This window comes from Pseudomonas sp. N2-3-1-14 (assembly GCF_041228395.1).
In the GTDB taxonomy this organism is placed as follows: Bacteria; Pseudomonadota; Gammaproteobacteria; order Pseudomonadales; family Pseudomonadaceae; genus Aquipseudomonas.
Map to the genome: position 1 here is coordinate 5,850,019 of NZ_CP166199.1, position 226,049 is coordinate 6,076,067.

The following is a 226,049-nucleotide window of genomic DNA, read 5'->3' on the forward strand; positions in this document are numbered from 1 at the left end:
GCTGCGCTGGCGGTGCACCGGGCGCTGCTGGATTTCCTCGTCGGAGCGCACGCGACATTGTCAGATTTAGACGAACCGCCAGTGGGAAAAGGAGCGACGGATGGCGCATAATCGCCGACACATAGCCTGCTAACAAAAAGGTAGCTCATGCCCAATCGCGCCCCTCTCGACGCCAAGACCGCCCGCTGGCTCCCCTGGGTGGTGGCGATTGCCTTCTTCATGCAGTCGCTGGATGGGACGATTCTCAACACAGCACTGCCGGCCATGGCCCGGGACCTCGCGGAAAACCCGCTGCGCATGCAAGGCGTGGTGATTGCTTACATGCTCACCGTCGCCTTGCTGATTCCGGCCTCGGGTTGGGTGGCCGACCGCTTCGGCACCAAGAAAATCTTCTTTGGCGCGATCATGCTGTTTAGCATTGGCTCGCTGCTGTGCGCCCTGTCCAGCAGCTTGACCATGCTGGTAGGCGCGCGGGTCATCCAGGGCTTGGGCGGCGCGCTGATGCTGCCGGTGGGGCGGTTGGTGGTCTTACGCGCTTATCCGCGCTCCGAACTGGTGCGGATCATGGGCTTCATTACCATTCCCGGCCTGCTCGGCCCGTTGCTCGGCCCGACCATGGGCGGCTGGATGGTGCAATACCTGACCTGGCACTGGATCTTCCTGATCAACCTGCCGGTGGGCATGATCGGTTGCTACGCCGTGTGGAAACTGATCCCCGACCTGCGCGGCAGCGAGCGCACGCGTTTCGACAGCGTGGGGTTCGTGCTGTTTGGCGCGGCGATGGTGCTGATCACCATCGCCATGGAAGGCCTGGGCGAATTGCACTTGCCGCATTTGCGCGTGATGTTGCTGCTGTTTGGCGGGCTGGCATGCCTGGCAGCGTACTGGCTGCGCGCCGGGCATATCGACAACCCGCTGTTCTCGCCGGTGCTGTTCAAGACGCGCACCTTTGCCGTGGGCATTCTCGGCAACCTGTTTGCGCGGCTCGGCAGCGGCGCGCTGCCGTTCCTGGTACCGCTGCTGTTGCAGGTGGCGCTGGGTTATTCGCCCTCGGAAGCCGGGATGAGCATGTTGCCGCTGGCGGCGGCGGCGATGTTTGCCAAGTCCATCGCCCGACCGTTGATCGAGCGCCTGGGGTACCGCATTGTGCTGACCGGCAACACCCTGGCGCTGGGCATCATGCTGGCGAGCATGGGCCTGGTCAGCGAGCAGACGCCCTATCCGCTTCTACTGGGAATGCTGGCGGTGCTGGGTGCGATCAACTCCTTGCAGTTCACCGCGATGAACACCGTCACCCTGATCGACCTCGATGACGCCCAGGCCAGCAGCGGCAACAGTTTGCTCTCGGTGGTGGCGCAACTGTCCCTGAGCCTTGGGGTAGCGTGCGCCGGTGCGCTGCTCGGCGGTTTTACTGCCGAAGCGGGCAACGACGGGGTGGAAAGCGTGCTCGGCGCGTTCCAGCTGACCTTTCTCACCGTGGGCATCATGGCGATGCTGGCGGCGGCGATCTTCCTGCAACTGTCGCCAAAAGACGGCAAACGCGTGGTCAGCCCCGAGCACGACATTGAGCATTAGCAGCAGCGGCACGCTTCAAGCTGGAAGCCTCAAGCCTGCGGCTTGTAGCGCGTAACTTGCCGCTGCCCGCCTCCCCTCGTCTAGAACTTGCGAAGAAATCCGTAGCGGGCTGTTACACTGCGCGACATTTTGTTTTGCAGAGCCAGTCCCGTGACTACCATCGCCACCGCTTTTAATACTTTGCCGCTCTCCGCCGCCATGCTGGCTAACCTCGACTCGCTGGGTTATGTCGAGATGACGCAGATCCAGGCGCAAAGCTTGCCGGTGATCCTCAAGGGGCTGGACCTGATTGCCCAGGCCAAGACCGGCAGCGGCAAAACTGCCGCCTTCGGCATTGGCCTGTTGAACCCGATCAACCCGCGCTACTTCGGCTGCCAGGCGCTGGTGATGTGCCCGACGCGTGAGCTGGCCGACCAGGTCGCCAAGGAAATCCGTCGCCTGGCGCGTGCCGAAGACAACATCAAGGTGCTGACCCTGTGCGGCGGCGTGTCCCTCGGCCCGCAGATTGCCTCGCTGGAACACGGCGCCCACGTCATCGTCGGCACCCCGGGCCGTATCCAGCAGCACCTGCGCAAGGGTTCGCTGGTGCTGGACGGTTTGAACACGCTGATCCTCGACGAAGCTGACCGCATGCTCGACATGGGCTTCTACGACGCCATCGAAGACATCATCAGCAAGACCCCGCCACGCCGCCAGACCCTGCTGTTCTCGGCCACCTACCCGGTGAGCATCAAGCAACTGGCCTCCAAGTTCATGCGTGCGCCGCAGCAAGTGAAGGCTGAAGCGTTCCACTCCGACGACCAGATCGAGCAGCGTTTCTACGAGATCTCGCCGGAAGAGCGCATGGACGCCGTGACCAAGGTGCTCGCGCATTTCCGCCCGGCCTCGTGCGTGGCGTTCTGCTTTACCAAGCAGCAAGTGCAGGAAACCGTGGATCACCTGACGGCCAAGGGCATCTCCGCCGTCGGCCTGCATGGCGACCTGGAACAGCGCGACCGTGACCAGGTACTGGCGATGTTCGCCAACCGCAGCACCTCGGTGCTGGTCGCCACCGACGTGGCCGCGCGTGGCCTGGACATTGACTCGCTGGACATGGTGATCAACGTCGAACTGGCCCGCGACTCGGAAATCCACATTCACCGTGTAGGCCGTACCGGCCGCGCTGGCGAAACCGGCATCGCCATCAGCCTGGTGGCGCCGTCCGAAGCGCACCGCGCCCAGGCCATCGAGCAACTGCAGAAGTCGCCGCTGAACTGGGACCAGCTGGACAACCTCAAGCCACAAAGCGGCGGCCCGTTGCTGCCGCAGATGAGCACCCTGTGCATCGCCGCCGGCCGTAAAGACAAGGTTCGCCCGGGCGACATCCTCGGTGCATTGACCGGTGACGCCGGCATCCCCGGTGCCCAGGTCGGCAAGATCGCGATCTTCGACTTCCAGGCCTTTGTGGCCGTGGAACGCGGGATCGCCAAGCAGGCGCTGCAGCGTTTGAATGACGGCAAGATCAAAGGCCGTTCGTTGCGCGTGCGCATCCTGTAACAGCACCGCGTAGCCACTGTGGGAACCGAATCAATGTGGGAGCTGGCTTGCCTGCGATAGCATCACTTCGGTGTAACTGATATACCGAGGTGCCTGCATCGCGGGCAAGCCCGGCTCCCACAGAAGCCAGCTCCCACATTTGATTGCATTTCAGATCAATTTTTTTGTGAGGACATTGCTGTGCGCTCGACCGAAGTTGTGATCATTGGCGCCGGCGCCGCAGGCTTGATGTGCGCGCTGACGGCCGCCGGGCGTGGGCGCAAGGTGATGTTGATCGACCACGCGAACAAGGCCGGCAAAAAGATCCTGATGTCCGGCGGTGGCCGCTGCAATTTCACCAACATGTACACCGAGCCGGCCAACTTCCTCTCGCACAACGCGCACTTCTGCAAGTCTGCGCTGGCCCGCTACACCCAGTGGGACTTCATCGGTCTGGTGGCCAAGCATGGCGTGCCGTACCACGAGAAAAAGCTCGGCCAGTTGTTCTGCGATAACAAGTCCAGCGACATCCTCGGCATGCTGCTCGATGAATGCATTCAAGCCGGCGTGAGCATGCACCTGGACACGTCGGTTCAGGAGATTGCCAAGCTTGAAGCCGGTTATCAGTTGCAAACCACTCTGGGTGAGCTGCGCTGCGAATCCCTGGTGATCGCCACGGGCGGCCTGTCGATTCCGACCCTGGGCGCTACCGGGTTCGGATATCAGGTAGCCAAACAGTTCGGCCACGAACTGCTGCCGACCCGCGCAGGGTTGGTGCCGTTTACCATTACCGACCAGCTCAAGAACTTGTGCGGCGAGCTATCCGGCACCTCGGTGGACTGCCTGGTCAGCTGCAACGACCAGAGTTTTCGCGAGAACATTCTGTTTACTCACCGCGGCCTGAGCGGGCCGGCGATCCTGCAGATTTCCTCGTACTGGGAAACCGGCGACACGGTGCAAATCAACCTGCTGCCCGACCACGACGCCCACGCCTGGCTGCAACAGCAACAGGTCGAGCGCCCCAACAGCGAGTTGAAAACCCTGCTGGGTGAGATCTTCACCAAGAAGATGGCCAACCTGTTGGCCGACACCTGGTTTGCATCCAAACCGATGAAGCAGTACACCCACGCCGAAATCGCCGACATCGCGCAAAAGCTGTCGAGCTGGCAACTGGTGCCGGCGGGCACTGAAGGCTATCGCACGGCCGAGGTAACGCTGGGTGGCGTTGACACGCGGGAAGTGTCGTCCAAGACCATGGAATCGCTGAAAAGCCCGGGGCTGTACTTCATCGGCGAGGTGCTGGATGTGACCGGTCACCTGGGCGGGTTCAACTTCCAGTGGGCCTGGGCGTCGGGTTATGCCGCTGCGCAATATGCCTGACGCCGCTTAAACCTTGAAATGCAAAAACCTGTGGGAGCTGGCTTGCCTGCGATAGCGGTGGTGAATCCAACATCGCTATCGCAGGCAAGCCAGCTCCCACATGTGTCTTGTGGTGTGCCTGGAAGTTATTTTGCGCATCGATGTGATCGCTACGCTTGCCGTGGCGTCCTTGATAGCTCAATTTAGCGGCATCGTCCCGGAAGACTCCAGACTTCATGTCATCGACCTCGTTCAAGCAGTCCATGCGGCGCCTGTGGGCGCTGGATAAATTCAGCTACAGCGTACGGGTGTTCATCGCCCTCACCGGCAGCATGGCGCTGTGCTGGTATCAGGACGAAATGACGCTGCTGATCCCGCTGTTCCTGGGGATTATCGCCAGCGCCCTGGCCGAGACCGATGACAGTTGGCAAGGCCGCCTCAACGCTCTGGCGGTGACGCTGGTGTGCTTCAGCATCGCCGCGCTGTCGGTGGAACTGCTGTTCCCTTACCCGTGGATGTTCGCGATCGCCCTGGCCCTGGCCAGTTTCTGCCTGACCATGCTGGGTGCGCTGGGCGAACGCTATGGCGCGATTGCTTCGGCGACGCTGATTCTGTCGGTGTACACCATGATTGGTGTGGACCAGCGCGGTGGCGCCGTCTCTGATTTCTGGCATGAACCGCTGCTGCTGGTGGCCGGTGCAGCCTGGTATGGCGTGCTCTCGGTGCTGTGGCAGGTGCTGTTTTCCAACCAGCCGGTGCAGCAAAGCCTGGCGCGGCTGTTTCGCGAGTTGGGGCGTTATCTCAAGCTCAAATCGTCGCTGTTCGAACCGATCCGCCAGTTGGACGTGGAAGCGCGCCGCCTGGAACTCGCCCAGCAAAACGGGCGCGTTGTGGCAGCGCTGAATGCGGCGAAGGAAATCATCCTGCACCGCGTGGGCAATGGTCGGCCCGGCTCGAAGGTCAGCCGCTACTTGAAGCTGTACTTCCTCGCCCAGGACATCCACGAACGCGCCAGCTCCTCGCATTACCCGTACAACGCCCTGGCTGACGCCTTTTTCCACAGCGACGTGCTGTTCCGCTGTCAGCGCCTGCTGCGCCAGCAAGGCAAGGCCTGCCAGACCCTGGGCGAGTCGATCCAGCTGCGCCAGCCGTTCATTTATGACGACAGCTTCGCCGAAGCGCTGGGCGACCTGAATGCCTCGCTGGAACACCTGCGCATCCAGAGCAACCCGGCCTGGCGCGGCCTGCTGCGCTCGTTGCGCGCCCTGGCGGCCAACCTGTCGACCCTCGACCGCCTGCTCGGCGACGCCAGCAACCCCGACGCCCTCGCGGACGCCACCGACAGCAACCTGCTGGACCGCGCGCCACGCAACCTCAAGGAAATGTGGACGCGCCTGCGCACGCAACTGACGCCGACCTCGCTGCTGTTCCGCCATGCCTTGCGCCTGGCCCTGGCGCTGACCATTGGCTACGGCACCCTGCATGCGATTCACGCCTCCCAGGGTTATTGGATCATCCTCACCACCCTGTTCGTGTGCCAGCCCAACTACGGCGCCACCCGGCGCAAACTCGGCCAACGGATCATCGGCACGGCCATCGGCCTGACCGTGGCCTGGGCACTGTTCGATCTGTTCCCAAGCCCGCTGGTGCAATCGCTGTTCGCCATCGCCGCCGGCCTGGTGTTCTTTATCAACCGAACCACCCGCTACACCCTGGCCACGGCGGCAATCACCTTGATGGTGTTGTTCTGCTTCAACCAAGTGGGTGATGGCTACGGGCTGTTCCTGCCACGGCTGTTCGATACGCTGATTGGCAGCCTGATCGCGGGCCTGGCGGTATTCCTGTTCCTGCCGGACTGGCAGGGCCGGCGCCTGAACAAGGTGCTGGCCAACACCCTGACCTGCAACAGCATCTACCTGCGCCAGATCATGCAGCAATACGCCGCCGGCAAGAGCGACGACCTGGCCTACCGCCTGGCCCGGCGCAACGCGCACAACGCCGATGCGGCGCTGTCCACCACGCTGGCGAACATGCTGATGGAGCCTGGGCACTTTCGCAAAGAAGCTGACGTAGGCTTCCGCTTTTTGGTGCTGTCGCACACCCTGCTCAGCTACCTGTCGGGGCTGGGCGCACACCGCGAAACCCAACTGCCGGCCGAAGTGCGTGAGCACTTGATCGACGGCGCCGGCAACAGCCTGGCAGCGAGCATCGACGAGATCGCCACGGGGCTGGCCAACAAGCAGCCGATCGCAATTCAAAGCGACGCCGAAGAAGCCCTGGCAGCGGACCTGGAGCAGATGCCGGATGAAATCGATGAGGGGCAGCGGTTGGTGCAGACGCAGTTGGCGTTGATCTGCCGGCAGCTGGGGCCGCTGCGCACGCTGGCGGCGCACCTGATCAAGGACACCCGCGCGGCTTAATGGCAGCGGTGCTTCCTGTGGCGGGTGGGCTTCCTGTGGCGAGCGGGCTTGCCCCGCGTTGGGGCGCGAAGCGGCCCCAGAAAAGACCGCCACGGTGCATCAGGTAAATCAAGGTGTCAGGTATTGGGGCTGCTACGCAGCCCAACGCGGGGCAAGCCCGCTCGCCACAGGAAGCCGCCTTACCACAGGCAGACCGCTTGCCACGAGAAGCCTGCTTGGCACAATAAAGCATTCACCCCGTTCACATCCCATGCGCCTTCATCAGCCGTGCATAACTGCCATCAACCTTCATCTTGGCAATCTCCCGGTCGAAACCGGCAACAATCTGTGCATGCTCGGGGTTCTTCAGGCTGACCAGAATATGCAGGCTGTTTTCGCTCAACGCCTGGGGTAAAAACTCCACCGCATTGCGCACCCGTGGCGACTCGCGCGCCAGGTAATAGCGGGCGACATATTCGTCTTCCAGCGTCAGCCTCACGCGTTGCGCCGCGAGCATGCGCACGGCCATGGCGAAGTTATGCACCGGCACTTTCTGCAACTGCGCATCCTGGTCGAACGCCCCCGAATAGGCATACCCGCGCACCACGGCGATGGGCTCACCGTGCAGCTGTTCAAGGTTCTGATACTCAATGGGGTCGTCCCGGCGCTTGATAAACCGCACGCGGTTGAGCAGGTACTCAGCGGAAAACTGCCCCAGTTGCGTGCGCGCCTCGTCGTACCAGGCATTGATCAACACGTCATAGCGGCCATCACCCACGCCCATCAACGCACGCGCCCAAGGTACCTGCTCAAAGTCACTGGCGTAGCCGGCGCGCGCCAGGGCCGTGCTGACAATGTCGGTGGCCAACCCACCGTTGATCAATGTCGAATCAGTAAACGGTGGCCAGGCATCCGCCACCAAACGCAGACGTTGTGCGACCGCTGGCGTGGTCAGCAACAACACTCCTATCAAAGCAACGGCACGAGAAAATCGCGGCATGCTTAAAGTCCTTGGCGGGCAGGCAGTGGCTTGATAACAGTAGCTCATCAATGAGGCTGCATTGCAGATTACACAAAGAACCGGGCCGCGCGCGCACGGAATGATGGCAAATTGACGCCATTCACAAAAATGCTGAATTTAGACAGTTCTGACCGTCACGCTTACTATCGGCTCCAGCCATTAACAAGAGAACACACCATGACGGTTAGTTGGGTCTGCAAACACCAGGAAGACTTGGGCAAGGACCAGCTCTACGCCCTTTTGCGCCTGCGCAGCGAGGTCTTTGTCGTTGAACAGCAGTGCGTGTATCCGGACCTCGACGGGCAGGACCTTTCGGGTGATACCCACCACCTGATGGCCTGGAAAGATGATGAGCTGGTGGCCTACCTGCGGCTGCTGGACCCGGAAACCCAGGGCGGTGATGTGGTGATTGGCCGAGTGATCGTCGCGCCAGTGGCACGCGGCACCGGGCTGGGCCATCAAATGATGGAAGAAGCCCTCAAGCGCATTGACGACATCTGGCCTGAAACGCCGATCTTTCTGTCAGCCCAGGCGCATTTGCAGGGGTATTACGGGCGGTACGGGTTTGTGGCTGAGGGTGAGGAATACCTGGAGGACGATATTCCGCACATTGGTATGCGGCGTCAGTGAGGGCGCCATCGCAGACAAGCCAGCTCCCACCTTTGGCAGCGTTCACAACTCAACAGGTGGGAGCTGGCTTGCCTGCGATGAGGCCAGACCAACCACCAGCCGGTGTCAGGGATAACCCAACACCTGCTTGATCGCCCCCAGATTCGCCTCGATCCACTTGCGGTCAATCGCCCCCCAGCTACGAATCCGATAGCGCCCGGCATGATTGCGCGCGCCGTCTTCCTGCTCGAACTCGCACAGGATATCCAGGTCGGCCAATGCCGCAATCGTGTCCTGCGCCGTGCGCCGCGGCATGCCGGTGGCGTCGGTCAACGCCGGGACGCTGCTGGCCAGCCCGCTGTCGATCAGGTACGCCACGTACAGGCGGCGATAGAAACTGCTTTTGGTCTTGCCCACGTCCATGCTTGGTCGCCTGGTGAGGTTAGGGCTTGCCCTGCAAGTCGCGATACGTGAGGTACACCCGCAGGTCGAATTCCACCTGATGGTAGCCGGGCATCATGTATTCGCAGAGTTTGTAGAACGCCTTGTTGTGGTCCGATTCCTTGAAGTGCGCCAGCTCGTGCACCACGATCATGCGCAGAAATTCCGGCGCCGCCTCTTTGAACAACGCCGCGATGCGAATCTCTTTCTTGGATTTGAGATTGCCGCCCTGCACCCGTGAAATCGTGGTGTGCAGGCCCAAGGCGCGGTGGGTCAGGTCCAGGCGGTTGTCGAACAGCACTTTGTCGATGGCCGGCGCGTTACGCAGGTGTTCCTGCTTCAAGGCCAGGGCATAGCTGTACAACGCCTTGTCACTTTGCACCGCATGGCGCTCGGGGTAGCGTTGCTCCAGGTAGGCGCCCAACTGATCCTTGGCGATCATCTGGCGCACTTGCTCCTGGAGCGCTGCGGGGTAAGCCTGGAGGTATTTCAGCGCGGTCATGGGGTCTGCAACAGGGTTCGAATGGGCGCCAGTGTAGCGAATTCAAAGCAGACGGGGGTGAGACCAATCGGCCACTTCGTCAGCAATCAGGGGCTGAGCCGCCCATGCTCCTTGGACGAACGAGCAACCATTGGCCTTCAGCCATTGCGCCTGCTCGAGTGTTTCCACGCCTTCGGCGATCACCAACACATCAAAATGCCCGCACAACTGGATGATGCTGCGGGCCATCGCGGCGTCCCGCACCGAACCCGGCAGACGCGCCACCAATTGCGGGTCAAGCTTCAACGTGTCGAACTCCAGGTCACGCAGATGGGCCAGGGAACACTGGCCCAAACCAAAGTCATCCAGGGCGATACGCACGCCGATCCGCCGCAGCAACCTGAGCTGCTTGTTGGTTTCATCAAGGTTGCTCATCAGGCTGTCTTCATTGATTTCCACCTCCAGCTGCCGCGCCTGCAACCCATGTCGCTCGAGTACCTGCTGCAGCTGGCCGGCCAGGTTGGGCATGTTGAACTGACTGCTGCTCAGGCTCACGCTCAGCACCAGTTCTTCATCGAAGCTGGTTTGCCAGGCCTGACGTTGGGCGGCGACCTGCTGGTAGATCCAGGCGCTCAACTGGCTGATCAGCCGCGCCTCTTCGAGCAACGGCAAAAACAAGCCCGGCGGCACATCGCCGACGCTCGGGTGCTGCCAGCGCAACAGCGCTTCGACGCCACGCAATCGCCCGTCTTCCAGCGAGACCTGGGGCTGGTACACCAAGGTGAAATCCTTGTTTTGAATCGCGGTACGCACGCTGTCTTCAAGCATCAGACGCGAGCGGGCGCGGCCGTTCATTTCCTGATCGTAATAGCGATATTGCTGACGCCCCGCACGCTTGGCTTCGTACATGGCGATGTCGGCCGCGCGCAGCAGGCCATTGAGGTCAGAGCCGCAGTCCGGGAAAGTCGCAATGCCAATGCTGACGCCGAGCATCACATCCAAACCGTCGACCTGCTGACACACCGACACGCGTTCGATCAGTTTTTCCGAAATCTTCGCCGCCTGTTCCGGGAATTCCAGCTCCACCAATGCGGTGAACTCATCCCCGCCCATGCGCCCAAGAATGTCGTAGGAACGCAGACACGCCTGCATTTGCTCGGAAACCCAGCGCAGCACCCGGTCTCCCGCGTCGTGGCCCAACGAATCGTTGACCCGCTTGAAGCCGTCGAGGTCCAGGTAGAGCAGCACCAGCGACTGCTCGTTTCGCTCACTGCGCAGCAACGTGTTTTCCACTGCCTGGTGAAAGCCGCGTCGGTTCAGCAGGCCGGTCAACGGGTCGGTCACTGCCTGGAACTCCAGTTGCTGGTGCAGATGGCGCACCTCGGACATGTCCAGCACCGTCACGACCATAGCCTTCTGCTCGGCGGGTAACGGCGCGCAGGACAATGCCACCGGCACCTGCTGGCCGCGACTGGTGCGTAAAATGGCGTCGTGCTGGCGCCATGTCTCACCTTTGCGATACGCCTCGTACATAGGGAACCCCAGCCAGGCCGGTACATGGGGCTTTTGCAGGAAGCTCAAAAAGCTTTCGCCCTGCAACTCGGCCATCGTCGCATTCAGCAGCCGCGAAATGGCCGGGTTGGCGTACTCGATCACACTGCCCTCGCCCACCACCAGGATGCCCTCGGCGGCGTTGTCGAGCACCGAGGCGTTAAAGGCGCGCGCGGATTCCAGGTCATGGCTCAGGCGCTGCAAGGCACGGCGGTTGCGCTGGTGTTCCAGCAACGCCTGCACCTTGGGCTTGAGAATGTGTGGGTCGAAAGGTTTGAACAGGTAATCAATGGCGCCGCTGGCATAGCCTTCCAATACGGAGGCAGGCGACTGGGCATGGGCGGTCAGGAAGATAATCGGCGTCATGCGTGTGCGTTGGCTGCCACGCATCAGGCGCGCAACCTCAAAGCCGTCCATGCCGGGCATGCGCACATCCAGCAAGACCAGGTCGACTTCGTGTGCGAGCAGTAACTCCAACGCTTCCAGCCCGGAAGCGGCGGTCATCACGTGCCAATCTTCACGCTGCAAAAGCGCACGCATGCTGATGAGGTTTTCCGGGTAGTCATCAACCACCAGAAGAACCGAACTGCCGTCGCCGGGGTGTGGAGCGCAATCCATGCTACGTCTCTTCCTTGAAGGGCTGTACCGGTCACTTCTGATATAAAAACCGGACAAACACTGAGGCCTCACTCTAGCCCCGGTTCTAAAAAAGCAGAAGTGACCCGGGTGCCATCATTGCGCCAAAGCTCAGGAAGCCGACTAACGGTCAAGCGCTACAGCCCGCGCCCCATGGGAAACATGGCTTTTTGGCATTCCTCTGACGCCAATAAATTGCCAGCAATTGTTTAACAACCGGACGATCACCGCCTATAAAGAACCTGAATGGCCCCCGGGCCAAAGCCTCACCTCTGTAAAAAGGCCAACACCATGATCGACCTTTCCACCTGGAACCTGAGCATTCCGGTCGGCTCGCCGCCCACGACCATCGACACCCCGAAACTGCTTAGCGGCTTCAAGGACCAATATTTCCAGGCCGAAGGCAGCGACGTGCAATTCTGGACACCCGTGACCGGCACGCGCACAGAAAACGCCGTCTACCCGCGCAGCGAATTGCGCGAAACTTACGCCGACGGGCGTCTGCGCAACTGGACGTATACCGACGCCGACAACTTTCTGCGTGCCACGCTGGCCGTCAACCAGGTGCCCTCCAGCGGCAAGGTGGTCATCGGTCAGATCCACGCCTATGACAGCCAGAAACCCCTGATCAAGCTCGAATATCAATTCAAGGAAAAGACCCAGACCGGCAACATTGTCGCCAAAGTGCGCATGCGCCCGGACGAGGATGACGGCCGCGTGATTATCGTGGCCTCCAATGTGCCGCTGGAGAAGAGTTTCACCTACGTGATCAACCTCAATAAAGCCGGGCTGTTGACCGTCGAGGCCGCTGACGGCCAGTGGAATGAGCGCATTGGTGCCGCGTGGGGCGCCAAACCGCTGTATTTCAAGGCCGGCGCGTATGTGCAGGACAACAGTGGCAACAGCAAGGAAGGCGCACGGGTGACGTTTGCAAAGCTGGATATTGATCACGAATGAGCGCCGCCTGATTTCAAGCAGGCCGGCACTACGACTCCACGGATAATTCGCGCTTGAACCCGCCGCTGATCCCCGTGGGAGCCGGGCTTGCCCGCGATGGCGGACTGTCAGCCAACCCATTCGGCCACTGACACGCCCCATCGCGAGCAAGCAGCTCTGGCGGCGAATCAGCTCGGCGCAACGCACAAGGGTCAAATCCCGGCCACAAAAAAGCCCGCATCGCTGCGGGCTTTTGTTTAAACGCGTGGGGCTCAGTTCACCTTGGCGTTCAACTCACCTTTCAGGTAACGCTGGTACATCGCTTCCAGAGAGATCGGCTTGATCTTCGAAGCATTACCGGCCGTACCGAACGCTTCGTAACGAGCGATACACACGTCACGCATCGCGGTCACGGTGGCGCCGAAGAATTTACGTGGGTCAAATTCGCTCGGGTTGGTGGCCATCAGGCGACGCATTGCGCCGGTGGACGCCAGGCGCAGGTCGGTGTCGATGTTGACCTTGCGCACGCCGTACTTGATGCCTTCGACGATTTCTTCAACCGGCACGCCGTAGGTTTCTTTGATGTCGCCACCGTACTGGTTGATGATCGCCAGCCACTCTTGCGGCACCGAGGAAGAACCGTGCATCACCAGGTGGGTGTTCGGGATGCGTTTGTGGATTTCCTTGATGCGGTCGATGGCCAGCACGTCGCCGGTAGGTGGCTTGGTGAACTTGTAAGCGCCGTGGCTGGTGCCGATGGCGATGGCCAGGGCGTCAACTTGGGTCTTTTTCACGAAGTCAGCGGCTTCTTCCGGATCGGTCAGCATCTGGCTGTGATCCAGCACGCCTTCGGCGCCGATGCCGTCTTCTTCGCCGGCCATGCCGGTTTCCAACGAACCCAGGCAGCCCAACTCGCCTTCAACCGAAACGCCGCAGGCGTGAGCCATGGCCACGGTTTGTTGGGTCACGCGTACGTTGTACTCGTAGTCGGTTGGGGTCTTGCCATCTTCGCCGAGGGAGCCGTCCATCATCACCGAGCTGAAGCCCAGTTGGATGGAGCGCTGGCACACGTCAGGGCTGGTGCCGTGGTCCTGGTGCATGCACACCGGGATGTGCGGGAATTCTTCGATGGCGGCCAGGATCAGGTGACGCAGGAAGGGGGCACCGGCGTATTTGCGGGCACCGGCCGAAGCCTGAACGATCACTGGGGAGTCGGTCTTGTCAGCGGCTTCCATGATGGCGCGCATCTGCTCAAGGTTGTTGACGTTAAAGGCTGGGACGCCGTAGCCGAACTCGGCTGCGTGGTCCAGCATTTGACGCATGCTGATAAGTGCCATTGTGTTGTCTCTCCCGATCGTGGGTCGTTAATCGTGCAAGCCTGCCGTAGCGGCGGCTGCTATTCAAGTTATTGCAGATCAAGGGGTTAAGGCTTGGCCTGCTGAATCGTTATTGCAGTGTCCGATTCAAAATCCATGTCACTTTGGAACCGGATCTACTGTGGGAGCGGGCTTGCTCGCGAAGGCGGTGTATCAGCTACCTGATGCTTACCTGACCCACCGCTTTCGCGAGCAAGCCCGCTCCCACATTTGGATCTCATCACATGAGAGATCGCGTTCTGTGTTACTGGGCCTTGCAGCCTCGCCCAATCAAATCATCGGTGGCGACCCAGTAAATCAGGCCTTCCTCACCTTTTTGGTGAAACGCCAACTGGTCGTTGCTGTACAGCACGCCCGAGGCAGCAACGTCCTGTTTAAGACGATAAACCTGGTCCGAACCGCCGAGGCGTACATCCACCTCGGAACGCGCCTGGTTGGCAAAGCGCCAGTTGACCTCGGCCTTGCTGTCGCACGTCCAGGTGGTCCACTTGTCGGCCGGCTCTGCCTTGTTGAACATGTTCATGCTGCTGCAGCCGGCCAACAAGGCCAGGGCTGCCAGGGCGAAAACGCCTTTCATTGCCAATCCTCGAACGGCGACCCAAAAGGCCGCCAAAGCTGTCGGTTAGTTGATCAGACCCGTCAAGGGCAACCCTGTTCCTGACCGTTGGGCGCGGCGTCGTATTGCTCCAGCCGCTCGTTGCCGATGCGCTTGTTGATCACCGGCATGGTTTCGGCTTGCCAGTCAGCCTGGTAGCAGCTCTTTTTCTGCGTAGGCGCAGGCTCTGCAGACGCAGGCTTCGCGCTTGGCGTGCTGCCGCAGCCGGCCAACAGGCCCGCTGCGATCACCAGTGCCAACGACTTGATCATGGGAATACTCCTTTTCCGGATCACGAGCCTTAGCCTTTGGCTCGGGTTTCCAGCACTTCAACGGCCGGCAGCACTTTGCCTTCGACGAATTCGAGGAACGCGCCGCCACCGGTAGAAATGTAGGAGATCTGGTCAGCAACGCCATATTTATCGATGGCCGCCAAGGTGTCGCCACCCCCGGCAATGGAGAAAGCCGAGCTTTCAGCAATGGCGTGGGCCAGTACTTTGGTGCCGTTGCCGAACTGGTCGAACTCGAACACACCAACCGGACCGTTCCACAAAATGGTTTTGGACGACTTCAGCAGTTCAGCGAAGTTGGCTGCGGTTTGCGGGCCGATGTCCAGGATCATGTCGTCGGCCGCCACGTCGGCGATGAGCTTGACGGTGGCTTCGGCGCTCTCAGCGAATTCCTTGGCAACCACCACGTCCACCGGCAGCGGCACGCTGACTTTGGCCGCGATGGCGCGCGCGGTGTCGAGCAGGTCCGGCTCGTACAGGGACTTGCCCACCGGGTGGCCGGCTGCGGCCAGGAAGGTGTTGGCAATGCCGCCGCCGACGATCAATTGGTTGCAGATCTGGCTCAGGCTGTTGAGCACGTCGAGCTTGGTGGACACTTTGGAACCGGCCACGATGGCCGCCATTGGCTGCGCCGGAGCGCCCAGGGCCTTGCCCAGTGCATCCAGTTCTGCGGCCAGCAGCGGGCCGGCGGCGGCGACTTTGGCGAACTTGGCCACGCCGTGGGTCGAACCTTCGGCGCGGTGCGCGGTGCCGAAGGCGTCCATCACGAACACGTCGCACAGGGCCGCGTATTGCTGGGCCAGTTCGTCGCTGTTCTTTTTCTCGCCTTTGTTGAAGCGCACGTTTTCGAACAGCACGATGTCGCCTGGCTTGACGTCAACGCCGCCCAGGTAGTCAGCCACCAGCGGCACGTCGCGGCCCAGGGTCTTGCTCAGGTAGTCGGCTACCGGCTTGAGGCTGTTTTCGGCGGAGAACTCACCTTCGGTCGGACGACCCAGGTGGGAGCAGACCATCACGGCCGCGCCTTTTTCCAGGGCCAGCTTGATGGTCGGCAGCGAGGCCAGGATTCGCGCATCGCTGGTGACAACACCGTCCTTGACTGGGACGTTGAGGTCTTCGCGAATCAGTACGCGCTTACCTTGCAGATCGAGGTCGGTCATCTTCAACACGGTCATGGGTCGCAGTTCCTGAATTACTGTTGAGGTTGTGTGGAGGCGATGTGCAGATAATGTTCGGCAACATCCAGCATTCGGTTGGCAAACCCCCATTCGTTGTCGAACCAGGCCAGGATGTTCACCAGCCTGGGGCCGGAAACGCGGGTCTGGCTGGCATCGACAATCGCCGAATGCGGGTCATGGTTGAAATCGCAACTGGCATGCGGCAACTCGGTGTAGGCCAGCAAACCCTTGAGCGGGCCGCTGGTGGCGGCGTCGCGCAGAATCCGGTTGACCTCCGTCGCGTCAGTGTCGCTGACAGTCTGCATGGTGATGTCCAGGCAAGACACGTTCACCGTCGGCACCCGTACGGCTTTGGCTTGAATTCGCCCGGCAAGTTCCGGTAACAATCTTTCGATACCTCGCGCCAGGCCGGTAGACACCGGAATCACTGACTGGAAGGCCGAACGCGTGCGGCGCAGGTCTTCGTGGTGATAGGCGTCGATGACCGGCTGGTCGTTCATCGCCGAGTGAATCGTGGTGATCGACACGTAATCCAGGCCAATCGCCTGATCCAGCAGGCGCAACAGCGGCACGCTGCAGTTGGTGGTGCAGGAGGCGTTGGACACCAGCAGCTCGTTGCCGGTCAGGCAATCCTGGTTGATGCCATAGACGATGGTGGCGTCGACATCCGCCTCGCTGGCCATCGGCTGGGAAAACAGCACACGCGGTGCGCCGGCGTCGAGAAAGCGCTGGCCATCGGCACGGGTGTGGTAAGCGCCGGAGCATTCCAACACCAGGTCGACGCCCAGCGCCGCCCAGTCGATGCCCTCGGGAGTGGCACTGCGCAGGACTTTCACGCAGTCGCCATTGATATGCAGACAGTCGCCGTCTACGCGCACTTCGCCGGGAAACCGGCCGTGGGTGGAGTCAAAGCGTGTCAGGTATTCGATGCTGGCCATGTCGGCCAAGTCGTTGATCGCAACAATTTCAAACCCTGCCGCCGCCCCTCGCTCAAACAGAGCACGCAAGACGCAACGACCAATGCGGCCGTAGCCGTTGAGTGCAACTTTGTAGGGACGCGGTTGGGGCATGGGGTTCTCGATCAATGTTAGTTCGGTGTTGAATGTTCTGACGCTATCGCGGGCAAGCCCGCTCCCACCTTAGACCGAGATCGAATGTGGGAGCGGGCTTGCCCGCGATAGCGCCAGTACAGACAACGCAGACTGACTTAGTCTTCCAGCAGTTCTTCAGCCTGACCCAGGATGTTTTCCAGGGTGAAACCGAACTCTTCGAACAACGCTGGCGCCGGCGCCGACTCACCGTAGGTGGTCATACCGATCACGCGGCCTTCCAGGCCCACGTACTTGTACCAGTAGTCGGCGTGAGCCGCTTCGATGGCGATACGCGCGCTGACCTGCAACGGCAGAACCGATTGCTTGTAGTCGGCGTCCTGGGCTTCGAACAGGCTGGTGCACGGCATGGACACAACGCGCACGTTGCGGCCCTGGGCAGTCAGCTTGTCGTAGGCCTGAACGGTCAGGCCGACTTCGGAACCGGTGGAGATCAGGATCAGTTCCGGCTCGCCAACGCAGTCCTTGAGCACGTAGCCACCACGGCTGATCGCAGCGATCTGCGCGTCGGTACGCACTTGGTGCTGCAGGTTCTGACGCGAGAAGATCAGCGCCGAAGGGCCGTCCTTACGCTCGATGGCGTGCTTCCAGGCCACGGCGGATTCGACCGCGTCGGCTGGGCGCCAGCAATCCAGGTTCGGCGTGGTACGCAGGCTGGTCAGTTGCTCGACCGGCTGGTGCGTCGGGCCGTCTTCGCCCAGGCCGATGGAGTCGTGGGTGTACACATGGATCACGCGCTTCTTCATCAGCGCGGCCATACGTACGGCGTTGCGCGCGTATTCCATGAACATCAGGAAGGTTGCGCCGTAAGGCACCAGGCCGCCGTGCAGGGACACGCCGTTCATGATGGCGCTCATGCCGAACTCGCGCACGCCGTAGTACATGTAGTTGCCGCTGGCGTCTTCGGCCGAGACACCTTTGCAACCTTTCCACAGGGTCAGGTTGGAACCGGCCAGGTCAGCCGAACCGCCGAGAATCTCCGGCAGCAACGGGCCAAAGGCGTTCAGGGTGTTCTGGCTGGCTTTACGGCTGGCGATGGTCTCGCCCTTGGCCGCCACTTCGGCGATGTAGGCCGAGGCTTTTTCCGAGAAGTCGGCAGGCAGGTCACCGGCCAGGCGACGCACCAGTTCGTTGGCCAACTCTGGGAATTCGGCGGAGTAGGCCGCAAAACGCTGGTCCCACTCGGCTTCGGTCGCCAGGCCTTTTTCCTTGGCGTTCCACTCGGCATAGATGTCAGCCGGGATTTCGAACGGGCCGTGGTTCCACTTCAGCGCTTCACGGGTCAGGGCGATTTCCGCGTCACCCAGTGGGGCGCCGTGGCAGTCTTCTTTACCTTGCTTGTTCGGCGAGCCGAAACCGATGGTGGTCTTGCAGCAGATCAGGGTCGGCTGCTCGCTCTTGCACGCGGTGTCGATGGCGGTCTTGATCTCTTCCGGATCGTGGCCGTCGACGTTGCGGATCACTTGCCAGTTGTAGGCTTCGAAACGCTTCGGGGTGTCATCGGTGAACCAGCCTTCGACTTCGCCGTCGATGGAGATGCCGTTGTCATCGTAGAAGGCAATCAGCTTGCCCAGGCCCAGGGTACCGGCCAGGGACGCCACTTCATGGGAAATGCCTTCCATCATGCAGCCATCACCCAGGAACACATAGGTGTGGTGGTCGACGATGTTGTGACCAGGGCGGTTGAACTGCGCGCCCAGGACTTTTTCAGCCAGTGCGAAGCCAACAGCATTGGCCAGGCCTTGGCCCAGGGGACCGGTGGTGGTCTCGACGCCTGGGGTGTAGCCGAATTCCGGGTGACCCGGGGTGCGGCTGTGCAGCTGGCGGAAGCTCTTGAGGTCATCGATGGTGACGTCGTAGCCGGTCAGGTGCAGCAGCGAATAGATCAGCATCGAGCCGTGGCCGTTGGACAGCACGAAGCGGTCACGGTCGGCGAACGACGGGTTGCTCGGATTGTGTTTCAGGTAGTCACGCCAAAGTACCTCGGCGATATCCGCCATGCCCATCGGGGCACCGGGATGGCCGCTGTTGGCTTTTTGCACGGCATCCATGCTGAGGGCACGAATGGCGTTGGCACGCTCACGACGGCTGGGCATCGCTGATCTCCTGGGGTTGCTTAAAAGAAACGGAAAAAAGGATCGGCATTTTCCCTCAGCCACCGCCTGCGGGCAATCACAGATAGTCACTTGAGGTGTTTTTCCTGCGCTTTGCCCTCCAATCGCTTGCAGAAAAGCCTGACTGCTTCGTCTAAAGGTTATACCGGGTGCTTATAACTACCGATTATCGACCAATATCAAAACTTTTTGATATTGACCTTGCGGGGATATCCACCCGTCACTAGACTGCTGGCCTTATGAACCTACCCGTGCCCTCCCTGCGTCCTGACGACGGCGACGACCTGGCAGCCTTATGCAAGGCCGCTGGTGATCCGTTACGTCTGAACGTATTGCGCGCGCTGGCCAACGATTCTTTCGGCGTACTGGAACTGGCGCAGATCTTCGCCATTGGCCAGTCCGGCATGAGCCACCATCTGAAGGTCCTGGCCCAGGCTGACCTAGTGGCCACCCGCCGCGAAGGCAATGCGATTTTTTACCGTCGCGCCCTGCCCCACACCGATCTGCTCGGCGGCAAACTGCACGCCGCGTTGCTGGAAGAGGTGGACAGCTTGGGCTTGCCCGGCGACGTGCAGTCACGCATCAGCCAAGTTCATGGGCAACGCGCTGCTGCCAGCCAGGATTTTTTCTCACGGGTCGCCGAGAAGTTTCGCGCCCAACAGGACTTGATCGCCGGCTTGCCGCAATACCGCGAAAGCGTACTGGCGCTGTTGGACAAACTGGGCTTCAGTCATTCGGCCACGGCGCTGGAAGTGGGCCCTGGCGATGGCGGTTTCCTGCCGGAGCTGGCGCGCCGCTTTAAGCAGGTGACGGCGCTGGACAACAGCCCGGCGATGCTCGAACTGGCGCGCCAGTTGTGCGAGCGCGAGGCGCTGGGCAATGTCAGCCTGCAGCTGGCGGACGCGTTGAATGACACAACCCTGCGGGCCGATTGCGTGGTGTTGAACATGGTCTTGCACCATTTCGCCGCCCCCGCCGACGCCCTCAAGCAGATGGCAAACTTGCTGCAACCCGGCGGTAGCCTGCTGGTCACAGATTTATGCAGCCACAACCAGAATTGGGCCAGGGAGGCCTGCGGTGATCTCTGGTTGGGTTTTGAACAGGACGATCTGGCCCGTTGGGCCACCGCTGCGGGACTCGTTCCCGGGGAAAGCCTCTATGTAGGTTTACGTAATGGTTTCCAGATTCAGGTCCGCCATTTTCAGCGGCCGGCTGGCGACACTCACCATCGGTAAATATCAGGAAAACATCGAGATGAGCGAATACTCCCTTTTCACCTCCGAGTCCGTGTCTGAAGGGCATCCGGACAAAATCGCCGACCAGATTTCTGATGCGGTGCTGGACGCCATCATTGCTGAAGACAAGTTCGCCCGTGTGGCGTGCGAGACTCTGGTGAAAACGGGCGTGGCGATCATCGCCGGTGAAGTCACCACCACCGCGTGGGTCGATCTGGAACAGATCGTCCGTGACGTCATCACCAAGATTGGCTACAACAGTTCCGACGTCGGCTTCGACGGCGCGACCTGCGGCGTGATGAACATCATCGGCAAGCAGTCGCCCGACATCAACCAGGGCGTGGACCGCGCCAAGCCTGAAGATCAGGGCGCTGGCGACCAGGGCCTGATGTTCGGCTACGCCAGCAACGAAACCGAGGTGCTGATGCCGGCGCCGATCACCTTCTCGCACCAGCTTGTGCAACGTCAGGCCGAGGCTCGCAAAAACGGCCTGCTGCCGTGGCTGCGCCCGGATGCCAAATCCCAGGTGACCTGCCGTTACGAAGGCGGCAAGGTGGTGGGTATCGACGCCGTTGTACTGTCGACCCAGCACAACCCGGACGTGTCCTACGCCGACCTGCGCGAAGGCGTGATGGAGCTGATCGTCAAGCACGTGCTGCCGGCCGAATTGCTGACCAAGGACACCCAGTTCCACATCAACCCGACTGGCCAGTTCATCATCGGTGGCCCGGTGGGCGACTGCGGCCTGACCGGCCGCAAGATCATCGTCGACAGCTACGGCGGCATGGCCCGTCATGGCGGTGGCGCGTTCTCGGGCAAAGACCCGTCCAAGGTTGACCGTTCGGCGGCCTACGCCGGTCGTTATGTGGCCAAAAACATCGTCGCGGCTGGCTTGGCCGAGCGTTGCGAGATTCAGGTTTCCTACGCTATCGGTGTGGCCCAGCCTACGTCGATCTCGCTGAACACCTTTGGTACCGGCAAGATCAGCGACGACAAAATCGTCAAGCTGGTGCGCGAGATCTTCGACCTGCGCCCTTACGCGATCACCACCATGCTTGACCTGCTGCACCCGATGTACCAGGAAACCGCAGCCTACGGCCACTTCGGCCGTACCCCTGCGCAGAAGACTGTCGGCGACGACACCTTCACCACGTTCACCTGGGAAAAAACCGACCGCGCCAACGACCTGCGCACTGCCGCCGGCCTGTAAGCACGCGCTCCCCCAAAAGCCCCGCCGGGTTCGCCCGGCGGGGCTTTTTATTGCCTGCGCGACAGGCATCACACGTTTGGCGCCCTGAGCACTCAACCCGGCGGCAAATCCGGGGATTGCCAGCCGCAAGCCAACAACGACTTACTGAGCGTGCAGGCTTTTAACGCCGCACAAGAGCAGGTCAAAAGTTGTAACAAACTGGCCGACGCCCAAGTCAAAGTCGACGCCAGGCAGCAAACACAGGAAGCCAGGATGGATAAAAACGACGCAGTGAAAGCGTTGGGCGGCCTGTTCAAGCAATTCGAAACACCCGGTAAAAAGCCCCGCACTGTCGGGGCTTTTTTGTGGCCGCCTGGATCACTTAGGCTGGGCGCCCCTTCCGAGCAAGGATGCTCATGATGCGTTTATTGATTGCTCTGTTACTCAGTGCCTTGCCCTTTCTGGTGTGGGCGGAAGACTGCCCCGAGGACGCCCGGTCACAGGTCGGCGCGCTGGCCAGGCAGATCACGCTGTGGGATGACAGCTACCACCGGCTCGGCCAATCCCCGGTCAGCGATGAACTCTACGATCAGGCGCGCCACCGCCTGGACCACTGGCGAACGTGTTTCCCCAACAACAGCCTGACGGCTGACAAGCCACTCGCCGCCTCGCGGGGCACACGGCCTCACCCGGTCGCGCATACCGGCCTTGAAAAGTTGCTGGATGAGCGGGCGGTCGATGACTGGCTCAGGACCCGGCAAGACGTATGGATTCAACCCAAGGTCGATGGTGTTGCGGTGACGCTGGTCTATCGTCAGGGCCGGTTGAGCCGGCTCATCAGCCGGGGTGACGGACGCCTCGGCCAGGATTGGTCGACTGCCGCACGCCGGATCCCCGGCATTGTCCAGCAACTGCCGGAGCCCATCGACATGGTGCTGCAAGGCGAACTCTATTGGCGCCTCGACGCTCATGTGCAGGCGACACAGGGCGGGCTGAATGCTCGCAGCAAGATAGCCGGGCTGATGAACCGCCTTCAGTTGAGCGACACCGATGCCGCGGGGATCGGGCTTTTTGTCTGGGCCTGGCCCGACGGCCCGACCGACTTCAACGAGCGCCTGAACACCCTGGCACGCTGGGGCTTCACCGATAGCCATCGCTACAGCCAGCGCATTCAAAACATCGCTGAAGCCTCACACTGGCGCAGTCACTGGTACAACCACCCGCTGCCTTTTGCCAGCGATGGCGTGGTATTGCACCAGGCTGTGCATGCGCCCGCCAAACGCTGGCAAGCCAGTGCTCCCTACTGGGCGGTCGCCTGGAAATACCCGGCCGCCAAGGCGCTCGCGCTGGTGCGTAATGTGCGGTTCAACATCGGCCGCACCGGGCGCATTACGCCCATTCTTGAGCTGGAACCGGTGCGACTGGATGACCGGCACATTCACCGCGTGAGCGTCGGCTCCCTGAAACGCTGGCAAGTGCTGGATATCCGCCCCGGCGATCAGGTGTCCATCAGCCTTGCCGGCCATGTGATCCCCCGGTTGGAGCACGTGATCCTGCGCAACGAAAACAGAGTGGAAGTACGAGCGCCCGATGCCAGAGACTTTCACGCCTTGAGCTGCTGGCAACTGGACCCCGGTTGCGAGGAGCAATTGCTGGCCCGCCTGACCTGGCTGAGCGGCAATCAAGGCCTGGCCATGCCGCATATTGGCCGCGAAACCTGGAACATATTGATCCAGGCCGGTCTAATCGCCGGCATTCTCGATTGGTTGACCCTGGATGCGGCAGAGCTTGCTAACATTGACGGCTTAGGCGAACGCAGCCGCGCGCGGGTGCTCGAAAGCATTCAAAACGCTCGGCAACGTCCCTTTGCACAATGGCTCAAAGCCTTGGGTGTACCGCCCTCGGCACGTAACGACCTGGACGGCGGCTGGCAGACCCTGGCCGCCAGAGACACCCAGGCCTGGCTGGCCACCGATGGCATCGGCCCGGGCCGCGCAGCGCAATTGAGCGCCTTTTTTCGCGACCCGCAGGTACAGGCGTTGGCTCAGACACTCCGCGAGGCGGGGATAGACGGGTTTTAACCTGGCCCGACCACTTTTTAACCAACGGCAGAATTCATCCTGCCATTTGATTGCACCCTGGAGCCTTTATGAAATTTCTTGCCCCTTTTGCCTTGTTAACGGCTGCAAGCTTCATGGCGACACCTTTGCTGGCCGCCGAAGAGGTGCCGGAACTCACCGGCTGCGCCGCCAAGCGCCAAGCCATCAGCACTCAGATCGAGCAAGCCAAGGCACACGGCAACAGCGAACAACAGGCTGGCCTGGAAAAAGCCCTGAGCGAAGTCACCGCCAACTGCACCGATGCATCCCTGAGGAAAGAACGCGAAAACAAGGTGCTCGACGCCAAGCACGAAGTCAGCCGCCGTCAGGCCGACCTCGACAAGGCGATGAAAAAGGGTGACGCGGACAAGATCAACAAGCGTAAAGACAAGTTGGCGCAGTCACGCAAAGAGCTGCAGGACGCTGTTGAAGAACTCGACCGGTAAACCCGGTCAGTGATCCCGAAACTGCTTATGGCAAGCCGTGCAAGCATCTTCGACTTTCTGCACCGCAGGCCCCAGGTTGCTGGCTTTGTAAGGCTGCACCTGGCTGGCGATCACCAGCTCACCGGTGGCCGTTTCAAGGTTTCGGGCCAACGCCTGGAACCGTGCCTGTTGTTGCCACACGCTGTCCTTGGCGCTGGTGTGATCTTCTTCGCGCACGCTCGGGAAATGCTTCCACGGCTCGTGAGACAACGCATCAAGCTTGACCGCGCCTTCGGCGAACTTCGCGCCATCAAAAGGGATGCGCCCACGCAACATGCCGCCCAGGTCTTCACCGGTCTTGAGCATTTGCTTGAAGATTGCCTTGCGCTGACCCAGAGGTGAATTCGGATCAACACCGCCACAGGCGGATAACGTCAGGCAGGCCAGCAATACAACGGTCAGTGTTTTAAAAGTCATGATGGCTTCAGGTCACGGGAACGGCGGCCAGTATCCTCGCCCCGCCCGTAAAGACCAATAGCCCTATTAATAATAAGGGTTGCCCAAACGTGCTGCGGCGCGGGCAATCGCTTCAGGAAGTATTTGTATGAATGTCACCTTGAAACCCTGGAGCCGCCGCCTGGCGTGGGCTCTGCCGATCATTGCACTGCTGGCCGGCTGCGATGGCAACAAAGACGCCGGCAAAGATGAAACCGTTAAACCCCATGCTGTCGCCACGTATGTAAGTGCACCGTGGGAAGCGCTGCCGGCTGTTTCCGACAGCGACCTGCTCGCCGGGTTTGAATCCTGGCGCAGCGCCTGCCAACGCCTGAAGGCCGACCCGATCTGGGGCGCGACCTGCGCAGCAGCGACCAGCGTGCCGGGCAACGCCCCGGCAGTGCGCAGCTTTCTCAAGGAGCGCCTGGATGTGTTCGGCCTGCGCTCGGCCGACAACACGCCGAACGGCCTGATCACCGGCTACTACGAACCGGTCTACCCCGGCAGCCTGACCGAAACCGCCACCGCCCATGTGCCGGTGTACGGCGTGCCGGATGACCTGATCATCGTCAACCTGGAAAGCATCTACCCGGAACTCAAGGGCAAGCGCCTGCGCGGCCGCCTCGAGGGGCGCGTGCTCAAGCCTTATGACGACGCCAGCACCATCAATGGCCAAGGCTCCACCGCCAAACCGATTGCCTGGCTGACCAACCCGATGGACCTGCAGTTCTTGCAGATCCAGGGCTCGGGCCGCATTCAACTCGCCGGCGGTCGCCAACTGCGTGTGGGGTATGGCGACCAGAACGGCTACCCGTACCGCCCGATCGGGCGTTGGCTGGTAGAGCAAGGTGAGTTGAAAAAAGAAGACGTGACCATGGGCGCCATCAGCGCCTGGGCCAAGGCTAACCCGCAACGCATTCCACAACTGCTGGCGAGCAACCCCAGCTACGTGTTTTTCAGCGCTCGCCCGGACAGCAATGAAGGCCCGCGCGGCTCACTGAATGTGCCGCTGACGGCTGGCTACAGCGTGGCGGTGGATCGCAAGGTGATTCCGCTGGGTAGCCTGTTATGGCTGTCGACCACCCAACCTGACGGCTCGCCCATTGCCCGGCCCGTGGCCGCACAGGACACCGGCGGTGCAATCACCGGCGAAGTGCGCGCAGACCTGTTCTGGGGCACCGGTGATGCAGCGGGCGAGTTGGCGGGGAATATGAAGCAGCAGGGCCAGATCTGGATGCTGTGGCCTAAAGGCGCAGCGTTGCCACAAGTGCCGGATGCGCCTGCCGGTACCTAAGTGCTTCCGGTAGCGCGATTCATGGTGCTGAGCACGCGTGTGTGGCGAGCGGGATTGATGTGGCGAGCGGGCTTGCCCCGCGTTGGGCTGCGAAGCAGCCCCAATAGAGGCGCCGAGCTCTTTCAGGAGGAACTGGGTGTCCGATTTTAGGGGCGCTTCGCGCCCCAACGCGGGGCAAGCCCGCTCGCCACACCAAGCCCGCTCGCCACAACAAACTGGATCGGCACAACAAACTGGCTCGGCACAACAAGCCAGCTCACACGATGAAATCGCATCAGGCCTTAGATCGAGACAAAAAAGAAACTCGCGATCAATGCCATGCCCAATGCCCAGACCAGCGAACGCAGCATCGCCCAGTCTGCCAGGTAGCAAATGATGTACAGCAGCCGACTGGTGATAAACAGCACCGCCAGCACATTGATGGTCACCAGTGATGCCGTGCCGGCCAAGTGCGCAATGATCACTGCCGCCGCAAATGCCGGCGTCACTTCAAAGCTGTTGAGTTGCGCACTGTGAGCGCGTTTGGCGAACCCATCGAGGGTGTCCAAGAAAGCCCGAGGGTCATGGTTCTGCCGAGGCCCGAACTTGCCGCCGCTGAACTTGGCCACACCCGTGCACAGATAAGGCAGGAAAATTGCGATCAACACACACCAGAAAGCCACCGTCATCACCGATTCCTTTTGTAGTTTTAGCCAGCGGTTAGAGTTTTAGCACTAAAAATGCCACACCGCACTTAACCGCTATGAACCGCGCCACCGCCAAAGGTTCTACCGGCCTTTTGCCCTATGGCCTGCAACATCCCGCCGCTGCTGCGGTCCATCCACCCATTAACCAACGCTCACTTCACCTTCCAAGGACCCCGGATGCTTGAACTTGTCGCCGCCTTCATTTGCCTCACTACCCTGCTCACGTATGTGAACTTCCGTTTTATCGGCCTGCCGCCCACCATCGGCGTGATGGTCACTGCCCTGCTGTTCTCACTGATCCTGCAAGGCCTGAGCTTCATCGGCTACCCAGGCCTGGAGGAGCGTATTCAGCAATTGATCGGCCAGATCGACTTTGGCGATCTGTTGATGAACTGGATGCTTTCGTTCCTGCTGTTCGCCGGCGCCTTGCACGTCAACCTGAATGACTTGCGCAGTTATCGCTGGCCCATCGGTCTGTTGGCAACCTTCGGCGTGTTGATTGCCACCGTGGTCATCGGCAGCCTGGCGTTCTACATCTTTGCCCTGTTCGGCTGGCACGTGAGCTTCCTCTACTGCCTGCTGTTCGGCGCGCTGATCTCGCCTACCGACCCGATTGCGGTGTTGGGCGTGCTGCGAACGGCCAACGCATCGAAACCGCTGAAAACCACCATTGTCGGCGAGTCGCTGTTCAATGACGGCACGGCGGTCGTGGTGTTTACCGTGCTGCTGGGCATCGCGCAGTTGGGTGAAACGCCAACCGTCGGCGCCACGGCCATGCTGTTCGCTCATGAAGCGATTGGCGGGGTGGTGTTCGGCGGGCTGATCGGCTACCTGGTGTACTTGATGATCAAAAGCATCGAGCAGCACCAGATTGAAGTGATGCTGACCTTGGCGCTGGTGATCGGCGGCTCGGCGTTGGCCACCGAACTGCACGTCTCGGCACCGATTGCGATGGTGGTTGCCGGCCTGATCATCGGCAACCTGGGCCGCAAGCTGGCGATGAACGACATGACTCGACGCTACCTGGACGGTTTCTGGGAATTGCTCGATGACATGCTCAACGCGCTCCTGTTCGCGTTGATCGGCATGGAGCTGTTGCTGTTGCCGTTCAACTGGCTGCATGTATTGGCGGCCAGTTTGCTGGCGGTGGCGATCCTGCTTTCACGCCTGCTGACCGTGGCCCCGGCGATCCTGTTGCTGCGCCGCTGGCGCACGGTACCGCGCGGCACTATCCGCATCCTTACCTGGGGCGGCTTGCGTGGCGGGGTGTCGGTGGCACTGGCATTGGCCTTGCCGTTGGGGCCGGAGCGTGACTTGTTGCTGAGCATCACCTACATCGTGGTGCTGTCGTCGATCCTGCTGCAGGGTTTGAGTATCGGCAAGCTGGTCAAACACGTGACCAAAGATGAACCGGCTCCGCAGACCGATACCCACTGATGGACGCGGGCGGCGAGCTGACTTCGCCGCCCGCATTACCGTCAGAGGGTCTGCAGAATGATCTGGCTTTTCAGGTCATTGAACATCGCCTCGATCATCGGCTGCATCGCCTTGAACTACGCAGGGCTGCACACCGCTTCGGGATGACTGAACGCCAGGGCGCGAAAAACCAGTACGGTGTTGCCGCTGCGCTCGTAACGGGCGTCGTAGGTAACATCCGCGCCCTTAAGCGAAACGGCCTCGGGCACCTTGAGTATTCTTTTCGATGGTCACCTAGCTATCCGCCTCATCGTCCTTGGCCTGCGCCATGCCGAACACGCCCAGCGCCACGATCAGCGCGCACCCATTGCGCCCCCGTAAAAAGGGGAAACCCGCATAAAGATTCCTCTTTCATGAATGGCAAAGCCGCGTAGCGACGTTGCCATTCATTTATGACGAATCGGCTTACCGCTCTTTGTTGACCTGCTGGGGGTGGCGCGGGTCTGCGGTCTCGCCCGGCAAACTGTTTTCGCTGCGAATCTGTGCGTGGCTGATCAGCGCAAAGATGAAACTGCCGCCGATGATGTTGCCCGCCAGCGTCGGCCCGGCGAACACCAGCCAAAAATCCTTCCACGGCAGTTCGCCCGCAAACACCAGGTACGAGACTTCCGCCGAACCGACGACGATATGGGTGAAGTCACCCAGCGCCATCAGGTAGGTGATCAGGATGATGATGAACATTTTCGCGCTTTCCATGGACGGGATCATCCAGACCATGGTGGCGATCATCCAGCCGGAAATAATGCCCTTGGCGAACATCTGACCGGTGTCGTTTTCCATGACTTTGCGACCGATTTCGAGGAAGGCCATGTCAGTCTTGGTATCGAAGATCGGCAAATGCAGCATCACATACGCCACCAGCAAGGTGCCGCACAGGTTGCCCACCAGCACCACTGCCCACAGGCGCAGCAATCGTGCGGCGTTGGCCAGGGTTGGCTTGCTCATCACCGGCAGCACGGCCGTCAGGGTGTTTTCGGTAAACAACTGCTGACGGGCGAGGATCACCGCCAGGAAACCTGCGCAGTACCCGAAACTGGCGATCACTTTGAACCCTTCGCCGTCCGGTAGCCGCGAATTGAGCAGGCCCATGCCCATCAACGACAGGCCCATGGTCAGGCCGGCGGCCAGCGCCGACCACCACAATGCGGCCACGGTGCGTTCCAGTTCCTGATCGCCCTGGGTGCGGATGATTTCATGCAGAACCGCCGCGCGGGGCGGCTGATTCTTGTCGACGTCGTGCTGTTCTTCCTGCGACAGGTTAGGGGTCTTGCCGTCTGCTTGCGTAGCCATGGTGATACCTGAACGGGGGGCGTTGTTCAGGTACGACCTTTGACCTATCAATAGCGTTCACTGGCCAGCGACAGGATTAGTCCTTGATGCCGTCTTCCTGGAACTGGTCCTTCACGTACTTGATCTCAGTGCGACCGTGGGGCGCCGGCAAGCCGTCTTCGCCGAGGTTGACGAAGACCATTTTTTCTACGGTCAGGATGCTTTTGCGCGTGATCTTGTTGCGCACTTCGCAGGTCAGGGTGATCGAGGTGCGGCCGAACTCGGTGGCGGTGATGCCCAGCTCGATGATGTCGCCCTGGCGCGAGGCGCTGACGAAGTTGATTTCGGAGATGTACTTGGTCACCACCCGCTGGTTGCCCAATTGCACAATCGCGTAGATGGCCGCTTCTTCGTCGATCCAGCGCAGCAGGCTGCCGCCGAACAGGGTGCCGTTGGGGTTGAGGTCTTCTGGTTTTACCCATTTGCGGGTGTGGAAGTTCATGTTCACTCCAAAGCGCGTTGCGAAATGATGGGCAACATCATGGCAGAGCCCAGGCCCAAGCTCTATGAGCCATTGCCTATCAAGCCCATGAGCGATCTTCATATGCCCGACAGAAAGGCTTGGGAAGTCTGGCGCACACAGCTATAATCGCCACCGCTTCAAAACGGTCATCTGTGATTGATACCGTTCTCCCGCCACCTGTCCGAGGGGCGCTGCAGCAGGCTCGACCTGTCAGGCTCGGATGGGGCGTTGTCAGGCCTGGTTTATCGGGTTTGATACTAAACGCACAACGGCGCCCATTCGCACACTACGAATGGAGGCTCTTCATGAGCGCTGTAATCTCGCCTGCAGGTTTTACCGACTACAAAGTCGCCGACATGTCCCTCGCTGCCTGGGGCCGTCGCGAAACCTTTATCGCCGAATCCGAAATGCCTGCCCTGATGGGTCTGCGTCGCAAATACGCCGCTGAGCAACCGCTCAAAGGCGCGAAGATTCTCGGCTGCATCCACATGACCATTCAGACTGCCGTGCTGATCGAAACCCTGGTTGCCCTGGGTGCCGAAGTGCGTTGGTCGTCCTGCAACATTTTCTCGACTCAAGACCAGGCCGCTGCTGCTATCGCTGCTGCCGGCATCGCGGTTTATGCCTGGAAAGGCGAAACCGAAGAAGAGTACGAGTGGTGCCTGGAGCAAACCATCCTCAAAGATGGCAAGCCATGGGACGCCAACATGATCCTCGACGACGGCGGCGACCTGACTGAGCTGCTGCACAAGAAATACCCGCAGATCCTCGACCGCGTCCACGGCGTGACCGAAGAAACCACCACCGGCGTGCACCGCCTGCTGGACATGCTGGCCAAGGGCGAGCTGAAAATCCCGGCCATCAACGTCAACGACTCGGTGACCAAGAGCAAGAACGACAACAAGTACGGCTGCCGTCACAGCCTGAACGATGCCATCAAGCGCGGCACCGACCACCTGCTGTCGGGCAAGCAAGCCCTGGTGATCGGCTACGGCGACGTGGGCAAGGGTTCGTCCCAGTCCCTGCGTCAGGAAGGCATGATCGTTAAAGTCTCCGAAGTTGACCCGATCTGCGCCATGCAAGCGTGCATGGACGGTTTCGAAGTGGTTTCGCCGTTCATCAACGGCCAGAACGACGGCACCGAAGCGAGCATCGATAAGGCCCTGCTGGGCAAGATCGACCTGATCGTGACCACCACCGGTAACGTGAATGTGTGCGACGCGAACATGCTCAAAGCCCTGAAAAAGCGCGCTGTGGTGTGCAACATCGGTCACTTTGACAACGAAATCGACACCGCTTTCATGCGCAAGAACTGGGCATGGGAAGAAGTGAAGCCGCAGGTACACAAGGTTCACCGTACCGGCGCCGGTGACTTCGACCCGCAGAACGACGACTACCTGATCCTGCTGGCTGAAGGCCGTCTGGTTAACCTGGGCAACGCCACTGGCCACCCAAGCCGCATCATGGACGGCTCGTTCGCCAACCAGGTTCTGGCGCAGATTTTCCTGTTCGGCCAGAAGTACGCCGACCTGTCGCCAGCCCAGAAAGCCGAGCGCCTGACCGTGGAAGTACTGCCCAAGAAACTCGACGAAGAAGTGGCCCTGGAAATGGTCCGCGGCTTCGGCGGCGTGGTGACTCAACTGACCAAGACCCAGGCCGACTACATCGGCGTGACGGTTGAAGGTCCGTTCAAGCCGCACGCTTACCGCTACTGATATGCCTGCTGCCCGCTCCCCCTGTGGAGCGGGCTTCTAATGTGGGAGGGGGCTTGCCCCCGATAGCGGAATGTCAGTTAACAACTATGTCGACTGATACATCGTCATCGGGGGCAAGCCCCCTCCCACATTGACGGCGTACATTTCCCGGTTCTATGAGTTTCCAAGGGTATTACCATGTCCCAAGACCGTCGCTACAGCTTCGAGTTCTTCCCGACCAAGACCGATGCTGGGCATGAAAAACTGATGGCGACTGCCAAGCAGTTGGCCAGCTACAACCCCGACTTCTTCTCCTGCACCTACGGCGCCGGCGGTTCGACCCGTGATCGCACGATCAACACCGTGTTGCAGCTGGAAAGCGAAGTCAAAGTTCCCGCCGCTCCGCACTTGTCGTGCGTGGGCGACAGCAAAGCCGACCTGCGCGGCCTGCTGACCCAGTACAAGCAAGCCGGCATCAAGCGCATCGTCGCCCTGCGTGGCGATTTGCCGTCCGGCATGGGCATGGCCAGCGGTGAGCTGCGCTACGCCAATGACCTGGTGAGTTTCATCCGTGAAGAAAGCGGCGATCACTTCCATATCGAAGTGGCGGCGTACCCGGAGATGCATCCCCAGGCGCGCAATTTCGAAGACGATCTGCGGAACTTCGTGCGCAAGGCCAACGCCGGCGCCGACAGCGCGATCACCCAGTACTTCTTCAACGCCGACAGCTACTTCTACTTCGTCGAGCGTGTACGGGCCATGGGTGTGAACATCCCGATCGTGCCGGGCATCATGCCGATCACCAACTACAGCAAGCTGGCGCGTTTCTCCGACGCTTGCGGCGCTGAAATTCCGCGCTGGGTGCGCAAGCAACTGGAAGCCTACGGCGACGACGTCAAAAGCATCCAGGCGTTTGGCGAGCAGGTCATCACCCAGATGTGCGAACAACTGCTGCAAGGTGGCGCGCCAGGGTTGCACTTCTACACCCTGAACCAGGCCGAACCGAGCCTGGCCATCTGGAACAACCTCAAGCTGCCACGCTGAGGCTTGCTCCGTGACTCAAAGGCCCTCGTCAATACGAGGGCCTTTTTGTTTTAAATGCGCCACATCAACGTGGCCGCGAATGCATGTGCCAGCGCTTCTCTTTAGCGCAAGAGCGTCGTAACCTCAGGGCATGCCTGTCATTCTCAAGTTGTTGACTGCTGTGTTTTTTACTTGCCTGAGCCTCACCGCTTTCGGTGAGAAACTGCGCATTGTCACCGAGCCCTGGGCCCCCTACGTCTACGACGACAAGGGCAGCATGCGCGGGCTGGATTACGAAACCACGGTGACCGTGTTCCAACGCCTGGGCGTGGACGTGCAATGGCAATTCCTGCCCTGGAAGCGCTGCCTGGCGATGCTCGACCAGGGCAATGCCGATGGCGCGCTGGACATCTTTCACAGCCATGAGCGCGACGCCTTGCTGCTTTACCCAAGCGAGCCGCTGTCGGATGTCGAGTTCGTGCTGTTCTACGCCAACGACCGCCCTTATCCGGCCGAAACCCTCGATGATTTGCGCGGGCTCACCGTCGGTACATCCCCGGGCTACCTCTACGGCGAAGATTTCAGCGAGTCGACCTTGTTCAACCGCGAGCCGGCGCCCAGCCATGAGGCCAACTTCGGCAAGCTGTCGCTGGGGCGCATCGATCTGGTCATTACGGACCGCCGAGTGGGCCAGCATGTGATCAAGGCCATGGGCCTGGAAGGCAAGGTCAGCCAGGCGCCCGTGGTGGTCAGCCGCCAGCCGCAGTTTCTCGCGGTGCGCCGTGGCGCCGGCATGGATTTGCTGGTGCAGCGCTTCGCCGCCGAGCTCAAGCGCTTCAAACAAGAGCCGGCTTACGCCGCCTTGAGCGCAAAATACGGTGGAATCCAGGCCATTACGGCCTCTGAACACACCGTTGAGCAGCAGGAAAGCAGCGCGCCGTGATTGCTCTGTTATACTCCGGCCTTTCCGCCAGGCTCACGCCCGGCCGCTGAGGTCTTGAAAAAGGCACCTAACCCAGCTACTGCGCAGCTTTCAGCCCGCGCGAGCCGGTGGAGTGCCCGCCAGACGCAGCAGGACCGGACGGGGTTGCGCTCCCCTAAGCGCCATTCACGCCCGGCAAGATTATCCCTTTGGGCCAAGCCCTAACTAAAACAGGATTACTCATGTCCTTTGCTTCCCTCGGTCTCTCCGAGGCTTTAGTCCGCGCCATCGAGGCAGCGGGCTATACCGAGCCTACTCCGGTGCAACAGCGGGCCATTCCCGCCGTGTTGCAAGGTCGCGACCTGATGGTTGCGGCTCAGACAGGTACTGGTAAAACCGGTGGTTTCGCCCTCCCGATTCTGGAGCGCTTGTTCCCCAACGGTCACCCGGACAAATCCCAGCGTCACGGCCCGCGCCAACCGCGCGTACTGGTCCTGACCCCTACCCGCGAACTCGCCGCCCAAGTGCACGACAGCTTCAAGCTGTATGCCCGCGACTTGAAGTTCGTCAGCGCCTGCATCTTCGGCGGTGTCGGCATGAACCCACAGGTTCAGGCCATGTCCCGCGGTGTTGACGTGCTGGTCGCCTGCCCGGGTCGTTTGCTCGACCTGTGCGGCCAAGGCAGCGTTGACTTGTCCCACGTGGAAATCCTCGTGCTGGACGAAGCCGACCGCATGCTCGACATGGGCTTTGTCCATGACGTGAAAAAGGTCCTCGCCCGCCTGCCGGCCAAACGTCAGAACCTGCTGTTCTCGGCAACGTTCTCCCAGGACATCACCGCCCTGGCCGGCAAGCTGCTGCACAACCCGGAACGCATCGAAGTCACGCCGCCGAACACCACGGTCGAGCGGATCGAGCAACGCGTATTCCGCCTGGCTGCCAGCCACAAGCGTGCGCTGCTGGCCCACCTGATCACCGCCGGCGCCTGGGAACAAGTGCTGGTGTTTACCCGCACCAAGCACGGCGCCAACCGCCTGGCCGAGTACCTGGACAAGCACGGCCTTACCGCCGTCGCCATCCACGGCAACAAGAGCCAGAACGCGCGCACCAAAGCCCTGGCCGATTTCAAGGCCGGTGAAGTGCGCATCCTGGTCGCCACCGACATCGCCGCGCGCGGCCTGGATATCGACCAGTTGCCGCACGTGGTCAACTTCGAGCTGCCAAACGTCGACGAAGACTATGTGCACCGTATCGGCCGTACTGGCCGTGCCGGTCGCTCGGGCGAGGCCATTTCGCTGGTCGCCCCGGACGAAGAAAAACTGCTGAAAAGCATCGAGCGCATGACCAAGCAGAAAATCGCCGACGGCGACCTGATGGGCTTCGATGCCAGCGCCGTAGAGGCTGAAAAGCCTGAAGTGCGCGAGCGTCCGGATGTGCGTAACCCACGCAACCCACGCGGTCCGAAGGGCGATGGCCCGAACGGCGGCGGTGGTGGCGGTGGCCGTCGCGACAAAGGCAAGGACAAGGGCGGCAAGGAAAAAGCGCCTACCAACGGCCGTGGCGAACGCCCAGCCCGTGAGCAAAAGCCCCGTGAAGGCACCCCGGCCCGCGAACAGCGCCAGCCAAGCCAGCCGCCACGCGCCGCCGCCGACCGCGCCCCGGACGAGTTCCTCGACGACGACGTGGATAACTTCGGTAACCGCGTTGACTACGTGCCTCAGGCCAAACCGGCCCAGGGCCGTGGCCGTCGTCCAGGTGCACCGGCACAGGGTGCAGGCGCAGGTGCTCCACGTGGCGGCCAGCCGCAGGGCGGCCGTCAGAATGGTCCGCGCAACAGCAGCGGCGGCACCACCGGCACGCCACCTGCCAAACGCAGCGGCCCGCGCAATGGCGCACCGCGTGACGGTCAAGCCCGTCGCGAAGACTCGCGCAGCAACAACCGCCGCCCGGCCCGTGACGACCAGCCACGCTCGTCCGAACCTGCCGTGCAGAACCCGCGCGGTGGCCCGGCGCCGAAAATCATCCACAAGGAGTCGAAGGCTGACCGCTTCCCGACACCCGAGCAGTTGGATCAACTGCCAGGCCGTCCTCGTGGTGAAAAACCAGCGTTGCTGACCCGCAACCGCTGATTTTCGACGCGCCATAAAAAATGCCCCGCATCCAAAGATGCGGGGCATTTTTTGTGTGCGAGGCGAAAATTACTTCGCTTTCACACCTTCAAACGTCACGTACAACTCAACCGAGTTGGACGCTGGGCCCAGGTCCATCTGCTTGCCGAAGTCCTGGCGATTGATGGTGGTGGTGCCTTCGAAACCGGCACGGTAGCCGCCCCATGGATCCTTGCCTTCACCCAGGAACGTGGCCTTGACCACTACTGGCTTGGTCACGCCCAGCAGGGTCAGGTCGCCGGCTACGTCAGCAGTGACTTTGCCATCAGCATTCTTGCCGGTTGGCGTGACCTTGGTGGACACGAACTTGGCGTCGGCAAACTTGGCAACGTCCAGGAAGTCTTTGCTGGCGATGTGCTTGTCACGTTCGGCGTGGTTGGTGAACACGCTGGCGGTGCGCACATTCACTTCGATCTTGGCGTCTTCAGGCTTGGCAGCGTCGAAGCTGAACTTGCCGTCCAGGTCCTTGAAGGTACCGGTGATGTAGCTGTAGCCCAAGTGGCTGATCTTGAAGTCGACGAAGGCGTGCTGGCCTTCTTTGTCGATCACGTAGTCAGCGGCCATCGCTGAACCGGCGGACAGCAGAGCAGAACCGATTGCCAGAGCGGCGAGTGTCTTTTTCAACATGCTTTCTATTCCTTGTGAGTCGAGGTTGAACATCAGGCTTTGCGCCCCAGCATTCGCAGCAGGGTCGCATCACGATCGATAAAGTGGTGTTTCAATGCAGCCACGCCGTGCAAACCGGCAAAGACCACCAACACCCAGGCAAGGTACAAGTGCACCACACCGGCGGTGTCTGCCTGGTCCGGTAGCCCGGAAACCACGGCAGGAATCTCAAACAGGCCAAACACCGGGATACCGACACCGTCTGCGGTGGAAATCAGGTAACCGGCAATCATCACGGCAAACAGCCCGAGATACAGGAACGCATGGCCAAACGCAGCACCCAAACGGGTCAAACGACTGTAGCTGGCCAGCGGCGGCGGTGGCGGGCTGACCAAACGCCAGACGATGCGCACGAGCATGATGGCGAACAGCGTGATGCCGATGCTCTTGTGCAGGTCGGGCGCGTCTTTGCGCCAGGCGCTGTAGTAGTCGAGACCGACCATCCACAGGCCCAGCGCGAACAAACCAAACACCACCAGGGCCACGCCCCAGTGCAAAACCATGCTGACCCAACCATAGCGGGCCGGTGAATTACGTAGCTGCATGTCCCAAATCCCGTAAGAACTGTGCCCAAGACTAGCGATTTACCTATCGAATTAAAGCGGAAAATTTCGCTTTGAAATATCGAGAAATACGATCAAGAGGTTATGCACAGTACGTTAACAATGGATTAAGGACTATTCCTGAGAAACGTGACAGACCGTCCCGCGTTTACTGCCAATTCATCCGTAATGGGTTGTGACACCGCCTGGCATTGCATAGGCTTGCGCGATTGTTACGCCTGCGCCGGCCGCAGGACCGCTTCGAGGAGATAACCGATGGGCTTGAATAACCAGTGGATGCAACGCGACCTCGCGGTGCTGTGGCATCCCTGCACCCAAATGAAAGACCACCAGCAACTGCCGCTGATCCCGATCAAGCGCGGTGAAGGCGTGTGGCTGGAAGACTTCGAAGGCAAGCGCTACCTCGATGCGGTCAGTTCCTGGTGGGTCAACGTATTCGGCCACGCCAACCCGCGCATCAACCAGCGCATCAAGGATCAGGTCGACCAACTGGAACACGTGATCCTCGCCGGTTTCAGCCACCAGCCGGTGATCGAGCTGTCCGAACGCCTGGTCAAAATGACGCCCGAAGGCCTGACCCGCTGCTTCTATGCCGATAACGGTTCGTCGTGCATCGAAGTGGCGCTGAAGATGAGCTTTCACTACTGGCTCAACCGCGGCCTGCCGAACAAAAAGCGCTTCGTGACCCTCACCAACAGCTACCACGGCGAAACCATCGCCGCGATGTCGGTGGGCGATGTGCCGTTGTTTACCGAGACCTACAAGGCCTTGCTGCTGGACACCATCAAGGTGCCGAGCCCGGACTGCTACCTGCGCCCCGAAGGCATGAGCTGGGAAGAACATTCCCGGAACATGTTCCTGGCCATGGAACAGACCCTCGCTGAAAACCACGACACCGTGGCCGCCGTGATCGTCGAACCGCTGATCCAGGGCGCCGGCGGCATGCGCATGTACCATCCGGTGTACCTCAAGCTGCTGCGCGAGGCCTGTGACCGCTACGGCGTGCACCTGATCCACGACGAAATCGCCGTGGGCTTCGGCCGTACCGGCACGATGTTCGCCTGTGAGCAGGCCGGCATCCGTCCGGACTTCCTGTGCCTGTCCAAGGCCCTCACCGGCGGCTACCTGCCGTTGGCCGCCGTGGTCACCACCGACGACATCTACGACGCCTTCTACGACGACTACCCGACCCTGCGCGCCTTCCTGCACTCCCACAGCTACACCGGCAACCCGCTGGCCTGCGCGGCGGCCCTGGCGACCCTGGATATTTTCGAAGAAGACAACGTCATCGAAAACAACAAGGCGCTGGCCCAGCGCATGGCCACCGCCACCGCGCACCTGGCGGACCACCCGCACGTGTCCGAAGTGCGCCAGACCGGCATGGTGCTGGCCATCGAGATGGTCCAGGACAAAGCCACCAAGACCGCCTACCCGTGGCAGGAACGCCGTGGCCTGAAAGTCTTCGAACATGCCCTGGAGCGCGGCGCGCTGTTGCGGCCGTTGGGCAGCGTGGTGTATTTCCTGCCGCCGTATGTGATCACACCGGAGCAGATCGACTTTTTGGCGCAAGTGGCCAGTGAAGGCATCGATATCGCCACCAACGATAAAGTCAGCGTTGCGGTGCCGAAAGACTTCCACCCAGGCTTCCGTGATCCGGGCTGATAGCACCTACTTAAATTTTCCAGAGAACAGAAATGAGACTGTCCCGCTTTTTCACCGACACCCCGCTGAGCCTCGGCGAGCACGAACTGCCCGAAGCCCAGGCCCACTACATCAGCCGTGTATTGCGCATGGGCGAAGGCGATGCCGTGCAACTGTTCGACGGCTCCGGCCAGGAGTTTTTGGGCACGTTGCTGGAGGTCGGTAAAAAACGCGTCAGCGTGCAGCTCACGCAAAGCTTCGCAGGCCAGAGCGAATCGCCGCTGCACATTCACCTCGGCCAGGGCTTGTCTCGGGGCGAGCGTATGGACTGGGCGATTCAGAAAGCCACGGAGCTGGGCGTGAATGAAATCACGCCGATTTTCAGCGACCGCTGCGAAGTGCGCCTCAAGGACGAGCGCGCCGACAAACGCCTGCTGCACTGGCGCCAGGTGGCGATCAGCGCATGCGAGCAATGCGGGCGTTCGACGGTGCCGGTGATTCATCCGCCGCTGCTGCTGGCCGACTGGTTGAAGCAGGCCGAGGCGGAGTTGAAGCTGGTGCTGCACCCGGTGGCCGCGCCGATGATCAGCCATGCCAAGCCTGCCAGCCTGGCGTTTTTGATCGGGCCTGAAGGTGGCTTGACCGATAACGAAGTCGACACCGCCCAAAGCGCCGGCTTCCAAGCCGCCCGCCTCGGCCCGCGCGTGCTGCGCACTGAGACGGCGCCAGTGGTTGCGCTGGCCGTCGCCCAGCAACTGTGGGGCGACTTCTAACCCCGCTGTGCAAACCCAAACCCAATGTGGGAGCGGGCTTGCTCGCGAAGGCAGTGTGTCAGTTGATAAATAGGCTGACTGATCCACCGCATTCGCGAGCAAGCCCGCTCCCACATTTTGGATTGGGTTGTCAGTCCACCGGGTCACTGACCGGCTTGGCAATAATCGCCTTCAACTCAGCCGTCATCGGGAACTCCAGGTTCAAGCCCTTGGGCGGGATCGGCTGTTCAAACCAGCGCTGGTAAATCCCGTTGATTTCCCCGGAGCGGTAAAGGTCAGCCAGCGTCTCGTTGACCACCGCCAGAAACTGCGGGTCGTCCTTGCGCACCATGCAGCTGTAGATCTCCCGCGACTGCTCCGTGCCCACCACCACCCAGCGGTGCGGGTCGCGGGCCTTGGCGCGCTCGCCGTAGAGCAGCGCATCGTCCATGTAAAACGCCGCCGCGCGGCCGGTCTCGAGCATCTTGAAGGCTTCGCCGTGGTCCTTGGCACTGATCACCGACAGGTTGCTTTCGTGTTCGGCGTTGTAGTGCTTGAGGTACCGCTCATTGGTGGTGCCGGCGGTGGTCACCACGTTCTTGCCCTTGAGGTCGTCAAACCCGTTGATGCCGCTGTCCTTGGCGGTCAGCAACTGGCCCTTCACGTAAATAAACCCGTACGAAAACGCCACCTGTTTCTGGCGCTCGGCGGTCACCCCGGTGGAGCCGCATTCCAGGTCCACAGTGCCGTTCTGCACCAGCGGGATGCGGGTCTGGGACGTCACCAGGGTGTACTTCACGCCAAGGTTGGCCACGCCGGTTTTCTGCTGGATGCGCTCGACGATCTTGCTCGCCAACTCCACTGAATAACCCATGGGTTGGCCGCTGTGGTCACCTACGTAGGAAAACGGCACAGACGCATCGCGGTAGCCCAGCGTGATGGACTTGGCGCTGGCGATCTTGCCCAACGTGCCGTCCAGGGGTGCTTCAGTCGCTTGAACCTGAGCGCCCAACAAAAGCCCCAGGGTGCAGCCGGTCAACAGGATTTTTTTCATTGTTATCCTCCGTTGGTGGTGTGACGAATCAAGCCGCGCGGGGCGCCAGGCCCTGCATATCAATGGAAGGCGCCTGCTGGCCGATCAGCTCGGCCAGCAGTTGGCCGCTGCCACAGGCCAAGGTAAAGCCGAGCGCACCGTGGCCCAGGTTCAGCCACAGATTGCGATAAGCACTCGCGCCAATCAGCGGCACACCGGTCGGCGTGGCCGGGCGCATACCGGCCCATTCGACGGCGTGGGCGTAATCGCCGCCATGGGGAAATGTCTCCAACGCGTGGCGTTTGATCAGCGCCAGGCGCTTGGGCTCAAGGCGGGCGTCAAAGCCGACAATGTCGACCATCGCGGCGACTCGCAGCTGCTCGCCGATCCGCGCGTAGACGATCTTGCGGTCGTAGTCAGTGATGCTCACATTCGGCGCCTGGTGCTGCGCGCCAATCGGCACGCTCAGGCTGTAGCCTTTGAGCGGATACAGCGCAAGGGCCAGGCCAGGCAACGCTAACTCGGCGCTGCGATGCCCGGCAGCGATTACAAGCTGGTCCACCGGCATCATTTCATCGCCTAGATTGATGGCCTGCACCGCACCGTCGCCGTGACGTAGCCCCGTAACCTTGCGGCCAAGCAAAAAGGAACAGCGCCCGGAGGCCTCAAGCCGCGCGGCCAGTCGTTGGCAGAAGGCATGGCAATCTGCGACCTCTTCATTTGGCGTGTAAATACCGCCGACAAAGCCATCCCCCACCAGCGCCGGCTCCAGGCGCGCGCAATCGGCGGCCGACAGCACCTGTTGTTGCAGAAAATCGGTGACCTTGCTGCGCGCAAGCTCAAAGGTGCGGGTACTGCGAAAGGTCACCAGCTTGCCGTTGCGCCGCCAGTCGAAGCCGTCCAGGCGATCATCCTCGCGCCATTGCTGCAAAGTGGCCTGGCTCAAAGACGCCAGGCGCAGCAGGTGAGCGGCGTTACGCTTGTTCACCGAACCCCGGCAGGCGCCCAGAAAGGACGCCATCCAGCGCCATTGTCGGGGATCGAGACGCGGGCGCAGTGTCAACGGCGAGTCCCCACGCAGCAGCCAGCCCAGCGCTTGCAGAGGCACGCCGGCGTCGGCCAGCGGCGCGACATAGCGGTAAGACAGTTGCCCGCCGTTGGCAAAACTGGTTTCGCTGCACAGGCTGTCGCGCGCGTCGATCACCGTGACTTCATGGCCTGCGCGCACCAGGGCGTATGCACTCGCCAGACCGATGACACCGCCGCCGATGATGCAAACCCGCTTGGCCATTCCCCTCACCCGCACTTGAGTTAACAGGCCTCAAGCCTAGGGGCAGGTGACAGGCCACCGACAATGAATAAAGATGGCTCACCTATAAACAAAGGTTATGGACGTGCCATGCGCTTGCGTCATATCGAAATCTTCCAGGCCATCCGCCAGACAGGCTCCGTCAGCGCCGCCGCGCAGTTGCTGCATGTCTCGCAACCGGCGGTGACCAAGGTGTTGCAGCATGCCGAGCTGCAACTAGGCTTCCCGCTGTTTCTGCGCGTGCGCGGCAAACTGCAGCCCACCCCGGAAGCCCTGGCGCTGGAAAGCGAAGTCGAGAAAGTCACCGAGAGCCTGCAAGGTGTGCGGCGGCTGGCCAAGAGCTTGCGCCGCGAGCCGGGCCAGAGTGTGCGCATCGGTGCGATCCCTGCCCTGGCATTGTCACTGCTACCGCCTTCGATTCTGGAGTGGAAGCGCGCCTACCCGGACATCGCTTGCGAGCTGTCCAGCGACCATAGCCGGGAGCTGGTGCAGAAGCTGTTGATGCGTGAGATCGACCTGGCGCTGACGCTTAACTTCTCCGGCCATCCGGGTTTGACCACGCAAGTGTTGGCCAATGGGGGGCTGGTGGCGTTGGCTTCCAAGGGTTACTGGCCTGAGGCCCAAATGAGTAAACCGTTGCCACTGACTGACCTGGCGGGTGCGCCGTTGATTGGCCTGTCCAGTGCCGACCCCTTGGCGGCAAAGCTCGACAGCTACCTGGAAAATGTCGACCCGCCGCCACGAGTGACCATTTCTGTCCAGACCTATTCCCTGGCCCGGGCCATGGTGGAGTCCGGCGCCGGCCTGACCGTGATCGATCCCTTCACCGCCCTCGGCGCATCGACGGCCACCACCTGCATCCGCACGCTCACCCCGCCGCTGCCGATCACCCTGTACGCGCTGACCCGCGCCGATGAACCGCCGCCGCATATGCTCGCGAACCTGCTGCAGATTTTCGGCAAGCGCGCGTGTGAACTGCTGGAACGCTTGTGATGTGGGAGCTGGCTTGCCTGCGATAGCATCGCCTCGGTCTAACTGATAGACCGAGTCGCCTGTATCGCAGGCAAGCCAGCTCCCACACAAGCCAGCTCCCACAGGTCAAAGCACGTAATGCATGATCGCCACAAAGTGCAGCAGGCTGCCGCCGATCACGAACAAGTGCCAGATCCCATGGGAGTGGCGCAGGCGATCTTCCAGGGCAAAAAAGATAATCCCGACGGTGTACAACACCCCGCCCGAGGCCAGCCATACAAACCCGGCCGTGCCCAGCGCAGCAAGCAGCGGCTTGACCGCCACCAGCACGATCCAGCCCATCACCGCGTAAATCACAATCGACAGAATGCGCGCCTCGGAGCGCGGCTTGATCTCTTGCAGGATGCCGATCACCGCCAGCCCCCACACGATTCCGAACAGCGTCCAACCCCACGGCCCGCGCAGCGTTACCAGGCAAAACGGCGTGTAGCTGCCGGCGATCAACAGGTAGATCGAAAAGTGGTCGACCTTCTGCATGATCTCTTTTCGTCGCCCGCGCACGCTGTGGTACACGGTGGACGCGCTGTACAGCACCAGCAGCGTAAAACCATAAATCGCCACGCTGACGATCTTCCAGGGGCTGCCGTCCAGGCTTGCCACCACCAACATCCACACTGCGCCAACAAAAGCTGCTACAGCCCCGACCAAATGGCTCCAGGCGTTAAATCGTTCCCCGTGATACATGTGTCACTCACCTCGAATAACCGTTACCACCTTGAGCATTCTGACGCCACCCTACCCATATCAGGTAACACCCTTTCTTCATTTGCCCAAATACACACGTCCATAGATGATTCGCTTCATCCTGTGGGAGCAGCAAGCCGGCTCCCACGTAAAAGCGTCCTATCGGTAATTGCCATGCCCGAGCTAGAACCCGCCCCGCCTCATCCCAGCCTATGGCAGCTGTTTTACAACTTTGCCATGGTCGGTCTGTTCGGCTTTGGCGGCGTGATGCCCTGGGCGCGGCAGATGATGGTCGACCGTCGCCGCTGGGTCAGTGAGCAAAGCTTCAATGAGCTGCTGACCACCGGCCAGTTCTTCCCGGGCCCCAATATCGCCAACGTCGGCATCATCTACGGCCGGCGCCTGCATGGCTTGCACGGTGCGGTTGTGACCGTGTGCGGGCTGTACCTGTTCCCCTCGTTGATCACCGTGCTCGCCGGATTTGCCTATGCCAAGTGGTGGAGCCACGACGTGGTGCAGCAGATCTTCGGCGCGGTGATGCCGATTGCCACGGGGTTGATGCTCGGCACCACGCTGCGCCTGCTCAAGGCCATGCCCCGCACGCTCGCCAACTACAGCGCCTTCGTGTTGACCTTCGTATTGATGGCCGTCTTTGTGTTGCCGCTGTGGATGGTCTTGCTGATCTGCATTCCCAGCTCCCTGGCCTTGAGCTTTATCGGTTCGAACAAGGTGGCCGGCTGATGCAAACCGTCCTGTTGCACCTGATGATCCAATGCGCGCTGTGGTCGCTGATGGCGATTGGCGGCAACACGGTGGCCATCGGCGATATCCATCGCTACACCGTGGTCGATATGCACTGGATCACTGACGCGCAATTTGTCGCCTTCTTCGCCTTGTCCCAGGCGCTGCCGGGGCCCAACGGCATGTTTCTGGTGTTTATCGGCCAGCAGGCGGCGGGCTTGCCTGGCGCGCTGGTGGCGTTGTTGGCCAAGCTGGTGCCCTGTTCGGTGCTGGCTTACCTGGGCGCCGGCTGGCTGGAGCGGCACACCCGAACGCCGTGGGTGCAACGGGTTAAACGCAGCCTGCTGCCGATCTCCATCGGCCTGATCCTCGCCTCAACCTACATCCTGATGAACAGCCTGGAAAACAACGCGACCAGCCTGGTGCTGACCCTGGCCAGCGCCGCCGTGGTGTATTACACGCGGCTCAACGCGATCTGGCTGATCATCGGCGGCGTGCTGCTGGGCCTGGGCAGTGCATGGCTGGGAGTGAACTGCTTTTAGAGGCACAATCGACCGCATTCGACTAAGAGCCACGGCCATGCTGATCGACGAAGAATTCACCCTCAAGAAGCTCGAGATCTTCCTGGCGTTCATGCGCACCGGCAACCTGGCCCGCGCCGCCGCCGAGTTGCAAACCAGCAACGTCAGCGTGCACCGCGCCATCCACTCGCTGGAAAACGCGCTGCGCTGCCCGCTGTTCAAACACGAAGGGCGCAACCTCACCCCGCTGGAAAGCGCCTACGTGCTGGAGGAGCGCGCGCAAAAGCTGGTGGCCGACGTGGTCGACAGCGTGCGCCTGACCCGCGAAGCCGCAGGTTTCTCGGCTGAGCGCTTCAAGCTCGGCTCGCTGTATTCGCTGACGGTCAAAACCGTGCCACAGCTGATCATGGGCCTGAAAATCAGGCGCAGCGAACTCAATATCGACCTGATCCTGGGCTCCAACTTCGACCTGCTCTACAAGCTCAAGAACATGGAAGTGGACGCGATCCTGATCTCCCTCGACGAACGTGCCAACGACCCGGACTGCGAACAGATCGCGCTGTTCACCGACGACATCTTCCTCGCCACCCCGGCCGACTCACCCTTGGACCGCGAGCAGGAAATCGACCTGGCCGATGTGCGCGACGCGACCTTCATCACCCTCACCCAAGGCTTCGCCACGCACCAGGACGGCAACCGGGTGTTCAACCAGGCGGGGTTTGAGCCGAAGGTGGCGATGCAGGTCAATGACATCTTCACGCTGTTGAGCATGGTCAGTTCGGGCGTGGGTTATGCCCTGCTGCCGGGGCGGATTGCGGCGGTGTATGAGAACCGCGTGAAGCTGATACCGCTGCAACCCAGGTATCGGTTGCAGCAGCACATTGGTGTGGTGTTTTTAAAGGCCAAGGAGCGCGACCCGAATTTGCTGGCGTTGCTGGCAGAGTGTCGGATGTATGCCAATCGGCAGGTGCCAACCTGACAAACCGCTTTCGCGAGCAAGCCCGCTCCCACATTTGAAATGCATTCCAACTGTGGGAGCGGGCTTGCTCGCGAAGAGGCCAGACCAATCAACTTGAATTACGGGGCTAGCCAACGATCCCGCGCACGATGAAGTACAGCAACGACGGCCCAAGCAAACACCCAAGCCCGGTATGGAAAGTGGCAGTCAGCGCGCCATACGGCACCAACCGCCGATCTGTCGCCGCCAGCCCCGCCGTCACCCCACTCACCGTGCCGGCCAGCCCACCAAATACCATCGCCGAGCGCGGGTTATCCAGGCCCATCCAGCGCGCTGCCACGGGCGTGCCGACCATCACCAGAATCGCCTTGATCAACCCTGTCGCAATCGACAGCGCCATCACATCCGAGGTCGCGCCAATCGCCGCACCGGTCACAGGGCCAACGATGTAAGTCACGGCACCCGCGCCGATGGTGGTCATGCTGATCGCATCGCGATACCCAAACGCCCAGGCCATGCTCGCGCCAACGATGAACGGCAGGATGGTGCCCAGCAGCAACGCAATCACACCGATCAGCCCGGCTTTGCGCGCCTCGGTGGCCTGCACTTCAAACGCGGTGGCAACAATGGCGAAATCGCGCAGCATCGCGCCGCCCATCAAGCCGATGCCGGAGAACAGCGCCATGTCCGCCAGGCCTTTTTGCCCGCCGGTGAGTGTGCCGCCGACCCAGGCCAACACCAGCCCGATCACGATGGCAATCGCCGAGCCATGAATGCGCCCGAACGTCAGGCGCTTGGACAGCACCACGGAAACCCACATCACCACACCGACGAAGGCAAACGCGGTGACCAGGCTGTTATTTTCCAAACCTTTTTCAATCAGAGGCCACATATCAGCGACCTCCCGCAGCAGCGATCAGCGGCTCTTCGGCGGGCAAGGGTTCACCCTTGTGCGTGCGGCTGATCAGGGCAATGGTGCAACCGCAAACCACCACCGAACCGATGGCGGCCAGCACAGCGACCGGGCCGCCGTGCAGCGCGGTCACCACGTTTTGTTGCGCGGCCATCGCCACCACCACCGGAATGTACATGGCGCCCCAAAAGCCCACGCCCATTTCGCAGTCTTTGGTCATGCCACCGTGTTTTTGCATCCACAAGCGCGCGCAGATCAACAGGATCATGGCGATCCCGACGCCGCCCACATTGGATTTGACGCCCAGCAACACACCGAGCATGTCGCCGAGGATCACTCCCGCCAACATGCAGATCGCCAGCAAGGCCACACCATAAATAATCATCGTTGTTGTCCTCAAAGTGCTTCATCGAAATTGTTGTTTTTGTGCTTCGAAAGCCTTGGGTGGAGCTTTATCGGTGGCGGCGTTCCTCCTCTTGCAGCAGGGCCTGCAGGGTGTCCAGGCGCGCGCCTTCGCAGGCGATCACCGTGCCCTGCTCAAACACGCGGCGTGACAGGCCAGTGAGCACAGCGCCCGGCGGCAGTTCGATTTGCAGGCGCACGCCACGCTCGTAGGCGCTTTGCACGGTGCCGCGCCAATCGACGATGCGGCACATGTTGAAGGCCAGGTCGTCGCGCAGTTGCTCGGGGTTGTGAATCGGCCGCGCGCGGGTGCTGCTCAGGTAGGTAATGCGCGGCGCCTTGAGCGTGACGAATGCTTGCGCCAGCGCCTGGGCAGGCGCCTCCAGCAGCGCGCAATGCGACGGCACGCTGACCGCCAGGCGCTTGGCGACGCCGTTGCCCTTGATGCGCGCTGCGACGAGCTTCATCGCCGCATCGCTGCCAGCAATCACGGTTTGGTTATCGGCGTTGATGTTGGCCAAATACACCGGCGTTTGCGGGCTATGGATGTCGCTCAGTATGTTTTCGACTGTGGATAACTCAGGGCCGATCAGCGCGGTCATCCCAAAGCCTTGTGGATAAGCGTTTTGCATCAGCTCGCCGCGCAAGCTGACCAGTTTTACCGCGTCGGCAAACGCCAGGGCGCCCGCGATAACTGCCGCCGGGTAGGCGCCGATGGACAGGCCCGCCACGTAATCCGGCGTGTGTTGCAGCTGACGGGCATGGGCCACGCCGACAATCAGCAGGCACAGTTGAACAGCGCGCGTACTCGCCAAGGCTTGCGCCGAATCGAGCAGGCGGACGTCTTCACCCAAGGCGTCACTGGCCTCATCCAGAACGTCGGCCGCCAGCGCGCGGAGCATGCCCGTACGCTGGGCGCCCTGCCCCGGAAATACCAGAAGGCTGCTCATGCCACCGCCTGCCACGGGTCAACCACCAAGTGCGCGCCGCTGACGGTTTTCAGCAGTACTCGGCGCGAGCCTCCCGCCCACTCGCGCAAGGCGACGGCGCCAAACGGGGTTTGCAGTTGCAGGTCCACGGCACACGGCGCCGTGTCCAATATCGCGAGCAGGTCCTCGGCATCACCGCGCTCCAAACGCTGGGGCGTGCGCAGGATCAAATCCAGGTCGCTCTGCGCATGCAGTGCCTCAACTCCACTGGCCAACTCAAAACCCGCGCTGCCCGTGACGCCCCACGTCTCCTGCGCTAACACTGGCCGCAGTAAATCGAGCGCGCGCAACGCCGGTAAATCCCGTGGTGAGGTCACACCACGCAGCGCCTCGGGCACTACTCGCCGTTGCACCGCCGCGATGGGCATCACGGCCGCAAACCGCTGCTCACGCAAACGCCCGCGCACGCCGACGGCCACCTGGCCCGGCTCGGCGATGGCGCGGCGCACCACCACCGGATGACCGGCGTTGATAGCCTCCAACACCCAAGCCGGCGCGTCGGCGGGCAGATGCGCCGGGGCCATGCCCCAGAGCAAATCGTGAGCGTTCACCATTGCTCCCGCAGCAGTTGGCGTACGTGGCTGGAAGCGGCACGGTTGGTGGCGCCCAGGCGTCCTTTTAAATCGGGGCCCGCGACATCATCGATGGCGTGCAGCAGGCAATCACTGACGCGCACCACATCGTCCGCCGTGGGGTATTCAATCTGGCTGACCGACAGCGTCTCCCAGAGCAAACCAAGGCTGGCATAACTGTCGATGTCGTAAGCCATCGGCGGCACGCTGGCGGCCAGGGCTTCCAGCTCTTCGACACTGCGCAGGGTCACCCGCGCCGCCGACGCCTTGCCCATCGCATGCACCATCACGCCAGGGTCGCGCAGAGCAATCAGGCGGTTGGCCTGGTAGCCGTGGGCGAGGAACGCGCCGGACATGGCCTTGCCCACCAGCAGCGCGATCACCGGGTGCCCGGCCAACCGAGCGCGGGCGTAGCTGTCGGCGGCGGCGGCCAGGGCTTGATGGATGCCCAAGGCTTCTTCGCGACGGCCATAGGCTTGGCTGGGCACATCGACGATGGCGATGATCGGGCGCTTGTCGCCACGGGCGATAGCATCGTCCACGGCTTTGGCCAGGCCCCAGCCTTCGAGCAGGCCGACTTCGCCATTGCGCGCCCGCGGGAAACGGTTGTGCGCGTCGGTGACCACGGCGATGAAGCGCACGGCTTGCTCACCCAATACGCCGTCGGCGACTTTCAGCGAGGCCGGCAAACCGTCCACAGGTGTGGCGCCGGCACTCAATGCGTTGAACCACTGCAGGCCTCTCATGAGCGATCTCCTTGGTACAGGTCGCGCACCGTCGCCGCGTCGATTTGCGGCGTGGCGTCCAGCTCGGTCAGGCGCGTCAGGTAGAAATCGACCTGACGGCTGCGCGGGTGTTCGGGCATACCTTGTTGCAACAGCGCGGTAACCGTCTGTTGGATCTGCGCCACATCGTCCGCCACGTAACGGTCAGCCAGGCCGCTGTTGAAGCGCTGTTCGCCGCCGGTGAGGCTCCAGATAAACGGGCGGTCGCGGGAGTCGTATTCTTCCAGGCCTGCCTCCTGCTCGATCACTTGCGGGCCATTCAGGCCCAGGCGTGCTTCGCGAGTGACCACAAGGTAGCTGCACAGCCCGGCGGCGATGGACATGCCGCCAAAGCAACCGACACTGCCGGCCACCACGCCGATCACCGGCTGGTACTGGCGCAGGTCGACAATCGCCGCATGGATATCGGCAATCGCCGCGAGGCCGAGGTTGGCTTCCTGCAAGCGCACGCCGCCGGTTTCCAGCAACAGCACCGCGCCGGTCGGGATGCCATTGCGGTTGTCTTCAGCCGCCAGCTCCAGGGCACCGGCAATTTTTGCACCGCCGACTTCACCGAGGCTGCCGCCCTGGAAGTTGCCTTCGATAGCGGCCACCACCACCGGCTTTCCGGCGATGCTGCCTTTGGCGATCACCACGCCGTCATCGGCCTGGGGCACCACGCCTTGGCGGCTGAGCCAGGGCGACATCACGCGTTGGAAGGGGTCGATCAGTTCGCGATACGTGCCGGCGTCGAGCAAGGCCTTGGCCCGCTGCCGTGCTCCCAATTCAACGAAGCTGTGTTTGTTGAGCAAGTCAGTCATGGCCGATCTCCTCGAAGCCTTGCTCCAGGCGCAAACGCACCACGCCGGGCGTGGCGCCGAAGTCGTGGATATCGATCTTCAACGCCGGCGGCGTGTGCTCCTGGAAGATCCGCTCGAACAGATGCTGCCAGCGCTGTTCGGCGCCATTCACCGAGGTCTGCACCTGGATGGTCAGCGTGCCGGGCGTGCCCGGTTCCAGCAGCACTTCCAGGTCGCCGGAGCCGACGCAACCCACCAGCGCACGGCCTTTGGGCGGCTGCCCGGCGGGGAATTCAAAGGATAAGGTTTCCATCAAAACGCTCCGTCGAGGCGGTCGATAAACAGGCAGGCGGCCAACAGGTCGGCGGCGCCGCCGGGGGAGGCATTCAGGGCCAGCAATTGGTCGTCCAGTTCGTGCAATTGGCGGCGACCGGCGAGGGTCGCGCTGCCGCCTGCGTCCAGCACCGCTTGGGCGCCGCGTTGCATGGCGTGCAGGCCTTCGGTGCCGGCGCGGTAGAGCACGCAGGTGTCGGCCAGGTCAGTCATGATGGCGAGCAAGGCATCCAGGCGTGCGTTCTGCTCACCCGCGTTTTGCTGGCGGCTTTTGTGCAGTTGCGGCAGGCCACGTTGCGTCACGGACGGGAAGCCCAGTTGTGCTTCTTCACGGGCGCCGCGCGCGCCGTAGCGTTGAGCAACCTGAGCGCCGTGGCTCAGCGGCTGCGGGGCGTAGCGGTCGTTGAGCAGGGCTAATTTTGCCGCCGTCAGCGTGACGCTGCGTGGCTCCAGCGCCGCAGCAGCAGTGAGCAAACCGAGCGCCCAGATCGCGCCGCGATGGGTGTTCACGCCATTGGTGGTGGTGAGCATCGCTTGCTCGCCTTCGCGGCCAATCTGCCCGAGGGCTTCGCGCAAGGGCAAACCGACTTCACCGAATTCAAGCGCGGCTTCCGCCATCTCCTTGAACATCGGCCACAGCGACAGCGCCGAAGCGTGCATCAGGCCCAGGTGCAAATCGCTATGGGCACCGTTACCGCGGCGGTCCACCAAGGCCGGTTTGGGCGACAGGTCCGCCTCATCGATCAGCGCGTCGACGGCCATGTCTGCCAGGCGATCAGCCAGGCTCAGTTCATGCAGTTTGAGCGCGCGCATTTACCAGCTCCTGAATTTGGCGGGCGGGTTGTACAAGCCACCGGACCACTCCACCAGGTCGGCCACGCTCTTGGCGGCCAACAGCTCGCGGGTGGCGTCGGTGCGGCGAATGCCGAGGTCTTCGGGCAACGCGATCAAGCCTTCGCGGCGCATGCGCGCGGTGTCTTTGGGGTTGTGGCGCAGGCCGATGGCGGTGACGCCAGCGACGGCGGCGATCATCGCCTGGCGCTCTTCCAGCGAGCGCGCCTTATACAGGTAGGCGATGCCTTCTTCGGTGAGCAGGTGGGTGACATCGTCGCCGTAGATCATGATCGGCGCCAGCGGCATGCCGCTTTTGCGCGCCACTTCGACGGCGTCGAGGGTCTCGACGAAAGTGGGTTTGCCGCCTTCCTGGAAGGTTTCGACCATTTGTACAACCAACTTTTTGCCACGCTCAAGCAAGGCTTGCGGCGCGTCGTCGTGGCGCATGTCCAGCCAGGCCGGGGTGCCATGCCGACGGCCGCGCGGGTCGTGGCCCATGTTCGGCGCGCCACCAAACCCGGCGAGGCGGCCACGGGTGACGGTGGAGGAATGCCCGTCGCCATCCACTTGCAGAGTGGCGCCGATAAACAGGTCCACGGCGTATTGGCCGGCGAGCTGGCAGAACATCCGGTTGGAGCGCATCGAGCCGTCGCGGCCGGTGAAGAACACATCAGGCCGCGCGGCGATGTAGTTTTCCATGCCCAGTTCGGTGCCAAAGCAATGCACGCTTTCCACCCAGCCGCTTTCGATGGCGGGGATCAGGGTTGGGTGCGGGTTGAGGGTCCAGTTGCGGCAGATTTTGCCTTTAAGGCCGAGGGATTCGCCGTAAGTCGGCAGGATCAACTCGATGGCGGCGGTGTTGAACCCAATGCCGTGGTTGAGCGACTGCACATTGTGTTTTTCATAGATGCCACGGATCGCCATCATCGCCATCAGCACATGCACCGGCTTGATATGGCGCGGGTCGCGGGTGAACAGCGGCTCGATGTAGAACGGCTTGTCGGCCACCACCACAAAATCCACCCAGCTTGCGGGGATGTCGACGCGGGGCAAATCGGTGACGTCATCCACCAACTGGTTGACCTGCACGATGACGATGCCATCGCTGAACGCGGCAGGCTCGATCAGCGCCGGGGTGTCTTCGGTGCTGGCGCCGGTGTAAATGTTACCGGCGCGGTCGGCCATGAAACCGGCCGAGAGCACGACGTTGGGGATCAGGTCCACCACCAGCCGCGCGTAGAGTTCGATGTAGGTGTGGATCGCGCCGATTTCCAGCAGGCCGTCTTCCAGCAGCTGGCTGATGCGCAGGGATTGGGTGCCGGCGAAAGAGAAGTCGAGCTTGCGGGCGATGCCCTTTTCAAACAGGTCCAAGTGCTCGGAACGGCCGACACTGGGCATGATCATGTGCAAATCGTGGAGCTTGGCCGGGTCGGCCTTGGCCAGGGAGCGCGAGAGGAAGTCGGCCTGCTTCTGGTTGTTGCCCTCCAGCACCACGCGGTCGCCAGGGAGAATCAGCGCTTCCAGGGCCTCGACGATTCTGTCACTGGGCAACACCGCCCCGTCTGCGTATTTTTTGACCAGCCCGAGGCGCCGCTGCTTCTCGTCGCGCCGCCGCGTCCAGCGCGAGTCGGGGGTGATGGTTGTTGTCATGGTCGCTCCACGGGGTTTGCTGTCGTGGGCTGTACCTTAGGAGTGAACGTGGGGGGTATCAATCAAGCCCAACGGCGGATCGTTACGGTTGGAGTAACAGTTTCAGAGTTTAGTTTTCGGTAGTGCCACCAGATACCACCCACCGCTAGAGTCAGTAGGCCATTCACAGCTAGGATCCAACCTCCTGCCTGAGTCCATACGCAAGCGAGCGTTTCTTCGTAAATAAGGGAAAGAGCCAATAAAAAGATAAAAAGGACCAACCCTACCCACTCTTCCAAACGTCCAAATTTGTCGCGCCGCTCAAGGACAACAACACTCAAGAAGGCTCCGCAGAAAATGACGAACATCACCTCGAGTACATAATCGGTTGCAACGAATTGGCCAGATAGTTTCGAGAGAAGGAAAAAGAACAGCATCGATAGAGAGGACAATCCCATCCATACAAAGGCGTAATCGAGAACACAGAATAGCCCGGCTTTGAACCTCAACGCTTCCGTCTCGTTCGTATCCTCCATTAACGCAACGGCAAGGAGTCCTGACCCTAACCCGCCCAAGCTCATTATTATGAAGTTGCTCAGCACCTCTTTTACGCCTACAGCCCCTCCCACCAACTCAAGACGTAACAAAATAACTACGGCTCCCAGAAGGGAAATTCCAGCTCCCCATAACGCTCCACGCCCTTTGCCCCCTACTCTGACTACTAACGCCGTTAAAACCACCGCCAAAAACCACAGAAACAGAATCCCTACAATCGCATCGTAGAGAAACGCAAAGTTACGCATAATTCCAACCCAAAGCTCCCTCACGCTGGCTTTACTCCGTCCTAAAAGTAGTTCTCGATTATCGGCCGCATAACGTGAAGCTTTACCGATACCGGTCACCATGGACGACGGTCAATAAGTCCCAGAAAGGGACCGACAGGTCCCTTTCTGGGAACGATCCAGTTTTAAGCCGCTGAAGAAGGGGAAATTTGTTCTAGGGCTCGATCCACTAATAGCTGCCCGAGCGCTGCCATTTGCTGAATGCCGAGCATGATTGCGCGCTGGGAGGTGTCCAGGTTGAAGGCCAGATTGCAGGTCATGGCGTTTAGCGAGGACAAAGTTTCGCTGGCGTTGACCAGCAGGGTTTCAGTGTTCTGATGGGGGTCTACGGTGAAAAGCTTGGAAGCAGGTGGATTAGGGGTAGGTTTGACCATGATGAAACTCCTAAACAGTTAGTAAGGAGCGCCACCGTTCGCTTGCACGCGAATGAGGGTGGCGACCGTGCGCAGGTGTGCAAGACCGGGCCTGTTTAGGACACCCAGCAGGTCCGAAGACCTCCTGCGCGCAGCCGCCATAAAGCAGCGAGCACAAAAAACGCCCGTGGTTGGCTGGGCGTTTTTACGCCTAAACAGTTTCGTCGGACTTGCACGTCCGTGTCACCGTTTTTTTCGATGACGGAGCGAAGACTAGCCTCCATGACTACCCACAACAAGTTCACGCACAGCCCGAAATCTTGCGGGAAAAATCCGAGGCCCTCCTACAAATCTCAAAGCAAAAGCGCTTCCCGTGGCGAGCGGGCTTGCCCCGCGTTGGGCTGCGAAGCGGCCCCATTAAGGTAAACGCAGTGTGTCAGGTTTATAGAGACGGCATGTTTGGGGCTGCTGCGCAGCCCAACGCGGGGCAAGCCCGCTCGCCACGAAAAATGGTGCAAGCCACAAGGGTCAGGCCAGGCCGGATTCGACCAACAAGGCTTCAAGCCCCATAAGGTCGGGCACCTTCGCCACATGTTCCCCCACTTGCACCGCTGCCAGCTCCAGCGGGCACAGCGGCACGTCCACGTAACTCAACTGGCTATCCAGCTTGTACGAACGCGGAATGCCCTGAATCACCATCGCAATAAACTTCAACGTCGGCCGCCCGCCCAGCGCGTTCAACACCACAATCCGCGAGCGCTCGCCGGTCACGCTGGCCTCGCCGCACACGGCTTCAAAGCTGATCAACGGCAACTGCCGGTCGCGCCATGTGACTTGCCGCAGGTACCACGGCGGTGCGTCGCTGGCCGGTTCGCCGCGCTGGAAGTCGATCAGTTCGGCGATGGCGACGTTGGGAAGCACCAGGTGGCGGTCGGCCAGGGGCAGCAGCAGGCCGGTGAGTTGGCTGGTGCGGTGGTCAAGCATGGGACTTGCTCCAGTAGGCGATGCTTTCCAGCAGCACCGACTCTTGGTACGGCTTGCCGAGGTAGTCGTTGACGCCGATGGCCATGGCGCGGTCGCGGTGTTTTTGGCCGGTGCGCGAGGTGATCATGATGATCGGCAGGCGCATCAAGCGTGGGTCGTTGCGCACCTGGATCGCCACTTCGAAGCCGTCCATGCGCGGCATTTCGATGTCGAGCAGCATCAGGTCCGGGGTGTGTTCTTCGAGCAGGGCGATGGCGTCGATGCCGTCTTTGGCGGTGAGCACGTTCATGCCGTTGCGCTCCAGCAGGCGGCTGGTGACTTTGCGCACGGTGACCGAGTCGTCCACCACCAGCACCAGCAGCGGGCGCTTTTTCAACGGGTCGTTGAGGATCAGCGGCGCGTCCACCGACTGAGCCGGCAACGCCGGTTGGCGGGCGCGAATGTGCGCCAGCAAGTCGATAATCAGCACCACGCGACCATCGCCCAGAATGGTCGCCCCGGACAAACCCTGCACGCCGGCAAACTGTGGCCCCAGGCCCTTGACCACGATCTCGCGCGTACCGGCCATGGCGTCCACGTGCACTGCCACGCGCCGCTCGTTGCATTGCACCAACAGCACCGGCACTGGCTGGTATTGGCCGAGCAGTCTGGGCCGGGCGACGGTGTGCAGCAGGTCGCCCAAATAGAACAATTCATAACGCTGGCCGGCGTATTCGTAACGCGGCGGATCTTGCTGATAGTGCCCGGCCAGCTCGTGGGGCAACACGCGCACCAGGCCTTCAATGGTGTTGAGCGGGATCGCATATTGGTCGTCCGCGCATTGCACCATCAGCGCGCGATTGACCGACACGGTAAACGGCAGGCGAATGCGAAAGTGCACGCCCGCGCCCGGCGTTGAGTCGATGAACATCGAGCCGCCGAGTTGGCGCACTTCTTCGTGCACCACGTCCATGCCCACGCCGCGCCCGGAAATCTGGGTGATTTTTTCGGCGGTGGAAAAGCCCGGCTGCAGGATGAACTGCAACACGTCGCGGTCGCTCATGTCTTGATCAGGCGCGAGCAGGCCGCGCTTGATCGCCTTGCGCCGCACCGCGTCCAGGGGCACACCGGCACCGTCGTCGCGCATGTCGAAGACGATGTCGCCGCCTTCGTGGGTCAGGTCCAGGCTGATACGGCCCTTCTCGGGTTTACCGGCCAACACGCGCGCCTCGCGGGACTCCAGGCCATGGTCGACGGCATTGCGCAGCATATGTTCAAGCGGCGCCACCATGCGCTCCAGCACGTTGCGGTCCATCTCGCCTTCGGCATTGCCGACCACGAATTCAACGTCCTTGCCCAACTCCTCCGCCACCTGGCGCACGATGCGTTTGAGGCGCGGCAGCATGCGTTCGAACGGCACCATGCGCGTGCGCATCAGGCCTTCTTGCAGCTCGGTGTTGATGCGTGCCTGTTGCTGCAACAGGTTGTGTGCATCCCCGTTGCGACGGTCGAGGGTTTCCTTGAGGTCCAGCAGGTCGGAGGCCGATTCGGACAGCGCGCGCGACAGCTGCTGCAGCTGCGAATGCCGGTCCATTTCCAGCGGGTCGAATTCTTCATAGCCCAGGCGCTCGGCCTCGGCCTGCTGACGACTGAGAATGCGGCCCTGGGTTTCGGTGTCGAGGCGGCGCAGTTGGTCACGCATACGCTCGATGGTGGTTTCGACTTCGTTGAGCGCGATACGCGCGTCGTTGACCTGCTGCTCGATACGGCCACGGAAGATCGAGGTTTCACCGGCCAGGTTGACCAGATCATCAAGCAAGTCGGCGGAAATTTTCACCATGTCGGCGCCGGGGTCCACCGCCGCTTCGGCCTTGCCGGCCGGCAAGGCTACGGGCGCCAGCGGCTCGTCACCGGGGTGCACCAGGCTCCTGATGCGCTTGATGAGTTTATCCACCGACCCCACCGGCAAACCGCCCGCCACCGCGTCGATCATCTGCGCCAGGCGGTCATGGCAGCCTTGCAGCAAGGCGAACAGTTCCGGCGACGGCGCAAGCAAACCGGCAGACAGGCCTTCGTAGAGAAACTCCAGCTCATGGGCCAAATCGCCAATCGGCCCGATTTCGACCATGCGCGCGCCGCCCTTGAGGGTGTGCAAGTCGCGCAGCAAGGTTTCCACCTCCTGGCGATTGCTCGGCTCGGCCTGCCAGCGCAGCAACGCGCTGCTTGAACTGTCGAGAATATCGGCGGCTTCTTCGAGGAAGATATCCAGCAACTCCGGATCAGCCGCTGCGGTTTCAGGTTCTGTGGGCGCAGTGGCGGGCGCGTTGTTCTGGCGCAACGCGCGCAACTGGGCGATCAAGTCACTGGAGTCGCTCAGAGGTTGGTGGTCTTGCAGTTGATCGAGCTGCAAGGCCAGCCGCTCATGGCTGGCCATCAATACTTGGGACAGTTCGGTCGAGTAACTGTAGCGGCGGTCCACCAGGCCTTCGTACAGGCATTCCAGCTCATGGGCGAGGTCGCCAATCGGGCCGATTTCGGCCATGCGCGCGCCGCCCTTGAGGGTGTGCAAATCCCGCTGCAATGACGACAACGGCGCCGCGCTGTCCGGCTCCAGCAGCCAGCGTTTCAGCGACTGCCCGGCGCTGTCGAGGATGTCCACTGCCTCTTCCAGGAAAATCTCGACGATCTCGTCGTCCATCGCCGTGTCCTGGCCCAACCGGGCCGTGGCGGCGCCCAGTTCGGAAATGCTAGGGGCGCGCCCGCCGTCGCTTTTGATCAGGCCGGTGGCGGACGGGTCGAGGGCTTCATCCAGCAGTTCGCGCAGGGCGTCTACCCGAGCCGGCGCCGGGCTGATTTCCTGGCCGGCCGCCAGTTGGTCGAGCATGTTGATCAGCGCTTCATGGGCCTGTTCGGCCTCATGGAAAAACCGTTCGCTGACCGCCAGGCTGCTCTCTTCCACAGCGCCATAGAGGTCGAGCAAGGCTTCGCAGAGTTCGTCGATGGCGTGCAGGTCGGCGATGTGTGCGCCCTCGCCCAGGGTGGTCAACTCGTCCAGCAGCGCGGTCAGTTCCTGGCGTTCGCCGGGGTGTTGCTGCCAGCGGCGCAGCAGGCTTTCGGCATCCAGCAGGATGTCCATGCCCTGGGCCAGGAAGTTGCTGATCAGCTGCGCGTCGCGCTTGATGCGCAGCCCGGTGTTGGGCGCGTCGAGCAAGGCTTGCAGCTGTTGGTCGAGCAGGCTTTGCGTGCGGCTGATCAACTCCGCCGCGCCCTTGATCGGCACCAGCGGATCACTGTCCAGCTGACGCAACCCGCGCTGGAACAGGGCTTCGGCTTCCAGCAACAGCTCCACTTCATCCAGGTCCAGCGGCAGGCGGTGGGCCTTGTATTCGCGGGTCAGGTGATCGAGCGGGCGCGCCAGTTCGGCCATCGGCAACACGCCGGCCATGTAGGCGCTGCCCTTGAGGGTGTGCAGGGCGCGTTGCAGTTCATCGCTGACTTGCAGCGGCATATGCTCGGCGGCCTGTTGCAGAAAGTGGTTGAGGCTCTCCAGGTGGCTCTGGGCTTCGTTGCGAAAGATCTCCAGCAACATCGGGTCATGGGGCTCTGCGGCCGGTTGAGTGCCGCTGGCCAAGGCGTGGGCACGGGCCGCCAGGGCGTCGACTTCATCGCGCTGGCGTTGGTCGTCGGCCGCAAAGTCGGCGATCAACTCCGGCAGCAGGGCCACGGCCTCATCCAGCACCTGTTGCACATCAGCGTCGAGCGCCACGCTGCGTTCGAGCACCCGGTTAAGCAGGTTTTCCACCGCCCAGGCCAGCTCGGCCAGTACCAGGGCGCGGACCATCCGGCCGCTGCCTTTGAGCGTGTGGAAGGCACGCCGCATCTCGCTTTGGGCGGTTTTGTCGGCGCTGTTGGGCAAGTAGCGGTGCAACACGTCGAGGACTTCATCGGTTTCTTCGAGGAAGACTTCACGCAGTTCATCGTCGACAGGTTCTTCGCCAACGGGCGGCGGCAAGAGGCTGCCCGGACGGTGCAGGGCAGGCGGATTCAGGCGTGACGTGGGGTTGGCCAACGCATCGAATTGGGACTGGCTCGGCGCGATCTCTGTCGACAGGGCGCCATCCGGCGCGGCCAGCGCCTGGCGCCAAGGCTTTTCGACCGGCAGATAGCCGAGTGCAGCCAGGCCTTGGGTGGCCAGCTCCAGCACGCGTTCGCCGGCGGCGTCGGGGTCCTGGAGCATGCGTTCCAGGTAGTATTCCAGGCTGCTGACCACGTCGGCGAAATGCGCCAGCTGCGCCTCGGGCGGTGGCGCAGCGCCGGTCATCAACTGTTCATCGACATAATCGGTGCAACCACGCATCAGGCTCGCCGCACGCGGCAGCGGAATCATCGCCAACGCGCCGCGCACCTGGCTGAGCAGCTCGGGCAGTGACTCCAGGCGCTGGCGGTCCCAATCGGCCTCAAGGCAATCGATCACCAGCTCTTTGGCCTGGCGCAGGCATTGGCAGGATTCGCGGATCACCAATTGATGAATCTGGGTCAGGTCGGTGGTGGGCAGGCGGCTCTCTTCGCGGCTCTCCGGCTCGACGGTGCCGGCCATGCCCGCCAGCGTGGCCTCGACGTAGAGCAAGGCGCCGGCAACATCCATCAACACCGCGTCATTGGGTTCGCGCTGGCCCTGCACCAGGCTCAGCACCACCGCCAGTTGATCGATGATGACCTTACGCGGCTGGCCAAAGCCCAGCACCGCCAAGGTGTCGGCGATCTGGCGCAGTGGCGCCAGCAGGGCATCGAGGTCGTTGGTGTGTTGGCGGTCGCTGCGCACGAACAGGTCGAGGCGCTCCTTGACCCGCACCAGTTCCTCGCACAAGGCGCCGAGCACCGAGCCCATGGCATTGCGGTCCGGTCCGGCCAAACGCGCACGCTCGGCATCGACCACGGCGCTGTCGGGCAAGGCTTCATCCAGCCCGTAGCGTTCCTTGAGGCTTTGCATGCGCGGCGTCGGCCGGGTGACCTTGGCCACGTAGAACAGCAAGCTTTTTAGCAGTTCATCCGGCGCGGGCTGGTTAATGCCGCCGATGCCCTGGACCAGCAGACGCTTGAGTTGCTTGTCGCTGGCCTTGAGCAGGCTGCGCAGCGCCGGGCTGTTGGCGATCACGCCGGTGAGCATGCCTTCGACCAGCGCCGAGGTGACTTGCCACAACGGCAGCAATGGCGCGCCCTGGCACAACGCCTCGAGGCGCGCGAACACCCGCGCCATGTCTTCCAGGTTGCTGGGGCCGTGGTCCTCACGCAGCAAACCGGCCAGGGCCTGTTGCAGCAGTTGATGCCACTGGCGCAGTTGCTCGTGAAGGTCCGGCAGTGTGCGTTGGGCCAAGGCCTCGTCGGGCAACGGCGCAATCGACAACAGCTGCGGGCTGAACAGGCTGGTCTCCGACAGCAGGCTTTCACCGCGCGCACTGCGCAGGTCGTTGAGCAGCGGCAACACCACCAGCGGCAGGTCGCGGCGGGCGCTGTGCACGCGGTCGAGGTACAGCGGCAGTTGCCCGAGGGCCTGTTGCAGCAGGCGGATGCTTTCATCGCGCTGGCTGACGCGCTCGGCTTGCAGGGCCAGGGCCAGCGCTTCGATCTCTTCGGCCAGCAGCGCTGCGCCGTAGAACTCGACCATCTGCAGCGCGCCATGCACTTGGTGGATACCGGCCAGGCACTCGGCAATGGCGTCGCTGTCGCGGGTTTCGACAAACGCGTCCAGCGCCGAACGGGCCTGTTTCAGGGTTTCGGCAATGTCGCCCTTGACCCATTCGAGGGCCACGTAGTCGTGCCGATCAACCATAACTGCTCCGCTTAGAATTCGTGAATTGCGTGTGTTGCCAAGAACAATGGAGATCCACTGTGGGAGCTGGCTTGCCTGCGATCGCGGTGGGTCAGCTGCAGATGGATCAACTGACAGTCCGCTATCGCAGGCAAGCCAGCTCCCACAGTTGGACTGGGGTGTTGTCTAGCGTGCATTTCAATCGTCTACCTGTTTAGGCGGTGGCAGGGTGAAACCCGACACCGACCGGCGCAACTGGCTGGCCATCTTCGCCAGGTTGCCGATGCTCTCCGCCGTGGCGGTCGAGCCCGATGACGTCTGCGTGGTGATCTGCTGGATCACGTTCATCGTCAGGGAAATCTGCCCCGCCGACGAGGTCTGTTGCTGCGCCGCGTTGGAAATACTCTGGATCAACGCCGCCAGGGTTTTCGACACGCCTTCGATCTCTTCCAGCGCCACCCCGGCGTCTTGCGCCAGCCGCGCGCCACGCACCACTTCGGTGGTGGTCTGTTCCATGGAAATAACCGCTTCATTGGTGTCGGTCTGGATCGCCCGCACCAGGGTTTCAATTTGGCGTGTGGCGGCGGATGAGCGCTCGGCCAACCGCTGCACTTCGTCGGCCACCACGGCAAACCCGCGCCCGGCGTCACCGGCCATGCTCGCCTGGATCGCGGCGTTGAGAGCAAGGATGTTGGTCTGGTCGGCAATGTCGTCGATCAAGCTGACGATGTCGCCAATCTCCTGGGACGATTCGCCCAGGCGTTTGATGCGCTTGGCGGTGTCCTGGATCTGCTCGCGAATGTTGTCCATGCCGTGGATGGTGTTGTGCACCACCTCATTGCCCTTGTTGGCAATTTCCACCGAGCGCTCCGCCACCGCCGAGGACTCGGCGGCGTTGGCCGACACCTGGTCGATGGATTGGGCCATCTGATTGATCGCGGTAGAGGCCTCGGCGATTTGCTGGGCCTGATGCTCCGAGGCCTGGGCCAGGTGCATGGCGGTGGCCTGAGTTTCCTGCACCGCACCGGCCACTTGCCCGGCCGTGAGGTTGATGGTCGCTACCAGATCGCGCAGCTGGTCAACCGAATAATTGATGGAGTCGGCAATGGTGCCGGTGAAGTCTTCGGTGACCGAGGCGGTCACGGTCAGGTCGCCATCGGCCAGGTCCTCGATTTCATCGAGCAGACGCATGATCGCATTCTGGTTACGCTCGTTTTTCTCGGCGGTTTCATGCAACTGGCGGTTGGTCTCGCGCACCATCACCAGGCCGATCAGGATGATCGAGGTCAGCGCCAGCAAGCCCAATACGTAGCCGCCGATGGTGTCGAAGCTGCGCCCGCTGGCGAGGTTTTCAAACCCGGTGGCCAGGTGCGAGGCTTCATCGAGCAGGGTTTGCGACAGGTTGAAAATATTGCTCGCCGAGGCGCGTACCTGGAACAACTGCGGCGAGGTTTCGAGGATTTCATCCACGGAGCCGGAGACAAACTCAAACAGCTCGGCGATTTCCGCCAACCGCGCGCGGGCGTCGTGGTCTTCAACCTGAGCAATGCGCAGGCCGGCGTTGCCCTGGAGCATGCCGTTAAGCACTTGGCCAAAACGGTTGGCGTCGCGGCCAAAGGCATCGGCGGCCTGCACCGAGGTTTCGTCGCCGGCCAGCACGGTGTTGACTGCGCCGAGGATGCGTTCGGCCAGCAATGATTGGCGCTGGGCCAACACCACCTGGCTGGCCGGGGCGCCGCGTTGCAGCAAAATGTCGACGACCTTTTCCGATTCCATCTGCAATTGCGGCACGGTTTCGGCAAGCGTCGCGGCCACTTGGTGCAACGACAACACGGTCTGTTCGCTGGCGAGAATCGCGTCGGTGTTTTTCAGCAGTGCTTCCCAGTCGGTCTGCACCGCGCGCATTTCGGCGCGCACTGCGTTGGGTGCAGCCGGCAGGCCGGTCTCGGTATCGCCTTTTTTCAGATAGCCCCAGCGCTGGGCGAAGTCGTTGCGTGCATCGCCCAGCAGCTTGAACGCGGCCGCCTTGCCGGCGGCGGCTTCCGTGGCGTTTTTGGCGATGCGCTGGGACAGCACGCGCAGCTCACCGGCGTGGCCGATGTACTGCTTGTCGTACGTGGACTGGGTATTGAGGTACGCGAAGTTGGCGAACAACAGCATGATGAACACGATCAGCGCGATAAACAGCACGATGATCTGCGAACGGCTGCGCGATGCGGCTTGCGGTTTGGGCGTGGTAGCGGTGGTCATGCGGCAACATCCATGAAGCCTGGGGCCTGGGCCAAAGCGAAGGGGCTGAAGACCTGCCACAGCTGGTCACTGTCGAACTGGCCCTGGATAAACGGCGCAGTGGGCGCGGTGCTCGCCAACAGTGCGTCTTGTGCGAAATGCTGCATGCCCACCACCTCGTCCACCAGCAGCCCGACAAACAAGTCGTTGAATTCCACCACCAGCACTCGACGTTGCTTGCGGGCCCTGGACAGCCCGAGGTCGAGGAACCCGCCCAGGTCCATCACCGGCAGCAAACGCCCACGCAGGTTGGCCACGCCTTTGACCCAGGGCTTGACCCCGGGCATCAAGGTGCAACGCGGTTCATGCAACACCTCGGCGACTTCGCCCATCGGCGCCACGTACCAGTACGGCCCCAGGCGAAAACCGATCCCGCTCCAACGTTGCAGGCGGGTTTCCTGGGACGGCAGGTCGGCGGCCAGCAGGCGGCAGCGGCGGTCGATGTCCAGCAGCAGCTCGAAGGCGGTTTGTGACTCGGTCATGATGGCGTGCCGTCAGCCGGCCAACACCTTGTTCAGGGTGGCGATCAGGGTTTCTTCGTCCACGGGTTTGGTCAGGTAATCCTTGGCGCCCTGGCGTGCGCCCCAGATTTTGTCGGTTTCCTGATCCTTGGTGGTGATGATGATGATCGGGATGCCGTTGGTTTCCGGCTCCTTGGACAGCTGGCGGGTGGCCTGGAAGCCATTGAGGCCCGGCATCACGATGTCCATCAGTACGGCGTCGGGCTTTTCCTGACGGGCCAGGGCCACGCCGTCTGCGCCGTTTTCGGCTTTGAGGACCTGGTGGCCGTGCTTTTCCAGCATGCCGGTCAGTTTGTACATTTCGGTCGGCGAATCGTCGACGATCAGAACACGTGCCATGGTTTTCCCCACTACATTGGTGGACGCCGGCCCTTGTGAGGCGGTGTCAGTGTGCTTGTTCTACTGCGGCGAAGCCGGGCACGTAGGCCTTGATCGCGCTCAGCAGTTCTTCCTTGCTGAAAGGCTTGGTCAAAAACTGATCGACACCCACGATGCGCCCCTTGGCCTTGTCGAACAGGCCGTCCTTGGAGGACAGCATGATCACCGGAATCGACTTGAACGCCGGGTTGTTCTTCACCAGCGCGCAGGTTTGATAGCCATCCAGGCGCGGCATCATGATGTCGACAAAGATAATGTGCGGGTGATGATCAACAATCCGGGCCAGTGCATCGAAACCGTCGATGGCCGTGATGACTTCGCACCCCACGTTCTTCAACAGGGTCTCGGCGGTGCGGCGGATCGTTTTCGAATCGTCGATCACCATCACTCTCAAGGCGTTGGAATGCTGTTCCATATCTGCTCTACCATCGCCACAGCGAATCGGTTTTCGGTGTGTACTGCCTGATGTTGCACAGGATGAGCGCTGCAAGCCTTGGAATTCAAGGGCTGCTGCACTGTGGGAGTCTTTTTAGCACAGTCTCCGGGCGCAATCTATCGAGCAACCGGCCAGGTGGTTTTTCCTTGACCCACAACAGCCGCAGCGCCACTCTGACGCCACTTTTATGCGCCCTAATTTGCTAGAGGAAATCCCCCATGAGCGTTCGCGTCGGCATTGTCATGGACCCTATTGCCAGCATTTCCTATAAAAAGGACAGTTCGCTGGCCATGCTCCTGGCCGCCCAGGCCCGCGGCTGGACGCTGTTCTATATGGAGCAGCGCGATCTTTACCAAGGCGACGGCGAAGCCCGCGCACGCATGCGCCCGCTGCAGGTGTTTGCCAACCCTGAAAAGTGGTTCGAGCTTGCGGATGAAATCGACAGCCCCTTGAGCGATCTGGACGTGATCCTGATGCGCAAGGACCCGCCGTTCGACATGGAATTCGTTTACTCCACTTACTTGCTGGAACAGGCCGAGCGCGCTGGCGTGCTGATCGTCAACAAGCCGCAAAGCCTGCGCGATTGCAATGAAAAGCTGTTCGCCACCCTGTTCCCACAATGCACGCCGCCTACCGTGGTCAGCCGCCGCGCCGACGTGTTGCGTGAATTCGCCGCCAAGCACGGCGACGTGATCCTCAAGCCGCTGGACGGCATGGGCGGCACCTCGATCTTCCGCCACCGCGCTGGCGACCCAAACCTGTCGGTGATCCTGGAAACCCTGACCGCGCTGGGCACCCAGCAGATCATGGGCCAGGCTTACATTCCGGCGATCAAGGACGGCGACAAACGCATCCTGATGATCGACGGTGAGCCGGTGGATTACTGCCTGGCGCGTATCCCGGCCGCAGGCGAAACCCGTGGCAACCTGGCAGCCGGCGGTCGCGGTGAAGCGCGTCCACTGTCGGACAAAGACCGTTGGATCGCTTCCCAAGTCGGCCCAACACTGCGCGAAAAAGGCCTGCTGTTCGTAGGACTGGACGTAATTGGTGAGAACCTCACCGAAATCAACGTCACCAGCCCGACCTGCATTCGCGAGATCGACAACGCATTTGGCACGAACATCGGCGAAATGCTGATGGCGGCCATCGAGCGCAAGCTGCAAGCCAAGTGACATAGAACAGCCGGACACACACCAACATTGCGTTATCATGCGGCACCTGTGAAACGCGCGATGTTGGTTTTTTTGTCATGACGCTCCCGCCCGATCTGCCTCCCGAACTCTCCCACAGCGGCGTGCGCCCGGCTGATCGGCTCGGATTTACCCTGTTTCTGGCAGCGCTGATCCACCTCGCTTTGTTACTCGGCCTGGGTTTCACCTTTGTCGAGCCCAAGCAGATCACCAAAACCCTGGAAATCACCCTCGCCACGTTCAAAAGCGAAAAAAAGCCTGAAAAGGCTGACTTTCTGGCCCAGGACAATCAGCAAGGCAGCGGCACGCTCGACAAAAAGGCCGTGCCCAAGACCACCGAAGTGGCGCCGTTCCAGGACAACAAGGTGAATAAAGTCACCCCGCCGCCGACGCCCAAGCCTGAGGTCAAGCAGGCCGCGCCCAAGGCCGCCGTGACCACTGTTGCGCCAAAACCGCAAAAAGCCCCGACCCAGCGCGAGAAAACCAAGACCGAGCCGCAGCCCGAGCCGGTCAAGCCAGCGCCGACCTTCGACAGCTCGCAGCTCTCCGACCAGATTTCCAGCCTCGAAGCCGAACTGGCCAACGAACAACAGCTGTACGCCAAGCGCCCGCGCATCTATCGCCTGAACGCTGCCTCGACCATGCGCGACAAAGGCGCCTGGTATAAGGACGAATGGCGCAAGAAGGTTGAACGCATCGGCAACCTCAACTACCCGGATGAAGCGCGGCGCCAGCAGATCTATGGCAATTTGCGCTTACTGGTGTCGATCAACCGCGACGGTTCGTTATATGAAGTGCAGGTGCTGGAGTCGTCCGGCCAACCGTTGCTGGACCAGGCGGCCCAGCGCATCGTGCGCCTGGCCGCGCCCTTCGCGCCGTTTACCGGCGACCTGAACGACATAGACCGCCTGGAAATCATCCGCACCTGGAAGTTTGCCCGGGGTGATCGGCTGTCCAGTAACTGATCGCTCCTGCACTCTGCCAACGGCAGCGGGCCCTTGTGGCGAGCGGGCTTGCCCCGCGTTGGGCTGCGAAGCGGCCCCAATAGGGCCACCGCGTTCTGCCTGAAAAACCACAGCGCCAGATTTCAGGGCCGCTTCGCGCCCCAACGCGGGGCAAGCCCGCTCGCCACGACAAGCCGGCTCGCCACGACAGCCCCGCTCGCCACAATTAGCGTCCGCCGCGGCTTGTCAGTTCGCCCCTCCGACGCCACACTAGCGGACATGAAAAATGTCAGCCCGACCTACCTCAAGCACCAATTCCTGATCGCCATGCCCCATATGGCCGACCCGAACTTTGCGCAGACCTTGACCTACATCGTCGAGCACACGGCCAATGGTGCCATGGGGTTGGTGGTGAACCGCCCGCAAGAGCTGAACCTGGCCGATATTCTTGAGCAACTGCGCCCGGAGATCGACCCGCCGGCGCGCTGCCAAAATGTACCGATCTACATCGGCGGGCCGGTGCAAACCGATCGCGGTTTTGTGCTGCACCCCACCGGGCCGAAGTTCCAGGCCACGGTCGACCTGGAAGGCGTGTCGCTGTCCACTTCCCAAGACGTGTTGTTCGCCATCGCCGACGGCGTGGGGCCTGAGCAAAGCGTGATCACCCTCGGCTACGCCGGTTGGGAAGCCGGGCAACTGGAAGCCGAACTGGCCAGCAATGCCTGGCTGACTTGCCCGTTCGACGCCGACATTCTGTTCAACACAGCCAGTGAACTGCGCCTGGAAGCGGCGGCAGCCAAGTTGCGGGTCAACCTCAACCTGCTGACCAGCCAGGCGGGGCACGCCTGATGGCCTTGCGTTTGATCCTCGGTTTTGACTACGGCACCAAACAGATCGGCGTAGCGGTCGGCCAGGTGATTACCGGCCAGGCCCGCGAGTTGTGCACCTTGAAAGCCCAGAACGGCGTGCCGGACTGGAACCAGGTCGAGGCCCTGATCAAGGAGTGGAAGCCCGACGCCGTCGTGGTCGGTCTGCCTTTGAACATGGACGGCACCCCCAGCGACATGTGCCTGCGCGCCGAAAAGTTCGCCCGCCGCCTCAATGGCCGCTACAACCTGCCCTTCTATACCCACGACGAGCGCCTGACCACCTTTGAAGCCAAGGGTGAGCGCCGTGACCGTGGCGGGCAGAAAGGTAGCTACCGCGACAACCCGGTGGACGCCATCGCGGCCGCCCTGCTGTTGCAGGGTTGGCTGGATGAAAACACCGCTTTATTTGAATCCTGACTGACGCGGCTTGCCGCGTCTTTTTACGTTTGAGCCCGGACCTTGCCTGCGCGAGGCCTTGAAGGAGCCACCATGAGCCTGCCCAATCCCGCCGACCTGATCAGCCAGATGGCGATTCGCCTCAAGGCGCACCTGCAACACCGTGCCATCAGCGAACCGCGCTTTATCGGCATTCGCACCGGTGGTGTGTGGGTGGCCCAAGCGTTGCTGGAAGAACTGGGCAGCGATTCGCCGCTGGGCACGCTGGACGTGTCTTTCTACCGCGACGACTTCAGCCAGAACGGCCTGCACCCGCAGGTGCGCCCTTCGGCCCTGCCGTTCGAGATCGAGGGCCAGCACCTGGTGCTGATCGACGACGTGCTGATGAGCGGTCGCACCATCCGCGCCGCCATGAACGAGTTGTTCGATTACGGCCGCCCGGCCAGCGTGACGCTGGTGTGCCTGCTCGACCTGGACGCTGGCGAATTGCCGATCAGCCCGGATGTGGTCGGTGCCACCCTGTCGCTGGAGGCCCACCAGCGGGTAAAATTGTCCGGTCCCACGCCGCTCGAACTCGAACTGCAAGACCTTGCCCTTTAAACCGCCTTGTACAGAGTCCCCGCGATGACGCCTCTAGATGCCAAGCGCCCGCTGCAGCTCAATGCTCAGGGCCAGTTGCAACACTTCTTGTCCCTCGACGGTTTGCCCCGCGAACTGCTGACTGAAATCCTCGACACCGCCGACTCGTTCCTCGAAGTCGGTGGCCGCGCGGTGAAGAAGGTCCCGCTGCTGCGCGGCAAGACCATCTGCAATGTGTTCTTCGAGAACTCCACCCGCACCCGCACCACCTTTGAACTGGCAGCCCAGCGGCTGTCGGCCGACGTGATCACACTGAACGTGTCGACCTCGTCGGCGAGCAAGGGCGAGACCCTGCTCGACACCCTGCGCAACCTTGAAGCCATGGCCGCCGACATGTTCGTGGTGCGCCACGGCGACTCCGGCGCCGCGCATTTCATCGCCGAGCATGTGTGCCCGAACGTGGCAATCATCAACGGCGGCGACGGCCGCCACGCGCACCCGACCCAAGGCATGCTCGACATGCTGACGATCCGTCGGCACAAGGGCGGTTTTGAAAACCTCTCGGTGGCCATCGTCGGCGACATCCTGCACTCACGGGTCGCGCGCTCGAACATGCTGGCCCTCAAAGCCCTGGGTTGCCCGGACATCCGCGTGATCGCACCGAAAACCCTGCTGCCGATCGGCATCGAGCAGTACGGCGTGAAGATCTACACCGACATGACCGAAGGCCTCAAGGACGTTGACGTGGTGATCATGCTGCGCCTGCAACGCGAGCGCATGGCCGGTGGCCTGCTGCCGAGCGAAGGTGAGTTCTACCGCCTGTTCGGCCTGACCACTGCGCGCTTGGCCGGCGCCAAGCCGGATGCCATCGTGATGCACCCAGGGCCGATCAACCGCGGGGTTGAAATTGAGTCGGCGGTGGCCGACGGCAGCCAATCGGTGATCCTCAACCAAGTGACCTACGGCATCGCCGTGCGCATGGCGGTGTTGTCCATGGCCATGAGCGGGCAAACCGCGCAACGTCAATTCGAGCAGGAGAACGCCCAGTGAAGCTCAGCATTCTCGGCGCCCGAGTCATCGATCCGGCCAGTGGCCTGGATCAAGTTACCGATCTTCACCTGGAAGCCGGCAAAATCCTCGCCATTGGCGCTGCGCCTGCGGGCTTCAGCGCCAGCGAGACGATCGACGCCAAAGGCCTGGTGGCCGCGCCTGGTTTGGTCGACCTGAACGTCGCCCTGCGCGAACCGGGTTACAGCCGCAAAGGCACCATCGCCAGCGAAACCCGCGCCGCCGCTGCCGGTGGCGTCACCAGCCTGTGCTGCCCGCCGCACACCAAGCCGGTGCTCGACACCTCGGCGGTGACCGAGCTGATCCTGGACCGCGCCCGCGAAGCCGGCAATTGCAAAGTGTTCCCCATCGGCGCGCTGAGCAAAGGCCTGGAAGGCGAACAACTCGCCGAGCTGATCGCCCTGCGCGACGCCGGTTGCGTGGCATTCGGCAACGGGCTGGACAGTTTTCGCAGCACGCGCACGCTGTGCCGCGCCCTGGAATACGCAGCCACCTTCGACCTGACGGTGATCTTCCACTCCCAGGACCGCGACCTGGCCGAAGGCGGCCTGGCCCATGAAGGCGCCGTCGCCAGTTTCCTCGGCCTGCCGGGCATTCCCGAAACCGCTGAAACCGTGGCCCTGGCCCGTGATCTGCTGCTGGTAGAGCAAAGCGGTGTGCGTGCGCACTTCAGCCAGTTGACCAGCGCGCGCGGCGTGGCCTTGATCGCCCAGGCGCAAGCGCGCGGCCTGCCGGTGACGGCGGACGTGGCGTTGTACCAGCTGATTCTGACCGATGAAGCGCTGATCGATTTCTCCAGCCTTTACCACGTGCAGCCACCGCTGCGCACGTTGGCCGACCGCGACGGTTTGCGCGCGGCCGTGAAGTCGGGTGTGGTCTCGGCAATCTCCAGCCATCACCAACCGCACGAGCGTGATGCCAAGCTGGCGCCCTTTGGCGCGACCGAGCCGGGCATCAGCAGTGTCGAACTGTTGCTGCCGCTGGCGATGACCCTGGTGCAAGACGGTCTGCTCGACCTGCCAACGCTGTTGGCGCGCCTGAGTGCCGGCCCGGCTGAGGCCTTGCGCCTGCCGGCGGGCAAAGTGGCGGTGGGTTCAGCGGCGGACCTGGTGCTGTTTGATCCGGCCAGCTCCACGGTTGCCGGGGAACACTGGCTGTCCAAGGGCGAAAACTGCCCGTTCATCGGCCATAGCCTGCCGGCGACGGTGCGGTACACCCTGGTGGATGGGCGGATCAGCTACCAGGCCTGATAAATCGCAAAACCTGGAAGTGGGCACAGTACATGTGGGAGCTGGCTTGCCTGCGCTGCAGGCACCTCGGTTGTTCAGCCAGACCGAGGTGATGCTATCGCGGGCAAGCCCGGCTCCCACATTGACCGTGCTCGCATTGAATCAATGCGCGCTCAGCGTCCGCTGTTGCGCTCGGCATTGCGGATCGAAACCTGCGTATTCAGCGTCCAGAAGTCATACAGCACGCCCACCAGGAACAAACCGCCAGTCAGCAGGTAGATCAGGCCGGTGATCCATTTGCCCTGATACATGCGGTGCAGCCCGAACACGCCCAGGAACGCCAACAGTATCCAGGCCACGTTGTATTCGATCGGCCCGGCGGTAAAACGCAGGTCTGCTTCACGGTCCATGGCAGGGATCAGGAACAGGTCGATCAGCCAGCCGATCCCGAAAAGACCAAAGGTGAAAAACCAGATCGTCCCGGTCACCGGCTTGCCGTAATAGAAGCGGTGCGCCCCGGTAAAACCGAAAATCCACAGCAGGTAACCGATCACCTTGCTGTGGGTGTCCTGCTGCATCACATCCTGTCGATAGGTGTTCATGGAGTACCTCTTTTGCCTCGATAGATAAATTTTTTCATTTTCTTTGTGACTTTTTTACGGGCGCCCGACACACGGCAAATGGTATCTTCCCTCCCGCAAAGCCTTATGCCACCTGACCTCTGCAGGACGATAGCGGCAATTCGTCGCGCTTTTCCTGAATTTGACCCCAGGGTTCAGTCGACAAACGGCCTAAGAACGACACAAAAAGCTGTTATAAAGTTGCGCGCAAACCTAAAAGAGCCACGCCTAATGCGACCATTTTTCAAGACATGGCTAACCATCTGCCTATTAATGCCACTGGCCGCCCACGCCACCAATCGTGAGCAACGTCTTCCTAACGTTAACGGTTTCACCCCTAAAGTTCACAGCACACCAGGCACCGCCAAATCGTTAAAGCTGACCGTCAACCGCCCGACTCAACTGAGCAAGGCCCACCACGGTAAAGTAACGCCCGGCCTGATGGCAGTTAACACCAAACAAAGCAGCAACGTCCTCAGCCGCGCGGTTAATGTGCTCGGTACTCCTTATCGTTGGGGCGGCAGCAGCCCAAGTAAAGGGTTCGACTGCAGTGGTTTGGTGAAATATGCGTTTAATGACGTCAAAGCGGTGGATTTGCCACGCACCTCCAACGCCATGGCCGCCGGTCACGGGCTGAAGGTTGATCGTAAAGACCTGAAACCGGGCGACCTGTTGTTCTTCAAGTTGAAGAGCCGCCAGGTCAATCACGTTGCCATCTACCTGGGCAACGACCGCTTTATCCACGCACCGCGTCGTGGCAAGTCGGTCAGCATCGACACGTTGAAAAAGCCGTTCTGGGACAAGAACTACGTGATTGCCAAACGGGTTCTGCCGAAAGAACAGAACAACAACCTGCGGGTTGTGCAGCGCTGATTTCAGTCTGATATGCGGTAACCAATGTGGAAGCGGGCTTGCTCGCGAATGCGTTAGATCAGTCAACTAAGAGGGTGACTGACACTGCGCATTCGCGAGCAAGCCCGCTCCCACATTTGATTTTCATTGCCCGCAAGACCTCAGATGTCCCCAGGCACCCTCGCCTGCCCCCGCGCATCTTCCCGGCTGATCAGCCCCTCGCTGACCAACGCCTTCAAGCTCATGTCCAACGTTTTCATCCCCAGCGCGCCACCGGTCTGGATCGCCGAGACCATCTGCGCCACTTTATCTTCACGGATCAAATTACGAATAGCCGGTGTACCCAGCATGATTTCGTGAGCCGCCACCCGCCCACCGCCGATCTTCTTGACCAGCACTTGCGACACCACCGCCTGCAACGACTCCGACAGCATCGAGCGCACCATGGGCTTTTCCGCTGCCGGGAACACGTCCACCAGCCGGTCCACGCTCTTTGCGGCCGAGGTGGTGTGCAAGGTGCCAAATACCAGGTGCCCGGTCTCAGCGGCCGTCAGCGCCAGGCGGATGGTCTCAAGGTCGCGCAACTCGCCCACCAGAATCACATCCGGGTCTTCACGCAGCGCAGAGCGCAGCGCCGCCGAAAAGCTGTGGGTATCGCGGTGCACCTGACGCTGGTTGATCAAGGCCATTTTCGGCCTGTGGATAAATTCGATGGGGTCTTCGAGGGTGAGGATGTGCTGGCGCCGATGCCCGTTGAGGTAGTCGATCATCGCCGCCAGCGTGGTGGATTTGCCCGACCCGGTCGGCCCGGTGACCAGCACCAGGCCGCGCGGCAGTTGCGCGATACGCTGGAACACCGCCCCCAGCCCGAGGCTTTCAAGGCTCTGCACCTCGGCGGGAATGGTGCGAAACACCGCCCCCATGCCGCGATCCTGTTGAAATACATTCACCCGGAACCGCGCCACGCTCGGCAGTTCGAAGGCAAAATCGGTTTCAAGAGATGTTTCGAAATCCTTTTGTTGGTAGCGGTTGAGCAAAGGGCTCAATAACTCCGCAACTTGCGGGGGCGTGAGCACCGGGCCCTCCAGCGGCCAGACCTCGCCATCGACACGCAGCATCGGTGCCAGGCCGGCCGACAAATGCAGGTCGGAGGCGCCACGGCGCACGCTGGCCGTCAGCAATTCAGTGATATCCATAGGGCTTTCCATTTCCAGTAGAATGCCGCGGACTCCATATCCACGGGTGCATCTTGAATGTCGACGATAGCAGACAACATTGGCCTGGTTAGCGAGCGGATCCGCGCCGCGGCCCACGCCGTGCAACGTGACGAAAACAGCATCCACCTGCTGGCCGTGAGCAAGACCAAACCCGCGCAAGCCGTGCGCGAAGCCTACGCCGCCGGGATGCACGATTTTGGCGAGAACTACCTGCAGGAAGCCTTGGGCAAACAGGCGCAATTAACCGACCTGCCCTTGAGTTGGCACTTCATTGGCCCCATTCAATCGAACAAGACTCGTGCGATCGCCGAGAACTTCGCTTGGGTACATTCCGTGGATCGCTTGAAAATCGCTCAACGCCTGTCCGAACAACGCCCGGCCGACCTGCCGCCGCTGAACATCTGCATTCAGGTCAACGTCAGTGGCGAAGCCAGCAAATCCGGCTGTACGCCCGCCGACTTGCCGGCCTTGGCCCATGCGATCGGCGCCTTGCCGCGCCTGAAACTGCGCGGTTTGATGGCGATTCCCGAGCCGACTGAAGATCGCGCCGCGCAAGATGCGGCATTCGCAGCGGTGAGAGACCTGCAAGCCAGCCTGAATCTGCCGCTGGACACACTTTCCATGGGCATGAGCCACGACCTCGAGTCGGCCATTGCCCAAGGTGCCACCTGGGTGCGGATCGGTACCGCCCTGTTTGGCGCCCGCGACTACGGCCAGCCGTGAAATGGCTGACTTTCCTCTGAATAAGGACCTGTCATGAGCAACACGCGTATTGCCTTTATCGGCGCCGGTAACATGGCGGCCAGCCTGATCGGCGGCCTGCGGGCCAAGGGCCTGCAAGCCCAGCAGATCCGCGCCAGCGACCCGGGCGCCGACACCCGCGCTCGCGTCAGCAGCGAGCACGGCATTGAAACCTTTGCCGATAACGCCGAGGCCATCCAGGGCGTCGACGTGATCGTGCTGGCGGTGAAACCGCAGGCCATGAAGGCCGTGTGCGAAAGCCTGCGCCCGAGCCTGCAGCCACACCAACTGGTGGTCTCCATCGCTGCCGGCATCACCTGCGCCAGCATGAACAACTGGCTCGGTGAACAGCCAATCGTGCGCTGCATGCCCAACACCCCGGCGCTGCTGCGCAAGGGCGTGAGCGGCCTGTACGCCACCGCCGAAGTGACGGCCGAGCAACGCGATCAGGCGCAAGAACTGCTGTCCGCCGTCGGCATCGCCGTGTGGCTGGAGCAAGAGCAGCAACTGGACGCGGTCACCGCCGTGTCCGGCAGCGGCCCGGCGTACTTCTTTCTGTTGATCGAAGCCATGACCGCCGCCGGCGTGAAGCTGGGCCTGCCCCACGAAGTGGCTGAGCAACTGGCTGAGCAAACCGCCCTGGGCGCCGCGAACATGGCCGTCGACAGCGACGTGGACGCCGCCGAACTGCGCCGCCGCGTAACGTCGCCGGGTGGCACCACGCAAGCGGCCATTGAATCGTTCCAGGCCGGTGGCTTTGAAGCCCTGGTGGAAAAAGCCCTGGGTGCTGCGGCACATCGTTCGGCCGAGATGGCCGAGCAACTGGGCAAATAGTCGTCCCCTGCAACTGGACCCGATAGGAAACAAACATGCTCGGAATCAATGACGCTGCCATTTTCATCATCCAGACCTTGGGCAGCCTGTACCTGCTGATCGTGCTGATGCGCTTTATCCTGCAATTGGTGCGGGCGAACTTCTACAACCCGCTCTGCCAGTTCGTGGTGAAAGCCACCCAACCGCTGCTCAAACCGCTGCGCCGCGTGATCCCAAGCCTGTTCGGCCTGGACATGTCGTCGCTGGTGCTGGCGCTGCTGCTGCAGATTTTGCTGTTTATGGTGATCCTGATGCTCAACGGCTATCAGGCCTTCACCCCGCTGCTGTTGCCATGGGGCCTGATCGGTATCTTCTCGCTGTTTTTGAAGATCATCTTCTGGTCGATGATCATCAGCGTGATCCTCTCGTGGGTCGCACCCGGCAGCCGTAGCCCTGGCGCGGAGCTGGTAGCCCAGATCACCGAGCCGGTGCTGGCGCCGTTCCGTCGGTTGATCCCGAACCTGGGCGGCCTGGATATCTCGCCGATCTTCGCGTTTATCGCGATCCAGCTGCTGCAAAGCTGGGTGATCCCGCGCCTGGCCTACTACGCGTTCATGCCCAAGGAGCTGTTCGGGCTGATTTGATTCCTGGCGGATCACTGCGCAAGCCGCTTTTGGGGAAGCTGGCTTGCCTGCGATGGCATCACTGCGGTGTGACTGAAACACCGAGGTGCCTGCATCGCAGGCAAGCCAGCTCCCACACAAGCCCCCTGCCACATTTGTATCTTTGTACCGGCGCAGGCCTTTGCTTGCCGCTGGGTGCAGCGGTCTTTAGACTTACGCCTCATTTAAACGAGAGCAGGGTCGATGCCAGCTGCCTTCCCCCCGATTCTGTTGGACTGGTCGTGCCCCAAGTGGCGCACTTCAGCGAACCGCTGGCCCTGGCCTGCGGCCGTTCGCTGCCGGCCTATGACCTGATCTACGAAACCTACGGCCAACTGAACGCCACGGCGAGCAACGCCGTGCTGATCTGCCACGCCTTGTCCGGCCATCATCACGCCGCCGGTTTCCACAGTGCCGACGAGCGCAAGCCCGGCTGGTGGGACAGCTGCATCGGCCCCGGCAAGCCCATCGACACCAACAAATTCTTTGTGGTGAGCCTGAACAACCTCGGCGGCTGCAACGGTTCCACCGGCCCGAGCAGCCTCAACCCGGAAACCGGCAAACCGTTCGGCGCGGATTTCCCGGTGCTGACCGTGGAAGACTGGGTGCACAGCCAGGCGCGTCTGGCTGACCTGCTGGGCATCAGCCAATGGGCCGCGGTGATCGGCGGCAGCCTGGGCGGCATGCAAGCGCTGCAATGGACCATCACCTACCCGGACCGCGTGCGCCATTGCCTGGCCATCGCCTCGGCGCCGAAACTGTCGGCGCAGAACATCGCCTTCAACGAAGTGGCCCGCCAGGCCATCCTCACCGACCCCGAGTTCCACGGCGGTTCGTTCCAGGAAGCGGGCGTGATCCCCAAGCGTGGCTTGATGCTGGCGCGGATGGTCGGGCACATCACTTACCTGTCCGATGACTCCATGGGCGAGAAATTCGGCCGTGGCCTCAAGAGCGAAAAGCTCAACTACGACTTCCACAGCGTCGAGTTCCAGGTCGAAAGTTACCTGCGCTATCAGGGCGAAGAGTTTTCCGGGCGTTTCGACGCCAACACTTACCTGCTGATGACCAAGGCGCTGGACTACTTCGACCCGGCCGCCAACTTCAACGACGACCTGGCGAAAACCTTTGAGGGCGCCACCGCCAAGTTCTGCGTGATGTCGTTCACCACCGACTGGCGCTTCTCGCCGGCCCGCTCCCGTGAGCTGGTGGACGCGCTGATGGCCGCCAAGAAAGATGTCTGCTACCTGGAGATCGATGCTCCGCAAGGCCATGACGCCTTCCTGATTCCGATCCCGCGCTACCTGCAGGCTTTCAGCAATTACATGAACCGCATAACTCTGTGAGAACGCCATGAGAGCCGACCTGGAAATCATCCAAGACTGGATCCCCGCCGGCAGCCGCGTGCTCGACCTCGGTTGCGGTGATGGCGAACTGCTGAGCTGGCTGCGCGACAACAAGCAAGTCACCGGCTACGGCCTGGAAAATGACCCGGACAACATTGCCCAGTGCGTGGCCAAGGGCATCAACGTGATCGAGCAGGACCTGGACAAGGGCCTGGGCAACTTTGCCAGCAACAGCTTCGACATCGTGGTGATGACCCAGGCCCTGCAAGCCGTGCACTACCCGGACCGCATTCTCGACGAAATGCTGCGTGTGGGCCGCCAGTGCATCATCACCTTTCCCAACTTCGGCCACTGGCGCTGCCGCTGGTACCTGGCCACCAAGGGCCGGATGCCGGTGTCGGACTTCCTGCCGTACACGTGGTACAACACCCCGAACATCCACTTCTGCACCTTCGAAGACTTCGAAGCCTTGTGCGGAGAGCGTGAGGCCAAAGTCATCAACCGCCTTGCCGTCGATCAACAGCATCGCCACGGCTGGGCGAGTAAGCTATGGCCCAATCTGTTGGGCGAAATCGGGATCTACCGCGTCAGCAGTCCTGGCCTCACAGACCATCAAATTGCCGTCTAACCATTTTCAAGGAGGACGAACATGAGTCGTTTGGCTGTATTTCTACTCACCGCGTGCCTGGGCGTCAGCGCCATGGCGGCGGATGCCATCGATGGTAATCGCCAGAAAGAATTCGGCGATATCACGGTGCATTACAACACCCTGACCACAAGCTTCCTGACGCCGGAAATGGCTCAGGAAGCCGGGATCGTACGCAGCAAAGAGCTGGGCATGATCAATGTGTTTGTGAACAAGGGCGTCGAACCGATCGACGCAACCGTCACCGGCACGATCAAAGACCTGGGCGGCAAGAGCGAGATGCTCACGTTCAAGAAAATCATCCAGAACGGCTCCACGCTGTACGTTGCCCAGTACGCAGTGCCACAGCAGGAAACCAAGATTTTCACCATCAATGTTGAAACCGGCGGCAAAGCCCACGGCTTCCAATTCAACCAAGAACTGTTTCCGGCCGACTGATGAACCTCACACAACTCGTACTGGCCAGCCATAACGCCGGCAAACTCAAAGAACTCCAGGCGATGCTCGGTGACTCCGTGCAACTGCGCTCGATCGGCGAGTTCAGCCAGGTCGAGCCGGAAGAAACCGGCCTGTCGTTTGTTGAAAACGCGATCCTCAAGGCCCGCAACGCCGCGCGTATCTCCGGTTTGCCGGCGTTGGCGGATGATTCGGGCCTGGCGGTGGACTTCCTGGGCGGAGCACCTGGCATTTATTCGGCGCGGTATGCCGACGGCAAGGGCGACGCGGCCAACAACGCCAAGTTGCTGGACGCCCTCAAGGACGTGCCGGACGCGATGCGCGGCGCGCAGTTCGTCTGTGTGCTGGCGCTGGTGCGGCATGCCGATGACCCGCTGCCGATCCTCTGCGAAGGCCTGTGGCACGGGCGCATCCTGCATGCGGCCAGTGGCGAGCACGGGTTTGGCTACGATCCGCTGTTCTGGGTGCCGGAGCGTAATGTTTCCAGCGCCGAACTGAGCCCGGCCGACAAGAACCAGATCAGCCACCGCGCCCGCGCAATGGATTTGCTGCGCCAACGCCTGAGCCTGAAATGACCCAGAACACCTCTGCGCAGCCGCTGATCCACGGCGGCGCGCAAACGCCTCGGGCGGCCCTGCCGCACCTGCCGCCCTTGGCGCTGTACATCCACATTCCGTGGTGTGTGCGCAAATGCCCGTACTGCGACTTCAACTCCCACACCGCCAGCAAGGTGCTGCCGGAAGACGAGTATGTAGACGCGTTGCTGGCTGACCTTGATCAAGACCTGCATGCGGTTTACGGCCGTGAACTCAGCTCGATCTTCTTCGGTGGCGGCACGCCCAGCCTGTTCAGCGCCGCTGCGCTGGGCCGTTTGCTCAAGGGCGTGGAAGCACGCATCCCGTTTGCCGGCGACATCGAAATCACCCTGGAAGCCAACCCGGGACCTTCGAGCAAGAGAAGTTCGTGGCCTACCGCGCGCTGGGCATCAATCGCCTGTCCATCGGCATCCAGAGTTTCCAGCAGGAGAAGCTCGAAGCCCTGGGCCGCATTCACAACGGTGACGAAGCCGTGCGCGCCGCCGGCATGGCGCGCCAGGCCGGGTTTGATAACTTCAACCTGGACCTGATGCATGGCTTGCCCAATCAATCCCTGGACGACGCCCTGAGCGACTTGCGCCAGGCCATCGCCCTCAAGCCGACACACGTGTCGTGGTACCAGCTGACCCTGGAACCCAACACCGTGTTCTGGAACCAGCCGCCCGTGCTGCCGGAAGACGACACGCTGTGGGACATTCAGGAGGCCGGTCAGGCGCTGCTGGCCGAATACGGTTACGCGCAATATGAAGTCTCGGCGTATGCCCAACCGGGCCGCCCGGCGCGGCACAATCTGAATTACTGGAGCTTTGGCGATTTTATCGGCATCGGCGCCGGCGCCCATGGCAAGCTCAGCCACCCGGACGGGCGCATCGTGCGCACCTGGAAGACGCGAGCACCCAAGGACTACCTCAACCCGGCCAAAAGCTTTCAGGCCGGGGCGAAAGAACTGACCCATGAAGAGCTTCCATTCGAGTTCCTCATGAACGCGTTGCGGCTCACCGAAGGCGTCGACGCCAGGCTCTACGCCGAACGCACCGGCCTTGATCTGGCGAGCCTTGACGAGGGCCGCCGTGAGGCAGAACAAAGTGGCTTAATGCAGGTCGAACCGTCACGCCTGGCGGCGACCGACCGCGGGCAACTCTTTCTCAATGACCTGTTGCAGAAGTTTTTGAGCTGACGCTCTAAGGAATTCGAATGGATTTGGTACTCGACCTGCTCGCCACCGTATCCCGCTGGAGCCGTAGCAACCTGTCGGAAATCTCTCTGGCTCTTGTCGGCTGCTTGCTGGTGTTGTTCGGCGCCGATATCAAAGGCTGGGTCGAGGCCCGCCTGGGCAGCATCGCGGGCGCATTGCGCGTTCCCTTGATGGCGCTGGTGTGCATGATCGGCAGCGGTGCGGCGTTGATCTACGCCACGCCATGGATTGTGCGGGGGTTGAGCCAGTTCAATAACTACAGCCTGGCGCCGGTGCTGGTGGTGGTGCTGGTGTTGATTGGGGTTGTGGCAGACCGTCGCTGAACCCGAAGCCAACACAAAACCAAATGTGGGAGCTGGCTTGCCTGCGATGCACACCTCGGTGTATCAGTGATACCCAGGTGATGCTATCGCAGGCAAGCCAGCTCCCACATTGGATTGCATTTCAGATGTGCAGCTAATTAAGCCAGCTTCTCGAACTTCAAATCCCAAACCCCATGCCCCAGCCGCTCGCCGCGGCGCTCGAACTTGGTGATCGGACGCTCAGCCGGGCGTGGCACGCATTTGCCGTCTTCGGCCAGGTTGCGATAGCCAGGGGCGACGTTCATCACTTCCAGCATGTACTCGGCGTACGGTTCCCAGTCGGTCGCCATGTGCAGGATGCCACCGACCTTAAGCTTGCTGCGCACCAGCTCCGCGAACGAAGCTTGCACGATGCGACGCTTGTGGTGACGGGCTTTGTGCCACGGGTCCGGGAAGAACAGCATCAGGCGATCGAGGCTGTTGTCGGCGATGCAGCGGTTGAGCACTTCAATCGCGTCGCAGTCGTAGACCCGCAGGTTAGTCAGGCCTTGGGTCAGCACGCCGTTGAGCAACGCGCCGACACCCGGACGGTGTACTTCCACACCGATGAAGTCCTGCTCCGGCGAGGCCGCGGCCATTTCCAGCAAGGAGTGACCCATGCCGAAACCGATTTCCAGGGAACGCGGGGCCGAACGGCCAAACACCTGGTCGTAGTCCACTGGCGCGTCGGCCAATGGCAAGACGAACAGCGGCGTGCCCAGCTCCAGGCCCTTTTGCTGGCCTTCGGTCATACGGCCCGCGCGCATCACAAAGCTCTTGATGCGGCGGTGCTTGGACTCGTCGCCCTCTTCCACGGTGTTCGGCGTTTCGTTTGATTCAGTCATCAATAGCTCTTACTTGATCAGACCATCCAGCGGCGAAGAGGCGCTGGCATAGAGTTTTTTCGGCATACGGCCGGCGAGGTAGGCCAGGCGGCCCGCGACGATCGCGTGGTTCATGGCTTGCGCCATCATGATCGGCTGCTGGGCATGCGCGATGGCCGAGTTCATCAGCACCGCATCGCAACCCAGCTCCATGGCAATGGTGGCATCGGAGGCCGTGCCTACGCCCGCGTCCACCAACACCGGAATCTTGGCTTCTTCGAGGATGATCTGCAGGTTGTACGGGTTGCAGATACCCAGGCCGGAACCGATCAGACCGGCCAGCGGCATCACCGCAATGCAGCCGATTTCTGCCAGCTGGCGGGCAATGATCGGGTCATCGCTGGTGTAAACCATTACGTCGAAGCCTTCCTTGACCAGCGTTTCGGCGGCTTTCAGGGTTTCGATCACGTTGGGGAACAGGGTCTTCTGGTCGGCCAGCACTTCCAGCTTCACCAGGTTGTGGCCGTCGAGCAGCTCGCGAGCCAGTCGGCACGTGCGCACCGCTTCAATCGCGTCGTAGCACCCGGCGGTGTTCGGCAAGAAGGTGTAGCGGTCCGGCGACAGCACTTCGAGCAGGTTCGGCTCGCCCTCGATCTGCCCGAGGTTGGTGCGGCGCACGGCGAAGGTAACGATCTCGGCGCCCGAGGCTTCGATGGTCAGGCGGGTTTCTTCCATGTCGCGGTACTTGCCGGTGCCGACCAGCAGACGGGACTGGTAGGTACGACCGGCCAGAACGAAGGGCTTGTCGCTACGAACGATGCTCATGGGAAATCCTCGAGGTGGGATGAGGTTCTGCAGAATGCGGGTTGGCACGCTGGCGCGCCGGGCGACTAGCCGCCGCCGATGGCATGGACCACTTCGACCTGATCACCTTCGGTGAGCGCGGTCTCGGCGTGCAGGCTACGCGGGACGATATCCAGGTTGAGCTCCACTGCGACGCGACGCCCGGTCAAGTCCAGACGGGTCAGCAGGGCCGCAACGGTTTCACCGTCGGGCAGTTCAAAGGATTCGCCATTCAACTGAATGCGCATGCCACGGGCCGCCATCGTTTTTAGGGGCCAGCATTCTAGCCCGATTGGCGTTGTCGGCCCAAGCCCCTCGGTCAGATGACCTGCAGGCGCCATGCGGTGAGGCCAAGAAAGAACCAGCCCAACAGGAATGCCAGCCCGCCAAACGGCGTAATGATGCCGAGTTTGCTGATGCCGGTCAGGGTCAACGCATACAAGCTGCCGGAAAACAGCAGGATACCGACGGTAAACGAGATGCCCGCCCAGCTGACCAGCCGGCCAGGAATGTGCGCGGCCAGCAGCGCCACGCCGAACAGCGCCAGGGCGTGCACCAGTTGGTACGTCACGCCGGTATGGAAGATCGCCAGGTACTCGGCGCTCAAGCGGTTTTTCAGGGCATGAGCCGCAAAAGCACCGAGGGCAACGCCGGTGAAGCCGAAAAAGGCAGCCAGCATCAGAAAGCTACGCAGCATGAGGAACTCCAGTCAGACTCAAAGGGCCGGGTCTGTATAATGGCCCGCTCAACGGGTTCGGCCAAGCCATCTCTATGCTGCGTCTCCTCTTCAAGCGTTTTCTCAAAGTCGTGAAATGGTTTGCCATCGGCAGTGTGCTGCTGGTGTTGCTGTTTCGCGTCGTGCCGCCACCGTTCACCGCATTGATGGTGGAGCGCAAGGTCGAATCCTGGGTCGACGGCGAGCCGATTGACCTGCAACGCACGTGGGTGGCGTGGGACGAGATCTCCGACGACCTTAAAGTGGCGGTGATGGCCGGTGAAGACCAGCGCTTCCCGCAGCATTGGGGCTTCGACTTTGACGCGATTCAAGCGGCGCTGCTGCACAACGAACGCGGCGGCTCGATTCGCGGCGCCAGCACGCTGAGCCAGCAAGTGTCGAAAAACCTGTTTCTGTGGACCGGCCGCAGCTATTTGCGCAAAGGCCTGGAGGCCTGGTTTACCGCGCTGACTGAGGTGCTGTGGCCCAAGCAGCGAATTCTTGAGGTGTACCTCAACAGCGTCGAATGGGATGAAGGTGTGTTTGGCGCCGAAGCGGCGGCCCGGCATCACTTTGGCGTGAGCGCCAAGGGGCTTTCCCGTCAGCAGGCCAGTTACTTGGCGGCGGTGTTGCCCAACCCTCGGGTGTGGAGCGCCAGTCATCCAACCGCCTATGTGGCGCGACGGGCGGCGTGGATTCGCCAGCAGATGAGCCAGTTAGGTGGCGATAGTTATCTGGTCGAACTGAACAATTCGCGCAAGGCACCTTGGGCTGACTGACACAACACAACCCCTGTGGGAGCTGGCTTGCCTGCGATAGCGATGTGTCAGCTTGCAGAGAGGCTGGCTGACAGGGCCTCATCGCAGGCAAGCCAGCTCCCACAGAGAACCGCACTGGATATCGGATTTTCGACTTCAAACAAAAATGCCCCGATCTCTCGATCGGGGCATTTTTTTGCCTTTTCGCAGCGTTTAGGCGGCGATGGACAGTTTCAGCTTGTTCATCGCGCTTTTCTCAAGCTGACGAATCCGCTCGGCCGACACGTTGTACTTCTGCGCCAAGTCGTGCAGCGTGGCTTTTTCTTCTGCCAGCCAGCGCTGGTAGAGGATGTCACGGCTACGGTCGTCCAACACTTCCAGCGCTTCGTGCAGGTTGTGGTTGGAGTTGTCGCTCCAGTCGGCATCTTCCAGTTGACGCGCCGGGTCGTACCGGTGGTCTTCCAGGTAGTTGGCCGGCGACTGGAAGGCGCTGTCGTCGTCCGCTTCGGCGGCCGGGTCGAACGCCATGTCATGGCCGGTCAGGCGGCTTTCCATCTCGCGCACTTCACGGGGCTCCACACCGAGGCTTTCGGCCACACGGTGGACTTCCTCGTTGTTCAGCCACGCCAGGCGTTTCTTCTGGCTGCGCAGGTTGAAGAACAGTTTGCGCTGGGCCTTGGTGGTCGCGACTTTCACGATGCGCCAGTTGCGCAGGATGAACTCGTGAATTTCCGCCTTGATCCAGTGCACAGCAAACGACACCAGGCGCACACCCATTTCCGGGTTGAAGCGTTTTACAGCCTTCATCAGGCCAACGTTGCCTTCCTGAATCAGGTCAGCCTGGGCCAGACCGTAGCCGCTATAGCTACGGGCGATATGTACGACAAAACGCAGGTGGGCGAGCACCATCTGCCGAGCCGCCCCCAAATCCTGCTCATAGTAGAGACTCTCGGCCAGTTCACGCTCCTGCTCGGGCGTCAGCAAAGGAATGCTGTTGACCGTGTGCACATAGGCCTCCAGGTTCGCACCCGGGACCAGAGCATAAGCAGGTTGCAAAGAAGTGGTCATACGAAAAAACCTCCGACTCACATAACTCGTGCAGTTCAGCACTGCGAAAATTGACCGGGAACCGTAGGACAAGTTCCCTAAACCACTGATACGGTCAATACAAACGAAACCACATTAATCTGACATTAACTACTTCGGCGCCAGCTCACGTAAGTGACGAGCGACCGCAATCCACGCACCGATATACCCCAACAATACCGCGCCAAGCAAGAGTGACAGGCCATCGGCGACCGGCACGCCGGCCAGGGCAAAATCGCTGCCGTACAACCCGGCAAGCCCGACTACCGCGTCGTTCAGCCAGTCAAGGCCAAAAGCCAGCACGCCCCAGGACAAAATCCCGGCACCAAAGCCATAAAGCGCGCCCATGTACAGAAAAGGACGACGCACATAGCTGTCCGTGCCGCCGACCAGTTTAATCACTTCTATCTCGGTGCGACGGTTTTCAATATGAAGACGAATGGTATTACCTATCACCAAAAGTAATGCAGACACCAACAGCACCGTCAGGCCGAACACAAAGCGGTCGCCCAGCTTGAGAATCGCGGCAAGGCGCTCTACCCAGACTAGATCAAGTTGCGCCTGTTGTACCTTCGGCATCTCTGCGAGTTTTTGTCGCAGCGCCTCTAGCGCCGGCTTGTCGACTTCATTAGGCGTCACCAGCACCACGCCCGGCAGCGGGTTTTGCGGCAACTCTTTAAGCGCCTCGCCCAGGCCGGATTGCTGCTGAAACTCCTCAAGCGCCTGGTCGCGGCTGATGTACTCGGCGTCCGCCACACCTGGCAGGTTCTTGATGTCATCGCGCAAGTTCTCGCCGTCTTTCGCGCTGGCGTCGAGGTTCAGGTACAGCGAAATCTGCGCCGCACGCTGCCAGGAACCACCCAGGCGCTCGACATTATTAAGCAGCAGCGACAAACCCATCGGCAGGCTCAGTGCCACGGCCATCACCAGGCAGGTGAAAAAGCTGCCGATGGGCTGCTTGCCCAGGCGGCGCAGGCTGTCGAGCAGGCTGGCGCGATGGCTTTCGATCCAGGCGCGCAGCAGCGTGCTGAAATCCGGGCCATCGTCTTCGTCGCGTTTTTTCTTCTGCGGCTGCGGGTCGGCGGCTTTAGGCGCCACACGCTCGGACACTTTAGGGCTGCGTGTTGCACTCATACGCCGGCCTCCCCATCGCCGATCAGGCGGCCGCGTTGCAGGGTCAGCATGCGGTGGCGCATGCGCGCGATCAGCGCCAGGTCGTGACTGGCGATCAGCACGCTGGTGCCCAGGCGATTGATGTCTTCGAATACACCCATGATCTCGGCCGCCAGGCGCGGGTCGAGGTTACCGGTAGGTTCGTCCGCCAACAGCAAGGCCGGGCGGTGAACAATGGCGCGGGCGATGCCGACGCGCTGTTGCTGGCCGGTGGACAGGTCGCCCGGATACAGGTCGGTCTTGTCCGACAGCGCCACGCGCTCAAGGGCCGAGTCCACCCGCTTGACGATTTCGGCCTTGGACAGCCCGAGAATCTGCAACGGCAGCGCAATGTTGTTGAACACGGTGCGATCAAACAGCAACTGGTGATTCTGGAACACCACGCCAATCTGACGGCGCAGGAACGGAATCTGTGCATTGCTGATGGTGGCCAGGTCCTGGCCCGCCAGCAGCAACTTGCCGGTGGTCGGGCGCTCCATGGCCAGCAGCAGTCGCAGCAGCGTACTTTTGCCCGCGCCCGAATGACCGGTTACAAACAAGAATTCGCCTCGACGCACTCGAAAGCTCAGCTCATGCAAGCCCACATGCCCGTTGGCGTAGCGTTTACCGACCTGTTCGAATCGAATCATGAACGCTCCCGCTCGGCGAAAAGTGCCTGTACAAAGGGTTCGGCTTCAAAGGTGCGCAGGTCGTCGATGCCTTCACCGACGCCGATGTAACGAATCGGCAACCCGAACTGTTTGGCCAGGGCGAAGATCACGCCGCCCTTGGCCGTCCCGTCGAGCTTAGTCAATGCCAGGCCGGTGAGTTGCACCGTCTGGTTGAACTGTTTGGCCTGGCTGATGGCGTTCTGGCCGGTGCCAGCGTCAAGCACCAGCAACACTTCGTGCGGCGCATCGGCGTCGAGCTTGCTGATGACGCGGCGGACCTTTTTCAACTCTTCCATCAAGTTGTCTTTGGTGTGCAGACGACCGGCGGTATCGGCAATCAATACGTCAATGTTACGGGCCTTGGCGGCTTGCACGGCATCGAAGATGACGGACGCGGAGTCGGCGCCGGTGTGCTGGGCGATGACCGGAATCTTGTTGCGCTCACCCCAGACCTGCAGCTGCTCCACGGCGGCGGCGCGGAAGGTGTCGCCGGCGGCGAGCATGACTTTCTTGCCTTCCGACTGCAGCTTCTTGGCCAACTTGCCGATGGTAGTGGTTTTGCCGGCGCCGTTGACACCGACCACCAGAATCACGAACGGCTTGTTCGGCGTGATCACCAGCGGCGCTTCCACGGGTTTGAGCATCGCAGCCAGTTCAGCCTGCAGCGATTTGTAGAGCGCGTCTGCGTCGGTCAGCTGTTTGCGCGCAACTTTCTGGGTCAGGCTCTGGATGATCACCGCAGTGGCTTCGACGCCCACGTCGGCGGTCAACAGGCGGGTTTCGATATCTTCCAGCAACTCGTCATCAATGACCTTCTTGCCCAGGAACAGGCTGGCCATGCCTTCGCCGATGCTGGCGCTGGTCTTGCTCAGACCCTGCTTGAGGCGGGCAAAGAAGCCGGTTTTGCTGGTTTCAGCGGCAGGGGCGACCGGCTCTGGTGCAACGGGTGGCTCGATCACGGCAGGCGCGGCAACGACGACAGGAGCTGGCGCTGGCTCAACCACTGCTGGCGCAGGCGCTTCGATGGCGGCTGGCGCCTCGACCACAACGGCCACCGGCTCGACCACGACCGGAATCGGCGGCGTCACGTGCTCAGCCTGCACATCCTCGACCAGTGCCACAGGCTCCTCGGCAACCGGCAGCTCAAGCCACGGCTTGTGTTCAGGCTCAGGTTCCGGCACCTCCTCAACCACCGGCTGCAACACCGGCTCGGCCATCGGCAACACCACCGGCGCCGGGATTTCAGCGACCGGTTCGGCGTCAACTATAGGTTCGGGAATCGGCTCAGGCTGAACCTGTGGCTGTTCGACGACGGTTTCCTGCGGCTTTTTGCGCAGCCATCCGAACAGGCCTTTTTTCTCGCCAGCCGCAGCTGGGCTCTTCTTGTCGTCGTTGGAACCAAACATGGAGGACGGCTATCTCAAAGTAGCGATGCGCCAGGGCGCCTCGGTAAATAAATTCGATGCAGAACAGACTGCTTTAACGCTCGCTTGTTCATGCGCAACATTCTGCAAGGCGTAAATAAAGGCCTCAACAAATCGTTTCAATAAAGGACTGAAGCGATAAAATCGGCGAAAAGTGGAAGATCATCGGGAAAACCACCCTCTATTCCAACATTTCTACGACTGGATCCGGGACAAGATGGCCGCCGCAGTGGCCGTCCCTAAATCGGATCAGTATCCTAGCACCTCCTCGCCCGCCGACGCTAAGACCAAGCGGGCAGCCCAACAGGTTTAAAAACGAATGAATGCTCTAGCCCGCCGCGCTGCAGGCCTGCTGCTCAGCACAGTTTGTCTGCCCCTTTCAGCCTTGGCTGCCGACCCACAACCCACCCACGAATTCACCCTGGATAACGGCCTCAAAGTGGTCGTGCGCGAAGATCATCGCGCGCCGGTGGTGGTTTCACAGGTTTGGTACAAGGTTGGTTCGAGCTATGAAACACCCGGCCAGACCGGGTTGTCCCACGCCCTGGAACACATGATGTTCAAGGGCAGTGCCAAAGTCGGCCCCGGCGAAGCCTCGCTGATCCTGCGCGATCTGGGCGCCGAAGAAAACGCCTTCACCAGCGACGACTACACCGCCTACTACCAAGTGCTGGCCCGTGATCGCCTGGGCGTCGCCTTCGAGCTGGAAGCCGACCGCATGGCCAGCCTGCGCCTGCCGGCCGACGAGTTCAGCCGCGAGATCGAGGTGATCAAGGAAGAGCGCCGCCTGCGCACCGACGATAACCCGATGTCCAAGGCCTACGAGCGCTTTAAGGCCATGGCCTACCCGGCCAGCGGCTACCACACGCCGACCATCGGCTGGATGGCGGACCTGGAACGCATGAAAGTCGAAGAGCTGCGTCACTGGTATCAATCCTGGTATGTGCCAAACAACGCCACGCTGGTGGTGGTCGGTGATGTGACCCCGGATGAGGTCAAGAACCTTGCCCAGCGTTATTTCGGCCCTATCCCCAAGCGTGACGTTCCGCCGGCCAAGATCCCGCTGGAACTCGCCGAACCCGGCGAACGCCTGCTGACGATGCACGTGCAGACCCAACTGCCGAGCGTGATCCTTGGTTTCAACGTACCGGGCCTGGCCACCGCCGAAGACAAACGCTCGGTACAAGCCCTGCGCCTGCTCTCGGCCCTGCTCGACGGCGGCTACAGCGCGCGTATCTCGGAGCAACTGGAGCGCGGTGAAGAGTTGGTGTCCGCCGCCTCGACCAGCTACGACGCCTACACCCGGGTGACAGCCTGTTCACCCTGACGGCCACGCCGAACCAGCAGAAGAAAAAGACCATTGCCCAAGCCGAAGCCGGCTTGTGGCGCCTGCTGGACGAGTTGAAAGCCAAGCCGCCGACCAGCGAAGAACTGGAGCGTATCCGCGCTCAAGTGATTGCCGGCGTGGTTTACCAGCGCGACTCCATCACCAGCCAGGCAACGGCTATCGGCTCCCTGGAAACCGTCGGCCTGTCCTGGAAACTGATGGACACCGAACTGGCCGACCTGCAAAGCGTGACGCCGGAAGATATCCAGAAAGCCGCACAGACTTATTTCACCCGCGAGCGTTTGAGCGTCGCCCATGTTTTGCCTGAGGAGACCGCTCATGAGTGATCGTAAAAGCAGCCGCCTGATTTTTCCTGGCCTGGTCGTCGTCACCCTGATCGCCGCCAGTGCCGTGTACTTCCTGCGCCCAAGCGAATCCGTCGCCAGCCAGGCCCTGGATAAAGCTGAATCGGCCAACAAACTGCAATCGCTGGCGGAACTGGATGGCAAGGCGCCGACCAACCGCAAGCTCGACGTGCAAACCTGGACCACCGCTGAAGGCGCCAAGGTGCTGTTCGTCGAAGCCCACGAATTACCGATGTTCGACATGCGCATCCTGTTCGCCGCCGGCAGCAGCCAGGACGGCGACACGCCCGGCCTGGCACTGCTGACCAATGCGATGCTCAACGAAGGTGTACCGGGCAAGGATGTCAGCCAGATCGCCAGCGGCTTTGAAGGCCTGGGCGCCGACTTCGGCAATGGTGCTTACCGCGACATGGCGCTGGTTTCGCTGCGCAGCCTGAGCGACAGCGACAAGCGCGACGCGGCCCTGGCGCTGTTCGACGATGTGATCGGCAAGCCGACCTTTCCTGCCGATTCCCTGGCGCGGATCAAAAACCAGATCCTCGCAGGCTTTGAATACCAGAAGCAGAACCCGGCCAAGCTGGCCAGCCTTGAGCTGTTCAAGCGCCTGTACGGTGACCATCCTTACGCCCACCCAAGCGAAGGCACGCCCGACAGCATTGCGAAAATTAACCTCGCGCAATTGCAGACGTTCCACGCCAAGGCGTATGCGGCGGGCAATGCGGTGATTGCAGTGGTCGGTGACCTGACGCGTGCCGAGGCCGAAGCCATGACGGCCAAGGTCTCCGCGTCGTTGCCTAAAGGCCCGGCCCTGGCGAAGATCGCCCAGCCGAGCGAACCGCAAGCCGGCCTGAGCCATATCGAATTCCCGTCCAAGCAGACCCACCTGCTGTTCGCGCAATTGGGCATCGACCGCGCCGATCCGGACTACGCGGCCTTGTCGCTGGGCAACCAGATTCTGGGCGGCGGTGGTTTCGGCACCCGCTTGATGAGCGAAGTGCGTGAAAAGCGCGGCCTGACCTACGGTGTGTACTCCGGCTTCTCGCCGATGCAGGTGCGCGGCCCATTCATGATCAACCTGCAGACCCGCGCCGAAATGAGCGGCGGCACATTGCGCCTGGTTGAAGACGTGCTGGCCGACTACCTCAAGACCGGCCCGACGCAAAAGGAACTGGACGACGCCAAGCGTGAGCTGGCCGGCAGCTTCCCGCTATCCACCGCGAGCAACGCCGATATCGTCGGACAGCTGGGCGCCATGGGTTTCTACAACCTGCCGCTGAGCTATCTTGAGGATTTCATGAAACAATCCCAGGCCCTGACCGTAGAGCAGGTCAAGGCTGCAATGAATAAACACTTGAGCGCCGACAAGATGGTCATCGTGACCGCCGGCCCGACGATTGCGCAAAAGCCACTACCGCCCCCCACTGATAAACCTGCCGAGCAGCCGCTCGGGGTTCCGGAGCACTAATGGCCAGTTCATCTCGCCCGAAAAAACCCGTCCACAACGTGCATAACGGTGTGGGCCAACTGCGCATCATTGGCGGTGAATGGGGCAGCCGCAAGCTGAGCTTCCCCGACGTCGTAGGCCTGCGCCCGACGCCGGATCGCGTGCGTGAAACCCTGTTCAACTGGCTTGCGCCGTACATCGGCGGCGCCAAGGTGCTGGACCCGTTCGCCGGCAGCGGCGCGCTGTTCCTGGAGGCGCTGTCCCGTGGCGCGGCCCAGGGCCAGGCGCTGGATGCCAGCAATGTGGCGGTGTCCAGCCTCAAGGAACACCTGGGCACCCTGCGCTGCACCACCGGCCAGGTCCAGACCGCCGACGCGCTGCGCTACCTGGAAACCCAGGCGGCAACTGAATACGACGTGGTGTTTCTCGACCCGCCGTTCAATCAGAACCTGTTGCCGACCGTGTGTGCGCTGCTGGAAGAGCGTCAGTGGCTGGCGGCGGATGCGTGGATCTACACTGAAAGTGAAACCGCGCCGTCTACCCTCGGCCTGCCGGGCGCCTGGCGCCTGCACCGCGAGCAGAAGTCCGGCCGGGTGTATTACGCGTTGTGGCACCGCCTGGTCGAAAACGCCGCCTGATGTGTGGCGAGCGGGCCTGCCCCGCGTTGGGCTGCGAAGCGGCCCCAAAACAGTCACCGCATTCACTCTGTCGGATCGCGGTGACTGAGCCGGGGCTGCTGCGCAGCCCAACGCAGGGCAAGCCTGCTCGCCACGTGAAGCCTCGCTTGCCACAACAAGCCTGCTCGCCACAGAGATGTCCATGACCCCTTCCGTCGACCTGTTCAAACCCGCTCTCGGCCTCGGCAACCCACACCTGCAAACGCTGTGGGGGCCGTTGTGGCGTCCCACCACGCATATCCAACGCCAACGCGAACGCTTGTGGCTGGACGACGGCGACTTCCTCGATCTTGACTGGCATGGCCCCCATGACGCGCAAGCGCCATTGGTGCTGGTGCTGCACGGGCTGACCGGCTCGTCCAATTCGCCCTACGTGGCCGGCTTGCAAAAAGTCCTCGCCGCCCAGGGCTGGGCAAGCGCCGCGTTGAACTGGCGCGGGTGCTCGGGTGAGCCCAACCTGCTGGCGCGCAGTTACCACTCGGGCGCCAGCGAAGACCTGGCAGCAGCGATTGCGCATCTGCGCGCCAAGCGACCGTTGGCGCCGCTGTATGCCGTGGGTTATTCGCTGGGCGGCAATGTGCTGCTCAAGCACTTGGGCGAAACCGGCGAAGCCTCGGGGCTGCATGGCGCGGCCGCGGTGTCGGTGCCGTTTCGCCTGGATCAGTGTGCGGATCGCATCGGGCTGGGGTTTTCGCGGGTGTATCAGAAGCACTTTATGCGCGAGATGCTGGCGTATATCCGCGTCAAGCAACGGCGCTTTTTACAGGATGGCCAAGCTGACGGGCTGAAAACCCTCGAGGCACTGGGCTCGCTGGAGAAGATGCGCACGTTTTGGGACTTCGACGGGCGGGTGACGGCGCCGCTGCACGGTTTCCTCAGCGCCGAGGACTATTACCGCCGCGCGTCGAGTCGCTATTACCTGGGCGATATTCGCACGCCGACGCTGATTATCCAGGCGGCCGATGACCCGTTTGTGTTCGCCCACAGCCTGCCGGAGGCCAGCGAACTGTCGGACTGCACAGAGTTTGAGCTGCTGGCCAAGGGTGGGCATGTGGGGTTTGTCGATGGTTCTCTCAGACGCCCGAGCTACTACCTCGAACGCCGAATCCCGCAATGGCTACTGACACAACGCGGTTAAAAAATGTGGGAGCGGGCTTGCTCGCGAAGGCGGTGTATCAGTCACAAATCTATCGACTGACACTCTGCATTCGCGAGCAAGCCCGCTCCCACATTTTGATTGGGTTTGCAGGGCTGGCGGCTTAGTCGCCGGTTGCGATTTGCCGCGCCGGATCGGTAATCCACTCGCTCCACGACCCCGCATACAACTTGCCCAGCGGGTAACCCGCCAGGCTCAGGGCGAACAGGTTATGGCACGCGGTCACACCCGAACCGCAATACGCCACCAGCTCATCTGGCGAACGGCCCTGCAACTGCGCGGCGAAACGCTGCTTGAGCTGCTCAGCTGGCAGGAAGCGACCGTCACTGCCCAGGTTTTCGTTGAATGCCGCACATTGCGCGCCGGGAATATGCCCGGCAATCGGGTCGATGGGCTCCACGTCACCACGGAAACGCGGCTGGGCGCGAGCGTCGATCAAGGTCATGCCCGGTTCGCCGAGGCGTTTTTGCAGGTGTTCGGCGTCCAGCACCAAGTGATTGTCCGGCGAACCGGCAAACGTCCCTGGCTCAACCACGGGCGCGTCCAGGCTCAGCGGGAAGCCGGCCGCGTGCCAGGCCTTGAGGCCTGCGTCCAGAATAAACACGCCATCGCGCTTGCCCAGCCAGGCCAGCAGCCACCACGCGCGGGCGGCATAGGCGCCGGGGCCGTCGTCATACAGCACGATGTCCGTGTCGGCATTGATGCCCCAGGCCCGCAGTTGCGCGGCCAAGGTGTCCGCCGCCGGCAACGGATGACGCCCGGTCACGCCCTTTGTCACCGCACCGCTGAGGTGGCGCTCCAGGTCGGCATATTGCGCACCTTCGATATGCCCTTCGGCGTAGCTGCAAAGCCCGTAGTCCGGGTCTTCCAGGGCAAAGCGGCAATCCAGGATCACCAGCCCGGCCGCCTTCTGGCGCTCGGCGAGTTGCTGGGGGCTGATCAGTTGGGCAAGCGGCATGACGGACTCCTGTGAACAGATTCGGGAAAGGTCCTACTTCACTTCTTCCAGTGCCTGATTCAACGGCACGTAAAACTCTTTGAACAAAGCGTCTACCGCCTCTTTGGCCTGGGGCGTGACAAACCCCGCCTCCAGCACCAGCACCTGGTACACCCCTCGCTTGATCGCCTCGGCGCTCAAGTGGGCGGAATTTTCATTGGTGGTGCACAGAAATCGCACCCACGAGGTGAGGATGATCCAGGCATTGAGGGTCAGCGCCTCGGTTTGCACCGGGTCCATATTGAGGATGCCGGCATCGACGAACCCTTGATAGATAGCGCCGCCCTGGATCAGGCAACGCTGGGAAAAGCGCCGGTAGCCGGTGGCCAGTTCCGGGTCGCTTTCCAGCAGGTGTTCCAGGTCGCGGTGCAGGAAGCGATAGCGCCACATGCCCGCCAGCACGGCCTGCAGGTAAAAACGCTTGTCTTCGACGGTGACGGCGCGGCCCTGGGGCGGGCGCAGGAAACTGTCCACGAGGGCTTCGTATTCGCGAAACAGCACGGCGATGATCGCCTGCTTGTTGGGGAAGTGGTAGTACAGGTTGCCCGGGGAAATTTCCATGTGGGCGGCAATGTGGTTGGTGCTGACACTGCGCTCGCCCTGCTGGTTAAAAAGCTCCAGGCTGGTTTGCACAATGCGCTCGCTGGTCTTTACTCGTGGTGCCATAGGGGATCAGCTTCTAAACACGTGATGGGGCATCTTACGGCCTATCCTTGTCTGGATAAATCCGCATGTTGCTGCAATGATATTTGACAATTTAGAGCAATGACTCTAAAAATCCAGGCAGACCTATAACAATCGGGAACTGCGCCATGTCTGCCAACGTTGCCTACCTGCAAGATTCCCAGGCGCTGGATCAACTCCAGGACCTTTTCGACGCCCAGCGTCGCGCCTATGCCGCCAACCCGATGCCACCGGCGGCGCAGCGCCAACAATGGCTCAAGGCATTGCGCGATGTGCTCAGCGACGAACGCCAGGCCCTGATCGACGCGATCAGCCAGGACTTCAGCCACCGCAGCGCAGACGAAACCCTGTTCGCCGAGTTGATGCCGAGCCTGCATGGCATTCACTACGCCAGCAAACACCTCAAAGGCTGGATGAAACCTTCCCGCCGCGCTGTAGGCATCGCCTTCCAACCGGCATCCGCCAAGGTCATCTATCAACCATTGGGCGTGGTCGGCGTGATCGTGCCGTGGAACTACCCACTGTATTTGGCCATCGGCCCGTTGGTCGGCGCGTTGGCGGCCGGTAACCGGGTGATGCTCAAGCTCAGCGAATCCACGCCCGCTACGGGTGAACTGCTCAAGGCGCTGCTGGCGAAAATCTTCCCCGAAGACCTGGTGTGCGTGGTGCTGGGCGAGGCCGAAGTGGGCATGGCGTTTTCCAAATTGCGCTTCGATCACCTGCTGTTCACCGGCGCCACCAGCATCGGCAAGCACGTGATGCGTGCGGCGGCTGAACACCTGACCCCGGTGACGCTGGAGCTGGGCGGCAAGTCGCCGGCAATAGTCTCCGCCGATGTGCCGCTCAAGGACGCCGCCGAGCGCATTGCCTTCGGCAAATGCCTGAATGCCGGGCAAACCTGCGTGGCGCCGGACTACGTGCTGGTGCCCGAAGATCGCATCGAGGGGTTCGTCGAGGCTTACAGCAAGGCAGTTCGCGGGTTTTACCCGACCCTGACCGACAACCCGGACTACACCGCCATCATTAATGATCGGCAACAGGCCAGGCTGAATGCCTACGTCAAAGACGCCACCGAGAAAGGCGCCACCCTGATCACCTTGTACGACCAAGGCCAGGCACGGCGCATGTCCCACAGCCTGTTGCTGAATGTCAGCGATGAAATGACTGTGATGCAGGACGAAATCTTCGGCCCGGTGCTGCCGATCGTGCCGTATCGCGGCATTGATCAGGCCTTTGCCTACGTCAACCAGCGCCCTCGTCCGCTGGCCCTGTATTACTTCGGCTACAACAAGGGCGAGCAGAACCGCGTGCTGCATGAAACCCACTCCGGCGGCGTGTGCCTGAACGACACCCTGCTGCATGTGGCTCAGGATGACATGCCCTTCGGCGGCATCGGACCTTCCGGCATGGGCCACTACCACGGCCACGAAGGGTTCCTCACATTCAGCAAGGCCAAGGGCGTGCTGGTGAAACAGCGCCTGAACGCGGCGAAATTGATCTACCCGCCCTATGGCAAGTCGATCCAGAAGTTGATTCAGAAGTTGTTTGTACGCTGATTCCGCCACTCTCGGGACAACAATAATAATGAACCCTAGCCTGACTGAAACACCTGCGCTGTCGCGGCGCGGCGTCTTGAAAATCGGCCTGTGTGCCAGCGCGTTCCTGGCCACTGCCGGGCTGGGCGCCAGCCTCAGCGGGTGCTCCAGCAGCACCCCGGCCAGCGGCTTTGCAATGCTGCGCAGCAGTGACTTGCCGTTCTTGCGCGCAGTGATCCCGGTGCTGCTCGAGGGCGTGGCCAGCGCCCAGGACGTGGTCGCCGGGATTGAAGACACCCTGAAAAAACTCGACTACAGCCTGCAGCACCTGTCGCCGGAGATGTTCAAGCTTACCCAGCAACTGTTCGACGTGCTGGGCATGGGCATCACCCGCGGCCCGCTGACGGGGATCTGGGGCAGTTGGGAAAATGCCAGCAGTGAACAGATCCGCAACTTCCTGCACCGCTGGGAAAACAGCTACCTGAACCTGCTGCGCATGGGCCAGGGTTCGTTGCTCAAGCTGGTAATCATGGCCTGGTACTTCCGCCCGCAATCCTGGGCCCATTGCGGCTACCCCGGCCCGCCGAAGATTTAGGCCTGACAACCTGATTAGAAAATGTGGGAGCTGGCTTGCCTGCGATGGCGGTGTATCAGCGATGAATTGATCGGCAGGCAAACCGCTAGCGCAGGCAAGCCAGCTCCCACACTGGTCGCAACTTCGTACAGAAAAATAAGAGTGCACACCTATGCCCGTACCCGATCTGTTCCGCGACGGCCTGGCCCGCGGCTGGAAAACCCACAATGGCGCCGCACTCGACAGCGACCTGACGCTGGAAGCCGATGTGGTGATCATCGGCAGCGGTGCCGGCGGAGGCACCACTGCCGAAATCCTCAGCGCCGCCGGCTACAAGGTGCTGCTGATCGAAGAGGGCCCGCTCAAGACCAGCAGCGACTTCAAGCTGCTCGAAGACGAGGCCTACGCCAGCCTGTACCAGGAAGGCATTGGCCGCATGAGCAAAGACGGCGCGATAACCATCCTGCAGGGCCGGGCGGTGGGCGGCACCACATTGATCAACTGGACCTCCAGCTTCCGAACGCCGGACGCCACCCTCACCCACTGGGCCAGTGAGTACGCGGTAAAAGGCCACAGCAGCGCCGAGATGGCGCCGTGGTTCGAGAAGATGGAACAGCGCCTGGGCATCGCCCCGTGGGCCATGCCACCGAATGCCAACAATGATGTGATCCGCAAAGGCTGCGAAAAGCTCGGTTACAGCTGGCACGTGATCCCACGCAACGTGCGCGGCTGTTTCAACCTGGGGTATTGCGGCATGGGTTGCCCGGTCAACGCCAAGCAGTCGATGCTGGTGACTACCATTCCGTCCACCCTGGAAAAGGGCGGCGAACTGCTGTATCTCGCCCGCGCAGAACGGCTCAAGTACAGCGGCGACACCATCAGCAGCCTGGAATGCGTGGCCATGTACGAGCGTTGCGTCGCGCCCACCGGTCGCAAGATAACCGTCAAGGCCAGGCATTACGTGCTGTCGGGCGGCGGCATCAACAGCCCGGCGCTGCTGATGCGTTCGGACGCGCCCGACCCGCATTCGCGCGTGGGCAAGCGCACGTTCCTGCATCTGGTGAATTTCTCTGCCGGGCAGTTTGACGAGGTGATCAACCCGTTCTACGGCGCGCCGCAGTCAATTTATTCCGATCACTTCCAGTGGCTGGACGGCACCACCGGCAAAATGTCCTACAAGCTGGAGGCACCGCCCTTGCACCCTGGGTTGGCCAGCACACTATTCGGCGGTTACGGCACCGGCAACGCGCTGGATATGAGCCAGTTGCCCCATACCCACGCCATGCTTGCCCTTTTACGCGATGGCTTTCATCCCGACAGCCCTGGCGGCACGGTGGAATTACGCGGTGACGGTACGCCGGTTCTCGATTACGCAGTATCGCCCTACGCCTGGGACGGCCTGCGCCGAGCCTTCCACAGCATGGCCGAGATCCAGTTCGCGGCGGGCGCCAAGTCGGTCAAGCCGTTGCATCACGACGCGCGTTACGTCAGCACCCTGGCCGAGGCACGCAGCCTGATCGACGGCCTGAGCCTGGAACTGCATCGAACCACCCTGGGCAGCGCCCACGTGATGGGCGGTTGCGCCATGGGCGAAGACCCGAAAAACGCCGTGGCTGACAGCCTCGGTCGCCATCACCAGTTGCGCAATCTGTCGATCCACGATGGCTCGTTATTCCCCACCAGCATTGGGGCCAACCCGCAATTGTCGGTGTATGGATTAACCGCGCAACTGGCGACAGCGTTGGCCGAACGTCTGAAAACAGCGTGAAAAAACAGGTTATTCGCGGTGTCTATAGTGCTTTCTTCTGCATAAGTTGACTTGGCCGACCGGGATGGCTGCGATACCATCCGGTTCCCCAACGGACTCCGCCAGGACGACGCGATGAACCGAGTGTTGTACCCAGGTACCTTCGACCCGATTACCAAAGGCCATGGCGATCTGGTCGAACGCGCCTCTCGCCTGTTCGACCATGTGATCATCGCGGTCGCTGCCAGCCCCAAGAAAAACCCGCTGTTTCCCCTGGAACAGCGCGTGGAGCTGGCGCGTGAGGTCACCAAACACCTGCCTAATGTGGAAGTGGTGGGTTTTTCAACGCTGCTGGCACACTTCGCCAAAGAGCAGAACGCCAATGTGTTCCTGCGTGGCCTGCGTGCGGTGTCGGACTTCGAATACGAATTCCAGCTGGCCAACATGAACCGCCAATTGGCGCCGGACGTGGAAAGCCTGTTCCTCACGCCGTCGGAGCGTTATTCGTTCATTTCCTCGACGTTGGTCCGTGAAATCGCCGCTTTGGGCGGAGATATCACCAAGTTCGTACACCCGGCTGTGGCGGATGCGCTGACACTGCGCTTCAAGAAATAATTTCTGAAGCGCGGGCTTGTCTGTGCAAAGCCTGGTTTGCCAATGCTGAGCCCGGTTTGTCTGTGCTGAGCCTGGCTTATCTGTGCTGAGCGGGCTTATTGTGGCGAGCGGGCTTGCCCCGCGTTGGGCTGCGAAGCAGCCCCAATAAACCCACCGCATAGTTTCAGCCAAAACACGGCGGCCTGTTTTCAGGGCCGCTTCGCAGCCCAACGCGGGGCAAGCCCGCTCGCCACAAAAGGCACGGAGCTCGCCACAACAGGCGCGCCGCTCCCCACAACAAGCCCAGCGATCGCCACAGCTCGCACTGCGGGCGCCAATGCGGCACAATTGCGCGCATTCGTTTTCAGATGCCCTGGCTGACAGCCCTGGCAGGAGTTTCCATGTCCCTGATCATCACCGACGATTGCATCAACTGCGACGTCTGCGAACCTGAGTGCCCGAACGCTGCGATTTCCCAGGGTGAAGAGATCTACGTGATCGACCCCAACCTGTGCACCCAATGTGTCGGCCACTACGACGAGCCTCAGTGCCAGCAAGTGTGCCCGGTGGATTGCATTCCGCTGGATGAAGCACACCCTGAGACTGAAGAGCAGTTGATGGAGAAGTACCGGAAGATTACCGGTAAGGCCTGAGACTCTGTGGCGCCCATCCGGACCTCATCGCAGGCAAGCCAGCTCCCACATTTAAACGTGTGAATACGGTCAAGTGTGGGAGCTGGCTTGCCTGCGATGGCGGCATCAGCCCCTCACACAACACTCAGCTCTGGCACTTAGGGCAAAACACACTCGCCCGCTGCCCCAACACCACATTGCGCAACTCGCTGCCGCAGACCTTGCACGCCTCGCCGCCCCGGCCGTAGACGAACAGTTCCTGCTGAAAATACCCCGGCTGCCCGTCACCGCCGATAAAGTCCCGCAATGTGGTGCCGCCACGCTCGATGGCGGCGGCCAGCACACGCTTGATCTCAACTGCCAGCTTCAAGTAACGCCCGCGTGAAATGCCACCGGCGGCGCGACGCGGATCAATCCCGGCGGCAAACAGCGCTTCGGTCGCATAGATATTGCCCACGCCCACCACCACCGCGTTGTCCATGATGAACGGCTTCACCGCCACGGACTTGCCGCGGGACAGCTGGAACAGCCGCTCGCCGTCAAACAGGTCAGTCAACGGCTCCGGCCCCAGGCGAATCAGCAATTCGTGGTTGTGCGGGTCCTGGCTCCAGAGCATCGCGCCGAAGCGCCGTGGGTCGGTGTAGCGCAGCGCCATTCCCGACTCCAGCTCGATGTCCACATGCTCATGCTTGAGCGCGGGCGAACCGGCTTCCACCAGCCGCAGGTTGCCCGACATGCCCAAGTGGCTGATCAAAGTGCCCACTTCGGCATTGATCAACAGGTACTTGGCCCGCCGCTCCACCAGCACGATGCGCTGCCCGGACAGGCGCACATCCAGGTCTTCCGGGATCGGCCAGCGCAGGCGCCGCTCACGCACCACCACACGGCTGACGCGCTGGCCTTCCAGGTGCGGCGCAATCCCGCGCCGGGTGGTTTCGACTTCTGGTAACTCGGGCATGTGTACCTCGTGAAAAAAGGGTCAGTGCGCGCCCAGTTCGCGGATCGACAACTTCATGCTTTCGAAGTCGTAGTCCGACAGGCCCACGTAATCCAGCACCAGATGGCCGATGGCATTCCACTCATGGTCCACGGCCTGGTTACCCAGCACGCGACAGGACGAACAGATGTGCTCAGCCATTTTCAGGATGGCCAACAGGTTTTTAAGTTGCGGCGTGCGCGACGACTCATCGCTGAAAATCGCCAACGCGTTGTGGTGGTTGGCGATCGCGTCGGTCACATGCTCCGGCAGGCGCCAGGATTTGGCGGTGTAGTAGCCGACCACGGCATGGTTGGTGTTGAACGCGTTGTTCTCGGTGTCGACCACGCGGCAATCGGGCCCGGCATTGGCGTAGGCCTGCTCCAGCACCGTCATGTAATTGGGGAACCGCTTGAGCATCAACGGCACGCCGCAATCGTGGAACAGCCCCAGGGCATAAGCCTCGTCCACCGCCTGCGAGCCGGTGCGCTTGGCCAGGGTCAGGCAGGTCATGGCCACATCCTGGGCGGTGTCCCAGAAGCGGTTGAGGGTGACAATGGTGTCGTCGCTCATCTCGCCTTTGATCGACTGTGCGTTGATCAAGTTGATGATCGAACGGCTGCCCAGCAGGTTCACCGCGCGCTGGATCGAGGCAATCTTGTTGCTCAGGCCGTAATACGGCGAGTTGACGATCTTCAGCAATGCGCCGGACAGGCCCGGGTCCTGGGAGATCAACCGCGCGATCACTTCCAGGTCCGGGTCGGGCATGTACTGCTCCATCTGCAAATCCACCATGATTTGCGGTTGAGGCGGCACGCTGATGCCTTGCAGGGCCTGTTGGATCTGTTCGGCGGAAAGCTCTTGGGACATAAGTACACACTCTGGGCTAGGCGGCGATTCTAACCCTTATGAAGACTTGACCGACACCCAAATGCCGAACTGAAACCGCTCCCACATGTCCGGCGGCGCCGCGAATTCATGCACAACACGGTATACTCCCGCTCTTTTTTCCGGAGCGACGTCATGTCCCTGCCAAGCCTGCGTCTCAAAGCCAACGCCGATCGTCGTTTGCGCAACGGCCACCTGTGGGTCTACAGCAACGAAATCGACGTGGCCGCCACCCCACTTCACGGCTTCCAGGCAGGCGACCAGGCTATCCTGGAAGCGGCCGGCGGCAAGACCCTGGGCATCGTGGCCATGAGCCCGAACAACCTGATCTGCGCACGCCTGCTGTCGCGCGACATCAAGTTGCCATTGGACAAGTCGCTGCTGGTGCACCGCATCAATGTGGCCCTGTCGCTGCGTGATCGCCTGTTCGACAAGCCGTTCTACCGTCTGGTGTACGGCGACTCCGACCTGCTGCCGGGCTTGGTAGTTGACCGTTTCGGCGACATCCTGGTCGTCCAGATCGCTTCGGCGACCATGGAAGCCCACAAAGAAGACGTGATCGCCGCCCTGACCCAAGTGCTCAAGCCAAGCGGCATCCTGTTCAAGAACGACTCCGCCGCGCGCGACGCCGAAGGCCTCAACCGCTACGTTGAAACCGTGTTCGGCCTGGTGCCGGAGTGGGTCGCGCTGGAAGAGAACGGCGTGAAATTCGAAGCCCCGGTAATCCAGGGCCAGAAGACCGGCTGGTTCTACGACCACCGCATGAACCGCGCCCGCCTGGCGCCGTATGCCAAAGGCAAACGCGTGCTGGACCTTTACAGCTACATCGGTGGCTGGGGCGTGCAGGCCGCAGCCTTCGGCGCCAGTGAAGTGTTCTGCGTCGACGCCTCCGCCTTCGCCCTCGACGGCGTGGAGCGCAACGCTGCGCTGAACGGCGTTGCCGAGAAGATGACCTGCATCGAAGGCGATGTGTTCGAAGCCCTCAAAGAGCTGAAAGCCAGCGAAGAACGCTTCGACGTGATCGTGGCCGACCCACCGGCTTTCATCAAACGCAAAAAAGACATGAAAAACGGCGAAGGCGCCTACCGCCGCCTGAACGAGCAAGCCATGCGCCTGCTCAGCAAGGACGGCATCCTGGTCAGCGCATCCTGCTCGATGCACTTGCCGGAAGACGACCTGCAAAACATCCTGCTGACCAGCGCCCGTCACCTGGACCGCAATATCCAGATGCTCGAACGCGGCGGCCAGGGCCCGGATCACCCGGTGCACCCGGCGATTGCCGAAACGCGCTACATCAAGAGCATTACGTGCCGGTTGTTGCCCAATAGCTGATTGAACGCGGGGTAAATGTGGGAGCGGGCTTGCTCGCGAAAGCGGCAAGTCAGTCGATGAATGAGTTGACTGACACTACGTATTCGCGAGCAAGCCCGCTCCCACATTTTGGTTTGTGGTGTGTCAGGGCAACTTTCCTATCACCGCAAACCACAACAATTCGGGAACCGTCCTTCAACGGTTTTGATTGAATTCCACATTTCGCAGACTAGTATCGGTTTCTGGAATTACTCCGGAAAACAAAAACAATGTCTGGGCCCTACCTCTCCCGCTTCATCCTCATCACCTGCATTTCCCTGATCAGCTTTTTCCCTATCAACATTCTGCTGCCCTCGTTTCCCGCACTGGCTGCCAGGTTCGACACACCTACCGCAGAAATCGCACTGTCGATCAGTCTGTTCACGCTGGTGTTTTCAGTGTCCCAATTGATTGCCGGCCCACTGTCGGATAAATGGGGCCGCAAGGAAGTCCTGCTCGGTTGCATCACGCTGTCGATCCTTGGTGCGATAGGTTGCGCATTATCGACGGACTACCTGAGCTTCCTGCTGTTTCGCTCGGTCCAGGCCATGGGTTGCGGCTTCTTCGTACTGGGCCACGCGTTAGTGGAAGACCTGTTCGAAGAACAGGATCGAGCCCGTGTGCGCCTCTACTACATGACCCTGAGCGGCTCGTTCGTCGCCTTGTCACCGCTGATCGGCTCCTGGTTGCAAACCACCTTCGATTGGCAGGGTAGTTTCTATGGATTCGCACTGATGGCGTTGGGGATGTTGATCCATGCGTTCTGCATACTGCCCTCCAAGTCCGCCAGCCCGCACCGCACGCCGGTTTCGATCATCGGCACGCTGAAAGATGTCGCGACCAATCGCGACTTCCTGCGTTACTGGTGGATCGCCGCGTTGGTGTTCGCCTGCTACTTCGCCTTGATCAGCGTGACACCGTTGATTTTCATGGACTCGTTGAAACTCTCCGAATACCAGTACGCACTGGTACTCATGGTGTATGGCGTGGCCTATCTGCTCGGTGGCTTGGCGGCGTCGTATCTTCAAAAACGCATCTCGCTGTCCCGGCAAATCAACATCGGCCTTGGATTGCTGCTTATCGCAGGCGTGCTTCTGATGCTGATCGTCGGTCTTGGAGCCATCACCACCATCACCCTGCTGATCCCGATGCTGATCAGCGCCCTGGCCGTAACTCTGGTTCGCCCCGCCGCGATTTCCGCCGCCATGTTGCTGTTCTCCAGCAGCGCCGGCACCGCCGCCTCGGCCGGCAACAGCATCATGTTCATCACCGCTGCCGTCAGCAGCGCCGCCCTCGCCCAAGCCGGGGCCAACCTGCTGATGACCATCGCCATCAGCTTCATCGTGCTCAGCGTTTGGGGCGTGATGACGAACGCGCGGGTCGGCCGCTGACCATGAAACTTGCACACCCACACGTCTCGTAAGCGCTATCTACACGCTGGCGGCCATTCCCTCCGGCCGCCAGCGGTGTAGAATCGACCCTATTCATCGCCAGTCATCCCCCGGCGGGTTTATGAGCTCGAGGCCCAAGCACGCGGCGATCCCGCGACGCGAGTGGCAACGTTTGGACACACGGCCATTTTCTGAGTGTTCCAGACGTCAATAGAAGCTCACTTCCCTTTAGTACTTGATTAGCCGCCCGGAGTGCTCCATGCCTGATTACCGCTCGAAAACATCCACCCACGGCCGCAACATGGCCGGCGCGCGCGCACTGTGGCGTGCCACGGGGATGAAAGATGACGACTTCAAAAAGCCGATCATCGCGATTGCCAACTCGTTCACCCAGTTCGTACCCGGCCACGTCCACCTCAAGGACCTGGGCCAACTGGTCGCCCGCGAGATCGAACGCGCCGGCGGCGTGGCCAAAGAATTCAACACCATCGCCGTGGATGACGGCATCGCCATGGGCCATGACGGCATGCTGTATTCGCTGCCGAGCCGCGAGATCATCGCCGACTCCGTGGAATACATGGTCAACGCCCACTGCGCCGACGCCATCGTGTGCATCTCCAACTGCGACAAAATCACCCCCGGCATGCTGATGGCCTCCCTGCGCCTGAACATCCCGGTGATCTTCGTCTCCGGCGGCCCAATGGAAGCCGGCAAGACCAAGCTCGCCTCCCACGGCCTCGACCTGGTGGATGCCATGGTGATCGCCGCCGATTCCAGCGCGTCTGACGAGAAAGTCGCGGAATACGAGCGCAGCGCCTGCCCGACCTGCGGCTCGTGCTCCGGCATGTTCACCGCCAACTCGATGAACTGCCTGGTCGAAGCCCTGGGCCTGGCCTTGCCGGGCAACGGTTCCACGCTGGCCACCCACAGCGACCGCGAGCAGCTGTTCCTGCAGGCTGGCCGCACCATCGTCGAGCTGTGCAAGCGTTACTACACCGACAACGATGAGTCGGTGCTGCCGCGCAACATCGCCAACTTCAAGGCGTTCGAAAACGCCATGACCCTGGACATCGCCATGGGCGGTTCCACCAACACCATCCTGCACTTGCTGGCCGCCGCCCAGGAAGCCGAGATCGATTTCGACCTGCGCGACATCGACCGTCTGTCCCGGCACGTGCCGCAACTGTGCAAAGTCGCGCCGAACATCCAGAAATACCACATGGAAGACGTGCACCGCGCCGGCGGGATCTTCTCGATCCTCGGCTCGCTGGCCCGTGGCGGCCTGCTGCACACCGACCTGCCGACCGTGCACAGCACGAGCATGGCCGAAGGCATCGCCAAGTGGGACATCACCCAGACCACCGACCAAGCCGTGCATCACTTCTTCAAGGCAGGCCCGGCCGGCATCCCGACGCAAACGGCGTTCAGCCAGTCCACCCGTTGGGACACCCTCGATGACGACCGTGAAAACGGCTGCATCCGCAGTGTCGAGCACGCCTACTCGCAAGAAGGCGGCCTGGCCGTGCTGTACGGCAACATCGCACTGGATGGCTGCGTGGTGAAAACCGCCGGTGTGGATGAATCCATCCACGTGTTCGAAGGCAACGCCAAGATCTTCGAAAGCCAGGACAGCGCCGTGCGCGGCATCCTCGCCGACGAAGTAAAGGCCGGCGACATCGTGATCATCCGCTACGAAGGCCCGAAAGGCGGCCCGGGCATGCAAGAGATGCTCTACCCGACGTCGTACCTGAAATCCAAAGGCCTGGGCAAAGCCTGCGCCCTGCTCACCGACGGCCGTTTCTCCGGCGGCACCTCGGGCCTGTCCATCGGCCACGCTTCGCCAGAAGCCGCTGCCGGCGGCGCGATTGGCCTGGTGCAGGACGGCGACAAAGTGCTGATCGACATTCCGAACCGCTCGATCAATCTGTTGATCAGCGACGAAGAACTGGCCGCCCGCCGGGTTGAGCAGGACAAGAAAGGCTGGAAACCGGTCGAGAAGCGTCCGCGCAAGGTCACCACTGCGTTGAAGGCTTACGCCTTGCTGGCCACCAGCGCCGACAAAGGCGCTGTGCGTAACAAAGCGATGCTCGACGGCCTGTAAGCCTCGCGCATAAAAATGCCCCGCCACGTGCGGGGCATTTTTTTGTCTGGATAAACCCTTCAGCAGTAAGCCGAGTTCCAACATGAGCATGCGGTCGAATGTGGGAGCTGGCTTGCCTGCGATAGCGGTGGGCCAGCCGACTCATGTACTGCCTGACACACCGCCTTCGCGGGCAAGCCCGCTCCCACAGTTGATCGGGTTCCAACATGAGCATGCGGTCAAATGTGGGAGCTGGCTTGCCTGCGATCGCGGTGGGCCAGCCGACTCATGTACTGCCTGACACACCGCCTTCGCGAGCAAGCCCGCTCCCACAGTGGATCGGGTCCCACCTTAAGAATGCGGTCGAATGTGGGAGCTGGCTTGCCTGCGATAGCGGTGGGCCAGCCGACTCTTGTACTGCCTGACACACCGCCTTCGCGGGCAAGCCCGCTCCCACAGTTGATCGGGTTCCAACTTAAGCATGCGGTCGAATGTGGGAGCTGGCTTGCCTGCGATAGCGGTGGGCCCGCCAACTCATGTACTGCCTGACGCACCGCCTTCGCGGGCAAGCCCGCTCCCACAGTTGATCGGGTTCCAACTTAAGCATGCGGTCGAATGGGGGAGCTGGCTTGCCTGCGATAGCGGCGGGCCAGCCGACTCACGCACTGCCTGACACACCGCCTTCGCGGGCAAGCCCGCTCCCACAGGTGACCGAGTTCCACCATGAGCATGCGGTCAAAATGTGGGAGCGGGCTTGCTCGCGAAAGCAGGCGACTCGGTCTTACTGAATCTCGTCCGGCTTGACGATCACCCAGTTCTTGTCCGCCGTCACCGGCAGCCCTTCCTTGGCCTGGGCCGCCGCGTGTTTGGCCATCATGCCGTTGAGTTGAGTCATGTATTTATCCTTGCGGTTGATCCACAGGTGGACGCCGCCCTTGGCCACGTCCACATCGTGGAACAGCATGTAACCGTCGCTGGTGGGGGTGTCGCCGCCCACGATCACCGGTTTTTTCCACTCATCGATGTAGGTGAGGATCGCTGCGTGCTTGCCGGCCATCCAGGTCGCCGGGGTCCACAGGTACGGGGTCAGCTCCAGGCCGAGGTTGGCCTTCTCGTCATACTTGCCGGCGGCGATCTGCTTACGCGCGGTGGTCAGCTCGCCGGTCTTGCGATCCTTGAGCAAGGTGCTCACGCCGATGACGTTCTCGGGTTTGATGTTGTAGCCGTACTTCGGATCGGCGGCGACCATGCGCACCAACTCCTCGGACGCGGCGGTCATCACATACACCTCGATGCCGTTTTCCATCAGCTTGTTGAACAGCTCAGCCTGGCCGGTGAAGACTTTCGGCGGCTGCACGTCCATGGTCTTGACCACGTCACCGTCGTAATAGGTGACCGGCACCGGCTTGCCCGACGCCATCATCTCGTCGACATAGCCCTTGAGCTCCTTGAGGGTGAAGCCGGAGAAAATCTGCGCAACCCACGGGTAGCAGACCATGTCGTCCACTTCGCAGAGTCGGTAGTAGTAGCTGAACAGGCTTTCCTTGTGGTCGGCGGTGTCTTTGAACGGAATCAGCTTGAGGGACGGGTCCATGGTGTCGCGGGTGATCAGGCCTTTGTTCTCAAGGTACGGCAGCAGGGACTCTTCGAGGTCGTAGCGGTAACTGGTGTTGTCCATGTCGAACACCGCGAAGTTACCCTTGTTGGCGTTGGCGGCGATCATCTTGTTCAGTTGCTCGGCGGCAGGCGCCGGCCAGTGCTTCAACTCGGTGGCGGCAAATGCCTGGCTGGCGAGGCCCAAGCAGAAGGCGGCGGCCAGTAGTGTTGGCGCGAACTTCATAAGCGATTTCTCCCTGAGTGAAAGACATCGACGCTAACAAATCTGTGTGACAGTTATCGCCCGAGCACGACCGCTTGCGTCGTGATTGCGCCAAGGGCGTGTGCCTGAACGTCAAAGGCTTATTCCAAAAACGACAGTCACCATTCCATATCGGTATTAAATCAATATATTTCAAGCTGTTAGGCTTTCCGGTTCGCAATCGCAGGCTCACGCGATTGGCTGCCTTCTCAACGGAGCTTCAATGAATCTGCCCCTGATTCTCAACGTACTGGTGTTCGTGGCCCTGCTTTTGGGCCTGGCACAAACCCGCCGCACACACTGGAGCCTCGCCAAGAAGGTTCTGTTCGCGCTGGTGCTCGGCGTGCTGTTCGGCGCGGCGTTGCACACGATTTATGGCGACGGCAACCCGGTGCTCAAAGCCTCGATCAGCTGGTTTGATCTGGTCGGCAATGGTTACGTGCAGTTGCTGCAAATGATCGTGATCCCGCTGGTATTCGCCTCGATCCTCAGCGCCGTGGCGCGTCTGCATAACGCCTCGTCCCTGGGCAAGATCAGCTTCCTGACCATCGGTACGCTGCTGTTCACCACGGCAATTGCGGCGCTGATCGGTATCGGCCTGACCAACCTGTTCGGCCTTACCGCAGAAGGCCTGGTGGCCGGCACCCAGGAAATGGCGCGCCTGCAAGTGATCCAGAGTGATTACGCAGGCAAGGTCGCCGACCTGAATATTCCGCAGCTGCTGCTGTCGTTCGTGCCAGCCAATCCGTTTGCCGACCTGGCCCGGGCCAAGCCGACGTCGATCATCAGCGTGGTGATTTTTGCTGCGTTTCTCGGGGTTGCCGCACTGCAACTGCTCAAGGACGACGTGGAAAAAGGCCAGAAAGTGCTCAACGCCATCGACACCCTGCAAGCCTGGGTGATGCGCCTGGTGCGCCTGGTGATGAAGCTGACGCCCTACGGCGTACTGGCGCTGATGACCAAAGTGGTCGCCGGCTCCAACCTGCAAGACATCATCAAACTCGGCAGTTTTGTGGTGGTGTCGTACCTGGCGCTGGGCCTGATGTTTGTGGTGCACGGCCTGCTGCTGTCGCTGGCCGGGGTCAACCCGCTGCGCTTCTTCCGCAAGGTGTGGCCAGTGCTGACCTTTGCCTTCACCAGCCGCTCCAGCGCAGCCGCCATCCCGCTGAGCATTGAAGCGCAGACCCGCCGCCTGGGTATCCCGCAATCGATTGCCGGTTTCGCCGCCTCGTTTGGCGCGACCATCGGCCAGAACGGTTGCGCCGGTCTCTACCCGGCCATGCTCGCGGTGATGGTTGCACCGACCGTGGGCATCAACCCGCTCGACCCGCTGTGGATCGCGACGCTGGTCGCCATCGTGACCTTGAGTTCAGCCGGTGTAGCCGGTGTTGGCGGCGGCGCGACCTTTGCCGCGCTGATCGTACTGCCGGCGATGGGCTTGCCGGTGTCACTGGTGGCGCTGCTGATTTCCGTGGAGCCGCTGATCGACATGGGCCGTACGGCGCTGAACGTGAACGGTTCGATGACGGCGGGCGCGATTACCAGCCAGATCATGGGACAGACGGATAAAGCGTTGCTCAATGCCGATGAGCATGCGGAGTTAGCGCAGGCCTGATAGACCGCTATCGGGGGCAAGCCCCCTCCCACACTTGATCGCGTTCACTCGGTCAACTGTGGGAGGGGGCTTGCCCCCGATGCTTTTAGGCTTTTTCCCAGACTTCGAAGTTGTACGCGGGCTTATCGCCCTCGGCCGGGTTCTCGACATTCGACACCAGCTTCCACTGGTTCAGATCAAACTCGGGAAACCACGCGTCCCCGTCCGGGCTCAACGCAACCCGCGTCAGATACAGGCGATCCGCCTGCTCCAACCCTTGCGCATACAACTGCGCACCGCCGATCAGCATCAGCTCATCCACGCCCTGCTCCAGCGCCCAGGCCTCGGCCCGTTCCACCGCCGCAGCCAGCGACGGAAAAACTTCCGCACCTTCAAGCGCCAGATCGGTCTGACGGCTGACCACGATATTCAAGCGCCCCGGCAGCGGTCGGCCCAGCGAATCCCAGGTCTTGCGCCCCATGATGATCGGCTTGCCGAGCGTGGTGGCCTTGAAATATTTGAAATCCCCCGGCAAATGCCAGGGCATGCTGTTGTCGACGCCGATCACGCGGTTTTCACCGAGGGCTGCGATCAGGCTTAAAGGGAGAGTTTTTTTCATGGCGACGAGAATACCAGAGCTGCGAGTCAGCGGTTATGCTCCAACCTCACTTGCTCAACAGGACGGCGCGTGACTGCTCTGACTCCCCTGCACACCCTTTGGCTGACAGAAACCGTGCGCCTGCGTGAAGAACACGCCGGCCCACTCGAAGACCTGGAAGCCAACCGCTTGGCCCGCACGGCCGGTGGCGACTTGCCGACGCGCATCCAGGCGCGCGCCCTGCACTTGGCCGAACGCGACGGATTGACCGCCGCCCTCACCCGCTGGCTGCAAGGCGCCCGTTTGGCGCTGGTGCTGTTGGCCGTGGTCGCGGTGATCAGTGGCGCCGGCCTGGCGTTTGCCGCGCTGGGTAACGGCCTGACTCCGGTGAATGTGTTCTGGGCGCTGGGCAGTCTGCTCGGCTTGAACCTGATTCTGCTGCTGAGCTGGGCCTTGGGCCTGGCGTTTGCCGGCGAGCACAGCGCCAGCCTCGGCCGCCTGTGGCTGTGGCTCAGCGAAAAATTCGCGCGTGATGCCAAGGCAGCTCAGCTGGCGCCGGCACTGCTGCTGTTGCTGCAACGCCACAAACTCAATCGCTGGGCAGTGGGTGTGCTGGTCAACAGCCTGTGGTTGCTGGCATTGCTCAGTGCCATGGTGATTTTGCTGACACTGCTGGCCACCCGGCGCTACGGTTTTGTGTGGGAAACCACCATCCTGGGCGCCGACACCTTTGTCGCCGTCACCCAAGCCTTCGGCAGCCTGCCCGCGCTGCTGGGCTTTAACGTGCCGACCGTCGACATGATCCGCGCCAGCGGCGACTCCGCCCTGAATATCGAAAGCGCACGCCAAGCCTGGGCCGCCTGGCTGGTCGGCGTGCTGCTGGTCTACGGCCTGCTGCCGCGGTTGATCCTCGCGCTGCTGTGCCTGTGGCGCTGGAAACGCGGGCGCGCCGCCTTGCGCCTGGACCTCAACCTGCCCGGCTACAGCTCATTGCGCGAACGCCTGATGCCAAGCAGCGAACGGCTCGGTGTCAACGATGCAGCGCCTGAACAGCTGCACCAGGTCAGCGGTGGCGTCAGCGAACTGCAGAGCGACGGCGCCCTGCTGGTGGCCATCGAACTCGACGATCAACACCCGTGGCCGCCCAAATTACCGGCGAGCATCAAAAACGCCGGCATTCTGGACAGCCGCGAATCGCGCAACAAACTGCTGGAACAGCTCACGCGCTTCCCACCCGCACGCCTGGCCATCGCCTGCGACCCTCGTCGCTCGCCTGACCGGGGCAGCCTGGCGCTGATCGCCGAACTGGCACGCAGCGCCACGGCCACCCGCGTGTGGCTGCTGCAGGCACCGCCCGGCCAGGCGCTGGACGCCGAGCGCCTTGGCGATTGGCACGCCGCGTTGCACCAACTCGAACTGCCCTTCGCCGACTGCGCGCCGCTCACATGGCTGGAGACCGGTCATGACTAAACCGCTGAAACTGGCCGTGGTCGGCCACACCAACGTCGGCAAGACGTCGCTTTTGCGCACGCTGACCCGTGACGTCGGCTTCGGCGAAGTCTCTCATCGCCCCAGCACCACGCGGCATGTGGAAGGCGCGCGGTTGTCGGTCGACGGCGAAGCCTTGCTGGAGCTGTACGACACGCCCGGCCTGGAAGACGCAATCGCCCTGCTCGACTACCTGGAGCGCCTGGATCGCCCCGGCGAGCGCTTGGACGGCCCGGCACGCCTGGCGCGTTTCTTGGAAGGCAGCGAGGCGCGCCAGCGTTTCGAACAGGAGGCCAAGGTTTTGCGCCAACTGCTGGCCTGCGACGCCGGCCTGTATGTGATCGACGCTCGCGAGCCGGTGCTGGCCAAGTACCGCGACGAGCTGCAAGTGCTGGCCAGTTGCGGCAAGCCGCTGCTGCCGGTGCTCAACTTCGTCAGCAGCAGCGACCACCGCGAACCCGACTGGCGCGAAGCCCTGGCCCGCCTGGGCCTGCATGCGCTGGTGCGGTTCGACAGCGTCGCGCCGCCGGAAGACGGGGAGCGCCGCCTGTATGAAAGCCTGGCCCTGCTGCTGGAGAATGCGCGGCCGCAGCTGGAACGGCTGATCCTTGATCAGCAAGCCCAGCGCCAGGCCCGCCAGCAGAGCGCCGCGCGGTTGATCGCCGAATTGTTGATCGACTGCGCCGCGTGCCGGCGCAGCGTGGTCACCGAGGATGAACAGCAAGCCATCGGCGATTTACGCAAGGCCGTGCGCCAGCGCGAACAAAAATGCGTGGAAGCCCTGCTCAAACTTTTCGGCTTTCGCCCGCAGGACGCCACCGCCAGCGACTTGCCGCTGCTCGACGGCCGTTGGGGCGATGACCTGTTCAACCCCGAAACCCTCAAACAACTTGGCGTGCGCGTCGGCGGCGGGATCGCCGCAGGCGCGGCCGCCGGGGCCGGCGTGGATTTGCTGGTTGGCGGCCTGACCCTGGGCGCCGCCGCGATTGCCGGTGCGATTGCCGGCGGTGCGCTGCAAACCGCGCGCAGCTACGGCAGCCGTCTGCTGGGCAAGATCAAGGGCCATCGTGAGCTGACCGTCGACGACAGCGTGCTGCGCCTGCTCGCCTTGCGCCAGCGCCAGTTGCTCAAGGCCCTGAACCTGCGTGGCCATGCAGCGATGCACAGCATCAAGGTCGACACGCCTCAGGACAAAACCTGGCGCGAGGGCAAGCTGCCGGACGCGCTGCATAAAGCCCGCGCGCACCCGCAATGGTCGTCCCTCAACCCTCACGCCAAACTCAGCCAGGCCGAGCGCCAGGAACAGGTCGAGGCGCTGGCCCTGCGCCTGGATGAACGCTAAGCCGCAAGCAGTTGCCGGGCCTTGGCCTTCAATATCTCAAGGTCCAGCACCGGCACATGCATGTCCTTGGCCTGCTCATCCCAGTGGCGCATGCGCAGGCTCACCGAACAAAGCGGGTCCTGCTCGAACGCCTGGGCTTCTTCGGCGCTCATCACGCCGCCCTGGTAACTCAGGGTTCGGCGGCTGGCTTCGCTCAAGCGGGCGTAATAGGCCGGCTGGCTGAAGGTCAGGTAACGCTTGGCCTGCACGTGATACTCCACCAGCCTGGCCATGCGTTCGCTGAACCCTGCGCGGCGCAAATAATCCGCGCCCAGCCGCTCGTGGCTGACCACGCCGTAACCGCCCATGTTCTCGTCGGCCTGGCCGCAGAGGTGCCCGATGTCGTGGAAAAACGCCGCCAGCACCACTTCATCGTCAAAGCCCTCAGCCATGGCCAACTGTGCGGCCTGGGACATGTGTTCGATCTGCGACACCGGCTCGCCGATGTAGTCCGCCGTGCCATGCTGCTCGTACAAGCCGAAGAGTTCGGCAATCGCCTGTTCCGGGTTCATCACGTCTCACCCCACACTGTGCTGATGTTTCGTTCGGCCATCGCCGGCCCGACGCTCATCCCCACGCCGGTGTGCATCAACGCCGCGCTCACGCCCGGTGCTACGCGCAGGAACGAAAACGGCCCCGGTCCACGCGCGCCATACACGCCCTGCCAGCGCTCCACCACCTGAGCCTTGCAACCCAGGGTCTGCTGCGCCAGTTCGATCATCCAGTCATCGACCTGCTCGGTATTGAACGGCGAGGCATCACGGCCGTAGTCGTGGGAATCACCGATGATCAGTTCGCCATAAGGCGTCGGGCTGATCAGCAAGTGAATGCCGTGTGCATGCAAATGCGGTGCATCGCGCAGGATTTGCGCCTGCACGGGCGCCGCTTCCGGCAAATCGGCGAAGGCGCCGTAATGCACACAACTGAGGCCTGTGAGCAACGCGTGTTGCAGGTTCAGGTTGACGGCTGGGCGGGCGCGCAGCATTTGCAGGCGACAGACACTCGGGTTGAGTTCGGCGATCGATTCCGCCAGCAGGGTTTGGTAGTCGTGGCCGGAGCACACGATGACCTGCTCGCCACGAAAGCTCCCCGCCGTGGTGTGCACGTGGCCGGGCTCAACGTCGCGCACCAGCGTGGAGAAATGAAACTCCACCTTCAATTCGCTGCGAAGGTAGTTGATCAGCGCCGGAATCGCTTCGCGCGAATACAACTGCTGATCGTCTTTGCCATGCAGCGCGGCGCGGTGATGGCGGAACTGGCCGCCATATAGATCCTTCATCGCCGCGCCTTGCAGCAGTTCGACGTTGTAGCCGTAAGCCTGCGCACGACCGGCGCAAAAAGCTTCCAACAGCTGTTCCTCCGCCTCTGTACGCGCAAACAGGTATGAGCCCTTGCGCTTGAGCTGCAGGCCGGCGACCTGCGCCCAATGCCCCCAGATATCACGGCTTTGCAGGGCCAGGTCGAGCATCGGCCCCGGCGGTTGGCCGGTGACCAGCGCCTGGCCAAAGTTGCGCACAGAGGCGCCGAGCGGCGTGGCGCTGCGCTCGAATACCTTGACCTTGAGGCCGCGTTTGGCGGCGGCGTAGGCGTGGGACAGGCCGAGGATGCCGGCGCCGATGATGAGCAGGTCGCTGTGTTGTGTCATGAAGAAATGTCCTGAATTCGAAGCCGTTATCGCCGGCAAGCCAGCTCCCACATTTTGATTTGTGAACACCGTCAAATGTGGGAGCTGGCTTGCCGGCGATGAGGCCATAAGCCCTAACGAAAACCTTACTGACCGGCCACCTTCTCCGACTTGCCGTCATAGCGCTTGCGCCATTCAGTCAGGATGCTGTCGCGGTTTTTCGAGGCCCAGGCAAAGTCGTTCTTGATCAGGCGCTGCTCATAATCGGCCGGCAATTCGGTCTGCGGCTTGGCGATACCGGGCTGGGCAAGTACGGCAAAGTTGTCTTTGTACAGGTCCATCGCCGCTGCACTGGCGGAGAAGTCCGCGAGCTTTTTAGCCGCATCGGCGTGGGCAGTGCCCTTGATCACGGCAGTCGCTTCAATGTCCCAGCCCAGGCCTTCTTTGGGCAGGATGATGTCCAGCGGCGCGCCCTGGCGTTTCAGTTGAACGGCGGGGTACTCGAAGGAAATACCAATCGGGAATTCACCCGAGGCCGCCAGCTTGCACGGCTTGGAACCGGAGTGAACGTACTGGCCGATGTTCTGGTGCAGGTCGTCCATGTACTGCCAGCCCTGCTTCTCGCCGAAGGTTTGCAGCCAGGCACTGACATCCAAAAAGCCGGTGCCGGAGGAGGCCGGGTTGGGCATCACGATCTTGCCCTTGTACTCAGGCTTGGTCAGGTCTTGCCAGCTCACCGGCTTGGTCAAGCCCTGCTTCTGGGCTTCGATGGTGTTAAAACAGATGGTTGCGGCCCACACGTCCATGCCGACCCACGCCGGCGGGTTGGCAGCGTCGCGGTAGTTTTTGCCGATTTTGTCCAGGCCCTTCGGCGCATAGTTATCCAGCATGCCTTGCTGATCGAGAATCGCCAGGCTAGAGGCCGCCAGGCCCCAGACCACGTCGGCTTGCGGGCGGTCTTTCTCGGCCAGAAGCTTGGCGGTGATGATGCCGGTGGAGTCGCGCACCCATTTAATCTCGACGTCGGGATTGGCCTTTTCGAAGGCCTGCTTGTAGGTCTTCAACTGCTCGGCTTCGAGAGCCGTGTACACGGTCAGCTCGGTCTTGGCGAAGGCATTCAGGCTGAATGCGGTGAGTACGGCAGCGACCAGCGCCAGGGGCTTGAACATGGAGCACCTCCTTCAAGGATGGTTATTGGCCGGGCGCGGTCTGGCGCCAGGCTTGAGAGCGACGCAGTGCGCCACGTGAGGCCCACGCCAGCAGCAGCGAGACGCCGGCCGAGGTGAACAGAATCAAGGTCGACATGGCCGCCGCACCGCCCACGTTGCCGGCGTCGTCCATGTTCAATACGGCGACGGCGGCGAGGATGGTGTCGGGGCTGTAGAGGAAAATTGCGGCCGACACGGTGGTCATCGCCGACACAAACAGGTAGCGCACGATGTCCAGCAGCGCCGGCAGGCAGATCGGCACGGTGACACGCAGGTAGTGGCGGTACAGCGGCGCCTTGAGGGACAGCGCGGCGGCTTCGAATTCGCTGTCGAGCTGGCGCAGCGCCGTGGTCGCGGTCATCTGCGCGGTGGTCAAATAGTGCGCAATGGTGCACACCACCAGCAGGGTCATCGTCCCGTAGAACACATGCAGCGGGTTGCCGCCCAAATTGAAAAAGAACACGTAGCCCAGGCCCAACACCAGGCCCGGCACGGCCATCGGCACAAAGCTGAGCATGCGCAGGGCCAGGTTCAGGCCCTTCTGGCTTTTGGTCTTTTCCATCAGGTAGGCGCCGGTGAAGATCAACACGCTGCCGATCAGCGCCGTGCACAGCGCCATGGTCAGGCTGTTGCGGTAAGCCAGCCAACCGCCGCCGGCCGTGTCTTCGAACTGGTAGTGGTTGAGCGACAACGACAGGTTGTACGGCCAGAATTTCACCAGCGAGGAATACACCGCCATGCCGAATACCAGCAGCAACACCGCGCAGATCAGCAACACAATGGCCAGGTAGCAACCATCGCGCAGCCGCGAGGGTGCCGGCTGGAACACCTGGGCGCGGCCGCTCATGGCATCGCCCTGCCGACGGCGCAGCCAGGCATCGACGCCAAAGCTGAACAGCGCCGGCAGCAGCAACACCATGCCGATCAACGCACCGCGACCGAACTGTTGCTGGCCGACCACCGCCTTGTAGGCTTCCAGCGCCAGCACCTGATAATCGCCGCCGACCACGACGGGCACGCCGAAGTCGGTGATGGTCAGGGTGAACACCAGGCAAAACGCGGCGAACACCGCTTGGCGCGTGGCCGGCCAGGTGATGCTGCGAAACGCCCGAGCGGGGCTGGCGCCCATGCTTGATGCCGCATCGAAAAGCCGCGCATCCGCCAGCGACAGAGCTGACAGCAGGATCATCAAAGCGTGTGGGAAGGTGTAGATCACCTCGCCGAGAACAATGCCCCAGAAGCCGTAGATATTGTCCGAGAGCACACCGCGCAACAGGCCTTGGTTGCCGAACAGGTACACCAGCGCAATCCCCGGCAGCATCGACGGCGCCATCAACGGCAGCAGTGACAGGCCACGCCACATCGCTTTGCCGGGAATCAGTGTGCGTTGCAGCGCGTAGGCAAACAGATAGGCCAGCGGTACGACGATGGCCGCCACGCTGAGGGAGACTTTCAGGCTATTGCCCAGCAGCCAGTGGAAGTTAGCGCTGGTGAGCATTTCCCGCGCCGCAGCAAGACCGCCGCCCTGCCCGACTTCGCTGCTGAAACCGCGCCAGAAGATTGCCAGCAATGGCAGCAATACGGCGACACCCAGCAGCACCAGCCACAGCAGTTTGCCGCCGAGCACAAAAATACGGTCGCCGTTTTCGGCGCGCGAAACCGGGCGCGGCAGGGTCATCACAGCAGCCATCTCAGGCAAACACCTGCAGGCTGCGCGGCGGCAAGGCGACCCAGATGTCCTGGGCACCCAGGCGTGGCATGGCTTCCGGGGCCAACTCGGCCAGCAGCGCGTGGCCGGGCAATTGTTCCAGTTCAAAACGCATGCGGCAGCGGTTGCCAAGAAACGTGATCTCGCGAACCTTGGCCGGGAACAGGTTTTCTTCATGCACCGGCGGGTTGACGCTGATGGCTTCCGGGCGGCAGAACAAGCGCCCGGATTTCGCCACGCCAGCATCGTCGGCCAGGCGCATGTTCAGCCCGCCGACCTGGGCATGGCTCGCACTGTTGCGGCTGAACGGCAGCCAGTTACCCTGGCCGACAAACTCCGCCACAAACGGCGTGGCCGGGCGGTCGTAGATTTCCTGGGGCGTGGCGTATTGCTCGACCTTGCCGTTGTTCATCACGGCAATGCGGTCGGCCATCAGCATGGCCTCGTCCTGATTGTGGGTGACCATCAGCGTGGTGATACCCAGGCGCCGCTGCAGCTGACGCAGCTCGGTGCATAAATGCTCGCGCACGCGGGCGTCGAGGGCCGACATGGGTTCGTCGAGCAGCAACAGCGAGGGCGCCGGTGCCAGGGCACGGGCCAGGGCTACGCGTTGTTGCTGGCCGCCGGAAAGTTGGCCGGGGTATTTCTTTTCGCTGCCCAGCAGGCCGACCAATTCGAGCATCTGGCCGACGCGCTTGCGCACCTCATCGCGGCCGCTGCCGGTGAGGCCGTAGCCGATATTCGCCTCGACGGTGAGGTTGGGAAACAGTGCGTAGGACTGAAACAAAATGCCGTAGTCCCGCGCCTGCGGCGGCAGTAGGGAAACGTCGCGGTTGCCCAGGCGCAGCTCACCGCTGTCCTGGCGTTCAAGGCCGGCGATGCAGCGCAGCAAGGTGGTCTTGCCGCAACCGGACGGGCCCAGCAGGCACACCAGCTCGCCAGCGGCGACGTCCAGGGACACATTGTCCAGCGCAGTAAAGGCACCGAAGCGTTTGTGGATACCGCGCACCGTCATCGGCGCGCCGGGGTGGGTCAGGGCTGTGTTCATGGAGGCACCTCATCAAACGGATGAAGGCCATGCTAGGTGGGCAATGCGTACCTGGTGTGGCAGGAAGGCAAAATGCGGTGATAGTGGTATTGGTGGATTTGGGTAGGATTTGGAGGCTGTGTCGTCAGGGCTGACGCCATCGCGGGCAAGCCCGTTCCCACATTTTGATGTGTGAACGCATTCAAAGGTGGGAGCTGGCTTGCCTGCGATGGCGATTCAAAGGCCACCAAGCAAGGTTCAGAGGGGCGACATTTCCTGCGCCAACCCAAGAAACGCCGCCGGCAGGCGCGCCGACTTGCGTTCCTTGAGGCAGTACAAATACTCCGCAATCTGCGGCGCGTTCTCGATGGTCAGCACGCGCAACTGCGGGTCATGAGGCACTTCCTGACGAGCGATGATGCTGATGCCGATGTTGCGCAGCACCGCCTCGCGGATCGACTCACGGCTGCCAATCTCCAGCAACGGCCCGTAACTCACCCCGGCGCCCTGCAGCATTTCTTCGCTCAGCCGCCGCGTGGTAGAGCCCGCCTCACGCATCAGCAAGGTATGCCCGGCCAACGCATTGAGCGGCACGTGATCGAGCGTGGCCAGGGGATGATTGCGGTGCACCGCCAACACCAAAGGATCGGTGCCCAGCACGCGGCGAATCAGGCGGGGGTCTTCCAGCAGTTGGGAGGACGCGGCGACATCGACGCGGTAATCGTCGAGCGCTTCGAGCACCTGCTGGGAGTTGCCGATTTCCACCGACACCTCCACTTGGGGCAGACGTTCGCGAAAGGCTTTGACCAGGTCGAGGATGTAATACGGCGCCGTTGCGGCAATCCGTAACGTGCCCTGGACCTGTCCGTTGTTGCGCAGAAAGAACTCGATGTCGGCTTCCTGCTGCAACAGCGCCTTGACCATCGGCAGCAGGCGCGCGCCGTCGTCGCTGACGGTAAGGCGGCGCCCGCCACGGTAGAACAGCTCAACGCCGTATTGGCTTTCCAGGTTGCGAATCTGGGTAGTCACCGTGGGCTGGCTCAGCCCGAGTTTTTTCGCCGCCTGGGTAATGCTGCCCAGGCGGGCGACCATAAAAAACGCCTTTAACTCGGCACTCAGCACGCCACCCTCACATCAATTATTTGCGCAACAGGCGCAGGCCATTGAACACCACCAGCAGGCTGACGCCCATGTCGGCGAACACCGCCATCCACATGGTCGCCATGCCGAGGAAGGTGACTGCGAGGAAGATCGCCTTGATCACCAGCGCCAGGGCGATGTTCTGCTTGAGGATACTCGACGTTTGCCGGGAGAGCCGAATGAAAGCCGGGATCTTGCGCAAATCATCGTCCATCAAGGCCACGTCGGCGGTCTCGATGGCGGTGTCGGTACCGGCGGCGGCCATGGCAAAACCGATCTCGGCGCGGGCCAGCGCAGGGGCATCGTTGATGCCGTCGCCAACCATGCCCACGCGGTGGCCTTGGCCGTAGAGGGTTTCGATGGCTTGCAGTTTGTCGGTGGGCAACAGGTCGCCCTGGGCCTGGTCGATGCCGACCTGGGCCGCAATCGCCTGGGCGGTGTGGGTGTTGTCGCCCGTGAGCATCAGGGTCTTGATGCCCAGATCGTGCAGTTGCTGGATGGCTTCGCGGCTGCTGTCCTTGACCGTGTCGGCAACGGCGAACAACGCCAGCGGGCCGGACTTGTCGAGCAGCAACACCACGGACTTGCCTTGTTTCTCCAGCGCGAAGAGCTTTTCTTCAAGCTCGGGTGAACACAGGCCAAGGTCTTCCACCAGGCGGTGGTTACCCAAGTGATAGGTTTCGCCGTTGATATCGCCGCGCACACCACGCCCGGCCAGGGCCTCGAAGTTATCCACAACGTGGCTCTGCAGGTTTTTATCCACAGCCGCATTGGCGATGGCCAGCGACACCGGGTGGTCGGAGCGCCCGGCCAGGCTGGCAGCCAGGGCCGGCGCACTGTCTTCGAGATTGGGAAACAGCGCCAGGTAATCGGTTTGCACCGGTTTGCCGTGGGTGATCGTGCCGGTTTTGTCGAGGGCCAGGTAGTCGAGCTTGTAACCGCCCTCCAGGTACACGCCGCCTTTGATCAGGATGCCTTTACGCGCTGCCGCGGCCAGGCCGCTGACGATGGTCACCGGGGTGGAGATCACCAATGCACAGGGGCACGCGACTACCAACAGCACCAGGGCGCGGTAGATCCAGTCGAACCAGACGCCCGCCATGAACAGTGGCGGGATAATCGCCACACCCAGGGCAAACAAGAACACCGCCGGGGTGTAAACCTTGGCGAAGGTGTCGACAAAGCGCTGGGTGGGCGCCCGAGCGCCTTGGGCCTGTTCCACGGCGTGAATAATGCGCGCCAGCGTTGAGTTGTTCGCCGCTGCGGTGACCTTGTATTCCAGCGAACCGGCCTGGTTGATGGTGCCGGCGAAGACTTTATCGCCCACGCCCTTTTCAATCGGCAGGCTTTCGCCGGTGATCGGCGCTTGGTCGATGGTGGATTGGCCAGCGGTGACTTCACCGTCCAGGCCGATGCGCTCGCCGGGCTTAACCCGCACGATGGCGCCAAGTTCGATGCTTTTGACTTCTTGTTCAACCCACCCACCGTCGGCTTGCTGCACCGTGGCTTGTTCCGGGGTCATCTGCATCAGGCCACTGATTGCATTGCGTGCTCGGTCCAGGGACTTGGCCTCGATCAACTCGGCGACGGTGAACAGGAACATCACCATCGCTGCTTCCGGCCATTGGCCGATCAGGATCGCGCCGGTGACTGCGATGCTCATCAGCGCGTTGATGTTCAGATTGAGGTTCTTGAGCGCGATCCAGCCTTTTTTGTAGGTGGTGAGGCCGCCGCTGAGGATCGACACCAGTGCAACCAGTGCAATCACCCACGTCGGGGCTACGCCGGTGAAATGCAGCACTTCAGCGCCCAGCGCACCAACGCCGGACAGCGCCAGCGGCCACCAGTGTTTCTTGGCCGGCGGTGCGGCGGCGGGGGCGCCTTCTTCGATCGGGTCGGCCTGCATGCCGATGGATTTGATCGCGTCGATGATCGGCGCAGTGCTTGGCAGGTCATGGGTGACGCCGAGGATACGGTTGATCAGGTTGAATTCCAGCTGCTGCACGCCAGCGAGCTTGCCCAGTTTGTTCTGGATCAGCGTCTGCTCGGTGGGGCAGTCCATGGCTTCGATGCGAAAGGTGCTCAGGCGCGAGCCCGTAGTCGGCGCTTCACTCAGCGTGACCACGGCGGGCGCTGCCTTGCTGGAGCAGCAAGTGTCGCCGTGGCTGGCGTGGTCATGCTTTTTGACCGGCGTCAGTTTGGCGCCGTGGTCGTGGCTATGGTCATGGTCATGATCGTGCTTGTGATCATGCTTTTTTGGGGTGTGGATGGAGTCGCTCATTCTGTCGCGTCCGTAAAGGTGCCTGTTGCCAAGTAAAGACCCTGTAGCCACTATAGGGTCAAGCACCCATTTGGAGATTGCTGCGATGAAGATCGGTGAATTGGCCAAACTGACCGACTGTCAGGTGGAAACCATCCGTTATTACGAGAAGGAAGGCTTGCTGCCGCCCCCGGCGCGCACCGATGCCAACTACCGCGTGTACACCCAGGCGCACACCGAGCGGCTGATCTTTATCCGCAACTGCCGCAGCCTGGACATGACCCTCGAAGAAATCCGCAGCCTGCTCGGCCTACGCGACAGTCCTCAGGACCAATGCGAAAGCGTGAATGCGTTGATTGATGAGCATATCCACCACGTGAAAGCGCGGATCGATGGGCTGCTGGCGTTACAGGAGCAATTGCTGGACCTGCGCCAACGCTGCGGCGGTGGGCCGGGAATGGATCAATGCGCGATTTTGCAGCGGCTGGAAGTCAGCGGCAGTGTGGCAGCCAGCGAGGCTGAGCCTTCGCATGTGGGCAGAAGCCACGGGCATTAACTCTAGTGAACAGGGTTCTAATGTGGGAGGGGGCTTGCCCCCGATGGCAGTCTGTCAGTGACTAACCGGGTGACTGAACCACTGCTATCGGGGGCAAGCCCCCTCCCACACAAGCCCATCCTTTAAGACCAGGGCGGTCTTTAAATAGCCACGTCAGCCTTGATGCTTGGATCGGCGTCGTAGCCGACGATTTCAAAGTCTTCGAACTTATAGTCGTAGATCGACGCTGGTTTGCGCTTGATCACCAGTTCCGGCAGCTTTTTCGGCGTGCGTGCCAGCTGAGTGCGGATCTGTTCCATGTGGTTGCTGTACGCGTGGGTGTCGCCAGTGGTGACGATGATCTCGTGCGGGATCAGGTCGCATTGCTGGGCCAGCATGTGGGTCAGCAACGCCAGCGCCGCGGTGTTGTACGGCAGGCCGAGGAAAACGTCGGAGCTGCGGATGTACAACTGCATCGACAGATGGCCGTCATGCACAAACGCCTGGTACAGCAGGTGGCACGGCGGCAGCGCTTGCTTGCCGTTGCGCGCGTTTTCCTGCGGGCTCTTGGTTTCGTCCGGCAGGTATTCGACGTTCCAGCCGTGGAACAGGATGCGACGGCTGTTGGGGTTGTTCTTCAACGTGTCGACCATGTAGTCGATCTGGTTGATCTTGCCGCCGTCCTTGGTCGGCCAGGCGGTCCACTGCTCGCCGTACACCGGGCCCAGGTCGCCGTCTTCGGTGGCCCATTCGTCCCAGATTTTCACGCCGTTTTCGTTGAGCCACTTGATGTTGGTGTTGCCACTCAACATCCAGATCAGTTCGTTGGCGATGCTCTTGAAATGAAGCTTCTTGGTGGTCAGCAGCGGGAAGCCGTCGGCCAAGTTATGCCGATACTGACGGGCGAACACAGCCTTGGTGCCGGTGCCGGTGCGATCGCCCTTGGTCAATCCATTGGTCACGACGTCGTTCAGTAGTTCGAGATATTGCTTCATGTTTTTACCCGTATCGTTGAAGCCGAGGCTACGCAAAAGCCTCGGCATTCGAATTTAAAGCGCGGCGTTCTTGATGCCCTGCGGACGGTTGTAAGCCCACCACAGCAGGCCCAGGCCCGCCAGAATCATCGGCATGCTGAGGATCTGACCCATGGTCAACCAGCCCCACGCCAGGTAGCCCAGCTGTGCATCCGGCACGCGCACGAACTCGACGATAAAGCGGAAGATCCCGTAGAACAGCGCGAACATCCCCGACACGGCCATGGTTGGGCGTGGCTTGCGCGAGAAGATGTACAGAATCAGGAACAGTGCCACACCTTCCAGGGCGAACTGGTAGAGCTGCGACGGATGGCGCGGCAACTGCGCCGGGTCGCTGAATGGCGGGAACACCATGGCCCACGGCACGTCGGTCGGCTTGCCCCACAGCTCGGCGTTGATGAAGTTACCGATCCGCCCGGCACCCAGGCCAATCGGCACGAACGGCGCGACGAAGTCCATCAGCTGGAAGAACGACTTGCCGTTGCGACGGCCAAACCACCACGCGGCGATCATCACGCCGACAAACCCACCGTGGAATGCCATGCCGCCCTTCCACACTTCGAAAATCAGCGTCGGGTTGGCGATATAGGCTGGCAGGTCGTAAAACAGCACATACCCGAGCCGCCCGCCGACGATCACGCCCATCGACATCCAGAACACCATGTCGGAGAGCTTCTCCTTGGTCCAGGTCGGGTCGAAACGGTTCAGGCGCCGGGAAGCCAGCAGCCAGGCACCGCCGATGCCGATCAGGTACATCAACCCGTACCAGTGGATTTGCAGCGGACCGATAGCCACGGCCACCGGGTTGATCTGCGGGTAAGGCAGCATTGCGACTCCTCGTTAAATCATTAGTCATGACGCACCGGACCATGCCGGTGTGCGATTAAGCCTGCGTTACAGCCGCTATTTCAAATTAAGAAGTTCACACGCGCCCAATAGCCACGCATGTTAACGGATGGAAGGCGTGCGGCCCAACTTCGATACGATGGAACGCCCGCCGTTGTGTGGGTAGAGTGAGGGAAAACACAAAAGGGATCGCCTGATGTGCCTGATAGTTTTCGCCTGGCGGCCGGGCCACGCCCAGCCGCTGATCGTCGCGGCCAACCGTGATGAGTTCTACGCCCGCCCCAGCCTGCCGCTGGCCCAATGGCCGGATGCGCCGCACATTTACGCCGGCCGCGACCAGGAAGCAGGTGGCACCTGGCTTGGGGTGAACGCCGAGGGGCGTTTTGCGGCCCTGACCAATATCCGCGACCCGCACCAGCCGCCGTCACGTAAGTCGCGCGGGGAGCTTGTGGCGCGATTCCTGGCCGGTTCGCTGTCAATTGATGACTACTTAGCCGACGTTAACGGCCGTTCGATTGAATATGCCGGATTTAACCTGTTAGTGGGCACGCAGAACGAACTGTGGCATTACAACGCCAATGAGACTGCACCGACACAACTGAAGGCCGGGGTTTATGGGTTGTCCAACGCCGGGCTGGATACGCCATGGCCGAAGCTGCTCAAGGCCAAGGCGGCGTTTAGCGAGTTACTGGAAAACCCGCAGCCGGAGGCTTTGCTGGACATCTTGAGCGACCCGCAGACCGCGCCGTTTGCCGACTTGCCGGACACCGGCGTGGGGTTGGCGACCGAAAGTCTGCTGTCGAGCGTGTTCATCGCCAGCCCCAGTTATGGGACGCGGGCGAGCACGGCATTGATTGTGAATGCCGACGGGACGCGGCAGATGGTCGAGCGCAGCTTTGGGCCGCTGGGTGGCCGGCTGGGTGAGGTGGAACTCAGGATTTAGCGGTACTTGGGCCGGCCTCATCGCAGGCAAGCCAGCTCCCACAGTGTGGAATGCATTCCCCTGTGGGGGCCGGGCTTGCCCGCGATGGCGGCCCCTCGGTTTAGAGGTTTTTTGCAGAAGCCGGGTTGATCATCCGCGTCAGCCCCAGGTTCTTCAGCGCCAACTGCAGCGAGCTGTGGATAACTTGCGGGTTGTCGATGGTCATCAGCTCGGCGAGCAATTCCTTGGCCATGTTCAGGTTCACCTGGCGCAGCATCCACTTCACCTTCGGCAAGTTGGTGGCGTTCATCGACAGGCTGTCAAAGCCCATCGCCATCAACAGCACCGCTGCGGCCGGGTCGCCGGCCATTTCACCGCAGATGCTCACCGGCTTGCCTTCGGCATGGGCGTCGCGCACCACGTGTTGCAGGGCTTGCAGCACGGCTGGGTGCAGGTAGTCGTAGAGGTCGGCCACCCGTGGGTTGTTGCGGTCCACAGCGAGCAGGTATTGGGTCAAGTCGTTGGAGCCGACCGAAAGGAAGTCCACCTGCCGCGCCAGCTCTTTAGCCTGGTACACCGCCGCCGGAATTTCGATCATCACGCCAATCGGCGGCATCGGCACGTCGGCGCCTTCGTCACGGACTTCGCCCCAGGCGCGGTGAATCAAATGCAGAGCCTCTTCCAGCTCATGGGTGCCAGAGATCATCGGCAACAGGATGCGCAGGTTGTTCAGGCCTTCGCTGGCCTTGAGCATGGCGCGGGTCTGCACGAGGAAGATTTCAGGGTGGTCGAGGGTTACGCGAATGCCGCGCCAGCCAAGGAAGGGGTTGTCCTCCTTGATCGGGAAGTAGGACAGTGACTTATCGCCGCCGATGTCCAGGCTGCGCATCGTCACCGGCAACGGGTGGAAGGCTTGCAGTTGCTCGCGATAAATCGCCAGCTGCTCCTTCTCGCTCGGGAACCGTTGGTTGATCATGAACGGCACTTCGGTGCGGTACAGCCCTACCCCTTCGGCGCCGCGCTGTTGCGCGCGGGCCACATCGGCGAGCAGGCCGGTATTCACCAGCAGCGGCACGCGGTGGCCGTCGAGGGTCACGCACGGCAGTTCGCGCAGCGAATCCAGGCCCAGCGCCAGTTGTTTCTCTTCTTCCACCACCTCGGCGTATTGCTTGCGCAAAAGCTCGCTGGGGTTAGTGAAGACTTCGCCGCGATGGCCATCGACGATCATGTCGATGCCGTCGACCTTGGAATACGGCAGGTCCACCAGGCCCATGACCGTCGGAATACCCATGGCCCGGGCCAGGATCGCGACGTGGGAGTTACCCGAACCCAGAACCGAAACCAGGCCCACCAGTTTGCCTTCCGGCACTTCGCCGAGCATGGTGGCGGTCAGCTCTTCACTGATCAGGATGGTGTTGTCGGGGTAGACCAGGTTGGTGGTGCGGTCTTCCTGCAGGTAAGCCAACAGACGGCGACCAAGGTCACGCACATCCGAGGCACGCTCGCGCAGGTAGGCGTCGTCCATCAACTCGAAACGGTTAACGTGATCGGTGACCACTTGGCGCAGCGCGCCCTGAGCCCACTGGCCGGTCTTGATCACGGTTTTGACTTCATTACCCAGCGACGCGTCGTCGAGCATCATCTGGTACACGTCGAACAGCGCGCGCTCTTCGGGGCGCAGTTGTGTGGCCAGCTTGGTCGACAGGTTGCGCATGTCGGCGCGCACGCCTTCCAGGGCGGTCTTGAACAGTTTGATTTCGGCGTCGATGTCGTGGACGGTCTTGTCCGGCACCACATCGAGGTCGGCCGGTGGCAGCATGACCACCGCCGTACCGACGGCAGCACCCGGCGAACCCGGCACGCCGACGAACTTGGCTTCCTGGATGCCCTTGCCCTGACGGCCCAGGCCGCGAATCGAGCCCGTCGCCTCGGCGTGGGCAATAACCCCGGCAAGCTGCGCGCTCATAGTCACGAGGAAGGCTTCTTCACCTTCGTCGAACTGGCGACGCTCTTTTTGCTGGATGACCAACACGCCGACAACGCGGCGGTGGTGAATGATCGGTGCGCCGAGGAACGAGGCGTAGCGCTCTTCGCCAGTTTCGGCAAAGTAGCGGTAACGCGGGTGATCGGCCGCGTTTTCGAGGTTCAGGGGTTCTTCACGCGTCCCCACCAAGCCCACCAGACCTTCATTGGGCGCCATGCTGACCTTGCCGATGGAGCGCTTGTTCAGGCCCTCGGTGGCCATCAGCACAAAACGGTTGGTCTCGGGGTCCAGCAGGTAAACCGAGCAGACCTGGCTGCCCATGGCTTCCTTGACGCGCAACACAATAATCCCCAACGCCGCCTTGAGATCCTTGGCGGAGTTAACTTCCTGGACGATCTTGCGCAGCGTATTGAGCATGGCTCGGGGTCGAACTCCGTCGTCAGTCGCGCGCTAAAAGGCGCGGGGCAAGCTCTTTGAGAGCGCGACGATAAACCTCGCGCTTGAATGTCACCACCTGGCCCAACGGGTACCAATAGCTGACCCAACGCCAGCCATCGAACTCCGGTTTACCGGTCAAATCCATCCGCACCCGCTGCTCGTTGGAGATCAGGCGCAGGAGAAACCATTTCTGCTTCTGGCCGATGCACAGCGGTTGGCTGTGGGTACGCACCAGGCGTTGCGGCAAACGATAGCGCAACCAGCCACGGGTACAGGCCAGAATTTGCACATCTTCGCGCTCAAGGCCGACTTCTTCGTTCAACTCACGGTACAAGGCGTCTTCAGGGGTTTCGTCGGGGTTGATTCCACCTTGAGGAAACTGCCAGGCATCTTGGTTGATTCGGCGAGCCCATAGCACCTGTCCGGCATCATTCGTAAGAATAATCCCGACATTAGGACGGAAACCATCGGGGTCGATCACGGCAACAACCTCGCAAACGCATGTCGCCGCATTGTTCCACAAAGGTTGTTCCAGCGGCAACGAGGCTTCTTACCTTATGTGCACTCTTGTGAAAAGACCGTATTCTGGACGCCTTTTTACAGACTTTTCAGCGAGTAACTGCAATGCGCCTGGCTTTATTCGACTTGGACAACACGCTTCTGGGCGGTGACAGCGATCACGCCTGGGGCGATTACCTCTGCGAACGCGGGATTCTCGACGCGGTGGCCTACAAGGCCCGCAACGACGAGTTTTACCAGGACTACCTGGCCGGCACGCTGGATAACGCCGAGTACCTGAACTTTTGCCTGGAAATCCTCGGCCGCACCGAGATGGCCCAGTTGAACGAGTGGCACAACGACTACATGCGCGACTGCATCGAGCCGATCATGCTGCCCAAGGCCGTGGAACTGCTGGCCAAACACCGCGCTGCGGGCGATAAGCTGGTGATCATCACCGCCACCAACCGCTTCGTCACCGCGCCGATTGCCGCACGCTTGGGCGTTGAAACCCTGATCGCCACTGAATGCGAGATGGAAAATGGCCGCTACACCGGGCGCAGCACCGATGTGCCGTGCTTCCGTGAGGGCAAGGTGACGCGCCTGAATCGTTGGCTGGAAGAAACCGGGTACAGCCTGGAAGACAGCTACTTCTACAGCGACTCGATGAACGATTTACCGTTGCTGGAGCAAGTGACCCACCCGGTGGCGGTGGATCCGGACCCGAATTTGCGGGCTGAGGCCCAGAAGCGAGGTTGGCCGGTGATTACGCTGCGTAGCTGATGGCCCTATCGGGGCAAGCCCCCTCCCACACTCGACCGCATTCCAAAGGATCTACTCGGTTAAATGTAGGAGGGGGCTTGCCCCCGATGCAGCCGACGCGGTCTCAAGCCTTAAACCGGCTTGGCACCCATCAACCCGGCAATCGCCACAAACCCCACCAGGCTGACCACCGCCAGCACCAACGTGAAATTCAGGCTACCGCCCTCGCCTTTACGCAGGCGATTAAGCCGCGCCACCAGCCAGAACCAGGCCAGCGCCGCCACGGTGTAGAGGATGCTGGAGCCCAGAATCCAGGTTTGCCCCAGCGGCCAGCCGGTCATATGCACCAGCCACCAGCCGGTAAACGGCATGCTGACCATGCACACCCCCATCAGCAACCACACAAACGCCCACGGACGTTGCACGGTAGCGGTCGGACCGACGCTGCGTTTGCGCCAGGCCAGTACCGCAAGGCCCAGGCCGCTGAGCAGCAGTAACACAGTGGCGGTGATGTGGATCACCTTGAGGGTGGTCAGCGTTTCCATGGTCTTGATTCCTTGAAGGCCGCTCAGTCAGCGTAGTCGCTTAACCGAGGAACAGCTGGTAGGCCGGGTTTTCGCTTTCATCCCAGTACGGGTAGCCGATTTGCGCCAAGGCCGCCGGCACCAGATGGCGCTCGTCCGCCGGCACTTGCAGGCCTGCGACCACACGGCCATCGGCCGCGCCGTGGTTGCGGTAGTGGAACATCGAGATGTTCCAGCGCCCGCCCAGTTTGTTAAGAAAGTTGAACAGCGCGCCCGGACGCTCCGGGAACTCGAAACGGAACACCAGCTCATCGCTGACTTTGGCCGCGTGCCCGCCGACCATGTGGCGGATGTGCAACTTGGCCAGTTCGTTCTCGGTCAGGTCCAGCACCGGGAAACCCTGACTGGTGAGGCTGGCAATCAGCGCGCTGCGCGGGTCGTTTTCCGGGTGCGTCTGCACGCCGACGAAGATGTGCGCCTCGCGGCCGGAGTGATAACGGTAGTTGAATTCGGTGATCTGGCGCTTGCCCACAGCCTCGCAGAACGCCTTGAAGCTGCCCGGCTGCTCGGGAATGGTCACCGCGATGATGGCTTCGCGGCCTTCACCCAGCTCGGCGCGTTCGGCCACGTGGCGCAGGCGGTCGAAGTTGACGTTGGCGCCGGAGTCGATGGCCACCAGGGTTTGCCCGGTGATGCCCCGCGTTTCCACGTATTTCTTGATACCCGCCACGCCAAGCGCGCCAGCGGGCTCGGTGATGGAGCGCGTGTCGTCGTAGATGTCCTTGATCGCCGCGCAGATTTCATCGGTGCTGACGGTGATCACTTCGTCCACATAGTCTTTGCAGATGTCGAAGGTGTGCTGGCCGATCTGCGCCACCGCCACGCCATCGGCGAAGATGCCGACGGTTGGCAGCACCACACGCTCGCCCGCCGCCATGGCAGCCTGCAGGCAGTTGGAGTCATCCGGCTCGACACCGATGATCTTGATTTCAGGGCGCAGGTATTTCACGTACGCCGCAATACCGGCGATCAGCCCGCCGCCGCCCACCGGTACGAAAATCGCGTCCAGCGGCCCAGGGTGCTGACGCAGAATCTCCATCGCCACGGTGCCCTGCCCGGCAATGGTGTGCGGATCATCGTAGGGGTGAATGTAGACGTAGCCTTTTTCGTCGACCAGTTTGAGCGAGTAGGCCAGGGCTTCCGGGAAGGAATCGCCGTGCAGCACCACTTTGCCGCCACGCGAACGCACGCCTTCAACTTTGATTTCCGGGGTGGTCTTGGGCATCACGATGGTGGCCTTGACCCCCAGCACCTTGGCCGCCAGGGCCAGGCCCTGGGCGTGGTTGCCGGCAGACGCGGTGACCACGCCGCGCGCACGTTCCTCGCTGCTCAGTTGGGTCAGCTTGTTGTAGGCGCCGCGAATCTTGAACGAGAACACCGGCTGCAAGTCTTCACGCTTGAGCCAGACCTTGTTGCCCAGCCGCTCGGAGAGCTGGCGGGCGGTCTGCAAAGGGGTTTCTACGGCAACGTCGTAGACGCGCGAGGTGAGGATCTTTTTGACGTACTGTTCAAGCATCGGCGGGAATCACTGAGCAGGTTGGGCAGGGCCAAGGAGTCTAACCCGGCTTTTGGCCGGGCGACCACACGAATCCCGAGGTTTTGTTGGGTTATACTCGCCGCCCTCGATAACTCCCCGCCCGTTCCGGAGCCCGCATGACCCAGGATCAACTCAAACAGGCAGTGGCCCAGGCCGCCGTCGATTTAATCCTTCCTAAACTCGACGATAAGAGCATCGTCGGTGTCGGCACCGGCTCCACCGCCAACTGCTTTATCGATGCGCTGGCCCAGCACAAAGGTGCGTTTGACGGCGCCGTGGCCAGCTCCGAAGCCACCGCCGCACGCCTCAAGGGCCATGGCATTCCGGTGTACGAGCTCAACACCGTGAGCGACCTGGAGTTCTATGTCGACGGCGCCGATGAAAGCGACGAACACCTGAACCTGATCAAAGGCGGCGGCGCCGCCCTGACCCGCGAGAAGATCGTCGCGGCCGTGGCCAAGACCTTTATCTGCATCGCCGACGCCAGCAAGCTGGTCCCGGTACTCGGCGCATTCCCGCTGCCGGTGGAAGTGATCCCGATGGCCCGCAGCCACGTGGCCCGCGAGCTGGTCAAGCTGGGCGGCGACCCGGTGTACCGCGAAGGCGTGTTGACCGACAACGGCAACATCATCATTGATGTGTTCAACATGCAGATCACCAACCCGGTGCAGCTGGAGACGCAGATCAATGCGATCGTCGGCGTGGTGACCAATGGGTTGTTCGCCGCGCGTCCGGCGGACGTATTGCTGCTGGGCACCTCTGAAGGCGTGAAAACCCTCAAAGCTTAAAAAACCGCGAATCCCCTGCGGGAGCCGGGTTTGTGTGGGAGCGGGCTTGCTCGCGAATGCGGTGTGTCAGTCGCTGGATCAGTTGCCTGATACACCGTCTTCGCGAGCAAGCCCGCTCCCACATTTGCTATGTGCTGACCTCGATATTTATGTAACAAGAATGCTACTTTTCGCTGCATCCCCTCGCCAAAATCGTGCGCTACCCCACGGCATGTCGCACCTTCCTCAGTATCAAATACGTTACAAATTACAGCCAGGCGACCCACGCGTTTAACAATGCGCCACTTTGCAGTCGCTCAAGGAATGAGGCGCGCATTGTGCAATGGGTCTGGGCTTGATCCTCCCCATCACTTCAAGGACGACCTTGTGATAAAGCCCTTAGCCCTCGCGATCAGCGTGGTCGGCAGCCTGCTGTCGACACATACCCAGGCCTACGATTACGGCCAGCACGCCAACACCACCCTGGAAAAGCTGATCAACGATTACCCCGGCCGGTATCGCGGCACCGCCAATTTCGCCGGCGCAGCAGATTGGATGCAAAGCCAGATGGGCTCGGCCTACAGCCTCAGTCGCCAGAACTTCACCTGGAACAACGGCACTCGCGCCTCGCAAAACGTGGTGGCCTACGCCGCCGGCACCACGGCGCAATACGTGGTGATTGGCGCGCATTTTGACACCTACTTCGGCCGCCCGACCCTGCAAGGCCTGGACGACAATGGCTCCGGCGCCAGCGTGCTGACCGAAGTGGCGAAGAACCTCGGCGGGCTGCAACTGGAAAACGGCCTGCAAATCGTCGGCTTCGGCGCCGAAGAAGAAGGCCTGCGCGGCTCCAGGGCGTTTGTCGACTCACTCAGCGCCAGCCAGCGCGCGAACATGCTGGCGATGATCAACCTCGACAGCCTGATCACCGGCGACATGATGTACGCCCACGCTGGCCAGAACAGCGCGGCCAACCCCGCCCTGGCCTCGCTGCGCGAGCACACTTTCCAGATCGCCAAGGAATTGAACATCCCACTGTTCACCAACCCCGGCCTGGACCCGCAATACCCCAAGGGCACCGGCTGTTGCAGCGATGGCGAGCCGTTCGAGCCGCTGAACATCCCGATTCTGTATATCGAAGCCACCAACTGGGAGCTGGGCGACCTGGACGGCTACACCCAGACCAACAACCCGAAAATTCCGGGTGGCTCCACCTGGCATGACCCGGCCGAGGACAACAAAGCCGTGCTCACCGATGCCTTCGGACAGGCGCGCATCGACCAGCGCCTGCGCGACTATTCGCGCCTGCTCAGCCGCCTGGTACTGGAGTTGACCAACGCCGACCTGATGGCCTCGACCGCCTCGGGCGGCGCCGTTGCGCGCAACATGCAAGACAACTTGCAGCGCCAGCACCAGGCCATGGTGCGGCTGCATGATCGGCGCTGGCTGACCTTGCAGTCCGCCAGCCGCGAGGCCGGCAGCTTTGATGGCGAAATTGGCGTGGACGGCGAATACAGCCCGGACAGCGGCTTCGACAGCCCGCTCAACCCCGAGGCGCGGCGCCTGGGCGTGCATGCGCTGGGCGACTACCAACTCACGTCCAGCCTGAACATCGGCGCCAGCCTGAGCTACCTCAACGGGCGCGACACCCTCGAACACCGCGGCAAACTCGACAGCGACACCTGGCAGGCGGCGGTCTACGCCTTGCTCAACGACGGCGGGCCGAGCTGGCTGGCCGGCGACCTGAGCGTCGGGCGTACGCGCTTTGATTCCAAGCGCAACCTGTTGATCCAGGCCAATGGCGGCCCGATCTTGCTCAATCAGCAACTGAGCGGCAACACCGACGCTCTGTCCTTGGGCGCGCGCGTCCTGGGCGGCTATGACTTCGACTTCGGCGCGGTCAAGAGTGGGCCGTTTGCCGGTCTGGATTACAGTCACGCGCGCATCGATAAATTCCACGAGAAACAGAACCTGCGCACGGCGCTTGAGTACCAGGAGCAATCCTTCGACTCCCTGGAAGCCAGCCTCGGTTGGCGCGTACGCGGTGCCGTCGCCCTGCCCTATGGCTTGAGCTTGCTGCCTTACGGCGACATCGCCTGGGTCAAGGAATTGGCTGACGGACGTCTCGACGACCTGCAACTGACCGCCCACGCCGACGGCCGGGCGCGCACCGCCAAACTGGGTGCCGTGGACAAAAGCTTTGGCCGCGCCCAAGTCGGCAGCCAGCTGGCGATCACCCCGCAGCTGGGCGTTTACGCCGAGGTGAACAGCCGCCCGGGGCATGCCGAAGGCAGCCAGACCGGCTATTCGCTGGGTGTGCAGTGGATGTTTTGATCAGGGTTTCTTGAACACGTAAAACAGGTTTGGCTCGCTGACCAGGTACAAGCTGCCTTGGTCGTCCATGGCGATGCCCTCGGCCTGAGGCACACGTTTTTGCAGGCCATGGCGCCCGTTGAGCAGAGAAAGGCTGCTTAGCGGGCGACCGTCGATGTCCAGCTCCAGCACCAGAAACGACTCATCCGACAGCGCCAGCAGATGGCCGCTGCGCTCGTCGTATTGCAAGCTCGACAAATCGCGCACAAACAGTCCGGCATCGCGCTTGGGGTTGTTGATGACGTGCACCGAGTAGGTTTTTTCCGGCTTGAAATGAGGGAAACCGTGCACCTCGTAAATCAGCATCGGGTCACGTTCCTTGGCCACAAACAGGCGCTTGCCGACCGAGTCGTAGGCCAGGCCCTCGAAACCCTTGTTGCCGCCCATGTGTACGCCCAATGTCATCTGCTCCGCGTCGGCGGCGTCGAGGAACTGGGTGTCGTCGTTCACGTGCACTTTGATCAGCCGCTGCTGACGCTCATCGCTGATCACGTAGATGTTGTCGCTGATGAACTCCACCGCTTCGGCATCGCCAAAGCCCACCAGTGGAATGCGCCGCAAAATCTTGCCCTCCAGGGACAGTTCGACCAGCTCGGCGTTTTTATTGGTGACGGTAAACAGGCTTTTGCGCACCGGGTCATAGGTGAGGGCTGAGACATCATCGTCGAGGCCTTCAATCACCTTGGCTTCCAGGCTGACGCGATAATCGGCCAGGCCGATGGAGCGCTCATCGGCAGGCTGGCGCCAGGCCTGCCAGTTAAACCATGCGCGCTCGAACAGACGCAATTGCTGTGCGACCACACCAGCGGCCACCAGAGCGATCAGCAGCACAGTAAAAAACGCGGGTTTGGGACGGGCGAATCGACGCATCAGGGCAGCTCGAAGTCAAAAAGTGGCGAATGAATATCACGCCTGTCTGAATTTAAACTTAAACGCTGCCGGATGTCTGGCGAATGCCGCTATTGGGGAAATGTCCGACGTAATCGTGGGTTATTTCTGTCTCTCGAAACGGTAGAACAGGTTCGGCTCACTGACCATGTACAACGTGCCGCTCTCGTCCATGGTCACGCCTTCGGCACGCGGAATGGTGCGTTTGAGGCCGTTGAAGCCGCCGAGCAAGGTCATGAAGCTGACTTGCTCGCCCTTTTCATCCAGCTCCAGCAACAGGTGGGAGTCGGCCGACAATGCCAGCAAGTGGCCGGTACGCGGATCGACGGCAAGGGCCGAAAGGTTGCGCATGTCCAGCTCGGTGCTGGCGAGTTTTTGCTTGTCGCCCGTCAGCGTGGCGCCATCGCTTTTCCAGGTGAACAGCGCCGGTGGTCGCTCCTCGCCCAGCACGAGCTGTTGATTGCGCTTGTCCCAGGTGATGCCTTCGAAGGCTTTGTTCTGATCCTTGGACGGGCCCAGGTCGTAGCTCTTGAAGTCAGCGATATTCAGTTGTTGGGTGCCGGCATCGACTTTCACCACGGTGAGCGTGTGCATGCGCTCATCGACAATGGCCATCAAGCCGTTCTCCATCATCGTCAGGCCTTCCGGGTTGTTCCAGCCGTTGAGTGGCATCTTGCGCAGCACATCGCCTTGCAGGCTCAACTCAACCAGGAACGGGTTTTTGCCCATCACGGAAAACAGGGTTTTGGTCTGCGGATTGTAGGAAAGATCCGAAGCCTCATCCTTCTCCATGCCGGGCAGCAACTTGCCATCGATGACCGCATGGTAGTCCGGCAGCCAGACGCTGGCCTGCTGCTCAGCCGGCGTTTCAAAGCGTTCCGCCACCCACAGTACGCCACGATCATCCCAATGCATGAGCCAGGCAACGCCATACACAATCGCCCCGGCGAGAAACAGCCAGGAATACCAGCGCAGGGCAAAACGTGAACGGGGCTTGGGTGCAGCGGAGGGCAAAGTCACGGCCATTGAGCGCTTTTCCGGAAAGTCAGCGTTAGGTGATAGCACAGGATCAGCGGGCCCGCGCGCAGGAGGCTGTGGATTATCCGGATGGTGTGTGAAAAAAATGCAAAAGCCAGATGTTTCGGACCACTCAGACCAATGTGGGAGCTGGCTTGCCTGCGATGCAGGCACCTCGGTGTGTCAGTGACACTGAGGTGATGCTATCGCAGGCAAGCCAGCTCCCACATTTGAAGGCATGCCGTCTTTAGCGAACGCTGCTTTCGAAACGGCTCACACCCGTCAACTCCAGCACCAGCTCATCCCCCACATTCAGCGGCCCCACACCGGCCGGCGTGCCGGTGAGAATCACGTCACCGGCCTGCAGCGAGAAGCAGCCAGCCATGTGCTGGATCATCGGGATAATCGGGTTGAGCATCTGCGAGCTGTTGCCGTCCTGGCGCACTTCGCCATTGATGGTCAGGCGAATACCGATATCGGTCACGTCCGGGAACGTGCTGCCGACCACGAACGGTGCAATCACCGCCGCGCCATCGAACGACTTGGCGATTTCCCAGGGCAGGCCTTTGGCTTTCAGCTCGGCCTGTTTGTCGCGCAAGGTCAAATCCAGGGCCGGCGCGAAGCCGGAAATGGCGTCGAGTACTTCTTCACGGCTGGGTTTGTTCGACAGGGGCTTGCCGATCAACACCGCGATTTCCGCCTCGTAGTGCACCGAACCGCGGTCGGTCGGGATGGCGAAACCGCCTTCCAACGGCACCACGCAGCTACCCGGTTTGATGAACAGCAATGGTTCGGTGGGCACCGGGTTGTCCAGTTCCTTGGCATGTTCGGCGTAGTTACGCCCGATGCACACCACTTTGCCCAGGGGAAAGTGGATGTTGGTGCCGTCGACGTACTTGTGCTGGTAGCTCATGAAACGACTCCTACAGGGGCGATTAAACAGCGAAGATCTTGCCAGGGTTCATGATCCCGTTAGGGTCGAACACCGCTTTGACTGCCTTCATGTATTCGATTTCAACCGGCGAGCGGCTGTATGTCAGGTAATCACGCTTGGTCATGCCCACGCCGTGTTCGGCGGAGATCGAGCCGTTGTACTTCTCGACGGTTTCGAACACCCACTTGTTGACGGTCGCGCACTTGGCGAAGAACTCGTCCTTGCTCAGGTTTTCCGGCTTGAGGATGTTCAGGTGCAGGTTGCCGTCGCCGATATGGCCAAACCAGACAATTTCGAAATCGGGGTAGTGTTCGCCGACGATCGCGTCGATTTCTTTCAAAAACGCCGGCACTTTGGAGACAGTCACCGAGATGTCGTTCTTGTAGGGCGTCCAGTGGGAAATGGTCTCGGAGATGTACTCGCGCAGCTTCCACAGGTTGTGCAGTTGGGTTTCGCTCTGGCTCATCACGCCGTCCAGTACCCAGCCTTGCTCGACGCAATGCTCAAAGGTTTCCAGGGCGTGGTTGGCGACTTCTTCGGTGGTGGCTTCGAATTCCAGCAGCGCGTAGAACGGGCAGTCGGTTTCGAACGGTGCCGGCACGTCGCCACGGCCCATGACCTTGGCCAAGGCTTTGTCGGAGAAGAATTCGAAGGCGGTCAGGTCCAGCTTGCTCTGGAACGCGTGCAGCACCGGCATGATCGAGTCGAAATCCGTGGTACCGAGCACCATGGCGGTGAGGTTTTTCGGCGCACGGTCCAGACGCATGGTGGCTTCGACCACAAAGCCCAAAGTGCCTTCAGCGCCGATGAACAGCTGGCGCATGTCGTAGCCGGTGGCGTTCTTGATCAGGTCGCGGTTCAGTTCCAGCACATCACCCTTGCCGGTGACCACTTTCATGCCGGCCACCCAGTTACGAGTCATGCCGTAGCGAATGACCTTGATCCCGCCGGCATTGGTGCCGATATTGCCGCCAATCTGGCTCGAACCGGACGACGCGAAATCCACCGGGTAATAAAGACCTTTTTCTTCAGCGACGTTCTGCAATTGCTTGGTGACCACGCCCGGCTGGCACACGGCGGTGCGGTCGGTGAGGTTCACTTCGAGAATCTGGTTCATGTAGTCGAACGACACCACCACTTCGCCATTCGCCGCCACCGCCGCAGCCGACAGGCCAGTGCGGCCGCCGGAAGGCACCAGCGCAACCTTATGTTCGTTGGCCCAACGCACGATGGCTTGCACTTGCTCGGTGGTCTTGGGGAACACAATGGCGCTAGGTGCGGGTGCGAAGTGCTTGGTCCAATCCTTGCCGTAAGCCTCCAGGGAGTCTGCATCGGTCAGCACTTTGCCAGGCTCAACCAGGGTCTTCAGCTCATCAATCAGGGCAGGATGGGTCATCGACAGAACTCTCGAACAATTCATGGTCATCCTGAGAACGCTTCACGTCGCAGGAATGGGTGTTTAGCGGGGCACGTATGCTAGCATACCGCCCCCGCAGGACAGAGCCCAAGGGCGTTTCTGCGGTGACGGCTTTCCTGCCGTCCGGGTCAGCTTGCGCTGCTCGATTCCCTGCCATTTTTCTCCGGGATACAGGTTTACGCAGATGAGCAAGACTTCTCTCGATAAGAGCAAGATCAAGTTCCTTCTTCTGGAAGGCGTCCACCCATCGGCTGTCGACGTACTGAAGGCCGCTGGGTACTCCAGCATTGAGTACATCACCAGTTCTCTGCCGGAAGCCCAGTTAAAGGAAAAGATCGCCGACGCGCACTTTATCGGCATTCGCTCCCGCACTCAGCTGACCGAAGAGATCTTCGACCACGCCAAGAAACTCGTGGCTGTCGGCTGTTTCTGCATCGGCACCAACCAGGTCGACCTCAACGCAGCGCGCGAGCGCGGCATCGCGGTGTTCAACGCGCCGTACTCCAACACCCGTTCCGTTGCGGAGCTGGTATTGGCCGAGGCCATCCTGTTGCTGCGCGGCATCCCTGAGAAGAACGCTTCCTGCCACCGTGGCGGCTGGATCAAAAGCGCGGCCAACTCCTTCGAAATCCGCGGCAAGAAGCTGGGTATCGTCGGCTATGGCTCGATCGGCACACAGTTGTCGGTTCTGGCCGAAGGCCTGGGCATGCAGGTGTTCTTCTACGACACCCTGACCAAGCTGCCGCTGGGCAACGCCACTCAAGTGTCGAGCCTGACCGAGCTGCTGGGCATGTCCGACATCGTCACCCTGCACGTACCGGAAACCGCTGAGACCCAGTGGATGATCGGCGAGAAGGAAATCCGCGCCATCAAGAAAGGCGGCATCCTGATCAACGCTGCACGCGGCACCGTGGTTGAGCTGGACGCCCTGGCTGACGCGATCAAGGACAAGCACCTGATCGGCGCCGCGATCGACGTGTTCCCGGTGGAGCCACGCTCCAACGACGACATCTTCGAAAGCCCGCTGCGTGGCCTGGACAACGTGATCCTGACCCCGCACATCGGCGGTTCCACAGCTGAAGCCCAAGCCAACATCGGCCTGGAAGTGTCGGAAAAGCTGGTCAAGTACAGCGACAACGGTACCTCGGTGTCCTCGGTCAACTTCCCGGAAGTGGCGCTGCCGGCTCACCCTGGCAAGCACCGTCTGCTGCACATCCACCAGAACATCCCTGGCGTGATGATGGAGATCAACAAGGTCTTCGCAGAAAACGGCATCAACATCTCCGGTCAGTTCCTGCAGACCAACGAGAAAGTCGGCTACGTGGTCATCGACGTCGACGCCGAGTACTCGGACCTGGCGCAAGAGAAGCTGCAGCACATCAACGGCACGATTCGTAGCCGCGTGTTGTTCTAAGGTTTCAACGCAGCACAAAAAAGGGAGCCCCTCGGGGCTCCCTTTTTCACATCTGAACAAATCTTACTTGACGTTAACCGTGATGACTTTCGAGGCTACAGTCGGGTTGAACTGCATGTGCAGTTTGTCGCCGGCTACCAGCTGCAAGGTGTGCTTGCCAGGGGTGAGGGTCAGCTCGGTTTCGGTCTGGGCCTTGCCGTAGTGGATCACGGTGTCAGTGGCCGGGATCGGCACGCTGGCGTCAGGCAGCTCTTTCTGGTCGATCAGCAGGTGGTGGTGGCCGGTGCCTGGGTCCTGGCTGGTGGCCGGGGCCAGTTTCAGGCCTTCCATGCCGAATTTGACGGTGAAGGTTTTATCGACAGTGGCGCCGTCTTTTGGCGACACGATAAAGACTTTGGCGCCTTCAGGCGGCGCGCTGCGTGGGATACCGTCAGCAGCGGTAGCCAACATCGAAGCACCCAGCAGAACGCTGGCCAGGGTGGCACGGGACAAAAAGGCTTTCATTCGCTTCTCCAGTTTTTCTATGAAATCTGTAGGGTTATGACAACTTCGCGACAAATTGCTGTCCAAGGCACTCAACACCATAGCAAAGCGATGCTGAACGGCCCCTCGCGTAGACGAATTCATCAGGAGCGACCATGCGCTTTTCGCCTGGCCTTGTACTTTTGCTGCCCCTTCTGAGCCCTTTGGCTCATGCCGAATTGATTGATGATGTGTTTGATCGTGGCGAACTGCGCATCGCCCTGGAGGCCAACACGCCGCCGTTCAACTTCAAGGACGGCGACAAGCTCACCGGCTTTGAAGTGGAACTGGGCGAGCAGCTGGCGAAGGAAATGGATGTGCGCCCCTCATTCATCACCACCGATGACGCCGACCTGCTGCCAGGCGTTGAAACCGGCAAGTACGACGTAGCCATCAACCATATCGCTATGACTGCCGAGCTGCAGGATCGTTTCGATTTCAGCGATCCCTACAAGGAAACACCTGAGCTGGCCATTCCCTTCCAAAAGGGCAACCCGGCATTCAAAAACAGCCTGGACAAGGCGCTGCAGCAAGTGAAGGCGGATGGTCGCTTGAAGGCGCTGACGCAGAAGTGGTTTGAAGGCGACACACCGGTCCTCAAGACACCCTAGATCAATTGTGGGAGCGGGCTTGCCCGCGAAGACGGAGTGTCAGTACCAGAAACGGTGACTGACGCACCGCCTTCGCGAGCAAGCCCGCTCCCACATGTTGATTCAGGGGAGGGTTTAGCGTTGGGCCAAGGCCGCAGCCGCCTCAGGCAACTCCAGCTCACTGAACACCAACACGCCGTGGCGCTTGAGCAACGCCGCCGTCACGCCTTCGCCGCTGACCTTTACCCCAGTGAACGTGCCGTCATAGGTCAGCACGTTGCCGCAGGACGGGCTATTGGCCTTGAGAATGGCGACACGGATATTGTGGCGTTGCACCAGCGCCAGGGCTTGGCGGGCGCCATCGAGAAAGGCGGCGCTGAAGTCTTCACCTTCAGCGGTCAGCACCCGGGCACGGCCCTCCCACACATCGATGCCCTGCCCGCCCGGGATTTCGGCAGAGGGCCGGGGCGTCGGCAAACCGCCCGACACTTCCGGGCAGATCGCCACCACACGGCCTTCAGCCTGCCACGCCGCCAATTGATCAAACGGGCCGCTGGCGCCGCCGTCGTAGCGCACTTTGTGCCCGAGCAGGCAGCGACTGATCAGAATCTTTTCCATGTTTAAAACGGCTCGTTACCCCGCCGGCGAAACCAGCCGGTCAGGGACAGGCGTTCGCGCGTGGCGGGCAGGACTTCGTGGGGCACCTCCCCGGACAGGAACACCACCAGGCTACCGCCGGTGGGCACCACGTCGTATTCGACGCCGCCCTTGAGGTACATGCGCAGCTGGCCGCCATGTTCGGGCAGCCAGGCGTCGTTCAAGTAGACCACCGCCGAGACCATGCGCCGGTCATCATCGCGAAAGCGATCCAGGTGCTTGAGGTAAAACGCACCCGGGGGGTACATCGCAAAGTGGCTTTCGAAATCTTCCAGGCCCAGGAACAGCCCGCGGTTCATGGCCGACCGCAGGCTGTCCATCACGCCCATGTAGGTCTCGCAGACCGCTGCATCACCCTCTTCCAACCACTGGATACGGTCACCGCGAATACCCTCGCGAATCTCCTGGGCCGGCCCGCGGCCTACGGCTGCGGGTGCCAATTCCCCCTCAGCCGCACGTTTACGGCACTCAGCCGCCAGTTCCAGGGTCAGAGCCTGGGGCAGGAAGCCGTTCTGCTGCGACCAGCCTTTTTCGGCCAGGTCGTCGACAATGCGTTGCAGCAGGGGATGATCGAGGGGTATTTGCATGGCGCGCATAGTATCCATACGCCTGTGAATCCGACAGAGCCGCCGAGCGTCTGAATACACTTTAGTCAGGTGACCGATAGGATTTCTCGACAAATCCTACGCCCGACACGGACAATAGTGGCCGACTGACAGGAGTCCATATGCGTCGTTTGTTTTTTTCCGTGCTGATGTTCTGCGTTTTGCCCGCTTGGGCAGACGGCCATGACCAGTTGTACAAGGTCGCCGGCTGGGCCGAACAGCGTGCGCATTTCAATGACGCTCTGAGTGCCGCTCAGCAACGCTACCGCAACAGCTTGCCGCCAGCGGTGTACCAGGCGCTGGTGGACAACAGCAATAAACGCTTTGCCGCCCAGGCCGTGGACCAGCGTGCCGAGGCGCAATTGCGCAAGAACCTGGCGGACCCGAAACCCGCCCTGGCGTTTTTTCAATCGCCGCTGGGCCGCAAGATTGTCGCCGCCGAGTTGCTGGCCACGCGCCGCGACCAGTTGGCGAAAAACGCCCAAGGCCTGCCGCACATTGAGGCCGATGCCACTCGCAGCCTGATCATCGGCCACCTGGCCCAGGCGCTGCCTGCCCGTGAAGCCGGTGCGGAAGTCAGCCTGGCGATTGCCGGTGTGGCCGCCGACAGCTTGAGCCAGATGATTCCGGGTCTGTTGGGCGGTGGGCAGGCTCAGGGCATGTTGAATGGGCAGCGTGAGCGGCTGATGCAGCAGATCGGCAATGACCTGAACAACACGTTGCTGTACGTCTATCGGGATTTATCTGACCCGGAACTGGAAGAATTCGCCACGTTTGCCGAGTCGCCGGAAGGTCGGGCGTATTACAAGGCGGCGTTGGCAGCCATTCGCGCAGGGCTTGCAGTAGGCCAAAGCACCTCAAGCCTGTCGCAGTAAAAACTGTGGGAGCTGGCTTGCCTGCGATAGCGGTGGGACAGCACCTCAAAGGCTAACTGACAGATCGCTATCGCGGGCAAGCCCGCTCCCACATTTAGGCTGCGTTACTTCAGGTGGTCCGTGAGAAAGCTGAAGTATTGCTCGCGCATCGGCGCAATCTCATTCGCCAAATGATGCCTGCCACGCGGGATCATCAACACTTCAGGCTGATCAAACTTGCCCCGCAGCACCTGCAAGTTGTGCTGCCAGTCCACCGTCATGTCTTCCTCACCCTGCACAATCACCGGCCGCCGTGGGCTGCGCGGTGCGGCTTCGATGCGCTTGATCCAGCGTGCCAGCGCGCCCACCCAGGCGGTCGGCAAGTGGCGCGGCTGCAGCGGGTCAGCTTCTAGGAACGGCTTGAACGCAGGGTCATTGGTGTTCTCGCTGAACCGCCGCGCAATGCCTTTGACGAAGGGCCGCAGCAGGTAATAGCTGACCTGCGACCAACCCCACGCACGCGGGCGCACCAAGGGTGACAGCAGGAAGGTCTTGCCCTGCGCCGGGCTGTCGGCGCCGTGATGGAGCACATGGTCCACCACCACTGCGCCGCCGGTGCTTTGCCCGAACAGATGCCAGGGCTGGGGCAGTTGCAGCGCTGTGGCCTGGGCAAACAGCGCCTGCACCACGTTCTGGTACACCGCAAAATCATCGATGCTGGCGCGTGCGCCGCTGGACAGGCCATGGCCGGGCAGATCGCAGGCAATCACCACGCAGCCTTGGTCCAGCGCCCAGTCCACCACGTGGCAGTAAAGCCCCATATGGTCGTAGAAACCGTGGAACACGAACATGGTTGCCACGGGTTGGGGTGGCGACCACACCTGCGCCACCACGTGGAAGCCATCCACATCGAAACGCCCCAGGCGGCTCACCGCCGGTACTTTGCGCGCGGCCAGGTCCAGCCCGTAGAAGCGCTGGTAGACCCGCGCCTCGGCGCTGAGCGGTTGCGCATCCACAAGTGGCCGCAAGCTTTCGCGCAGATGATCGGGGTCAAAGCTCACAGGCATAAAGGGTTCCAGACTGACGGTGAAGATGAATATCGAGCTGCGATATTCATCTGTCAGGACAAGCATGGCAAGCTACGCGACCTTCGAGGATTGATCTGAATGCGACAGCCCTACCGTTCCGCCTTGTTCGCCAGCCTGATCCTGGTCATCTGCGCCGGCGTGCTGTGGGCGGCGTATGACTGGTTCCAGGGTCGCTACCTGCGCGCATTCAGTGAGCACACGGCGGTGTTTTCCGGCGACGCACTGCGCCTGCCCGCCGAACTTGCCGGCCCAGGCCCGATTCGCCTGGTGCACTTCTGGGACCCGGCCTGCCCGTGCAACGTTGGCAACCAGCAACACCTGGGCGAGTTGATCGAGCACTACGCGCCCCAAGGCGTCGAGTTCTACGCCCTGCAAAAGGCTGGCAGCCACGGCCAACTGCCCGACAACCTGCGCAAGATGAAACCCCTCAATGCCCTGTCCGGTGCCGAGCAGATACCGGCCACACCTGCCGTCGGAATCTGGGACCGAAGCGGCAAACTTGCGTATTTCGGGCCGTACAGCGAAGGGCTCACGTGCAATTCCAGCAACAGTTTTATCGAGCCGATCCTGCAAGCCCTTGAGGCCGGCCGCGAAGTAGACGCGACCCACACCCTGGCGGTGGGCTGCTACTGTGCGTGGAGCAAGGCCTCAAACTGAACACAGGCTGTTCAACTGGCAAACTCCAATCACCCGATCAACAGCCTGTTGTATCGTAGGATTTCGCAGAGTTTGTAAGCATAGGAATACATGAGCCAGTTAACCATCATCCTCTGGATGCTCAACGTTATCGTTGACACGTCCGGCCAACTGGCCTTTAAAGCCGCCGCCTCGGCCAGCGCCGAACATGACGGGCTGGCTCACTGGAAGCACATGCTCAAGCGTCCGTGGATCTGGCTCGGCGTGATCTGTTATGTCTTCGAATTCGTGTTGTGGCTGGCGTTCCTGACACTCGTGCCGCTGTCGGTGGGTGTGATGCTGGGTTCGATCAATATTGTCGTGATCATGATTGCCGGGCGTTTTCTGTTCAAAGAGCGCCTGAGCAAATGGCGCCTGATCGGCATCATGCTGATCGCCTGTGGCGTGACTGTCGTAGGGTTTGAATGATGAAACGTTTCTATATCCTGGGTTTTCTCGCGCTGATCATTTTCGACACCTTGGCGCAGGTCAGCTTCAAATTCGCCTCGGTGCATGCCGAGCCCCTGACGATGGATGCAGCCTGGCTGATTCGCGTGTTCGGCGCGCCGTGGATCTACGGCGCCTTCGTCGGCTATATCGGCGCGTTCTTCACCTGGATGACGCTGCTCAAATACGCACCGGTGGGCCCGGCGTTTGCCGCCTCCCACCTGGAGCTGATCAGCGTGACGCTGATCTCCGTGTGGCTGTTCGATGACACCCTGACCCTGCCTAAAATCATTGGCGGCGCGTTGATTATTGCGGGCATTCTCTGCCTGGCGCGCAGCGAAGACAAAGAGAGCAAGCAGCTTGAGGTCGAGCCGTCGCAGGCCCCGGCGTGATGAGCCGCCATTGGGAAATCCCGCCAACTGCGGGGCTTCCTTTGCGCTGGCAAGATTTACTCGCACGCTCGGGCAACCTGGCCGAATTGCTGGCCCGCCAATTCTCTATCCCACTGCCAGCACTGCCCTGCTCCGGCACGGCGGCGCTGATCATCGCGCTGCGCGTCTTGCAGCAACGCATGCCCGGCCGCACCCAACTTATCGTGCCCGCCTACACCTGCCCGCTGGTGGCGCTGGCCGCCTATTACTGCCCGCCATTGCGTGTGGTGCCTTGCGATCTACAGCCCGACAGCATTGACCTGGATGAACAGCAACTGACGCAGTTGTGCGACGAGAACACCCTGGCCGTGGTGGTCACTCACTTGGCAGGACGTGTGGCCGATGTCGATACCGCCAAGCGCATTGCCGGGGCTGTCGGCGCGGCGGTCATCGAGGACGCCGCGCAAGCCATGGGCGCGCTCGACGGTGGCCACAGCGTTGGGCTCAAAGGTGATGTGGGTTTTTTCAGCATGGCGCTGGGCAAAGGCCTGACGACGGCCGAAGGTGGCGTGCTGTTCAGCCGCGACCCGGTGCTGCATCAGGCGCTGCACCGGCAATGCCGGCAGGACCTGCCATTCAGCCTGCGCTGGGAGCTGCAACGCACCGCTGAACTGTGGGGTTACGCCCTGGCCTATGAGCCGCGCGGTTTGTACTACGTGTACGGCAAAGGGTTGCGTGCGGCGCTGGCGCAAGGCGATGAAGTGGCCGCCGTGGGCGACGACTTTTCGGTCAATGACATCCCGCTACACCGCCTAGGCGCCTATCGCCAGAAGGTCGGCGCCGCCGCGCTGGCTCGTTTGCCCGATCACCTGCAACAAGGCCGCAACCGGGCACTGCAACGCGCCGCACGCTTGAATGCCTTGCCCGGTGTCTCAGTCGTAATGGACCGGCCGGGGCAGCAAGGCACCTGGCCGTTTCTGATGGTGATGATGCCGTCGGCACACATGCGTGATGCGGCGATGACGCAGCTGTGGACCTCAGGGCTGGGTGTGACCCGCCTGTTTATCCACACCTTGCCGGACTACCCGGCCGTGGCCCCGCTGTTACAGTCTGGCAGCGACACGACCCAGGCCCAAGCCTTCGCCACGCGCACGCTGTCGATCAGCAACAGCCATTGGCTGACCGACGCACACTTCGAAAAGATACTGACCCAGCTGAAGGCTATCGTCGCCAGCCTTGATTGATGCGCGCCACCAACCGGCTGTTCAACGCGTTCTGCTGCTGTTGCCAGATCTGCACCTGCGCCTCAGGCAACGCTTCCTGACCATCGGAGGCGCTCAGCCAGCGCTTGAACTTGCTTTCATAGTGATAGGCCGACACATCGCCGGTAATGTCCGCGCCGATGATCCGCCCCTCGCAGGCGTCGATCAGCTCGTTCAAGTGCTGCTCCAGAAACTCACCCTGATCCCAATTGGTGTTGACCACCTCGGGGCTCAACACGTCTTTGTCGATCGACAGGTACACCGGCAGCGAACGGTCAAACTGCGCCAGGAACGCGCGCATCAATTCATCCGGATGACTGAACGCGTGATTGCTGCGACCGGCGCCGACCCAGTTCATCCAGCGCGTGTCGACGTTGATATTCCAGTAGGTCAATTTGCGCTTGAGCAGCGGCGACCAGTGATTCTCCCAGGCATGGCCCAGGCCGATATCCTGCGAGCCGATACCCAGCACATGCACGTGCTCGACCTGCGGCAACCGGCTGGCCCAGTAGACCCACGAACCGCAGTGAATGCCGAACGGGTAGCGCATGTTGTCCGGGTGGTTGTCGCAAATGATCAGCTGGAACTTCTGCTGGCTGGGCAGTCGGTTCAGCAACAACTGGCTGAGGTGGTGATAGTCGCCGCTGCCGGTAAACACACAGCCATAGTCGCCGGGCATCTGTGCGTGCAGGGCCGTCTCCAGCTCCCGGAACTGCGCCCAACGGCAGCCGAAGCGGATTTTTTCCTGCCAGGCCTGCAGTGGCAGGGTCAGTGCGCCGGGAATGTCACTGACGGCGCCGTCGAAATCCAGAATCAGCGGCGGTCGATCCTGGCTCATGAAGTGTGCTCCTGTTGCCACTGGGCATCGCTTTCAAAATGGTGGCGGAACCGATTGCCCAGTTTGCGCAACAGCGGGTTGCGCACCCAGACCAGGTGGCGGGTGAAGGTGAAGTCGGCGCCGAGGCTGGCCTTGACCTGTGGGTCGGTCCAGCCGGCCACGTAAAACTTCAGCCCATTGGCCACCGCGTACTCCAGGTTCACAAACCAGCTGACAAAGTACAGGTTGAACTCCAGCGCTTGCGGGTAGTTGAGGCCGATGTACTTGTCGAGCAGCTTGTCGCCCTCCACGTAGCACAGGTTGTAGCCGATCAGTTCGTCGCAGTGCCAGTAACAGAACACCCGCCCGTTGCTGCTGGCGTCCCGCAGCACGCCACGGAAGAACTCAGGCGTGAGCAGGTCAAAATGGATCTCGCTCTGGTCGTAGACGGCCCGGTACAGCGCGTACAACTGCGCGAGCCAGGCGTCATCGTCGAAACGCTCATCGCCGGTTTCCAGGATTTCCACGTGCATCGCCTCACGGCTGCGCAGTTTGCGTCGGATATTGCGCCGACGGCTGTGGGACAAGCGCGCGAGGTATTCGTCGACCGTGCTGAAGTTGATAGGTACATACGCCAGCGCCTGGCCTTCCAGGCTGATGAAGCCGCGTCGGGTGCAGTCATCGATCAGAGCCTGCGCGTAGCGGTTGTCCGCGTCGCTGAGCAGCGGCGAGTTGCAGGGCACGTCTTTGATGACGGTGAGTCTGCGCTGAGGCGCGCACTCATGTTGCAGCCACTGCGCCAGAGCCTGAGGCGAAACGGCCTGGGGGAACGGTGAGTATTCGCTGACCGTGGTGCCGACAAAGCAGCTGTCGATCCGCAGCCAAGCATTCCAGAGCGCATAACCAGGCCAGTTGCGCACACGCTCCACGAACGCGTCGTCGGCGGTGGTCAACAGATCAAACGGCGTGAAGAAGTACGGCAGGCCCTGTTCGGACAGGTGCACGTCAAAGCCCACTGGCGGGTGCTGCAAAAAGCGCCCGATCAGCGATTGCGCCTCCAGGCAGCACGCGTAGGTAGCCTCGGGGCGGCTGGAGTCTGACAGTGGTTGCGTGGCGCAAGTCATGACAAAAAGCTCAAAGATGACAGGTGGGATAATACTGCCTATGGGGTGTTCTCCACTTGAACCTCGGCTGTCGGCAAGGCACATCAGCATTTCCCTCAGCACCCGTCAAAAACCTATTAGACTCCGCTGACTTGAAAGGTGAATGACCAAGGACCGTCCATGAAACGCAGCCTGATCGTGCTCGCTCTGCTGATTGCCGCCCTCATGGCCGGCGCTGGCGTGTATGTCTACAGCAAGCAACCCACCCGCCAGGGCACCGAAACGCTGGCCAACCTGCAAAGCACAGTCACCGTGCGCTACGACGACCGGGGTGTGCCGCACATTCGCGCCGAGAACGAAACCGACCTCTACCGCGCCTTGGGTTACGTGCATGCCCAGGATCGGCTGTTCCAGATGGAGATCATGCGGCGCCTGGCCCGAGGCGAACTGGCCGAGGTGCTCGGTCCCAAGCTGCTGGACACCGACAAGTTGTTCCGCAGCCTGCGTATTCGCGAACGCGCCTTGAGTTACGTGGAACACATCGACCACGACTCGAAGGCATGGAAGGCCTTGCAAGCCTACCTGGACGGCATCAACCAGTATCAGGACAGCCACGCCAGCCCGATGGAGTTCGACGTGCTGGGCATCGCCAAGCGGCCGTTCACTGCCGAGGACACCATCAGCGTTGCCGGGTACATGGCCTACAGCTTTGCCGCCGCGTTTCGTACCGAGCCGCTGCTGACTTACGTACGCGACCAGTTGGGCAGCGACTACCTGAAAGTCTTCGACCTGGACTGGCAGCCCAAAGGCGCGCTCAACCTTGCCGCCAGCGACTGGAAAACCCTCGGCGCCCTCGCCTCGTTGAGCGAGCAAGCCCTGGCCGACAATGGCCTGCCACAGTTCGAAGGCAGCAACGCCTGGGCCATCAGTGGCAGCCGCACCAAAAGTGGCAAGCCTTTGCTGGCGGGTGACCCGCATATTCGTTTCTCGGTGCCGTCGGTGTGGTACGAGGCGCAGCTGTCGGCGCCGGGCTTTGAGCTCTACGGTTATCACAACGCACTGGTGCCGGTGGCGTTCCTGGGCCACAACCTGGATTTCGGCTGGAGCCTGACCATGTTCCAGAACGATGACCTCGACCTGATCGCCGAAAAGGTCAACCCGGACAACCCCAATCAAGTCTGGTACCACGGCCAATGGGTCAACATGACCAGCAGCGAGCAGCAGATTGCGGTGAAGGGCGAGGCACCGGTGACCCTCACCCTGCGCCAGTCGCCCCACGGCCCGATCATCAATGACGTGCTCGGCGAAAATGCCGGCAAGACGCCGATTGCCATGTGGTGGGCATTCCTGGACACCGAAAACCCGATTCTCGAAGGCTTCTACCAACTCAACCGCGCCGACACGCTGGCCAAGGCGCGCGCGGCGGCGGCGCTGGTTTCTGCACCCGGCCTGAATATCGTGTGGGCCAACGCCAAAGGCGATATCGGCTGGTGGGCGGCGGCGCAACTGCCGGTGCGCCCGGCTGGCGTGAATGCCGGGTTTATTCTCGACGGCAGCACCGCCCAAGCCGACAAGCTGGGCTTTTACCCGTTCAGCGCCAACCCGCAGGAGGAAAACCCGGCGCGCGGTTATGTGGTGTCGGCCAATGCCCAGCCAGTGTCGCCCACCGGTATGGAGATTCCCGGTTATTACAACCTGGCCGACCGTGGCCAGCAGTTGAACACGCAGTTGAGCGACAAGAGCGTGAAATGGGACGTGACCAACAGCCAGGCCTTGCAACTGGGCACCACCACCGCCTATGGCCCACGCGTGCTGGCGCCGCTTTTGCCGGTGCTGCGTGAGGTGGTCAAAGACCCGGCGCAGTTGCAACTGGTGGAGCAACTGGCCGCCTGGAAAGGTGATTACCCGCTGGAGTCCACCAGCGCCACGCTGTTCAACCAGTTCCTGTTCAACCTCACGGACGCGGCGTTTCACCCGAAACTCGGCGACGGCATGTTCAAGACCCTGCTCACTACGCGCGTGATCGATGCGGCATTGCCACGCCTGGCCGCCTCGCCGGACTCACCATGGTGGAACGGCTCGCGTGCGGACACCGTCAAACTCGCCTGGGACAACAGCCTGGCGCACCTCAAGGCCACTTTCGGCGATGACCCAACACAGTGGCAATGGGGCAAGGCGCATACCCTGACCCAGGGTCACCCGCTGGGCCAGCAAAAACCGTTGGATAAAATCTTCAACGTCGGCCCGTTCCCCGCACCCGGCACCCACGAAGTGCCGAACAACCAGTCCGCCATGATCGGCCCGGCACCCTGGCCAGTGACGTACGGCCCATCGACCCGGCGCCTGATCGACTTCGCCGACCCGGCTCACGCCTTGACCATCAACCCGGTGGGGCAAAGCGGCGTGCCGTTTGACTCGCACTATGACGACCAGGCGCAAACCTACATCGAAGGCGGCTACGAACAGGCGCATTTCAGCGATGAGGAAGTGACGGCAAATACCCGGGGTACGTTGAAGCTGTTGCCAGCGCGGTAATACCGATCACTGTGGGCTGGTTTTTGTGGGCGCTGGCTTGCCTGCGATGCAAGCCGCTCGGTGTTACTGATAGACCGCGGTGATGCTATCGCAGGCAAGCCAGCTCCCACACAAGCCTGCGCCAGCCTACGACACGCTCAAACCGGCGCCGCAAAGTTAAGTCGGAACTGTTGCGGCGTTACGCCCAGCCGGCGGTTGAACACGCTGCGCATGTGCTGGGCGTCGCGAAACCCGCATTGATAGGCCACGGTCTTCAGCGGCGCAGGGCTGCTTTCGAGCATCACCCGCGCCGCGTCCACCCGCGCGCGCTCGACGAACTCGGCCGGGGTTATGCGCGCTTCACGGGCGAACACCCGCGAGAAATTGCGCGCGCTCATATTGGCCGCCTTGGCCAGGTCGGCGATGGTCAAATCACCGGTCAGGTTCGCCAGCACGTACAACTGCGCCAACGCCACCGCCGAAGTGCTTTCGGCGTGGGGCGTCAGGAATGGACTGAACTGCGACTGCCCGCCCGAGCGCTGGGTAAACACCACCAGGCGTTTGGCCACGCTCAGCGCGACTTCCGGACCGTGGTCCTGGGCCAGCAGAAACAGCGACAAGTCGATGCCCGCCGTGACCCCGGCCGAGGTGTAGAGGTTGCCGTCCTGCACGTAGAGGCGGTCGGCGTCGACTTGGGCCAAGGGGCACAGGCGCGCCAAGTCGGCGGCATCGTTCCAGTGGGTGGTGACGGTTTTGCCGTCCAGCAATCCGGCTCGCGCCAGCATGAAGGCGCCGTTGCAGATCGAACCGAAACGCTGCGCCCGCGCGGCGGCGGCGCGTAGCCAGTCGTCAAACTGCGCGCCGAAATCCTCGAAGGGCAATTGCGGGCCACCGGCGACCAGCAGCAAGTCGTAGCCTTGCACGGCTTCGCTGTAATGCCGGTGGGCCTGCAGCGACAAGCCATTGGAGGCGGCCAGGGTGCCGTGGCCCAGGCCGAGCACTTCAAGCTGGTAGTGGTCTTGCGGCGGCAGAAAACGGTTGGCCTCGCAGAACACATCCATGGGGCCGGTCACGTCCAGTGACTGGACGCCGGGAAAGATCAGGATGGCGACGGTTTTGCCCATGCTGCAAACACCTTTTCTAACTGAATAAATGCAAAACCTCTGTGGGAGCTGGCTTGCCTGCGATGGCATCACCTCAGTCTAACTGACAGACCGAGTCGCCAGCCTCGCAGGCAAGCCAGCTCCCACAGTTGACCGTGTACAGCCTTGGCACGATGTAGCACCACTTTGGCCGACATCGCATCCTCACCGCGATAGCCCCCTCGCGCAGGCGCGACCAGACTGGACTCATCGGCGCCACCCCCGGCGCTTTGTTGAGGAGAACGACCATGAGCACCACCATCGCCGGCATCCAGATCCCGGACAGCGCCTTGGCCAAGGCCACCACCGAATACATCCGCGACGTCGAATCCGACCTGCTCTACCACCACTCTCGCCGCGTATTCCTGTTCGGCGCCTTGAGCGGTGAGCGCAAGCAGCTGGCCTACAACCCGGAGCTGCTTTACGTCGGCGCCCTGTTCCATGACCTGGGCCTGGTTGAAGGCCATCGCAGCGACAACGAGCGTTTCGAAGTGGACGGCGCCAACGCCGCCGCCGCGTTTCTCAAGCCGTACGGGCTGAGCGATGACGATATCGAGCAGGTGTGGCTGTCCATCGCCCTGCACACCACGCCGGGCGTGCCGCAGCACCTGCGCCCGACCGTGGCGCTGGTGACTGCCGGTGTCGAGATGGACGTGCTGGGCATGGACTACGCCGCGTTTTCCAGCGTGCAGCGCGAAGCCGTGGTGCATGCGCATCCACGCGGTGAAGGGTTCAAGGAGTGCATTATCTGCGCGTTTGCCGACGGCTTGCGCCATCGCCCGCAGACCACGTTCGGCAACGTGAAGACCGACGTGCTGGTGGATCAGGAGCCGGGGTTCAAGCCGATGAATTTTGTCGAGGTGATTCGTAAGTCGCCTTGGGCGGCTTAATTAGCCTGAAATACAATCAAATGTGGGAGCGGGCTTGCTCGCGAATGCGCAGTGTCAGTCACCCGATGTACTGACTGATCCACCGCATTCGCGAGCAAGCCCGCTCCCACATTTTTGATCCGGTTCCGTCAGGCTGCGCCAGTTAGACCGGCGCAGGCGCCCGGCGCTTGTCCGGCTGCTGCCAGCCATCCGCCGCCGCTTCTTCAATCGCTTGCTGAATGGCTTTCTTGCGGTGCTCTTCGGCACGGCGGCTGAAGAACCACACCAGGAAGGTCACCAGCGACACCGCCAACAGAATCAGGCTGGCCACGGCGTTGATCTCGGGTTTAACCCCAAGGCGCACGGCCGAGAACACTTCCATCGGCAAGGTGGTCGAACCGGGGCCCGACACGAAGCTGGCCAGTACCAGGTCATCCAGCGACAGCGCGAACGACATCATGCCGCCCGCCGCCAACGACGGCGCGATCATCGGGATGGTGATCAGAAAGAACACCTTCCAGGGCCGCGCCCCCAGGTCCATCGCCGCTTCTTCAATCGACAGGTCCAGCTCACGCAAGCGCGCCGACACCACCACCGCCACATACGCCGCACAGAACGTGGTGTGGGCGATCCAGATAGTGACGATGCCACGCTCCTGGGGCCAGCCGATCATCTGCGCCATGGCCACGAACAGCAGCAACAGCGACAGACCGGTGATCACCTCGGGCATGACCAGCGGCGCCGTCACCAGGCCGCCAAACAACGTGCGGCCCTTGAAGTGGCTGATGCGCGTCAGCACGAACGCCGCCAACGTACCCAGCGCCACGGCGGCCACCGCCGTATAGCAGGCGATTTCCAGGGAGCGTGCCACCGAGCCCATCAACTGGGTGTTGTCCAGCAGGCCCACGTACCACTTGATCGACCAACCGCCCCACACCGTCACCAGCTTGGATTCGTTGAACGAGTAGATCACCAGGATCAGCATCGGCAGGTAGATGAACAGCAACCCCGCCACCAGCATGAAACTCGAGAAACTGAAGCGCTTCATATCTTGCCCTCCATCTCTTTGGCTTGGCTGCGGTTAAACAGGATGATCGGCACGATCAGGATCGCCAGCATCACCACCGCCAGGGCAGACGCCACCGGCCAGTCACGGTTGTTGAAGAATTCTTGCCACAGCACTTTACCGATCATCAGCGTTTCCGGGCCGCCGAGCAGCTCCGGGATCACGAACTCGCCCACCACCGGAATGAACACCAGCATGCAGCCGGCGATGATGCCGTTCTTGGACAGCGGCACGGTGATTTTCCAGAAGCTGTTGAAGGTGCTCGAGCCCAGGTCGGACGCGGCTTCCAGCAGGCTCTGGTCGTGTTTGACCAGGTTGGCGTACAGCGGCAGGATCATGAACGGCAGGTACGAATAGACCACGCCGATGTACACCGCGATATTGGTGTTGAGGATCTGCAGCGGTTCGTTGATCAGCCCCATGGACATCAGGAAGCCGTTGAGCAGGCCGTTGTTGCTGAGGATGCCCATCCACGCATACACGCGGATCAGAATCGCGGTCCAGGTCGGCATCATGATCAGCAGCACCAGCACGGTCTGCATCTCTTTGCGTGCGCTGGCAATGGCGTAGGCCATCGGATAGCCGATCAACAGGCACAGGATCGTGCTGAAAAACGCCATCTTCAGCGAGCCCAGATACGCGGCGATGTACAACTCGTCGTCGCCGAGCATCGCGTAGTTGCCCAGGTTGAGCACCAGTTGCAGCTTTTGCTCAACGAAGGTGTAGATCTCGGTGTAAGGCGGGATCGCTACGTCGGCTTCGGCAAAGCTGATCTTCAAGACGATGAAGAACGGCAGCGCGAAAAACAGGAACAGCCAGAGGAAAGGGATCCCGATGACCACATGCCGGCCACCGGGTGTTATTCGTTGCAGCTGGCGTTTGAACTTCTTCATATTCATGAGCGAAGCACCACGCCGCTGTCGTCTTCCCACCACACGTACACCTGGTCACCCCAGGTTGGGCGCTGGCCACGGCGTTCGGCGTTGGCGACGAACGACTGCACCAGCTTGCCGCTCGGCAGCTCGACGTAGAACACCGAGTGGCCGCCCAGGTAGGCGATGTCGTGCACCTTGCCGCTGGACCAGTTGTGTTCGCAGGTCGGCATTTGGGTGGTCACCAGCAGCTTTTCAGGGCGGATGGCGTAGGTCACCGACTTGTCTTCCACGGCAGTCGCGATGCCGTAACCCACGTAGATGTCGCGGTCCAGGTCCGGACATTTGAGCACCGCGTGGCCTTCGGCGTCGTCCACCACTTGGGTATCGAAGATGTTTACGTTGCCGATGAACTCGCACACCAGGCGGCTGGTTGGCGTTTCGTAGATGTCGATCGGGCTGCCGATCTGCGCGATCCAGCCCAGGTGCATGATCGCAATGCGCTCGGCCATGGTCATGGCCTCTTCCTGGTCGTGGGTCACCATCACGCAGGTCACGCCCACGCGCTCGATGATCTCCACCAGCTCCAGTTGCATCTGCGAACGCAGCTTCTTGTCGAGGGCGCCCATCGGCTCATCAAGCAGCAGCAGTTTCGGGCGCTTGGCCAGCGAGCGAGCCAGTGCCACACGCTGACGCTGACCACCCGACAGTTGATGCGGCTTGCGCTTGGCGTACTGGCTCATCTGCACCAGCTTGAGCATCTCGGCCACGCGCGCGTCGACTTCAGCCTTGGGGATCTTGTCCTGCTGCAGGCCGAACGCGATGTTCTGCGCGACCGTCATGTGCGGGAACAAGGCGTAGGACTGGAACATCATGTTGATCGGCCGCTCGTACGGCGGCATGTCGGTGATGTCCACACCGTCGAGGTAAATGCGACCTTCGGTTGGGCGCTCGAAGCCTGCGAGCATGCGCAGCAAGGTGGATTTGCCCGAACCCGAACCGCCGAGCAAGGCGAAGATCTCGCCTTTCTTGATTTCCAGGGACACATCGTCCACGGCAATCGTCTCGTCGAACTTCTTCGTGACCCGGTCGATTTTGACCAACACCTTTTTCGGTGTCTGGTCGCCCTCGAGGGCTTTCTTATAGGCGCCGGAGGCAACTGCCATTTACGAAACTCCCAACAAAATTTGAGGTTCGCCCAATACGGGCGAAACCTTGGATAGTTTGAGCTTTAAGCCTTACTTGCCCGTCTTGACCTTGGTCCAGCTACGGGTCATTAAACGCTGCACGTTCGGGGGTAACTCGAAGTTGACAAATGTCCGGTCGAGAACCGCCTGCGGTGGGTAAACCGCTGCGTCGGTGCGTATCGATTGCTCCATCAGTTTGTCTGCCCCAGGGTTAGGGTTGGCGTAACCGACGTAATCACTGACCTGAGCGATCACCTCAGGTTGCAGTAAATAGTTGATGTAGGCGTGGGCCTCTTTAACGTTGGTCGCGTCCGCCGGAATCGCCAGCACGTCAAACCACAGGTTGCCGCCTTCTTTCGGAATCGCGTAGGCGATTTTCACGCCCTTGCCCGCCTCGGCCGCGCGGGCCTTGGCCTGGAACACATCACCGGAGAAGCCTGCCGCCACGCAGATGTTGCCGTTGGCCAGGTCCGAGATGTACTTGGACGAGTGGAAGTAAGTCACGTAAGGACGCACTTTCAGCAGTTTCTCTTCGGCCTTTTTATAGTCGGCCGGGTTGGTACTGTTGGGGTTCAGGCCCATGTAGTTGAGCACCGCCGGAAGCATTTCATCGGCCGAGTCCATGAACGAGACGCCACAGGTGGCCAGCTTTTTCATGTTCTCCGGCTCGAACAGCACGGCCCAGGAATCGATATGGTCGACGCCCAGTACTTCTTTGACTTTGTCGACGTTGTAACCGATGCCGTTGGTGCCCCACAGATACGGCACGGCGTACTGGTTACCCGGATCGTTCTTTTCCAGACGCTTGAGCAGCGCCGGGTCGAGGTTTGCATAATTAGTCAGCAATGACTTGTCGAGCTTCTGGAACGCCCCGGCCTTGATCTGTTTGCCGAGGAAGTGATTCGACGGCACGACCACGTCGTAACCGGTACGCCCGGCGAGCAACTTGCCTTCCAGGGTTTCATTGGAATCAAACACGTCATACACGGGTTTGATGCCGCTGGCCTTTTCGAAGTTGGCCAGGGTGTCGGGGCCGATGTAGTCCGACCAGTTATAAATATGCACAGTCGGCGCGGCCTGCACGCTGACAGCCAGCGTGATACCTGCACCCACCAGCACGGCTTTGCGAAATAAAGAAATTGGCAAGTGGAGGTCCTCTTAAATAGTTGGGCCTTAAAGTTGTTGCCCGGCAACAAAACCGGCGCGCAACTTACCCTCGATAAACCGATCCGGCAAAACTTTCTGTCATTTAATTTGTGGGAGTCGGTCTAGGTGGGAGCGGGCTTGCTCGCGAAGGCGGTGTGTCAGCCAGCAGGTGTATCAACTGATACACCGCTTTCGCGAGCAAGCCCGCTCCCACACAAGCCCCCTCCCACAGGGTTTAAGGCTTATTTACCCGATTTGATTTTGGTCCAGCTGCGGGTCATTTCACGCTGAGTTGCAGCCGGCAAGTCAGCAATGGCGTAGAGCTTGGCTTGCACATCGGCGGACGGGTAGATGCCCGGGTCGCTGGTGATGTCTTTGTCGACCAGTGGGGTCGCTTTCTCGTTACCGTTCGGGAAACGTACGCTGTTGGTGATGGCAGCCATGACTTTCGGCTCCAGCAGGTAGTTCATGAACTTGTAGGCAGCGTCGACGTTTTCGGCATCTTTAGGGATGGCGACCATGTCATAGAAACTGCCGGCGCCTTCTTTCGGAATGTCGTAGGCCACCTTGACCTTGCCACCGGCTTCAGCTGCGCGGGATTTGGCCTGCTGGATGTCACCCGAGTAGCCCACGGCTACGCAGATGTTGCCGTTGGCCAGGTCCGAGATGTACTTGGACGAGTGGAAGTAGCCGATCGATGGGCGCAGCTTGAGGAACAGGTCCTCGGCTTGCTTGAGGTCGGCCTTTTTCTGGGTGTCGGTCGGCAGGCCCAGGTAATGCAGCGCCACCGGCAGCATTTCGGTTGGCGAATCCAGGAAGCTCACGCCGCAGCCTTTCAGCTTGGCGAGGTTCTCCGGCTTGAGGATGGTGTCCCAGGATTCGATCTTGTCGATGCCCAGTGCAGCCTTGACCTTCTCCGGGTTGTAGCCGATACCGATCGAGCCCCACATGTACGGGAAGGCGTGCTTGTTGTCCGGGTCGCTGACCGACACGGCCTTGAGCAGGGATTTGTTCAGGTTGTCGTAGTTGGACAGCTTGGACTTGTCCAGCTCCTGATAGACACCGGCCTTGATCTGCTTGGCGAGGAAGTTGTTCGACGGTACGACAATGTCGTAACCGGACTTGCCTGCCAGCAACTTGGCTTCCAGCGTCTCGTTGCTGTCGAAAACGTCGTACACCACTTTAATGCCCGACTCTTTTTCAAAGTTGGCGATGGTGTCCGGTGCAATGTAGTCGGACCAGTTATAGACGTGCAGCACTTTATCGTCTGCCTGGGCCGCGCCCGCCATTGCGCCCAACAGGGACAAGGCGAGGAGGGTCTTGCCAGCGTTCTTCAAACCTAATGCCTTCATTTGGTGATGCTCCAATTTTTCTTTTTTGGGCCACATTTTTTACACGTTCAGCGGCCCTTCCAAAGGGCAACAAAACAGGGCGACAGTCTGGCAAGTTCAGGGGCCGGCTTTCAACCAAAGCGCCCTTATTACTGCGTTTTTGTAACTGCCCGGACGCAGCGTCCGAAGCCGCTGCGCCCTGAGCCTAGCACTTAGCCCTGCAATGCCGCCAAAGTCAGGTCCAGGCACTGGCGAGCCTTGGTGACCAGTTCGTCGATTTCCGCCTTGCTGATCACCAGCGACGGCGAAATGATCATGGTGTCGCCCACGGCGCGCATGATCAGGCCGTTATCGAAGCAGAACGTGCGGCAGATCATGCCCACACCACGGCCTTCGTAACGTTTGCGCGTGGCCTTGTCCTGCACCAGCTCAATCGCCCCGAGCATGCCGACTCCGCGAACTTCACCCACCAACGGGTGATCAGCCAGTTCCCTCAGACGTTTCTGCAAATACGGTGCCGTTTCTTCGTGCACACGGTTAACGATTTTTTCATCGCGCAGGATGCGGATGTTTTCCAGCGCCACAGCTGCCGCTACCGGGTGACCGGAATAGGTGAAACCGTGGTTGAAATCGCCGCCTTCATTGAGCACGGCGACCACGTCGTCGTGCACGATCAGGCCGCCCATGGGGATGTAACCCGAGGTCAGGCCCTTGGCGATGGTCATCATGTGCGGCTTGAGGTCGTAGAAGTCGCTGCCGAACCACTCACCGGTACGGCCGAAACCGCAGATCACTTCGTCAGCAACAAACAGGATGTCGTACTTGGCGAGGATTTCCTTGATGCGCGGCCAGTAGGTTGCTGGCGGCACGATCACGCCACCGGCGCCCTGGATCGGCTCGGCAATAAAGGCACCGACGTTGTCCACGCCCACTTCCAGGATCTTCTCTTCCAACTGGTTGGCGGCCCATACACCGAACTCTTCAGGGCTCATGTCGCCGCCTTCGCCATACCAGTAAGGCTGGGCGATGTGGGTGATGCCCGGGATCGGCAAGTCGCCCTGTTCATGCATATAGGTCATGCCGCCCAGGCTGGCGCCGGCCACGGTAGAGCCGTGGTAGCCATTCTTGCGGCTGATGATGGTCTTCTTGTTCGGCTGGCCCTTGACCGCCCAATAGTGGCGGACCATGCGCAACATGGTGTCGTTGCCTTCGGAGCCTGAGCCGGTGAAGAACACATGGTTCATGCCGGCCGGCGCAATGTCCGAAATCACCTTGGCCAGCTCCAGCACCGGCGGGTGAGCGGTCTGGAAGAACAGGTTGTAGTACGGCAGTTCTTTCATTTGCTTGGCGGCGGCGTCAGCCAGTTCATCGCGACCGTAACCGATCGCCACGCACCACAGGCCGGCCATGCCGTCGAGGATCTTGTTGCCTTCGCTGTCCCACAGGTAAACGCCGTGGGCTTTGGTGATGATCCGTGGGCCTTTCACTTTCAATTGCTTGAAGTCACTGAACGGCGCCAGGTGGTGATCGTTGCTCAAGGCTTGCCATTCACGGGTTTGCGGGTTGTTGCTGGACATACCAATCTCCTAGACTTTTTCAGGTGAGGGCGCGCCAATCCTGCGGCGCGCCCGGCGCATCAGACGGCGAAGAGCAGGAATTCCCGCTCCCATGAACTGATCACGCGCTTGAAGTTTTCATGCTCGGCCCGCTTGACCGCGACGTAGCCTGTGATGAATTTTTGACCCAGGTATTTCTCGATGGTCTTGCTGTTTTCCATGCGTTCCAGGGCGTCTTCGATGGTCAACGGCAGGCGCAGGTTGCGCCGCTCGTAGCCACGACCCACCACAGGCGCGCTCGGGTTATGGCCTTCGACCATGCCGATGTAGCCGCACAACAGGCTGGCGGCAATCGCCAGGTACGGGTTGGCGTCGGCGCCGGGCAGGCGGTTTTCGACGCGACGGTTCTGCGGGCCGGCATCCGGCACGCGCAGGCCCACGGTGCGGTTCTCTTCGCCCCACTCCACGTTGACCGGCGCCGAGGTGTCGGGCAGGAAGCGGCGGAACGAGTTCACGTTGGGGGCAAACAGCGGCAGCAATTCAGGAATGAATTTCTGCAGGCCACCAATGTGGTTGAGAAACAGCTGGCTCATGGTCCCGTCTTCGTTGGAGAAGACGTTCTTGCCGGTGGCGATGTCGATGATGCTCTGGTGCAAGTGCATCGCGCTGCCGGGCTCACCGGTCATCGGCTTGGCCATGAAGGTGGCGGCCACGTTGTGCTTGAGCGCGGCTTCACGCATGGTGCGCTTGAACACCAGGATCTGGTCGGCCAGGGACAGGGCATCGCCGTGACGGAAGTTGATTTCCATCTGCGCCGTGCCGTCCTCGTGGATCAGCGTGTCGAGGTCCAGCTCCTGCAGCTCGCACCAGTCGTAGACGTCTTCGAACAATGGGTCGAATTCGTTGGCCGCTTCTATAGAGAAGGATTGACGACCGGTCTCAGGACGCCCGGAACGGCCGATCGGCGGTTGCAGCGGGAAGTCCGGGTCTTCGCAGCGTTTGGTCAGGTAGAACTCCATCTCCGGCGCCACGATGGGCTGCCAGCCTCTGTCGGAGTACAACTTGAGGACTTTCTTGAGCACGTTGCGCGGCGACAGCTCGATCGGGTTGCCTTGCTTGTCGTAGGTGTCGTGAATCACCTGGGCGGTGGGCTCGATGGCCCAGGGCACCAGGAATACGGCGTTCTGGTCCGGGCGGCAGATCATGTCGATGTCGGCCGGGTCGAGCAATTCGTAATAGATGTCGTCTTCGACATAGTCGCCGGTCACGGTCTGTAACAGAACGCTCTCGGGCAGGCGCATGCCTTTTTCGGCGATGAACTTGTTGGTCGGCGAGATCTTGCCTCGGGTGATACCGGTGAGGTCGCCAATCATGCATTCGACTTCTGTGATCTTGTGGTCTTTCAACCAATCGGTGAGCTGGTCGAGGTTGTTACTCATAAATGCCTCTGGGCTGTGTTTCCTGACATCCATTAAAGGTCAGGCGTAAGTTGACGCAGCATCCGCGTCGCGTTGCATCGCCCGCTGTCGACAGGCCGAACCAAAGGCCTGGAAGATCGCGAGGTAGTGCGGGTTAGAGCTTACCTGCCATTCGGGGTGCCATTGCACTCCTAAAGCAAAAGCCTTGCCCGCGGTGTAAGAAAAAGCTTCGATCAACCCATCAGGCGCAGTGGCTTCGACCTGCAAACCGGGCGCCAGGCGGTCAACGCCCTGGCTGTGAATCGAGTTGACCTGGATCGTCTGCGGCAAACCCAGGCTTGCCAATACCCCATTCGGGGAGATCGCCACGGCGTGCGCCGGGCCGTACTGAACGTCCAGCGGCTGAGTGTCGTCTTCGCGGTGATCCATCATGCCCGGCACTTCATGAACCTTCTGGTGCAGGCTGCCGCCAAATGCCACGTTCATTTCCTGGAACCCACGGCAGATGCCCAGCACCGGCACGCCTGCCGCAATCGCGGCACGCAGCAACGGCAAGGTGGTCTGGTCGCGTGCAGAATCATGAGCAGTCCCGGGCGCGCTGGCCGGACCGTCGTAATGAAAGGGTTCGATATTGGAAGGAGAGCCGGTAAATAGAATGCCATCCAGGCCGTCAAAAATATTGGCCGGGTCGAGCAGATCGCCCAAGGATGGAATGATCAATGGCAAGCCCTTGGCAGCGGTGGCCACTGCACGGACGTATTTGTCGCCACTGATGTGATAAGCATGCAGACCGACCTGTTTGGAGCAGGCGGTGACGCCGATTAACGGCAGGCGAGACATGAAGCACCCCGGTATTATTGCTGTTATGGGTTTGAATCGAGCTTAGCCTTGTTCATTTTTTTACACAACACCCCCGTAAAAAATACAACACGGCCCGCTCAAGCCTGCTAGTCCCAAGCCCTCCAAACCCAAAAAACCGCCCCAAAAAGCCCCAAAAAAGGCCTCATGGCGCTTTTTTAGGGCAAAAAAGGCCTCGCTTGACTTCGGCATGCCGTTCGGGTTGACTGAAACCAGAAAAGATCAATGATTGATATTTTTAACAACAAAGGTGTTGCATCATGTCGGTACCCCCGCGTGCCGTTCAGCTTAACGAAGCGAACGCGTTCCTTAAGGATCATCCTGAGGTTCTGTACGTAGACCTTCTAATTGCGGATATGAATGGTGTGGTGCGCGGCAAGCGCATCGAACGCACCAGCCTCCACAAGGTTTACGAGAAGGGCATTAACCTGCCTGCCTCTTTATTTGCCCTGGATATCAACGGCTCGACGGTGGAAAGCACCGGCCTGGGTCTGGACATCGGTGATGCTGACCGAATCTGTTATCCGATCCCCGACACCCTGTGCAATGAACCCTGGCAAAAGCGCCCCACCGCGCAACTGCTGATGACCATGCACGAACTTGAAGGTGAACCTTTCTTCGCCGATCCTCGCGAAGTACTCCGCCAAGTTGTCAGCAAATTCGACGACCTCGGTCTGACCATCTGCGCCGCCTTCGAGCTTGAGTTCTACCTGATCGACCAGGAGAACGTGAACGGCCGCCCCCAACCGCCCCGCTCGCCGATCTCCGGCAAACGCCCGCACTCGACACAGGTCTACCTGATCGACGACCTCGACGAATACGTCGACTGCCTCCAGGACATTCTGGAAGGGGCCAAAGAGCAAGGCATCCCTGCCGACGCCATCGTCAAGGAAAGTGCCCCGGCGCAGTTCGAAGTGAACCTGCACCACGTGGCCGACCCGATCAAGGCCTGCGACTACGCAGTACTGCTCAAGCGCCTGATCAAGAACATCGCCTACGACCATGAGATGGACACCACCTTCATGGCCAAGCCTTACCCGGGCCAGGCAGGCAACGGCTTACACGTACATATTTCGATCCTGGACAAGGACGGCAAGAACATCTTTGCCAGCGAGGATCCCGAGCAGAACGCCGCATTGCGTCACGCGATCGGCGGTGTGCTCGAGACCCTACCCGCCCAAATGGCGTTCCTGTGCCCTAACGTCAACTCCTACCGTCGTTTCGGCGCACAGTTCTACGTGCCGAACTCGCCGTGCTGGGGCCTGGATAACCGCACCGTGGCGATTCGCGTACCGACCGGCTCGTCCGATGCCGTACGTATCGAACACCGCGTGGCCGGCGCCGACGCCAACCCTTACCTGCTGATGGCTTCGGTCCTGGCAGGCGTGCACCACGGTCTGACCAACAAGATCGAACCGAGCGCACCCGTGGAAGGCAACAGCTACGAGCAGAACGAACAAAGCCTGCCGAACAACCTGCGCGATGCCCTGCGCGAGTTGGACGACAGCGAGGTGATGGCCAAGTACATCGATCCCAAGTACATCGATATCTTCGTTGCCTGTAAGGAAAGTGAGCTGGAGGAGTTTGAACACTCCATCTCCGACCTTGAGTACAACTGGTACTTGCATACCGTGTAAGCGGTTTCGGTATTCAATGCGGTGGGCAAGCTTTCTGTGGCGAGCAGGCTTGCCCTGCGTTGGGCTGCGAAGCGGCCCTAAAACCGGACGCCGAGTTCTTGCTGAAGGAACTCGGCGTTTCTATTGGGGCTGCTTCGCAGCCCAGCGCAGGGCAAGCCTGCTCGCCACAACAAGACTGATCCCCAGCCCCCACCTCATCCCAGGTATGGATCATCCACTGGCTCTGCGTACAATGCGCTCTGCCTTGTAGGAGACTTCCATGACTACCCGCCCCGCCCCTCCTCGCAAACCCCGCGCCCGCAGCCAGGCCCGGATCGATGCGATCCTCGACGCCGCCCGCACCTTGCTGGCGACCCAAGGCGTGGCCAGTCTGTCGATCTACAGCGTGGCCGAGCGCGCGCAGATTCCACCCTCGTCGGTGTACCACTTCTTTGCCAGTGTGCCGGCGTTGCTGGAAGCCCTGACCGCCGATGTGCACGCGGCGTTTCGGGCGGCGATCCAGGCGCCCATCGAGCACGAGCCACTCAAGCATTGGCGTGACCTGTCCTGCATCGTCGAGCAACGCATGCTCAGCATCTACGACCGTGACGCCGCCGCACGCCAATTGATCCTGGCCCAGCACGGGCTGACCGAAGTGACCCAGGCGGACCGTCAGCATGATCTGGAATTGGGGGATTTGATGCTGGAGGTGTTCAATCGTCACTTCGAAGTGCCGACGTTGCCCACCGATGTGGATGTGTTTGCCCTGGCGCTGGAACTGAGCGACCGCGTTTACGCGCGCTCGGTGCATCAGCACGGGCAGATTACGCCGCGCATGGCCGAGGAAGGAATGCGGGTGTTTGATGCGTATGTGGGGCTTTATTTGCCGGCGTATTTACCCAAGCGGTAAGGCTCGTGGTGACTGGGCCGGCCTCTTCGCGAGCAAGCCCGCTCCCACACTTGACCGAGTTCCAACGCTGGAATGCATTCAAATGTGGGAGCGGGCTTGCTCGCGAAGGCGGCCTCCAGAGCGACGACAATCACAACTTGGCGATCGACACCTCGGTGGACTTAACAAAGGCAATCACTTCGCTGCCAATCACCAACTCCAGCTCTTTGACAGAGCGGGTAGTGATCACGGAGGTCACGATGCCGGACGCCGTCTGTACGTCGATTTCCGACAGCACGTCGCCTTCGACGATTTCCTTGATGGTGCCTTTGAACTGGTTACGCACGTTGATGGCTTTGATAGTCATGATGGTTTTCCTCTATGAGTTATTGGGCCCAACGCAATTGCGTAGGCAGCGGTGAAACAGGTTCGGGTTCCGGCGGCGTGCCGGGCAACGACAGCACACGGTTGAGCACTTCGGCTTCCAGCGCCGCCAGGCGATGTGAGCCCCGGGCGCGTGGGCGCGGCAGGTCGACGATCAGGTCGAGACCGATCTCGCCGTCCTCGATCAGAATCACCCGGTCGGCAATCGCCACGGCTTCGCTGACGTCGTGGGTCACCAGCAACACGGTGAAGCCGTGCTTCTGCCACAGGTTTTCGATCAGTTGCTGCATTTCGATACGGGTCAGGGCGTCCAGCGCACCCAGCGGCTCATCCAGCAGCAGCAGGCGCGGCTGGTGAATCAACGCGCGGGCCAGCGCCACACGCTGCTTCTGGCCACCGGACAAGGCCGCCGGCCACTCGTTGGCACGCTCGGCCAGGCCTACCGCTTCCAGCGCTTCAAGCGCCTTGGGACGCCAGTTGCCCTTCAGACCCAGCCCCACGTTGTCGATGATCTTTTTCCACGGCAGCAGGCGCGCTTCCTGGAACATCAACCGCGTGTCTTCAATCGCATCGCCGAGTGGCGCGGAGCCCGCCAGCAGCTCGCCGCCGCTGGCTTTGTCCAGGCCAGCCAGCAAGCGCAGCAAGGTACTTTTGCCGCAGCCGCTGCGCCCCACCACCGCCACGAACTGGCCAGCGGGAATGTGCAGATCAATCTCTTTAAGTACTTCCCGCGCACCAAAGGCCTTGCGCAATTTGCGCACCGCCAGCGGGATGCCCTTGAGCAGGCGCGGAGGTTGTTGAGCCGTCATGCCGCACCTCCTTTATTCACTTGATAGGCCGGGTGCCAGCGCAGCCACACACGCTCCAGGCCACGCGCGGCCAGGTCGGCCAGCTTGCCGAGGATGGCGTACATGACGATGGCCAACACCACCACGTCGGTTTGCAGAAATTCACGCGCATTCATCGCCAGGTAACCGATGCCGGAGCTGGCCGAGATGGTTTCCGCCACGATCAGCGTCAACCACATAAAGCCCAGGGCGAAGCGCACGCCCACCAGGATCGACGGCAGCGCGCCCGGCAGGATCACCTGACGGAACAGGCTGAAGCCGGACAAGCCGTAGCTGCGCGACATTTCCACCAGCGCCGGGTCGACGTTGCGGATGCCGTGATAGGTGTTCAGGTAAATCGGGAACAGCGTGCCGAGGGCGACCAGGAAAATCTTCGCGGTCTCGTCAATGCCGAACCACAGGATCACCAGCGGAATCAGTGCCAGGTGCGGCACGTTGCGGATCATCTGCACCGAGCTGTCCAGCAGGCGCTCGCCCCATTTCGACAGGCCGGTGATAAAGCCCAGGGCCAGACCGATGCTGCCACCGATCACAAAACCCAGGCCGGCACGCCAGCCGCTGATGGCCAGGTGTTTCCAGATTTCACCGGTACGCACCAGGTTGACCCCGGCTTCGATCACAGCGCTCGGCGCCGGCAGAATGCGCGTCGACAACCAGCCCGCCGATACCGACAACTGCCACACCGCCAGCAACAGAATCGGCAGCACCCAAGGCGCGACACGATGGCTTAATTTTTCATAGTTCATGACTACGCCTCAGCTCTGCGACGCAGCTTTGGGAAGGATGTCGTTGGCGACCATCTCGCCGAACGGGCTGACGTAACCGGCGCTTTTCGGCAGCTCGGGACGTTCGATATCCAAGTGCGGGAACAGCAGTTCGGCAACCCGATACGACTCTTCCAGGTGTGGATAACCGGAGAAGATGAACGTGTCGATGCCCAGCGCAGCGTATTCATTGACGCGTGCCGCGACGGTCGGGCCATCACCCACCAGCGCGGTGCCTGCGCCGCCGCGTACCAGGCCAACGCCGGCCCACAGGTTGGGGCTGACTTCGAGGTTGTCGCGGTTGCCGCCGTGCAAGGCGGCCATGCGCTGCTGGCCCACGGAGTCGAAGCGTGCGAGAGAAGCCTGGGCACGGGCGATGGTCTCGTCATCCACATGGGAGATCAGTTTGTCCGCGGCTTTCCATGCTTCCTCGTTGGTCTCGCGCACGATCACATGCAGGCGAATGCCAAAGCGCACGGTGCGCCCGAGCTTCGCGGCCTTGGCGCGCACCTGTTCGATTTTTTCCGCGACCGCAGCCGGTGGTTCGCCCCAGGTCAGGACCATTTCAACCTGTTCGGCTGCCAGGTCCTGGGCCGCTTCGGAAGAACCGCCGAAGTACAGCGGCGGACGCGGTTGCTGGATCGGCGGGTAGAGCAATTTGGCACCTTTGACGCTGATGTGCTCGCCGTCGTAGTCCACGGTTTCGCCTTCGAGCACGCGGCGCCAGATGCGCGTGAATTCCACCGAGGCCTGGTAGCGCTCTTCGTGGCTGAGGAACAAGCCGTCGCCGGCCAGTTCTTCCGGATCACCACCGGTGACCAGGTTGAACAGCGCACGGCCGCCGGACAGGCGATCCAGAGTCGCGGCCTGACGCGCGGCCACCGTCGGGGAAATGATCCCGGGGCGCAGTGCGACAAGGAATTTCAAACGCTGAGTCACCGGGATCAGCGAGGCGGCCACCAGCCACGAGTCTTCGCAGGAGCGGCCGGTGGGAATCAGCACACCACCAAAACCCAGCCGGTCAGCGGCCTGGGCCACTTGCTGCAGATAACCGTGATCGACGGCGCGAGCGCCTTCGGCAGTGCCAAGGTAATGGCCGTCGCCGTGGGTAGGCAGGAACCAGAAAATATTGAGGCTCATGGAGTTGTCTCCTGAAGAAATCGGATTACGGCGCTGTGGCAACGGCGGCGGGTGGCGTCCAGATCACGTCCTTGATGTTCAAGGGTTTGGGGATCAGTTTGAGCTGGTAGAAGCTGTCGGCGATTTTCTGCTGGGCGGCGACCACGTCCGGGGTCAGGAACAGCGCGCCGTAGCCCTGGCGCTTCACCGAGGTCAGGGTGATGTCAGCCGGCAGGCCAAGCAGCGGTGCGACTTGTTCGGTGACTTCCTGCGGGTTGGCCTTGGACCATTCGCCCACTGCGCGCACTTCTTCCACCAACGCCTTGATCACTTCAGGGTGCTGCTTGGCATACGGCTTGGTGGCCAGGTAGAACTGGTGGTTGTCGGCGATGCCGGTGCCGTCACGCAGGGTGCGTGCCTGCAGTTGTTTCTCGGCGGCAGCCTGGTACGGGTCCCAGATCACCCAGGCGTCGACGCTGCCACGCTCAAACGCGGCGCGGGCATCGGCGGGCGGCAGGAACACGGTCTGCACGTCGGTGTATTTCAGGCCGGCATCTTCCAGCGCACGCACCAGCAGGTAGTGCACGTTGGAGCCTTTATTGAGCACGATTTTCTTGCCCTTGAGCTCGGCCACGGATTTGATCGGCGAGTCTTTCGGCACCAGGATCGCTTCGCTGGTCGGCGCCGGCGGCTCGTAAGCTACATAGAGCAGATCGGCACCGGCCGCCTGGGCGAAGACCGGCGGGGTTTCGCCGGTGACGCCGAAGTCGATGGAGCCGACGTTCAGGCCTTCGAGCAGTTGCGGGCCACCGGGGAATTCAGTCCATTGCACCTGCACGCCTTGGGCGGCCAGGCGTTTTTCCAGAGTGCCCTTGGCTTTGAGCAGCACCAGCGTGCCGTACTTCTGATAGCCGATCCGCAGGGTTTCGGCGGCTTGGGCTTGAACCATGGCGCCGAAGGACACAGCCGCAACAAACAGTGCGACCAGACCACGACGCAAGATGACAGTGCGCATGGCGCTCTCTCCAAAAATGCGATGAGGGGGTTGGCTGCACCTGCTTGGCCGTTGGCGGCTGAGTAAGGTGAGTACTACAAAATCCGGTGAGGCTTAAATGCTCCAGCGAGCACTCAACAAACGTTCATTCAACACATTGGGGTCCAGCGGTTTCGGGCGACGGGCCATGGCGCTATAGAACGTCTCCAGGGCCTCGTGCAAACGCTGTTCAAGCACGGGCACCAGCTGCGCCTGGGCGCTGCCTTCGGCATAAGCGATCTGGCTGTCCTCGGCAAAAATGCCGTGGAGCAATTCCTGGGCCTTGAGGGCCGACAGCACGGGCTTCAGTGCGTAGTCCACCGCCAGCATGTGCGCGATGCTGCCGCCCGTGGCCATGGGCAATACGATCTTGTGCGCCAGGGCGCGTTCGGGCAGCAGATCCAGCACGGTTTTCAGCGCGCCGGAGAACGAGGCTTTGTACACCGGCGTGGCAATGACCAGGCCGTCGGCGTTGGCGACCTGTTGCAGCAGGTCGATGACCTTAGGGCTGTCGAAGCGCGCATGCAGCAAGTCTTCGGCCGGGAAGTCCCGTATCTGATAACTCACCACTTCCACGCCTTTGTCTTGCAGCCACTGACGGGTTTTTTCCAGCAAGACCCCGGAGCGGGAACGCTGGCTGGGACTGCCTCCAAGTGTTACGACCAGCATGCAGGTATTCCTTGAGCAAGTGTCGGCGGTTCGCTGTGTGGCGATGGCGCCAAGATGGGACAGACCATATCAGGTGATTTATATATCTATAAATCTTATTTTTTCATTTGTTTATTCTATAAATGCATATGCACTTTATAAATCCTGGGGCGAAAAAAAAGGCCGTCGAAACGGCCTGAAAACCCCTGCTATGTGAGACTGGAAATGCGTTCAAATGTGGGAGCGGGCTTGCTCGCGAAAGCGGTGTGTCATTCAAAGATGCATCAACTGAAAGTCAGCATTCGCGAGCAAGCCCGCTCCCACATTGGGTTGTGTGTTAGCGGTTAGGCTGTGGGGTAAGGCGCAGGTACGGCTTCACGGCGCGATAGCCCTTGGGAAAGCGCTTCTTGATCTCTTCCTCATCCTTGAGCGACGGCACGATCACCACCTCATCACCGTCCTGCCAGTTGGCGGGCGTGGCCACCTTGTGGTTATCGGTCAGTTGCAGCGAGTCGATGACCCGGAGGATTTCGTGGAAGTTGCGGCCGGTGCTGGCCGGGTAGGTAATCGTCAGGCGGATCTTCTTGTTCGGGTCGATCACGAACAAGGAGCGCACGGTGAGGGTGTCACTGGCGTTCGGGTGGATCAGGTCATACAGGTCCGAGACTTTGCGATCGGCGTCGGCGAGGATCGGGAAGTTGACGACCGTGTTCTGGGTTTCATTGATGTCTTCGATCCACTTGTGGTGCGAGTCCACCGGGTCGACCGACAGGGCAATGGCCTTGACGCCGCGCTTGGCGAATTCGTCCTTGAGCTTGGCGGTAAAGCCAAGCTCTGTGGTGCACACCGGGGTGAAGTCCGCCGGATGGGAAAACAGCACGCCCCAGCTATCGCCCAACCATTCGTGGAAACGAATCTTGCCGGCGCTGGAATCCTGTTCGAAGTCGGGGGCGATGTCGCCCAGTCTTAGGCTCATGGTGTGGCTCCTGGTGAGTGCTTATGGAGCCCACTGTGCATGGATTGAAGATTATTTAAAAAGAATAAATATCGATTTATTTAGACGATAAACGAATATTAAAAATCAATTCATTGGACGCGGGAAAGGCCGAGGATCAACATCCATCACAAGGTTCGAGAAGGCCTTGAGACGCTGTACAAAGAAGGGATTCAGGAAGGGCTTGCGGGGGTTGAGCCCGACTTGAAAGTAAAGCACCCTGCCCGGCGTTGCGCCGGGCAAGGTTTTACGCTCTTACTTGAACGCGTAGCTGTAGCTAACGATTACGCGGTTTTCGTCCTGGGCACGGGTGTTAACCAGATCGGTACGCCACATAGCGTTTTTCCAGGCGACGCCGAGGTTTTTCAGCGGGCCTTCTGGAACAACGTAAGCCAGAGTCAGGTCGCGTTCCCACTCGGTTTTATCACCGGCGGTGGTCTGGATGTTGCTGCCTTTGAGGTAGACAACACCAGCAGTCAGGCCTGGCAGGCCAACCTTGGCGAAGTCATACGCGTAGCGAGCTTGCCAGGTGCGTTCGCCAGCACGGGCAAACTTCTGGATTTGCATGTCGGTGGTGGTGCTGTTCGAAGAGCCATCACCTTGGTTCAGCCAAGGGAAGTCGCTGTCGCCCTTGGTGTACTGGTAGCCACCGCCGAAGGTGTGACCGGCAACCGAGTACAACGCCAGGTAGCTGTACAGATCGTTGTCGACCTTGCCTTTAACCTTGGTGGCGTTGGTCGGGTGATCCGAGTAGTAACCCGAAGTGTAGTAGCCCGCTTCGTTGCCGTTGGCGCCGTTGTCGCGGCTGCGGTAGTAACGCAGGTCACTTTTCAACACGCCAGGACCGATAGCCCAGTTGTGGACCAAGCCCAGGAAGTTCTGCGCGTAGAAGTCTTTCAGCTCGCCGTAGTAGTACGAAGCGGTCAGATCTTTGGTGATTTTGTAGTCAGCACCAGCGTAGTAGAACTTGTTAACGAAGTTGCCAGCGTCATAGTTCGAGCTACCGTTGGCACCCGCCAGCGACAGGCCTTCGTTGTTGCTGGAGTTACGGCCCTTGGAGTGCTCGATCTGACCGGCAGTCAGGGTCAGGTCCTTGATCTCGTTCGAGGAGATCTCGCCACCTTGGAACGTTTGCGGCAGCAGACGACCGTCGTTGGTTTTGATAACCGGGTTGTTTGGCTGCAGGGTGCCGATTTTCAGCACGGTCTGGGAAACCTTGACCTTACCGGTCACACCCAGGCTGGCGAAATCGTTGACCGCTTTGTTGCCATCGCTTGGGAACACGGTGCCGCCAGACGCGGTGCCAGTGTAGTTACCGTGATCGGCACGGCTGGAATCCAGACGTACGCCGTACAGGCCGATAGCGTCAAGACCGAAACCAACGGTCCCTTCGGTGAAGCCGGAGATGAAACGCAGGTCAAAACCTTGGCCCCATTCAGCGTTCTTGCTGCGGGTGTTCGAGGTCGCCGAAGGCTTCAAATCACGGTTGTCGGTGTTGATGTAAAAGTTACGCAGACCCAGTGTTACTTTGCTGTCATCGATGAAACCGGCGGAGTTTGCCTGTTGGGCAATCGCAGCGACAGCCACGGCCAACGCCAATGTTGACTTCTTCATGTACCGCTCCTCTCATTTCTAATTTTTGTATTTCTTAGGTCCTGGGTCTGACGCCCCGGATCCACAGATGCGCGATTAGCGCCAGATAGTGACTACCAAGTCAATCGTAACTTTGTATGTCTACTACCTTCGTCTAACCGCAGTTAATTTGGTCCCTGCAGGGTAATGAGTTTTTCATACACCCAAAAAGAATTGTTTCATTCTTTTTCATACGATCCAGGAATAAGCCTTTCCATGAGGCGAGCCGATCAGCGTAGACCAACCGCTCCATAAGCTAATTCCTAAAGGGTATTTACCAGCCTTTTTTTAGATCGATTAGTGTGGCCGTACTGTTGCATACGTCACCCACGATCAAAAAGGCGACGCCATCATGGCCAAAGGCACATCCTCCCGTCAATTTGTTACAGTTTTTGTGTCACTAATACTTTCTTTTGGTGTCAAAGCGGCCGATTTAACCATCGGCTACCAAACCGGCATCGACCCCAGCAAAGTCCCACATGCCGACGGCCTCTACGAAAAAGCCCTCGGCGAGAAGATTGCCTGGCGCCGTTTCAACAGTGGGCCCGACGTTGTAACCGCGATTGCGTCCGGCGATGTGCAAATCGGCAACCTCGGTTCCAGCCCCCTCGCAGCGGCGGCTTCACGCAATCTACCCATCGTGACCTTTATCGTATCGGCGCAGATCAATGCTTCTGAAGCCCTGGTTGTGCGCAATGGCAGTGGCATCGACAAACCGCAGGACCTGATCGGTAAAACCATCGCTACGCCCTTCGTCTCAACCTCTCATTACAGCCTGCTCGGCGCGCTGAAACATTGGGGGCTGGACACCAAACAAGTCAAAGTAGTGAACCTGCAACCCGCGGAAATTGCGGCCGCGTGGAAACGTGGCGATATCGACGGCGCCTTCGTGTGGTCACCGGCGCTGGGAGAAATCCGCAAGACCGGAAAAACCCTGACAGACGCGGCCCAGGTGGGCCAGTGGGGGGCGCCGACATTTGAGGTGTGGGTAGCGCGCAAGGATTTCGCGGAAAAACATCCTGACGCAGTGGCCAAGTTTGCCAAGGTCACGCTGGATGCATTCGCCGACTACGCCGCCCATAAAGACGGCTGGACAGTGGATTCGGAGCCGGTGCAGAAAATCGCCAAACTGACAGGTTCAAATGCGGCCGATATTCCTGAGCTGTTGGCCGGCAGCACCTTCCCGGACGCCCAGGCGCAACAAACCGATGCCCTGCTTAAAGGGGGCACGGCGAAAGCGATTGGGGAAACGGCGAAGTTTTTGAAGGAACAGGGGAAGGTTGAGACGGTGTTGCCGGACTACTCGGCCTTTGTGACCGATAAATTCATCAGCCAATAAGGTAATCAAATGTGGGAGCTGGCTTGCCTGCGATAGCATCACCTCGGTTTATCTGAAAAACCGAGTCGGCTGCATCGCAGGCAAGCCAGCTCCCACATGAGCCAGCTCTTTATCAGGCAGGAAGATCAGGCTTACAGAGCCTTCTCGAAAATCTTCGAGTTACGCTGATAGTTGTACAGCGACGCCCGCGCTGACGGCAGGCGGTCGACGCTGCTCGGCACAAACCCGCGCTCGCGGAACCAGTGTGCGGTTCGCGTGGTGAGCACAAACAGCGTCTTCAAACCCTGCGCCCGCGCACGGGTCTCGATGCGCTCCAGCAACACGTCGCCGCGTGCGCCGTGACGATACTCCGGGTTGACCGCCAGACACGCCAGCTCCCCTGCATCCGAATCCGCGATCTGATACAGCGCCGCACAGGCGATGATCATGCCTTCGCGCTCAACCACGCTGAACTGCTCGATCTCACGCTCCAGCACTTCCCGCGAACGCCGCACCAGAATGCCCTGCTCTTCCAGCGGGCTGATCAGGTCGAGCAAACCGCCCACATCCTCAATCGCCGCCTCGCGCACCTGTTCGAATTGCTCCTGGGCCACCAGCGTACCGCCGCCGTCCCGGGTGAACAGCTCGGTGAGCAACGCGCCGTCTTCGGCGTAGCTGACGATATGGCTGCGCCCTACTCCGCCCCGGCACGCTTCGGCGGCGGCGTCCAACAGTTCAGCTTGATAGTTGCTGCCCAGGCGCTGCAGGTGCGCCGGCACTTGCTGCGGACGCAGCTCGCGGACCAGGCGACCATGTTCGTCGATCAGGCCCAGATCGGCGCCAAACAGCAGCAGCTTGTCGGCGCCCAGGTCGATGGCGGCGCGGGTGGCGACGTCTTCGCAGGCCAGGTTGAAGATTTCGCCGGTCGGTGAGTAACCCAACGGCGACAGCAGCACGATGGAGCGCTCGTCCAGCAGGCGGTTGATGCCCTTGCGGTCGACCCGGCGCACTTCGCCGGTATGGTGGTAATCCACGCCTTCAAGCACGCCGATCGGCCGTGCCGTAACCAGGTTGCCGCTGGCGACGCGCAGGCGCGAGCCCTGCATCGGCGAGGAGGCCATGTCCATCGACAGGCGTGCTTCGATAGCAATGCGCAGGTGGCCGACCGCGTCGATCACACACTCCAGCGTCGCGGCATCCGTGATGCGCAGGCCTTCGTGGTAAGCCGGGGTGAGGCCACGCGCTTCAAGGCGCGCTTCGATTTGTGGGCGCGACCCGTGAACCAATACCAACCGCACGCCCAGGCTATGGAGCAGCACCAGGTCGTGGACGATGTTGCCGAAGTTGGGGTGTTCCACACCATCGCCGGGCAGCATGACCACAAAGGTGCAGTCGCGGTGAGCGTTGATGTAGGGCGAAGCGTGACGAAGCCAATTGACGTATTCGGGCATAAAACCTGGGCCTGTAATAAAAAGCAGCCAAAAAAGGATGAAACATAAAAGCGCACAGCGGGCTGATGGTTATCGTCGGAACAGGCTTGGCGACACGCTCGCTCTCCTTATGTACGAATGGGCAGGGGTTAATTTATGCAGGTTTCAGGCAGTAATGGTCGATCAGTTCCCGCAATAGACGCACTGTAGGCGTCAAGCGTGACATTTCGAGGTACTCGCCCGGCTGGTGGGCGCAGGCAATATCGCCAGGGCCAAGCACCAGAGTTTCACAACCAAGGCGCTGAAGATAAGGCGCTTCGGTGCCGAACGCTACTGCTTCGGCACGATGACCGGTCAATCGTTCCGCCACCCGCACCAGCTCGGCATCTTCGGCCTGCTCGAACGGCGGCACTTCGGGGAACAACGGCGCGTAGTCGATCTTGACTTTATGGCGCTCGGCCAGGGGTTCGAGCTTTTGCCGGATAGCGTCGCGCAGCACCTTGGGGTCCATGCCCGGCAGGGGCCGCAGGTCGAACTCCAGGGAACATTGGCCGCAGATACGGTTGGGGTTGTCGCCGCCGTGGATGCAACCGAAGTTCATGGTCGGCTGCGGCACGCTGAATTGCGGGTTGCGGTACTCGCGCTGCCAGGCCAGCCGCAGGCCGCGCAGTTCACCAATGGCATCGTGCATGGCTTCCAGAGCACTGTGGCCCAGGCTTGGGTCCGACGAATGGCCGCTTTGCCCAAGGATGTCGATGCGTTCCATCATCACGCCTTTGTGCAGGCGGATCGGCTTGAGGCCCGTCGGTTCGCCGATCACCGCCGCGCGGCCCAACGGGCGCCCGGCCTCGGCCAGTGCGCGGGCGCCGGACATCGAGCTTTCTTCATCGCACGTGGCGAGGATCAGCAGCGGTTGTTTGAACGGCTGGTCCAGCAACGGCAGCACGGCTTCGATGATCAGCGCAAAAAAGCCTTTCATGTCGCAGCTGCCCAGTCCTACCCAACGGCCGTCAACTTCCGTCAACTTGAGCGGATCGGTTTTCCACAGCGCGGCGTCGTAGGGAACGGTATCGCTATGCCCGGCCAGCACCAGACCGCCAGGGCCACTGCCGAAACTGGCGAGCAGGTTGAACTTGCCCGGGCTGACTTGCTGGATGTCGATGGCGAAACCCAGGTCGCCCAGCCACCCGGCGAGCAGATCGATCACCGGGCGGTTGGTCTGGTCGAGAGACGCTTGGGTGCAACTGACCGACGGCGCGGCAATCAATGCGGCGAATTGCTCTTTCATAGACGGTAACGGCATGCGCGGCCTCTCAACTTCCCGGATGAGCCCCACTATAGAACCATCTGCACGCCACAATAAACCGTTGCGGCGCGTTGCCGGGCTCAGTCCTGTACACTGCACGACCTTGGCAGCCACTCTTTTCCCCGGCTGCGCTCCCGATCCTGGATTTTCCGGCCATGCAGAAAGAAACCGAAATCAAGCTCCGCGTCAGCCGCGAAACACTCGCCGCGCTGCGTGAGCACCCGCTACTGAAAAAACGCAACAAAAGTGGCTGGGAACGCCGTGAGTTGATGAACCAATACTTCGACACCCCCGAGCGCGACCTGGCTCAGGCCAAAGTCGCCCTGCGTTTGCGCAAGGACGGTGACGAAATCATCCAGACCCTCAAGACCCGTGGCCAAAGCGTCGCCGGCTTGTCGGAACGCAACGAGTACAACTGGGACCTGCCCAAAGCCAAGCTCGACGTGAAGAAACTCGACGGCGAATGCTGGCCCGAGCAACTGGCCGAGTTGGACAAAAAGATCCTCAAGCCGATTTTCACCACCGATTTTGTGCGCGAACGTGCCGAAATCGCCTGGGGCCGTGGCAAGGCCAAGGTCGTGATCGAAGCCGCTCTGGACCTGGGCCACGTCGTGGTCGGCAAGCAGAAAGAAGAAATCTGCGAGCTGGAACTGGAACTGCGCGAAGGTGAACCGGCCGCCCTGCTGGAACTGGCCGCCGAACTGGCCGCCACCCTGGCGCTGATGCCGTGCGATATCAGCAAGGCCGAGCGCGGCTACCGTCTGTATGACGCCAGCAGCTACTCGCTGAGCCTGCCGGCGCCGCAGATCCACGCCGAAATGCCGCTGGACGACGCCTTCGCCGCGATCATGTGGCACCTGTTGGGCAGCAGCCAGCGCCTGGCCGAGCAATATCGCTTCAATGGCCACTGGCGCTTGCTGCAGGACTGGGTCGAAAACCTCGGTGAACTGCGCGCGCTGATCGGCAGCCTCGGTCAGGCCGCCCCGCGTCAATCCACCAGCGAGCTGCGCAGCGCACTCGATGCATTGCTGGAAGACTGGCGCCCACTGGTGCAGGCCGGTGACGACGATGAAGACATCCGCAAAGCCGCGCCGGAACAGTTTGTTGAAGAACTGCAAGACGTGCGCTGGGGCTTGTTCTCGCTGAACACCTCGCGCTGGCTGCTGGCCCGCACCTGGACCGCCGACCGCAACGTACGTGGCAACCGCCAGGGCGCTGCGCAAATCACCAACTGGCTGCCGCGCCTGCTGGCTGACGACGCCGTTGCCCTGCAACTGTCGCGTTACCAGCAACAACCGGAAGACCTGGCCGAGCAGCTGCCGCGCATTGAACGCATCCAGGCCTGGCTGCACCACGCGCGTCAGGTGGTGGACATTCCGGAACTGGACCGTTTGTACGGCGAGCTGAACAAGCTGGCGGTGCTGGCTAATCAGCCGATTACCGAAGAGTCGCTGGATGCGCGTATGCATCAGGCGATTGCGGTGTATCAGAACCGTGCATGGAAGACGTTGCTGCGTCTGTAATACCAGGCAACTCGGTCAAATGTGGGAGCGGGCTTGTCCCCGCTCCCACAGTCAGCGCAACACTGGCAGGCTGGTGGTGGACTTGATCTCCGACAGGGCCACAATCGAATTCACCTCCTGAATCCCCGGTACCATCGACAGCTTCTCGAAGAAAAACCGCTCATACGCCTCGATGTCAGAGGTAACGATGCGCAGCAGAAAATCCACCGCCCCCATCAGCACATAGCACTCCAGGACTTCCGGAAACCCGCGAATCGCTTCGGTGAATTCGGTGAAGTTGGACCGTCCGTGAGCATTGAGTTTGACCTCAGCAAAAATCTGCGTGTTGAGGCCAATTTTCTTGCGGTCCAGCAGCGTGACCTGCCCGCGAATCACGCCCTCCTCTTTAAGTCGTTGAATACGCCGCCAGCATGGCGATTGCGAGAGACCCACCTGCTCGGCGATCTGCGCGCTGGAAAGCGAGGCGTCCTCTTGCAGCAGGGCCAGAATGCGGCGGTCGTAGGCGTCCAACTCACTGTGCATAAAAATACCTATGAAGGCGATAAGCCTGAATTACTTGAGTCGTTTTTTCACCAATAGGGCGCATCTTAGATAAGAAATCTCCGCGTGCGAATGTAAAAATTTCTCCAGTCGAATCTGGAGAGTCAGCATGCACGCCGTCGAAACCACCTGCCCCGCTACGCGTCTCGATGCATGGGCCGTCAACAGCGCCCACTGCCAAGCGCATTATCAGATCACCGCCGAGGCAGAACCGGACCTGCTGTGCCGGGTACTGAATTACTTCGCGCTGCAGTTCCTGACGCCGCAACAGGTCAATGTGAGCCGTGACGACGACCTGCTGAGCATTGATATCGTGATGAACGGCCTGAGCTGGCACCGTGCCCAGGTGATCGGTGAAAAGATTCGAAACCTGATCAGCGTGTGCTCGCTGGAGGTGTGGCAGGCTGATTCCGTGCGGCCTCAAGCGGCGGCGGCAGCCAATCAGTAAAAACCTGCAATACACCCTGAGCGGTGAGAGTTCAGAGGATGGCTAGCCTGAGATTACGCCCGCCGTCACTCAGGAATTCTTCATGCTCGCCGCCTTGCACGATCATCGATTGGAACTGCATCAACTCTTACCTGCATTGGTCGAGCAGGGGCTGATTACAGCGGACGAGGCCCAAAGGTCAGCGAAAGCACCCGCCACTCGACATCCGTTGGAAAGCATCGCGGCTGAAGGGCCTTGCCTCGAAACGTTGACTCAATGGCTTGCCGGGCATGTCGGGCAACCTTATCTGCGTATCGACCCGCTGAAGATCGACGTGGCGGCGGTGGTGCCGTTGATGTCCCACGCGTTCGCGCAACGCCACGCCATCCTCGCGGTGGCGGTGGATGCGCAGACCGTCACCGTCGCCAGCGCCCAGCCGCATATCCGTGGATGGGAGGCCGGTTTGGCACAGGTGCTCAAGCGCTCGATCAGGCGCGTGGTCGCCAACCCCCGAGAGATTCAGCGCTGTATCGGTGACTTCTACCGGCTGGCCAAGTCCGTCAGCGGTGCCGATCAAAAAGTCGCGGTGGCTGGCAACTTCGAACTGCTCAACCTCGGCACCGGTGATCAGGAGCCGGACGCCAATGACGCGCATATCGTCAACATCGTCGACTGGCTGTTGCAGTACGCCTTCGGCCAGCGAGCCAGTGACATCCATATCGAACCCTGTCGCGACCAGGGCCGCGTGCGTTTTCGCATCGACGGGCTGCTGCATGACGTCTATCAGTTTCCACCCCAGGTCACCATGGCGGTGGTCAGCCGCCTGAAAAGTCTGGGCCGTATGAATGTGGCGGAAAAACGCAAACCCCAGGACGGCCGGGTCAAGACCAAGAGCCCGGCGGGCATCGAAGTGGAGTTGCGCCTCTCAACACTGCCGACAGCGTTTGGCGAAAAACTGGTGATGCGGATTTTCGACCCGCACGTCTTGCTCAAGGATTTTGACCAGTTGGGTTTGTCTGCCGATGATCAGCAACGCTGGAATGCCATGGCCGGTCAGGCCAACGGCATCATCCTGGTCACCGGGCCTACCGGTTCAGGCAAGACCAGCACGCTCTACACCACGCTCAAGCACCTGGCGACCCGCGAGGTCAACCTGTGCACGGTGGAAGACCCGATAGAGATGGTGGAACCTGCCTTTAACCAGATGCAGGTGCAGCACAACATCGACCTGACCTTCGCCAGCGGTGTTCGCGCACTGCTGCGCCAGGACCCGGACATCATCATGATCGGTGAGATTCGCGATCAGGAAACTGCAGAAATGGCCATTCAGGCTGCGCTCACCGGGCACCTGGTGTTATCGACCCTGCACACCAACGATGCACCCAGCGCTATCAGCCGTTTGCAGGAACTTGGCATTGCTCATTATTTGATCAAAGCTACGCTGATAGGTGTGATGGCGCAGCGCTTGGTGCGGCTTTTGTGCCCTCACTGCAAACGTGGGGTGACTGGGCACGGCAATACCCATGAAGCGGTCGGCTGCGCGGACTGCCGTGATAGCGGTTATCGAAGCCGCGCCGGGCTCTACGAAATCATGGTGATGGACGAGAAGCTCAAGGCGCTGATCACCCCCGGCGCGGACGTGCAGGCTTTACGTCGCGCATCGCGGAGCCAAGGCATGCGCAGCCTGCGGATGAGCGGCATCGACAAAGTGAATGCCGGGCTGACAACGATGGCAGAAGTATTACGGGTAACGCCTGGGGATTCAGAAACAAATGATTTGCTTGTTGCCCGCTGAAACCGTCCTTATCCGTGACCAGACCGTTACAATCGGCCGCATGTCGCTTCACTGACACCATCAGATAGGGAATCGCTATGCAGATCGGAACCGTACTGCTTCTTTTCGTGGGGTTGGCCGTGGCCATCCTCTTCATGGGTTTCAAGGTGGTGCCTCAGGGTTACCAGTGGACGGTCGAGCGTTTCGGCCGGTACACCAACACCCTTAAACCTGGCCTCAACATCATCATCCCGGTCATGGACCGCATCGGTCGCAAGATCAACGTGATGGAAAGCGTGTTGGATATCCCGCCCCAGGAAGTGATCACCGCCGACAACGCCACCGTGCAGATCGACGCCGTGTGCTTCTTCCAGGTGGTCAACACCGCCCAGGCCGCCTACGAGGTCAATAACCTCGAGCATGCCATCCGTAACCTGCTGCAAACCAATATCCGTACCGTGCTCGGCTCCATGGAGCTGGACGCGATGCTTAGCCAGCGTGACGGCATCAACGAAAAACTGCTGCGCACCGTGGACGAAGCCACGGCGCCGTGGGGCATCAAGATCACCCGGATCGAGATCAAGGACATCAGCCCACCCGCCGACCTGATGGCCGCCATGTCCGGCCAGATGAAAGCCGAGCGGATCAAGCGTGCGCAGATCCTGGAGGCCGAAGGCCTGCGGGCATCGGCGATCCTGACCGCCGAAGGCAAGAAGCAGGCGCAGATCCTTGAAGCCGAAGGTGGACGCCAGGCAGCCTTCCTCGAATCCGAAGCGCGTGAACGCCAGGCAGAAGCAGAGGCCCGTGCGACCCAGGTGGTGTCCGAAGCAATCGCCACCGGTAACGTGCAGGCCATCAATTACTTCGTGGCGCAAAAATACATCGATGCATTGGGCAAGCTGGCGTCGGCCAACAACAGCAAAGTCATCCTGATGCCGCTGGAAGCCAGCCAGGTGATTGGCGCGGTGGGTGGGATCGGCGAAATCGTCAAGGCAACGTTCGACAACAAGAAAGGCTGAGGCGATCGCCATGTGGGATTTCCTGCAGCATCTGTCGTTCTGGGATTGGTTGGCACTGGGTACGGTGCTGTTGATTCTTGAAGTATTCGGCGCCGGTGGCTACCTACTGTGGATGGGGATCGCTGCCGCTGCTGTGGGCGTGATCAAGTTTTTGATCCCACCGCTCGGGCTCGAATGGCAGCTGCTGCTATTCGCCGTGTTGTCGATCCTCACAGCGGTGTACTGGTGGAAGCGCCAGCGCAGCAGCGCCAAAGTCAGCGATCAGCCGGGGCTGAATATGCGCGGCTCGGAATTGATAGGGCGCACCTTTGTGGTGCATCAAGCTATCGTCGATGGCCGAGGCAAGATAAAAGTCGGCGATGGCGTGTGGATGGCAACCGGGCCGGACAGCCCCGTGGGCGCTCAAGTACGTGTCATTGGTCAGGATGGCGTGGTTTTACAGGTCGAAACTGTTTAGTCAGTGATGGAACTCGCCTGGGTTATCTACAATCAAACTGTTCAGATAACCCACCCGGAGTCACCCACCATGCGTCTCAAATATGCTGTCGCGACCCTCGCTGTGCTTTCCCTACCTGTCGGTTCAGCCATGGCCGACAGCTTCTGGCGCAATGTCATCTCGTCGGGCGCCACGACTGGCTCGACGTACCTGACCTTCAAGGACCACAAGCTGGTGGTCGCCGCCCAAGACGACGCCGGTAGCTTTGTCGCCAGCGACGGCGGCATCCGCGGCCCGTACCTGGAAGCTGCCATGCAGAAAGTTCGCGCCGACAACCCTGGCCTGCAGGCCACGGACATGGAGTTGGCCAACGCCATCCTCGCGAAAAATGCTGTGACCGAGTAATACCTGCCCATAAAAAATGCCGCTTTTTAAGCGGCATTTTTTATGCCTGTTTCTTTACGATCGCCGCCGCCGCCCAGACCTTCTGCTTTTTCCCGTTGAAAGCGGAAAACTCCTGCCGAACACAAAAGTACCAAGCGCCACACTGAGATTCTCTTAGTTAAAGTGAATCCTCTCCCATGCAAAAACTTGCTTACGCTTTGGCTCTCTCTGCGTTAGCTGCACCCTTGGCTCAAGCAGAAAATTGGTACGGGTCGGCAAAACTCAACAGTGCCCGTCAGAACCTCTCCAGTGCGCAATTGACCAGCCCACGCGTCACTGATCGCGTGGAGGCCCCTGACAGTAACAAGGCGTTCACCGGGTCATTGGCTTTAGGTTACGCCTTTGCCGATGGCTGGCGCCTGGAAGGGGAATACACCACGCGCAGCAGCTCGACGTTCGACTCCTATTGGGCGCCCTTCAATGCCAACGTTAACCGCCTGGAGGTCGACAGCCAGCGCGTGATGCTCAACGGCTATAAAAATATCCCGGTCAATGACTGGCTGTCGTTCTACGCAATGGCCGGTATCGGCATGGCGCAAATCGATGCCGCGGGGTACCAGAGCAATGCTACTCGCCAGTTCGCCAGTAACCGTCACTACAACTTTGCCTACAGCGCAGGCTTGGGCCTGGAGGCCAAGGTCAGCGAAAAGGTCACTCTGGGCACAGGTTGGCGTTACGTGGACATGGGCAAGGTCGAAACCGGCTACAACACCTTCGCTAACCGGATAAACGCCCGCGATGAACAGCTCAAGGGCAAACTCAAAGAGCAGAATGTGTTTCTTGAAGCGCGCGTTTCATTCTGACCTGCAACAGAAAATGCCGCTGATAAGCGGCATTTTTATGCGCCACATGACAATTCGTTCACCGACGACAGGCTATATTCAGTCGAGCCGTGCAACCATGCGGTACTGATACCTCTATTACTCATCGCCTATCTGAAACGGATGCCTTCGTCGTTATGAGCCAACAGCCCTTTCTGCCGTTTTCCAAACCTACCATTGATGAAGCGACCATCTCGGCGGTCGGCGATGTACTGCGCTCGGGCTGGATCACCAGCGGGCCGAAAGTGCAGGCGTTCGAAGCACAGCTTTCGGAATACTTTGGCGGCCGTCCGGTGCGGACCTTCAATTCCGGCACCTGCACCATGGAGATCGCGTTGCGCATCGCCGGCATCGGGCCTGGCGATGAAGTGATCACCACGCCGATTTCCTGGGTCGCCACGGCCAACGTGATTCTGGAAGTAGGGGCCACGCCGGTATTTGCGGATATCGACCCGGTCACCCGCAATATCGACCTGGCTCAGGTAGAAGCCGCGATCACCCCACGCACCAAGGCGATCATTCCGGTGTACCTGGCGGGCCTGCCCCTGGATATGCCGATGCTCTACGCGCTGGCCAACAAGTACAACCTGCGCATTGTCGAAGACGCCGCCCAAGCGTTGGGCTCCAGCTGGGATGGCGAGCGTATCGGCGCGACCGGCGACTTCGTCTCGTTCAGCTTCCAGGCGAACAAGAACATCACGTCTTCCGAAGGCGGTTGCCTGGTGTTGAACAACGCCGAGGAAGCCCGTCTGGCTGAAAAGTATCGCCTGCAAGGTGTTACCCGCACCGGCTTCGACGGCCTGGACGTGGATGTGCTGGGTGGCAAATTCAACATGACCGACATAGCCGCAGCCATCGGCCTGGGGCAATTCGCGCATATCGAGAAGATCACTGCGCATCGCCAGAAACTGGCACGCCATTACTTCAAGTGCTTCGGCAGCGATTTTGAAGCGCAATACGGCGCGCAACTGCCGCCAGCGGATTTCGAAAACAGCAACTGGCACCTGTTCCAGCTGGTACTGCCGGAGCGTCAGGATGGTCTTCCCGCCCGCGCTACGTTCATGGAACAGATGCAGGCCCACGGCGTCGGCATTGGCTATCACTACCCGCCAATCCACCTGCTGAGCTTGTACCGGGCACAGGGTTTCAAGGAAGGCATGTTCCCGGTGGCTGAGCGTGTTGGGCGTTTGATCGTGTCGTTGCCGATGTTCACGGCGATGACAGAGGCGGATGTCGAGCGGTCGGTTGCGGCGGTAAAAGCGGTACTGAAAGCGAGCTGAAACAAACTGCCAGCTGTCCGCAATCAACTGTGGGAGCTGGCTTGCCTGCGATGCCGGCACCGCGGTGATTCAACCACACCGCAGTGATGCTATCGCAGGCAAGCCAGCTCCCACATTGATTTGCGCTGTTCCAACGGCTCGCGTTTACTCGCCGATGGCCGCTTTGTAGCCAGCAGCATCAAGCAGTTTTTCCAGGTCAGCCGGGTTGCTTGGCTTGAGCTTGAAGATCCAGGCGCCATACGGGTCGGAGTTCAGCAGTTCAGGGCTGCCACTCAGTTCCTCGTTAACGGCGATCACTTCGCCAGCAACTGGTGAGTAGATATCCGAAGCGGCTTTCACAGACTCAACCACACCAGCCTGGCCTTCAGCGTCAAACTTGGCGCCGACTTCGGCCAACTCAACAAACACCACATCACCCAAAGCTTCCTGAGCATGGTCGGAGATACCGACGGTCACGGTGCCGTCGGCTTCCAGACGGGCCCACTCGTGACTTTCGGCAAAACGCAGGTCGGCAGGGATATCGCTCATAGTCTGTGTCCTCAAGAAGAAATGTCAGCGGCCTCAGGCCTGCCGGAAATAGTTAAATCAAGGTTTTGCCATGGCGCACGAAGGTCGGTTTGACCACTCGAACCGGGTACCACTTGCCGCGGATTTCCACTTCGGCCCGATCGGCGGTGGCCGTCGGTACGCGCGCCAGGGCAATGGATTTGCTCAGCGTAGGAGAGAAACTACCACTGGTTATCTCCCCTTCGCCAACATTGGCGATACGAACCACCTGATGAGCGCGTAAAACACCACGCTCTTCCAGTACCAGCCCGACCAATTTGAACTGCACACCTGCGGCCTTTTCCGCCTCAAGGGCAGTGCGGCCGATGAACTGACGCTCAGCCGGTTCCCAGGCGATGCTCCAGGCCATATTGGCCGCCAGAGGCGAAACGTCCTGGTGAATATCCTGGCCGTACAGGTTCATGCCGGCTTCGAGGCGCAGCGTATCGCGGGCGCCAAGGCCGATGGGTGAAATACCGGCCCCTACCAGATCGTTGAAAAAGCCCGGAGCCTGCTCGGCCGGCAGGACAATTTCCAGACCGTCTTCGCCGGTGTAACCCGTGCGGGCGATAAACCAATCGCCATCGGCCTGGCCTTCAAAGGGCTTGAGCTGGTGGATAAGCGTGCCGCGGGCCTGCGTGACCAGCTCGGCGATTTTCTGCCGGGCGTGCGGGCCTTGAATGGCGAGCATGGCCAATTCTGGCCGCTCATGCAGCTGCGCCGCGTAGTCGCCCAGCTGTGCTTGCATCCAGGCCATGTCCTGATCACGCGTAGCGGCGTTGACCACCAGCCGATAACCGGTCTCGGTGCGGTAAACGATCATGTCGTCCACCACGCCGCCCTGCTCGTTGAGCATGGCGCTGTAAAGCGCACGGCCGCAGCCATGCAAACGATCGACATCATTGGCCAGCAGGTGCTGGAGCCATTCCTTGGCCTGAAGGCCTGTGACATCGATCACGGTCATATGAGATACGTCAAACACCCCGCAGTCGCGTCGCACCTGATGGTGTTCTTCAACTTGCGAGCCGTAGTGCAGAGGCATATCCCAACCGCCAAAATCGACCATTTTCGCGCCGAGGGCGAGATGCAGGTCATACAGAGGCGTACGCTGTCCCATGGGTTTCTCCTTCCGGGATTGGCGAAGATGCACAGAGCTGCTGTTTGCGCTCAACACCTCTGACTACAAGGCCTGCAGCGACATACAGCGACTCGATCCGAAGGACGGAGCGCACCGAATGCCGCGCATTGTAGCCGCAAGCCGTAGGACTGGCACCTAACCGATTTGCCGAGCGGAGCGTCGAATCAGGCCGATCACCGGCAACAGGCCCACCAACACCAACGTGAGTGCGGGTAATGAGGCTCGCGCCCATTCCCCTTCGCTGGTCATTTCAAAAATTCGTACGGCCAGGGTGTCCCAGCCAAACGGGCGCATCAGCAGGGTCGCAGGCATTTCCTTGAGCACATCGACAAACACCAGCAGCGCCGCGCTCAACGTCCCCGGCAGCAACAGCGGCAGATACACTTTGCAAAACAGTCGCGGCCCACTCACGCCGAGGCTGCGCGCTGCTTCCGGCAACGAGGGACGGATTCGCGCCAGGCTGTTTTCCAACGGCCCGTAGGCCACTGCCAGGAAACGCACCAGATACGCCAGCACCAACGCCGACAGGCTGCCCAGCAACAGGGGCTTGCCCGCGCCGCCGAGCCAACTCGACAACGGCACCACCAGCTCACGGTCCAGGTAGCTGAACGCCAGCATGATCGACACCGCCAGCACCGAGCCCGGCAAGGCATAGCCGACATTGCCCAGGCTGATCCCGGAGCGAATCGCCCGCGTGGGCGCCAGGCGGTTGGCAAAGGCCAATATCAACGCCACGCTGACTGTAATCAGTGCCGCGATGCCACCCAGGTAGAGGGTATGGATGATCAAGCCGCTGTAGCGCTCATCCAGGTCGAACCGGCCACGTTGCCAGAACCAGGCGACCAGTTGCAGCATCGGGATGACAAAGGCGCAGGCGAACACCAAGCCACACCACGTGCTGGCTGCCGCCGCCTTGAAACCGCGCAGGTGGTACAACGCCTTGCCGCGTGGCCGCTCATTACTCGGGCGGCTGGCGCCTCGGGCACGTCGTTCGCCGTACAGCACCAGCATCACCACCAGAAGCAGCAGGCTGGCCAGTTGGGCGGCGCTGGAAAGGCTGAAAAAGCCGTACCAGGTCTTGTAGATGGCCGTGGTGAAGGTGTCGAAGTTGAACACCGAGACAGCGCCGAAGTCCGCCAGGGTTTCCATCAGTGCCAAGGCGACGCCGGCACCAATCGCCGGCCGCGCCATGGGTAATGCGACACGCCAGAACGCTTGCCATGGCGATTGACCGAGCACCCGCGCCGCTTCCATCAGCCCTTTGCCCTGCGCCAAAAATGCAGTGCGCGCCAACAGGTAGACGTAGGGATAGAACACCAGCACCAGCACGATGATCACGCCGCTGGTAGAACGCACGCGTGGCAGGCGCAAGCCGTTGCCGAACCCTTCGCGCAGCAGGGTTTGCACCGGCCCCGCGAAATCCAGCAGGCCGACAAACACAAAGGCCAGCACGTAGGCCGGAATTGCGAAGGGCAGCATCAACGCCCAGTCGAGCCAGCGCCGCCCCGGGAATTCGCAGAGGCTGGTCAGCCAGGCCAGGCTTACGCCCAACAGCGTCACGCCGGTGCCAACGCCCAACACCAATGTCAGGGTGTTGCCCAGCAGGCGGGGCATCTGGGTTTCCCACAGGTGCGACCAGATTTGTTGATCGATGCTCTGCCAGGACAGCAACAACACGCTCAGCGGCAGCAGCACCAGTGCGGCGACGGTGAAAACCGGCAGGTACCAGCGACGTTGGGCGGGGTGGGCCAAGGAAAAGCTCTCAGAAAAATGAAAATTTTGAAGTCGCCGCCAACCAATGTGAGAGCGGGCCTGCTCGCGAAAGCGGTATATCAGTTACCCCTGTATCGACTGATACGGCCCTTTCGCGAGCAAGCCCGCTCCCACATTTAGTTCGGCGGAGCTCCACAAATTCAGTTCCAGCCAGCGCGATCCATCAGGCGAATGGCCTCAGCCTGACGTTTACCGGCCACTTCCACCGGTAGGGTATCGGCCACGAACTTGCCCCAGGTCGCGACTTCCGCCGATGGCGGCACGGCGGGGTTGGCTGGAAACTCCTGGTTCACATCGGCAAAGATCTTCTGCGCCTCAGGCGTGGTCATCCATTCCACCAAGGCCTTGGCGGCTTCCGGGTGCGGCGCATGTTTGGTCAGGCCGATGCCCGACAGGTTCACATGCACGCCACGGTCGCCCTGGTTCGGCCAGAACAGCTTCACCGCAAGGTCCGGTTTCTGCTTGTGCAGGCGGCCGTAGTAGTAAGTGTTGACGATGCCCACGTCGCACTGCCCGGCGTTGATCGCTTCGAGCACCGCGATGTCATCGGAGAACACGTCGGTAGACAAGTTGTTGACCCAGCCCTTGACGATTTCTTCGGTCTTGGCCGCGCCATGGGTTTCGATCAGCGTGGCGGTCAGCGACTGGTTGTAGACCTTCTTCGCCGTACGCAGGCACAGACGCCCTTCCCATTGCTTGTCGGCCAGCGCTTCGTAGGTGGTCAGGTCACCGGGTTTTACCCGGTCGGTGGAATAGGCAATGGTCCGCGCGCGCAGGCTCAAGCCGGTCCACGCATGGTTGGAAGAGCGGTACTGCAGGGGAATATTCTTGTCGATCACCGCAGAGGTGAACGGCTGCAGAATGCCCATTTGTTCGGCTTGCCAGAGGTTGCCGGCATCCACGGTGAGCAGCAGGTCAGCCGTGGCGTTTTCGCCTTCGGCCTTGATCCGCTGCATCAAGGGGGCTTCCTTGTCGGTGATGAACTTCACCTGCACGCCGGTCTTTTTGGTGTAGGCGTCGAACACCGGTTTGATCAGTTCGTCGATGCGCGAGGAGTAGACCACGACTTCGTCGGCTGCCTGCACGGTGGTGCTGCCGATGAGGGTGAGTGCCAGGGCAGTCAGGAGGCGTTTGGGTGCCAACATGGGTGCGGTCTCTCATTTGCAAAAAGAGGGCAAATGATAAGGACTCACATTTGGTAGCGCTTGCTGGAGGCGTTACCAGATGTTGCATAGTTGGGATTTGCGCCGAATGGGCTGGCCTCATCGGGGGCAAGCCTCCTCCCACAGGGGGCATATTTCAATTCAGGGCTTTGCGAGGTCTGGCAGGTCGCCCGTCAGCCCGAGGGCCTGGCGCACAAACACGGCCTTGGCTTCGGGCATCTGGTCGACCAGTTTCAAGCCGGCATTACGCAACCAGCGCAATGGCAGTTGGTCAGCCTGGAACAAGCGTTCAAAGCCCTCCATCGCCGCCATCAGTGCCAGGTTATGCGGCATGCGTCTACGCTCGTAGCGGCTCAGCACCTTCACATCCGCCAGGCGTTCGCCGCGCTCGGTCGCAGCCAACAGCACCTCGGCCAGCACCGCCGCGTCAAGGAAACCCAGGTTCACGCCCTGCCCGGCCAATGGGTGGATCACATGAGCGGCATCGCCAATCAACGCCAGGCCTTCGGCCACGTAGCGCTTGGCATGGCGCTGGCGCAGCGGTACGCATACGCGCGGGTCGGCGCTGATCACATTGCCCAAGCGCCCTTCAAACGCGCGCTCCAGTTCACGGCAGAAGCTGTCGTCGTCCAGCGCCATCAAGCGTTCGGACTCAGCGGGTGTGGTCGACCAGACGATCGAGCACCAATCCTCTTGCCCATCGCGCACCAGCGGCAAAAATGCCAGCGGGCCGGTATCGGTAAAGCGTTGCCACGCCGTGCGCTGGTGCGGCTGGCTGCTGCGCACGCTGGTGACGATGGCGTTGTGCAGGTAATCCCATTCGCGCGTGGCAGTGCCGGTCAGGCGTCGCACAGCAGAATTGGCGCCGTCGGCGGCCACCACCAGCGGCGCACGCAATTTGCGACCGTCGGCCAGGGTCAGCAGCCAGTCATCGCCGGAGCGACGCATCTGCTCCAGGCGCGCGTTGGCCAGCAGGCCCAGGTCGCAGTCGTGCAGGCGGTCGAGCAAGGCATCCTGAACCACCCGGTTCTCGACGATATGCCCGAGCACTTGGGCATGCACACTGGCTGCCGAAAAATGGATCTGCCCGGTGCCGCTGCCGTCCCATACCTGCATTTCACCGTAAGGGCTGGCGCGCCGTTCGACGATGCCATCCCACACGCCAAGGCGCTCCAGAATGCGCTGGCTGGCGGCCGACAAGGCGCTCACGCGGGGTTCGAAGGCCGCATCCTGGTCGAACGGTTTGACGCTCAGCGGGCTGCCATCGAGCAGCAGCACCTGCAGGCCACTGCCCTGCAACGCCAGCGCTAGGGCGCTTCCGACCATTCCGGCCCCGACAATCAGCACATCTGCGCGCATGTCCATGCTTTAAGCCTGCTTTGCTGGCGGCTTGCGCCGCACGTAAAGGGTTTTGTCGACCCGCGCCACCAGAGTGCCGGAGCCGTCATGAATCTGTACTTTGAGAAGGGGCAAGTACTTCTCGCCGCCTTCGGTTTGCCGGCGAATCTCGACCAGCAAGGCCTCGTCGATGGAAAACTCAGCGTAGACCGGGCCTTTGCCCGGCGACACGAAGTCGATGCTCGCGGCTTTGTCCCAGACGATGTAGTCGCGCCCCAGGTTCTCCATCAACAGCAACATGTAGAACGGATCGACCATCGAATACAGGCTGCCGCCAAATTGCGTACCGACGTAATTGCGGTTGTACCAGCCCAGGCCCATGCGCACCTTGGCATGGCGGAAATCAGCACTGAGCTCCTGCACCCGGATTCCCGCGCCCAGGTACGGCGGGTACAGGGACAGCACCCAGCGCAACAGCCGCGCCTTGCCCAGGCGTCGGGTCAGCCAGTTAAGCATCAGGGCGTGTGCCCAGGCCCATGGCCTGACGGGCGAACCAGCGTTTGGCGGGCGGCAACAAATCCAGGCCCAGCAGGCCCAGGTTACGGCCCAATGTCACTAACGGTTGCGCACTGCCAAACAGTCGGGTCACTTGATCGGAGAAACCTACGGTCAGTTGCTGGTCCTGGCGCTGGCGCTCGCGATAGCGCTGCAAGGTTGCCAGGTCGCCCGGCACTGCCGGCCCAGCCAGCAAGGCCTCGGCCAAGGCGTTCGCGTCGCGCAGGGACAGGTTGAAACCCTGCCCGGCAATCGGGTGCAGGCTGTGGGCGGCATTACCGAGGATCGCCAGGTGCGAGCGCACTTGCTCTTCAGCCTCCACCAGCGTCAGCGGGTACAAATGGCGGGCGCCGACTTGTTTCAGCGTGCCCAGGCGGTAGCCGAACACGCCCTGCAATTCACTGAGGAAACTGCGTTCATCAAGGTTGGCCAGGCGCTGGGCGTCCATGCCGATGCGCGTCCACACCAGCGCGCAACGGTTGTCCGGCAGCGGCAGCAAGGCCATTGGGCCTTCGTCGGTAAAGCGCTCGAACGCCTCGCCGTTGTGCGCTTCGCTTGGGGTGATGTTGGCGATCAGCGCGCTCTGGTTGTAGGGCCGGGTTTTGACGCCGATGCCCAATTGCTCGCGCAAACCGGAGCGGCCGCCATCGGCCAATACCGCAAGGTCGCATTCCAGCACGGTTTCGTCGTTGAGCGTCAGGCGATAACCGTCGGGCAGTGGTTCCATGCGGGTGACTTCGGCCGGGCAGCGCCAACTGACCACTTCTTTGTCCAAACCCTGCCACAGGCACTGGCCGAGCCAGGCGTTTTCCACCACGTAGCCAAGGGCCGGCACGCCCTCCTCCATGGCGGACAAGCGCGCAGTGGAGAAGCGGCCTCGGTCCGACACGTGAATCTGTTTGATCGGCTCGGCGCGTCGGGAAATGGCCTGCCACAGGCCCAAACGCTGATAAATCTGCCGAGCGCCATAGGACAGCGCCGAAGAACGCGCGTCGTAGCTCGGTTGGTAACTGTCGCCTGGCGCGAACGGTTCGATCAGCACGATTTTCCAACCCCGCGCCTTGGCACCCGCCTGCAAGGCCAACGCCAGGCTGGCGCCTACCAGCCCGCCGCCGATGATGGCCAGGTTGACCCGGCTCATCGGGCAGCCGCCATCAGCGCTTCGATGTCGGCGACGGTCTTGGGCACGCCGCCGGTCAGAATTTCACAGCCTTGCTTGGTCACTACCACGTCGTCCTCGATGCGTACGCCAATGCCACGCCATTTCTTCGCCACGTTCTGGTTGTCCGGCGAAATATAGATGCCGGGTTCCACGGTCAAGGCCATGCCGACTTCCAGCACCCGCCATTCGCCGCCCACTTTGTATTCGCCCACATCATGCACGTCCATGCCCAGCCAATGGCCGGCGCGGTGCATATAAAAAGCGCGGTAGGCTTCGCTGGCGATCAACTCGTCGACGTCGCCTTGCAGCAGTCCCAGTTTTACCAGCCCGGCGGTGATGACGCGCACCGTTGCCTCGTGGGCCTGGTTCCAATGCTTGTTCGGCGCGATCTCGGCAAAGGCGGCTTCCTGGGAGGCCAGCACAATCTCGTAGATCGCCTTTTGCTCGGGCGAAAACCTGCCGTTGACCGGCCAGGTGCGGGTGATGTCGCTGGCGTAGCAGTCGATCTCGCAACCGGCGTCGATCAGCACCAGGTCGCCATCCTTGAGCACGGCGTCATTCTGCTGGTAATGCAGGATGCAGCTGTTACGCCCGGCAGCGACGATGGAGCCATAGGCCGGCATTTTCGCGCCGCCCTTGCGGAATTCGTAATCCAGCTCGGCTTCGAGGCTGAACTCATATAACCCGGCGCGGCTGGCCTGCATCGCTTTAACATGCGCCGCACAGGAAATTCGCGCGGCCTCGCGCATCACCTTCACTTCTGCCGCCGATTTATACAGGCGCATGTCGTGAAGCAGGTGATCCAGGGCAACAAACTCGTTCGGTGGCTGGGCGCCCAGGTGCGCTTTAGAGCGGATCACGTTGATCCACTCCATCACGTGCCGGTCGAATTCGGCGTTGCTGCCCATGGCCGAATACACCCGGTCACGGCCTTCGATCAGGCCGGGCAGGATGTCGTCGATGTCAGTGATGGGGAAGGCATCGTCGGCGCCAAAGTCACGGATCGCGCCTTCGGTGCCCGCACGCAGGCCGTCCCACAATTCGCGCTCGGCATTGCGCTCGCGGCAGAACAGCACGTACTCGCCGTGCTGGCGACCGGGCATCAGCACGATCACCGCTTCCGGTTCAGGGAAGCCGCTCAGGTACTGAAAGTCGCTGTCCTGGCGGTAAACATGCTCGACATCACGGTTGCGGATCGCCACGGCGGCGGCCGGCAGAATTGCGATGCTGTTGGGTTCCATCTGCGCCATGAGCGCCTTGCGGCGACGGGTGTATTCCGCTTTCGGGATATGGATCATGGGCAGAGGGGCTTCCTTTCTTAGTGCAGCGACGGCTTGGGTGCGGCTGGCTCAGCGGCTTTCTTGGTCTCGGTGAACAGCAGCAGCGGCGCGACGCGCAGGTATTCCATGACTTCCATGTAATCGCCTTCGCCGTCTTCGGACTCTTCCAGGGCGTCTTGCACCTGGGAAATGGCCGCCAGGTCCTGCAGCACTTCCTTGGCGTCGGTGCTCAGTTCCAGGCCACCGGCGTTCACGCCGAAACCGTGGAGGAAACCCTGGCACCATTGGCCCAGCGCAGCGGCGCGCTCGGTCAGCGGCGCGTCGTCGGTCGGCAGCAGCAGGACCACGGTGACGTCATCACCGGTCAGCTCGCCTTTGACCATCTCTTGCAGGCCGATCAGCGCGTTACGCACGTTCTCGGTCGGCTCGGTTTCCAGCAGCTCGGCTACATCAGCCAGCCAATTGTCGGCATCAAAGCCAACACCGGTGCAGCTGCGGCCCAACAGTACGCCGTGCAGTTCGGCAGGCGAGCAAGGATGACCGCTGGTGCTCAGCAGTTTGGAAAAAGCGTCGTACGGGGAGTTCTGAATAGGCATGGTGAGCTAGGCGCCAGACGGCGCAATGTCTAGAATGAAGCGCTGTATCCTAGCACCGGCAGACGTACCAAGACTATCGAGGGCGTCAGATCGTTTATCCTGCAGTTGCCATTCATCAGACAAATCCAGTGGAACCCAATGGAAGACACCGACCTGCAAGCGCTGATGGCCAGACTCGAATTGCTAATTGATCGGGTCGAGCAACTTAAGAGTCAAAACGGACTCCTATTAGCTCAGGAAAAGACCTGGCGCGAGGAACGCGCTCACCTCATTGAAAAAAACGAAATCGCCCGGCGTAAGGTCGAATCGATGATTTCGCGCCTGAAGGCCCTGGAGCAAGACTCATGAGTTCAAGCAATAGCGTTACCGTGCAGATCCTCGACAAAGAATATTCGATCATCTGCCCCCAGGAAGAACGCAGCAACCTGGTGAGTGCTGCCCGTTACCTGGATGGCAAGATGCGTGAAATCCGCAGCAGCGGCAAAGTCATCGGCGCCGATCGTATCGCCGTGATGGCCGCGCTGAACATTACCCACGATTTGCTGCATAAGCAGGAACGGCCTGACGTGCAGGCCAGTGGTTCGACGCGCGAGCAAGTGCGCGACCTGCTGGAACGGGTTGATCTGGTACTTTCTACCGATCCAGAGCCACCCAAGGGCTGATTGCCGAGTCTGTTTAAGGTATACTCGCCCCACTCCCTGGCGTGTTTGCCAGTCGGCGATGTCCCTGAGCCGATTCGCACTACCCTGGAAGTTGCACGTTGGGCTGGTGTGCATGTCCGCTAGACGGAAAGCCTTAAAGCCTACTGCATCTTCCACCTTGAACTTTCGGGTTCAAGGGCTAAGTCGACAGCGGCTCTGTCGGGGAGCCTGAATTCCAAACTCAATGCCAGTCCTCGGACTGGCATTGTTTTATGAGCCGAAAAACCATGACCGAACCTGCGCCGCTTTCCCGTCCGCAACTTCGACGCATGTTGCGCAAAGCCCGCCGCGAACTGACGCCGAGCGAGCAGCGCAAGGCCGCCCTTGGCCTGTATCGGCAACTGGCACAGCACCCGCTGTTTCGCCGGGCCAAACATATTTCCTTATATCTACCGACGGACGGTGAAATCGATCCGCGCCTGCTGCTGCGCGCCGCTCAGCGCCGGGGCAAGGCCACTTACCTGCCAGTGCTCAGTGCCTGGCCGCGAACCAAGATGGTGTTCCAGCGCGTGCGGCCTGGGGATAAGTTGTCGCCCAACCGTTTTCGTATCCTGGAGCCGCAAGTGAATGCCAATCGCCAGCGCCGCGTCTGGGCGCTCGACCTGGTGTTGCTGCCGCTGGTGGGGTTCGATGATGTGGGTGGGCGTCTGGGCATGGGCGGTGGGTTTTACGACCGCAGCCTGGCCTACCTCGCCAGGCGCCAGAGTTGGCGCGCGCCGGCGCTGCTGGGGCTGGCCCATGAATGTCAGAAAGTCGAGCGCCTGGCGCAGGCAAGCTGGGATGTGCCGCTGGCGGGCACCGTCACGGATAAGCAGTGGTATGTCGCACAAACGTCGCTGGAACCAGCGACGCCTTGAAGGGTGTTAACGCTTGAACGGTTGCGGCTGCTGCTGAGCCAGCTCAACCGGCGCATCGGTCTTGTTCGACCACAAGCTCTGGGCATACCCGGTGGTCACGACGCCCAGACCAAACAAAATAACCAAAATCCATAGTAAATCCGGTTTACGTTGCATCGATTGCCCCCCTTCAGGCACCTCGTACACGATGACAACAACGTTCCAAAGTAGTCCGTTGCAGCTGCGCCAAGCTTAAAAGCGCGCATTCTGCGGTAACGTGGACCAACACGCAAACCTTGGCGCCAACCGACTGTCGGTTTGTCATGGAATTGCCCGACAACTTGCCCAATGCCTTTTTCAGGAGCCCAACAATGGCCTACTGGCTGATGAAATCCGAGCCCGACGAACTGTCCATCAAGGGCCTGGAAACGCTCGGCGAATCTCGCTGGGACGGCGTGCGCAATTACCAGGCACGCAATTTCCTGCGCGCCATGGCCGTCGGTGACGAGTTTTTCTTTTACCACTCCAGCTGCCCTGAGCCCGGCATTGCCGGCATCGGCAAGATCGTCGAGGCAGCCTACCCGGACCCGGCAGCGTTGGAGCCACAAAGCCACTATTTCGACGCCAAGGCCAGCCCGGAGAAAAATCCGTGGAGTGCAATCAACGTGGCCCACGTCGAGACCTTCGCAAAGGTGCTGGGCCTGGGCTATCTGAAACAACAAAGCGCCCTCGCCGAATTGCCTTTGGTGCAAAAAGGCAGCCGACTGTCGGTGATGCCGGTGACCGCCGAGCAGTGGGCGGCGGTGCTCGCACTGCGCTGAAAGGGCAGAACCCTGCGGTCACACTTCTGGCGCATGCATCTGCGTGCCATGCGGGTTAGGCTTGCGCTTCATTTGACCGGTATCAACGGCCGCCCCGGCGCTATCGGTCAAACTAGGATGCTAATGCCGCAGGATGCAGCCATGTCTACGAACCATCATATGTCGCGCCTTTTCGCCATCGCCCTGATCGTCCTGTTACTGGGCGCAGGCGGTTTCGGTTACTGGCGATCAACCCAGGACCGCCTGCCCGAAGGCTTGAGCATGGGCAATGGCCGCCTGGAATCCACCGAAGTACAGATCGCCGCGAAGATCCCCGGGCGCCTGGCCGAAGTGCGCGTGGATGAAGGCGACAAGGTGCTCAAGGGCCAATTGCTCGCGCGCATGGACACCCGCACCCTCGAAGCCCAGCGTGCTCAGGCCGAAGCCGAAGTGCTGCGCGCCAAGGAAAACTTCGCCGCCGCCGAGGCCAACGTGCAGTTGCGCCAAAGCGAGCAGTTGCTGGCCAATCAGGAACTCAAGCGCACCCAGGAGCTGTACAAGCGCGGCTTCGCCAGCAGCCAGTTGATTGACCAACAGCAAGCACGCCAGAACACCGGTAATGCCGCGGTGATCGCCGCGCAAGCCCAGGTCAACTCGGTGAAGGCTGCCATCGGCGCCGCGCAAGCCCAGGTTGCGCAACTCACCAGCGAAATCGACGACAGCAGCCTGCGCGCGCCCATCGACGGCATTATCCAATTGCGCCTGGCCGAGCCAGGTGAAGTGCTCGGCGCCGGCGGTCGCGTGTTGCTGCTGATTGATCCGAATGACCAGTACATGAACCTCTACCTGCCCGCCTCCGTCACCGGTCGCCTGACCGTCGGCAGTGACGCGCGCATTCTGCTCGACGCCCTGCCCCAACAACCGCTGCCGGCCAAAATCAGCTTTGTCGCGGCTAAATCGCAGTTCACGCCCAAGGAAGTGGAGACCCGCGACGAACGCCAGAAGCTGGTGTTTCGCGTCAAGCTGCGCCTGACCCAACCCAGTGCCGTACCGCAAGCCAAACCGGGCATGCCCGGCGCCGGCTACGTGCGCACGGCAGATATCGACTGGCCGGCCAACCTGCAATGACCGGCCTGGCGCTGCACGCCACGGGCATCAACCATCGCTACGGCAAGCAACAGGCACTGATCGACATTGCCTTCAGCCTGCCCGCCGGCACGCGCTGCGGGTTGATCGGTCCGGATGGCGCGGGCAAATCGAGCTTGCTGGGGTTGATCGCCGGGGTTAAAAAACTTCAAGACGGTCAACTGGAAGTGCTCGGCGGCTCCATCGAGGATCGCCGCCACCGCAACAGCCTGTACCCGCGTATTGCCTTCATGCCCCAAGGCCTGGGCGGCAACCTGTATCCGGAATTGTCCATCAGCGAGAACATCCGCTTCTTCGCCACACTGTTCGGTCTGTCGAAAGCCGATTGCGAACAGCGCATGCACAACCTGCTGCTGGCCACCGACCTTGCGCGCTTCGCCGAGCGCCCGGCCGGCAAGTTGTCCGGCGGCATGAAACAGAAACTCGGCCTGTGCTGTGCACTGATCCACGACCCGGACCTGTTGATCCTCGACGAGCCCACCACCGGCGTCGACCCGCTGTCGCGCCGACGCTTTTGGGAACTGGTCGACAGCGTACGCCGCGAGCGCCCGCAACTGACGCTGCTGGTGGCAACGGCCTACATGGAAGAAGCCGAGCAGTTCGAACATTGCCTGATGCTCGATCGCGGCAAACTCATCGCCGACGGCCTGAGCCGCGAACTGGCAGCCGCGACACCCAGCGGCAAACTCGATGAAGCCTTTACCCATTTCCAGGGCGACAGCGCCCACAACAATCAGCCGTTGGTGATCCCGCCGCGCGAAAGCAGCAACACCGATATCGCCATCGAAGCCCACGAGGTGACCCTGCGCTTTGGTGATTTCACGGCGGTAAACAAGGTCAGCTTCGCGATTGGCCGCGGTGAGATTTTCGGCTTTCTCGGCTCCAACGGCTGCGGCAAAACCACCACGATGAAGGTCCTCACCGGGCTGATGCCGGCCACCGAGGGCAGTGCCACGCTGCTCGGCAACCCGGTGAATGCCAAGGACCTGGCGACCCGCAAGCGCGTTGGGTTCATGTCGCAAAGTTTCTCGCTGTACGGCGAACTCAGCGTGCGCCAGAACCTGATGTTGCACGCGCAGCTGTTCGATTTGCCCAAGGCCGACAGCGGCCCGCGTATCGATGAGTTGATTCAGCGCTTCGACCTCGGCGAGGTGGCCGAGCAGCCTTCCGGCGAATTGCCCCTTGGCCTGCGCCAGCGCCTGTCATTGGCCGTGGCGGTGCTGCATCGCCCGGAAGTGCTGATCCTCGATGAGCCCACCTCGGGCGTCGACCCGGCAGCGCGGGATGACTTCTGGCGGCTGCTGATCGAGCTGTCCCGCGAACAAGGCGTGACGATCTTCCTGTCCACCCATTTCATGAACGAAGCCCAGCGCTGCGACCGCATCTCTCTGATGCACGCGGGTAAAGTGCTGGCGTGCGACACACCCGACGCCCTGCAACAGCAATTTCACGGCGACACCCTAGAAGCCGCGTTCGTCACCTGCCTGGAGCAAGCTCAAGGCGCCCCCGAACCCGCAGCACCCAGCAGCACCGTCAGCGAAACCAGTGCGCCGCCCGTGAGCAAGCGTGGTTTCAGTCTTTCTCGGCTGCTGGCCGTGGCCAGCCGCGAAGGCAAAGAGCTGCTGCGCGACAAAGTGCGCATGGCCTTTGCCCTGCTCGGGGCGATGTTCATGATGGTGATCTTCGGCTACGGCATTTCCCTGGACGTGGAAAACCTCGCCTTCGCCGTCTACGACCAGGACCAGACCCCACAAAGCCGCGCCTACCTCGAAGCCTTCCGCAGTTCGCGCTACTTCGCCGAGCAGGCGCCGATTCGCGATGCGAGCGAACTGCACCGGCGCCTGCAACGCTCGGAAATCAAATTGGCCCTGGAAATCCCGCCGGGTTTTGGCCGCGACCTGTACGCCGGCCGCCAACCCACCGTGGCCGCATGGATCGACGGCGGCATGCCGTTTCGCGCGGAAACCAGCCGTAACTACGTGGAAGCCGTCCATCAAGGCAACCTTCAGCAACTCGCCGACCTGAGCAGCCTGCCCCGCAGCACTCAAGCTGCCGCCAAGCTGGAAACGCGCTTTCGCTACAACCAGGACGTGGTCAGCGTGAATGCCATCGGCCCCGGCGTGATGGCGCTGATCCTGGCGTTTATCCCGGCGATGCTCACCGCACTGGGCATCGTGCGCGAAAAAGAGCTGGGCTCGATCACCAACTTCTATGCCACGCCCCTGACCCGCCTGGAATTTCTGCTGGGCAAGCAGGCGCCGTACCTGGCCGTTAGCCTGGTCAACCTGGCGTTGCTGGTGGCCATGAACCGTTGGTTGTTCGGCGTGCCATTCAAGGGCAGCGGCCTGGCGCTGGCATTCGGCGGCCTGCTGTATGTGTTGGCCACCACCAGCATGGGCTTGCTGATTTCGGCATTCACACGCACACAGATCGCGGCAATCCTGGGCACCATGATCATCACCAGCCTGCCGACCATCCAGTTCTCCGGGCTGATCGTGCCGCGCTCATCCCTGGAAGGCGCCGCCGCGCTGATGGGCATGCTGTTTCCCGCCGGGCACTTTCTCGACATCGCCGTGGGCACCTTCACCAAGGCCCTCGACCTGCGCCAGTTGTGGCCGCAATGCCTGGCGCTGTTCGGGTTTTTCGTCGGGTTCACCGGCCTGAGCCTGATCATGCTCAAGAAGCAGGAGGCGTGATGCACAAGCTCGCTCATATCCTGCGCCTGGGCTTTAAGGAATTGACCAGCCTGCGCCATGACAGCGTATTGCTGCTGTTTCTGGCCTACGCCTTCACCGTCGCGATCTACATGCCCGCCGCAGGTTCGGTGATTGGCGTGCACAACGCCAGCGTGGCCTTTGTTGATGAAGACCACAGCGCGCTCTCGCGGCAAATGGCCGAGGCGTTGCAACCGCCCGAATTCCAGCCGCCTGCACCGCTGGCCTACGACCAACTGGACAAGGTCATGGACAGCGGCGAGTACACATTCGTGATCAACGTGCCGGCCAATTTCCAGGCCGACCTGCTGGCCGGGCGCCAGCCGGGTGTGCAGGTCAACGTGGATGCCACGGCGATGAGCCAGGCGTTTATGGGCGCAGGTTACATCGGCAGGATTTTCCAGCGCGAATTGCTCAACTACAGCGGCCAAACCGACGCCAGCCAGAAGGCGCCTGCACTGCTGACCACCCGCGCGCTGTTCAATACCAACCTGGAAGGCGGCTGGTTTCTGGCGGTGATCCAGATCGTCAATAACATCACCATCCTCGCGATTGTGCTGACCGGCACCGCGCTGCTGCGCGAACGCGAGCACGGCACCCTCGACCATTTGCTGGTGCTGCCGCTGACCGCGCTGGAAATCATGCTGGCAAAAATCTGGAGCAACATGCTGGTGGTGGTGCTGTGCACGTGGCTGTCGCTGGAGCTGGTGGTCAAAGGCCTGCTCGGCGTGCCGTTGGCCGGCTCTCTGAGCCTGTTTCTGTTTGTGACCGCGCTGTATTTGTTTGCGAGCACCGCGTTGGGGATATTCCTTGCCACGCTCGCCCGCTCGACGCCGCAGTTCGGGCTGCTGGCGATTCCGGTGATCATCCCGATGCTGTTGCTGTCGGGCGGCAGCACGCCGCTGGATAGCATGCCCGAGTGGTTGCAATGGGTGATGCAGGGATCGCCGTCCACACACTTTGTGAGTTTGAGCGCGGCGATTCTGTTCAGGGACGCAGGCGTGAGCGTGGTGTGGCCGGATGTGCTGGCGCTGGCGGGGATTGGGTCAGTGTTTTTTGCAGTAGCACTGGCTCGGTTCAGAAAGAGCCTGGCCTCTTAATTGTGGCGAGCGGGCTTGTTGTGGCGAGCGGGCTTGCCCCGCGTTGGGCTGCGCAGCAGCCCCATTCAGATTCACCACATTGTTTCAGGTGTACCGCGGCGTATGGTATGGGGCGGCTTCGCCACCCAACGCGGGGCAAGCCCGCTCGCCACGACACGCCCGCTCGCCACAAGGAACCGTTACTGGATGATCAGGTTGTTGAACAACAGGTCTTCCACCACCGGCTTGCCGGTCTCGTCGTTCATCACTTGCTGGGTTTGCTTGAGGGCTTCCTGGCGCAGCTTTTCTTTGCCCTCAACGGTGCTCATGGCCTCATTGGTCTGCTGAGTAAACAACGCCACCAACTGATTCCGGATCAACGCATCGTTGGCTTTGACCGCAGCGGCGGCTTCAGGCCCGGTCACGCGCAAGGCAATGTCGGCCTTGAACACCTTGAGTTTTGCGGAGCCGTCCAGGCCATAGTTGCCCACGAACGGCGGCGTCAGGCTGATATAGCTGACCTTCGGTGCCTCGCCTTCTTTCGCTTCTTCGGCCTGGGCTGCCATCGGCAAGGTCAGGGCAAGCATCAACAGGATCCACGCTTTCACAGTTCATTCCTCAAATTCGGTTGCCGGGTAGCATAACGCTAGCAAGGCTGAGCACAAGCTTATGGCGACTTATCAGGCCTGGGCATGCTCGTTGACCCACGGGCGTACCCTCCTACACTTATCGGCCATGACGCCAAAAGGAATAGTCCGATGAAAGCTGTGCTGTGCAAAGCCTTCGGCCCCGCCGAAACCCTGGTGCTGGAAGAGATCGCAAGCCCGGCGATCAAGAAGAACGAAATCCTGCTGGACGTGCACGCAGCCGGGGTGAATTTCCCGGACACCTTGATCATCGAGGGCAAATACCAGTTCAAGCCGCCCTTCCCGTTCTCGCCGGGTGGCGAAGCGGCGGGCGTGATCAGTGAAGTGGGCGAGAAGGTCAGCCATTTGAAAGTCGGCGACCGGGTCATGGCGCTGACCGGCTGGGGCAGCTTTGCCGAACAGGTCGCGGTCCCCGGCTACAACGTGCTGCCGATCCCGGCGAGCATGGATTTCAACGTCGCCGCCGCGTTCAGCATGACTTACGGCACCTCGATGCATGCCTTGAAACAACGGGCCAATCTGCAGCCTGGCGAAACCCTGCTGGTGCTCGGCGCCTCTGGCGGCGTGGGCCTGGCCGCCGTGGAAATCGGCAAGGCCATGGGTGCCCGCGTGATCGCCGCCGCCAGCAGCGCCGACAAACTCGCCGTGGCCAAGGCAGCCGGTGCAGACGAGTTGATCAACTACAGCGAAGCCAGCCTCAAGGATGAGATCAAGCGCCTGACCGACGGCAACGGTGTCGATGTGATCTACGACCCGGTGGGCGGCGATCTGTTTGACCAGGCCGTTCGTGGCATCGCCTGGAACGGCCGCCTGTTGGTGGTGGGTTTTGCCAGCGGGCGTATTCCCGAGCTGCCGGTGAACCTGGCGCTGCTCAAAGGTGCGTCGGTGGTCGGGGTGTTCTGGGGTTCGTTTGCCCAGCGCCAGCCGCAGGACAATGCGGCGAATTTCCAGCAACTGTTCACCTGGTACGCCGAGGGCAAGTTGAAGCCGCTGGTGTCGCAGCTGTATCCGCTGGAGCAGGCTGCCCAGGCGATCAATGATCTGGGGCAGCGCAAAGCGGTGGGCAAGGTCGTCGTTCAGACCCGCTGATTGATCTGAAACGCGGTCAATGTGGGAGCGGGCTTGCTCACTCCCACATTTGGATTCCCATCGTTCTGAAGAACGCAATCACGACCCACACTTGCCTATTAGCGACATGTTCATAAGAGAACATGCAATCACTCCGATTTCCTGTGTTTGCGGATAAGAGGCGATGCTATTTTCGGTAACGAAACTGTAACATTCGCATCCGCAGTCAAAACAAGAAATTTGGAGCTCTTGAATGTTTGCTTTCTTTCGTCCTGCCGCACACCAGGCGCCCCTGCCTGAAGAAAAAATAGACAGTACCTACCGACGGCTGCGCTGGCAGATCTTCGCCGGTATTTTCTTTGGTTACGCCGGTTACTACCTGCTGCGCAAAAACTTCTCGCTGGCCATGCCGTACCTGATCGACGAGGGTTACACCCGTGGTGAGCTGGGCCTGGCGATGTCGGCGATTGCGATTGCCTACGGCTTGTCCAAGTTCCTCATGGGCCTGGTGTCCGACCGCTCCAACCCACGCTATTTCCTGCCCTTCGGCCTGCTGATATCGGCCGGGGTGATGTTCATTTTCGGTTTCGCGCCTTGGGCAACGTCCAGCGTAACCATGATGTTCATTTTGCTGTTCATCAACGGCTGGGCCCAGGGCATGGGCTGGCCGCCGAGCGGACGCACCATGGTGCACTGGTGGTCGCAGAAAGAACGCGGCGGCGTGGTGTCGGTCTGGAACGTAGCGCACAACGTCGGCGGCGGCCTGATCGGCCCGCTGTTCCTGCTGGGCATGGCCTGGTTCAACGACTGGCACGCGGCGTTCTATGTGCCGGCGACAGTCGCGTTGCTGGTGGCGGCATTTGCCTTCATCACCATGCGTGACACCCCGCAATCGGTCGGCCTGCCGCCAATCGAGGAATACAAGAACGACTACCCGGAAGGCTACGACGCCAGCCACGAAGACGAATTCAGCGCCAAGGAAATCTTCGTCAAGTACGTGCTGCGCAACAAAATGCTGTGGTACATCGCCTTCGCCAACGTGTTCGTCTACCTGCTGCGCTACGGCGTATTGGACTGGGCGCCGACGTACCTCAAGGAAGCCAAGCACTTCGACGTGGATAAAACCTCGTGGGCGTACTTCTTCTATGAGTGGGCGGGTATTCCGGGCACGCTGCTGTGCGGCTGGATGTCGGACAAGATCTTTCGTGGCAACCGCGGCCTGACCGGCATCGTGTTCATGGCGTTGGTCACCGTGGCGACCCTGGTTTACTGGCTCAACCCGCCAGGCAACCCGATGATCGACATGATCGCGCTGTTCTCCATCGGCTTCCTGATTTACGGCCCGGTGATGCTGATCGGCCTGCAGGCGCTGGAACTGGCGCCGAAAAAAGCCGCGGGCACCGCTGCGGGTTTCACGGGCTTGTTTGGTTACCTGGGCGGTTCAGTGGCAGCGAGTGCGGCCATGGGCTACACCGTGGACCATTTCGGCTGGGACGGTGGTTTTGTGTTGCTGGTGGGCGCGTGCCTGTTGGCGATTGCATTCCTGATCCCAACGCTGTGGCACACCAACAGCGTCAGCGCAGCGCGTTAATCGCCTGAGCAATCCTTTGCACAACGCTTGAGCCGCGCCTCCAGATTTTTATCTGGCATGGCGTGGCTACGCAGGGCGTTAACGGTCTGCTCGACATAATCGCGCGTGGTGCCGTAACGCCCGCAAGCGCTTTGCAGCACGTGATTGAGCACGATATCGGGCAAGTTGCCGGCGTAGCTGGGCAAATGCCGCTCCAACACAAACCCCAACGCTTGTACCTGACTGCCATCTTCCAGACGGCAGCTGAGCCAGTGCGGCCGGTACGAAGGGTAAGGCATCTCGCGTTGCCACAAGGCGTAAAGCGAGGCCTCCAGCTGATCCTCCGGCAAGCGGTAGGCAAACCCGCTGCATGAGCCGCCGCGATCCAGACCGAACACCAACCCCGGCAACTCCGGCGTCCCCCGATGCTCGTGCGACCACAGGTACAAGCCCCGGTGATAGCCGTGAACCCGCGCGCGCATGCGCTGGGTCGACGAGCATTCGGGACGCCAGATCAGCGAACCATAAGCGAACAGCCAGACCGGCCCACCCTTGTGCTTGGCCATGGTGGCCTGCATCGAACTCATTAATTGCTCGTGAGTCAGTTGCGGCCCCAGATCGAGCCGCGGAGGGTAAGCCAATTGCAAAAGATCGGTTTCAATAACGGTCATGGCGGATCGCTTAGGTCTCCTTTATCACTCAAATAAGCTGTTACCAGTTGTAAGCAACTTTACCGTAATAAAACGCGCCGCTGTAACCGTACGGCGAAAAAGTGCTATAGGCGAGGTTGCCGCCACTGCTGGCGTAAGCGTTGACCTTTTCCGGGTATTTATCGGTGACGTTGTCGCCGCCCAGGGTGAAGGTCCAGTTCTTGAGCTTGTAGTCCGCCGACAGGTCCAACACCCAGGCGGCCTTTAAGGTCTGGTCGTTGACCTTGTCCGCCTGATAACTGGTGAATTCACCGTAGCGAACCAGGTTGCTGTGCAGGGCCCAATGGCCATAGGTGAAATCGTTACCCAGGCTCAGTTTGTGCTCAGGCGTGGTGTCGCCGAGCAAACCGATGCGCTCACGACGGTCCACCCGCACCAGGTTGGCGCCCAGGCTGTCCAGAATCGCCGGGTTAGGCTTCACGTCGGTCACTTTGGTGTGGTTGTAGTTGTAGCCCACGGTGCTGTTCCAGCGGATGCCGTTATCGAACTGGTAGCGATAGTTGGCCACCAGATCGACGCCGTCGGTGCTGGTGTCGGTGGCGTTGGTGAAGTAACGGGCGCTGGTGTAGTTGATGTTGCCAACCCCATTGGCTTGCAGGTAGGCGATGGTGGCCGGGTTGAGATTGAGGTTGGAGGACAGGCTGATGCGATCGCGGATGTCGATCCGGTACACGTCGAGCGTCACGGTCAAGTCATCGGCAGGCTCCAGCACCAGGCCAAGGCTGTAGTTGCGCGACTTCTCGGCTTTCAGGTCTTCAGCGCCGAGCAGGCGGGCCACCTGGCTGTTGGCCGGGAACGTGCCGGCTTCCTGAATGGTGTTACCGATCAACTGGGACGAGGTGTAGGCAAAGTTCTGCTGGGCCAGGGAAGGCGCGCGAAAACCATTCGAGACGCTGCCACGCAAGGCCACTTGCGGGGTGAAATCATAACGGGCCGACAGCGAACCGCTGACGTTGGAACCAAAGTCGCTGTAGTCCTCATGACGCACGGCCGCCGAAGCGCTGAGTTTTTCGGTGAAGTTGGTTTCCAGGTCCAGGTACTGCGCCCAGCTATGCCGCGCGCTGCCGCCGGCGTCGGCATCACGGAAACCACCCAGGCCCGAGCTGCCGCTCTGGTAGTAGGACGCGGGCTCTCCGGCTTCGATTTCATAGCCCTGGCGCAGGTACTCGCCGCCAAACGCCACCGACACCGGATACGGCAGAAAGCCCACGTCGAATTCGCGCGACAGGTCCAGGCTGACTTGCTTCTGGTCATTGCTCAGGGTGCCGTTATCGAACTTGCGCGGCGTGGCCAGGCCCAGTGAGGTGTTGATGGTTTCGGTGCTCAGCGCGTACTGGTTCTTGCCGTAGTTGGCCGACAGGTCGTAATGCCAGTCGTAAGCCAGCAAGCCGCGCAGGCCGACGACCAATGAGGTGTCTTCCAGGTTGCCTTTGATCAACGGCAGATAACCATTAGGGTTCAGCGCCGGGATGTTATTGGACGCATTGCTTGCCCGGTAGAACGCCGCCGTCTCGCCGCGACGCTTGCTGTAGCCGCCGAAGGTGTAGAACTGGGCTGCATCGTTGAAGGAATATTCCGAGTTGAACTGGAATTTGCCTTCATTGGTGGCCGGTTCGCCCTGACGGAACACACGCTGCCCATACGTGGTGGAACCGATGCTGCCAGGGCGCAAGTCGTCGCCGGCGCGGTTGGTGTAATCGTTGTCGGCACCTTCGCCCGAGACATTGATAAAGCCGTTGTCGCCCAAGGCAAACCCGGTATTGCCGCTGACATTGCGCTGGATGCCATCACCCTTTTTGTACTCGCCGAACTTGGTCGAGATCGAACCGCCGTGGTCGTCGTGCTTGAGGATCACGTTGATCACGCCGGCGATCGCGTCAGAGCCATAACGCGCTGACGCGCCGTCACGCAGCACTTCGATGTGGTCGACTGCCGACAACGGTATCGCATTCAAATCCGCCGGGGCCGAGCCACGCCCCACCGCCCCGCCAAGGTTGACGAAGGCGCTGGTGTGGCGGCGTTTGCCATTGACCAGCACCAGCACCTGATCCGGCGACAGCCCGCGCAGTTGCGCAGGGCGCACCAGTTCGGCGCCGTCCACCAGGCTCGGACGCGGGAAGTTGATCGACGGAATCAGGCGCGCTAACACTGCGCCCAGCTCATCGGAGCCGGTGCTGCGCAGGGTATCGCCGGAAATCACATCAATGGGCGACAGCGAAGCACTGGCCGTGCGCTCTTGGGCGCGAGTGCCGGTAACGATGACGGTGTCGAGTTTTGGTGCATCGGTGGCCGCTGTCTGCGCGGCCATGACGGGATTGAATCCCACAGCAGTCAGCAAATTGGCCGACAAAATTGCCGTGTACAACGCGTGCTTCTTGTAGCTCCCCATACCGCTCCCCTCAGAATCAAACTTCAGAACGTCAATGCTCTGAGTTCCTACGATCGATCCGGCTGGCGGGCGGTGGCGGTCAGTTATTGGTTATTGGCAGATAGTCGGTAGTCCGTTGAGATATAGCCTAATGATATTTATGTAACAAATTAAATACCTTTAAAGCATAAGCAAAAGCATAAGCGCCGCACCTGTTCATCAGGATTGGGGCCGGCAATCCCGGTAATTTCAGCCGCGGTTCAGCCTGACAACGCGCCAAACCCCCAAAATAGCGCACAGCACGACCCACTTAGCCGTCCAACCGCCTATCGAGGTCGCACCCATGAAGAAGTTTCGATTGCCCAGCCTGTTGTTCCTGGCCCAGGCCACCACCGCACTGGCGGCCGAAGTACCGCCGGCTGATGACAATAAGGGGTTCTGGTACGCGCAGACCAGCGTCTACACCCGGCATTTCGCGCCTGACCCAAAGCACAACAACAACCAGGACCTGATCGGCCTGGAGCGCAATGAAGCGTCAGGTTTTGTGTATGGCGCGGCGACATTTCGCAATTCGTTCAGCCAACGCTCTTACTACGCCTATGCAGGCAAGCGCTATGACATGGCCGACTATCCGGTGTATGTGAAACTCACGGGCGGGTTATTGCAGGGCTATCGCGGCGAGTACCGCGACAAGATCCCGTTGAACCGTTTCGGCGTTGCGCCGGTGATCATCCCGTCCGTGGGCGCCCACTATGGGCCGGTAGCAGCAGAGCTGGTGTTACTGGGCTTTAATGCCGCGATGGTCACCACCGGCCTGCGCTTTTAAGGGCGCGGTGCGTAGGCGAACACATCGGCGCGCATCTGGTGCGCATCCATACCCGCTTCAACCAGCGCATCCAGCGTGCCGTAGATCATCGCCGGCGAGCCACTGGCGTAGACATGCACGGCCTTAAGGTCGCTGATGTCTTCACACACTGCTTCATGCAGGAGCCCGCAACGGCCTTCCCAGCCACAGAGGTCGCTGACCACTTTGTGCAGGAACAGGTTGGGCAGTTTCAGCCACTGGTCCCAGTGCTCGATTTCGTAGAAGTCTTCCGGGCGGCGCACACCCCAGTACAGGTGCACCGGGTGCTTGAAGCCAGAGGCGCGGCAATGCTCGATCAGGCTGTGCATCTGCGCCATGCCGGTGCCGGCGGCGATCAGTACCAGCGGCCCGTCCGGCAGCTCAGCCAGGTGAGTGTCGCCAAACGGCAACTCGATGCGAGCCATCTGATTACGCTGCAACTGTTCGAGCAGGTTACGCGCGCTGTCCTCACGGGCCAGCACATGCAATTCCAGCTCACGCCCGGCGTGGGGCGCCGAGGCCAAAGAAAACGCCGATTTCTCGCCATTCTCCCGCTCGATCATCAGGTATTGCCCGGCGTGGTAACGCACCGGCTTGCCGGCCGGAGCTCGCAGGCGCACGCGCCATACATCGCCACCGACTTCCACACACTCACTCAATTGGCACGACAACTTGCGCAACGGCAACTCTCCCGGCGCCAGCACGCCATCCCACAACACAACGCAATCTTCCAGCGGCTCGGCGATGCAAGTGTAGAACTCACCATGGTCGCGCACCTCGCCGGCTTGCTGCACCCGCCCTTCTACCAGCAGCGCCGCGCACACATGGCACACGCCATTGCGACAGGCCTGCGGGCACTCGTAGCCCAGGCGGCGTGCACCTTCGAGGATCCGCTCGCCAGGGACCAGTTCCAGTACAGCGCCGGAAGGTTGCAGGGTTACACGCATCAATCTATTCCCAATTCTTTCCAGATTGCATCGACACGCGCAGTCACGGCGTCATCCTTGACAATTACCCGGCCCCATTCGCGCGTCGTTTCACCCGGCCATTTGTGGGTGGCATCCAGGCCCATTTTCGAGCCCAGGCCTGACACTGGCGATGCGAAGTCGAGGTAGTCGATCGGCGTGTTGTCGATCATCACCGTGTCGCGCTTGGGGTCCATGCGCGTGGTGATGGCCCAGATCACGTCGTTCCAGTCCCGCGCATTGATGTCGTCGTCGGTGACAATAACGAACTTGGTGTACATGAACTGTCGCAAAAACGACCACACGCCGAGCATTACCCGCTTGGCGTGGCCCGGGTACGACTTCTTCATCGTCACGATGGCCATGCGGTACGAGCAGCCTTCCGGCGGCAGGTAGAAGTCGGTGATTTCCGGGAATTGCTTCTGCAGGATCGGCACAAACACTTCGTTGAGCGCAACGCCCAGAATGGCCGGCTCATCCGGCGGCCGGCCGGTATAGGTGCTGTGGTAGATCGGTTTGATGCGGTGGGTAATGCGCTCGACGGTGAACACCGGGAAGCTGTCGACTTCGTTGTAGTAGCCGGTATGGTCGCCGTAAGGGCCTTCATCGGCCATTTCGCCTGGATGAATCACGCCTTCAAGGATGATTTCGGCGGTAGCCGGCACTTGCAGGTCGTTGCCGCGGCACTTCACCAGTTCGGTACGGTTACCGCGCAGCAGGCCGGCGAACGCGTATTCGGACAGGCTGTCGGGCACCGGCGTGACGGCGCCGAGAATGGTCGCCGGGTCAGCGCCCAGGGCCACGGAAACCGGGAACGGCTTGCCGGGGTGTTTTTCGCACCACTCACGAAAGTCCAGTGCGCCGCCACGGTGGCTCAGCCAGCGCATGATCACCTTGTTGCGGCCGATCACTTGCTGACGGTAGATGCCCAGGTTCTGGCGATCTTTGTTCGGGCCTTTGGTGACGGTCAGGCCCCAGGTGATCAGCGGGCCGACGTCGCCCGGCCAGCAGGTCTGCACGGGCAGCATGCCCAGATCGACGTCATCGCCTTCGATGACCACTTCCTGGCAAACGGCGTCTTTGACCACCTTGGGCGCCATGGCGATGATCTTGCGGAAGATCGGCAGCTTCGACCAGGCATCCTTGAGGCCCTTGGGTGGCTCGGGCTCCTTGAGGAAGGCCAGCAGCTTGCCGATCTCGCGCAGCTCGCTGACCGACTCGGCGCCCATGCCAAAGGCAACACGGTCGGGCGTGCCGAACAGGTTGCCGAGCACCGGAATATCAAAGCCGGTCGGGTTTTCGAACAGCAGCGCCGGGCCCTTGTTACGCAGGGTTCGGTCGCAAATCTCAGTCATTTCCAGCACCGGGGAAATCGGCATCTGGATACGTTTCAACTCTCCGCGCTGCTCAAGCTGCTGCACGAAATCCCGAAGATCCTTGAATTTCATTAACCATGCCACCCGTAAAATAGGCGTACATCCTACCTGCTCTTACGAGCGCTGGCAGCTTATTGCACATCATTGCGGCTTACATCAGTTCGCACCGAGGCCTGGCGAAGGGTGCGGAAGAACGGCTCCAGGAACCCTTCCACATACCGCGTGCCCACGCTTGAGAGGTGGTTGTCATCGGTATACAGCGACTGGCCGCCGAGTTCGACGCGACACCACCCGTTGGTGTCGCACAGCTTCGGCGCCGGGTCCAGGAGTTGAACACCTGAATCGGCCGCTGCGATCTGCTCAAAGACACTGCTGATAAAGGTTTGACGCTGCTGGTGTTCAGCCAGGGGCAAGCCTTCGCGGTCGGTCGGGCGCCCCAACATGGCCAAACGGCTAAGCCGGTACGGCACATTGAATTCCTGCAGCGGCACTTCCTTGACCAGCCATACCCGATGACCACCGGCGCGTAATTGCTGCACCAAGGTATTCAAACCTTCGCTGAATAGCTGCTCAGCCACGGCGCGGTCATATTTCCCGGTCGCCGGGTCATGGATCGACGCACCGGTATCACCGGAGCGCTGCCCATACACGTAGAGACTCCAGCGCGCCACCAGCACCACATCACTGAAGGGCTCACGCTTTAGCAACTGCGTAACGCGCTCGTTGAACGCCCCGCACCCTGGGGTGTTTTCTTTCCGGTAGAACGGCAGGCAACCGGCGTAGCCCGCCTGGGTGATGCTGAAGTCGTACTGTTTTGAAGCATCGCTCAACGCCGGAATCAACGCCGAGGCATGGCTGTCGCCCCAGACCAGCGCCTTGACCGTGGCCGCCTGCGGACCGAAATGGCACAACTCACGGTGCTTGTTTTTCTTGTCGTCCGACAAGCAGTTCATGAGCGTGGGACTCCAGGTGTACGCCTGGGCAAATTGCAGCGCCTGAGGCGGCAGCCGCCACGCAAAACCATCCGACCACACCAGGCTCTTGCCGATCAGGCCGAGGCTGACGAGCGCCATGACGCCCGCGGCCAGGATTGCCCGATTGCCCGCCAACAGACGCCGCTCGCGAAAGGGCCCCTCAACGAATCGCCAGGACCCATAGCCCAGCAACAGGCTCAGGAAAAACAGCCCCGCAATCTCCACAGGCGCCAGGCCGAAAATACTGGCGTACTTGCCAAACACCAGCACCGGCCAGTGCCACAGGTACCAGGAATAGGAAATCAGCCCCACGCCTACCAGCACACGGCTACCCAACAACCGGCCTACCAGTGTGGCGTGCTGGCCGTTGGCCCAAATAAGCCCCACCACACCCACTACCGGCAACAGCGCTGCAACCCCTGGAAAGGCGGTGCTGGCGTCATAGCCCAATACCGCCACCAGAATCATTCCCAGGCCGATCAAGCTGACGGTCTGCGCCAGCATCGGGCTTGCGCGCTGCGCCCGCGCCGGCATAACGGCCAACATGGAGCCCGCCAGCAACTCCCAGGCCCGCATTGGTAACAGGAAAAAGGCCTTGTCCGGCTCTCGGGACACCGCCCATACGCTGGCAGCAAATGACGCGAGCATCAGCACAAACAAGGCACCACGCCATTGCTTGAGCCTGCTCGACAGCAGCGCCAGCAAGAGTGGGAAACCGATGTAGAACTGCTCTTCAACCGAAAGCGACCACGTGTGCAGCATCGGCTTCATATCGGAGGCTGTATCGAAGTAGCCGTCCTGACGCATAAAGAAGAGGTTGGAGATGAAGATCACTTGGTTGTGAATCGAGCGTCCCAGCTCTGAATAGTCCTTGGGCGCCATCAAAAACCAGCCAACCACCAATGACACGAACATCATGACGACCAGTGCCGGCAGGATGCGCCGGGCCCGGCGAGCCCAGAAATCGAGAAAACTGAAACGCCCGGCCTCACGCTCGCGCCAGATGATCGAAGTGATCAGGAACCCTGAAATCACAAAGAACACGTCAACGCCTATAAAGCCGCCAGTGACGCCTGGAACTCCAAAATGGAACAGCACAACAGCCAGGACAGCGATGGCACGCAGGCCGTCAACGTCCCTTCGGTAAGCAAGAGCGGTCATAAATCGTAGGTCAGCCTGATTCGAATGGAGATGAGCGTAGCCGCACTCAGTCTATTTGTTTCTTAACTGACACTATTGTCCTGCAAAGCTCCCTTTCTCGACACAAAAAAAAAGGCGCCCCGAAGGGCGCCATTTTTTCAGACCTGGAGCGTCGTGTTACTTACGCTTCATCGACAGGAAGAACTCGTCGTTGGTCTTGGTGGTTTTCAGCTTGTCGATCAGGAACTCGATGGCGGCTACTTCGTCCATCGGGTGCAGCAGCTTGCGCAGGATCCACATGCGCTGCAGTTCGTCGTCGGCGGTCAGCAACTCTTCGCGGCGGGTGCCGGAGCGGTTGATGTTGATCGCAGGGAACACACGCTTCTCAGCGATACGACGGTCAAGAGGCAGTTCCATGTTGCCGGTACCCTTGAACTCTTCGTAGATCACTTCGTCCATTTTCGAGCCGGTTTCAACCAGCGCGGTGGCGATAATGGTCAGCGAGCCGCCTTCTTCGATGTTCCGCGCAGCACCGAAGAAACGCTTTGGTTTCTCCAGGGCGTGGGCATCGACACCACCGGTGAGGACCTTGCCGGAGCTCGGGATCACGGTGTTGTAGGCACGGGCCAGACGGGTGATGGAGTCGAGCAGGATCACCACGTCTTTCTTGTGTTCAACCAGGCGCTTGGCCTTCTCGATCACCATTTCGGCAACCTGCACGTGGCGGGTTGGCGGCTCATCGAACGTGGAGGCAACCACTTCGCCGCGCACAGTGCGCTGCATTTCGGTTACTTCTTCCGGACGCTCATCGATCAGCAACACGATCAGGTGAACTTCCGGGTTGTTACGAGCGATGTTCGCTGCAATGTTCTGCAGCATGATGGTCTTACCGGCTTTCGGCGGTGCGACGATCAGACCGCGCTGGCCTTTACCGATCGGGGCGCACAGGTCGATGACACGACCGGTCAAGTCTTCGGTGGAACCGTTACCGGCTTCCATCTTCATGCGCACAGTCGGGAACAGCGGGGTCAGGTTCTCGAAGAGAATCTTGTTTTTCGCGTTCTCGGGACGGTCGAAGTTGATCGTGTCGACCTTGAGCAGGGCGAAATAACGCTCGCCTTCCTTAGGAGGGCGGATCTTGCCAACGATGGTGTCACCGGTGCGCAAGTTGAAGCGACGGATCTGGCTCGGCGAGACATAGATGTCGTCTGGGCCGGCAAGATAGGAAGCGTCTGCAGAGCGGAGGAAGCCGAAGCCGTCCTGGAGAATCTCCAGCACGCCATCACCGGAGATTTCCTCGCCGCTTTTCGCGTGCTTTTTGAGCAGGGAGAAAATCACGTCCTGCTTGCGCGAACGGGCCATATTTTCTATGCCCATTTCTTCGGCCAATTGGAGCAGGTCGGTAATCGGCTTTTGCTTGAGTTCAGTCAGATTCATATAGGAATGACGTAATCATTTATGGAGGGGGGAAATTAAGCTTTTGGCTTAATGAGGCCGCGCCGCAGAGAAGGCGACAGGATCGCGTACTAATCGAAAAGGAATGCGTCGGCGACGGCTTGCAGGGGGCAGTGGAGAAACCAGTGCGGGGCCGAATGTACCACCTGAATTTCGGAGCGTCTAGCCCTGTTTCACGAAAAAGCCCCGCAATTTGCGGGGCTTTTTGGGCGACGATTAAATGTTCGCGTCGAGGAAAGCTTGCAGCTGGGACTTGGACAGCGCGCCTACTTTAGTGGCTTCGACGTTGCCGTTCTTGAACAGCATCAGGGTTGGGATACCACGCACGCCATGCTTGGCCGGAGTCTCCTGGTTATCGTCGATGTTCAGCTTGGCGATGGTCAGCTTGCCGTCGTAGGTGGTTGCAATGTCGTCCAGAACAGGGGCGATCATTTTGCAAGGGCCGCACCATTCAGCCCAGTAGTCAACCAGGACCGGGCCTTGAGCCTTGAGTACTTGTTCCTCAAAGTTCGCGTCGGTGACGTGCTTGATAAGATCGTTGCTCATGGATGTCTCCGGATTGTAAGCAAAAAAAACGTGGCCCATCATAGCCGCCCTTCCCCCGTTCAGGAAGCCGCCTCTGATTGACTCTTGCTATGGTGACGCATGAGTTTGGGTATAGCTCAACTTACGGTGTCACGGGAGTCACGAAGGCAATGCCAGTGCGCAATGCCGCATTGCGTACGTGTTCCTGCATGGTTTTCTGTGCTTGCGCACTGGCGCGCCGAGCCAGTGCACGCAGTATCTTGCGGTGCTCCTGCCAGGTTTCCATGGCCCGTTCCGGCCGGATGAACGGTAGTTTCTGGCTCTCCAGAAACACCTCGGCACTGGCACTCAGAATGCTCACCATCGCCTGGTTACCACTGGCCAGCAGAATCCGCTGGTGAAATTCGAAGTCGAGCCGGGCAGCGGCTTCAAAATCGCCGGCCTTGAGCACCTTGCGCATCGCCTCGACATTGTCTTCCAGGCTGTCCAACTCATCGATGCTCAACGTTACGGCCGCCAGCCCGGCGGCAAAACCCTCCAGCGCATAGCGCAACTGGAAGATATCCAGCGGAGTGGCCTGGGCCGCGAAAGGCCAGGCAAAACCCGGCGCCTCCTGCACCTCTTGCACAAACACACCCTTGCCCGGCTGCACGCTGACCACGCCCAGGGCACTCAATGACGACAACGCCTCGCGCAGCGATGCCCGACTCACGCCCAACTGCACCGCCAGGTCGCGCTGTGAGGGCAACGCATCGCCCGCTCCAAAGCCCTGCTCCTTGATCAGTTTGCGGATGGCCTGCAGGGCCGCTTCCGGTACGGCTTGGGCGATGGAATTCATAAAAAACTCATAGTTCCAGACAACTGAGCGGCTAGTTGTAAAGCTATTCGCAGCCGGCGGCAAGCCACGCCCCAAAGGGGCTCGCGGGCTTTTACCGGCGCTCGAAAAAGGTGCGAAAAGCGCAAGCACTGTTCAGACCAGTAAGACCACCGCACCTCAATAAATCCCGGCCCTGCAGGCGATACCAGCCGTGATGGCATGGGCTGTGCACTGAGCAAAATCAGAAAATCCCTTCGCCCTTTTCGGAGAGTTGCCATGACCAAGCGCTACAGCGCCCTGCTCACTGCCCTGTTTGCCAGCCTGATGCTGAGCCAGGCACCCGCCCAGGCCAATGGTCTGGACGACATCGTCGCCCGTGGCACCCTCAAGGTCGCCGTGCCTCAAGACTTCCCGCCGTTCGGCTCGGTCGGCCCCGACATGAAGCCCCGCGGCCTGGACATCGACACCGCCAAGCTGCTGGCTGACCAGCTCAAGGTCAAACTGGAGCTGACGCCGGTCAACAGCACCAACCGCATTCCTTTCCTCACCACCGGCAAGGTCGACCTGGTGATTTCCAGCCTGGGCAAGAACGCCGAGCGGGAAAAAGTCATCGATTTCTCCAAGGCCTATGCCCCTTTCTACCTGGCGGTGTTTGGTCCGCCTGACGCGCCGATCAGCACCACCGACGACCTCAAGGGCAAGACCATCAGCGTGACCCGCGGCGCCATCGAAGACATCGAGTTGACCGCCGTTGCGCCCAAGGAAGCCACGATCAAGCGCTTCGAAGACAACAACTCGACCATCGCCGCCTACCTGGCCGGCCAGGTCGACCTGATCGCCAGTGGCAACGTGGTGATGGTGGCAATCAGCGAGCGCAACCCGAAACGCGTGCCGGCGCTGAAAGTGAAACTCAAGGACTCGCCGGTCTACGTGGGCGTGAACAAGAACGAGCCGGCGCTGCTGGAGAAGGTCAACCAGATCCTGGTAGCGGCCAAAGCCGACGGCAGCCTGGAGAAAAATGCGATGCAGTGGCTTAAAGAGCCGCTGCCCGCCGACCTTTGAAGCGACGGAGCTGATTCATGGCGTATCAATTTGACTTTATGCCTGTGCTCGCCAACACCGACCTGCTGTTGCGCGGCGCGCTGTTCACGCTTGAGCTGACGGCCATCGGCGCGATCCTCGGGGTGGCCCTGGGCACCGTCGGCGCCGTGGTGCGGGCCTGGAAGATCCAGCCGTTTGCGTGGTTCTTCGGTGTGTATGTCGAGTTGATCCGCAACACGCCGTTTCTGGTGCAGTTGTTCTTCATCTTCTTCGGCCTGCCCTCGCTGGGGCTGAAAATCACCGAATGGCAAGCCGCCGTGCTGGCGATGGTGATCAACCTGGGGGCCTACTCCACCGAGATCATCCGCGCCGGCATCCAGGCCATCCCTCGCGGCCAGCTGGAAGCCGCTGCCGCACTGGCAATGACGCGTTTCGAGGCGTTCCGCCACGTGGTGCTGCTGCCGGCGCTGGGCAAGGTGTGGCCGGCCCTGAGCAGCCAGATCATCATCGTGATGCTCGGCTCGGCCGTGTGTTCGCAGATCGCCACCGAAGAGCTGAGCTTTGCCGCCAACTTTATTCAGTCGCGCAACTTCCGCGCATTTGAAACCTACGCGCTGACCACGCTGGTGTACCTGTGCATGGCGTTGATGATTCGCCAGTTGCTCAACTGGATCGGCCGCCGCTTCGTGATGAGGAACAGCCGATGAGTGATTTTTCGTTCTGGGACATCGTGCGCAACCTGGCGGTTGGCCTGCAATGGACCCTGTTGCTGTCGCTGGTGGCGTTTGTCGGCGGCGGCCTGATCGGTCTGCTGGTGATGACCATGCGCATCAGCCGCAAAGCCTTCGCGCGCAATATTGCGCGCACCTATATCGAACTGTTCCAGGGCACACCGCTGTTGATGCAGCTGTTCCTGGTGTTTTTCGGCATCGCCCTGTTGGGCGTGGATATTTCGCCCTGGCTGGCGGCGGCCATTGCCCTGACCCTGTTTACCAGCGCCTACCTGGCCGAGATCTGGCGCGGCTGCGTCGAGTCCATCGCCCACGGGCAATGGGAAGCGTCGGCCAGCCTGGCACTCAACCCGCTTGAACAACTGCGCTACGTGATCCTGCCCCAAGCGTTGCGGATTGCCGTGGCACCCACCGTAGGTTTCTCGGTGCAGGTGGTCAAAGGCACCGCCGTGACCTCGATCATTGGCTTTACCGAACTGACCAAGACCGGCGGCATGCTCGCCAACGCCACCTTCGAACCCTTCATGGTCTACGGCCTGGTGGCCCTCGGTTACTTCCTGCTCTGCTACCCCTTGTCCCTCAGTGCCCGCTACCTGGAAAGGAGACTGCATGCCTCTGCTTAGAATTTCCGCCCTGCATAAGTATTACGGCGATCACCACGTACTCAAGGGCATCGACCTGACAGTCGAAGAAGGCCAGGTGGTGGCGATCATCGGCCGCAGCGGCTCGGGCAAGTCCACCTTGCTGCGTACCCTCAATGGCCTGGAATCGATCAACGACGGTGTGATCGAAGTCGATGGCGAGTACCTCGATGCCGCGCGCGCCGACCTGCGCAGCCTGCGGCAGAAAGTCGGCATGGTGTTCCAGCAGTTCAACCTGTTCCCGCACCTGACCGTGGGCGAAAACGTCATGCTCGCGCCGCAAGTGGTGCAAAAAGTGCCCAAGGCCAAAGCCGCACAGCTCGCCAGGCAGATGCTGGAGCGCGTCGGGCTGGGGGAAAAGTTCGACGCCTTTCCGGATCGCCTGTCCGGTGGCCAGCAGCAACGCGTCGCCATTGCGCGCGCACTGGCCATGTCACCCAAGGTGCTGCTGTGCGACGAAATCACCTCGGCCCTGGACCCTGAACTGGTCAATGAAGTACTCAGCGTGGTGCGTCAACTGGCCAACGACGGCATGACCCTGATCATGGTGACCCACGAAATGCGCTTCGCCCGGGAAGTCGGCGACAAACTGGTGTTCATGCACCAAGGCAAAGTGCATGAGGTGGGCGACCCCAAGACATTGTTCGCCAACCCCAAAACGCCGGAATTCGCCAACTTCATTGGCTCGGTGGAACAGCCGGGCTGACCAGTTCGAAACTGCCCTGCGCCTCAAGGTGTGTTTCGCTACGCACCTGGAAGGCGTCGGCAGCCAGGTCGGTGTCGATATCGACCTGGGCCGTGAATTGACGTCCTGCCCTCGGTCCCCCGGCCACTCGCGCTATCAACGTTTGGCCGGGCAACAGGTGCCCGCTGACGGTCTCGCCGGGTGAGTGCGCGAGCGCCCAGCCGACGGCCTGCCCATCTAAACGGGCGTGTTTGAGGTTCAGGCGCAAACGCCCCTGGCGCCCAAAACGAAAGCCCTCGCCATCGGCAGCCACGCCGATAAAACGCAACGCGATTGCCGCGGGCTCAGCACACAGTACATTCACGCTCAACGAGCGAGTGCCGAGCGCCACGGAAGGGCTTTCAACGAGCGCCTCCCTGCGAATAACGCCGTAGTCTATGCGCGGCTGGCTCACCGATAAGCGGCAATTTTCAGACCGGGCATCAGCCGTCGCGAGCAGCGCGCAGAGCATGACCCAGGGCACGCTTTTAAGCTTAACGGCCATGGCACACCGCCGAGGTGGTTTCATAGAACTTGTCATTATCGGGTTGGCTCTTGAGGTCAATGCGTAGCAGGCAGGTGGAAGCGTCCGGCAATGAAACACGCAGGCTTTGCGCCTCATTGACGTCATTGAGGAACACCATGCCCTCGCCCACCACGCTGGTCAGGAAGCGATCGCCCCTGCCAAACACCGAGGCGCCTTGAGGCAATGGCCGGCCCTGCTGATCCTTTGCTGTGAGCAAAATGCGGCGCACTTTCACCACATCGAAATCCACGGCATTGAAGGATCCACGACCCGCCGTGAGCACCTGCGTGCCGTTTTTCAGGTCGACGCGCCTGGGCAAGGACGGGGTCTGCACCTCAACCCGGCTGTTGGTGTAGGCCGGCAGGCCTGCGATCACGGCTTGCCCGCTGAAATCGGTCCACACCGGGCCTTGGGGGGTCTCGACTTTTGCCGCGCCGATATCCCCCACAGAGACGATGCCGAAGGTGTCCTGCACGGGGTAAGGCGAAAAGGTCAGCCCGCCTGCGTGAGCCACCACGCCGCCTTGCAGCTGCCCGGTGTAACTGGTGCCCTGCGGGTCGCGGCTGACACCCAGGCCGACCCGGGTATAACGGGGCAGCAGGTCCACCTGCCCGCGCACCGATGCCTGCCGGGCCTTGAGGTCGCGCTCGACGCCCACTTCGTAATTCACATACTCGTTGACCCGTTCGCTGAGCGATGTGCCCGCGGTGAACTGATCACCGCGACGACTGGTGTAACTGTGCACACGACGGTCCCCACCCAATGGCACGCTGACCTGCAACCGCACGGACAGGTCGTTGTCCAGCGCCCGTTCGCGCCGGTTGCCAGCACCCGTGACGTCACGATCAGACCGAGTGCCGCCCACTTGCGAATCGGCAATCAACGCGACATCGGCGCGGCTGAATGACTTGTTCCACGAGGTGAACACATGCTCGCTCGTTCGCCCGTCAAATTGAGCGCTGCGGGTATAGCCCAGCGAGAACACACCCAGCATGGGATCGGCCCAGCTCATGCCTGCCGTGTACTGGTTCTTGAAGCGCGAACCCAATTCGTCGGGCCGGGCGACGCGGCCGGCTTCAGTGACCTCACGATAACCCTGGGTCTGGGTGGTCGCACTGAGGTTGACGTCAACATTGGCCAGCACCGGGCTGCTCACGGAGACGCTGCTGCGCGACCCGGACACTGCGTTTTTGCTGTCTCGCGACAGGTTGTGACGTGCCCCCACGGAAACCCGCTGCATGAACACGCTGCTCAGGGTGCCGCCCGCCGACCCATAGTCATCGGCGCTCAACACGCCTAAGCCCGCCGACGAATCGCGCCCCAGCCCCCAAGTGCCGCTGGCCATGGCGACCCGCGGTGACGGCCCCTCTTCGAGGGTGTTTTTGCGCAGCTTGCCAACCGAAAAATAATAACCAGGCGCCGCCGGGCCAGCCCCTGCAAACGAAGCCGCCGGCACCACGAAGCTGCGCCTGACACCGCGCACATCGATCACGCTGACGTCCAGGTCACTGGTGGCATTGAGCAGAGGCAACCCTGCAAGCCTGAACGGGCCTTCGGGCACCAACGTGCTGTGGATCAACGCGCCGGACTGGCGCACTTCAACCCGCGACTGGCTCTGGGCGAGGCCTTCGACCACCGCATTGTTGCCGCCCGCAGCGGCACGGGATTGGCCATCGGGGTAAAACTGCAGCCCGGACAACTGGACCCCGCCAAACAAGGGGTTATGGCTGGAGATCTGGCCGACCTGGAAAGTCGACTGCAACGCAGCAACATCCCGCTGGGCAAAAGCGTAAAGGTGTTCGGTACGGGTCTTGCCGTTGTCGGACACATAGACCTGGCGACTGCGAACCACCCAATCGTCAAGGTTGAAGCCTGCCTCGGTGTAGGCCGAGATGAACCGGCTGGGCCCACTGCGCGAATGACTGTCCAAACCCAGCACGTCATAGTTGAACAGCGCTGCTGCGCCGCCCGTGGAAAAGGGCCCGGCCTCCCACTGCGGCGCACGCAATGACTGGGTCGGCACAACCAGCGTCACTTCCTCGGTACCGGGACGCAACCTCAGCATTGTGGTCGGGAACGCAGCGAGAAAGTCATGACAGGCCGCGTCCGGTGTAGCGCCTTCGCGGAGGATCTCGCGCGGCTTTACCAGCCCGGCTTTTTCCAGCAGCCCAGGCGTAAAACACAATCGCCCCTCGTGATCGAAACGTGCATCCACCAGCCCAAGCGGGTTTCCATTGACCCGCAGGCCCACCACATGGACACCTTCACGAAAGCGCGCTGCACTGCGAAAGTAGTCGGAGACCTTTGGGTCAATACCGTGGGTTGTCAGTGCCGCAAGGTCAAAGCCCTCTCCCAGCTCCAGCGCAGAAACAACGCCGGGCAAGCTCCAAAGGGCTGCGAAACCCATGATCAACGTGGGCCTGCCAGGCCCGAAAAATGCCGCAATGCGGTGACTCGAAGGGTTAATCATCGGCCGATCAACCCTCATCGACATGGATCGGGGCGCGGTAGTTTTCTACCGAAAACCCATAGACCGTGGCGGGCTGGATCTCGACCTCGGCCACACCGTCCAGTGGGCCATCAACCTGTGCGGTCAATGCTTCACCGGGCAAAAGGTAGGCGCGCGGCAACGTGGCCGGGGCGCCTTGTGGAAGCAGCCGCACCTGCGGCGCCAGGCGCACCACATAGGCACTGTCGTTATGGACCGTGAGGCCCTGCCCGGTCCGCCGCCACTTCAACAGCTCCCAGGGTGTTGAGTGCCGAGGCAAACCCTTGGGGTGCAGGATCAGCGGCAAATTCTGCCGAAGGGTGATACCGATGGTCGCACCGCCAGCCGTGCGCGCCTGGGGGATGCCCTCGAACGACACGCGCTTGAGGCGTTGGGTCTTGAGCGGCTCACTCTGGGTGCTGATAAAACGCACCAGCTGCGTGTCGCCCGCTTCCACTCGCGTGATGGGCGGGGTGACGATCAACAGCAGTTGCTGGTCCTCGGGCACGTTCTCCACCACCGAATGAAGCAACGCCGGCCCTGCATCGGTGTTCTTGATGTTTATTGTGGCTTCGCCCTCTTCCTCATAAAGCATCACCACCGTTGTTTCCGGCAGCATGCCGTCCGCCTGTGCAACACCGGTAAAAAAACCACAGGCACTTGCACTCCAAAACACTATAAAACTTATGATTGAAAACCCACGCACTCGACGTCCCCCACAACCGACAAAGTTGACAATGGGCAGTTAAACGCCCACAAAAAAACAGCCAACCAGAAAGTGTCAGTTTCTTGATTGGCTGTTTTGCGCTGTTTAGATGTAACTCAATACCAGTGTGGCGCGCCCATCAAGGGAGACATCGCGACTCAAGTCCAGATCCTGCGCCCGGTTGATGACCGCCTTCACCGCAAGCGTGCCGGTCAACTGGTTAATAGAGGCCGGCGTAAAGGTGGTGCTATTGCGCCATGAATACTGAGCAGGCGATTGAGCAACTTTGCCATCGCTGCTCAACCAAACGCCGGCGCCATTACGCAGGATGGGGTACAGCGCCACACCGGCAGAACGCAGATCCCTGAGCGTGACCGAATAGCCACCGGTTCGCCGAGCGCCTACAGAACCCAGACCAAAATTCTGCGCCTCGGTAAAGCCTGGGCCCAGGACACCTGGCACTTTGCTGCCCGCCTGCAAGTCGGTGAAGGAGAGGCCGAACCTCGCCGGCGTTGTGCCGCAATTGACCACCAGAGAAGTGGTCTTCTCTTCGCGCGTGTTGAACGCGGTCTGGGATAATTCGCCGGAACGAATCGTGCCGTAATCAATGATGCCGCTGCCGGCCAGGCTGAGGTTACAGGCGGCGGGTGTAATCGTGCCCCTGACGACCAGCTGGGCGCTGGTGGTCGCCTGAGCGGTCAGGGTTGCAGCCAGGCAGGCGATACCGAGAGTCAAACCAACAATTGTTTTCATTTTTGTCCTGTCACTACGAAGTTAACAGGCGCTGTTTATTCGCGTTCTGGCGAATCCATCGCCCAACCACTTATCTTCCCGGACATACATAACGATAAATAAATAACACCCAGGCAACATTGCCGAGTGACAGTCTGTCGCTTTGGTACCTCATTAAAAAATCGGACAACACATCAGTTATTGTCGGAGTGATGAAAATAAACAGTGGCTCTCAGTTAATAACAAGGTAGTCCATAACAAATCAAACTAAGAGAACAGCGACTCAACCATTGTAGGCAAATTCAAAATCCGCCTTAAACACTACAAAAGCCAAAATGCCTACATCATCGACTGACTTATTCGTCGCATGCTTACAAAACCGGCCTACATTTCCCACATGAATTCCCCACAGACAGCATCAGGCAAATTACTGAAGCACAACGCGTTGGCGCCAGCGTTCGATCGTGGCACGATGGTCAGGTTATCGACCGAGACCCCCAAACCATGCCGCAATCCCAAGCCAAGAATCTGTCCTTGATCGCCGCTATCGACCTGGGCTCCAACAGCTTTCACATGGTCGTGGCCAAGGCCCAGAACGGCGAAATCCGCATCCTCGAGCGGCTCGGCGAAAAAGTGCAACTGGCTGCCGGGATCGACGACGAGCGCCAGCTCAATGAAGAATCCATGCAGCGCGGGCTCGATTGCCTCAAGCGTTTTGCCCAACTGATCAACGGCATGCCCTTGGGCGCTGTGCGCATCGTTGGCACCAACGCCTTGCGTGAAGCCCGCAACCGCGGCGAATTCATCCGCCGCGCCGAAGCCATCCTCGGGCACCCGGTAGAAGTCATTTCCGGCCGCGAAGAAGCGCGCCTGATCTACCTCGGCGTCTCTCACACCCTGGCCGACACCCCCGGCAAACGCCTGGTAGCGGACATCGGCGGCGGCAGCACCGAATTCATCATCGGCCAGCGTTTCGAACCGCTGCTGCGCGAAAGCCTGCAGATGGGTTGCGTCAGTTATACCCAGCGTTATTTCAAGGACGGCAAGATCACCCCGGCGCGCTATGCCCAGGCCTACACCGCGGCGCGCCTGGAAATCATGAGCATCGAACACGCCCTGCATCGCTTGACCTGGGATGAAGCCATCGGCTCATCCGGCACCATCCGCGCCATCGGCCTGGCCCTCAAAGCCGGCGGCCATGGCACCGGTGAGGTCAACGCCGAAGGCCTGGCCTGGCTCAAGCGCAAACTGTTCAAGCTGGGCGACGCAGAGAAAATCGACTTCGACGGCATCAAGCCTGATCGGCGCACCATCTTCCCGGCCGGCCTGGCGATTCTCGAGGCGATTTTCGACGCCCTCGAACTGCAGCGCATGGACCACTGCGACGGCGCCCTGCGCGAAGGCGTGCTCTATGACCTGCTGGGCCGCCATCACCATGAAGACGTGCGTGAACGCACCCTCAGCTCGTTGATGGAGCGCTATCACGTCGACCTCGAACAAGCCGCACGCGTGGAGCGCAAGGCCCTGCATGCCTTCGACCAGGTGGCCGAGGACTGGGACCTGGCAGACGGCGTGTGGCGCGAGCTGCTCGGCTGGGCTGCCAAGGTGCACGAAGTGGGCCTGGACATCGCCCACTACCATTACCACAAGCATGGCGCCTACCTGATCGAGCACTCGGACCTCGCCGGTTTCTCCCGCGAAGACCAACAGATGCTCGCCCTGCTGGTGCGTGGCCATCGCCGCAACATTCCCAAGGACAAGTTTGCCGACTTCGGCAGCGAAGGCAGCAAGCTGATTCGCCTGTGCGTGCTGCTGCGCTTTGCGATCCTGTTCCACCACATCCGCGGCACCCAGGAAATGCCCCAGGTAACCCTGCGCGCCCACGGCGACAGCCTGGACGTGGTGTTCCCCAAAGGCTGGCTGGATGAAAACCAGCTGACCCAGGCGGACTTCGCCCAGGAAGCGGAATGGCTGACGCGGGTGGGGTTCAGCCTGAACCTGCGCTGAGCCGATCTAAAGAACACTGCAAAAACACATGTGGGAGGGGGCTTGCCCCCGATGGCGGTGGATCAGTCAATGAATCTGT

At 61.2% G+C, this 226,049-nt stretch carries 212 protein-coding genes, 1 other RNA gene, 4 pseudogenes and 1 riboswitch (1 of these 218 running past the window's edge); of the genes and pseudogenes, 98 read left to right on the forward strand and 119 right to left on the reverse strand.

The features are described from left to right. The 5 genes from AB5I78_RS27130 to yccS form a co-directional block, all read left to right on the forward strand. On the forward strand, positions 1–111 hold the 3' end of the coding sequence (locus tag AB5I78_RS27130; protein WP_369301987.1) for an alpha/beta fold hydrolase. 780 nt of this gene lie to the left of the window's left edge; the window shows 111 of its 891 coding nt (coding positions 781–891); the start codon falls outside the window, past its left edge; it ends in the stop codon at positions 109–111. Between the two features lie 36 nt (positions 112–147). After that, a complete protein-coding gene (gene mdtD, locus AB5I78_RS27135) occupies positions 148–1,575 on the forward strand; it encodes a multidrug transporter subunit MdtD (RefSeq protein ID WP_369301986.1) in 1,428 nt (475 codons plus the stop codon). A 198-nt stretch (positions 1,576–1,773) separates the two neighbouring features. After that, complete coding sequence (gene dbpA / locus AB5I78_RS27140; protein WP_232626477.1) at positions 1,774–3,111, forward strand: ATP-dependent RNA helicase DbpA; 1,338 nt, start codon at positions 1,774–1,776, stop codon at positions 3,109–3,111. 180 nt (positions 3,112–3,291) lie between these two features. Then, positions 3,292–4,470, forward strand: a complete 1,179-nt coding sequence (locus tag AB5I78_RS27145) for an NAD(P)/FAD-dependent oxidoreductase (protein WP_369301985.1) — start codon at positions 3,292–3,294, stop codon at positions 4,468–4,470. A gap of 215 nt (positions 4,471–4,685) precedes the next feature. After that, the gene (yccS, locus tag AB5I78_RS27150; protein ID WP_145157603.1) at positions 4,686–6,869 is read left to right on the forward strand and encodes a YccS family putative transporter; all 2,184 of its coding nucleotides are present in this window, start codon (positions 4,686–4,688) and stop codon (positions 6,867–6,869) included. A 241-nt stretch (positions 6,870–7,110) separates the two neighbouring features. On the opposite strand, the gene AB5I78_RS27155 is transcribed toward yccS, so the two are convergent. After that, positions 7,111–7,848 (reverse strand): substrate-binding periplasmic protein, encoded by a 738-nt coding sequence (locus tag AB5I78_RS27155; protein WP_369301984.1) that lies wholly within the window; start codon positions 7,846–7,848, stop codon positions 7,111–7,113. A 198-nt stretch (positions 7,849–8,046) separates the two neighbouring features. Here AB5I78_RS27155 and AB5I78_RS27160 point away from each other — a divergent pair, with 198 nt between their 5' ends. Next, a complete protein-coding gene (locus tag AB5I78_RS27160; RefSeq protein WP_369301983.1) occupies positions 8,047–8,499 on the forward strand; it encodes a GNAT family N-acetyltransferase in 453 nt (150 codons plus the stop codon). Positions 8,500–8,604: 105 nt separating this feature from the next. On the opposite strand, the gene AB5I78_RS27165 is transcribed toward AB5I78_RS27160, so the two are convergent. Genes AB5I78_RS27165 through AB5I78_RS27175 form a run of 3 tightly spaced genes read right to left on the reverse strand, consistent with a single transcriptional unit; the run spans position 8,605 to position 11,569 of the window. Further along, on the reverse strand, positions 8,605–8,901 hold the full coding sequence (locus tag AB5I78_RS27165) for a helix-turn-helix domain-containing protein (protein ID WP_369301982.1): 297 nt from the start codon (positions 8,899–8,901) through the stop codon (positions 8,605–8,607). Between the two features lie 19 nt (positions 8,902–8,920). Continuing rightward, positions 8,921–9,421, reverse strand: a complete 501-nt coding sequence (locus AB5I78_RS27170) for a M48 family metallopeptidase (protein WP_094949103.1) — start codon at positions 9,419–9,421, stop codon at positions 8,921–8,923. A 42-nt stretch (positions 9,422–9,463) separates the two neighbouring features. Beyond that, entirely contained in the window at positions 9,464–11,569 is a 2,106-nt protein-coding gene (locus tag AB5I78_RS27175; RefSeq protein WP_369301981.1) for a putative bifunctional diguanylate cyclase/phosphodiesterase, read from the reverse strand. A gap of 309 nt (positions 11,570–11,878) precedes the next feature. On the opposite strand from AB5I78_RS27175, the gene AB5I78_RS27180 reads away from it, so the two are divergent. Further along, the gene (locus AB5I78_RS27180; protein WP_369301980.1) at positions 11,879–12,544 is read left to right on the forward strand and encodes a polysaccharide lyase family 7 protein; all 666 of its coding nucleotides are present in this window, start codon (positions 11,879–11,881) and stop codon (positions 12,542–12,544) included. Positions 12,545–12,795: 251 nt separating this feature from the next. Here AB5I78_RS27180 and fba read toward each other — a convergent pair whose 3' ends face one another. The 6 genes from fba to tkt all read right to left on the reverse strand — a co-directional run bounded on the left by fba (position 12,796) and on the right by tkt (position 19,167). After that, positions 12,796–13,860 (reverse strand): class II fructose-bisphosphate aldolase, encoded by a 1,065-nt coding sequence (fba, locus tag AB5I78_RS27185; protein WP_003177554.1) that lies wholly within the window; start codon positions 13,858–13,860, stop codon positions 12,796–12,798. Between the two features lie 283 nt (positions 13,861–14,143). Continuing rightward, the gene (locus tag AB5I78_RS27190) at positions 14,144–14,476 is read right to left on the reverse strand and encodes an MliC family protein (RefSeq protein WP_119737525.1); all 333 of its coding nucleotides are present in this window, start codon (positions 14,474–14,476) and stop codon (positions 14,144–14,146) included. Positions 14,477–14,538: 62 nt separating this feature from the next. Continuing rightward, positions 14,539–14,766, reverse strand: coding sequence for a hypothetical protein (locus AB5I78_RS27195; RefSeq protein WP_145157625.1), 228 nt, complete (start codon positions 14,764–14,766; stop codon positions 14,539–14,541). A 29-nt stretch (positions 14,767–14,795) separates the two neighbouring features. Next, entirely contained in the window at positions 14,796–15,959 is a 1,164-nt protein-coding gene (locus tag AB5I78_RS27200) for a phosphoglycerate kinase (RefSeq protein WP_369301979.1), read from the reverse strand. Positions 15,960–15,976: 17 nt separating this feature from the next. Beyond that, positions 15,977–17,032 (reverse strand): erythrose-4-phosphate dehydrogenase, encoded by a 1,056-nt coding sequence (epd, locus tag AB5I78_RS27205; RefSeq protein ID WP_145157628.1) that lies wholly within the window; start codon positions 17,030–17,032, stop codon positions 15,977–15,979. Positions 17,033–17,169: 137 nt separating this feature from the next. Then, complete coding sequence (gene tkt, locus AB5I78_RS27210; protein ID WP_369301978.1) at positions 17,170–19,167, reverse strand: transketolase; 1,998 nt, start codon at positions 19,165–19,167, stop codon at positions 17,170–17,172. Positions 19,168–19,424: 257 nt separating this feature from the next. Here tkt and AB5I78_RS27215 point away from each other — a divergent pair, with 257 nt between their 5' ends. The 5 genes and pseudogenes from AB5I78_RS27215 (at position 19,425) to AB5I78_RS27235 (ending at position 24,154) form a co-directional block, all read left to right on the forward strand. Beyond that, positions 19,425–20,420, forward strand: a complete 996-nt coding sequence (locus tag AB5I78_RS27215; protein ID WP_369301977.1) for an ArsR/SmtB family transcription factor — start codon at positions 19,425–19,427, stop codon at positions 20,418–20,420. A gap of 19 nt (positions 20,421–20,439) precedes the next feature. Beyond that, positions 20,440–21,630 carry a methionine adenosyltransferase gene (metK, locus tag AB5I78_RS27220; RefSeq protein WP_099234792.1) on the forward strand — a complete coding sequence of 397 codons (1,191 nt, stop codon included), beginning with the start codon at positions 20,440–20,442 and terminating at the stop codon, positions 21,628–21,630. 54 nt (positions 21,631–21,684) lie between these two features. Then, positions 21,685–21,927: pseudogene (locus AB5I78_RS27225) on the forward strand (hypothetical protein); the annotation flags it as partial. Between the two features lie 98 nt (positions 21,928–22,025). After that, positions 22,026–23,690, forward strand: a complete 1,665-nt coding sequence (gene ligB, locus AB5I78_RS27230) for an NAD-dependent DNA ligase LigB (protein ID WP_369301976.1) — start codon at positions 22,026–22,028, stop codon at positions 23,688–23,690. A 68-nt stretch (positions 23,691–23,758) separates the two neighbouring features. After that, a complete protein-coding gene (locus tag AB5I78_RS27235; RefSeq protein WP_369301975.1) occupies positions 23,759–24,154 on the forward strand; it encodes a DUF1090 domain-containing protein in 396 nt (131 codons plus the stop codon). 6 nt (positions 24,155–24,160) lie between these two features. Here AB5I78_RS27235 and AB5I78_RS27240 read toward each other — a convergent pair whose 3' ends face one another. Beyond that, complete coding sequence (locus tag AB5I78_RS27240) at positions 24,161–24,610, reverse strand: cytochrome c (protein ID WP_145157640.1); 450 nt, start codon at positions 24,608–24,610, stop codon at positions 24,161–24,163. Between the two features lie 127 nt (positions 24,611–24,737). On the opposite strand from AB5I78_RS27240, the gene AB5I78_RS27245 reads away from it, so the two are divergent. Continuing rightward, the gene (locus AB5I78_RS27245; protein WP_262206946.1) at positions 24,738–25,922 is read left to right on the forward strand and encodes a murein transglycosylase A; all 1,185 of its coding nucleotides are present in this window, start codon (positions 24,738–24,740) and stop codon (positions 25,920–25,922) included. 281 nt (positions 25,923–26,203) lie between these two features. On the opposite strand, the gene AB5I78_RS27250 is transcribed toward AB5I78_RS27245, so the two are convergent. Next, the gene (locus tag AB5I78_RS27250) at positions 26,204–26,590 is read right to left on the reverse strand and encodes an MAPEG family protein (protein ID WP_106575634.1); all 387 of its coding nucleotides are present in this window, start codon (positions 26,588–26,590) and stop codon (positions 26,204–26,206) included. Between the two features lie 195 nt (positions 26,591–26,785). Between AB5I78_RS27250 and AB5I78_RS27255 the strand changes: the two genes are divergently transcribed. Beyond that, a complete protein-coding gene (locus AB5I78_RS27255) occupies positions 26,786–28,045 on the forward strand; it encodes a sodium:proton antiporter (RefSeq protein ID WP_242199849.1) in 1,260 nt (419 codons plus the stop codon). A gap of 116 nt (positions 28,046–28,161) precedes the next feature. Here AB5I78_RS27255 and AB5I78_RS27260 read toward each other — a convergent pair whose 3' ends face one another. The 3 genes from AB5I78_RS27260 to AB5I78_RS27270 all read right to left on the reverse strand — a co-directional run bounded on the left by AB5I78_RS27260 (position 28,162) and on the right by AB5I78_RS27270 (position 29,855). Then, complete coding sequence (locus tag AB5I78_RS27260) at positions 28,162–28,293, reverse strand: hypothetical protein (RefSeq protein ID WP_369301974.1); 132 nt, start codon at positions 28,291–28,293, stop codon at positions 28,162–28,164. 196 nt (positions 28,294–28,489) lie between these two features. Further along, positions 28,490–29,374, reverse strand: a complete 885-nt coding sequence (locus AB5I78_RS27265) for a formate/nitrite transporter family protein (protein WP_145157649.1) — start codon at positions 29,372–29,374, stop codon at positions 28,490–28,492. Positions 29,375–29,450: 76 nt separating this feature from the next. Beyond that, the gene (locus AB5I78_RS27270; protein WP_064454506.1) at positions 29,451–29,855 is read right to left on the reverse strand and encodes an acyl-CoA thioesterase; all 405 of its coding nucleotides are present in this window, start codon (positions 29,853–29,855) and stop codon (positions 29,451–29,453) included. 198 nt (positions 29,856–30,053) lie between these two features. Then, positions 30,054–30,160, forward strand: a riboswitch (S-adenosyl-L-homocysteine riboswitch). A gap of 21 nt (positions 30,161–30,181) precedes the next feature. Here AB5I78_RS27270 and ahcY point away from each other — a divergent pair. The 4 genes from ahcY to AB5I78_RS27290 all read left to right on the forward strand — a co-directional run bounded on the left by ahcY (position 30,182) and on the right by AB5I78_RS27290 (position 35,644). Next, entirely contained in the window at positions 30,182–31,591 is a 1,410-nt protein-coding gene (gene ahcY / locus AB5I78_RS27275) for an adenosylhomocysteinase (RefSeq protein ID WP_145157652.1), read from the forward strand. 177 nt (positions 31,592–31,768) lie between these two features. Beyond that, positions 31,769–32,614, forward strand: a complete 846-nt coding sequence (metF, locus tag AB5I78_RS27280) for a methylenetetrahydrofolate reductase [NAD(P)H] (protein ID WP_145157656.1) — start codon at positions 31,769–31,771, stop codon at positions 32,612–32,614. 130 nt (positions 32,615–32,744) lie between these two features. Continuing rightward, positions 32,745–33,536, forward strand: a complete 792-nt coding sequence (locus tag AB5I78_RS27285) for a substrate-binding periplasmic protein (protein WP_369301973.1) — start codon at positions 32,745–32,747, stop codon at positions 33,534–33,536. A gap of 221 nt (positions 33,537–33,757) precedes the next feature. After that, complete coding sequence (locus tag AB5I78_RS27290; protein WP_145157662.1) at positions 33,758–35,644, forward strand: DEAD/DEAH box helicase; 1,887 nt, start codon at positions 33,758–33,760, stop codon at positions 35,642–35,644. Positions 35,645–35,713: 69 nt separating this feature from the next. Here the strand turns inward: AB5I78_RS27290 and AB5I78_RS27295 are convergent, their stop codons facing one another. Together AB5I78_RS27295 and AB5I78_RS27300 are read right to left on the reverse strand one after the other, a co-directional pair. Next, on the reverse strand, positions 35,714–36,310 hold the full coding sequence (locus tag AB5I78_RS27295) for a YceI family protein (protein ID WP_106575642.1): 597 nt from the start codon (positions 36,308–36,310) through the stop codon (positions 35,714–35,716). 32 nt (positions 36,311–36,342) lie between these two features. Then, the gene (locus AB5I78_RS27300) at positions 36,343–36,894 is read right to left on the reverse strand and encodes a cytochrome b (protein WP_106575643.1); all 552 of its coding nucleotides are present in this window, start codon (positions 36,892–36,894) and stop codon (positions 36,343–36,345) included. Positions 36,895–37,167: 273 nt separating this feature from the next. Between AB5I78_RS27300 and AB5I78_RS27305 the strand changes: the two genes are divergently transcribed. Together AB5I78_RS27305 and AB5I78_RS27310 are read left to right on the forward strand one after the other, a co-directional pair. Continuing rightward, positions 37,168–38,574 (forward strand): adenosylmethionine--8-amino-7-oxononanoate transaminase, encoded by a 1,407-nt coding sequence (locus tag AB5I78_RS27305; RefSeq protein ID WP_369301972.1) that lies wholly within the window; start codon positions 37,168–37,170, stop codon positions 38,572–38,574. 32 nt (positions 38,575–38,606) lie between these two features. Further along, positions 38,607–39,326: a 16S rRNA (uracil(1498)-N(3))-methyltransferase gene (locus AB5I78_RS27310; RefSeq protein ID WP_369301971.1), complete on the forward strand. Its 720-nt coding sequence runs from the start codon at positions 38,607–38,609 to the stop codon at positions 39,324–39,326. Between the two features lie 130 nt (positions 39,327–39,456). On the opposite strand, the gene AB5I78_RS27315 is transcribed toward AB5I78_RS27310, so the two are convergent. Both AB5I78_RS27315 and AB5I78_RS27320 read right to left on the reverse strand, forming a co-directional pair. After that, the gene (locus AB5I78_RS27315) at positions 39,457–40,359 is read right to left on the reverse strand and encodes a transporter substrate-binding domain-containing protein (protein ID WP_369301970.1); all 903 of its coding nucleotides are present in this window, start codon (positions 40,357–40,359) and stop codon (positions 39,457–39,459) included. A 28-nt stretch (positions 40,360–40,387) separates the two neighbouring features. Further along, entirely contained in the window at positions 40,388–41,629 is a 1,242-nt protein-coding gene (locus AB5I78_RS27320) for a D-amino acid dehydrogenase (RefSeq protein ID WP_369301969.1), read from the reverse strand. A gap of 108 nt (positions 41,630–41,737) precedes the next feature. Here AB5I78_RS27320 and AB5I78_RS27325 point away from each other — a divergent pair, with 108 nt between their 5' ends. Further along, the gene (locus AB5I78_RS27325; RefSeq protein ID WP_242199844.1) at positions 41,738–42,640 is read left to right on the forward strand and encodes a LysR family transcriptional regulator; all 903 of its coding nucleotides are present in this window, start codon (positions 41,738–41,740) and stop codon (positions 42,638–42,640) included. A gap of 105 nt (positions 42,641–42,745) precedes the next feature. Here the strand turns inward: AB5I78_RS27325 and AB5I78_RS27330 are convergent, their stop codons facing one another. Then, the gene (locus AB5I78_RS27330) at positions 42,746–43,363 is read right to left on the reverse strand and encodes a hemolysin III family protein (RefSeq protein WP_242199843.1); all 618 of its coding nucleotides are present in this window, start codon (positions 43,361–43,363) and stop codon (positions 42,746–42,748) included. Between the two features lie 174 nt (positions 43,364–43,537). Between AB5I78_RS27330 and AB5I78_RS27335 the strand changes: the two genes are divergently transcribed. The 3 genes from AB5I78_RS27335 to AB5I78_RS27345 are packed head-to-tail and all read left to right on the forward strand — an operon-like array spanning position 43,538 to position 45,604. After that, positions 43,538–44,104: a chromate transporter gene (locus AB5I78_RS27335; RefSeq protein ID WP_369301968.1), complete on the forward strand. Its 567-nt coding sequence runs from the start codon at positions 43,538–43,540 to the stop codon at positions 44,102–44,104. Continuing rightward, positions 44,104–44,646, forward strand: a complete 543-nt coding sequence (locus AB5I78_RS27340) for a chromate transporter (protein WP_145157682.1) — start codon at positions 44,104–44,106, stop codon at positions 44,644–44,646. The genes AB5I78_RS27335 and AB5I78_RS27340 overlap by 1 nt, the downstream gene beginning before the upstream one ends. A 37-nt stretch (positions 44,647–44,683) precedes the next feature. Then, positions 44,684–45,604, forward strand: a complete 921-nt coding sequence (locus AB5I78_RS27345; protein ID WP_369301967.1) for a LysR substrate-binding domain-containing protein — start codon at positions 44,684–44,686, stop codon at positions 45,602–45,604. 106 nt (positions 45,605–45,710) lie between these two features. Here AB5I78_RS27345 and madM read toward each other — a convergent pair whose 3' ends face one another. The 17 genes from madM to pilG all read right to left on the reverse strand — a co-directional run bounded on the left by madM (position 45,711) and on the right by pilG (position 64,389). Next, the gene (gene madM, locus AB5I78_RS27350; protein WP_119737496.1) at positions 45,711–46,475 is read right to left on the reverse strand and encodes a malonate transporter subunit MadM; all 765 of its coding nucleotides are present in this window, start codon (positions 46,473–46,475) and stop codon (positions 45,711–45,713) included. Position 46,476: 1 nt separating this feature from the next. Beyond that, a complete protein-coding gene (madL, locus tag AB5I78_RS27355) occupies positions 46,477–46,881 on the reverse strand; it encodes a malonate transporter subunit MadL (protein WP_106575654.1) in 405 nt (134 codons plus the stop codon). A gap of 67 nt (positions 46,882–46,948) precedes the next feature. Next, entirely contained in the window at positions 46,949–47,848 is a 900-nt protein-coding gene (gene mdcH, locus AB5I78_RS27360; protein ID WP_369301966.1) for a malonate decarboxylase subunit epsilon, read from the reverse strand. Further along, positions 47,845–48,441 (reverse strand): malonate decarboxylase holo-ACP synthase, encoded by a 597-nt coding sequence (locus AB5I78_RS27365; RefSeq protein WP_369301965.1) that lies wholly within the window; start codon positions 48,439–48,441, stop codon positions 47,845–47,847. The genes mdcH and AB5I78_RS27365 overlap by 4 nt, the downstream gene beginning before the upstream one ends. Next, positions 48,435–49,205, reverse strand: coding sequence for a biotin-independent malonate decarboxylase subunit gamma (mdcE, locus tag AB5I78_RS27370; RefSeq protein WP_369301964.1), 771 nt, complete (start codon positions 49,203–49,205; stop codon positions 48,435–48,437). The genes AB5I78_RS27365 and mdcE overlap by 7 nt, the downstream gene beginning before the upstream one ends. Beyond that, positions 49,202–50,044 (reverse strand): biotin-independent malonate decarboxylase subunit beta, encoded by an 843-nt coding sequence (locus AB5I78_RS27375; RefSeq protein ID WP_369301963.1) that lies wholly within the window; start codon positions 50,042–50,044, stop codon positions 49,202–49,204. Before AB5I78_RS27375 ends, mdcE begins: the two co-directional genes overlap by 4 nt. Further along, positions 50,037–50,336 carry a malonate decarboxylase subunit delta gene (locus AB5I78_RS27380; protein ID WP_056857713.1) on the reverse strand — a complete coding sequence of 100 codons (300 nt, stop codon included), beginning with the start codon at positions 50,334–50,336 and terminating at the stop codon, positions 50,037–50,039. The genes AB5I78_RS27375 and AB5I78_RS27380 overlap by 8 nt, the downstream gene beginning before the upstream one ends. Further along, a complete protein-coding gene (locus AB5I78_RS27385; RefSeq protein ID WP_262206971.1) occupies positions 50,336–51,169 on the reverse strand; it encodes a triphosphoribosyl-dephospho-CoA synthase in 834 nt (277 codons plus the stop codon). Before AB5I78_RS27385 ends, AB5I78_RS27380 begins: the two co-directional genes overlap by 1 nt. Next, complete coding sequence (gene mdcA, locus AB5I78_RS27390; RefSeq protein ID WP_145157701.1) at positions 51,170–52,840, reverse strand: malonate decarboxylase subunit alpha; 1,671 nt, start codon at positions 52,838–52,840, stop codon at positions 51,170–51,172. A gap of 62 nt (positions 52,841–52,902) precedes the next feature. Then, positions 52,903–53,724, reverse strand: coding sequence for a hypothetical protein (locus AB5I78_RS27395; RefSeq protein ID WP_369301962.1), 822 nt, complete (start codon positions 53,722–53,724; stop codon positions 52,903–52,905). Positions 53,725–53,786: 62 nt separating this feature from the next. After that, positions 53,787–54,035: a DUF6124 family protein gene (locus AB5I78_RS27400; protein WP_369301961.1), complete on the reverse strand. Its 249-nt coding sequence runs from the start codon at positions 54,033–54,035 to the stop codon at positions 53,787–53,789. Positions 54,036–54,542: 507 nt separating this feature from the next. Beyond that, positions 54,543–54,998, reverse strand: coding sequence for a chemotaxis protein CheW (locus AB5I78_RS27405; protein ID WP_053258465.1), 456 nt, complete (start codon positions 54,996–54,998; stop codon positions 54,543–54,545). After that, on the reverse strand, positions 54,991–60,807 hold the full coding sequence (locus tag AB5I78_RS27410; RefSeq protein ID WP_369301960.1) for an Hpt domain-containing protein: 5,817 nt from the start codon (positions 60,805–60,807) through the stop codon (positions 54,991–54,993). Before AB5I78_RS27410 ends, AB5I78_RS27405 begins: the two co-directional genes overlap by 8 nt. Before the next feature lie 177 nt (positions 60,808–60,984). After that, a complete protein-coding gene (locus AB5I78_RS27415; RefSeq protein ID WP_145157715.1) occupies positions 60,985–63,036 on the reverse strand; it encodes a methyl-accepting chemotaxis protein in 2,052 nt (683 codons plus the stop codon). Then, positions 63,033–63,557, reverse strand: a complete 525-nt coding sequence (locus AB5I78_RS27420) for a chemotaxis protein CheW (protein WP_119737459.1) — start codon at positions 63,555–63,557, stop codon at positions 63,033–63,035. The genes AB5I78_RS27415 and AB5I78_RS27420 overlap by 4 nt, the downstream gene beginning before the upstream one ends. Before the next feature lie 12 nt (positions 63,558–63,569). Beyond that, positions 63,570–63,935, reverse strand: a complete 366-nt coding sequence (pilH, locus tag AB5I78_RS27425; protein WP_014720320.1) for a twitching motility response regulator PilH — start codon at positions 63,933–63,935, stop codon at positions 63,570–63,572. Positions 63,936–63,981: 46 nt separating this feature from the next. Further along, positions 63,982–64,389 (reverse strand): twitching motility response regulator PilG, encoded by a 408-nt coding sequence (gene pilG, locus AB5I78_RS27430; protein WP_106575669.1) that lies wholly within the window; start codon positions 64,387–64,389, stop codon positions 63,982–63,984. Between the two features lie 239 nt (positions 64,390–64,628). On the opposite strand from pilG, the gene gshB reads away from it, so the two are divergent. The 7 genes from gshB (at position 64,629) to AB5I78_RS27465 (ending at position 70,706) form a co-directional block, all read left to right on the forward strand. After that, entirely contained in the window at positions 64,629–65,582 is a 954-nt protein-coding gene (gshB, locus tag AB5I78_RS27435) for a glutathione synthase (RefSeq protein WP_099550340.1), read from the forward strand. A gap of 77 nt (positions 65,583–65,659) precedes the next feature. Further along, a complete protein-coding gene (locus AB5I78_RS27440) occupies positions 65,660–66,565 on the forward strand; it encodes an energy transducer TonB (RefSeq protein ID WP_369301959.1) in 906 nt (301 codons plus the stop codon). 258 nt (positions 66,566–66,823) lie between these two features. Next, positions 66,824–67,393 carry a YqgE/AlgH family protein gene (locus AB5I78_RS27445; protein WP_106575672.1) on the forward strand — a complete coding sequence of 190 codons (570 nt, stop codon included), beginning with the start codon at positions 66,824–66,826 and terminating at the stop codon, positions 67,391–67,393. Further along, entirely contained in the window at positions 67,393–67,830 is a 438-nt protein-coding gene (gene ruvX, locus AB5I78_RS27450; RefSeq protein ID WP_003195067.1) for a Holliday junction resolvase RuvX, read from the forward strand. Before AB5I78_RS27445 ends, ruvX begins: the two co-directional genes overlap by 1 nt. 72 nt (positions 67,831–67,902) lie before the next feature. Then, entirely contained in the window at positions 67,903–68,409 is a 507-nt protein-coding gene (gene pyrR, locus AB5I78_RS27455) for a bifunctional pyr operon transcriptional regulator/uracil phosphoribosyltransferase PyrR (RefSeq protein ID WP_106575674.1), read from the forward strand. 24 nt (positions 68,410–68,433) lie between these two features. Continuing rightward, positions 68,434–69,438, forward strand: a complete 1,005-nt coding sequence (locus AB5I78_RS27460) for an aspartate carbamoyltransferase catalytic subunit (protein ID WP_369301958.1) — start codon at positions 68,434–68,436, stop codon at positions 69,436–69,438. Then, the gene (locus tag AB5I78_RS27465) at positions 69,435–70,706 is read left to right on the forward strand and encodes a dihydroorotase (RefSeq protein ID WP_262206993.1); all 1,272 of its coding nucleotides are present in this window, start codon (positions 69,435–69,437) and stop codon (positions 70,704–70,706) included. Before AB5I78_RS27460 ends, AB5I78_RS27465 begins: the two co-directional genes overlap by 4 nt. Before the next feature lie 152 nt (positions 70,707–70,858). On the opposite strand, the gene AB5I78_RS27470 is transcribed toward AB5I78_RS27465, so the two are convergent. Continuing rightward, positions 70,859–71,287 (reverse strand): NINE protein, encoded by a 429-nt coding sequence (locus AB5I78_RS27470; RefSeq protein ID WP_145157723.1) that lies wholly within the window; start codon positions 71,285–71,287, stop codon positions 70,859–70,861. Between the two features lie 249 nt (positions 71,288–71,536). Between AB5I78_RS27470 and AB5I78_RS27475 the strand changes: the two genes are divergently transcribed. After that, entirely contained in the window at positions 71,537–72,178 is a 642-nt protein-coding gene (locus AB5I78_RS27475) for a C40 family peptidase (protein ID WP_369301957.1), read from the forward strand. Between the two features lie 140 nt (positions 72,179–72,318). Here AB5I78_RS27475 and AB5I78_RS27480 read toward each other — a convergent pair whose 3' ends face one another. Further along, positions 72,319–73,353 carry a type IV pilus twitching motility protein PilT gene (locus tag AB5I78_RS27480; RefSeq protein ID WP_145157727.1) on the reverse strand — a complete coding sequence of 345 codons (1,035 nt, stop codon included), beginning with the start codon at positions 73,351–73,353 and terminating at the stop codon, positions 72,319–72,321. A 57-nt stretch (positions 73,354–73,410) separates the two neighbouring features. Here AB5I78_RS27480 and AB5I78_RS27485 point away from each other — a divergent pair, with 57 nt between their 5' ends. From AB5I78_RS27485 to AB5I78_RS27525, 9 genes and pseudogenes are all read left to right on the forward strand, one after another. Next, positions 73,411–74,097 (forward strand): YggS family pyridoxal phosphate-dependent enzyme, encoded by a 687-nt coding sequence (locus AB5I78_RS27485; protein WP_369301956.1) that lies wholly within the window; start codon positions 73,411–73,413, stop codon positions 74,095–74,097. Positions 74,098–74,130: 33 nt separating this feature from the next. After that, entirely contained in the window at positions 74,131–74,949 is an 819-nt protein-coding gene (proC, locus tag AB5I78_RS27490; protein ID WP_242199820.1) for a pyrroline-5-carboxylate reductase, read from the forward strand. A gap of 35 nt (positions 74,950–74,984) precedes the next feature. Next, complete coding sequence (locus tag AB5I78_RS27495) at positions 74,985–75,572, forward strand: YggT family protein (protein WP_145157732.1); 588 nt, start codon at positions 74,985–74,987, stop codon at positions 75,570–75,572. A gap of 222 nt (positions 75,573–75,794) precedes the next feature. Further along, positions 75,795–76,933: pseudogene (locus tag AB5I78_RS27500) on the forward strand (homoserine O-acetyltransferase). Between the two features lie 7 nt (positions 76,934–76,940). Next, a complete protein-coding gene (gene metW, locus AB5I78_RS27505; protein ID WP_003213768.1) occupies positions 76,941–77,561 on the forward strand; it encodes a methionine biosynthesis protein MetW in 621 nt (206 codons plus the stop codon). A 21-nt stretch (positions 77,562–77,582) separates the two neighbouring features. Beyond that, positions 77,583–78,017 (forward strand): DUF4426 domain-containing protein, encoded by a 435-nt coding sequence (locus AB5I78_RS27510; RefSeq protein ID WP_106575685.1) that lies wholly within the window; start codon positions 77,583–77,585, stop codon positions 78,015–78,017. Further along, positions 78,014–78,610 (forward strand): RdgB/HAM1 family non-canonical purine NTP pyrophosphatase, encoded by a 597-nt coding sequence (gene rdgB / locus AB5I78_RS27515; RefSeq protein ID WP_049711104.1) that lies wholly within the window; start codon positions 78,014–78,016, stop codon positions 78,608–78,610. The genes AB5I78_RS27510 and rdgB overlap by 4 nt, the downstream gene beginning before the upstream one ends. Continuing rightward, positions 78,607–79,808: pseudogene (gene hemW / locus AB5I78_RS27520) on the forward strand (radical SAM family heme chaperone HemW). The gene rdgB and the pseudogene hemW overlap by 4 nt, the downstream one beginning before the upstream one ends. A gap of 17 nt (positions 79,809–79,825) precedes the next feature. After that, positions 79,826–80,149 (forward strand): DUF3392 domain-containing protein, encoded by a 324-nt coding sequence (locus tag AB5I78_RS27525; RefSeq protein WP_016972961.1) that lies wholly within the window; start codon positions 79,826–79,828, stop codon positions 80,147–80,149. 137 nt (positions 80,150–80,286) lie between these two features. Here the strand turns inward: AB5I78_RS27525 and trmB are convergent, their stop codons facing one another. The 4 genes from trmB to AB5I78_RS27545 form a co-directional block, all read right to left on the reverse strand. After that, positions 80,287–81,012 carry a tRNA (guanosine(46)-N7)-methyltransferase TrmB gene (gene trmB / locus AB5I78_RS27530; RefSeq protein ID WP_369301953.1) on the reverse strand — a complete coding sequence of 242 codons (726 nt, stop codon included), beginning with the start codon at positions 81,010–81,012 and terminating at the stop codon, positions 80,287–80,289. Between the two features lie 9 nt (positions 81,013–81,021). Beyond that, positions 81,022–81,816 (reverse strand): thiazole synthase, encoded by a 795-nt coding sequence (locus AB5I78_RS27535; RefSeq protein WP_369301952.1) that lies wholly within the window; start codon positions 81,814–81,816, stop codon positions 81,022–81,024. Positions 81,817–81,881: 65 nt separating this feature from the next. Then, positions 81,882–82,082, reverse strand: coding sequence for a sulfur carrier protein ThiS (gene thiS / locus AB5I78_RS27540; RefSeq protein ID WP_015886354.1), 201 nt, complete (start codon positions 82,080–82,082; stop codon positions 81,882–81,884). 71 nt (positions 82,083–82,153) lie between these two features. Continuing rightward, on the reverse strand, positions 82,154–82,531 hold the full coding sequence (locus AB5I78_RS27545) for a DUF423 domain-containing protein (protein ID WP_106575688.1): 378 nt from the start codon (positions 82,529–82,531) through the stop codon (positions 82,154–82,156). A gap of 74 nt (positions 82,532–82,605) precedes the next feature. On the opposite strand from AB5I78_RS27545, the gene mtgA reads away from it, so the two are divergent. Next, on the forward strand, positions 82,606–83,328 hold the full coding sequence (mtgA, locus tag AB5I78_RS27550; RefSeq protein ID WP_145157741.1) for a monofunctional biosynthetic peptidoglycan transglycosylase: 723 nt from the start codon (positions 82,606–82,608) through the stop codon (positions 83,326–83,328). A 192-nt stretch (positions 83,329–83,520) separates the two neighbouring features. Here the strand turns inward: mtgA and rpoH are convergent, their stop codons facing one another. From rpoH to ftsY, 4 genes are all read right to left on the reverse strand, one after another. Further along, positions 83,521–84,375, reverse strand: coding sequence for an RNA polymerase sigma factor RpoH (gene rpoH, locus AB5I78_RS27555; protein ID WP_003176698.1), 855 nt, complete (start codon positions 84,373–84,375; stop codon positions 83,521–83,523). A 129-nt stretch (positions 84,376–84,504) separates the two neighbouring features. After that, positions 84,505–85,527, reverse strand: coding sequence for a permease-like cell division protein FtsX (ftsX, locus tag AB5I78_RS27560; RefSeq protein WP_145157743.1), 1,023 nt, complete (start codon positions 85,525–85,527; stop codon positions 84,505–84,507). Then, positions 85,524–86,195, reverse strand: a complete 672-nt coding sequence (gene ftsE, locus AB5I78_RS27565) for a cell division ATP-binding protein FtsE (RefSeq protein WP_003213784.1) — start codon at positions 86,193–86,195, stop codon at positions 85,524–85,526. The genes ftsX and ftsE overlap by 4 nt, the downstream gene beginning before the upstream one ends. Beyond that, positions 86,192–87,622, reverse strand: a complete 1,431-nt coding sequence (ftsY, locus tag AB5I78_RS27570) for a signal recognition particle-docking protein FtsY (RefSeq protein WP_369301951.1) — start codon at positions 87,620–87,622, stop codon at positions 86,192–86,194. The genes ftsE and ftsY overlap by 4 nt, the downstream gene beginning before the upstream one ends. Before the next feature lie 337 nt (positions 87,623–87,959). Here ftsY and AB5I78_RS27575 point away from each other — a divergent pair. From AB5I78_RS27575 to AB5I78_RS27590, 4 genes and pseudogenes are all read left to right on the forward strand, one after another. Further along, positions 87,960–89,314 (forward strand): annotated as a pseudogene (locus AB5I78_RS27575) (M16 family metallopeptidase). Continuing rightward, complete coding sequence (locus tag AB5I78_RS27580; protein ID WP_369301950.1) at positions 89,307–90,797, forward strand: M16 family metallopeptidase; 1,491 nt, start codon at positions 89,307–89,309, stop codon at positions 90,795–90,797. The pseudogene AB5I78_RS27575 and the gene AB5I78_RS27580 overlap by 8 nt, the downstream one beginning before the upstream one ends. Further along, on the forward strand, positions 90,797–91,414 hold the full coding sequence (rsmD, locus tag AB5I78_RS27585; protein ID WP_242199815.1) for a 16S rRNA (guanine(966)-N(2))-methyltransferase RsmD: 618 nt from the start codon (positions 90,797–90,799) through the stop codon (positions 91,412–91,414). The genes AB5I78_RS27580 and rsmD overlap by 1 nt, the downstream gene beginning before the upstream one ends. A gap of 181 nt (positions 91,415–91,595) precedes the next feature. Continuing rightward, on the forward strand, positions 91,596–92,591 hold the full coding sequence (locus AB5I78_RS27590; RefSeq protein WP_369301949.1) for a hydrolase: 996 nt from the start codon (positions 91,596–91,598) through the stop codon (positions 92,589–92,591). A gap of 121 nt (positions 92,592–92,712) precedes the next feature. Here AB5I78_RS27590 and AB5I78_RS27595 read toward each other — a convergent pair whose 3' ends face one another. After that, a complete protein-coding gene (locus AB5I78_RS27595) occupies positions 92,713–93,567 on the reverse strand; it encodes a sulfurtransferase (protein WP_369301947.1) in 855 nt (284 codons plus the stop codon). Positions 93,568–93,600: 33 nt separating this feature from the next. Next, positions 93,601–94,272 (reverse strand): TetR/AcrR family transcriptional regulator, encoded by a 672-nt coding sequence (locus AB5I78_RS27600; RefSeq protein WP_025859550.1) that lies wholly within the window; start codon positions 94,270–94,272, stop codon positions 93,601–93,603. Positions 94,273–94,418: 146 nt separating this feature from the next. On the opposite strand from AB5I78_RS27600, the gene AB5I78_RS27605 reads away from it, so the two are divergent. The 5 genes from AB5I78_RS27605 (at position 94,419) to AB5I78_RS27625 (ending at position 99,393) form a co-directional block, all read left to right on the forward strand. Further along, on the forward strand, positions 94,419–95,846 hold the full coding sequence (locus tag AB5I78_RS27605) for a coniferyl aldehyde dehydrogenase (protein WP_145157762.1): 1,428 nt from the start codon (positions 94,419–94,421) through the stop codon (positions 95,844–95,846). A 28-nt stretch (positions 95,847–95,874) separates the two neighbouring features. Next, complete coding sequence (locus tag AB5I78_RS27610; protein ID WP_145157765.1) at positions 95,875–96,420, forward strand: twin-arginine translocation pathway signal protein; 546 nt, start codon at positions 95,875–95,877, stop codon at positions 96,418–96,420. 151 nt (positions 96,421–96,571) lie between these two features. Then, positions 96,572–98,167, forward strand: coding sequence for a GMC family oxidoreductase N-terminal domain-containing protein (locus AB5I78_RS27615; RefSeq protein ID WP_369301946.1), 1,596 nt, complete (start codon positions 96,572–96,574; stop codon positions 98,165–98,167). 114 nt (positions 98,168–98,281) lie between these two features. Beyond that, positions 98,282–98,761 carry a pantetheine-phosphate adenylyltransferase gene (gene coaD, locus AB5I78_RS27620; RefSeq protein WP_003176711.1) on the forward strand — a complete coding sequence of 160 codons (480 nt, stop codon included), beginning with the start codon at positions 98,282–98,284 and terminating at the stop codon, positions 98,759–98,761. A 380-nt stretch (positions 98,762–99,141) separates the two neighbouring features. After that, positions 99,142–99,393, forward strand: coding sequence for a YfhL family 4Fe-4S dicluster ferredoxin (locus AB5I78_RS27625; protein WP_003195146.1), 252 nt, complete (start codon positions 99,142–99,144; stop codon positions 99,391–99,393). A gap of 124 nt (positions 99,394–99,517) precedes the next feature. Here the strand turns inward: AB5I78_RS27625 and mutM are convergent, their stop codons facing one another. Then, positions 99,518–100,330 (reverse strand): bifunctional DNA-formamidopyrimidine glycosylase/DNA-(apurinic or apyrimidinic site) lyase, encoded by an 813-nt coding sequence (gene mutM, locus AB5I78_RS27630; protein ID WP_369301945.1) that lies wholly within the window; start codon positions 100,328–100,330, stop codon positions 99,518–99,520. A 21-nt stretch (positions 100,331–100,351) separates the two neighbouring features. Next, positions 100,352–101,164 (reverse strand): HDOD domain-containing protein, encoded by an 813-nt coding sequence (locus AB5I78_RS27635; RefSeq protein WP_262206628.1) that lies wholly within the window; start codon positions 101,162–101,164, stop codon positions 100,352–100,354. A gap of 207 nt (positions 101,165–101,371) precedes the next feature. On the opposite strand from AB5I78_RS27635, the gene AB5I78_RS27640 reads away from it, so the two are divergent. The 3 genes from AB5I78_RS27640 to ilvD all read left to right on the forward strand — a co-directional run bounded on the left by AB5I78_RS27640 (position 101,372) and on the right by ilvD (position 106,078). Next, positions 101,372–102,568: a class I SAM-dependent rRNA methyltransferase gene (locus tag AB5I78_RS27640; protein WP_003213799.1), complete on the forward strand. Its 1,197-nt coding sequence runs from the start codon at positions 101,372–101,374 to the stop codon at positions 102,566–102,568. Positions 102,569–102,816: 248 nt separating this feature from the next. Next, entirely contained in the window at positions 102,817–103,977 is a 1,161-nt protein-coding gene (locus AB5I78_RS27645) for an MFS transporter (RefSeq protein ID WP_242199808.1), read from the forward strand. Between the two features lie 259 nt (positions 103,978–104,236). After that, positions 104,237–106,078, forward strand: a complete 1,842-nt coding sequence (ilvD, locus tag AB5I78_RS27650; protein WP_369301944.1) for a dihydroxy-acid dehydratase — start codon at positions 104,237–104,239, stop codon at positions 106,076–106,078. Positions 106,079–106,838: 760 nt separating this feature from the next. Here ilvD and AB5I78_RS27655 read toward each other — a convergent pair. Continuing rightward, positions 106,839–107,897: a haloacid dehalogenase-like hydrolase gene (locus tag AB5I78_RS27655; protein ID WP_369301943.1), complete on the reverse strand. Its 1,059-nt coding sequence runs from the start codon at positions 107,895–107,897 to the stop codon at positions 106,839–106,841. 241 nt (positions 107,898–108,138) lie between these two features. Between AB5I78_RS27655 and AB5I78_RS27660 the strand changes: the two genes are divergently transcribed. Further along, positions 108,139–109,530, forward strand: a complete 1,392-nt coding sequence (locus tag AB5I78_RS27660; protein WP_145157785.1) for an L-cystine transporter — start codon at positions 108,139–108,141, stop codon at positions 109,528–109,530. Positions 109,531–109,615: 85 nt separating this feature from the next. Here the strand turns inward: AB5I78_RS27660 and AB5I78_RS27665 are convergent, their stop codons facing one another. After that, positions 109,616–110,128 (reverse strand): dihydrofolate reductase, encoded by a 513-nt coding sequence (locus tag AB5I78_RS27665; protein WP_369301942.1) that lies wholly within the window; start codon positions 110,126–110,128, stop codon positions 109,616–109,618. 69 nt (positions 110,129–110,197) lie between these two features. Here AB5I78_RS27665 and AB5I78_RS27670 point away from each other — a divergent pair, with 69 nt between their 5' ends. Further along, entirely contained in the window at positions 110,198–111,577 is a 1,380-nt protein-coding gene (locus tag AB5I78_RS27670; RefSeq protein WP_369301941.1) for a DUF2868 domain-containing protein, read from the forward strand. Continuing rightward, a complete protein-coding gene (locus tag AB5I78_RS27675) occupies positions 111,570–112,937 on the forward strand; it encodes a GTPase/DUF3482 domain-containing protein (RefSeq protein WP_369301940.1) in 1,368 nt (455 codons plus the stop codon). Before AB5I78_RS27670 ends, AB5I78_RS27675 begins: the two co-directional genes overlap by 8 nt. On the opposite strand, the gene AB5I78_RS27680 is transcribed toward AB5I78_RS27675, so the two are convergent. The 7 genes from AB5I78_RS27680 to AB5I78_RS27710 form a co-directional block, all read right to left on the reverse strand. Beyond that, positions 112,934–113,488, reverse strand: coding sequence for a phosphonate degradation HD-domain oxygenase (locus AB5I78_RS27680; RefSeq protein ID WP_369301939.1), 555 nt, complete (start codon positions 113,486–113,488; stop codon positions 112,934–112,936). The two genes, AB5I78_RS27675 and AB5I78_RS27680, sit on opposite strands and share 4 nt — an antisense overlap. Next, a complete protein-coding gene (locus tag AB5I78_RS27685; protein ID WP_369301938.1) occupies positions 113,488–114,621 on the reverse strand; it encodes a TIGR03364 family FAD-dependent oxidoreductase in 1,134 nt (377 codons plus the stop codon). The genes AB5I78_RS27680 and AB5I78_RS27685 overlap by 1 nt, the downstream gene beginning before the upstream one ends. Before the next feature lie 125 nt (positions 114,622–114,746). After that, positions 114,747–115,769, reverse strand: coding sequence for a putative 2-aminoethylphosphonate ABC transporter substrate-binding protein (locus AB5I78_RS27690; RefSeq protein WP_145157799.1), 1,023 nt, complete (start codon positions 115,767–115,769; stop codon positions 114,747–114,749). 22 nt (positions 115,770–115,791) lie between these two features. Continuing rightward, the gene (locus tag AB5I78_RS27695; RefSeq protein WP_369301937.1) at positions 115,792–117,498 is read right to left on the reverse strand and encodes a putative 2-aminoethylphosphonate ABC transporter permease subunit; all 1,707 of its coding nucleotides are present in this window, start codon (positions 117,496–117,498) and stop codon (positions 115,792–115,794) included. A gap of 1 nt (position 117,499) precedes the next feature. Next, positions 117,500–118,564, reverse strand: coding sequence for a putative 2-aminoethylphosphonate ABC transporter ATP-binding protein (locus AB5I78_RS27700; RefSeq protein WP_242199798.1), 1,065 nt, complete (start codon positions 118,562–118,564; stop codon positions 117,500–117,502). A 237-nt stretch (positions 118,565–118,801) separates the two neighbouring features. Then, positions 118,802–119,665, reverse strand: a complete 864-nt coding sequence (locus AB5I78_RS27705; protein ID WP_369301936.1) for a LysR family transcriptional regulator — start codon at positions 119,663–119,665, stop codon at positions 118,802–118,804. Positions 119,666–119,681: 16 nt separating this feature from the next. Then, the gene (locus AB5I78_RS27710) at positions 119,682–121,964 is read right to left on the reverse strand and encodes a heavy metal translocating P-type ATPase (RefSeq protein ID WP_369301935.1); all 2,283 of its coding nucleotides are present in this window, start codon (positions 121,962–121,964) and stop codon (positions 119,682–119,684) included. An 85-nt stretch (positions 121,965–122,049) separates the two neighbouring features. Here AB5I78_RS27710 and cadR point away from each other — a divergent pair, with 85 nt between their 5' ends. Then, positions 122,050–122,499, forward strand: coding sequence for a Cd(II)/Pb(II)-responsive transcriptional regulator (cadR, locus tag AB5I78_RS27715; protein ID WP_145157813.1), 450 nt, complete (start codon positions 122,050–122,052; stop codon positions 122,497–122,499). A gap of 140 nt (positions 122,500–122,639) precedes the next feature. Here the strand turns inward: cadR and AB5I78_RS27720 are convergent, their stop codons facing one another. Together AB5I78_RS27720 and lgt are read right to left on the reverse strand one after the other, a co-directional pair. Then, positions 122,640–123,473, reverse strand: coding sequence for a thymidylate synthase (locus AB5I78_RS27720; protein ID WP_106575719.1), 834 nt, complete (start codon positions 123,471–123,473; stop codon positions 122,640–122,642). A 54-nt stretch (positions 123,474–123,527) separates the two neighbouring features. Further along, positions 123,528–124,340: a prolipoprotein diacylglyceryl transferase gene (gene lgt / locus AB5I78_RS27725; RefSeq protein WP_056857664.1), complete on the reverse strand. Its 813-nt coding sequence runs from the start codon at positions 124,338–124,340 to the stop codon at positions 123,528–123,530. Positions 124,341–124,554: 214 nt separating this feature from the next. Here lgt and AB5I78_RS27730 point away from each other — a divergent pair, with 214 nt between their 5' ends. After that, positions 124,555–125,301 (forward strand): NRDE family protein, encoded by a 747-nt coding sequence (locus tag AB5I78_RS27730; RefSeq protein WP_262206609.1) that lies wholly within the window; start codon positions 124,555–124,557, stop codon positions 125,299–125,301. Positions 125,302–125,401: 100 nt separating this feature from the next. On the opposite strand, the gene ptsP is transcribed toward AB5I78_RS27730, so the two are convergent. Beyond that, entirely contained in the window at positions 125,402–127,681 is a 2,280-nt protein-coding gene (gene ptsP, locus AB5I78_RS27735) for a phosphoenolpyruvate--protein phosphotransferase (protein WP_262206608.1), read from the reverse strand. 22 nt (positions 127,682–127,703) lie between these two features. Beyond that, complete coding sequence (locus tag AB5I78_RS27740) at positions 127,704–128,183, reverse strand: RNA pyrophosphohydrolase (protein ID WP_003176750.1); 480 nt, start codon at positions 128,181–128,183, stop codon at positions 127,704–127,706. A gap of 143 nt (positions 128,184–128,326) precedes the next feature. Here AB5I78_RS27740 and AB5I78_RS27745 point away from each other — a divergent pair, with 143 nt between their 5' ends. Next, complete coding sequence (locus AB5I78_RS27745; RefSeq protein WP_145157820.1) at positions 128,327–128,983, forward strand: HAD family phosphatase; 657 nt, start codon at positions 128,327–128,329, stop codon at positions 128,981–128,983. Between the two features lie 110 nt (positions 128,984–129,093). On the opposite strand, the gene AB5I78_RS27750 is transcribed toward AB5I78_RS27745, so the two are convergent. Together AB5I78_RS27750 and ilvA are read right to left on the reverse strand one after the other, a co-directional pair. Continuing rightward, positions 129,094–129,507, reverse strand: a complete 414-nt coding sequence (locus tag AB5I78_RS27750; protein WP_242199795.1) for a DUF2269 family protein — start codon at positions 129,505–129,507, stop codon at positions 129,094–129,096. Positions 129,508–129,547: 40 nt separating this feature from the next. Further along, the gene (gene ilvA / locus AB5I78_RS27755; protein ID WP_145157825.1) at positions 129,548–131,062 is read right to left on the reverse strand and encodes a threonine ammonia-lyase, biosynthetic; all 1,515 of its coding nucleotides are present in this window, start codon (positions 131,060–131,062) and stop codon (positions 129,548–129,550) included. Between the two features lie 137 nt (positions 131,063–131,199). On the opposite strand from ilvA, the gene rpiA reads away from it, so the two are divergent. Continuing rightward, positions 131,200–131,871 (forward strand): ribose-5-phosphate isomerase RpiA, encoded by a 672-nt coding sequence (rpiA, locus tag AB5I78_RS27760; protein ID WP_138813421.1) that lies wholly within the window; start codon positions 131,200–131,202, stop codon positions 131,869–131,871. A 366-nt stretch (positions 131,872–132,237) separates the two neighbouring features. After that, positions 132,238–134,184, forward strand: a complete 1,947-nt coding sequence (locus AB5I78_RS27765) for an autotransporter domain-containing protein (protein WP_369301934.1) — start codon at positions 132,238–132,240, stop codon at positions 134,182–134,184. On the opposite strand, the gene AB5I78_RS27770 is transcribed toward AB5I78_RS27765, so the two are convergent. The 4 genes from AB5I78_RS27770 to AB5I78_RS27785 all read right to left on the reverse strand — a co-directional run bounded on the left by AB5I78_RS27770 (position 134,185) and on the right by AB5I78_RS27785 (position 138,458). Beyond that, positions 134,185–135,093 (reverse strand): SdiA-regulated domain-containing protein, encoded by a 909-nt coding sequence (locus tag AB5I78_RS27770; protein ID WP_242199793.1) that lies wholly within the window; start codon positions 135,091–135,093, stop codon positions 134,185–134,187. Positions 135,094–135,213: 120 nt separating this feature from the next. Further along, complete coding sequence (locus AB5I78_RS27775; RefSeq protein ID WP_369301933.1) at positions 135,214–136,137, reverse strand: SdiA-regulated domain-containing protein; 924 nt, start codon at positions 136,135–136,137, stop codon at positions 135,214–135,216. A gap of 238 nt (positions 136,138–136,375) precedes the next feature. Then, entirely contained in the window at positions 136,376–137,041 is a 666-nt protein-coding gene (locus AB5I78_RS27780; protein WP_369301932.1) for a fumarylacetoacetate hydrolase family protein, read from the reverse strand. Between the two features lie 22 nt (positions 137,042–137,063). Next, on the reverse strand, positions 137,064–138,458 hold the full coding sequence (locus tag AB5I78_RS27785) for an FAD-binding oxidoreductase (RefSeq protein WP_145157839.1): 1,395 nt from the start codon (positions 138,456–138,458) through the stop codon (positions 137,064–137,066). Positions 138,459–138,663: 205 nt separating this feature from the next. On the opposite strand from AB5I78_RS27785, the gene serA reads away from it, so the two are divergent. Beyond that, the gene (gene serA, locus AB5I78_RS27790) at positions 138,664–139,893 is read left to right on the forward strand and encodes a phosphoglycerate dehydrogenase (RefSeq protein WP_010167810.1); all 1,230 of its coding nucleotides are present in this window, start codon (positions 138,664–138,666) and stop codon (positions 139,891–139,893) included. A gap of 63 nt (positions 139,894–139,956) precedes the next feature. Here serA and AB5I78_RS27795 read toward each other — a convergent pair whose 3' ends face one another. Continuing rightward, positions 139,957–140,397: a DUF4399 domain-containing protein gene (locus AB5I78_RS27795; RefSeq protein ID WP_106575730.1), complete on the reverse strand. Its 441-nt coding sequence runs from the start codon at positions 140,395–140,397 to the stop codon at positions 139,957–139,959. A gap of 134 nt (positions 140,398–140,531) precedes the next feature. Between AB5I78_RS27795 and AB5I78_RS27800 the strand changes: the two genes are divergently transcribed. Then, a complete protein-coding gene (locus tag AB5I78_RS27800; RefSeq protein ID WP_369301931.1) occupies positions 140,532–141,026 on the forward strand; it encodes a transporter substrate-binding domain-containing protein in 495 nt (164 codons plus the stop codon). Positions 141,027–141,140: 114 nt separating this feature from the next. Here AB5I78_RS27800 and AB5I78_RS27805 read toward each other — a convergent pair whose 3' ends face one another. Together AB5I78_RS27805 and AB5I78_RS27810 are read right to left on the reverse strand one after the other, a co-directional pair. Further along, on the reverse strand, positions 141,141–141,623 hold the full coding sequence (locus tag AB5I78_RS27805; protein WP_369301930.1) for a DUF523 domain-containing protein: 483 nt from the start codon (positions 141,621–141,623) through the stop codon (positions 141,141–141,143). 2 nt (positions 141,624–141,625) lie between these two features. Beyond that, positions 141,626–142,258, reverse strand: coding sequence for a 2OG-Fe(II) oxygenase (locus tag AB5I78_RS27810; protein WP_145158572.1), 633 nt, complete (start codon positions 142,256–142,258; stop codon positions 141,626–141,628). Positions 142,259–142,389: 131 nt separating this feature from the next. Between AB5I78_RS27810 and AB5I78_RS27815 the strand changes: the two genes are divergently transcribed. Next, positions 142,390–143,142: a DUF2059 domain-containing protein gene (locus AB5I78_RS27815; protein WP_106575734.1), complete on the forward strand. Its 753-nt coding sequence runs from the start codon at positions 142,390–142,392 to the stop codon at positions 143,140–143,142. A 104-nt stretch (positions 143,143–143,246) separates the two neighbouring features. Here AB5I78_RS27815 and AB5I78_RS27820 read toward each other — a convergent pair whose 3' ends face one another. Then, positions 143,247–144,188, reverse strand: a complete 942-nt coding sequence (locus AB5I78_RS27820) for an alpha/beta hydrolase (RefSeq protein WP_369301948.1) — start codon at positions 144,186–144,188, stop codon at positions 143,247–143,249. A gap of 99 nt (positions 144,189–144,287) precedes the next feature. On the opposite strand from AB5I78_RS27820, the gene AB5I78_RS27825 reads away from it, so the two are divergent. The 4 genes from AB5I78_RS27825 to AB5I78_RS27840 all read left to right on the forward strand — a co-directional run bounded on the left by AB5I78_RS27825 (position 144,288) and on the right by AB5I78_RS27840 (position 146,946). After that, entirely contained in the window at positions 144,288–144,866 is a 579-nt protein-coding gene (locus AB5I78_RS27825; RefSeq protein WP_369301929.1) for a DUF6436 domain-containing protein, read from the forward strand. Positions 144,867–144,956: 90 nt separating this feature from the next. After that, entirely contained in the window at positions 144,957–145,313 is a 357-nt protein-coding gene (locus tag AB5I78_RS27830; protein ID WP_145157859.1) for an EamA family transporter, read from the forward strand. Beyond that, positions 145,313–145,723 carry a multidrug efflux SMR transporter gene (locus AB5I78_RS27835; RefSeq protein ID WP_145157862.1) on the forward strand — a complete coding sequence of 137 codons (411 nt, stop codon included), beginning with the start codon at positions 145,313–145,315 and terminating at the stop codon, positions 145,721–145,723. Before AB5I78_RS27830 ends, AB5I78_RS27835 begins: the two co-directional genes overlap by 1 nt. Continuing rightward, entirely contained in the window at positions 145,723–146,946 is a 1,224-nt protein-coding gene (locus AB5I78_RS27840; RefSeq protein WP_369301928.1) for a DegT/DnrJ/EryC1/StrS family aminotransferase, read from the forward strand. The genes AB5I78_RS27835 and AB5I78_RS27840 overlap by 1 nt, the downstream gene beginning before the upstream one ends. Here AB5I78_RS27840 and AB5I78_RS27845 read toward each other — a convergent pair. Both AB5I78_RS27845 and AB5I78_RS27850 read right to left on the reverse strand, forming a co-directional pair. Continuing rightward, positions 146,924–147,802 (reverse strand): hypothetical protein, encoded by an 879-nt coding sequence (locus tag AB5I78_RS27845; protein ID WP_369301927.1) that lies wholly within the window; start codon positions 147,800–147,802, stop codon positions 146,924–146,926. The genes AB5I78_RS27840 and AB5I78_RS27845 overlap by 23 nt on opposite strands. Beyond that, positions 147,799–148,905, reverse strand: a complete 1,107-nt coding sequence (locus AB5I78_RS27850; protein ID WP_369301926.1) for a GNAT family N-acetyltransferase — start codon at positions 148,903–148,905, stop codon at positions 147,799–147,801. Before AB5I78_RS27850 ends, AB5I78_RS27845 begins: the two co-directional genes overlap by 4 nt. 159 nt (positions 148,906–149,064) lie before the next feature. Between AB5I78_RS27850 and AB5I78_RS27855 the strand changes: the two genes are divergently transcribed. Next, positions 149,065–151,419 (forward strand): penicillin acylase family protein, encoded by a 2,355-nt coding sequence (locus AB5I78_RS27855; protein ID WP_369301925.1) that lies wholly within the window; start codon positions 149,065–149,067, stop codon positions 151,417–151,419. Positions 151,420–151,556: 137 nt separating this feature from the next. Here the strand turns inward: AB5I78_RS27855 and AB5I78_RS27860 are convergent, their stop codons facing one another. Further along, the gene (locus tag AB5I78_RS27860; RefSeq protein WP_369301924.1) at positions 151,557–152,522 is read right to left on the reverse strand and encodes a GlxA family transcriptional regulator; all 966 of its coding nucleotides are present in this window, start codon (positions 152,520–152,522) and stop codon (positions 151,557–151,559) included. Positions 152,523–152,788: 266 nt separating this feature from the next. Here AB5I78_RS27860 and AB5I78_RS27865 point away from each other — a divergent pair, with 266 nt between their 5' ends. Beyond that, positions 152,789–153,430: an HD domain-containing protein gene (locus AB5I78_RS27865; protein WP_369301923.1), complete on the forward strand. Its 642-nt coding sequence runs from the start codon at positions 152,789–152,791 to the stop codon at positions 153,428–153,430. A 142-nt stretch (positions 153,431–153,572) separates the two neighbouring features. On the opposite strand, the gene AB5I78_RS27870 is transcribed toward AB5I78_RS27865, so the two are convergent. The 8 genes from AB5I78_RS27870 to AB5I78_RS27905 form a co-directional block, all read right to left on the reverse strand. After that, entirely contained in the window at positions 153,573–154,457 is an 885-nt protein-coding gene (locus AB5I78_RS27870; RefSeq protein ID WP_106575745.1) for an ABC transporter permease subunit, read from the reverse strand. Further along, the gene (locus tag AB5I78_RS27875; RefSeq protein WP_145157884.1) at positions 154,454–155,374 is read right to left on the reverse strand and encodes an ABC transporter permease subunit; all 921 of its coding nucleotides are present in this window, start codon (positions 155,372–155,374) and stop codon (positions 154,454–154,456) included. Before AB5I78_RS27875 ends, AB5I78_RS27870 begins: the two co-directional genes overlap by 4 nt. Continuing rightward, positions 155,371–156,513: an ABC transporter ATP-binding protein gene (locus tag AB5I78_RS27880; RefSeq protein ID WP_065893882.1), complete on the reverse strand. Its 1,143-nt coding sequence runs from the start codon at positions 156,511–156,513 to the stop codon at positions 155,371–155,373. The genes AB5I78_RS27875 and AB5I78_RS27880 overlap by 4 nt, the downstream gene beginning before the upstream one ends. Before the next feature lie 72 nt (positions 156,514–156,585). Then, positions 156,586–157,680, reverse strand: a complete 1,095-nt coding sequence (locus tag AB5I78_RS27885; RefSeq protein WP_145157887.1) for a polyamine ABC transporter substrate-binding protein — start codon at positions 157,678–157,680, stop codon at positions 156,586–156,588. 242 nt (positions 157,681–157,922) lie between these two features. Further along, positions 157,923–159,017: a polyamine ABC transporter substrate-binding protein gene (locus AB5I78_RS27890; RefSeq protein WP_106576071.1), complete on the reverse strand. Its 1,095-nt coding sequence runs from the start codon at positions 159,015–159,017 to the stop codon at positions 157,923–157,925. Positions 159,018–159,223: 206 nt separating this feature from the next. Next, entirely contained in the window at positions 159,224–160,588 is a 1,365-nt protein-coding gene (locus tag AB5I78_RS27895; protein WP_262206592.1) for an aspartate aminotransferase family protein, read from the reverse strand. 59 nt (positions 160,589–160,647) lie between these two features. Continuing rightward, positions 160,648–162,006, reverse strand: coding sequence for a glutamine synthetase family protein (locus AB5I78_RS27900; RefSeq protein WP_017139534.1), 1,359 nt, complete (start codon positions 162,004–162,006; stop codon positions 160,648–160,650). Between the two features lie 39 nt (positions 162,007–162,045). Next, the gene (locus tag AB5I78_RS27905; RefSeq protein ID WP_145157893.1) at positions 162,046–162,825 is read right to left on the reverse strand and encodes a gamma-glutamyl-gamma-aminobutyrate hydrolase family protein; all 780 of its coding nucleotides are present in this window, start codon (positions 162,823–162,825) and stop codon (positions 162,046–162,048) included. A gap of 278 nt (positions 162,826–163,103) precedes the next feature. Between AB5I78_RS27905 and AB5I78_RS27910 the strand changes: the two genes are divergently transcribed. Both AB5I78_RS27910 and AB5I78_RS27915 read left to right on the forward strand, forming a co-directional pair. Further along, positions 163,104–164,480, forward strand: coding sequence for a glutamine synthetase family protein (locus tag AB5I78_RS27910; protein ID WP_145157896.1), 1,377 nt, complete (start codon positions 163,104–163,106; stop codon positions 164,478–164,480). A gap of 259 nt (positions 164,481–164,739) precedes the next feature. After that, positions 164,740–165,369 carry a TetR/AcrR family transcriptional regulator gene (locus AB5I78_RS27915; protein ID WP_369301920.1) on the forward strand — a complete coding sequence of 210 codons (630 nt, stop codon included), beginning with the start codon at positions 164,740–164,742 and terminating at the stop codon, positions 165,367–165,369. Between the two features lie 130 nt (positions 165,370–165,499). Here the strand turns inward: AB5I78_RS27915 and AB5I78_RS27920 are convergent, their stop codons facing one another. The 8 genes from AB5I78_RS27920 to AB5I78_RS27955 form a co-directional block, all read right to left on the reverse strand. Then, entirely contained in the window at positions 165,500–165,715 is a 216-nt protein-coding gene (locus AB5I78_RS27920; protein ID WP_003213899.1) for a molybdopterin-binding protein, read from the reverse strand. 19 nt (positions 165,716–165,734) lie between these two features. Further along, positions 165,735–166,541 (reverse strand): aliphatic sulfonates ABC transporter ATP-binding protein, encoded by an 807-nt coding sequence (ssuB, locus tag AB5I78_RS27925; protein ID WP_106575750.1) that lies wholly within the window; start codon positions 166,539–166,541, stop codon positions 165,735–165,737. Next, positions 166,538–167,326 carry an aliphatic sulfonate ABC transporter permease SsuC gene (ssuC, locus tag AB5I78_RS27930; RefSeq protein ID WP_145157904.1) on the reverse strand — a complete coding sequence of 263 codons (789 nt, stop codon included), beginning with the start codon at positions 167,324–167,326 and terminating at the stop codon, positions 166,538–166,540. The genes ssuB and ssuC overlap by 4 nt, the downstream gene beginning before the upstream one ends. Before the next feature lie 9 nt (positions 167,327–167,335). Then, positions 167,336–168,484 carry an FMNH2-dependent alkanesulfonate monooxygenase gene (gene ssuD, locus AB5I78_RS27935; protein WP_369301919.1) on the reverse strand — a complete coding sequence of 383 codons (1,149 nt, stop codon included), beginning with the start codon at positions 168,482–168,484 and terminating at the stop codon, positions 167,336–167,338. Positions 168,485–168,509: 25 nt separating this feature from the next. Continuing rightward, on the reverse strand, positions 168,510–169,478 hold the full coding sequence (locus tag AB5I78_RS27940) for a sulfonate ABC transporter substrate-binding protein (protein WP_369301918.1): 969 nt from the start codon (positions 169,476–169,478) through the stop codon (positions 168,510–168,512). Positions 169,479–169,571: 93 nt separating this feature from the next. After that, a complete protein-coding gene (gene ssuE, locus AB5I78_RS27945; protein WP_106575754.1) occupies positions 169,572–170,165 on the reverse strand; it encodes an NADPH-dependent FMN reductase in 594 nt (197 codons plus the stop codon). Between the two features lie 316 nt (positions 170,166–170,481). Continuing rightward, positions 170,482–171,120, reverse strand: a complete 639-nt coding sequence (locus tag AB5I78_RS27950; RefSeq protein ID WP_003195267.1) for a peroxiredoxin — start codon at positions 171,118–171,120, stop codon at positions 170,482–170,484. A 273-nt stretch (positions 171,121–171,393) separates the two neighbouring features. After that, positions 171,394–172,752, reverse strand: coding sequence for an OprD family porin (locus AB5I78_RS27955; protein ID WP_145157909.1), 1,359 nt, complete (start codon positions 172,750–172,752; stop codon positions 171,394–171,396). A gap of 370 nt (positions 172,753–173,122) precedes the next feature. On the opposite strand from AB5I78_RS27955, the gene tauA reads away from it, so the two are divergent. Beyond that, the gene (tauA, locus tag AB5I78_RS27960; protein ID WP_369301917.1) at positions 173,123–174,109 is read left to right on the forward strand and encodes a taurine ABC transporter substrate-binding protein; all 987 of its coding nucleotides are present in this window, start codon (positions 173,123–173,125) and stop codon (positions 174,107–174,109) included. Positions 174,110–174,240: 131 nt separating this feature from the next. Here the strand turns inward: tauA and argA are convergent, their stop codons facing one another. Both argA and argE read right to left on the reverse strand, forming a co-directional pair. Continuing rightward, on the reverse strand, positions 174,241–175,539 hold the full coding sequence (argA, locus tag AB5I78_RS27965; protein WP_119737335.1) for an amino-acid N-acetyltransferase: 1,299 nt from the start codon (positions 175,537–175,539) through the stop codon (positions 174,241–174,243). A gap of 133 nt (positions 175,540–175,672) precedes the next feature. Further along, positions 175,673–176,821 carry an acetylornithine deacetylase gene (argE, locus tag AB5I78_RS27970; RefSeq protein ID WP_145157914.1) on the reverse strand — a complete coding sequence of 383 codons (1,149 nt, stop codon included), beginning with the start codon at positions 176,819–176,821 and terminating at the stop codon, positions 175,673–175,675. Between the two features lie 158 nt (positions 176,822–176,979). Here argE and AB5I78_RS27975 point away from each other — a divergent pair, with 158 nt between their 5' ends. Further along, positions 176,980–178,347 (forward strand): inorganic triphosphatase, encoded by a 1,368-nt coding sequence (locus AB5I78_RS27975; RefSeq protein ID WP_369301916.1) that lies wholly within the window; start codon positions 176,980–176,982, stop codon positions 178,345–178,347. A gap of 51 nt (positions 178,348–178,398) precedes the next feature. Here the strand turns inward: AB5I78_RS27975 and AB5I78_RS27980 are convergent, their stop codons facing one another. Continuing rightward, positions 178,399–178,869 (reverse strand): Lrp/AsnC family transcriptional regulator, encoded by a 471-nt coding sequence (locus AB5I78_RS27980; protein WP_003195279.1) that lies wholly within the window; start codon positions 178,867–178,869, stop codon positions 178,399–178,401. Positions 178,870–178,996: 127 nt separating this feature from the next. Here AB5I78_RS27980 and AB5I78_RS27985 point away from each other — a divergent pair, with 127 nt between their 5' ends. From AB5I78_RS27985 to AB5I78_RS28015, 7 genes are all read left to right on the forward strand, one after another. Then, positions 178,997–179,335 (forward strand): hypothetical protein, encoded by a 339-nt coding sequence (locus AB5I78_RS27985; RefSeq protein WP_369301915.1) that lies wholly within the window; start codon positions 178,997–178,999, stop codon positions 179,333–179,335. Between the two features lie 82 nt (positions 179,336–179,417). Continuing rightward, the gene (locus tag AB5I78_RS27990; RefSeq protein ID WP_369301914.1) at positions 179,418–181,109 is read left to right on the forward strand and encodes a GspE/PulE family protein; all 1,692 of its coding nucleotides are present in this window, start codon (positions 179,418–179,420) and stop codon (positions 181,107–181,109) included. Positions 181,110–181,186: 77 nt separating this feature from the next. Then, on the forward strand, positions 181,187–182,107 hold the full coding sequence (locus AB5I78_RS27995) for an SPFH domain-containing protein (protein ID WP_024077991.1): 921 nt from the start codon (positions 181,187–181,189) through the stop codon (positions 182,105–182,107). 10 nt (positions 182,108–182,117) lie between these two features. Beyond that, the gene (locus tag AB5I78_RS28000; protein ID WP_242199742.1) at positions 182,118–182,564 is read left to right on the forward strand and encodes an NfeD family protein; all 447 of its coding nucleotides are present in this window, start codon (positions 182,118–182,120) and stop codon (positions 182,562–182,564) included. Positions 182,565–182,633: 69 nt separating this feature from the next. Next, the gene (locus AB5I78_RS28005) at positions 182,634–182,948 is read left to right on the forward strand and encodes a DUF2388 domain-containing protein (RefSeq protein WP_003176799.1); all 315 of its coding nucleotides are present in this window, start codon (positions 182,634–182,636) and stop codon (positions 182,946–182,948) included. A 176-nt stretch (positions 182,949–183,124) separates the two neighbouring features. Continuing rightward, positions 183,125–183,790 carry an outer membrane protein gene (locus AB5I78_RS28010; RefSeq protein ID WP_369301913.1) on the forward strand — a complete coding sequence of 222 codons (666 nt, stop codon included), beginning with the start codon at positions 183,125–183,127 and terminating at the stop codon, positions 183,788–183,790. A 155-nt stretch (positions 183,791–183,945) separates the two neighbouring features. Continuing rightward, positions 183,946–185,088: a DegT/DnrJ/EryC1/StrS aminotransferase family protein gene (locus AB5I78_RS28015; protein ID WP_145157933.1), complete on the forward strand. Its 1,143-nt coding sequence runs from the start codon at positions 183,946–183,948 to the stop codon at positions 185,086–185,088. A 144-nt stretch (positions 185,089–185,232) separates the two neighbouring features. On the opposite strand, the gene gcvH is transcribed toward AB5I78_RS28015, so the two are convergent. The 9 genes from gcvH to AB5I78_RS28060 form a co-directional block, all read right to left on the reverse strand. Beyond that, a complete protein-coding gene (gene gcvH / locus AB5I78_RS28020; RefSeq protein WP_262207134.1) occupies positions 185,233–185,616 on the reverse strand; it encodes a glycine cleavage system protein GcvH in 384 nt (127 codons plus the stop codon). 52 nt (positions 185,617–185,668) lie between these two features. After that, on the reverse strand, positions 185,669–186,751 hold the full coding sequence (gene gcvT, locus AB5I78_RS28025) for a glycine cleavage system aminomethyltransferase GcvT (RefSeq protein ID WP_145157939.1): 1,083 nt from the start codon (positions 186,749–186,751) through the stop codon (positions 185,669–185,671). 156 nt (positions 186,752–186,907) lie between these two features. Continuing rightward, on the reverse strand, positions 186,908–188,524 hold the full coding sequence (locus AB5I78_RS28030) for an iron ABC transporter permease (RefSeq protein ID WP_145157942.1): 1,617 nt from the start codon (positions 188,522–188,524) through the stop codon (positions 186,908–186,910). A gap of 161 nt (positions 188,525–188,685) precedes the next feature. Beyond that, positions 188,686–189,690: an extracellular solute-binding protein gene (locus tag AB5I78_RS28035; protein WP_369301912.1), complete on the reverse strand. Its 1,005-nt coding sequence runs from the start codon at positions 189,688–189,690 to the stop codon at positions 188,686–188,688. A gap of 159 nt (positions 189,691–189,849) precedes the next feature. Then, the gene (locus AB5I78_RS28040; protein ID WP_369301922.1) at positions 189,850–191,067 is read right to left on the reverse strand and encodes a 2-octaprenyl-3-methyl-6-methoxy-1,4-benzoquinol hydroxylase; all 1,218 of its coding nucleotides are present in this window, start codon (positions 191,065–191,067) and stop codon (positions 189,850–189,852) included. 9 nt (positions 191,068–191,076) lie between these two features. Next, positions 191,077–191,562 carry a DUF4442 domain-containing protein gene (locus tag AB5I78_RS28045; protein WP_369301911.1) on the reverse strand — a complete coding sequence of 162 codons (486 nt, stop codon included), beginning with the start codon at positions 191,560–191,562 and terminating at the stop codon, positions 191,077–191,079. After that, a complete protein-coding gene (gene ubiH / locus AB5I78_RS28050; RefSeq protein ID WP_145157952.1) occupies positions 191,555–192,742 on the reverse strand; it encodes a 2-octaprenyl-6-methoxyphenyl hydroxylase in 1,188 nt (395 codons plus the stop codon). The genes AB5I78_RS28045 and ubiH overlap by 8 nt, the downstream gene beginning before the upstream one ends. Next, positions 192,739–194,061, reverse strand: a complete 1,323-nt coding sequence (gene pepP / locus AB5I78_RS28055; RefSeq protein WP_106575773.1) for a Xaa-Pro aminopeptidase — start codon at positions 194,059–194,061, stop codon at positions 192,739–192,741. The genes ubiH and pepP overlap by 4 nt, the downstream gene beginning before the upstream one ends. Before the next feature lie 20 nt (positions 194,062–194,081). Continuing rightward, a complete protein-coding gene (locus tag AB5I78_RS28060) occupies positions 194,082–194,639 on the reverse strand; it encodes a YecA family protein (RefSeq protein ID WP_106575774.1) in 558 nt (185 codons plus the stop codon). A gap of 138 nt (positions 194,640–194,777) precedes the next feature. On the opposite strand from AB5I78_RS28060, the gene AB5I78_RS28065 reads away from it, so the two are divergent. The 4 genes from AB5I78_RS28065 to AB5I78_RS28080 all read left to right on the forward strand — a co-directional run bounded on the left by AB5I78_RS28065 (position 194,778) and on the right by AB5I78_RS28080 (position 196,197). Then, on the forward strand, positions 194,778–194,987 hold the full coding sequence (locus AB5I78_RS28065) for a TIGR02449 family protein (protein WP_003177365.1): 210 nt from the start codon (positions 194,778–194,780) through the stop codon (positions 194,985–194,987). Further along, positions 194,984–195,301 (forward strand): cell division protein ZapA, encoded by a 318-nt coding sequence (locus AB5I78_RS28070; RefSeq protein ID WP_003213956.1) that lies wholly within the window; start codon positions 194,984–194,986, stop codon positions 195,299–195,301. The genes AB5I78_RS28065 and AB5I78_RS28070 overlap by 4 nt, the downstream gene beginning before the upstream one ends. Positions 195,302–195,331: 30 nt before the next feature. After that, positions 195,332–195,510, forward strand: a non-coding RNA gene (ssrS, locus tag AB5I78_RS28075) — 6S RNA. 57 nt (positions 195,511–195,567) lie between these two features. Continuing rightward, positions 195,568–196,197, forward strand: a complete 630-nt coding sequence (locus tag AB5I78_RS28080) for a 5-formyltetrahydrofolate cyclo-ligase (protein ID WP_145158576.1) — start codon at positions 195,568–195,570, stop codon at positions 196,195–196,197. Positions 196,198–196,203: 6 nt separating this feature from the next. Here AB5I78_RS28080 and AB5I78_RS28085 read toward each other — a convergent pair whose 3' ends face one another. Beyond that, positions 196,204–196,353, reverse strand: a complete 150-nt coding sequence (locus tag AB5I78_RS28085) for a hypothetical protein (protein ID WP_010207387.1) — start codon at positions 196,351–196,353, stop codon at positions 196,204–196,206. A gap of 194 nt (positions 196,354–196,547) precedes the next feature. Here AB5I78_RS28085 and AB5I78_RS28090 point away from each other — a divergent pair, with 194 nt between their 5' ends. The 4 genes from AB5I78_RS28090 to AB5I78_RS28105 all read left to right on the forward strand — a co-directional run bounded on the left by AB5I78_RS28090 (position 196,548) and on the right by AB5I78_RS28105 (position 201,936). Then, positions 196,548–196,997, forward strand: coding sequence for an EVE domain-containing protein (locus tag AB5I78_RS28090; protein ID WP_369301910.1), 450 nt, complete (start codon positions 196,548–196,550; stop codon positions 196,995–196,997). Positions 196,998–197,138: 141 nt separating this feature from the next. Beyond that, positions 197,139–198,104: an HlyD family secretion protein gene (locus AB5I78_RS28095; RefSeq protein ID WP_369301909.1), complete on the forward strand. Its 966-nt coding sequence runs from the start codon at positions 197,139–197,141 to the stop codon at positions 198,102–198,104. Next, positions 198,101–200,818 (forward strand): ribosome-associated ATPase/putative transporter RbbA, encoded by a 2,718-nt coding sequence (rbbA, locus tag AB5I78_RS28100; RefSeq protein WP_369301908.1) that lies wholly within the window; start codon positions 198,101–198,103, stop codon positions 200,816–200,818. The genes AB5I78_RS28095 and rbbA overlap by 4 nt, the downstream gene beginning before the upstream one ends. After that, positions 200,818–201,936: an ABC transporter permease gene (locus AB5I78_RS28105; protein WP_369301907.1), complete on the forward strand. Its 1,119-nt coding sequence runs from the start codon at positions 200,818–200,820 to the stop codon at positions 201,934–201,936. The genes rbbA and AB5I78_RS28105 overlap by 1 nt, the downstream gene beginning before the upstream one ends. A gap of 179 nt (positions 201,937–202,115) precedes the next feature. Here the strand turns inward: AB5I78_RS28105 and AB5I78_RS28110 are convergent, their stop codons facing one another. After that, entirely contained in the window at positions 202,116–202,523 is a 408-nt protein-coding gene (locus tag AB5I78_RS28110; RefSeq protein ID WP_106575780.1) for a flagellar basal body-associated protein FliL, read from the reverse strand. A 150-nt stretch (positions 202,524–202,673) separates the two neighbouring features. On the opposite strand from AB5I78_RS28110, the gene AB5I78_RS28115 reads away from it, so the two are divergent. Beyond that, the gene (locus AB5I78_RS28115) at positions 202,674–203,651 is read left to right on the forward strand and encodes an NADPH:quinone oxidoreductase family protein (protein ID WP_369301906.1); all 978 of its coding nucleotides are present in this window, start codon (positions 202,674–202,676) and stop codon (positions 203,649–203,651) included. A 232-nt stretch (positions 203,652–203,883) separates the two neighbouring features. After that, a complete protein-coding gene (gene glpT / locus AB5I78_RS28120; protein ID WP_145157973.1) occupies positions 203,884–205,221 on the forward strand; it encodes a glycerol-3-phosphate transporter in 1,338 nt (445 codons plus the stop codon). Here glpT and AB5I78_RS28125 read toward each other — a convergent pair. Next, positions 205,218–205,871 carry a gamma-glutamylcyclotransferase gene (locus tag AB5I78_RS28125; RefSeq protein WP_145157976.1) on the reverse strand — a complete coding sequence of 218 codons (654 nt, stop codon included), beginning with the start codon at positions 205,869–205,871 and terminating at the stop codon, positions 205,218–205,220. The genes glpT and AB5I78_RS28125 overlap by 4 nt on opposite strands. A gap of 40 nt (positions 205,872–205,911) precedes the next feature. After that, positions 205,912–208,299: a TonB-dependent receptor plug domain-containing protein gene (locus tag AB5I78_RS28130; RefSeq protein WP_369301905.1), complete on the reverse strand. Its 2,388-nt coding sequence runs from the start codon at positions 208,297–208,299 to the stop codon at positions 205,912–205,914. A 322-nt stretch (positions 208,300–208,621) separates the two neighbouring features. Here AB5I78_RS28130 and AB5I78_RS28135 point away from each other — a divergent pair, with 322 nt between their 5' ends. Next, positions 208,622–209,104: a sn-glycerol-3-phosphate transporter gene (locus tag AB5I78_RS28135; protein ID WP_369301904.1), complete on the forward strand. Its 483-nt coding sequence runs from the start codon at positions 208,622–208,624 to the stop codon at positions 209,102–209,104. On the opposite strand, the gene AB5I78_RS28140 is transcribed toward AB5I78_RS28135, so the two are convergent. From AB5I78_RS28140 to AB5I78_RS28165, 6 genes are all read right to left on the reverse strand, one after another. Next, positions 209,101–210,069 (reverse strand): CDP-6-deoxy-delta-3,4-glucoseen reductase, encoded by a 969-nt coding sequence (locus tag AB5I78_RS28140; protein WP_106575786.1) that lies wholly within the window; start codon positions 210,067–210,069, stop codon positions 209,101–209,103. The two genes, AB5I78_RS28135 and AB5I78_RS28140, sit on opposite strands and share 4 nt — an antisense overlap. Beyond that, positions 210,069–211,535: a 4-hydroxy-3-polyprenylbenzoate decarboxylase gene (gene ubiD, locus AB5I78_RS28145; RefSeq protein ID WP_145157988.1), complete on the reverse strand. Its 1,467-nt coding sequence runs from the start codon at positions 211,533–211,535 to the stop codon at positions 210,069–210,071. The genes AB5I78_RS28140 and ubiD overlap by 1 nt, the downstream gene beginning before the upstream one ends. 59 nt (positions 211,536–211,594) lie before the next feature. Beyond that, positions 211,595–213,598: an acyltransferase family protein gene (locus AB5I78_RS28150; protein ID WP_369301903.1), complete on the reverse strand. Its 2,004-nt coding sequence runs from the start codon at positions 213,596–213,598 to the stop codon at positions 211,595–211,597. Between the two features lie 156 nt (positions 213,599–213,754). Further along, positions 213,755–215,014, reverse strand: coding sequence for a transcription termination factor Rho (gene rho, locus AB5I78_RS28155; protein WP_003176825.1), 1,260 nt, complete (start codon positions 215,012–215,014; stop codon positions 213,755–213,757). Between the two features lie 234 nt (positions 215,015–215,248). Further along, entirely contained in the window at positions 215,249–215,578 is a 330-nt protein-coding gene (gene trxA / locus AB5I78_RS28160) for a thioredoxin TrxA (protein ID WP_106575789.1), read from the reverse strand. Between the two features lie 121 nt (positions 215,579–215,699). Then, positions 215,700–216,395, reverse strand: a complete 696-nt coding sequence (locus tag AB5I78_RS28165; RefSeq protein WP_369301902.1) for a FadR/GntR family transcriptional regulator — start codon at positions 216,393–216,395, stop codon at positions 215,700–215,702. A gap of 255 nt (positions 216,396–216,650) precedes the next feature. Here AB5I78_RS28165 and AB5I78_RS28170 point away from each other — a divergent pair, with 255 nt between their 5' ends. Genes AB5I78_RS28170 through AB5I78_RS28185 form a run of 4 tightly spaced genes read left to right on the forward strand, consistent with a single transcriptional unit; the run spans position 216,651 to position 219,493 of the window. Then, a complete protein-coding gene (locus tag AB5I78_RS28170; protein ID WP_106575791.1) occupies positions 216,651–217,436 on the forward strand; it encodes a transporter substrate-binding domain-containing protein in 786 nt (261 codons plus the stop codon). Positions 217,437–217,453: 17 nt separating this feature from the next. After that, positions 217,454–218,122, forward strand: a complete 669-nt coding sequence (locus AB5I78_RS28175) for an amino acid ABC transporter permease (RefSeq protein ID WP_064454658.1) — start codon at positions 217,454–217,456, stop codon at positions 218,120–218,122. After that, complete coding sequence (locus AB5I78_RS28180) at positions 218,119–218,769, forward strand: amino acid ABC transporter permease (RefSeq protein ID WP_262207159.1); 651 nt, start codon at positions 218,119–218,121, stop codon at positions 218,767–218,769. The genes AB5I78_RS28175 and AB5I78_RS28180 overlap by 4 nt, the downstream gene beginning before the upstream one ends. Beyond that, a complete protein-coding gene (locus AB5I78_RS28185; protein WP_106575793.1) occupies positions 218,756–219,493 on the forward strand; it encodes an amino acid ABC transporter ATP-binding protein in 738 nt (245 codons plus the stop codon). The genes AB5I78_RS28180 and AB5I78_RS28185 overlap by 14 nt, the downstream gene beginning before the upstream one ends. On the opposite strand, the gene AB5I78_RS28190 is transcribed toward AB5I78_RS28185, so the two are convergent. From AB5I78_RS28190 to AB5I78_RS28205, 4 genes are all read right to left on the reverse strand, one after another. Beyond that, on the reverse strand, positions 219,465–220,016 hold the full coding sequence (locus AB5I78_RS28190) for a hypothetical protein (RefSeq protein ID WP_369301901.1): 552 nt from the start codon (positions 220,014–220,016) through the stop codon (positions 219,465–219,467). The two genes, AB5I78_RS28185 and AB5I78_RS28190, sit on opposite strands and share 29 nt — an antisense overlap. After that, positions 220,006–222,444: a fimbria/pilus outer membrane usher protein gene (locus tag AB5I78_RS28195; RefSeq protein WP_369301900.1), complete on the reverse strand. Its 2,439-nt coding sequence runs from the start codon at positions 222,442–222,444 to the stop codon at positions 220,006–220,008. Before AB5I78_RS28195 ends, AB5I78_RS28190 begins: the two co-directional genes overlap by 11 nt. Positions 222,445–222,514: 70 nt before the next feature. Further along, complete coding sequence (locus AB5I78_RS28200) at positions 222,515–223,213, reverse strand: fimbria/pilus chaperone family protein (protein ID WP_370004822.1); 699 nt, start codon at positions 223,211–223,213, stop codon at positions 222,515–222,517. A gap of 123 nt (positions 223,214–223,336) precedes the next feature. Beyond that, positions 223,337–223,984 carry a DUF1120 domain-containing protein gene (locus AB5I78_RS28205; RefSeq protein ID WP_145158009.1) on the reverse strand — a complete coding sequence of 216 codons (648 nt, stop codon included), beginning with the start codon at positions 223,982–223,984 and terminating at the stop codon, positions 223,337–223,339. 483 nt (positions 223,985–224,467) lie between these two features. Here AB5I78_RS28205 and ppx point away from each other — a divergent pair, with 483 nt between their 5' ends. Beyond that, positions 224,468–225,970 (forward strand): exopolyphosphatase, encoded by a 1,503-nt coding sequence (ppx, locus tag AB5I78_RS28210; RefSeq protein WP_106576072.1) that lies wholly within the window; start codon positions 224,468–224,470, stop codon positions 225,968–225,970. The last annotated feature ends 79 nt before the right edge of the window (positions 225,971–226,049 follow it).

Excerpts from the sequence above, each read along its gene's own strand:
- madL (WP_106575654.1), bottom strand. The coding sequence starts at position 46,881 with ATGATTATTTATGGTGTGGCCTTGCTGGCGATCTGCATGTTGGCGGGA.
- AB5I78_RS27870 (WP_106575745.1), bottom strand. The coding sequence starts at position 154,457 with ATGAAGCGCTTCAGTTTCTCGAGTTTCATGCTGGTGGCGGGGTTGCTG.
- AB5I78_RS28130 (WP_369301905.1), bottom strand. The coding sequence starts at position 208,299 with ATGGGGAGCTACAAGAAGCACGCGTTGTACACGGCAATTTTGTCGGCC.
- AB5I78_RS27470 (WP_145157723.1), bottom strand. The coding sequence starts at position 71,287 with ATGAACACCTATCGACAGGATGTGATGCAGCAGGACACCCACAGCAAG.
- AB5I78_RS27655 (WP_369301943.1), bottom strand. The coding sequence starts at position 107,897 with ATGAAGTTCGCGCCAACACTACTGGCCGCCGCCTTCTGCTTGGGCCTC.
- AB5I78_RS28040 (WP_369301922.1), bottom strand. The coding sequence starts at position 191,067 with ATGCGCGCAGATGTGCTGATTGTCGGGGCCGGAATGGTCGGAAGCGCC.
- AB5I78_RS27345 (WP_369301967.1), top strand. The coding sequence starts at position 44,684 with ATGCTGATCGACGAAGAATTCACCCTCAAGAAGCTCGAGATCTTCCTG.
- AB5I78_RS27775 (WP_369301933.1), bottom strand. The coding sequence starts at position 136,137 with ATGGCCGTGACTTTGCCCTCCGCTGCACCCAAGCCCCGTTCACGTTTT.
- tauA (WP_369301917.1), top strand. The coding sequence starts at position 173,123 with ATGGCCAAAGGCACATCCTCCCGTCAATTTGTTACAGTTTTTGTGTCA.
- AB5I78_RS27780 (WP_369301932.1), bottom strand. The coding sequence starts at position 137,041 with ATGAGCTACCAGCACAAGTACGTCGACGGCACCAACATCCACTTTCCC.
- AB5I78_RS27985 (WP_369301915.1), top strand. The coding sequence starts at position 178,997 with ATGCACGCCGTCGAAACCACCTGCCCCGCTACGCGTCTCGATGCATGG.
- ssuB (WP_106575750.1), bottom strand. The coding sequence starts at position 166,541 with ATGACGGCTCAACAACCTCCGCGCCTGCTCAAGGGCATCCCGCTGGCG.
- AB5I78_RS28015 (WP_145157933.1), top strand. The coding sequence starts at position 183,946 with ATGAGCCAACAGCCCTTTCTGCCGTTTTCCAAACCTACCATTGATGAA.
- AB5I78_RS27405 (WP_053258465.1), bottom strand. The coding sequence starts at position 54,998 with ATGCTTGACCACCGCACCAGCCAACTCACCGGCCTGCTGCTGCCCCTG.
- madM (WP_119737496.1), bottom strand. The coding sequence starts at position 46,475 with ATGTGGCCTCTGATTGAAAAAGGTTTGGAAAATAACAGCCTGGTCACC.
- AB5I78_RS27535 (WP_369301952.1), bottom strand. The coding sequence starts at position 81,816 with ATGAGCATCGTTCGTAGCGACAAGCCCTTCGTTCTGGCCGGTCGTACC.
- argE (WP_145157914.1), bottom strand. The coding sequence starts at position 176,821 with ATGCCGTTACCGTCTATGAAAGAGCAATTCGCCGCATTGATTGCCGCG.
- AB5I78_RS27865 (WP_369301923.1), top strand. The coding sequence starts at position 152,789 with ATGAGCACCACCATCGCCGGCATCCAGATCCCGGACAGCGCCTTGGCC.
- AB5I78_RS27295 (WP_106575642.1), bottom strand. The coding sequence starts at position 36,310 with ATGTTGAAAAAGACACTCGCCGCTCTGGCAATCGGTTCTGCTCTGCTG.
- AB5I78_RS27640 (WP_003213799.1), top strand. The coding sequence starts at position 101,372 with ATGTCCCTGCCAAGCCTGCGTCTCAAAGCCAACGCCGATCGTCGTTTG.
- AB5I78_RS27835 (WP_145157862.1), top strand. The coding sequence starts at position 145,313 with ATGAAACGTTTCTATATCCTGGGTTTTCTCGCGCTGATCATTTTCGAC.
- trxA (WP_106575789.1), bottom strand. The coding sequence starts at position 215,578 with ATGAGCAACGATCTTATCAAGCACGTCACCGACGCGAACTTTGAGGAA.
- AB5I78_RS28170 (WP_106575791.1), top strand. The coding sequence starts at position 216,651 with ATGACCAAGCGCTACAGCGCCCTGCTCACTGCCCTGTTTGCCAGCCTG.
- ruvX (WP_003195067.1), top strand. The coding sequence starts at position 67,393 with ATGGCCTTGCGTTTGATCCTCGGTTTTGACTACGGCACCAAACAGATC.
- AB5I78_RS27395 (WP_369301962.1), bottom strand. The coding sequence starts at position 53,724 with ATGGTGACCGGTATCGGTAAAGCTTCACGTTATGCGGCCGATAATCGA.
- AB5I78_RS27475 (WP_369301957.1), top strand. The coding sequence starts at position 71,537 with ATGCGACCATTTTTCAAGACATGGCTAACCATCTGCCTATTAATGCCA.
- AB5I78_RS28150 (WP_369301903.1), bottom strand. The coding sequence starts at position 213,598 with ATGACCGCTCTTGCTTACCGAAGGGACGTTGACGGCCTGCGTGCCATC.
- AB5I78_RS27880 (WP_065893882.1), bottom strand. The coding sequence starts at position 156,513 with ATGGCAGTTGCCTCCGGCGCCTATAAGAAAGCCCTCGAGGGCGACCAG.
- AB5I78_RS28115 (WP_369301906.1), top strand. The coding sequence starts at position 202,674 with ATGAAAGCTGTGCTGTGCAAAGCCTTCGGCCCCGCCGAAACCCTGGTG.
- AB5I78_RS27340 (WP_145157682.1), top strand. The coding sequence starts at position 44,104 with ATGCAAACCGTCCTGTTGCACCTGATGATCCAATGCGCGCTGTGGTCG.
- AB5I78_RS27270 (WP_064454506.1), bottom strand. The coding sequence starts at position 29,855 with ATGAACTTCCACACCCGCAAATGGGTAAAACCAGAAGACCTCAACCCC.
- metW (WP_003213768.1), top strand. The coding sequence starts at position 76,941 with ATGAGAGCCGACCTGGAAATCATCCAAGACTGGATCCCCGCCGGCAGC.
- AB5I78_RS27180 (WP_369301980.1), top strand. The coding sequence starts at position 11,879 with ATGATCGACCTTTCCACCTGGAACCTGAGCATTCCGGTCGGCTCGCCG.
- cadR (WP_145157813.1), top strand. The coding sequence starts at position 122,050 with ATGAAGATCGGTGAATTGGCCAAACTGACCGACTGTCAGGTGGAAACC.
- AB5I78_RS28095 (WP_369301909.1), top strand. The coding sequence starts at position 197,139 with ATGTCTACGAACCATCATATGTCGCGCCTTTTCGCCATCGCCCTGATC.
- ftsX (WP_145157743.1), bottom strand. The coding sequence starts at position 85,527 with ATGAGTGCAACACGCAGCCCTAAAGTGTCCGAGCGTGTGGCGCCTAAA.
- tkt (WP_369301978.1), bottom strand. The coding sequence starts at position 19,167 with ATGCCCAGCCGTCGTGAGCGTGCCAACGCCATTCGTGCCCTCAGCATG.
- gcvT (WP_145157939.1), bottom strand. The coding sequence starts at position 186,751 with ATGGGACAGCGTACGCCTCTGTATGACCTGCATCTCGCCCTCGGCGCG.
- AB5I78_RS28090 (WP_369301910.1), top strand. The coding sequence starts at position 196,548 with ATGGCCTACTGGCTGATGAAATCCGAGCCCGACGAACTGTCCATCAAG.
- pilG (WP_106575669.1), bottom strand. The coding sequence starts at position 64,389 with ATGGAACAGCATTCCAACGCCTTGAGAGTGATGGTGATCGACGATTCG.
- AB5I78_RS27800 (WP_369301931.1), top strand. The coding sequence starts at position 140,532 with ATGCGCTTTTCGCCTGGCCTTGTACTTTTGCTGCCCCTTCTGAGCCCT.
- ubiD (WP_145157988.1), bottom strand. The coding sequence starts at position 211,535 with ATGAAATTCAAGGATCTTCGGGATTTCGTGCAGCAGCTTGAGCAGCGC.
- AB5I78_RS27590 (WP_369301949.1), top strand. The coding sequence starts at position 91,596 with ATGACCCCTTCCGTCGACCTGTTCAAACCCGCTCTCGGCCTCGGCAAC.
- AB5I78_RS27720 (WP_106575719.1), bottom strand. The coding sequence starts at position 123,473 with ATGAAGCAATATCTCGAACTACTGAACGACGTCGTGACCAATGGATTG.
- mdcH (WP_369301966.1), bottom strand. The coding sequence starts at position 47,848 with ATGAGCAGCCTTCTGGTATTTCCGGGGCAGGGCGCCCAGCGTACGGGC.
- AB5I78_RS27770 (WP_242199793.1), bottom strand. The coding sequence starts at position 135,093 with ATGCGTCGATTCGCCCGTCCCAAACCCGCGTTTTTTACTGTGCTGCTG.
- AB5I78_RS27820 (WP_369301948.1), bottom strand. The coding sequence starts at position 144,188 with ATGCCTGTGAGCTTTGACCCCGATCATCTGCGCGAAAGCTTGCGGCCA.
- ssuC (WP_145157904.1), bottom strand. The coding sequence starts at position 167,326 with ATGAACTATGAAAAATTAAGCCATCGTGTCGCGCCTTGGGTGCTGCCG.
- ftsY (WP_369301951.1), bottom strand. The coding sequence starts at position 87,622 with ATGTTTGGTTCCAACGACGACAAGAAGAGCCCAGCTGCGGCTGGCGAG.
- AB5I78_RS27900 (WP_017139534.1), bottom strand. The coding sequence starts at position 162,006 with ATGAGTAACAACCTCGACCAGCTCACCGATTGGTTGAAAGACCACAAG.
- mdcE (WP_369301964.1), bottom strand. The coding sequence starts at position 49,205 with ATGAGAGGCCTGCAGTGGTTCAACGCATTGAGTGCCGGCGCCACACCT.
- AB5I78_RS27215 (WP_369301977.1), top strand. The coding sequence starts at position 19,425 with ATGAACCTACCCGTGCCCTCCCTGCGTCCTGACGACGGCGACGACCTG.
- AB5I78_RS27385 (WP_262206971.1), bottom strand. The coding sequence starts at position 51,169 with ATGCGCGCGCTCAAACTGCATGAACTGAGCCTGGCTGATCGCCTGGCA.
- AB5I78_RS27745 (WP_145157820.1), top strand. The coding sequence starts at position 128,327 with ATGCGCCTGGCTTTATTCGACTTGGACAACACGCTTCTGGGCGGTGAC.
- AB5I78_RS27690 (WP_145157799.1), bottom strand. The coding sequence starts at position 115,769 with ATGTTCAAGCCCCTGGCGCTGGTCGCTGCCGTACTCACCGCATTCAGC.
- AB5I78_RS27245 (WP_262206946.1), top strand. The coding sequence starts at position 24,738 with ATGAATGTCACCTTGAAACCCTGGAGCCGCCGCCTGGCGTGGGCTCTG.
- AB5I78_RS27545 (WP_106575688.1), bottom strand. The coding sequence starts at position 82,531 with ATGCTGCGTAGCTTTCTGATGCTGGCTGCCTTTTTCGGCTTCACCGGC.
- AB5I78_RS27155 (WP_369301984.1), bottom strand. The coding sequence starts at position 7,848 with ATGCCGCGATTTTCTCGTGCCGTTGCTTTGATAGGAGTGTTGTTGCTG.
- AB5I78_RS27840 (WP_369301928.1), top strand. The coding sequence starts at position 145,723 with ATGAGCCGCCATTGGGAAATCCCGCCAACTGCGGGGCTTCCTTTGCGC.
- pilH (WP_014720320.1), bottom strand. The coding sequence starts at position 63,935 with ATGGCACGTGTTCTGATCGTCGACGATTCGCCGACCGAAATGTACAAA.
- AB5I78_RS27610 (WP_145157765.1), top strand. The coding sequence starts at position 95,875 with ATGAACCCTAGCCTGACTGAAACACCTGCGCTGTCGCGGCGCGGCGTC.
- AB5I78_RS27160 (WP_369301983.1), top strand. The coding sequence starts at position 8,047 with ATGACGGTTAGTTGGGTCTGCAAACACCAGGAAGACTTGGGCAAGGAC.
- AB5I78_RS27265 (WP_145157649.1), bottom strand. The coding sequence starts at position 29,374 with ATGGCTACGCAAGCAGACGGCAAGACCCCTAACCTGTCGCAGGAAGAA.
- AB5I78_RS28190 (WP_369301901.1), bottom strand. The coding sequence starts at position 220,016 with ATGGCCGTTAAGCTTAAAAGCGTGCCCTGGGTCATGCTCTGCGCGCTG.
- AB5I78_RS28105 (WP_369301907.1), top strand. The coding sequence starts at position 200,818 with ATGCACAAGCTCGCTCATATCCTGCGCCTGGGCTTTAAGGAATTGACC.
- AB5I78_RS27170 (WP_094949103.1), bottom strand. The coding sequence starts at position 9,421 with ATGACCGCGCTGAAATACCTCCAGGCTTACCCCGCAGCGCTCCAGGAG.
- AB5I78_RS27190 (WP_119737525.1), bottom strand. The coding sequence starts at position 14,476 with ATGAAAGGCGTTTTCGCCCTGGCAGCCCTGGCCTTGTTGGCCGGCTGC.
- AB5I78_RS27795 (WP_106575730.1), bottom strand. The coding sequence starts at position 140,397 with ATGAAAGCCTTTTTGTCCCGTGCCACCCTGGCCAGCGTTCTGCTGGGT.
- AB5I78_RS27695 (WP_369301937.1), bottom strand. The coding sequence starts at position 117,498 with ATGGCTGCTGTGATGACCCTGCCGCGCCCGGTTTCGCGCGCCGAAAAC.
- AB5I78_RS27235 (WP_369301975.1), top strand. The coding sequence starts at position 23,759 with ATGAAATTTCTTGCCCCTTTTGCCTTGTTAACGGCTGCAAGCTTCATG.
- metK (WP_099234792.1), top strand. The coding sequence starts at position 20,440 with ATGAGCGAATACTCCCTTTTCACCTCCGAGTCCGTGTCTGAAGGGCAT.
- AB5I78_RS27700 (WP_242199798.1), bottom strand. The coding sequence starts at position 118,564 with ATGAACACAGCCCTGACCCACCCCGGCGCGCCGATGACGGTGCGCGGT.
- AB5I78_RS27305 (WP_369301972.1), top strand. The coding sequence starts at position 37,168 with ATGGGCTTGAATAACCAGTGGATGCAACGCGACCTCGCGGTGCTGTGG.
- AB5I78_RS28065 (WP_003177365.1), top strand. The coding sequence starts at position 194,778 with ATGGAAGACACCGACCTGCAAGCGCTGATGGCCAGACTCGAATTGCTA.
- AB5I78_RS27300 (WP_106575643.1), bottom strand. The coding sequence starts at position 36,894 with ATGCAGCTACGTAATTCACCGGCCCGCTATGGTTGGGTCAGCATGGTT.
- AB5I78_RS27750 (WP_242199795.1), bottom strand. The coding sequence starts at position 129,507 with ATGGAAACGCTGACCACCCTCAAGGTGATCCACATCACCGCCACTGTG.
- AB5I78_RS27675 (WP_369301940.1), top strand. The coding sequence starts at position 111,570 with ATGACTAAACCGCTGAAACTGGCCGTGGTCGGCCACACCAACGTCGGC.
- rpoH (WP_003176698.1), bottom strand. The coding sequence starts at position 84,375 with ATGACCACTTCTTTGCAACCTGCTTATGCTCTGGTCCCGGGTGCGAAC.
- AB5I78_RS27685 (WP_369301938.1), bottom strand. The coding sequence starts at position 114,621 with ATGACACAACACAGCGACCTGCTCATCATCGGCGCCGGCATCCTCGGC.
- AB5I78_RS27375 (WP_369301963.1), bottom strand. The coding sequence starts at position 50,044 with ATGACTGACTTGCTCAACAAACACAGCTTCGTTGAATTGGGAGCACGG.
- ssuD (WP_369301919.1), bottom strand. The coding sequence starts at position 168,484 with ATGAGCCTCAATATTTTCTGGTTCCTGCCTACCCACGGCGACGGCCAT.
- AB5I78_RS27825 (WP_369301929.1), top strand. The coding sequence starts at position 144,288 with ATGCGACAGCCCTACCGTTCCGCCTTGTTCGCCAGCCTGATCCTGGTC.
- ligB (WP_369301976.1), top strand. The coding sequence starts at position 22,026 with ATGATGCGTTTATTGATTGCTCTGTTACTCAGTGCCTTGCCCTTTCTG.
- rbbA (WP_369301908.1), top strand. The coding sequence starts at position 198,101 with ATGACCGGCCTGGCGCTGCACGCCACGGGCATCAACCATCGCTACGGC.
- AB5I78_RS28195 (WP_369301900.1), bottom strand. The coding sequence starts at position 222,444 with ATGGGTTTCGCAGCCCTTTGGAGCTTGCCCGGCGTTGTTTCTGCGCTG.
- AB5I78_RS27855 (WP_369301925.1), top strand. The coding sequence starts at position 149,065 with ATGAAACGCAGCCTGATCGTGCTCGCTCTGCTGATTGCCGCCCTCATG.
- AB5I78_RS27310 (WP_369301971.1), top strand. The coding sequence starts at position 38,607 with ATGAGACTGTCCCGCTTTTTCACCGACACCCCGCTGAGCCTCGGCGAG.
- AB5I78_RS28185 (WP_106575793.1), top strand. The coding sequence starts at position 218,756 with ATGCCTCTGCTTAGAATTTCCGCCCTGCATAAGTATTACGGCGATCAC.
- AB5I78_RS28045 (WP_369301911.1), bottom strand. The coding sequence starts at position 191,562 with ATGCTTAACTGGCTGACCCGACGCCTGGGCAAGGCGCGGCTGTTGCGC.
- ubiH (WP_145157952.1), bottom strand. The coding sequence starts at position 192,742 with ATGAGCCGGGTCAACCTGGCCATCATCGGCGGCGGGCTGGTAGGCGCC.
- AB5I78_RS27365 (WP_369301965.1), bottom strand. The coding sequence starts at position 48,441 with ATGGTGAACGCTCACGATTTGCTCTGGGGCATGGCCCCGGCGCATCTG.
- AB5I78_RS28080 (WP_145158576.1), top strand. The coding sequence starts at position 195,568 with ATGACCGAACCTGCGCCGCTTTCCCGTCCGCAACTTCGACGCATGTTG.
- AB5I78_RS27195 (WP_145157625.1), bottom strand. The coding sequence starts at position 14,766 with ATGATCAAGTCGTTGGCACTGGTGATCGCAGCGGGCCTGTTGGCCGGC.
- AB5I78_RS27860 (WP_369301924.1), bottom strand. The coding sequence starts at position 152,522 with ATGGGCAAAACCGTCGCCATCCTGATCTTTCCCGGCGTCCAGTCACTG.
- AB5I78_RS28165 (WP_369301902.1), bottom strand. The coding sequence starts at position 216,395 with ATGAATTCCATCGCCCAAGCCGTACCGGAAGCGGCCCTGCAGGCCATC.
- AB5I78_RS27905 (WP_145157893.1), bottom strand. The coding sequence starts at position 162,825 with ATGTCTCGCCTGCCGTTAATCGGCGTCACCGCCTGCTCCAAACAGGTC.
- AB5I78_RS27990 (WP_369301914.1), top strand. The coding sequence starts at position 179,418 with ATGCTCGCCGCCTTGCACGATCATCGATTGGAACTGCATCAACTCTTA.
- AB5I78_RS28005 (WP_003176799.1), top strand. The coding sequence starts at position 182,634 with ATGCGTCTCAAATATGCTGTCGCGACCCTCGCTGTGCTTTCCCTACCT.
- pyrR (WP_106575674.1), top strand. The coding sequence starts at position 67,903 with ATGAGCCTGCCCAATCCCGCCGACCTGATCAGCCAGATGGCGATTCGC.
- AB5I78_RS27480 (WP_145157727.1), bottom strand. The coding sequence starts at position 73,353 with ATGGATATCACTGAATTGCTGACGGCCAGCGTGCGCCGTGGCGCCTCC.
- AB5I78_RS27460 (WP_369301958.1), top strand. The coding sequence starts at position 68,434 with ATGACGCCTCTAGATGCCAAGCGCCCGCTGCAGCTCAATGCTCAGGGC.
- AB5I78_RS27415 (WP_145157715.1), bottom strand. The coding sequence starts at position 63,036 with ATGACCACCGCTACCACGCCCAAACCGCAAGCCGCATCGCGCAGCCGT.
- gcvH (WP_262207134.1), bottom strand. The coding sequence starts at position 185,616 with ATGAGCGATATCCCTGCCGACCTGCGTTTTGCCGAAAGTCACGAGTGG.
- AB5I78_RS28205 (WP_145158009.1), bottom strand. The coding sequence starts at position 223,984 with ATGAAAACAATTGTTGGTTTGACTCTCGGTATCGCCTGCCTGGCTGCA.
- AB5I78_RS27940 (WP_369301918.1), bottom strand. The coding sequence starts at position 169,478 with ATGCGCACTGTCATCTTGCGTCGTGGTCTGGTCGCACTGTTTGTTGCG.
- AB5I78_RS27255 (WP_242199849.1), top strand. The coding sequence starts at position 26,786 with ATGCTTGAACTTGTCGCCGCCTTCATTTGCCTCACTACCCTGCTCACG.
- AB5I78_RS27315 (WP_369301970.1), bottom strand. The coding sequence starts at position 40,359 with ATGAAAAAAATCCTGTTGACCGGCTGCACCCTGGGGCTTTTGTTGGGC.
- AB5I78_RS27980 (WP_003195279.1), bottom strand. The coding sequence starts at position 178,869 with ATGCACAGTGAGTTGGACGCCTACGACCGCCGCATTCTGGCCCTGCTG.
- AB5I78_RS27995 (WP_024077991.1), top strand. The coding sequence starts at position 181,187 with ATGCAGATCGGAACCGTACTGCTTCTTTTCGTGGGGTTGGCCGTGGCC.
- AB5I78_RS27850 (WP_369301926.1), bottom strand. The coding sequence starts at position 148,905 with ATGACTTGCGCCACGCAACCACTGTCAGACTCCAGCCGCCCCGAGGCT.
- AB5I78_RS27525 (WP_016972961.1), top strand. The coding sequence starts at position 79,826 with ATGGATTTGGTACTCGACCTGCTCGCCACCGTATCCCGCTGGAGCCGT.
- serA (WP_010167810.1), top strand. The coding sequence starts at position 138,664 with ATGAGCAAGACTTCTCTCGATAAGAGCAAGATCAAGTTCCTTCTTCTG.
- AB5I78_RS27785 (WP_145157839.1), bottom strand. The coding sequence starts at position 138,458 with ATGACCCATCCTGCCCTGATTGATGAGCTGAAGACCCTGGTTGAGCCT.
- AB5I78_RS27200 (WP_369301979.1), bottom strand. The coding sequence starts at position 15,959 with ATGACCGTGTTGAAGATGACCGACCTCGATCTGCAAGGTAAGCGCGTA.
- AB5I78_RS27680 (WP_369301939.1), bottom strand. The coding sequence starts at position 113,488 with ATGAACCCGGAACAGGCGATTGCCGAACTCTTCGGCTTGTACGAGCAG.
- AB5I78_RS27420 (WP_119737459.1), bottom strand. The coding sequence starts at position 63,557 with ATGACCGAGTCACAAACCGCCTTCGAGCTGCTGCTGGACATCGACCGC.
- AB5I78_RS28060 (WP_106575774.1), bottom strand. The coding sequence starts at position 194,639 with ATGCCTATTCAGAACTCCCCGTACGACGCTTTTTCCAAACTGCTGAGC.
- pepP (WP_106575773.1), bottom strand. The coding sequence starts at position 194,061 with ATGATCCATATCCCGAAAGCGGAATACACCCGTCGCCGCAAGGCGCTC.
- mutM (WP_369301945.1), bottom strand. The coding sequence starts at position 100,330 with ATGCCCGAGTTACCAGAAGTCGAAACCACCCGGCGCGGGATTGCGCCG.
- dbpA (WP_232626477.1), top strand. The coding sequence starts at position 1,774 with ATGCTGGCTAACCTCGACTCGCTGGGTTATGTCGAGATGACGCAGATC.
- AB5I78_RS27605 (WP_145157762.1), top strand. The coding sequence starts at position 94,419 with ATGTCTGCCAACGTTGCCTACCTGCAAGATTCCCAGGCGCTGGATCAA.
- AB5I78_RS27600 (WP_025859550.1), bottom strand. The coding sequence starts at position 94,272 with ATGGCACCACGAGTAAAGACCAGCGAGCGCATTGTGCAAACCAGCCTG.
- AB5I78_RS27645 (WP_242199808.1), top strand. The coding sequence starts at position 102,817 with ATGTCTGGGCCCTACCTCTCCCGCTTCATCCTCATCACCTGCATTTCC.
- AB5I78_RS27165 (WP_369301982.1), bottom strand. The coding sequence starts at position 8,901 with ATGGACGTGGGCAAGACCAAAAGCAGTTTCTATCGCCGCCTGTACGTG.
- proC (WP_242199820.1), top strand. The coding sequence starts at position 74,131 with ATGAGCAACACGCGTATTGCCTTTATCGGCGCCGGTAACATGGCGGCC.
- thiS (WP_015886354.1), bottom strand. The coding sequence starts at position 82,082 with ATGCGCATTCAGTTGAATGGCGAATCCTTTGAACTGCCCGACGGTGAA.
- AB5I78_RS27325 (WP_242199844.1), top strand. The coding sequence starts at position 41,738 with ATGCGCTTGCGTCATATCGAAATCTTCCAGGCCATCCGCCAGACAGGC.
- AB5I78_RS27950 (WP_003195267.1), bottom strand. The coding sequence starts at position 171,120 with ATGAGCCTAAGACTGGGCGACATCGCCCCCGACTTCGAACAGGATTCC.
- AB5I78_RS27875 (WP_145157884.1), bottom strand. The coding sequence starts at position 155,374 with ATGAATATGAAGAAGTTCAAACGCCAGCTGCAACGAATAACACCCGGT.
- ilvD (WP_369301944.1), top strand. The coding sequence starts at position 104,237 with ATGCCTGATTACCGCTCGAAAACATCCACCCACGGCCGCAACATGGCC.
- AB5I78_RS28135 (WP_369301904.1), top strand. The coding sequence starts at position 208,622 with ATGAAGAAGTTTCGATTGCCCAGCCTGTTGTTCCTGGCCCAGGCCACC.
- ptsP (WP_262206608.1), bottom strand. The coding sequence starts at position 127,681 with ATGCTCAATACGCTGCGCAAGATCGTCCAGGAAGTTAACTCCGCCAAG.
- AB5I78_RS27975 (WP_369301916.1), top strand. The coding sequence starts at position 176,980 with ATGCAGAAAGAAACCGAAATCAAGCTCCGCGTCAGCCGCGAAACACTC.
- AB5I78_RS28125 (WP_145157976.1), bottom strand. The coding sequence starts at position 205,871 with ATGACCGTTATTGAAACCGATCTTTTGCAATTGGCTTACCCTCCGCGG.
- fba (WP_003177554.1), bottom strand. The coding sequence starts at position 13,860 with ATGGCACTTATCAGCATGCGTCAAATGCTGGACCACGCAGCCGAGTTC.
- coaD (WP_003176711.1), top strand. The coding sequence starts at position 98,282 with ATGAACCGAGTGTTGTACCCAGGTACCTTCGACCCGATTACCAAAGGC.
- yccS (WP_145157603.1), top strand. The coding sequence starts at position 4,686 with ATGTCATCGACCTCGTTCAAGCAGTCCATGCGGCGCCTGTGGGCGCTG.
- AB5I78_RS27175 (WP_369301981.1), bottom strand. The coding sequence starts at position 11,569 with ATGGATTGCGCTCCACACCCCGGCGACGGCAGTTCGGTTCTTCTGGTG.
- AB5I78_RS27920 (WP_003213899.1), bottom strand. The coding sequence starts at position 165,715 with ATGACTATCAAAGCCATCAACGTGCGTAACCAGTTCAAAGGCACCATC.
- ssuE (WP_106575754.1), bottom strand. The coding sequence starts at position 170,165 with ATGCTGGTCGTAACACTTGGAGGCAGTCCCAGCCAGCGTTCCCGCTCC.
- AB5I78_RS27250 (WP_106575634.1), bottom strand. The coding sequence starts at position 26,590 with ATGACGGTGGCTTTCTGGTGTGTGTTGATCGCAATTTTCCTGCCTTAT.
- trmB (WP_369301953.1), bottom strand. The coding sequence starts at position 81,012 with ATGACTGAATCAAACGAAACGCCGAACACCGTGGAAGAGGGCGACGAG.
- rho (WP_003176825.1), bottom strand. The coding sequence starts at position 215,014 with ATGAATCTGACTGAACTCAAGCAAAAGCCGATTACCGACCTGCTCCAA.
- AB5I78_RS27380 (WP_056857713.1), bottom strand. The coding sequence starts at position 50,336 with ATGGAAACCTTATCCTTTGAATTCCCCGCCGGGCAGCCGCCCAAAGGC.
- AB5I78_RS27830 (WP_145157859.1), top strand. The coding sequence starts at position 144,957 with ATGAGCCAGTTAACCATCATCCTCTGGATGCTCAACGTTATCGTTGAC.
- gshB (WP_099550340.1), top strand. The coding sequence starts at position 64,629 with ATGAGCGTTCGCGTCGGCATTGTCATGGACCCTATTGCCAGCATTTCC.
- mtgA (WP_145157741.1), top strand. The coding sequence starts at position 82,606 with ATGCTGCGTCTCCTCTTCAAGCGTTTTCTCAAAGTCGTGAAATGGTTT.
- AB5I78_RS27955 (WP_145157909.1), bottom strand. The coding sequence starts at position 172,752 with ATGAAGAAGTCAACATTGGCGTTGGCCGTGGCTGTCGCTGCGATTGCC.
- AB5I78_RS27330 (WP_242199843.1), bottom strand. The coding sequence starts at position 43,363 with ATGTATCACGGGGAACGATTTAACGCCTGGAGCCATTTGGTCGGGGCT.
- AB5I78_RS28085 (WP_010207387.1), bottom strand. The coding sequence starts at position 196,353 with ATGCAACGTAAACCGGATTTACTATGGATTTTGGTTATTTTGTTTGGT.
- epd (WP_145157628.1), bottom strand. The coding sequence starts at position 17,032 with ATGCCCCAACCGCGTCCCTACAAAGTTGCACTCAACGGCTACGGCCGC.
- AB5I78_RS27615 (WP_369301946.1), top strand. The coding sequence starts at position 96,572 with ATGCCCGTACCCGATCTGTTCCGCGACGGCCTGGCCCGCGGCTGGAAA.
- ppx (WP_106576072.1), top strand. The coding sequence starts at position 224,468 with ATGCCGCAATCCCAAGCCAAGAATCTGTCCTTGATCGCCGCTATCGAC.
- AB5I78_RS28035 (WP_369301912.1), bottom strand. The coding sequence starts at position 189,690 with ATGTTGGCACCCAAACGCCTCCTGACTGCCCTGGCACTCACCCTCATC.
- AB5I78_RS27810 (WP_145158572.1), bottom strand. The coding sequence starts at position 142,258 with ATGCGCGCCATGCAAATACCCCTCGATCATCCCCTGCTGCAACGCATT.
- AB5I78_RS27285 (WP_369301973.1), top strand. The coding sequence starts at position 32,745 with ATGCCTGTCATTCTCAAGTTGTTGACTGCTGTGTTTTTTACTTGCCTG.
- mdcA (WP_145157701.1), bottom strand. The coding sequence starts at position 52,840 with ATGACAACAACCATCACCCCCGACTCGCGCTGGACGCGGCGGCGCGAC.
- AB5I78_RS27400 (WP_369301961.1), bottom strand. The coding sequence starts at position 54,035 with ATGGTCAAACCTACCCCTAATCCACCTGCTTCCAAGCTTTTCACCGTA.
- AB5I78_RS27625 (WP_003195146.1), top strand. The coding sequence starts at position 99,142 with ATGTCCCTGATCATCACCGACGATTGCATCAACTGCGACGTCTGCGAA.
- AB5I78_RS27580 (WP_369301950.1), top strand. The coding sequence starts at position 89,307 with ATGAGTGATCGTAAAAGCAGCCGCCTGATTTTTCCTGGCCTGGTCGTC.
- AB5I78_RS28180 (WP_262207159.1), top strand. The coding sequence starts at position 218,119 with ATGAGTGATTTTTCGTTCTGGGACATCGTGCGCAACCTGGCGGTTGGC.
- rsmD (WP_242199815.1), top strand. The coding sequence starts at position 90,797 with ATGGCCAGTTCATCTCGCCCGAAAAAACCCGTCCACAACGTGCATAAC.
- AB5I78_RS27815 (WP_106575734.1), top strand. The coding sequence starts at position 142,390 with ATGCGTCGTTTGTTTTTTTCCGTGCTGATGTTCTGCGTTTTGCCCGCT.
- AB5I78_RS27910 (WP_145157896.1), top strand. The coding sequence starts at position 163,104 with ATGTCGGTACCCCCGCGTGCCGTTCAGCTTAACGAAGCGAACGCGTTC.
- AB5I78_RS27510 (WP_106575685.1), top strand. The coding sequence starts at position 77,583 with ATGAGTCGTTTGGCTGTATTTCTACTCACCGCGTGCCTGGGCGTCAGC.
- rpiA (WP_138813421.1), top strand. The coding sequence starts at position 131,200 with ATGACCCAGGATCAACTCAAACAGGCAGTGGCCCAGGCCGCCGTCGAT.
- argA (WP_119737335.1), bottom strand. The coding sequence starts at position 175,539 with ATGCCCGAATACGTCAATTGGCTTCGTCACGCTTCGCCCTACATCAAC.
- AB5I78_RS27445 (WP_106575672.1), top strand. The coding sequence starts at position 66,824 with ATGAAAAATGTCAGCCCGACCTACCTCAAGCACCAATTCCTGATCGCC.
- AB5I78_RS28175 (WP_064454658.1), top strand. The coding sequence starts at position 217,454 with ATGGCGTATCAATTTGACTTTATGCCTGTGCTCGCCAACACCGACCTG.
- ilvA (WP_145157825.1), bottom strand. The coding sequence starts at position 131,062 with ATGCTTGAACAGTACGTCAAAAAGATCCTCACCTCGCGCGTCTACGAC.
- AB5I78_RS27485 (WP_369301956.1), top strand. The coding sequence starts at position 73,411 with ATGTCGACGATAGCAGACAACATTGGCCTGGTTAGCGAGCGGATCCGC.
- AB5I78_RS27335 (WP_369301968.1), top strand. The coding sequence starts at position 43,538 with ATGCCCGAGCTAGAACCCGCCCCGCCTCATCCCAGCCTATGGCAGCTG.
- lgt (WP_056857664.1), bottom strand. The coding sequence starts at position 124,340 with ATGCTGCCTTACCCGCAGATCAACCCGGTGGCCGTGGCTATCGGTCCG.
- AB5I78_RS28070 (WP_003213956.1), top strand. The coding sequence starts at position 194,984 with ATGAGTTCAAGCAATAGCGTTACCGTGCAGATCCTCGACAAAGAATAT.
- AB5I78_RS27320 (WP_369301969.1), bottom strand. The coding sequence starts at position 41,629 with ATGGCCAAGCGGGTTTGCATCATCGGCGGCGGTGTCATCGGTCTGGCG.
- AB5I78_RS27895 (WP_262206592.1), bottom strand. The coding sequence starts at position 160,588 with ATGTCCAGCAACAACCCGCAAACCCGTGAATGGCAAGCCTTGAGCAAC.
- ftsE (WP_003213784.1), bottom strand. The coding sequence starts at position 86,195 with ATGATTCGATTCGAACAGGTCGGTAAACGCTACGCCAACGGGCATGTG.
- AB5I78_RS27805 (WP_369301930.1), bottom strand. The coding sequence starts at position 141,623 with ATGGAAAAGATTCTGATCAGTCGCTGCCTGCTCGGGCACAAAGTGCGC.
- AB5I78_RS27495 (WP_145157732.1), top strand. The coding sequence starts at position 74,985 with ATGCTCGGAATCAATGACGCTGCCATTTTCATCATCCAGACCTTGGGC.
- metF (WP_145157656.1), top strand. The coding sequence starts at position 31,769 with ATGTCCCAAGACCGTCGCTACAGCTTCGAGTTCTTCCCGACCAAGACC.
- AB5I78_RS27240 (WP_145157640.1), bottom strand. The coding sequence starts at position 24,610 with ATGACTTTTAAAACACTGACCGTTGTATTGCTGGCCTGCCTGACGTTA.
- AB5I78_RS28010 (WP_369301913.1), top strand. The coding sequence starts at position 183,125 with ATGCAAAAACTTGCTTACGCTTTGGCTCTCTCTGCGTTAGCTGCACCC.
- mdtD (WP_369301986.1), top strand. The coding sequence starts at position 148 with ATGCCCAATCGCGCCCCTCTCGACGCCAAGACCGCCCGCTGGCTCCCC.
- AB5I78_RS27290 (WP_145157662.1), top strand. The coding sequence starts at position 33,758 with ATGTCCTTTGCTTCCCTCGGTCTCTCCGAGGCTTTAGTCCGCGCCATC.
- AB5I78_RS27665 (WP_369301942.1), bottom strand. The coding sequence starts at position 110,128 with ATGAAAAAAACTCTCCCTTTAAGCCTGATCGCAGCCCTCGGTGAAAAC.
- ahcY (WP_145157652.1), top strand. The coding sequence starts at position 30,182 with ATGAGCGCTGTAATCTCGCCTGCAGGTTTTACCGACTACAAAGTCGCC.
- AB5I78_RS27710 (WP_369301935.1), bottom strand. The coding sequence starts at position 121,964 with ATGAGCGACTCCATCCACACCCCAAAAAAGCATGATCACAAGCACGAT.
- AB5I78_RS27595 (WP_369301947.1), bottom strand. The coding sequence starts at position 93,567 with ATGCCGCTTGCCCAACTGATCAGCCCCCAGCAACTCGCCGAGCGCCAG.
- AB5I78_RS28000 (WP_242199742.1), top strand. The coding sequence starts at position 182,118 with ATGTGGGATTTCCTGCAGCATCTGTCGTTCTGGGATTGGTTGGCACTG.
- AB5I78_RS27845 (WP_369301927.1), bottom strand. The coding sequence starts at position 147,802 with ATGAGCCAGGATCGACCGCCGCTGATTCTGGATTTCGACGGCGCCGTC.
- AB5I78_RS27660 (WP_145157785.1), top strand. The coding sequence starts at position 108,139 with ATGAATCTGCCCCTGATTCTCAACGTACTGGTGTTCGTGGCCCTGCTT.
- AB5I78_RS27410 (WP_369301960.1), bottom strand. The coding sequence starts at position 60,807 with ATGGTTGATCGGCACGACTACGTGGCCCTCGAATGGGTCAAGGGCGAC.
- AB5I78_RS27440 (WP_369301959.1), top strand. The coding sequence starts at position 65,660 with ATGACGCTCCCGCCCGATCTGCCTCCCGAACTCTCCCACAGCGGCGTG.
- AB5I78_RS28140 (WP_106575786.1), bottom strand. The coding sequence starts at position 210,069 with ATGCGTGTAACCCTGCAACCTTCCGGCGCTGTACTGGAACTGGTCCCT.
- glpT (WP_145157973.1), top strand. The coding sequence starts at position 203,884 with ATGTTTGCTTTCTTTCGTCCTGCCGCACACCAGGCGCCCCTGCCTGAA.
- AB5I78_RS27730 (WP_262206609.1), top strand. The coding sequence starts at position 124,555 with ATGTGCCTGATAGTTTTCGCCTGGCGGCCGGGCCACGCCCAGCCGCTG.
- AB5I78_RS27915 (WP_369301920.1), top strand. The coding sequence starts at position 164,740 with ATGACTACCCGCCCCGCCCCTCCTCGCAAACCCCGCGCCCGCAGCCAG.